Source organism: Kocuria sp. LHG3120, from assembly GCF_049897445.1.
GTDB classification, from domain to species: domain Bacteria; phylum Actinomycetota; class Actinomycetes; order Actinomycetales; family Micrococcaceae; genus Kocuria; species Kocuria rosea.
In genome coordinates this window covers 1-230,686 of the sequence record NZ_JAFCWG010000002.1, presented here as the reverse complement: position 1 = coordinate 230,686, position 230,686 = coordinate 1, and the positions used below count along the sequence as shown (strand labels likewise).

Genomic DNA, 230,686 nt, shown 5'->3' with positions numbered 1-230,686 from the left:
CTGCGCGCACTGCTCCTCGATGACGTCCTGCAGCGGGCACGCGGCCGTGGTCAGGGTCATGTCGAGGACCAGGGCGCCGTCCTCGGCCCACTTGGAGCCGTAGAGCAGGCCCAGGTCCACGATGTTGACGCCGAGCTCGGGGTCGATGACGTTCTTGAGCGCCTCCTCGACCTCCTCGGCGGAGGGCCGGCCCGCGGTCGCGGGGTCGGCGGTGGTCTCAGCGGGGGTGTCGGCCATCGCTGGCCTCCTTTCGAAAGCTGGTGGGGTCGGAGCCGCTTACTTGGCCGGGGCCAGGTAGCGGTCGTAGCCCTCGTTCTCGAGCCGCTCGGCGAGCTCGGGACCGCCCTCGTCGACCACGCGGCCGTCGTGGAACACGTGCACGAACTGCGGCTTGATGTAGCGCAGGATGCGGGTGTAGTGGGTGATGAGCATGACGCCCATGTCGTTGGTCTCCAGGGCGCGGTTGACGCCCTCGGAGACGACCTTGAGCGCGTCCACGTCGAGCCCGGAGTCGGTCTCGTCCAGCAGAGCGATCTTCGGCTTGAGCAGCTCGAGCTGGAGGATCTCGTGGCGCTTCTTCTCGCCACCGGAGAAGCCCTCGTTGACGTTGCGCTGGATCATGTCAGGGCTGATCTTCAGCTGCTCCATGGCGGCCTTGACGTCCTTGGTCCACGTGCGCAGCGAGGGGGCCTCGCCGTCGATCGCGGTCTTGGCCGTGCGCAGGAAGTTGGAGGTCGTCACGCCGGGGATCTCCACCGGGTACTGCATGGCCAGGAAGAGCCCGGCGCGGGCGCGCTCGTCAACGGACATCTCCAGGACGTTCTGCCCGTCGAGGAGGACCTCGCCGGAGTCGACGACGTACTTGGGGTGCCCGGCGATGGTGGAGGCCAGCGTGGACTTGCCGGAGCCGTTGGGGCCCATGATCGCGTGGACCTCACCGGAGGTGATGGTCAGGTTCACGCCCTTCAGGATCGGCTTGGTGGTCTCGTCGTCGAGCACGACGGACGCGTGCAGGTCCTTGATCTCGAGAGTTGCCATGGATGGTTCTCCTGTGGTCGAAAAAGTCTGGGGTCGGAAGGGTGCGTGCGGGCGCGGCGGATCAGTAGTTCGCGGAGGCGAGCTCGTCCTGGACGGACCCGCGCAGGCGCTCCTCGATGTCCGGGACACCGATCTGCTGGATGATCTCGAAGAGGAATCCGCGGACCACGAGCCGGCGCGCCTCGTCCTCGGGGATGCCCCGGGACATGAGGTAGTACAGGTGCTCGTCGTCCAGCTGGCCCGTGGTGGAGGCGTGGCCCGCACCGGTGATGAGGCCGGTCTCGATCTCCAGGTTCGGCACGGAGTCCATCCGCGGGCCGTCGTTGAGGATCAGGTTCCGGTTGAGCTCGTAGGTGTCGGTGGCCTCCGCGGTGGCGCGGATGAGGACGTCGCCGATCCACACGCCGTGCGCGTTCTCGCCCTGCAGCGCGGACTTGTAGGTCACCCGCGAGGTGCAGTGCGGCTGGGAGTGGTCCACGAACAGCCGGGACTCCAGGTGCTGGCCGGCGTCCACGAAGGTCAGCCCGTACATCTCCACGGCGCCGCCCGGGGCGTCGAAGCGGGTGGACGGGGTGACCCGCACGAGGTCGCCGCCGAGGCTGACGAGCACGTGCTTGAAGGTCGCGGATTTGCCGAGGCGCGCCTGCTGGGAGGAGGCGTGCACGGCGTCGTCGTCCCACTCCTGGAGGGTCACCACGGTGAGGTTCGCGGAGTCGGCGACCCGGAACTCGACGTTCTGCGAGAGCACGGCGCTGCCGTGGTGGCGCAGGACCACGAGGGCCTTGGAGAAGGGCTGGGCGTCGATCACGAGGTGCTGGGCCGCCGGGGTGGCGTCCGAGCCGTGGATGTCGACGAGCACGGGCGCGGCGACCTCGGTCTCCTGCGGCACGGTGAGCACCGTGGCCTCGGTGACGCTGCTCCACGCGTTGGCGGAGACGCGGTCCTCGGGGATCCCGGCGCTGCCGATGCGGGCGTCGTCCCGGCCCACGGTCTCGACGCGCACGGCGTCCGAGTCGACGGTCACCGCGGGCGCGGGGCCGGTCAGGGCGTCGGCGTGCAGCCCCTTGAGGCGCTTGAGCGGAGTGAACCGGAAGTCCTCCTCCCGGCCGGTGAGCTTCGGGAAGTCGGCGACGTCGTAGGACGTGCGCCGCCCGGCGCGGGAGGAGTCGGGCACGCCGGAGATGTCGCCGTGGGCGGTGTGCCGCACCAGGGTGTCGTTCTCGACCTTGTCGCGGGCCAGCCGCTCCCCCTCCAGGTCCATGCCCGGGATGGCGACGCGCCCCTCCCCGGTGCGGACCCCGTCGACCTTCTCGCCCAGGTTGCCGTAGGCGTCCTTGGCCGCGCCGACGGCCTTGTCGGCCACCGCGGTGGCCGCGGAGGCGGCGGCCTCCGTGGCGTTGCGAATCGTTTCGTTCAGCTTGGACATGTCAGCCAACGGATCCTTCCATCTGCAGTTCGATGAGGCGGTTGAGTTCGAGCGCGTACTCCATGGGCAGCTCGCGGGCGATCGGCTCCACGAACCCGCGCACGATCATCGCCATGGCCTCGTCCTCGGCCATCCCGCGCTGCATGAGGTAGAACAGCTGCTCCTCGGAGACGCGCGAGACGGTCGCCTCGTGGCCCATGGTGACGTCGTCCTCGCGGATGTCGACGTACGGGTACGTGTCGGAGCGGGAGATCGTGTCCACCAGCAGGGCGTCGCAGACCACGTTGGACCTCGAGCCGTGGGCGCCCTCGCGCACCTGCACGAGACCGCGGTAGGCGGCGCGGCCGCCGTTGCGGGCCACGGACTTCGAGACGATCGACGACGACGTGTTCGGGGCGATGTGCACCATCTTGGACCCGGTGTCCTGGTGCTGTCCCTCGCCGGCGAACGCGATCGAGAGGGTCTCGCCGCGGGCGTGCTCACCGGTCATGTAGACCGCCGGGTACTTCTGGGTGACCTTCGAGCCGATGTTGCCGTCGATCCACTCCATGGTGGCGCCCTCGTGGGCGATCGCGCGCTTGGTCACGAGGTTGTACACGTTGTTCGACCAGTTCTGGATGGTCGTGTAGCGCACGCGGGCGTTCTTCTTGACGATGATCTCCACGACGGCGGAGTGCAGCGAGTCGGTCTTGTAGATCGGCGCGGTGCAGCCCTCGATGTAGTGGACGTAGGAGTCCTCGTCCGCGATGATGAGCGTCCGCTCGAACTGGCCCATGTTCTCCGTGTTGATGCGGAAGTAGGCCTGCAGCGGGATCTCGACGTGCACGCCCTTGGGGACGTAGACGAACGAGCCGCCGGACCACACGGCCGTGTTCAGGGAGGCGAACTTGTTGTCGCCCACGGGGATGACCGTGCCGAAGTACTCCGCGAAGAGCTCCGGGTGCTCCTTGAGCGCGGTGTCGGTGTCGAGGAAGATGACGCCCTGCTCCTCCAGGTCCTCGCGGATCTGGTGGTAGACGACCTCGGACTCGTACTGGGCGGCCACGCCGGAGACGAGGCGTCCGCGCTCGGCCTCGGGGATGCCCAGCTTCTCGTAGGTGTTGCGGATGTCCTCGGGCAGGTCCTCCCAGGTGGCGGCCTGCTTCTCCGTGGAGCGCACGAAGTACTTGATGTTGTCGAAGTCGATCCCGGACAGGTCCGCGCCCCACGTGGGCATGGGCTTGCGGTCGAAGAACTTCAGGCCCTTCAGCCGCAGGTCGGTCATCCACTGCGGTTCACTCTTCTTCGCGGAGATGTCCCGGACGACGTCCTCGTCGACACCGCGGCGCGCGGAGGCGCCGGCCACGTCGGAGTCGGCCCAGCCGTACTCGTAGGTGCCGATGCCCTCGAGCTCGGGGTTCTTCTCCAGGATGTCGGCGATGACAGTGTCGTTGCCGCTGGCGATCTGGTCAGTCATGACGGCCTTCCTCTGTTGTCTGGTCTGTGGCGCGGGCCGCGGTGCGGTCCACGGAAGTCGGTGCCGCGGCGGGTCCCGGCCGCGCGAGGGGCACGTGCGTGGTGCACACGTGCGCGCCGGCGGCCTGGGTCGAGAGCCGGCGGACGTCGGTGCCGAGCAGCCGGGCGATGAGCTCGGTCTCCAGCTCGCAGAACTGCGGGTAGCGGGCGGCCAGCTCACGCACGGGGCAGTGCCCCTGACACAGCTGCGCCGAGACGATGGTGCGGGACTCGCCGCGGCCGACGGCCACCTCGTTGGTGGAGGCGGCGAACCCGTCGCGGCTGAGCAGCCGCACCAGGACGGGCAGGCGGTCGGCGACGTCGTCCCCGGCGGCCTCGACCTCCGGGCGATAGGAGGCCTCCAGGCGGTCCACGCGCTCCTGGATGAAGGAGTGCACGGCGTCCGGGCCGGCGATGCGGCGGATGGACTCCAGCGCGTCGGTCGCGATCTCGAGGTAGTCGTCGCCGAGCTTGGCGTGGCCCTCGGGGGCGACGACGTAGCGCCGCGCAGGGCGGCCGGCGCCCCCGCTGCGGCGGCGGACCATGGTGACCTCGATGAAGTGCTGCTGCTCGAGGGCGTCCAGGTGCCGGCGCACGGCGGCCGGGGTCAGCTCCAGCATCTCGCCGAGGTCCGCGGCGGAGACGGGACCGTGCTCCAGGACGGCGCCGAGCACGCGCGAGCGAGTGTTCTCCTCCTGCTCCGCCCGCGGGCCGGAGCGGGACCTGCTCCGGGCGTCCGTGGTCTGAGTCATGGGTGAACCGTTCGCTTCCTGGTCGGGGGTGGAGGCTCTCGTGCTGCAGCGCGCGACCCGAGAGGGACGCTTCTAATACACAACCGGAGTATGTCGTAATTCATTCCGGTCTGACCAGTAAGTGGAGCCTTACCGGGCTCCGCCCAAGAATTACGACTTACTCATAATAACCCCCGGGCGCGGTGGGGCCAAGGGGGGCCGGGCCGCGGGCGCGCCCGCACTACACTGGTCCGGTGCCCGCCCAGAGTCCCCCCGCGTCCTCGCCCGCACTCTCGATCGAGCGCCTCGTGAAGGAGTTCCCGGTCCGCCGGCGCCGCTCCCGGCGCCCGGCCGGCCCGGGCGCGGTGCGCGCCGACGTGGTGCACGCGGTCGACGGCCTGTCCCTCACCGCGCGGCACGGCGAGATCACGGCGCTGCTGGGCCCCAACGGCGCGGGCAAGACGACCACCCTGGAGTGCGCCCAGGGCCTGCAGCGGCCCACGGGCGGCACCGTCCGGCTGCTGGGGCAGGACCCGTGGCGGGCCAGCCCGGCGCTGCGCGCCCGCGTGGGCGTGATGCTCCAGGACGGCGGGCTCCCCCAGGCGGTGCGCCCGCTGGAGCTGCTCCGGCACGTGGCGTCCCTCTACCGCAGCCCCCGGGACATGGACGAGCTCGTGGAGCGGCTCGGCATCAGCAGCTTCGACCGCACCGTGGTCCGTCGGCTCTCCGGCGGCCAGCGCCAGCGCGTGGCCCTGGCGGCGGCCCTCGCGGGCAACCCGGAGGTGCTCTTCCTCGACGAGCCCTCGGCCGGGATGGACCCGCAGTCCCGCAACATCGTCTTCGACCTCGTCCAGCAGCTGCGCCGGGAGGGGGTGTGCATCATCCTCACCACGCACCTGCTCGACGACGCCCAGCGCCTCGCCGACCAGGTCTACATCGTGGACCACGGCCGGGTCATGGCCCAGGGGTCCGTGGCGGAGCTGGTGGCCCCCGGCGCCGACGCCCCCGCCGTGCTCGTGCTGACGCTGGCCCCGGAGCAGCTGCGCGCGGGGCCGTTCCCGTGGGACGGCCCCGGGTTCGAGGGCGTCCGGGCGGACCGCGCCGACCGCACCGTGACCCTCACCGGCGCCCTCACGCCCCTGATGCTCGAGACCGTGACCCGGTGGTTCACCGCGACCGGCACGCTGCCCGAGTCCCTGTCCCTCCAGCCGCGCACCCTCGAGGACGTCTTCCTCGACATCTCCGGACGGGAGATCCGATGACCGCCCCCGCCCTGCCCACCGCCACCGCCCCCCGCCCGGAGCCCGCCTCCCTGGCCCGCCGGGTGGCCGCCCAGGCCCGCTACGAGACGCGGGCCGTGCTGCGCAACGGCGAGCAGCTGCTGCTGCTGGTCATCCTGCCGCTCATGGCCCTCGTGGCCCTGACCCTCACCGATCTGCTGGACGCCGCCGTCCCGGCCGGCGCCTCCCGCGTGGACGTCGCCGTGCCGGGGGTGCTGGCGCTGTGCGTGCTCTCCAACGCCTTCTCGGGGCAGGGCATCCAGACCGGCTTCGACCGCCGCTACGGGGTGCTGCGCTTCCTCTCCACCACTCCCCTGGGCCGCGGCGGGCTGATCGCCGGCAAGCTGCTCGCGATCGTCGCGGTGCTCGTGGTGCAGTACGTGCTGGTGGCCGCGCTCGGCGCGGCCCTCGGCTGGCGCCCGGACGCGGCCGTCGTCCTCGTCTCCGTGCCGGTGCTGCTGCTCGGCGCCGCGGCGTTCACCGGTCTGGGGCTGCTCCTCGCCGGGACGGTGCGCGCCGAGGCGACCCTGGCCGTCACCAACCTCGTGTGGGTGCTGCTCGCCGCCGTGGGCGGCACCCTGTTCCCCTCGAGCACGCTGCCGGCGGGGCTCACCTGGGTGGTGGAGGTGTTCCCCTCCGGCGCGCTGGGCACCGCCCTGCGCGAGACGTTCCTCACCGGGGCGCCCACGCCGCTGCCGGTGCTGGTGCTCGCCGTCTGGGCCGCCGCCGCCTGGACCGGGGCCGTGCGCTGGTTCCGCTGGAGCTGAGCCGCCGGTGCGGACCGGGGCCGCGGGCCCGTCCCGGCCGGCGGGACGCGGGGGCCGCGGAGGCGGATAAACTGGGCGCGGAGACCCCACCGCACCGACCCCGTCCGGAAGTGAACTCATGAACCGCGCCAGCGACCCCAGCGACGTCGACGTCCGCGAGCACGGCGGCGGACTGCTGCCGAGCCGGATCACCCCGTGGGTGCGGTGGCTCGCCGTCGCGTCGCTGCTGGCGAACTCCGTGCTCATCCTCACCGGCGGGCTCGTCCGGCTGACCGGCTCGGGCCTGGGCTGCCCCACCTGGCCCCGGTGCACGGACGAGTCCTGGACCAACACCCCCGAGATGGGCATGCACGGCCTCATCGAGTTCGGCAACCGGCTGCTGACCTTCCTGCTGGCCGCCGTGGCGGTGCTGACGTTCCTGGCCGTGCTCCGGCTGCGCCACGAGCACCGCGACCTCTTCCGGATCGCCCTGCTGCTGGGTCTCGGCATCCCGCTGCAGGCCGTGGTCGGCGGGATCACCGTGCTCACCGGGCTCAACCCGTGGATCGTGGGCATCCACTACCTCATCTCCGGGGCGATGATCGCGCTGGCCACGGTGCTGGTCAACCGCACCCGGCGGCGCTCCCTGCCTGCCGTGCGGGACGCCGAGCGCCCCGGCCAGGCCTACGGGCAGCGGCGGACCGTCCGCGGGCTCATGGTGAGCCTGGGGGTGCTCACCGCGCTGATCCTCTACCTGGGCACCCTGGTCACGGGCACCGGCCCGCACGCCGGGGACGACACCACCGCCCGGCACGCGTTCGACGCCTACCTCGTCACCCGCGCCCACGCGGTCCCCGTGTACCTGATCGTCGCGGCCGTGGTCCTCGGGCTCGTGCTCGCCCGCCGGCACCGGTGGCCCGTGCCGCTGGCCTCGGGCCTCAACGTGCTCCTGGCCGCGCTGGTCCTGCAGGCGCTCATCGGCTACTACCAGTACTTCAACGGCGTGCCGATCGTCGCCGTGGCCCTGCACCTGGTGGGCTCCGCGGTGTTGATCTGGGCCACGGCCCGCACCGTGGAGAAGGGCTTCGCGGTCACCCGCACCCCGGCCCCGGTGCTGCGCAGCACCGACCGGGCGCAGCCGGCCGAGGCCCCGTCCCGCGGCTGAGGCCCTCAGGCCCGCTCGTCGGGCGCCTCGTCGAGCAGCTCCTCGACGGCCTGGGCCAGGCGCTGCCGGCTGGCCGAGGGGATCGGCAGCAGCGGCCGCCGCGGCGGGGCCGTGCTGACGCCGCACACCTCGGCCAGGGCGTACAGGGAGCTCAGGGGCCGCTCCTGGCGCAGGATCTCCATCAGCGGGGTCAGCGCCGCCTGCCAGGTGCGCACCGCGCGGTCGTCGCCCGAGACCACCGCGGCCCGGAAGGCGGCGTACTGGCGCGGGAGCACCGCGGCGATCCCGGAGTGCCAGGCCGCGGCGTCCGGTGCCGCCTCGTGGAGCAGCCGCTCCCCGCTGACCCCGTGGGCCGTCCCCGGCTCCGCCAGCTCGGCGAACCGGTGCCGCCGTGCGGCGAGGTCCGCCGGGGAGTCCGCGGTGTCCTTGAACGCGCTGACGTTCTCCAGCCAGGACAGCTCGGCGGCGAGCTCCACCGGGTACGTGAAGCCCGTCGTCGTCGGGTTGTTGTAGATGCACAGCGGCAGGGACACGGCCCCCGAGACCGTCTCCACCTGGTCGGCGATCTCCTGGGAGACGAGCGGGATGTAGGACAGCGGGTTGAGCACGAGCCCGTCCGCCCCGCCGTTCTCCGCCGCGTAGGCCATCTCGAGGACCTCGCGGGTGGTCATCGCGGAGATCCCCGCCCCCACCGGCACCCCGGAGCCGCGGGCGGCCTCCACGGCGACGCCCACGACCTCGGCCCGCTCCTCCCCGGAGAGGTACGCGAAGCTGCCCGAGCTGCCCAGGACCACCAGGGCGTCCACGCCCGATCGGGACAGCCGGCCGACGTAGCGCCCGAAGGACTCCAGGTCCAGGCGGCCACCCTGCTGGAAGGGTGTGATCGGGTAGGCGACGAGCCCGGTGAAGGTCATGCTGAGCATGCGACCATCCTAGGTCCGGCCGGTCCCCCGGCCGGACGCGGGCGCCGCGGGGCCCGCCGGCCCCGTCGGGCTCAGAGGACGGGGCCGCCCACGAACGGGTCGACGGCCAGGGCGAGGAACACGAAGGTGATGTAGGCGATCGAGCCGTGGAAGACGTGCATCGCCTGCTTGTCCGTGGGCCGGCCGGCCACCGCGAGGGCGTGCAGCTTGTGGCTGTGGCCCACGAACCAGGCGCCCGAGGCCAGGGCGGTCACGGCGTAGACCCAGCCGGCGCCGCCGACGGGGACGAGCAGCAGCGAGCACACCACCGTGGCCCACGCGTAGAGGACCACCTGGCTGCCCACGGTGCGGGCCCCGGCCACGGCGCCCAGCATGGGGACCCCGGCGCGGGAGTAGTCGTCGGCGTACTTCATGGACAGCGGCCAGTAGTGCGGCGGGGTCCACAGGAAGATGAACAGGAACAGCACGAGCGCGGGCCAGTCGAGGCCGCCCGTCACGGCGGCCCATCCGATCAGCACCGGCATGCACCCGGCGACCCCGCCCCAGACGATGTTCTGGGCGGTGCGGCGCTTGAGCACGATCGAGTAGAAGACCGCGTACAGGAAGATGGCCGCCGCACCCAGGGCGCCGGCGAGCACGTTGACCCCGATCGTGAGCCAGGCGACCGACACGGCCGTGAGGACCCACGCGAAGACGAGGGCCTCGCGGTCGGTGACCTCTCCGGTGACCAGCGGGCGCTTGGCCGTGCGCTTCATCACCCGGTCCTCGTCCCGGTCGATGTAGCAGTTGAAGGCGCCGGCCGCACCCGCCGCGAGCGTGCCGCCCACGAGGGTGTTGAGAATGAGCCAGAGGTTCGGCATGCCCTGCTGGGCGAAGATCATGGTCGGCACGGTCGCCACGAGCAGCAGCTCGATGATCCGCGGCTTCATGAGGGCCACGTAGGCCCGCACCTTCCGGGAGGCCGTCATCCGTCCCTCGCTGCGGGGGGCCGCCGCATCACCCGTGTGCCCGTTGCCGAGGACGGCTCGTCCTGCGGGTCCCGACGTCTCGAGTGAGTTCACAGAATCATTGCTCCCGGTTGCGGTGGTGTTCCCCCGGCTCCGTGCGCGAGGTCGGCCCGGAGACGGTGCGTCGCCGGCACGCAGGAGCGGTCGGCGCGGTGGTCGCGGGCGCGGAAGAAGGTCCTATACAGCATAGCGCGTGGCGGCGTCCGTTCCCGCTCCGGACATGACGGGAAAGACGTCCGGGGCCCCGGGAACCGGTGCCGTCGGTCACACGCCCGAAATGCGCGTGACCTAAGCTGGACCCAAAACCGCCGGTCCACGACCGGCACCCGCTGCGCACGGCAGCGGACCCCAATGGAAAGGGCACCGAATCTTGGCGACCGAACTCGATCAGAAGCTGACCTGGACCGAGCAGGACCGGCGTGCCGTGGACACGGTGCGGGTGCTGGCCGCGGACGCGGTGGAGAAGGTGGGCAACGGCCACCCCGGCACGGCGATGTCCCTGGCGCCGGCGGCGTATCTGCTGTTCCAGAAGGTGATGCGCCACGACCCGCGTGATGACCGGTGGACGGGCCGTGACCGCTTCATCCTCTCCCCCGGGCACACCTCGCTGACGCTGTACCTGCAGCTGTTCCTCTCCGGCTACGGCATGGAGCTCGAGGACATCGAGTCCCTGCGGACCTGGGGCTCGAAGACCCCGGGCCACCCCGAGTACCGGCACACCACCGGGGTGGAGATCACCACCGGCCCGCTGGGCCAGGGCCTGGCCTCGGCCGTGGGCTTCGCCTACGCCCAGCGCTACACCCGCGGCCTGTTCGACCCCGAGGCCCCCGCGGGCGAGTCCGTCTTCGACCACACCGTGTACGTGATCGCCTCCGACGGCGACCTCCAGGAGGGCGTGACCTCCGAGGCGTCCTCGCTGGCCGGGGTGCAGGAGCTGGGCAACCTCGTGGTGATCTACGACCAGAACCACATCTCGATCGAGGACGACACGGACGTGGCGTTCACCGAGGACGTCCTGGCCCGCTACGAGGCCTACGGCTGGGACGTGGCCCGGGTGGACTGGACGAAGACCGGGGACTACGTCGAGGACGTCGAGGAGCTCTACGCCGCGATCCGCGCGGCCAAGGCCGAGACCGCCAAGCCCTCGCTGATCGCCCTGCGCACGATCATCGGGTACCCGGCGCCGGGAAAGCAGAACACCGGCGGCATCCACGGCTCCAAGCTCGGGGCCGAGGAGGTCGCGGCGACCAAGGAGATCCTCGGCTTCGACCCCGAGAAGTCCTTCGTGGTGGAGGACGAGGTCATCGCCCACACCCGCGGCATCCAGGACCGCATGAAGCAGGTCCGCGACGAGTGGGAGCGGCAGTTCCAGGCCTGGCGGGAGGCCAACCCGGAGCGGGCGAAGCTCTACGACCGGATCCGCGCCGAGGAGCTCCCCGAGAACTACGCCCAGGCCTTCCCGACCTTCGAGGCCGGCAAGGACGTGGCCACCCGCTCGGCCTCCGGCAAGGTGATCAACGCGATCGCCGACACGTTCCCCGAGCTGTGGGGCGGCTCGGCCGACCTGGCCGGCTCCAACAACACCACCATCGAGTCCGCGCCCTCCTTCATCCCCGAGGCCCGCTCCACCGCGAAGTGGACCGGCAACCCCTACGGGCGGGTGCTGCACTTCGGCATCCGCGAGCACGCCGCGGCGGCGATCGTCAACGGCATCACCATGTCCTCCCAGACCCGGGCGTTCTCCGGGACGTTCCTGATCTTCTCCGACTACCAGCGCCCCGCCGTGCGCCTGGGCGCGCTGATGAAGGTCCCCTCGATCTACGTGTGGACCCACGACTCCATCGGCCTCGGCGAGGACGGACCCACCCACCAGCCCGTGGAGCAGCTCTCGGCGCTGCGCGCGATCCCGGGCCTGGACGTGGTGCGCCCGGCCGACGCCAACGAGACCGCGATCGCGTGGCGGACGATGCTGGAGAACCGGCACGGCCCGGCCGGCATCGCCCTGACCCGTCAGAACGTGCCCACCTTCGCCCGGGCGGACCTGCACCCCGAGGCCGACGGGGAGAAGTTCGCCTCCGCCGAGGGCGTGGCCCGGGGCGGCTACGTCCTGGCCGACACCGAGGGCACCCCGGACGTGATCCTCATCGGCACCGGCTCCGAGGTCTCCCTGGCCGTGGAGGCCCGCGAGCAGCTCAAGGCGCAGGGGGTGGCCGCCCGCGTGGTGTCCATGCCGTGCCGGGAGTGGTTCGACGCCCAGGACGCCGAGTACCGCGAGTCCGTACTGCCGGCGGCCGTGAAGGCCCGCGTGTCGGTGGAGGCCGGGATCGCCATGTCCTGGCGTGACCTGCTCGGCGAGCACGGGCGGGCCGTGTCCCTGGAGCACTTCGGGGAGTCCGCCGACTACGAGACCCTCTACCGCGAGTTCGGCATCACCGCCGAGGCCGTCACCGCCGCCGCCCAGGAGTCCCTCACCGCGGCGCAGGCCACCGCCTCCGTGGGCCGCTGAGCCCCGGCGCGCACCGACCGACCACCTTCCCCCGAGCACGAGGAGTGACAGACACATGACCACCCCCACCCAGAAGCTCTCCGACGCCGGCGTCTCGATCTGGCTCGACGACCTCTCCCGCGAACGCCTTGCCTCCGGCGGGCTGCAGCGGCTGATCGACGAGAAGGACGTCGTGGGCGTGACCACGAACCCGACGATCTTCGCCGCCGCGCTGGCCAAGCACGACGCCTACGAGGACCAGGTCAAGCAGCTCGCCGCCGCCGGCACGGACGTGGACGAGGCCGTGCTGGCCATCACCACCGACGACGTGCGCGACGCCTGCGACCTCTTCGCCCCCATCGCCGAGGCCACCCAGGGCGAGGACGGGCGGGTGTCCATCGAGGTGGACCCCCGCCTGGCCCAGGACGCCGAGGCGACCGCCGCCATGGCCCAGCGCCTGTCCCAGACCATCGACCGCCCCAACGCGCTGATCAAGATCCCCGCCACCGAGGCGGGCCTGCCCTCGATCACCGCGACCATCGCCGAGGGGATCTCCGTCAACGTGACGCTGATCTTCTCCCTCGAGCGCTACCGCGCGGTCATCAACGCCTACCAGCTGGGCCTGGAACAGGCGCTCGAGAACGGCAAGGACCTCTCCACCATCCACTCCGTGGCGTCCTTCTTCGTCTCCCGGGTGGACTCCGAGATCGACAAGCGCCTGGACGCGATCGGCACCGACGAGGCCGCCGCGCTCAAGAGCAAGGCCGGTCTGGCCAACGCCCGGCTCGCCTACCAGATCTACGAGGACGCCCTGGCCACCGAGCGCTGGGAGCGGCTGGCCTCGGCCGGGGCGAACCCGCAGCGCCCGCTGTGGGCCTCCACCGGGGTCAAGGACCCGTCCCTGCCGGACACCCTGTACGTGACCGGGCTGGTGGCCCCGAACACCGTGAACACCATGCCGGAGAAGACCCTGGAGGCCACGTTCGACCACGCCGAGGTCACCGGGGACACCGTCACCGGCACCTACGCGGAGTCCAACGAGCTCCTGGACCGGATCGCCGGCGTGGGGATCTCCTACGACGAGGTCGTCGCCCAGCTCGAGGCGGAGGGGCTCACCAAGTTCGAGGACTCCTGGGCGGAGCTGCTCGACACCGTGCGCGCCGCCCTCGACAACGCCCGCTGAGCCTGTCCCGTCCTGACCCGAGCACCGTCCGTGCCGCCCCACCCGAAGGAGAACCCATGAGCTCCCTGTCCGTCCAGACCTCCGGCGCCGCCCGCGAGGCCGTCGACCGGCACGTGCCCGCGCTGGTGGGCGACAGGTTCGCCTCCAAGCTCTTCGCCCAGGACCCCACCCTGTGGGGCGCTGCGGCCGAGGACGAGTCCGCCAAGCGGCTGGGCTGGGTGGAGGCCGCCGAGGTCTCCCGCCCGCTCGTCGCCGAGATCACCGCGCTGCGGGAGGAGTTCGCGGCGGAGGGCGTGGACCGGTTCGTGCTGGCGGGCATGGGCGGGTCCTCCCTGGCCCCCGAGGTGATCACCCGGACCGCCGGGGTCGAGCTGTTCGTGCTCGACTCCACGGACCCGGAGATGGTGGGCGCGGCCCTCGCCGACCGCCTCGAGCGCACCGCGATCGTGGTCTCCTCCAAGTCCGGCTCCACCGTGGAGACCGACTCGGCGCGCCGGGTCTTCGCCCGGGCGTTCGAGGACGCGGGCATCCACGCCGCCTCGCGCATCGTGGTGGTCACCGACCCCGGCTCGCCCATGGAGGCGTCCGCACGGGAGGCCGGCTACCGCCGGGTCTTCACCGCCGACCCGACCGTGGGCGGGCGCTTCTCGGCGCTCACCGCCTTCGGCCTGGTCCCTTCCGGTCTGGCCGGCGTGGACGTCGGGGCCCTGCTCGACGACGCCGACGAGGCCGGCGAGGTGCTGCGCGAGGACGTCGAGGACAACCCCGGCCTGCACCTGGGCGCGGCGCTCGGCGGCACGCAGCCGCTGCGCAACAAGCTCGTGTTCCGGGACCTGGGCTCCGGGATCGCCGGGTTCGCCGACTGGGCGGAGCAGCTGATCGCCGAGTCCACGGGCAAGGAGGGCAAGGGCGTGCTGCCCGTCGTCGTCGGCGCCGGCGACGCCCCGGAGGCCTCCTCGGGGGCCTCCGACGTCCTCGTCGTGGAGCTCGTCGGCGTGGACGAGGAGCAGGCCCCCGAGGGCGACGTCGTGCGGGTCTCCGGCTCCCTCGGCGCCCAGCTCATGCTGTGGGAGGTCGCCACCGCGGCGGCCGGGCGGCTGCTCGGCATCAACCCGTACGACCAGCCCGACGTGGAGTCCGCCAAGAACGCCACCCGCGCCCTGCTCGAGGACAAGCCGCAGCCCACGGCCGCGGACGTCGTGGACGGGCCCGTGGAGATCCGCGGGGCGCAGGAGCTGCTCGACGGGGCGCAGACGGTCGAGGACGCGCTCGCCAAGCTGCTCGCGCAGCTGCCGGAGACCGGCTACCTGTCCGTGCAGGCGTACTTCGACCGGCTCTCGTGGGCCGAGCTGGAGAGCGTCCGCCCCGTCCTCGCCCGGGTCACCGGCCGGCCCGTGACGTTCGGCTGGGGCCCCCGGTTCCTGCACTCCACCGGCCAGTACCACAAGGGCGGACCGGCGGAGGGCGTGTACCTGCAGATCACCGCCGCCTCGGAGACGGACCTCGAGATCCCGGACAGCCCGTTCAGCTTCGGCGAGCTGATCTCGGCCCAGGCCGACGGGGACGCCCAGGTCCTCGCCGACCACGGGCGGCCCGTGCTGCGGCTGCGGCTCGCGGACCGCGCCGCCGGCGTGGACCGGCTGCGCCAGGCCGTCGACGCCCTCGGCGGCTGACCCGGCCGGCACGACCGGACCGCTGACCTAGAATGGGAGCACGCCACGGTCGGCGCGGGAGTTCCCGCGCCGACCGTTGCGCGTGCAGGCCCCCGTGGGTGCCACGGCCCCGCAGAGACGTGAAGGAGTACCGTTGCCAGACAACAACGCCCGCAATCCCTTGCGGGACCCGAGGGACAGGCGGCTCGTCCGGGTCGCCGCCCCGTCGGCGCTCGTGCTCTTCGGCGTGACGGGAGACCTCGCGAAGAAGAAGCTGCTGCCGGCGATGTACGACCTCGTCAACCGGGGTCTGCTGCCGCCGTCCTTCGCGCTCGTCGGCTTCGGCCGCCGCGACTGGTCCCACGAGCAGTTCCGCGAGGTGGTGCGCGAGTCCGTCGAGGCGCACGCCCGCACCCCCTTCCAGGAGGACGTGTGGCGCCAGTTCGCCTCCGGCGTCCGGTTCGTGCGCGGGGAGTTCGACGAGGACAAGGCCTACGAGGCGCTCAAGTCGACCCTCAAGGAGCTCGACGTGCACTCGGGGACGCGCGGCAACCACGCGTTCTACCTCTCGATCCCGCCGAAGGCGTTCGAGACGGTCTGCCAGCAGCTCGCCGACCACGGCCTGGCCCAGCACGAGAACGCCTCCGGGTGGCGCCGCGTGGTCATCGAGAAGCCCTTCGGCCACGACCTCGAGTCCGCGCAGGAGCTCAACGCCATCGTGGAGCGGGTGTTCCCGGCGGACTCGGTGTTCCGCATCGACCACTACCTGGGCAAGGAGACGGTGCAGAACATCCTGGCGCTGCGCTTCGCGAACCAGATGTTCGAGCCCCTGTGGAACGCGCAGTTCGTGGACCACGTGCAGATCACCATGGCCGAGGACATCGGCATCGGCTCCCGCGCCGGCTACTACGACGGCGTGGGCGCGGCCCGCGACGTCATCCAGAACCACCTGCTGCAGCTGCTGGCCCTCACGGCCATGGAGGAGCCGCTGTCCTTCCAGGCCCACCACATGCGCGCCGAGAAGGCGAAGGTCCTGGCCTCCGTCGTCGTCCCCGAGGACCGGGCGGCGCACTCGGCGCTCGGCCAGTACGAGGCCGGTCTGCAGGGCGGTGAGCGCGTGCGGGGCTTCCTCGAGGAGCAGGACATCCCCGCCGACTCCCGCACCGAGACCTACGCGGCGCTGCGCGTGGACATCAACAACCGCCGGTGGGCGGGCGTGCCGTTCTACCTGCGCGCCGGCAAGCGCCTGGGCCGGCGGGTGACCGAGATCGCGGTGCAGTTCAAGAACTCCCCCAACCTGCTGTTCGGGGACAACGGCCACGAGGACCTGGGACAGAACGTCATCGTGGTCCGGATCCAGCCCGACGAGGGCGTGACCATCCGGCTGGGCTCCAAGGTGCCCGGGACCCAGTCGGAGATCCGGGACGTCACGATGGACTTCGGCTACGGCCACTCGTTCACCGAGTCCAGCCCGGAGGCCTACGAGCGCCTGATCCTCGACCTGCTGCTCGGGGAACCACCACTGTTCCCCGACCACGAGGAGGTCGAGCTGTCCTGGCGGATCCTCGACCCCTTCGAGCAGTGCTGGTCGGAGCAGGAGATCATGCCGGAGCCCTACGCGCCCGGGTCCTGGGGACCCGCCGCCGCCGACGAGCTGCTGGCCCGCGACGGACGCGTCTGGAGGCGACCGTGATCGTTTCGATGGAGAACACCACCACCTCGGCCATCGACAAGAAGCTGAGCCAGCTGCGGGACCAGCACGGCGTCGTCACGCTCGGCCGGGTCCTCACGCTCGTGATCCTCGCCCAGGCCGGGCACTCCGAGGCCGCCCTGGAGGCCGCGAACTTCGCGAGCCACGAGCACCCGTGCCGGATCCTCGTGCACGTGGCGCACTCCCAGGCGGAGAGCACCCGGCTCGACGCCCAGCTGCGCATGGGCGGTGACGCCGGCGCCTCCGAGGTCATCGTGCTGCACGGCTACGGCGAGCTCGCCGAGCCCACCGAGACCCTGTTCTCGGCGCTGCTGCTGCCGGACGCCCCGATCGTCGCCTGGTGGGCGCACACGGTGCCGCCGCCCTCGCCGCACACCTCGTCCATCGCCGGGATCGCCCACCGGCGGATCACGGACTCCGCGCGCAGCGACGACGCCTACGAGGCGCTCGCCGAGCTGAGCACCCGGTACGTCCCCGGCGACACGGATCTCGCCTGGACCCGGGTGACCAACTGGCGGATCCAGCTGGCCGCGGTCCTGGACCAGGCGGAGCCCGCGCCCGTGCGCGAGGTCGTCGTGGAGGGATGCGGCCGCTCCCCCAGCGTGGTGCTGCTCGGCACGTGGCTGGGCACCCGGCTCGACGCCGACGTGACGCTGGTCAACAGCCCCGGGCCCCGCCGCCTCGACCGGGTGACCCTGGTCCGGGACGACGGCGAGATCGTGCTCGAGCGCCCGGGCCGGTCCGTGGCGATGCTGCGGCAGCCCGGTCAGCCCGACCAGCAGATCGCCATGCCCGTGCGGGACCTCAACGCCTGCATCGCCGAGGAGCTCCGGCGCCTGGACCCCGACGAGGTCTACGGCGAGGTGATCACGACCGGCCTGCGGGACGTGCGGATCGCCCAGATCGTGGACACCGCCGGCGAGCTCACCCCCGGCGCCGCACGGTTCCTCGCCGAGCACGGCGGCCGCCTCCCCGACCGGGACCGGACGACGCCCGGCGACGCCCCGGCCGACGAGCCGGCGGAACCGGACTCCGGTGCGGTCCCGGCCGCCGAGGCATCCGTCCCGGCACCCGAGACGTCCGTCCTGGCCCCCGGGGAGGAGCGCGCATGAGCGCCGAGCTGGAGACCGTCGCCCACCCGGACAAGCAGTCGCTCGCCGCGGACACCGCGGACCGGGTCCTCGACGTGGTCGTGGCGGCGCAGGAGGAGCGCGGGGAGGCGAGCCTCGTGCTCACCGGCGGGAGCATGGGCACCGCGGTGCTCGCGGCCCTCGCCGCCTCCGCCCGCCGGGACGAGGTCGACTGGACCCGCGTCGACGTGTGGTGGTCGGACGAGCGCTTCGTGGCCGGCGACAGCGCCGATCGCAACTGCGTCCAGGCCGTCGAGGCCGTGGGCGGGGCCCTGGACCTGAACCCGGACCGGGTGCACTACATGGGCAGCGCCGACGACTTCGCCACCGCCGAGGACGCCGCCTTCGACTACCGGCGCGAGCTGGCGGCGGCGGCCGACGCGGAGCAGCGGACGGAGGCCTTCCCCCGGTTCGACCTCTCGCTGCTGGGCCTGGGCCCCGACGGCCACGTGGCCTCCCTGTTCCCGGGGCTGCCGCACGTGCACGAGCAGGACGCCACCGTGCTGGGGGTGCGAGACTCCCCCAAGCCCCCGCCGGAGCGGGTGACCATGACGCTGCCGATGATCAACAGCGCGGAGCGGGTCTGGTTCCTCGTGGCCGGGGCGGACAAGGCAGGGGCGGTCGCGGCCGTCCGCGGCGGCGCCCCGATCGAACGCACGCCCGGGGCCGGAGTGCGCGGGACCGAGGAGACGCTGCTGCTGGTCACGCAGGACGCCCTCGACGGCTGACGCGTCGGGCCGCCGGGGCGAAGCACCCCGAGTGACCGGACGGTAGTCACGCCGTAGTGACGCCTGTGCCGTCATGCTCACCGATGAGAGTCGGCACCCGAGCGCCTGGCGAAGAGAACGGGATCCATGACCATGGAGATCCTGCGTACCTGTGGCGACATCCGGACGAGCGCGGACGGCCGGTGAGGTCGTGTTCCCGGCACGTCCCGTCCGCGTCGGCACCGTCCTGGCCGCCGGCGTCCTCGTGGTGCTCACGGCGTGCGGCCGGGGCGGACCCGACGACGGCGCCGAGCCGGCGAACGGATCCCCTGCGGCCGAGCAGACCACCGAGCCGGAATCGGACCTTTCCGCGCGGACCTCGGACGGCTCCACGGACCTTCCGAGTGCCGAGCCCGGCTCCGAGGACGCCGCCGGGCCCGGGCGTGACGGCTCCGACCGCGACCGATCCGACGGTGCCGCTCCCGACGGTGCCGCTCCCGGCGGTGGGAGCAACGGCGGTGGGGGTCCCGACGGTGCGCGTCCCGGCGGCGAGGGCAACGGCGGTGCGCGTCCCGGCGGCGGGAACGGCGGCGAGGGCAGCACCCCGGCCCCTCCTCGCGTCGCTCCCGTGATCGGCGGTCTGCCGATCGGACCCGTCGGTCCCGGAGAACCGGGATGGTACGTGGCCCTGCGCGCCGGCACGTGCGACCACGACAGCCTGGCCGGCGCGAGCGCGCAGGACGCCGCCTCCCTGTTGTGCCGGGCGGCCGTGACCAACGACGAGGCGCTCTGGTCCCAGGGGGCGGCGGCACTGGCTGCCGCGCCGCTGCCGCAGAGCTGTCACGACGTTGCGGCGGTCGCCATGCTGCAGCGTCTGGTGCAGTTCCACCGGGACCACCCCGAGGACGTGCCCGTGCTCGTCGACACGCCGGGCACCGCCTGCCCCCTGTTCATCACGGGGCTCGCGACCGCGCCGGACGAGGCCGGCGAGTCCGCCGTGCCCGTGCCGCCGTGCGGAGGCGTTCCTGTCCACCTGCGCGGAAACGTGCAGGACCGGGCCCTGCCCGTGGGCAGCGTGCAGTTCGTCACCGTGGGCCCGACTCCCGTGCCGATCCAGTGGGCATCGACCGGACCGTTCTTCGTGGCGCCCCCGGCACCGGTCCCGGAGGCGGGTGGTTCGCTGCCGGTGGCCCTCTCGGGCTCCGGCTACGTGCTCGAGGACCCGGCCCTCAGCACGGTCGCCCTGGACTACGCCCCCGGCACGACGGCATGTCCGGCCCCCGGCTCCTGACGGGCCGCTGCGGCTGCGGTACCGGGCGGCAACGATGACGGAGACCGCTGCCCCGACCGGCTCCGTGTGGTCGCACGTCCTGGGCTACGTGTCGGTCATCGGGCCGCCGGCCACCGTGGTCACGGCCCTGGTGTTCTACTTCGGCTGGGCTCGCGCGAAGGCGCAGGCCGAGTGGATGGGACTGCACGTCAACCTGTTCGGCTACACCACGCGGGACTTCGCGCTGCTGAGCATCAGCGCGCTGTACCTGCCGCTGCTGCTGCTGGTCGCGCTGGCGATGCTGTGGGTCTGGCTGGACCGGCTGCTGCGGAGACGCATCGACCGGGGAGCGGCCGGCAGGTGGGCGACCACACTGCCGCGGGCGGCTCTGCTCGGTGCAGGGGCCCTGATCGGCCTCATGGTCGTCCTGCTGTTCGCCGAACGCGTCTACAGCCCCCTGTACGCCCCGTACCTCGTCACCGCCGGCGTGCTCGTGGCCGCGTGGGCCGTCCGCATCCGCCGCTGTGCCGCTGCCGTGGAGGGCCCTCGACGGCCCGCCGAGCAGCAGGCCGTCGAGGCGACGCTGCTCCTGGTCCTCGTAGCGCTGCTGCTCTTCTGGGGAACCTCGAACTTCGCGGAGGCCCGTGGACGGGGGCTCGCGGAGGATCTCGAGGTGAACCTGCCGTGGCTGCCCCGGGCGCAGGTCTACAGCCAGGAACCACTGGGCCTCGACGTCCTGGGGGTCACGACGCACGAGCTGGGCACGGCCGAGGCCCCGCTGTACCGCTACGACGGGCTGCGCCTGCTCACCGTCAGCGGGGAACGGTACTTCTTCCTCCACGAGGGGTGGTCCGTCGAGGAGGGAACGGTGGTGGTGCTGCCCGACGACGCCTCGTTGCGGGTCCAGTACGGGCGCTGATCCGGGGCGCGGGGACCGCACGTCGCCGGGCGCATGCGGCGGCCCCTCAGCGCGGACGACCCCCGGCTTCCCCGGCCGAGCACGGACTTCCGTGGTCGGCCGGGGAGGCCGGGGGTCGTTCGACCAGCCGTCGGCTCAGACGGCCACTTCGGCGAAGCGCATGGTCAGCGCGTAGGCCGCGATGGACAGGGCCCAGACCACGGCCGTGGTGGTGGTGAGGCGGACCAGGTTCTTCTGCGCCACGCCCGAGGTGTTGAGGGACTGGGTCATGCCGCCGCCGAACATGTCGGAGAGGCCCCCGCCCTTGCCCTTGTTGAGCAGGACGAGGAGAACGGCCAGGAGGCTCGTGAGCACGATGATCGCCAGGAGCACGTTCTGCAGAATTTCCACTGGGGCCTTCCCTCGGGGGTGTCCGTCGAGCAGCCGCGCCCGGCGGGCGCGGACGGTCAGGGGGTCGTGATCAATCGGTCACGAGGTGCTGCTCGAACCTGGCAATGCTAGCAAACTCCTCGGCGTCGAGGCTGGCGCCGCCGACGAGGACGCCGTCCACGTCCTTGCCCTTGAGGATCGAGCCGGCGTTGGCGGCCTTCGCGGAACCGCCGTAGAGGATGCGGGTCTTCGCGGCGGTCCCGTCGTCGTAGAGCCCGGCCAGCTCGGCGCGGATGGCGGCGGCCATCTCCTGGGCGTCCTCGGGACCGGCGACCTCGCCGGTGCCGATCGCCCAGACGGGCTCGTAGGCCACCACGAGCTCGGCCACCCGGTCCGCCTCGAGGCCGGCGATGGAGCCGCGCAGCTGCTCGAGCGTGAAGGCGACGTGCTCGCCGGCCTGCCGGACCTCGAGGCCCTCGCCGACGCACAGCACCGGGACCAGGCCGTGGCGGTGGGCGGCGGCGATCTTGGCGTTGCACAGCTCGTCGGACTCGCCGTGGACCGTGCGGCGCTCGGAGTGGCCCACGAGCACGTAGGTGCAGCCGAGCTTGGCCAGGAACTGGCCGGAGATGTCGCCGGTGTAGGCGCCGGAGTCCTGGTCGGAGAGGTCCTGGGCGCCGTAGACGACGCGCAGGTCGTCACCGTCCACGAGGCTCTGGACGGAGCGGAGGTCGGTGAACGGCGGGAAGACGGCCACCTCGGCGCGGGAGTAGTCGTGCTTGGCGTCGTCCAGGGTCCACGCCAGCTTCTGCAGCAGGGTGATCGCCTGGGCGTGGTCCATGTTCATCTTCCAGTTGCCGGCGATCAGCGGCGTGCGGTCGAACTGACCGTTGGTCTGCGAGGTCATGGGGACTCCTGTCCGCGGCGGGTGCGCCGCTCGTCGTGCGGTTCGGCAGTGGTGCGCTGGGCGGCGGGGGCGCCCCGGGCCGTGCAGGCCCGGTGCGCCCCCGGCGCCGTGGCGGGGAGCGTGCGGGTCAGGCGCCCAGGGCCACGACCCCGGGGAGCTCCTTGCCCTCGATGAACTCGAGGGAGGCGCCGCCGCCGGTGGAGATGTGCCCGAACTGGTCGTCGGAGAACCCGAGGTTGCGCACGGCCGAGGCGGAGTCGCCGCCGCCGATGACGCTCATCGCGTCCGAGGCCACCACGGCCTCGGCGACCGCCCGGGTGCCCCCGGCGAAGGCCTCCATCTCGAACACGCCCGCGGGGCCGTTCCAGAACACGGTCTTCGCGCCGCGGATCCGTTCGGCGAACAGCTTCGCGGACTCGGGGCCGATGTCCAGGCCGAGACCGGTGGAGCCGATCTCGCCGTCCTCGATGGCGTCGACCGGGCGCACCTCGTGCGCGGCGTCCGCGGCGAACTCCGCCGCGTAGACGATGTCCACGGGCAGGACGATCTCGGTGCCGGCCGCGGAGGCCTTCTCGAGGTAGTCCTTGACCGTCCCGATCTGGTCCTGCTCCAGGAGGGAGCCGCCCACTGAGTGCCCCTGGGCGGCGAGGAACGTGAAGACCATGCCGCCGCCGATGAGCAGCGAGTCGGCCTTGCCGATGAGGTTCTCGATCACGGCGAGCTTGTCGGAGACCTTGGACCCGCCCATGACCACCACGAAGGGGCGCTCGGGGGCGGAGACCACCTTGGTGAGCACGTCCAGCTCCCGCTTGACGAGATCGCCCAGGTAGGCCGGGAGCCGGTGGGCGATGTCGAACACGGAGGCGTGCTTGCGGTGCACCGCGCCGAAGGCGTCGTCCACGTAGGCCCCGTTCTCGCCCGTCAGGGCGGCGAGCTCGTCCGCGAAGGCGCCGCGCTCGGCGTCGTCCTTCGAGGTCTCGCGGGGGTCGAAGCGGACGTTCTCGATCACGAGCACCTCGCCGTCGGCGAGGGCCTCGGCCTTGGCCCGGGCGTCCTCCCCGACGACGTCGGAGGCGACCGCCACGGGGAAGTCGGCCAGCTCGGCCAGCTTCCGCGCGGCGGGCGCGATCGAGTACTTCGGGTCGACCTGCCCCTTGGGCCGGCCCAGGTGCGCCATCACGATGACGCGGGCCCCGGCGTCGGCCAGCTTCTTCAGGACCGGCAGGGACGCGCGGACGCGCCCGTCGTCGGTCACGGTGGAGCCGTCCAGGGGGACGTTGAGGTCGGAGCGGACCAGGACGCGGCGCCCGGCGACGCCGTCGGCGATCAGTTCGTCAAGTGCATGAGCCATGCCACTCACCCTACCCCGGCGGCGTCGCGCGGCGACGGGCTCAGAGCTGCGCGCCGACGTGGGAGACGACGTTGACGAGGCGGGAGGTGTAGCCCCACTCGTTGTCGTACCAGGCGATGACCTTGACCTGGTTGCCGATGACCTTCGTCAGCGGGGCGTCGAAGATCGTGGAGATGCTGTCGCCCTGGATGTCCGAGGAGACGATGGGGTCCTCGGTGTACTTGACGATGCCCTTCATGGGGCCCTCGGCGGCCTCCTTCATGGCGGCGTTGACCGACTCGACGGTGACCTCCTTCTGGGCGTCGAAGGTGAGGTCCACGACGGAGCCGGTGGGCACGGGCACGCGCACGGCGAAACCGTCCAGCTTGCCCTTGAGCTCGGGCAGCACGAGGCCCACGGCGGCGGCCGCGCCGGTGGTGGTGGGCACCATGTTGAGGGCGGCGGCGCGGGCGCGGCGCAGGTCGCTGTGCGGGCCGTCCTGCAGGTTCTGGTCCGCGGTGTAGGCGTGGATGGTGGTCATCAGACCCCGCTCGATGCCGAACGCGTCGTTGAGGACCTTCGCCATGGGCGCGAGGCAGTTCGTGGTGCAGGAGGCCGCGGAGACGATGTTCATCGACGCGGCGTCGTAGGTGTCGAGGTTGACGCCGGGCACGAACGTGCCGTCGATCTCCTTGCCCGGGGCGGACAGGACGACCTTCTTGGCGCCGCCGTCCAGGTGGGCCTTGGCCTTGGAGCCGTTGGTGAAGCGGCCGGTCGACTCGACGACGACGTCCACGCCGAGCTCGCCCCAGGGCAGCTTGGCGGGGTCGGGCTCGGCGAGGAACTTGACCTCGTGGCCGTCGACGCTCATGGTGTCGCCGTCGAGCGTCACCTCGCCGGGGAACCGGCCCATGATGGAGTCGTACTTGAAGAGGTGGACCAGGGCCTCCGGGTCCGTGAGGTCGTTCACGGCCACGACCTCGATGTTCTCGCCCTGCTCGCGCGCCGCGCGGAGGAAGTTGCGTCCGATGCGTCCGAAACCGTTGATGCCCACTCGAATGGTCACTGGGTACTCCTGTGTTGGTCGGGGTCTGGATCGTTGAACCAGGTCCCATTCTACGTGGTTATCCCTGGGATGTCTTGGGGTCGTGAAAGATTCACCCGGTATTCATCGCCAAACCCATACAATCCCACATCGAGGGATGCGGACCCTCGGAAACCCACGCGGGACCAAAGCCCTCTCCCGGCGCGGCCCCGGAGTGACCGCGCCGGCGCAGCGGCGCCGGCGCGCCCCGCTCAGGAGGGCAGGGCCTCCGCGGCGACACCGGCGTCGGTGCCCGGGAGGTTCAGCTCCTCCGCCCGGCGGTCCGCCATGGCCAGCAGCCGGCGGATCCGGCCCGCCACGGCGTCCTTGGTGAGCGGGGGGTCGGCGAGCCGGCCCAGCTCGTCGAGGCTGGCCTGCTTGTTGGACAGCCGCAGCTCCCCCGCCTGCCGCAGGTGCTCCGGGACCTCGTCGCCGAGGATCTCCAGGGCGCGCTCCACCCGGGCGCCGGCGGCCACGGCGGCCTGCGCGGAGCGGCGGAGGTTGGCGTCGTCGAAGTTGGCGAGGCGGTTGGCGGTGGCGCGCACCTCCTTGCGCATCCGCCGGTCCTCCCACTGGAGGAGCGTCTGGTGGGCACCCATCCGGGTGAGCAGCGCGGCGATCGCGTCCCCGTCCCGCACGACCACCCGGTCCACGCCGCGCACCTCGCGGGCCTTCGCGAGGACGCCGAGCCGGCGGGCCGCGCCCACGAGCGCGAGGGCGGCCTCCGGGCCGGGGCAGGTGAACTCCATCGCGGCGGAGCGGCCGGGCTCCGTGAGGGAGCCGTGGGCCAGGAAGGCCCCGCGCAGCACCGCTTCGGCGTCGGCCACGGCCCCGTTGACCACGGCGGGCGGGAGCCCGCGCACGGGGCGCCCGCGCGAGTCGAGCAGTCCCGTCTGGCGGGCGAGGGCCTCGCCGTCCTCGACGACGCGCACCACGTAGGAGCTCCCGCGCCGCAGTCCCCCGCCGGAGACGACCACGATCTCGCTGTCGTGGCCGAAGACCTCGTGGACGGCGCGGCGCACCCTGCGCGCGGTGGCGCCGAGGTCCACCTCCGCCTCGACGACGATGCGTCCCGAGACGATGTGGAGCCCACCCGCGAAGCGCAGCAGGGCGGAGAGCTCGGCGCGGCGCTCCGAGGACCTCTTGATCTCGAGGCGGGACAGTTCTTCCTTCACCGATGACGTCAGGGCCACGCGGTTCCTTTCCTGGGGATGCTGGGGTGTGTGGGGGTGGGGCGGCAGGCTCAGCGGTGGCGCTCGAAGATCTCCTGGTAGGCGGCCGCGAGCCGGAGCGTGTTGTGCACGGCGGTGCCGGGGTGCGCCCGGACGTCGGCGTAGAAGACCTCGGCGCCCAGGCCGCGGGCGACCTCCTCGAGGTCGGCGCCGTCCTCGGTGGCCGAGGGGTCGGCGAGGACCACGTCCAGGGTCAGCTCGGGGCAGTAGTCGTGCAGGACCCGCAGGTGGTCGGCGGCGGTCTTGCCGCGCGTCTCGGTGTCCGGCGAGAGGTTCAGGGTGACGCAGCGGCGCGCCGGCGAGCCGCAGATCGCCTGCCGCAGCTCGGGCAGCAGCAGGTGCGGCAGCACGGAGGTGTGCCACGAGCCCGGCCCCATGATCACCCAGTCGGCGAGCCCGACCGCCTCGACCGCCTGCGGGCAGGCCGGGGCGTCCGGGGGCACGAGCCGCACGTTGCAGACGTCGGCCTGCTTCGCCAGGACCGCCTGCCCGGTGATCGTGCGGACCGTGCCGGCCTCGCTCGCGCAGCCGCTCGCGCTCCCGCCGGACAGGGCGCCGGGGACGTCGCCGGCGATGACCAGCGGCTGCGTGGACATCGGCAGCACCCGGCCGCGGGCGCCCAGCAGGGCGCCCGCCCACTCGAGCCCCGCCACCGGGTCCCCCAGCAGCTCCCACAGCGTGACGATGAGCAGGTTGCCCAGCGCGTGGTTGTCGAGGGTCGTGGTACGCCCCTCCGAGGAGCTGAACCGGTGCTGCATGACGTCGCGCCACGTCCGGCCCCACTCGGAGTCGTCGCACAGCGCGGCGAGCGCCATCCGCAGGTCCCCCGGGGGCAGGACGCCGAGCTCGTCGCGCAGCCGGCCGGAGGAGCCGCCGTCGTCGGCCACCGTCACGACCGCCGTGAGCACCGGGGTGATCCGGCGCAGCGCGGCGAGGTTCGCCGAGAGCCCGTGCCCGCCGCCGAGGGCGACCACGGAGGGGCTGGCGCCGCCGGGCCGCCGGGCGGAGGGGTCGGGCGAGTGGTGGGGGTCGGCATCGGCGCCGCTGCTGAGGGGCAGCCGGGGGAACGCGCCGGTGGGAGGAAGGGTCATCGGGGGTCCCATCGCGGTGAGGGCGAGCCGGTCACTCCCGGCCCATGTCCCGGTGCTGGATGTTGACCGTCACGAGCGGCAGCTTGGCGAGCCTGCGGGCCACCTCCTCGCTCACGGCCACGGAGCGGTGTTTCCCGCCCGTGCAGCCGATCGCGATGGTGGCGTAGTGCTTGTTCTCCGTACGGTATCCCGCGAAGACGGGTTCGAGCATGGCGACGAACCGGTCCACGAACTGCCGGGGGCCGTCGTCCTGGAAGACGTAGTCCCGGACCTCGTCGTCCTTGCCGGTGCGCGGGCGCAGCGACGGGACCCAGTGCGGGTTGGGGATGAACCGGACGTCGGCCACGTAGTTGGCGTCCGCGGGGACCCCGTACTTGAAGCCGAAGCTGAGCACGGTCAGGCGCAGGACCACCGGCCCGTTCGTGGAGAACAGGTCGGCCACGGCCCGGGACAGGGCGTGCACGTTGAACCCGGAGGTGTCCAGGACCACGTCGGCCGACTCCCGCAGGTCCGTCAGCAGGGCGCGCTCGGCGCGGATCCCGTCGAGGATCCGCCCGCCGGCCTGCAGCGGGTGGGGCCGGCGCTGGTGCTCGTAGCGGGAGACCAGGACCTCGTCGGCGGCGTCCAGGAAGAGCACCGAGAAGTCGACGTCGGACGCCTCGAGGGCGGCCAGCGTCTCCTTCATGTCGCTGAACAGGGCCTTGCCGCGCACGTCGATGACGACCGCCAGCTTGGGCAGGGCCTGCGGGGTCCGGGAGACGAGGTCGGCGAGGGTGTGCAGCATCTGCGGCGGCAGGTTGTCGACCACGTACCAGCCGAGGTCCTCGAGGGCGTTCGCGGCCGTGCTGCGCCCGGCCCCGGACATGCCCGTCACGACGAGCAGCTCCGAGCTGGTCGGTTTCGCGTGGTCGGTCCCGTCCGCCGTCCCGACGTCCGCTCCGGCGGTGTGCTCGCTCATGTCCGCTCCGTCTCCCGTCGTGGTGGCCTGCGCCCGGTGGTCCCGCCCCAGCCTAACGAAGTCGGCGGGGCCCCGCCGTGACCCCGGCGGCGCGCCCGGGCTCAGGACAGCACCTCCCCGGTGGTCATGTTGACCGCCGGGGCGGTGGTGTCGTCGGAGGCCTGCAGCGCGGCGGCCACCTTCTCGGCGAGGGTCCGCCCGAAACCGGGGACCTGCTCCAGCTCCTCGACCCGGGCCGCCCGGAGCTTCTTGACGGAGCCGAAGTGCTTGAGGAGGGCCTTCTGCTTGGCGGGGCCCACCCCGGGCAGTTCGTCGAGCACGGAGACCGTCATGGCGGAGGAGCGCTTCTTGCGGTGGAAGGTGATGGCGAAGCGGTGGGCCTCGTCGCGGATCCGCTGGAGGAGGTAGAGGCCCTGGCTCGCGCGCGGCAGGATCACGGGGAACTCGTCGTCCGGCACCCACACCTCCTCGAGCCGCTTGGCCAGGCCCACCACGTGGACGTCGTCGATCCCGAGCTCGCGCAGCGCCCGGGCGGCGGCGGCGACCTGCGGGGGCCCGCCGTCGACCACCACCAGGCTGGGCGGATACGCGAAGCGCGCCCGCTCAGGGGCCTCGGTTCCGGCGTCCACCTGCCCGGTGCGCGGCCCGGCGGCCTCCCGCTCGGCCTGCTCCTCGAGGTGGCGGCGGAAGCGCCGGGAGATGACGTCGTGCATGGACGCGGTGTCGTCCCGGGCGGCCTCGCCGGTGACCGAGAACTTCCGGTAGTCCGACTTCTTGGGCAGCCCGTCCTCGAAGACGACCATGGAGGCGACGACGTTGGTCCCCTGCACGTGCGAGATGTCGTAGCACTCGATGCGCATCAGCGGCACGGGGATGTCGAGGGCCTCCTGCAGCTCCTGCAGGGACGCGGAGCGGGTGGTGATGTCGCCGGCCCGCCGGGACTTGTGCAGCTTCAGTGCCTGCCGGGCGTTCTCCTGCACCGTCTCCATCAGGTGCGCCTTCTCCCCGCGCTGCGGCACGGCGATCGTCACGCGCGATCCGCGCAGCCCCGAGAGCCACTCCTCGAGCCGGTCGGTGCTGTCGGCGGGCTCGGAGAGCAGCACGGTGCGCGGGATGGCGTCCTCCCGGTAGGCGAGCTCCGCGGAGGGCCGGTGCTTCGATCCGCCCGAGGACGGGGGCGCGGCGGCGTGGGCGCTCTCGGCGGCGTCCGCGGCGGTGTCGCCGTAGACCTGCTCGAGCAGCTGCTCCAGCAGGCGTCCGCCGTCGGCCTCCTCGACCTTCTCGGTGACCCAGCCGCGCTGGCCGCGGATCCGGCCGCCCCGGACGTGGAAGACCTGGACGGCGGCCTCCAGCTCGTCCTCGGCGAGCGCGAAGAAGTCGGCGTCGGTGCTGTCGGAGAGCACCACGGCGTTGCGCTCGAAGGCCTTCTCCAGGGCGGCGATGTCGTCCCGGCGCGCGGCCGCGGTTTCGAAGTCCATGGCCGCGGCGGCCTCCTGCATCTGCCGCTGCAGCTCCTTGATGAACGGGGTCGCGTGCCCGGCCATGAACCGGCACAGGTCCTCCGCGAGGGCGTAGTGGTCCTCCTCGGAGATCCGCCCCACGCACGGGGCGGAGCACTTGTCGATGTAGCCCAGCAGGCACGGGCGCCCGGACTGCTCGGCGCGCCGGTAGACGCCCTTCGAGCAGGTGCGCACGGGGAACACCCGCAGCAGGGCGTCGAGGGTCTCGCGGATCGCCCAGGCCTGGGAGTAGGGGCCGAAGTAGCGGTTGCCCTTCTTCTTCTCCCCCCGGACCACCTGGGCCCGCGGCACGGACTCGGCCATCGTGACGGCGAGGTAGGGGTAGGACTTGTCGTCCCGATAGGCGATGTTGAACCGGGGCTTGAACTCCTTGATCCACGTGTACTCGAGCTGCAGGGACTCCAGCTCGCTGCCCACCACGGTCCACTCGACCCCGGCCGCGGTGGTGACCATGGCGCGGGTCTTGGGGCTCAGGGCGTGCGGGGGCGCGAAGTAGGAGCTCAGCCGGTTGCGCAGGTTCTTGGCCTTGCCCACGTAGACCACGCGCCCGTACTCGTCGCGGAAGCGGTAGACCCCCGGGGCGGTCGGGATGTCCTGGCGGGCGGGGCGGTAGCTCTCCGGATCGGCCACGGTCCGGTCCCCTCAGCTGCCGGTCGGGGCCGGGGCGGTGTACCGGGCCAGGAGCTCCCCGAGCTCGGCGGCGTCCCGGGCCACGGCGGCGAAGCCGGTCCCCAGCTCGTCCTCGTCGGCGAAGCCCCAGGCGACGCCCAGGCAGTCGATCCCGTGGGCGAGCGCGCCCTCGGCATCGTAGCGGCGGTCCCCGATCATCACCGTGCGCGCGGGGTCCGGGGCGGCCACGCCGAGCCGGCGCAGGGCCTCGGCGATGATCGCGGGCTTGTCGTGGGCCAGTCCGTCGCGCGGGGCGGCCGCGGCGTCGTCGGCGGCCCCCGAGACGGTCTCGAACCACCGGGAGAGCCCGAACCGCTCGACGGCGAGCACGGCGGTGGGCTCGGGCTTCTGGGTGGCCACGGCCATCCGCACGCCGGCCCCGTGCAGGCGCTCCAGGAGCTCCTCCACCCCCGGGTAGACCCGGGTCTGCGCGAGCCCCTCTGTGCGGTACCGGGCCCGGTAGGTGGCGACCACCGCCGGGATGTCCTCCTCCGGGACGTCGGTGAAGGTCCGCAGGGAGAAGCCCACGGGCGGGCCCACGAACCGGCGCAGGTCCTCCGGCACGGCGTGTCCGTGCTCGGCCAGGGCCCGGGCGATGCCGCCGGTGATCGCCCCGGCCGGGTCCAGGAGGGTGCCGTCGAGGTCCCAGAGCACCACGGGGGCGGTCATCGGGCGGCCCCCGCCGGAACGGGGCGCTCGGCGAGCACCTCGGCCAGGAACCGGCCGGTGTGGCTGTTCGTGTTCCGGGCCACCTGCTCGGGGGTGCCCTCGGCCACGACCTGCCCGCCGCCGGAGCCGCCGTCCGGGCCGAGGTCCACGATCCAGTCGGCGGACTTGATGACGTCCAGGTTGTGCTCGATGGTCATCACCGTGTTGCCCTTGTCCACGAGCCCCTGCAGCACGAGCAGCAGCTTGCGGATGTCCTCGAAGTGCAGGCCGGTGGTGGGCTCGTCCAGCACGTAGATGGACCGGCCGTTGGAGCGCTTCTGCAGCTCCGCGCCGAGCTTCACGCGCTGGGCCTCACCGCCGGACAGGGTCGTGGCGGGCTGGCCCAGCCGGACGTAGCCGAGGCCGACGTCCACGAGGGTGTTGAGGTGCCGGGCGATCGGGCCGAACGCCTTGAAGAACTCGGCGGCCTCCTCGATGGGCATCTCCAGGACCTCGGCGATGGTCTTGCCCTTGTAGTGCACCTCGAGGGTCTCCCGGTTGTACCGGGCGCCCTTGCACACCTCGCAGGGGACGTAGACGTCCGGCAGGAAGTTCATCTCGATCTTGATCGTGCCGTCGCCGGAGCACGCCTCGCAGCGCCCGCCCTTGACGTTGAAGGAGAACCGGCCGGCCTGGTAGCCGCGCACCTTCGCCTCCGGGGTCTCGGCGAAGAGCTTGCGGATGTGGTCGAACACGCCCGTGTACGTGGCGGGGTTGGAGCGCGGGGTCCGCCCGATCGGGCTCTGGTCCACGTGCACCACCTTGTCGAGCTGGTCCACGCCGTCGATCCGCTTGTGCCGGCCGGGGACCTGCTTGGCCCCGTTGAGCTTGTTGGCCAGCGCCGTGTAGAGGATGTCGTTGACCAGCGTGGACTTCCCGGACCCGGACACCCCGGTCACCGCGGTCAGCACCCCGAGCGGGAAGGAGACGTCGATGCCGCGCAGGTTGTTCTCCCGCGCGCCCACGACCTTGAGCATCCGCTTGCGGTCGATGGTCCGGCGCTGCGCCGGCACGCGGATGGCCCGGCGGCCGGAGAGGTAGTCGGCCGTGATGGACTCCTCGTTGGCGAGGAGCTCCGCGTAGGTCCCGGAGTGCACCACGCGCCCGCCGCGCTCGCCGGCGCCGGGGCCGACGTCCACGATCCAGTCGGCCTCGCGGATGGTGTCCTCGTCGTGCTCGACGACAATCAGGGTGTTGCCCATGTCCCGCAGCTTGGTGAGGGTCCCGATGAGCCGGCGGTTGTCCCGCTGGTGCAGGCCGATCGAGGGCTCGTCCAGGACGTAGAGCACGCCCACGAGCCCGGCCCCGATCTGGGTGGCCAGGCGGATGCGCTGGGCCTCGCCGCCGGACAGCGTCGCGGCGGCGCGCTCCAGGTTAAGGTAGTCCAGGCCCACGTCCACGAGGAACGTCAGGCGCGCCTGGATCTCCTTGAGCACCTGCTCGCCGATCTTCGTCTCGCGGGTGCTGAGCTCCAGGTCCCGGAAGAACGCGTGGGCGTCCCGCATGGGCATGCGGGTGGTCTCGGCGATGTTCTTCCCGCCCACGGTCACGGCGAGCATGGTCGGGTTCAGCCGGGCGCCGTCGCAGGCCGGGCACGCCACCTGGCGCATGTACTGCTCGTAGCGGTCCTTGGCGTTGTCCGACTCCGTCTCCGCGTGCTTGCGCTTGATGTAGCCGATCACGCCCTCGAAGCCCTGGGTGTAGCGGCGCTCCCGGCCGAACCGGTTCCGGTAGGCCACGGTGACCTGGTAGTCCTTGCCCTCGAGGATCGCCTTGCGCGCCTTGGCGGGCAGCTTGCCCCACGGGGTGACCAGGTCGAAGCCGAGCTCCTGGCCCAGCCCGGCGAGCAGCCGGTTCCAGTACTCGCTCGTGGCCTTGCCGAGCGACCACGGGGCGATCGCGCCCTCCACGAGGGAGAGGTCCGGGTTGGGGACCACGAGCTCCTCGTCGACCTCGAGCCGCGAGCCGATGCCGTCGCACTCCGGGCACGCGCCGAACGGGGCGTTGAAGGAGAAGGAGCGGGGCTCGATCTCGTCGGCCTGCAGGGGGTGCTCGTTGGGGCAGGCGAGGTTCTCGGAGAACGGGCGGCGCAGCTCCAGCGGGTGGGCGATCTCCTCGTCCGAGCGGGGCACGAGCTCGACGACGACGCGCCCCTCGGCGAGGCCCAGCGCCGTCTCGACGGAGTCGGTCAGGCGCTGGCGGATGCCCTCCTTGACCACGAGCCGGTCCACGACCACCTCGATCGTGTGCTTGTACTGCTTCTTGAGCTTGGGCGGGTCCGAGAGCTGGACCGTCTCGCCGTCCACGGTGGCGCGGGAGAAGCCCTTCGCGGAGAGCTCCTGGAAGAGGTCCACGAACTCGCCCTTGCGCTCGCGCACCACGGGCGCGAGCACCTGGAAGCGGGTCGTCTCCGGCATCTCGAGGAGCTGGTCCACGATCTGCTGCGGGGTCTGCTTCTTGATCGCCTCGCCGCACTCGGGGCAGTGCGGGTGGCCGACACGCGCCCACAGCAGGCGCATGTAGTCGTAGATCTCGGTGATCGTGCCCACGGTGGAGCGCGGGTTGCGGGAGGTGGACTTCTGGTCGATGGACACCGCCGGGGACAGGCCCTCGATGAAGTCGACGTCCGGCTTGTCCACCCGGCCCAGGAACATCCGGGCGTAGGAGGACAGGGACTCGACGTAGCGGCGCTGGCCCTCGGCGAAGATCGTGTCGAAGGCCAGCGACGACTTCCCGGAGCCGGAGAGCCCCGTGAACACGACCATGGCGTCCCGCGGCACGGTCAGCGAGACGTTGTCGAGGTTGTGCTCGCGCGCGCCCTGCACCACGATCTCGGTGAGGTCGGACCGGCGGGCGCTCCGGGCGCCGGCGGCGATCACCGGCCCGTCGAGGGCTTCGGAGGAATCGGTCGACGGGTTCAGGACCAGGGTGGACGTGGGGATCGGCTCAGACACGCCCTCCACTCTAGTACCGGGCCCGGACATCGGGGCCGGGTCCGTGGGCGGGTTCACACCCGGTCCACGGGGCCGGTGGAGGTGTCCTCGCGGACCCGGTCCCGGGCCGCTCCGCCGGTGGCGCCGTCCGCGCCCGGACCGGTCTCCTCGGCGTGCGCACCGGCCGCGGACTCCTGCAGCCGGCGGCGGACCTCGCGGGCGTCGAGGGTGCGGGTGACGACCTTCAGCCGGCCCGTGGCGGGGTCCACCTCCACGATGTCCACGGTGCGCCGCAGCGGCACCTCCTTGATGAGGAGCACCGCGAGCAGGGTCACGAGGGACGCGACGGCGGCGACCAGGAAGACGAGACCGGTGCCCGTGCCGTAGGCCTCGCGCACCACGCCCTCGACGGAGGCGGGCAGCGACTCCAGATCCATCGTGGAGCTGTCCACCGCGGCGGGGTCCCCGCCGCGGGCCCGGGTGCTCTCGGCGAGCTGCCGGGCCAGGTGGGAGCTCATGAGGGCGCCGAACACGGCGACCGCCACGGCGCCGCCCATGGTGCGGAAGAACGCGACCGAGGAGGACGCCGCGCCCATGTCCTTGAGCCCCACGGTGTTCTGCACCGCCAGGACCAGGTTCTGGTTCAGCGCGCCGATGCCCAGGCCCACGAGGAAGATGAAGACGCTCACGGCCCACAGGGCGGTGTCGTGCGTGAGCGTGGCGGCGAGGAACAGGCCCGTGGACATCAGCACGGCGGCGACCACCAGGATAATCTTCCACCGCCCGTAGCGGGTGATCAGCTGCCCGGCGACCGTGGCGCCCACGAGGGAGCCGAACACCTGCGGGAGCATGAGCATCCCGGCCATGGTGGGGCTGAAGCCCTGGCCCAGCTGGAAGTACTGGCCGAGGTAGGTGGTCGAGGCGAACATGGCCGCGCCGGTGGCGATGGCCGCGAGGATGGCCAGCGCGGTGGTGCGCTCGGTGACCACGCGGATGGGCAGCACCGGCTCGGCGGCGCGCTGCTCCACGAGCACGAACAGCACGGAGCCCACGAGCGCGGTGGCCACGAGGGCCGCGGAGGTCGCCGAGACCCACTCGAACATGCCCGGCTGCCCGGCCAGGGACACCCACAGCAGCAGCGCGGAGGCCGAGACGATCAGCAGCGCGATGCCGAGCCAGTCGATGCTCACCTTCCGGGGCGCCTGCGGCGGGATGTGCAGGGTGCGGTGGACGAGCACGGCCGCCAGGACCGCCAGCGGGGCGGGGATGAGGAACACCCAGCGCCAGCCGAAGAGGTCCACGATGAGCCCGCCGAGCAGCGGGCCGGCGGAGGTGGCCACGGCCATGACGGCGCCCATGTAGCCGGCGTAGCGGCCGCGCTCCCGGGGCGGGATGATCGTGCCCATGATGGTCATGGCCAGGGCCATGATCCCGCCCATGGCCACGCCCTGGACCACGCGGGCCAGGATGAGGAACTCGATGGTCGGGGCCAGCCCGGCCATGGCCGAGCCGAGCACGAAGATCACGATGGACAGCTGCAGCAGCTTCTTCTTGTCGAAGAGGTCGGCGAGCTTGCCCCAGACGGGCGTGGTCGCGGCGTTGGCGAGGAGGGTGCCGGTGACCGTCCAGGACAAGGACGTCTGGTCCCCGCCGAGGTCGGCCATGATCACGGGCAGGGCCGTGCCGATGATCGTGAGCGTGACCATCGCCATGAAGAAGACCGAGAGGATCCCCGTGAGCGCCCGCATGACCTCCTTGTGGGAGGCGCCGGTCCCCCCGCCCGGTGCGGTGGTCGGTTGCTGTGACGTCATGGTGCGGTCTGCTCCTCGTGCTCTCGGTCTGCGTGGTCCCGGTCCGGCTGGTCCCGGCAGGACGTGGTGCGCTCCACGCCGAGGGAGTCCAGGAAGACGGTGGTGATCTCGTTGATGGCCCCGCGGCTGGTGCGGGCCTGCTCCTCGTCCCAGCCCTCGAGCTGCGCGGCGAGACGCTGGGCGTCCTGCTCGAGCACGGCCCGGACGTGCTCCCGGCCCCGATCCGTGATGGCGACCAGCGCGGCGCGCCCGTCGTCGGGGTCGGGGGTGCGCTCCACGTGGCCCTCCTCCTCGAGGACGGCCAGCTGGCGGCTCAGCCCGGAGGGCCCGAGACCTGTCTCGGCGGCCATCACGGTGGCCCGGCGGGGCCCGTTGCCGTCGAGGTAGTAGAGCAGGGCGATCGCCGTGGGGTTGAGCCGGCGCGGGCCGGCGTCGGTCTTGGTCACGCGCTTCATGACGCGCTGCAGCTCGAGCAGGTCGCGCACCAGCTCCACGGCGGTGTCGTGGGAGACGGGCAACGGAGGCTCCTCCGGGATCGGGGATGTTCGGGGCGACAACGACGAAGGGGCACCCGGTCCGCACTCCCCGCTCCTCGCGGGGTCCCGCGTCGACGACGACGCGGGCGTGGTGCCACCGGATGCCTTGATGTTTTGTTGCCTCACGCAACTTTATCCGGACAGTGTGGGGAAGCCAACCCCGGCGCCCGTGCCGTCGGACACACCGCCCGGCGCCCCGGCGCTCCCGCGATTGGCCAGTGCCAGGAGTCGGGAGTACCTTCGTCCTCATGATCGCAACGAAGACGGAGGTCACCGACCTCTCCGAGGTCACGATTCGCCGGATCTCCGTGAGCGAGATGGACAACAACGTCTATCTCCTCACCTCCAAGGACGAGGGCACGCAGGTCCTCATCGACGCGGCCGACGACGCCCGGGCCATCGCCGGTCTCGTGGGCGCCGGCAACGGCGACTGCTCGCAGGCCTACGGCAATCTCCAGCTCATCATCACCACCCACTCGCACTGGGACCACGTCCGCGCCCTGGAGGAGGTCCGCTCCCGCTCCGAGGCCATGACGGCGTGCGGCGCCGACGACGAGTCCGACATCGCCGTGCCCATGGACCTGACCTTCGAGGACGGCGACACGGCGGAGTTCGACGGCTTCGACCTGGAGGTCATCGGCCTGCGCGGGCACACCCCCGGCTCGATCGCCCTGGTCTACCGCGACCCGCAGGGCCCGGCGCACATCTTCTCCGGCGACTCCCTCTTCCCCGGCGGTGTGGGCAGGACGAACAGCCCCGAGGACTTCCGGCAGCTGATGGACGACGTCACCGAGCGCGTCTTCGAGCGCTTCGACGACGACACCGTGGTCCACCCCGGCCACGGGAAGCCGACCACGCTGGGGGCGGAGCGCCCGCACCTCGAGGAGTGGCGGGCCCGCGGGTGGTAGGTCCCGGGCCCGCGGCGGCCGTCACCGCCGCGCCCGACCGCGGCGCCTACACCGCCGTCCTGCTGTTCCCCGTGCTCGTCCTCGCGGGCGGGCTCGTGGGCTTCCTCGCCCCCGGCGCCGTGAGCGGGCTGTCCGGGTGGATCAACCCGTTGCTGGGCGTGGTCATGTTCGGCATGGGCCTGACCCTGCGGCCCGTGGACTTCGCGCTCGTGGCGAAGCGGCCGTTGCCGGTGCTGCTCGGCGTCGCGGCCCAGTACGTGATCATGCCGCTCGTGGCCCTGCTCGTGGTGTTCCTGCTGCGGCTGCCGCCGGAGCTCGCCGCGGGCGTGATCCTGGTGGGCTGCGCGCCCGGCGGGACGGCCTCCAACGTGGTCGCCTACCTCGCCCGCGGCGACGTGGCCCTGTCCGTCGCCATGACCTCGATCTCCACGCTGCTCGCACCGCTGCTGACCCCGCTGCTCACCCTGTGGCTGGCCGGGCAGTACCTGCCGGTGGACGGCGGGGCGATGGCCTGGTCGATCACCAAGATCGTCCTCCTGCCCGTCGTCGCGGGCCTCGCCGTGCGACTGCTCGCGCCCCGCCTGGTCGAGCGCGCCCTGCCCGCCCTGCCGTGGGTGTCGGTGGCGGCCATCGCCGTGATCGTGGCCATCGTCGTCTCGGGCAGCGCCGACCGGATCGTGGAGGCGGGCCTGCTCGTGCTCGCGGCCGTGGCCCTGCACAACGTCCTGGGCCTGGTGCTCGGCCACCTCGTGGGGGCAGTGACGCGGCAGCCGATCGCCGTGCGCCGCACCACCGCCGTGGAGGTGGGCATGCAGAACTCCGGGCTGGCCGCCGGGCTCGCCGCCCAGTACATGAACCCCCTCGCCGCCCTGCCCGCCGCGGTGTTCTCGGTCTGGCACAACCTCTCGGGCGCCCTGTTCGCCCTGCTCTGCCGCCGTGCCGACGCGCGGGCGGCGCGCCGGCTCCCAGGAGCCTGAGAATCCCCCCCCCCGACCCGCTGTGCGCGGGACCGGGCCTCGGCTACGGTGAGGCCCATGACCTTCGCCGCGCCCCGCGCCCCGTCAACGAGCGCAGAGCGCACCGGCGCGGCGACGCACGAGGCCCTCGAGGCCGTCCGCCGCGCCCCCTCGATCCTCGAAGGCATCCGCCGCGCCGACGACCTGCTGCAGGCGGCCCGGGAGGATCCAGCCGGGGCGCTGCCCGTGCTCGCGGAGGAGATCCGCCGCCGCGACGACCACGTCGCGGCGATCGCCGCCGTCCATGCCCTCGCCTCCGTGCCCGGGTCCCGGGCGGACACGCTCCTCACCGCGCTCCTCGACGACGAGCCGTGGCTGCGGGAGCACACCGCATGGGTGCTCGCCGACCGGGCCCCCCTCCCCCGCGCCGTCGCCCCGCTCGCCGACCTCGTGACCGGCGGCGGCTTCCCCGGCATGCTGGCCCAGCGCACCCTCCAGGCCTGGGCCCCGGCGGCACCGGACGCGGTCGGGTCCGCCCTCGAGCACGCGCTCGCGGGAACCGTCAATTCCGGTCCCCGCACACGGCTCGCCGAGACCCTGGGGCTCGTCCCCGGGGCCGGGCCCGCCGCGCGCCTCCGCGCCCTGGCCGGCAGTCCCGGCGAGGACCAGGACGTCCGCGGGGCCGCCCTCGAGGCCCTGGTGGAGCGCCGGCAGACCGGCGCCGAGTCCGTGGCTGACCTGACGGACCTCGCCGGGACGTGCGCCGACGGGGCCGGGCCACTGGCCGCCGTGGCCCGGCTCGCCCTCGCCGACCTCCACGACGCTGCGGAGCCCGACCCGGCGACCGGCCGGGACGGGCTCACAGTCCTGCAGCCGTTCCTGCACGCGGAGATCGACCGGGACCTCACCTTCTCCGGGCGGGGGGACAACGGCGGGATCGCCACGCTGCTCGCCCAGCTGGGCGACGCCCTCAGCGCCCCGGAGGGTCCCGGGGGCGTCGCCCGGGTGCTCACGGTGTCCCGCGGCACCCACGACGAGGCCCGGGCGGCGACGGCCCGTCCGACGGGGGCGGGGCACGTCTTCGGCGTCGTCCCCTTCACCGGACCCCCGGTGCACATGGCGGACGCCTGGCCGCGGCGGGTGGCCGCGGAACGGGGGCTGCGGCGCGTACTGCGCCGGGTCGGCCCCGTGGACGTGCTGCACCTGCGCATGGCCGACGTCGGCTCGATGGCGGCCGCGGCGGTGGCCGCGGAGCTCGGCATCCCGTGGGTGCTCACGATGGCCCCCGATCCGCACGCGCTCGTCGCCGCCCGCGAGCGCGCCGGCACCCTGACCCGGGCCGGCTTCGGCGCGGCCGACGGCGTGGAGCACCTGTGGTTCCGCGTACGCCTGCTCGCCCACCTCGCGGCGCGGGCGGAGCACCTGGTGCTCTTCCCCCGCCCGGACCTGGCCCGGGACGCCCGCGAGCTGCTCGACGTGGACCTGGACGAGCCCGGGCGGTGCACGGTGGTGCCGGAGGGCATCGACCTGGGTCCCGTGGACCGTGCCGCCCAGCAGGTGCGCACCGGTGCCGGAGCGCACCTCGCGGAGCTCGACACCGTGCTCGCGACCCTGCCCGCCGCCCGGCGCGGGCTGCCGCTCGTGGTCACGGTGGGCCGCCTGCACCGTGTGAAGGGCACGGCCACGCTCGTCGAGGCCTGGGCCCGGGACGCCGGGCTGCGGGGCCGCTGCAACCTCCTCGTCGTGGGCGGGGACCTCGTCTCCCCCTCCGCCGACGAGCGGGAGCAGCTCACCCGGATCGACGCCGCCCTCCCCCGGGCCGAGGCCGCTACCGCCGGCCTGCTTCTGGCCGGCCACCGTCCCCACGCCACCGTGGCCGCCTGGCTCGCCGCGGTGCGCCGGGGCCGGCCAGGCCTGTCCTCCCCCGCCGGCGTCTACGTCTGCGCGAGCCTCAAGGAGGAGTTCGGCGTGGCGCTGGTCGAGGCCCTCGCCACCGGGCTGCCGGTCGTGGCGCCCGACGCCGGCGGGCCGGCCACCTTCGTTGCCGACGGCGTCACCGGCGTCCTCGTCGACACCGGCGACCCCGCCGCGCTGGCCCGGGCCGTGGCCCGGGCCCTCGACCTGGCGGCGCGCCCCGACGCGGAGCGCACCGCCGACGCGGCCCGCGCCATGGTCCGCGACCGCTTCAGCATCGAGGGGATGGCGACCGCCCTCACCTCCGTCTACGACGACGCCGTGGCGCACACGGCCGACAGGAGCCCCACCCCGTGACCCTGCTCGTGATCAGCCCGGACTACGCCTCCCACCTGTTCCCCCTCGCGACCCTGGCCACCGCGTGGCGGGACGCCGGGGAGCGGGTGGTCGTGGCCACCGGTCCGGCGACCGCCGCCATCGCCCGGGGCTTCGGCTTCGAGGTCGAGATCCTGCCGCTGGGCCGCGGCTCCAACCCCGGGGTCATCCGGGCCGAGGAGCAGCCCCCCGGGGAGGACGACGCCCTGCGCGGGTTCTTCGCCGCCACCCGCCGCGGCCCCGCGGAGACCCTGGCCTTCCAGGCCAGGGCCCGGCGCGAGGACCTGCTCTGGGACCCGCTCGGCACCGCCCGGCGGGTGCAGGACGTGGTGGACCGCGTCCGGCCGGACCAGGTGGTCGTGGACCACCTCGCCTTCGCGGCGCGCCTGGCCCTGACCGGCTCCGGGATCCGGCACGCCGACGTGGTCCTGGGCCACCCCTCGGCCCTGACGGTGGCCGACGAGGTCTACGGGCACCCGCCCGCCTGGCCCGGCCGGCTGCGCCCGTCCCCGGCCGAGCTGGAGGCGCTGCACCGGCTGTGCTCCTCGGTGCGGGACCAGTTCACGGAGCAGTGGAACGAGGCCCTGCAGCAGATCGCCCCCGGGACCCCGGCGAGCGGCGACGCCTTCGCGGAGACCGGCGACGACCTCCTGCTCAACTATCCGGGCGAGCTCCACGACGAGCACCGGACCCGGGCGCTGCCCGAGCACACGTTCCTGGGCTCGGCCGTCCGGGAGGAGGCCGAGGACCCGGAGGTGGCCGCGTGGCTGGCCGGCTCGGACCGCCCGATCGTCTACATCAGCCTCGGCAGCTTCCTGTCCGTGCGCGGGGACGTGCTCGCCCGCGTCGCGGAGGCCCTCCGCGGCCTGGACGTGCGGGTCGCCCTCGCGGCCGGGGCGACCCGGCCCGCCGAACTGGGCCCGGTCCCGGAGTCCTGGCTCGTGCGCGGCACCCTGCCGCAGGTCACCCTGCTGCGCCGCGCGAGCGTCGCGGTCTCCCACGGAGGGAACAACAGCGTGACCGAGGCGCTCACCGCCGGGGTGCCCCTGCTGCTGCTGCCGATGTCCACGGACCAGTTCGCCGGCGCGGCGGCCCTCGAGGCGGCGGGGCTCGGGACGGTGCTCGACCCCAACGCCCTGTCGACCGCCGAGGTGCGGGACGCCGTGGCCGGGCTGCTCGACGACGGCCACGAGCGGCGGGGGGCGCTCGAGGACCTCCGGCACGACCTGACCCGCCGGCCCGGGCCGGCGCGGGCGTTCGCGGCCCTTGTCGAGTGAGCCCTCGGGCCTGCCGCTGATCGTCCTGCCGCCGTCCCGGGGGCTGGCCGGGGCGACGGCCGGGCAGGCGCCGGCGTTCGGCCGCACCCTCCGCCTCGCCCTCGCCATGCGCGGCGGCGTGAGCCTCGCCGTGTGGATCGGCGGCGCGGTGGCCGAGCTGGACCTGCTGCGCCGGATCCGGATCCACCGGGACCGCCGCGGGGCGCTGCACGCCTACCTCCTGCACCCCGCCGAGACCCCGGACCCGGTGCTCGAGGAGCGGGCGGCGGTGTACGCGCGGCTGCTCGCGGACGCCGGCTACGACAGGGTGGACATCGACCTCCTCGCCGGGGCCAGCGCCGGCGGGCTCAACGGCGTGGTGCACGCCGTGGCCCAGCGCGCGGGCTCCGACCTGGACGCCCTCGGCCGGATCTGGGCGGAGCACGGCGCCCTCGGCCGGCTGCTGCGCCCGCTCGGACGGCACCCCGTGGACTCCCTGCTGCGCGGCGACGACTACCTGTGGCCACGGCTGCTGGAGGCGCTCCTGGCGCTCCGGGGCAGCCCGGAGCACCACCCGGACCTGGTGGCCGAGCACGTCACGGTCGAGCTCTCCGCGACGGTCCTGGACAGCGACCCCTCGCCCTACAGCGCGTCGGCGGAGGGGCGCAGCGACTTCCACTTTTCCTCCCCGGAGCCGGGCTCCCCCGGTCCGTCCCTGGACAACGACATCCCGGGGCGGGACACGGCCCCCGCGCAGGCCGCGGCCGCGCTGTCCCGGCTGGCCTACGCCGCCCGAGCGACGTCCTCCTTCCCCGGCGCCTTCGAGCCGGCCTCGGTGTGGTCCGCCCCGACCCCGGGGCCGCGGGGCGCCCCGGGCCCGGCGGCCGGGCGCCCGGATCTGAGCCACGCGTTCGGCGCCCACCGCGACCCCGCGGAACTGCCCTACCACGTGGTCGACGGCGGGGTGTTCGACAACATCCCCATCGACCGGGCCCTCGAGGCCGCGCGCACCAGGACGTCCCTGCGGCACGCCGACCGGGCCCTGCTGTACCTCGACCCGGACCCGCCCCACCGCGAGCGTGCCGTGCCCTTCGTGCGCGACCTGCCGCGGCTCGTGGGCACGCTCGCCGCCACGGTCTCCCGGCTGCCGCGGCGGGAGTCGGACGACGACGAGGTCCTGGCCCTGTCCGACTACCTGGACGCCCAGCTCGTGGCCGGCGGCCGCCTGCACCCGCTCGCGGCGCTGATCGGGGGCTGGGACGAGGCCTCCCTCGAGGAGCGGCGCCGGGCCTACCTGCGCTACCGGGCCCGAACCGACGCCGACCTGCTGTCCCGCCTCCTGACCCGCCCGGCGCAGTGGCAGCTCACCTCGACCCTGGCCCGGCGCGACGCCCTGCGGGCCCGGCCGCCCCGTGCGCTCGACCCGCTGCGGGCGGAGCTGCTCCGGCGCTACGACGCCCTCTCCCGGGGCCCGCTGGAGGACCCCGCCGCCGCCGCGGTGCTGCGCGGGGCACAGGCCCTGTTCGACGCCGCCGCCTGCGTGCTGTCCTGGGTGCGCGTGCTGGAGGAGCTGGGCCTCGACGGGCCGGCCGGACCGCCCGGGGGATTCGACCGGTCCCTCGCCCGCGAGCGCGCCTACCGGGTGCTGGCGCGCGCCCGCCACGAGCGCGACCGGCGCTTCCACGCCGTGCTGGCCGCCGTCGCGGACCCGGCGGCCGATCTCACCGGGGCCGTGGACCCCTGGCTCGGCGCGGCAGGCGCGGGGCACCGGCCGGCGGACGCCTCCTGGGCCGAGCTCGACGCGGTCGTGGACGGGCTCCGAGGCCTGCGCGCCGCGGTGGACGAGCACCTGGACGCCGACGTCCCCGGCCGGGCGGCCGGCCGCGCGGTCTGGGAGGCGTCCCCCTGGTCCAGGCTCCCCGCCGGGGACAGGGCGCCGGCCGCGGCGGACCTGCCCCCGCTCCTGGCCGCCGCCGGGATCCCCGCCGCGGTGTCCCCCGTGGCCTACGGGGAGATCCGCGGCGACCAGGCCCCCGCGGCGTCGGACGCGTTCCCCGCGCTCCGGGCGGCGCTCGCCCGGAGCCGCCTCCAGCAGGCCCTCGACGCACCGGGGGCCGATCGCCGGGAGCTCGCCCGCCTGCTCACGGACGCCGAGGAGCGGATGCCGGCGGGTGCCAAGCTGGCCGGTGCGGGACTGCTGAACTTCCGGGGGTTCCTGGCCGCGGACTGGCGGGCCCACGACTGGTGGTGGGGACGCCTCGACGCGGCGGCCGGGGTCGCCGGGTTCCTGCGCGGGCTGCCGGTGGCCGCTCCGGCGTCTCCCTCGACGACCCCGACGCTCCCGACGACCCCGCCGGGCGCGCCCGGCGGTTCCCCGGCCGGGAGCAGTACTGCGGTCGACCCGGTCGTGGCCGGCCTGCAGGACGCCCTGCTGCGCGACGCCGGGCACGGCTGCCCCGCCCGCGGCCGGGCTGCGGTCGGCGCGAGCGCCGACGGGCTGGACCGGCTGGCCCCGGGGCACCGCCTCTCGCTGGCCTCGCGCGGGGTGCGCGTGCTGGGGCGGGCCCTGGCGGGCACCCCGGACCTGCCCCGCCCCGTCTGGGAGGTCGTGCTGCTCGTGCTCCAGCCCCTGCTCGTGCTCGTGCCCGCGGTGGTGACCCCGGTGCGCGCCGCCCTGGTCGCCGTGGCGCTGACGGCCGGGCTGTGGCCGGCCGCGGGCCCGGCCGCCGCGGAGGCACGGGCGTGGTCCTGGCCCGGTGCCGCCCTGCTCGCGGCGGTCGCCGCGGCGCTCGTGCTGTCCCTCCTGCGGACCGGTCGGCGCGCGCTGCGACGGTGGGCGGCCGTCCGGGACGCCGCCGGAAAGCGGCCGCCTTCTCGCACCCGGTCCGCCCCCGGAGGGTCCGCGGGATCGGCCGTCCCGGCGGTCACGGCCGCGGAGGTCGCCGCCGCCCGCAGCGGCGCGCTGCGGCGGTCCGCCCTCGCGGGTGCGGCCGCGCTGTCCCTGCTGCTCCCGCTCGGGGCGGCCGTGCCGTCCGGGCGCGCGGCCGCGGTCCTGCTGCTGGTGCTCGGCGTGCTCGCCCTGGAGCGCCTGAGCGCGGTGCTCGCGGTGCGCGTGCCGAGCCGCGAGGGCCTGGACGAGGTCGGCCGAGCGGTCCTCGTGGTGCCGGCCGCGGTGGCGGTCTGGGCCGTGGCGGCCCTGGCCGGGCTCCCGGGGCTCGTGCCGGACGGCGCCGGAGCGCGGGCCGCCGCGCTGGCCCTGGCGCTGCTTGCGGTCGGCGTCCTGCTGCTGGCCGGGTGGGTGCGGCCCGCCTGGACGCTCGCCGTCGTGCCGGCCGCGGCGGCCGTCGGCGGCGCCGCGTTCTGGGTGCTGTGGTCCTGGGCCGGCGGTCCCGGGGCGCTGTGGACCGACCTGGCGGCCGTGGCCGGGGCCGCCTACGCCTGGGCGGCCGTCCTGTGGTGGGCGCCCGCCGAGGGCATGCTGCGGCGGCACGGCCCCGGTGAGGAGCTGCTGCCCCGCCGGTGAGCCGTCCACTCCGGGTCGGGAACGGGGCGGGTCCCGGACAGGGCAGGTCCGCGACGAGGCGGGTCCCGGACAGGGCAGGTCCGCGACGAGGCGGGTCCCGGAGGGGCGGACCTCAGAAGAGGCCGGTGACGCGCCCGTCGTCGTCGATCCCGATCCGCTCGGCCGCCGGGGAGGTGCCCAGTCCCGGCATGGTGCGCATCGTCCCGCAGATCGCGTAGAGGTACCCGGCGCCCACGGCGGCGCGCAGCTCCCGGACGGGCAGGGACCACCCGGTGGGCGCTCCCTTGCGAGCCGGGTCCGCGGTGGTGGACAGGTGGGTCTTGGCGATGACGACCGGCAGCCCCCCGTAGCCGAGCTCCTCGTAGCGGGCCAGCTGGTGCTCAGCGGCCGGGGTGATCTCGAGGCCATCCGCGCCGTAGACGCGGGTGGCGACCGCGGTGAGCTTGTCCTCGAGGGACTCGGTGAGCCCGTAGGTCGGGGTGTACCCGGCCGGGTGCTCGCACGCGGCGGCCACGGCGTCGGCGAGCTCGGCCGCCCCGGCGCCGCCCTCGGACACCGCCGTGCACACGGCTACCTCCGCCCCGGTCGCCCGGGCGATCCGGCGGATCGCCTCGTGCTCCGAGGGGTGGTCCCCGGGGAACGCGTTGATCGCCACGACCGGGGAGATCCCGAAGGACCGGGCGATCGCCAGGTGGTGGAGCAGGTTCGCCGCCCCCGCCTCCACGTCCTCGGGGTTCTCCTGGAGCATCTCCGCCGGCAGCGCCCTGCCCGGGCGCACGGTGTAGCGGCCGGAGTGGGTCTTCAGCGCCCGCACCGTGGTCACGAGCACCGCCGCGTCCGGGGTCAGCCCGGAGGCCCTGGCCTTGACGTTGACCAGCCGCTCGAGGCCCATGTCCGCGCCGAACCCGGCCTCGGTGATGACGTAGTCGGCGTGGGCCATGGCCACGTAGTCGGCGACCACGGAGGAGTTGCCGGTCGCGATGTTGCCGAACGGTCCGGCGTGGACCAGCGCCGGGGTCGCCTCGAGGGTCTGCAGCAGGTTCGGCTGGAAGGCGTCCTGCAGCAGCACCGCCATGGACCCGGCGGCCTTGAGGTCCTCGGCGGAGACCGGCTCGCCGTCGTACGTGGCGCCCACCACGATCCGGCCCAGGCGCCGGCGCAGGTCGGCGAAGGACGTGGCGAGCGAGAGGATCACCATCACCTCGGACGCGGCCGTGATGTCGAAGCCCGTCTGGCGGGGCACGCCGTCCTGGTGGTCGCCGAGGCCCACCACCACGGTGCGCAGCGCCCGGTCGTTGACGTCGAGGACCCGCCGCCACGTGATCGAGCGGGCGTCCAGGCCCAGGGCGTTGCCGTGGTGCAGGTGGTTGTCGATCATCGCCGCCAGCAGGTTGTGGGCGGCCGTCACGGCGTGGAAGTCCCCGGTCAGGTGCAGGTTCAGCTTGTCCATCGGCAGCAGCTGGGCGTACCCCGCCCCCGCCGCCCCGCCCTTGATCCCGAACGTCGGCCCCATGGACGGCTGGCGCAGGGTCAGGGCGGCGGAGCGGCCGGTGGCGGCCATGCCCTGGGCCAGGCCCACCGCCGTGGCCGTCTTCCCCTCGCCGAGCGGCGTTGGGGTCAGCGACGTGACCACCACGTACCGCACGCCGCGGGCGTGCTTGCGCGCGGCGGCCTCCTCGGGGGTGGACACCTCGTCCGGGCGCGGGTCGACCTTCGCCACGAAGCGCCCGTAGGGCTCCAGGCGGTCGGCGGCGATCCCGGCGGCCGCCGCGATCTCGCTCACGGGGCGGGGCCGGGCAGCCTGGGCGATCTCCAGGTCCGAGGGCATCGGGTCGGTGACGTGCGTCATGGGGCCAGTCTGCTGGACCCGGGGCGTCCCGGCCAGTGCCCCGCCGTCCTCGCGCGGGCCCCGGCGGCGCGGAACCGGCACGGGCCGGGGCGTCCCGGCCAGTGCCCCGCCGTCCTCGCGCGGGCCCCGGCGGCGCGGAACCGGCACGGGCCGGGGCGCGCCGTCCCGATACAGTGGAGGACGATGAAACTCCTCGAAGCCCTCTCCCCCGAGCTCGGCACCCCGGGCCACCCGTACTACCGCGGCGACTTCGCCACCAACGCCCTGTCCGGGGACGAGGTCTACGAGGGGTTCCTCGGCTGGATCGCCTCCCGGGACATGGAGCTCTACCCCGCCCAGGACGAGGCCGTGCTCGAGTTCGCGAGCGGATCCAACGTGATCCTCGCGACCCCGACCGGGTCCGGGAAGTCCACGGTGGCCGTCGCGGCGCACTTCGCGGGTCTCGCCGCCGGGCAGCGCTCGTACTACACCGCCCCGATCAAGGCGCTCGTGTCCGAGAAGTTCTTCTCGCTCGTGGAGATCTTCGGCGCGGAGAACGTCGGCATGGTCACCGGGGACTCTGCGGTCAACGCCGCGGCCCCCATCATCTGCTGCACCGCGGAGATCCTCGCCAACGTCGCCCTGCGCGAGGGCACGGACGCGGACGTGGGGCCCGTGGTGATGGACGAGTTCCACTTCTACTCCGACCCGCAGCGCGGCTGGGCGTGGCAGGTGCCGCTGCTGGAGCTGCCCCAGGCACAGTTCCTGGTCATGAGCGCCACGCTCGGGGACGTCTCCCGCTTCGAGGAGGGGATCACGGAGCTCACGGGCCGCCCGACCACGACGGTGTCCTCCGCGGAGCGGCCCATCCCGCTGCACCACTACTGGTCCGAGGACCCCATCCACGAGGCCCTCGAGGAGCTGCTGAGCACCAACCAGGCCCCGGTCTACGTGGTGCACTTCTCCCAGCTGCAGGCCATGGACCAGGCCCAGAACCTGATGTCCGTCAACGTGCTGACGAAGGAGGAGAAGGAGCGCATCGGCGAGCTCATCGCCGGGTTCCGCTTCTCGGCCGGTTTCGGCAAGACCCTCAACCGCCTGGTCCGCCATGGCATCGGGGTCCACCACGCCGGGATGCTGCCCAAGTACCGCCGGCTCGTGGAGCAGCTCGCCCAGACGGGGCTGCTCAAGGTCATCTGCGGCACCGACACCCTGGGGGTGGGCATCAACGTGCCCATCCGTACCGTGGTCATCACGGCGCTGTCCAAGTTCGACGGCGAGCGCACCCGCCGGCTCAACGCCCGCGAGTTCCACCAGATCGCCGGCCGGGCCGGGCGTGCCGGCTACGACACCGCGGGCACCGTGGTGGTCCAGGCGCCCGAGCACGTCATCGAGAACAACAAGGCCATGAAGAAGGCCCACGCCAAGTTCGGCGACGACCAGAAGAAGCTGCGGCAGGTGGTGCGGAAGAAGCCGCCGCAGGGCTTCGTGTCCTGGGGGAAGCCGACGTTCGAGACCCTGGTCGCCTCCGACCCGGAACCGCTGACCTCGTCCTTCACGGTGACCCACTCGATGCTGCTCAACCTCCTGCAGCGTCCCGGGGACCCGGTGCTCGCGGCGTGGCACCTGCTGACCCACAACCACGAGACGCGGCCGCGGCAGCGCGCCCTGCTGAAGCAGGCCATCGGCATCCTCAAGGAGCTGCGCGCCGCCGGCGTCGTCGAGAAGCTCCCGAAGCCCGACGAGGAGGGCCGCACCTGGCGGCTGACCGTGGAGCTGCAGGAGAACTTCGCCCTCAACCAGCCGCTGTCCCCCTTCGCCCTCGCCGCCCTCACCCTGCTGGACCGGGAGGACCCGGGCTACGCCCTGGACGTCGTCTCCGTGATCGAGGCGACCCTGGAGAAGCCCCGCCAGGTCCTGAACATGCAGGAGAAGAAGGCCCGCGGGGAGGCCGTGGCGTCGATGAAGGCCGAGGGCCTCGACTACGACGAGCGGATGAAGGAGCTCGAGGACGTCAGCTACGCCAAGCCGCTCGAGGAGCTGCTGACCCAGGCGTTCGAGACGTACCGCACCGGCGCCCCGTGGGTGGCGCAGTTCGAGCTGACGCCCAAGTCCGTGGTGCGGGACATGTACGAGCGCGCCATGACGTTCGGCGACTACGTGCAGTTCTACGGCCTGGCCCGCTCCGAGGGCATCCTGCTGCGCTACCTCTCCGACGCCTACAAGGCGCTGCGCCAGACCGTGCCCCTGGACCTGCTCCGGGAGGACCTCGAGGACCTCGTGGAGTGGCTGGGCGAGCTCATCCGGCAGACCGACAACTCGCTGCTCGACGAGTGGGAGAAGCTGGCCGCCGGGGAGGAGTCCCCCATGGGCACCTCCGCGGACTCCCTCGAGGAGCTCATCGACGAGCAGCCCCCCGTGATCACGTCCAACCCGCGGGCGTTCCGGGTCATGGTGCGCAACGCGCTGTTCCAGCGCGTCGAGCTGTTCGCGGACGAGAAGGACAAGGTCCTGGGCGCCCTCGACGGCGAGCACGGCTGGGACCGGGACCGGTGGGCGGACGCCATGGACGCGTACTTCGGCGAGCACGAGGACATCTACACGGACCCCCAGTCGAGGGGGCCGGGGCTGATCCGGATCGACGAGCAGCCCGAGGGCCTGCCGGGGTTCTGGACCGTGGTGCAGGTCTTCGACGACCCGGACGGCCACCACGACTGGGGCATCAACGCCCGCATCGACCTGCGGGCCTCGGACGAGGACGGCTTCCCCGCGGTGGTCGTGGACAACGTGGGGCCCATCACCGAGACGGGCCGCTGAGCCGGGGCCGCCCGGCGGTCCCTCCCACGACGACGGAGCCCCCGGTGCGCACCTGCTCGGTGCGCGCCGGGGGCTCCTGCTCCCGGTGCGCGGGGCACCGGGATGGGGTGGCTCAGACGGCGGAGCTGCCGCCGCCGCGGGGGGCGTCCGGGGTCGTGGTGCCGGCCGACTCCTGGGTCTCGGCCCGGGCACCGGAGAGGGCCTCGGCCTCCGGGGCCGGCACGGCGTCCGGCTCCGGGCCCACCCCGGTGCGCTCGAACTCGCGGTGCTTGCCGCGGGCGCGGTCCAGGAGCTCGTGGAACTGCTTCTCGGACTCGAGCAGCTCCTGGCGGTGCTTGTCGGAGATCTTCGGCATCTGCCGCTGGTACTTCGCGGCCTTCTCCGCCAGCTTCTGGCGCTCCCCGGCGGGGGCGTCCTGCGGCAGGGTCACGTACTTCTCGGCGACGGTCTGCAGGCCGTTGAGCACGCGCAGGGCCCGGCCCTTGGGGCTGTAGAGGGAGGCCAGGACGGTGATGATCAGCACCCCCACGATGACGGTCAGCGAGAGGCTGATGCCGACCTCGACGACCTCCACGTGCTCACCGTTGTTGATGAAGCCCAGGTTGTTCTCGTGCAGGGCGTGCAGGATGAGCTTGACGCCGATGAAGCCGAGGATGATCGCCAGGCCCCAGGAGAGGTAGATGAGGCGGTCCAGGAGACCGTCGATGAGGAAGTAGAGCTGGCGCAGGCCCATGAGGGAGAACGCCACGGCGGTGAACACCAGGTAGGTCTGCTGGGTCAGGCCGAAGATCGCGGGGATGGAGTCCAGCGCGAAGAGCACGTCGGTGCCGCCGATGGCCACCATCACGAGCAGCATCGGCGTCATGACCTTCTTGCCGTTCTCCATGGTGAACAGCTTGTCGCCGTCGTACTCGTCGGAGGTGTGCATGAAGCGCTTGGCGGTGCGGATGATGAAGTTGTCCGCCTCGTCGTGGGCGGACTCGGACAGCTCGCCCTTGATCAGGGAGCCGGCCGTCAGCAGCAGGATGAGGCCGAACAGGTAGAAGATCCAGGCGAACTGGTTGATCAGCCCGGCGCCCACGAAGATCAGGGCGGTGCGGGCGATCAGGGCGAACGTGATGCCGAACAGCAGGACCTTCTGCTGGTCCTCGCGCGGGACCTTGAAGGACGCGATGATGATGAGGAAGACGAAGAGGTTGTCGACCGACAGCGCCTTCTCGGTGATGTACCCGGCGTAGTACTCGCCGGCGTACCGGCCGCCCCACTGGACGAGGACGAACAGGCCGAAGAGGAGGGCGATGCCCACGTAGATCGCGGACCAGATCGCGGCTTCCTTGAGCTGCGGTTCGTGGGCCTTGCGCACGTGGAACACGTAGTCGAAGAGCAGCAGGCCGATGATGGCCGCGATGGTGACGATCCAGACGGTGAGTGAGACTTCCATGGTTCTGCTTTCGGGGTCGAGTACGGGACAGCCGTAAGTCTCTCCGCCGTTCCCGCCGGACCGTTCCGGTCCAGTGCTGGGCTCGACCGCTGCGTCCGGCCGGGTTGTGGCACCCGACGTGCTGACGTCCACAGCGCTGAGGGATACTCCCCTAGGCTCGGCCCAGTCTATACGGACGTCCCGGCCGGCACGGCCAGGGGCCCGGTCCGCCGTGCGGCGGACCGGGCCCCTCCCCGCACGGGCCGTCGAGGACGGTCCCGGGCGTTCAGCCTGCGGTGGTGCTCAGTGCCGGGCCTCCCGGTGCTCCGCGTGCTCCAGGTGCCGGCTCTCGCTGTGGTGCTCCTCCGCGGTCTTGCCCGTGTGCTCGTGGAGGTCGGGCAGCTCCACGGCGGAGCGTTCCGAGGCGCCGCGGGCCGCACGGTGCTTCTGCACGAGCTCGGCCTGCACGATGCGGATCTCCTGGGTGGGGGTGCCCTCCGGGATGCCCCGGTAGACCTCGATGGCCCGGTGCAGCTCGGCGACGGCGTGGGCGGACCGGCCCTTCGGGCTGACCATCGAGGCGACCGTGGCGACCACGATGATGGCCACGATCACGCCGAGGGACACGAAGGTGGGGATCTCGGGGGCCCACCCGATGTGCTCGCCGCCGTTGATGAAGGGCACCTCGTTCTCGTGCATGGCGTGCAGGATGAGCTTGACGCCGATGAACGCCAGGATCAGCGACAGTCCGTGCTTGAGGTAGATGAGCCGCTCCATGAGCCCGCCGAGCAGGAAGTAGAGCTGGCGCAGGCCCATGAGGGCGAAGATGTTGGCCGTGAAGACGATGAACGGGCTCTGGGTCAGCCCGAAGATCGCCGGGATGGAGTCGAAGGCGAACATCAGGTCGGTCACGCCGATGGTCACGAAGACGACGAGCATCGGGGTGAAGAGCTTCTTGCCGTCCACGGTGGTGCGCAGCTTGTTGCCGTCGTACCGGTCCGTCATGGGGACCACGGTGCGCAGCCTGCGGATGAGGCCGTTCTCCTCCGACTCGTCCTCGCCGTCGTCCTTGGCCTGGTGGTACGCCGTCCAGAGAAGGAAGACGCCGAAGAGGTAGAAGACCCAGGAGAAGTTTGCGATGATCGTGGCGCCCAGCAGGATGAAGATCCCGCGCAGGACCAGCGCGATGATGATGCCCACCATCAGCACCTCCTGCTGGTACTTCCGCGGCACCGCGAACCGGGTCATGATCACGATGAACACGAACAGGTTGTCGATGCTGAGGCTGTACTCCGTGATCCAGCCCGCCACGAACTGTGTGCCCTGCTCGGCGCCCGCGAAGGCGAACATCAGGGCGCCGAAGACGAGGGCGAGGGCCACGTAGACGCCCACCCAGATGCCGGCCTCCTTCATGGAGGGCTCGTGGGGGCGCTTGGCGACCATGATCAGGTCGAAGAGAAGGATGCAGCCGAGAACGACGAAGGAGCCGATCTCGAACCACGCGGGTAGCTGTGTGTGCACGCGAGTTCTTTCGCTTGGAGATGGGTGAGCCCGCGGGCCGGCGTCGTCCGGGGAACGGGGCGGACCGGGGCATCACGATGAGCCGCAAGTCTCTCCACCGCCCCCGGCGGGCTGGAGGCCCGGGTGCCGAGGTGCGGTCGCTGCGACCGGCCCGGCTCCGTTGCCCGGCGTGCTGACGACCGCAGCGCTGAGGGATACTCCCCTACGCGGAGAGCACTCTACCCGAACCTGGGAGAACGCCGGGAACGGGCGTGCCCCCGGGTCCTTGTCCCGGCCGGAGCGGGCTCAGGCGTGCCCCGCCTGCTGCATCTGCCGCAGCTCCTTCTTGAGGTCCGCGAGCTCGTCGCGGATCCGCCCGGCGAGCTCGAACTGCAGCTCGGCGGCCGCGGCCTGCATCTGCTCCGTCATCTGCGCGATGAGGTCCGTGAGGTCCTCGGCCGGCGCGGCCGCGAACCCGTCCCGGCGCAGCTTGTCCTCCGCGGCCGCCACGGCGTCCCGCCCGCCCTTCGCCCCGGTCGGCGCGGTCTTCTTCCCGGCGGCGGCACGGCGGGCGAGCAGCTCCCGGGTGTCCTCCTCCTCGCGCTGGAGCTGGTCGGTGATGTCCGCGATCTTCTTCCGCAGCGGCTGGGGGTCGATCCCGTGCTCCGTGTTGTAGGCGACCTGGATCTCCCGGCGCCGGTTCGTCTCCTCGATGGCCGTGGCCATCGAGTCAGTGATCCGGTCCGCGTACATGTGCACCTGCCCGGAGACGTTGCGGGCGGCACGGCCGATCGTTTGGATGAGGGACGTCGTGGAGCGCAGGAAGCCCTCCTTGTCGGCGTCGAGGATCGCCACCAGGGAGACCTCGGGCAGGTCCAGGCCCTCGCGCAGCAGGTTGATGCCCACGAGGACGTCGAACGTGCCCATCCGCAGCTCGCGCAGCAGCTCCACGCGGCGGAGGGTGTCCACGTCCGAGTGCAGGTACTGGACCTTGACCCCGTGCTCCATGAGGTACTCGGTGAGGTCCTCGGCCATGCGCTTGGTGAGGGTCGTGACGAGCACGCGCTCGTCCCGCTCGACCCGGGCGTTGATCTCGTCGAGGAGGTCATCGATCTGCCCCTTGGTCGGCTTGACGACCACCTCGGGGTCGATCAGCCCGGTGGGCCGGATGATCTGCTCCACGTAGCCGTCCGCCTGGGACAGCTCGTACTTGCCCGGCGTGGCCGAGAGGTAGACGGTCTGGCCGATGCGCCCCAGGAACTCGTCCCACTTCAGCGGGCGGTTGTCCATCGCCGAGGGCAGCCGGAAGCCGTGCTCCACGAGGGTGCGCTTGCGGGACATGTCGCCCTCGTACATGCCGCCGATCTGCGGGATCGTCACGTGGGACTCGTCGACCACCAGCAGGAAGTCGTCCGGGAAGTAGTCGATGAGGCAGTGCGGGGCGGACCCGCGGGGGCGGCCGTCGATGTGCAGCGAGTAGTTCTCGATGCCGTTGCAGTAGCCCATCTGCTCCATCATCTCGAGGTCGTACGTGGTGCGCATGCGCAGCCGCTGGGCCTCGACGAGCTTGTTCTGGGACTCCAGCTCCTTGAGCCGCGCGGCGAGCTCGTCCTCGATGGACTTCACGGCCGTGGCCATCCGGTCCGCGCCGGCCACGTAGTGGGAGGCGGGGAAGACGTACATCTCCGTCTCCTCCCGGATGATCTCCCCGGTGAGCGGGTGCAGGGTGTAGATCGACTCGATCTCGTCGCCGAAGAACTCGACCCGGACCGCGTGCTCCTCGTACATCGGGATGATCTCCACGGTGTCCCCGCGCACGCGGAACGTGCCGCGGTGGAAGTCGACGTCGTTGCGCGCGTACTGCATGTTCACGAACCGGCGCAGCAGCTCGTCGCGGTCCATCTCCTCCCCCCGGCGCAGCGTGACCATCTGCGCCACGTACTCCTCCGGGGTGCCCAGGCCGTAGATGCAGGACACGGTGGCGACCACGACGACGTCCCGGCGGGTCAGCAGCGCGTTGGTCGCGGAGTGCCGCAGCCGCTCGACCTCCTCGTTGATGGAGGAGTCCTTCTCGATGAAGGTGTCCGTCTGCGGCACGTAGGCCTCGGGCTGGTAGTAGTCGTAGTAGGACACGAAGTACTCGACGGCGTTGTTGGGCAGCAGCTCCCGCAGCTCGTTGGCGAGCTGCGCGGCGAGCGTCTTGTTCTGCACCATGACGAGGGTGGGCCGCTGGACGCGCTCGATGAGCCACGCGGCGGTCGCGGACTTGCCGGTGCCGGTCGCGCCGAGCAGCACGACGTCCTTCTCCCCCGCCTCGATCCTCGCGGCGAGCTCCTCGATGGCCCTGGGCTGGTCGCCGGCGGGAACGTAGTCGGAGATGACCTCGAAGGGGGCGACGACACGGTTGATCTTCTGGGCGAGGCTCATGGCACCAGGCTACGCGCCGCCCCGGACACGGAGGCCGGGTTCCTCCGGAGGCGATCGGCCCCGCGGCCGCCGGAACCGCACGCCGGAAATACGACGCGGGCGCCGCCCGTTGCACAGGACACACCGCCGCCCCGGGCGGGTGCCGGCGGGCCCGTCGGCACCCGCCCGGGGGCGGCCGGGCCACCATCGGGAGGAACACCGTGTCCATCGTCATCACCGGCGCGACCGGCCGGCTGGGCCGCCACGTCATCAGCTCCCTCCTGCGCCTGGACGTGCAGCTGCCGGACCTCGTGGCCGCCGGCCGCGACGAGGAGAAGCTCGGCGCCCTCCGGGAGCTGGGCCTGGCCACGGTCCGGGCGGACTACACCGAACCCGCGACCCTCGACCAGGCGTTCGCGGGGGCGGACACGGTCCTGCTGATCTCCAGCAGCGAGGTGGGGATCCGGGTGCCCCAGCACCGGAACGCGGTCGACGCCGCCGTCCGGGCCGGGGTGTCCCGCCTGGTCTACACCAGCGCCCTCGGCGCCGACCGCGGGAAGCTGCTGCTCGCCGACGAGCACCTGGCCACGGAGGAGGCGATCGCCGCGTCCGGGCTCCCGTTCACGATCCTGCGCAACGGCTGGTACACCGAGAACTTCGAGCCGGCCCTGCGGCACGCGGAGACCACCGGCGTGGTCCTGGCCAGTGCCGGGGACGGCCGGGTGGCCAGCGCCACCCGCGAGGACTACGCGGAGGCGATCGCCGCGGTCCTCGCCCAGGACGGCCACGCGGGCCGGACCTACGAGCTCTCGGGGGACGCGGCGTGGAGCTTCGACGACCTGGCCGCCGCGCTGACCGAGGTCCTGGACCGGGAGGTGACCTACCGGCGGCTCACGCCCGAGCAGCACCTGGCGGAGCTGGAGCGGACGGGCGTGGACGAGAACACCGCGCGGTTCCTGGTGGCCCTGGACGCCAACATCGAGGACGGCGCGCTGGACCTCGTCACCGGGGACCTGTCGCGGCTGCTCGGCCGGCGCACCACGGCGCTGGTGGACGCGCTGCGCGCGATGCGCTGACGCGCGGTGCCGCGGGCGGGGCCGTCAGTTGCGGGACGTCCCGGCCCGGGGGCCGCCGCGGGAGTCGTCGCGGTGGTAGAGGTACTCGTTGCCGTGCTCGTCCCGCTCGATCACGAAGTGCTTCTGGCACTCCTCGTACCAGGCGTGGGCCCGTTCGCTCTCCTCGGCGCCGTGGGTCTCCGGCGCGATGCGATCGGCCGCGCCGTAGATCTTGAGCGCGATCTGGTTCAACCGGTCCAGGAGGCGGTAGCCCGACGACGGCGCGTCCTCGTTGACGGTGTGCTGCTCTTCAGACATGACGTCCCCCAGGTGACCGCGGTGCGGATGGGACCATTCTAGTCCTCGTGCCGCGCCCCGCGAAGGCCGGTCGGCCGGCAGCCCCGGGCACCCCGGGCGACGCGCCGGGCGGGCGCGGTCACATCCGCTGGTACCTGGCCCGGACCACCATGAAGACGCCGTAGCAGATGAGGCCCAGGGCCACGGCCCCGAGGATCCACGCCCCGAAGGGCTGTTCCTGGAGGGCCTTGAGCGCACCGTCCAGCCCCGAGGACTGCTCCGGGTCGCTGCGCACCGTGGCGACGACGACGAGCACCCCGAGCACCGCCAGGGCCACGCCCTTGGCCGCGTAGCCGGCCGTGCCCAGCCACATGACCGCCCTGCCGGCCGTGCCCGGCGGCAGGCTCTTGAGGTTCTCCCGGAAGGACCTCGTCACGCCCCGGTGGACGAAGAAGGCGCCGGCGACGACGAGGCCCAGCCCCACGGCGATCAGCAGGACCGTGCCGGCCGGGTGCGCCATGAGCCGGGCGCTGAGCGACTGGGTGGACCCGCTGCTGTCGCTCGTGCCGCCGAGGGCGTAGGTCCCGAACACGGCGCCGATGGCGCCGTAGACGACCGCCTGGCCGCCCATCTTGACGCGGTGCTTGAGCCGGTCCCGGTCCGAGCGCTGCGTCGCCCCGAAGAAGATCTCGCTGAACAGGAAGACGGCGAGCGCCGCGCAGCCGAGGAAGCACGCCCACAGCAGGACGGTGCCGCCCGGGCTGCCGGCGAGCGCGGCGACCGCCCCCGACTGGTCCGCCGAGCCCGAGCCGCCGGTGGCCACGCGCAGCGCGATGACCCCGATCATGACGTGCAGCAGGCCCGCCGCCACGTACCCGGCGCGGGCCGCGAGGACGAACCCGCGGGAGTCCGTCGCGTCGTCCGCGGCGTCGGCCGCCTTCGTGGCCTGCCGGCCGACCTCGCCCATGGTTCCTCCTGCGGTGTGGGTCTCCATCGTGCGCCTGCGGACCGCCGGTGTCCACGACGCCGTTCGGCTGACACCGGGGCCCGCCCGGGGCCGGGGGCCGCCCGGGTGCCGCCCCGGACCGGCTACTGCCGGAAGGCGGCGTCGAACGAGGCGCCGGAGGGGGCGAAGTCGAAGCGCTTCAGGAAGGCCAGGGCCTCGGGGGCGCCCCGGAGGCGGTCCATGCCGGCGTCCTCCCACTCCACGGAGATCGGCCCGTCGTAGCCGATGGCGGTGAGGGCGCGGAAGCTGTCCTCCCACGGCACGTCGCCCCGCCCGGTCGAGACGAAGTCCCAGCCGCGGCGGGGGTCGCCCCAGGGCAGGTGCGAGGACAGGACGCCGTTGCGCCCCCCGCCGGTCCGCATCTTCGTGTCCTTGCAGTCCACGTGGTAGATCCGGTCCGCGAAGTCGGAGATGAACGCCACCGGGTCGATCTGCTGCCACAGGAAGTGGCTGGGGTCCCAGTTCAGCCCGAAGGCCGGGCGGTGGCCGATGGCCTCCAGCGCCCGGTGCGTGGACCAGTAGTCGTAGGCGATCTCGGAGGGGTGGACCTCGTGGGCGAAGCGCACCCCGCACTCGTCGAAGACGTCCAGGATGGGGTTCCACCGGTCCGCGAAGTCCTGGTACCCGAAGTCGATCACGTCCTGGGAGACGGGCGGGAACATCGCCACGTACTGCCAGACGGAGGACCCGGTGAAGCCGACCACGGTGTCCACGCCCAGTTTCCGCGCGAGCCGTGCGGTGTGCTGCAGCTCCTCGGCGGCGCGGGTGCGCACTCCCTCGGGCGTGCCGTCGCCCCAGACCCGGGGGCCCACGATGGACTCGTGCCGGAAGTCGATCGGGTCGTCGCAGACGGCCTGGCCCTTGAGGTGGTTGGAGATGGCCCACACCCCGAGGCCGTGGCGCTCGAGGATGTCGAGCCGGTCCCGGACGTAGGCGTCGTCGTCCCACCGCCAGGCGTCGAGGTGCTCACCGGAGACGGCGATCTCCAGGCCGTCGTAGCCCCAGCCGGCCGCCAGCTCGGCGACCTCCTCGAGCGGGAGGTCGGCCCATTGGCCGGTGAACAGCGTGTAGCGGTGGTGTCCCATCGTCGGTCCTTCGGGTCGGGGAGAGCGGTGCTCCGCTCGTGCGGGGTCAGAGGTGGACGGTGGCGCCGGAGCGCGCCGCGCTGTCCGTCACGGCGGCGAGCACCCGCTGGACCTCCAGGCCGTCCTCGAACCCGGGGGCGGCCGGGGCCCCCGTGTCGATGGCCCGCAGGAGCTCGGCGGCCTGGCTGGTGAACGTGTGGTCCCAGCCCAGGACGTGCCCGGCCGGCCACCACGCCCCCACGTAGGGGTGGGTGGCCTCGGTGACGAGGATCCGGCTGCTGCCCTGGGTGTCCGGCGGCGCGGTGGCGTCGAACAGGTGCAGCTCGTTGAGCCGCTCGAGGTCGAAGCGCAGCCCGCCCAGCGATCCGTAGACCTCGATCCCGAGGGCGTTCTTGCGGCCGGTGGCGCAGCGGGAGACCTCCAGGCCGACCACCGCCCCGGAGGCGGTGCGCAGGGTGGCCCAGGCGGCGTCGTCGACCGTCACCGGCTCGGGGCCGTCCTCCCCCGTCCGGGTGGGGACGAACGTGGTGAGCGTCCCGGAGACGGACGTGACCGGCGAGTCCAGGAGGAAGCGCACCTGGTCGACGGCGTGGGAGGCGAGGTCGCCGAGCGCCCCGGACCCGGCGGTCTCCCGGCGCAGGCGCCAGGTCATGGGCGCGTGCTCGTCGGCGAGCCAGTCCTGCAGGTAGCTGACCCGGACCTGGCGGACCCGGCCCACGCGGCCGTCCGCGATCAGCTGCCGGGCCAGCGCCAGGGCCGGCACCCGGCGGTAGTTGAAGCCCACCATGGACTGGACGCCGCGGGTCCGGGCGGCCGCCGCGGCGGCCGCCATCCGCTCGGCCTCGGCCACCGTGTTGGCCAGCGGCTTCTCCACGAGCACGTGCTTGCCGGCCTCGAGGGCGGCCACGGCCATGTCGGCGTGCAGGTGGCCGGGCGTGCAGATGTCGACGACGTGGACGTCGTCCCGTTCCAGCACCGACCGCCAGTCGGTGCCGCTCTCTTCCCAGCCGTACCGCCGGGCGGCCTCGGCCACGTGCCCGGCGTCCCGGCCCACCAGCAGCTTCTGCGCCACGCGGGGAGTGGGGTAGAAGGCGTTGACGTTGCGCCAGGCGTTGGAGTGGGCCTTGCCCATGAAGGAGTGGCCGAGCACGGCGACGCCCAGGGCGGCGCTCCCGTGGGCGGGGGGAACGGCGGGGTCGGGCACGGTGGTCATGGGTGTCCTCCTGGGGACCGGGCGGCGCACGAGCGCAGGAACGCCAGTCCGTCCTCGGCGAGCTGGTCCTGGCTCTCGGCCAGGGGCCGCCAGATCGAGGCGGCGGTGGCGATGCTGGCGTTGCGGGCGGTGAAACTCTCGATGCTGAGGGCGCCGGTGTAGCCGACGGCGTCCAGGGCGTCGAAGATGCCCGTCCAGTCCGTCTGGTCCCCGCCGGGGGCTCCCCGGTCGTTGCCGCAGACCTGGACGTGGACGAGGTGCGGGCCGGCCGCCCGGACGGCGTCGGCGGAGGAGCGCTCCTCGATGTTCAGGTGGTAGGTGTCCAGGGCCAGTCCCACGCCGTGGCCGAGCAGCGGCCCGAGGGCCTCGAGCGCCTGGGCGGTGGTGTTGAGCAGGGACGTCTCGTAGCGGTTGAGCGGTTCGATGCCGAGGACCACCCCGGCGGCCTCGGCCTCGGCGGCCAGCGGGGCGAGACGGCGCCGCAGCTGCGCGTAGGCGTCAGCGCGCTCCGCCGCGTCCATCCGCCACACCCGGCCCGTGTGCGCGTAGAAGGGCCCGCACACGGCCGGCGCGCCGATGTCGTGGGCCAGCCGGATGCAGGCGCTGAGATAGTGCTGGGTGCGGGTGATCACGGCGTCGTCCGCCAGGACGAGCTCGCGTCCGGGCGCCATGGCGCCGACGAGCAGCGGGCTGAGCCCGCCGAGGGCGTCCCGCACGACCCCGGCCGAGAGGTCGCCGACGTTCTCCAGCGGGAGCTCGACGGCGTCGAAGCCCATGTCCGCGATCCTCGCCAGGAGCGGGGGCAGGTTCGCGTCGGTGAGGGGGGACTCCCACACCCAGGTGTTGACGGCGATCGGGCGCTGCACGGGTCTGTCTCCTCTCGGTGCGGTGGGCTGGATGGCGCCCCGCCCGCCGCCGGGGTCTCCCGGGGCCGGGCCGGTGGCGGGCAGGACGCGGTCGGGCGGGTCAGGGGATGACGCGGTCCCGCCAGACGTCGGGGTAGCCCGGCAGGTCCTCGCCGCCGAACTTGGCGTAGTGGCCGTCCGGCATCCCCTCGTTGTCGGCGAGGAAGTCCGCCCGCTGCTCCTCGGTGATCGGCTCCTGCGGCAGGACCCACTCGGCGGGGACCTCCTCGCCGGCGAAGATCTGCTCGAGCGCCAGCAGCGGGGTGCGCCACTGGAAGTTCGAGTACACCGGGGCGAGGCCGGTCAGGCCTGTGTCCTCCCACTTGCGCAGGTAGCTCATCTCGTCCTCGCCGGTCATCACCGGGTAGTCCGCGCCGGCGTCCTCGAACGCCTCGATGGCGGCGACGGCGCCGTCGCCGGCGTCCATCCACACGCCCTGCACGTCCCCGGTGGCGAGCTCGTCGGAGATGATCTTCTTGATCTCGGTGGGGTCGGCGCCGGTGAAGTAGTCCGTCGCCTCGATCCCGTTCTCCTCGAAGATCCGCTCGGCCGCGGCCCAGCGCTGCTCCAGGACGTCGACGCCCGGGAGGATGCGCAGGGCCACCACCTTGTCGCCCTCCTGCAGGTTGTCCACCAGGAAGTTCGCCGAGTCGATGCCCCAGGCGAAGCCGCCGATGGGGTGGATGAACGTCGTCGCGCAGTCGGTCTCCACCCCGCGGTCGAAGACCACCACCGGTTTGCCGGTCTCGCACGCGCGCTCCACGGCGGGCGTCAGGGCGGCGGTCGAGTTCGGTGAGATGATGAACCCGTCGCACTCGCCCTCGGCGATGAAGTAGTCGATGTCGGCGATCTGCGTGTTGTCGTCGTCCTGGGCGTCGCGGGTCTCCATCTCGGAGATCACCCCGGAGTCCTGGAGCACCTTGAGCTGCTCGTTCATGGTGATCCACCCGGTCTGCCGCCAGGGGTTGGAGATGGAGGCATTGGAGAAGCACACCTTCTGCGGGTCGTCGGCGGCGAACTCCGCGGTGGCGGTCGTCTCCCCGTCGATGTACTGCGTCCAGGGCTGCTCCGGGTCCCCCTCGAAGGAGGCGGAGCGCTGGTCGAGCTGCCGGTCGTACTCCGCCTGGTCGAACCACTCGTCACCGCCCTCCGGGGCCGGCGTGGCGGCGGCCTCCGCGCCCCCCGTCTCGGCGGGCGGCGGTTCCTCCATCGACTGGTCGGTGGTGCAGGCGGTCAGTCCCAGCAGCGCTGCCGCTGCCACCACGGTGATCCTTGACTGGATGCTTCGGCGCATCATGTTCCTTCCTCGTCGGTGCCCGGGGTGGGCGGTGCTGCGATGGCACGTCTCGGCTCCTGCGCCGCCGTGGTCCGGCCGCGCCGGCGGCGCTTCCAGGTCTGGGTGCCGGCTGCGACGGCGAGGATGATGATCGCGCCCTGGACGGTGTCCCGCCAGGTCGACTGGACCCCCAGGAAGTTCAGGAGCGCGAAGAGGGTCTCGAGGGCGAAGGCGCCGGCGGCCGCGGAGAGCACCCAGCCGCGCCCGCCGCCCAGCACGACCCCGCCGAGGACCACGGCGGTGATGGCCGTGAACTCGTAGCCGCGCCCCACGGACGGGTGCACGCCGGCGTAGCCCACGAGGATGATCCCCGCCACGGTGGCGGCCAGGGAGGAGAGCATGAACGCCCGGGTGCGCACCCACCAGACCCGGGCCCCGGTCAGCGCGGCGGCCCGGGGGTTGTCGCCCACGGCGACGAGCGTGCGGCCGTAGGGCCGGCGCATGAGCCAGAGGGCGGCGAGCGCGACGACCGCCACCAGGACCACCGGGTAGGGCAGGATCCCCAGGACCGGGACGTCCTGGATGCCGCCGCGGCCGATCTGCCGGAAGCTGTCCGCGGGGTTCCCCGTCGCGGCGCCGCCCGTCCAGTAGAGCACCAGCCCGAGCAGGGCGAGCATGGTGCCGAGGGTGACGATGAAGCTCGGCACCTTCAGGAGCGTGGTGACCAGTCCGTTGACCAGGCCCACGAGCGCGCCGAGGACGAGCATCAGGACCAGGACGGGCACCGTCCGGCTGTCGTCCTGGCCGATGAGGTTGCCGGCCACGAACACCTGGGCGGTGACCACCGAACCCATGGACAGGTCGAACTCCCCGGAGACGATCACGAAGTACTGCCCGATGGCCGCGATGGCGATCGGCGCCGTGCGGCCGACGAACCGGATCAGCGAGCCCGGTTCGCCGAAGGACGGGTTGACGGCGACGGCCGCGACCAGCAGCACCAGGAGGAGCACGAAGACCGCCCCGCCGGGGGTCCGCAGCCCGCGCAGCACGCGCTCGTGCCACGGTGACCGGTTCTGCTGCAGGACCGCGGTCCGGTCCGTGACGGTGGCGCTCATGCCGTGACCTCCTGCTCGGTCCGCCCGCTCCGGTCGTCGAAGCGCGCGGGCCGGCTGACCACCCGGCGCCGGGCGTAGACGGCCACGGCGACGACGATGACGATGCCGCGGACCACGTCCTTCAGGAACGGGTTGATCTGCATCACGCTCATGATGTTGTCGATCATCGCGAAGATGAGGACCCCGCCCAGCGTCCCCACCAGCGACCCCTTGCCGCCCGCCAGGAGCGTCCCGCCCAGGACCACGGCGGCGATGGAGAGCAGGTCGTACCCGCCCTGGGACCCGATCGTGGGGCTGCCCACCCCGAGCCGCGCCGCGAGCAGCAGCCCGGCGAAACCGGCCATGACGGAGCAGATGACGTGGGCGGCCACGATCGGGGTGCCGGTCCGGATCCCGGACATCCGGGCCACCCGGATGTCTCCGCCGACCGCGTACATGTGGTGGCCCAGGCGGCTGCGGGTCAGCATGAGCAGCACCGCGCCGGCGCAGGCCAGCATGATCAGCGTGGAGACGGGGACCGGGCCGATGCCCGTGGCCCCGATGAGGCGGAAGGCCACGGGGGTCTGCCCCGAGCTGCCCTTGTAGTTGGTGGCGAGGTAGCCGCTGACCACGAGGCCGGTGCCCAGCGTGGCGATGAACCCGTGGACCTTCAGCCCGGACACCACCAGGCCGTTGACCAGGCCGATGCCCGCGGAGACGACCAGGGCCAGCGCCACGCCGGGCAGGATGTTCCCTGGCTGGTTCGCCATGAGGCCGGCCGAGAGCAGGCTCGCGAGGCTGATGACGTACGGCACGGACAGGTCGAGGCTCCCCACCAGGATCACGAGCGTCTGGCCGATGGCGATGAAGCCGAGGACGCTGGTCCCGGTGAGGATCGCGGAGATGTTGCCGGCGCTGACGAAGCTGCGCTCGGTGGCGCCCACGAGCACCGTGCCGACCACGACGGTGAGCAGCACCACGAGGTAGACGATGTGGGTGGACGTGAGCCTCGAGAACGCGTTCACGGTCTCGCCCCTTCCGTGCGGGCGCCGGTGGCCAGCCGCAGCACCTGCTCCTCGGTGCTGTCCGGCGGGAGCTCACCGGCGATCCGGCCGTCGCGCAGGACCAGGATCCGGCTGGACATGCCGAGGACCTCCGGCAGTTCGCTGGAGACCATGAGGATGGCCCTGCCCTCCGCGGCGAGCATGCGCATGAGGTTGTAGACGGCGATCTTGGCGCCCACGTCGATCCCCCGGGTGGGCTCGTCGAGCAGCACGACCCGCGGGTCCACGGCCAGCCACTTGGCGAGGACGACCTTCTGCTGGTTCCCGCCCGAGAGGTACTGGACCTCCTGGTCCAGGTCCCGGGCCACGACCTCCAGCGAGGAGAGGACCCCGGGGACGTCCTTCCGGGCCGCGGCGGTCCGTCGCGGGAAGACGGAGCGGATCACGCCCAGGGCGTTGTCCAGGATGGACTGGTCGAGGCTCAGCCCCTGGGACTTGCGGTCCTCCGTGATCAGGGCCACGCCCTGCCGGACGGCCTGCCGGGGCGAGGTGGCCGTGTACGGCCTGCCGTCCAGCGCCATGAACCCGCGGGTGAAGGGGTGGACGCCAAAGACGGCCTCCACCAGTTCCGTCCGCCCGGAGCCCTGCAGCCCGGCGACCCCCACGATCTCCCCGGCGCGCAGCGTCAGGTCGATGCCGTCGAGCTGGTCGTTGCCGCCGCCGTCGATCCTCAGGAGCTCCCGCCCCACCCCGGTGCCGGGCACCGCCTCCGGGAAGTAGGCGGAGATCGGGCGGCCCACCATCATCCGCACCAGGGCGGCGTCGTCCATGGCGGAGGCGGGCTCGGTGCCCACCACGCGTCCGTCCTTGAGGACGGTGATGGTGTCGCACAGGTCGAAGATCTCCTTCAGCCGGTGGGACACGTACAGGATGGCGGTGCCGCGCGCCCGGAGCCGGCGGACGATCGCGTAGAGCAGGTCCACCTCGGGGCCCGCGAGGGCCGCGGTCGGCTCGTCCATGGAGATGATGCGGGCGTCGTAGCTGATGGCCTTGGCGATCTCCACGATCTGCTGCTGGGCCACGGACAGCGAGCTCACGGTCGTGGTCGGCCGGAGGCTGGTGATGCCCAGGTCCTCGAGCAGCTCGCTCGTCCTCGCGTTCATGGCCCGCCGGTCCACGAGCAGGCCCCGGCGCGGCTCGCGGCCGAGGAACACGTTCTCGGCCACGGTGCGGTCGGGCAGCAGGTTGAACTCCTGGAACACCGTCGACAGCCCGGCCACGTGCGCCTGGGTGGGGTGGTGGAACTCGACGGGGGTGCCGCCGATCTCCACGGTGCCGGCGTCCCGCTCGTGCACCCCGGCGAGCACCTTCATCAGGGTGGACTTGCCGGCGCCGTTCTCGCCGACGAGCCCGTGCACCTCGCCGGCGTGCAGCCGCAGGTCCACGTCCTCGAGCACCGGCACCCCGAAGAAGGACTTCGACAGGCCGGTGACGTCCAGCACCGGGGAGCTCGTGCGCTCGTTCATGCGGTCACTGTGACACGCACCACAGACTTCTGTCGACAGTCCGGCAAAAGTTGTTCCCTCACTATGCGTTTGTGACGTGCTTGACCCCCCTAAGGGGGCGTGCTCTACTGAAAAAGTGCTGCAGAGTCCACCGTCGGCGCCGTCGCCGCGCTCCTCGGACTCGCCCGCCCCGGGGGCGAGCGAAGTCTTCCAGCTGCTGCGCGACGGCCGCCCGAGGACGCGGGCGGAGCTCGCCCAGCTGACCGGGCTGGCCCGCTCCACCGTGGCGTCCCGCGTGGACACCCTCATGACCCTGGGGCTCGTCGCACCCTACGGCGGGGCCGCCTCCACCGGGGGGCGCCCGCCCTCGCTCTTCGCCCTGAACCCGGGTGCCCGGGTAGTGGTCGGCGCGGACGTCGGGGCGACGCACGCCCGGGCGATCCTCGCGGACCTCTCCGGCCGGGAGCTCGCCGAGGAGCGCCAGGCGCTCGCGATCGGCGAGGGCCCCGAGGCGGTCCTGGGCTGGCTCGTGCGCACGGTGGCCGCGCTGCTCGAGCGCGCGGACCGCCCCGCCGCGGACCTCGCCGCGATCGGCATCGGGCTGCCCGGTCCCGTGGAGCACGAGACGGGCCGGCCGATCAACCCGCCCATCATGCCGGGGTGGGACCGCGTCGACGTCCCCGCCCGCGTGCAGGCCCACTACGACGTGCCCGTGCTGGTGGACAACGACGTCAACATCATGGCCCTGGGCGAGCGCAGCTTCTTCTGGCCCGGGACCACCGAGCTGATGTTCGTCAAGGTGGCCACGGGCATCGGCGCGGGGATCATCTCCGGCGGCGCGCTCCAGCGCGGCGCCCAGGGCACCGCGGGGGACCTCGGCCACGTCCGGGTGCCGCGCGGCGACGAGCTGCTCTGCCGCTGCGGCAACACCGGCTGCCTCGAGGCGCTCGCCGGCGCTCCAGCCCTCGTGCGGACGCTCAACGAGCAGACCGCCGGCACGCTGTCCACCAGCCAGGACGTGATCGACCTCGTCCGCTCTGGGGACCCGCTGGCCGTGCAGGTGATCCGCCAGGCGGGGCGGGACATCGGCGACGTCCTGGCCACCTGCGTGAACCTCATCAACCCCTCCGTGATCGTGATCGGTGGCAGCCTCGCCCAGGCCGGGGAGCACCTGCTGGCCGGCATCCGGGAGGTCGTCTACCGGCGGTCCCTGCCCCTGGCCACGGAGCACCTGAGGGTGGCGCCCTCGGTCGCCGGCGAGCGCGCCGGCGTCATGGGGGCGGCGGTGCTGGCCATCGACCACGTCCTGTCCCCGGAGTCCATCGAGGCCGCGTGCGCGGCCCTCGGCGCAAGCTGAGCCCGTCGCCGCTCCGGGCCGCCTCCGGCGCTCTCGCCCCACGCCGTCGCGGCCGGCTCGGGGCGCACGCGTCCGCGCAGCGGGTCAGTCCTTCTGCAGGCGCTCGTAGTACTCGCTCCACTTGGCCTCACCGCGGTCGTAGACGGCCCGCCAGTCCTGCTGGTGCCGGTCGTCGGCGGCGCCCCAGTTGGCCTGGTGGGTCCGGTCGCCCCAGTCCCAGACCGTCGCGCCCCGCTCGTCGAAGAAGTCCCAGACCTCGCGGCGCACCTGTTCGTCCACGTCGGCGCCGAGCAGGTTGGCAACGCGCTTGCCCTGGTTGGCCTCCTCGTTGGCGGTCCGCTTGATGCGGTTGCCGACCTCATTGGCGAGCCGCTTGTTGGCGTTGCCCGCCTCGTTGATCTCCCGCAGCTCGGTGTTGCGCCACTCGTTCCAGGCCCGGGCCATCGCCGTGTTCTGCTCCCGCCAGTAGGCCTCGAGCTCCGCCCGGGAGCCGGCGCGGGTGTACTCGCCGCCCCCGGCGGCGGCGATGTCGGCCAGTGCCCGCTGGTCGGTGTCACCGGCCTGGAAGCCGATGACGTTGATCACCGGCTCGACACCGGACCCGCTCAGCCGCTCGGCAGCCGCCACGGGGTCGCCGCCGCAGGTCTCCACGCCGTCGGTCACCACGTAGACGATGCCGTCGGTCGCGTCGTCGGGAAAGTCGGCGGCGGCCTCCTCGATGGCCCGGGCCAGTGGGGTGTAGCCGGTGGGCCGCACTCCGGCGAGGACGTCCGCGAGCTCCGCGGCGTCGGCGTCACCGGAGTAGGCGACCTCGGTGGTCGTGCACGACTCCTTCTTCCCCGGCGCAGAAGTGTCCCCCGCGTTCCCGTAGAGCCGCAGGCTCACCGTGCTGCCCTCCGGCAGCTCCTCGACGAACCCGGTCAGCGCCGTGCGCGCCGCGTCCATCCGCGGGCCGTCGCCGGAGTCCCCGGCCATCGAGTCGCTGGCGTCCAGGACGAGCGCGAAGTGGTTCGTGCCCACGCTCTGGTCGCCCACCGGTCCGGTCGCGGCGTCGGTGGGCTCCGCACCGCGCTCCCCGGTGCCCGGGTCGAAGCGCACCACCGTCTTGACGTCCTCGGCGTAGTCGCCGTGGATCTGCGCGAGGATCGCCGCGCTCCACTCCCCGGCGGTGCGCGGATCACGCTCGCGGGCGGCGGCCAGCACCTCATCGTCGGTCCCGTCCACGGCGTGCGGTCCGGATTCGACGAGCAGGGACCGCTCCAGGGCGGTGAGTTCCCGCGGGGCGTCCTCGAAGGACACTGCGGCCAGCCCGTGCTCCACAGACCCCGACCCGGTCTCCGCCCTGCCGGCCGAGGACGCGGTGGTGGACGGCGTGGCGGTCTCCCCCGGTTTCCCCGCGTCCCCGACGGCGCACCCTGCCAGAAGCACGACGACGCAGACGGCAGCCAGGGGTGAGCACACACTGTTCCGCACGGGGACCCTTCCACGATCATCCAAAGTTTTCCATTGCACACTCTAGGCCCCACCGGTCGGGATGCCGCGGACGAGGGACACCGTGGAACGGACGCACTCGCAGAACCGTCGAGGACGGTGGTGTCCCGCTGCGGGAGCGGGTGACCGACGGGCCGCTGCCGTCGCGTGCGGCCCCGGCATGGCCGATGGACGACGAACGCGCCGCGGGCCGGGACGGGATTCGGGGCGCTGTCCGTGCACCTGCTGCGGCGGCGGACCGGCTGCGCCCTGGCCGCATCGGAGCGGCTCGGGGTCGGTGGGCCGGTCAGCCGGTGAACTCGCCACAGGCCTGCAGCAGTGCCAGGGCTGAGGCGGTGGTGGTGTCCGTGATCCGCCCGGAGCACAGGTGCTGGAGCAGCTGCTGTTCATCGGCCCACTCCACCCCGGGGATGCCGGCCGGCTCCAATGCCTCGCCGTACTCGGCATCGGCCCGGCGTGCCACTGCGAGCAGCACGTCGATCCGCTCCTCCTTGCGCGGATCGGCGTAGAGGATCCCCAGCGGAGCGATCACCGCCGCGGACATGCCCTGCCCGAACTCCTCCTCGAGCAGCAGCGCGGCCCCGGCGCGCAGTTCGTCGGGGTCGACCACCGGGCCCTGCGGGAAGATCAGCGTCTGCCCGCCCGGGTCCAGTTCGGGCTGGACCAGACCGTAGCGGGTCCGGGCCCCGGAGCCGTCGTGCACCCTCGGAATCACGACGATCGAACGCTGGGCTGGTACGGGGTGCAGCATCGCCGGTCGGTCCGGAGCGACGTCAGTCATCAAGCTGTCCTCATGTCGGGGAACACATCGGCACCTGCGGCCTGGAACACGCAGGCGATGCGCACGAACAGCCTACGATCGACTGCTCAACGCAGCCCGGGAGGAGCACGTGCGGGACCTCCACAGGCCCCTCTCCCAGGTCCCAGGGTGGTTCCGCTCCGTGAGTCAGGTCACCAAGGTCGGAGGCACGGCTCAGCACAGGAGGTGCTCCATGACCACCCCGCACAACGACGACGCCCCGGACCTCGACGACGTCATCGAGCCCGAGGGCGACGCCCTGCCCGACCCCATCCACCAGGGCCACGCCGGGATGCCCGAGCATCTCGACGACGAGGCACTGGCCACAGCCACCGAACAGGAGCGGGTGGCCGCCGGGCTGTCCGACTACGCGCCCGGGCAGGTCCCACCGGCCACCGACCCGCTGCCGGAAGACGCCTCCGAAGCGGCCGACCGCGCCCAGCGGGGTCTGCTCGAGGAGGACGGGAACGCCTGACGGGCCGTCCCACCGAAGTACGCCGTCCCATCCCTGCAAGGAGATCGACATGGCCGAGCGAGGCAACACCAAGCACAGCGCGGAACTGGACGACCAGATGAAGCACGAGGTCGCCGGCGAGGTGGCCGGCATCCAACCCGACCACGTGGAGGAGCACCGCCAGACCGAGCCCTGGGTCGACGACACCGACGACCCGGAGGTGCGCTCCGCGGTGGAGGAGCGCGAGCGCGCCCCTCGTCCGGACAACGAGCAGTAGCGACCCCGGGCGGGTCGGGTCGGTTCGGTGCTGGCGAAGAGTTCTCCCGCCGGGCACGACATCCGGCCCACCCCTCGGGGCGGCTCCCCGACACGACGTCCGTCGACTTCGGAGCCGGAGCCCGTTCGGATGCCCCGCGTTGCGGATTCCGGTTCCCGGCCGGCGGGCCCACCCCCGTGTGCCGTTCGGTCGTGGGCGAGGTCCCGGTGGATCCCGTCGGCACGGCTGTCCGCTCCGCGGTGGCCCCGGACTCAGAGGATCGGCTTGCCGCCGGTGATGGCGACCCGCGAGCCGGAGATGTAGCTGCCGTCGTCCGAGGCCAGCAGGACGTAGACGGGCGCGAGCTCGGCGGGCTGGCCGGCACGGCCCAGAGGGACGTCGTCGCCGAAGGCTCCCACCTTCTCCGCGGGCATGGTCGCCGGGATCAGCGGCGTCCAGATCGGGCCCGGGGCCACGCTGTTGACCCGGATGCCCTTCTCGCCCAGCATCTGCGCGAGCCCGGCGGAGAAGTTCGCGACCGCCGCCTTGGTGGCCGCGTAGGGCGCCAGCTGCGGGGACGGCTGGTCGGACTGCACCGAGGAGCTGCCGATGATCGCCGAGCCCGGAGGCATGTGGGGCACGGCGGCCTTGGTGAGGTGGAACATGGCGCCGATGTTGAGCCGGAACGTGTAGTCCCACTCCTCGTCGCTGATCTCGTCGAGGCTGTCGCGGCTCATCTGGTAGGCGGCATTGGAGACCAGCACGTCGATCCGGCCGAACTCCTGCACGGCCCTCTCGACGACAGCCCGGCAGTGGGCCGGGTCCGAGAGGTCTCCGCGGACCAGGACGGCGCGACGTCCGGCCTCCTCGATCCAGCGGGCGGTGTCCTGGGCGTCGTCGTCCTCCTCGAGGTAGGCGATCAGGACGTCGGCGCCCTCGCGGGCGTAGGCGATCGCGGCGGCACGGCCGATGCCGCTGTCCCCGCCGGTGATGATGGCCGCCTTGCCCGCGAGCTTGCCGGAGCCGCGGTAGCCATGCTCGCCGCAGTCCGGGACGGGGGTCATCGCGGCCTGGACGCCGGGGACCTCCTGCTGCTGCTCTGGCTGGCTCATGGCGTGGTCCTTCCGTGGTCGAGTGGTCCGGACGGTGCACGCGCTGCTCACCGGGCTGCCCCGATGATCAGCACACTGTCCACTTTAGATGCTCGTGACGGAGTTGTCGTGCTCCGTCCCGCGCCGCAGGCCGGGCACGACGACGAGCAGGGACGGCCCAGGTCCCCGAGACCTCTCAGCCCGGTCGAACTGCTGACCCCCAACGGACTGCCCGCCCACGGGCCCACCTCACTCCCGCCCCGCACCGCCCGCGAACCCCGGGTCGGGACGACACAGGGTGCCCGGCCTCAGCTCATCTGATGTCCCCCTCCATTCAATAAGCAGCCTTCCTTTTTGGGGGCCGGATCACTAGCGTGGAGATCAGAGCCGGGAATCACGGGCGCGGAGTGCCGCGCCACCGCCGGCCACAGCAGCCGATGACGGAGGTCAGCATGTTCTTGCACCAGCAGAAGCTCCAGTACAAGTCCACCCCCGAGGCCCCGGACGCGGTCTACGCGCGCAAGCTCCAGGAGGTGATCGGCGGCCAGTACGGGGAGATCACCGTGGCCATGCAGTACAGCTTCCAGGCCTGGAACGCCCACATCCCGGGCAAGTACCGGGACCTGCTCTTCGGCACCGCCGCCGAGGAGTTCGGTCACATCGAGATGCTCGCCACGATGGTCGCCCAGCTGCTGGAGAAGGCCCCGCTGGGCATCACCGAGGACGCCGTGCAGGGTGATCCGGCGGTCGCGGCGGTGATCGGCGGCACCGACCTGCAGCACGCGATCGTGGCCGGGGCCGGGGCACGGCCGGTGGATTCGATGGGCAACCCGTGGTCCGGGTCCTACGTCACCGCCTCGGGGAACCTGCTGGCGGACATGACCGCCAACGTCAACGCCGAGATGCAGGGCCGCACCCAGGTCGCCCGGCTCTACCACATGACCGACGACAAGGGGATCCGGGACATGCTCTCGTTCCTGCTGGCCCGGGACACCATGCACCAGAACCAGTGGATGGCCGCGGTGAAGGAGCTCCAGGCCGACGGGCTGGAGCAGATGCCCGTGCCCTCGAACTTCCCGCAGGCCAAGGAGGCCACCGAGTTCTCCTACGACTACTACAACTTCTCCGACGGCGCGGCCGCCGCGGAGGGCTCGTGGGCCTCCGGGCCGACGCCGGACGGCAACGGGCAGTTCGGCTACCAGGACCAGCCCATGGCGGGGGTGCCGATGCCGCCTCCCACCCACCCCGACGCCCGGTTCTACGGCACCACCGAGGTCCCCAACCGGGTCGAGAAGGCCGCCGGCACCATCCAGGACAAGCTCAAGAAGGAATAGCCGCCCGCAGGGCCCGCACCTGAGGCCCACCGACGGACACCGTTGGCTCCCACGGAACAACGAGAAGCGGCTCCCCACCACGGGCGGGGAGCCGCTTCTCACCGGTCCGGCGACGGGACCCCACCCCGGGGTCCGGTCGAGAAGTCCACCCTCAGCCGGCCGAGGCAGAGCCCGGGAGCGGCTCCGGCTCGTCGCCCATCGCCGGTGAGGCCGGCTCTGCCCGGGCGCCCTGCTCCGGGCGCGGCCCGTAGTAGCGGGTCAGCCAGCGGGACAGTCCGTCGAGGCCGGGGAAGAGGACGCGCTCGGTCATGTTCGCCTGGTCGAGGTGGTCGCGGATCCGCCACTTCAGACCCGCCGGGATGACGACCTTCCGGTAGAGCTCGGGGTGCGCGCCCAGCCACTCGTGCAGGGAGCCCGTGGCCGCGGACATGGCGGAGAACACCGCGGCCTGGTTCACGATCCGCTCGTCCAGCGACGGAGGTTCGAAGAACAGCGGCACCGCCCGTCCGTGCTGGTCCCGGAACCGGTCGAAGTCGGCCATGCTGTACGCGACCCGCTCCAGCATGTCCGTGGTGAACAGGCCCGCCGCGTGCGCGGTGATCTCCTCCCGCAGCGGCCCCGGCAGCAGATCATGCGCCGCCGCGTAGTCCACGCACCACACCGCTCCGGGCACCTCGTAGCAGCGCGGGTCCGCGGTGGCGAAGTGCAGCGCCACATAGGGAGAGTTCGACCGGTCCAGCAGTCTTGTGGGCAGCCCGTGGTGCTGGGCCACGGACAGCCAGTTCCAGTCCGAGTCCCCCGGGGAGGTGTCCCGGGCGGCGTACTTGCGGAAGTTCCGCAGGATGTGGGGCTCGATCTGCCCACTCGAGGCGCCCTGGAGCCGGAAGAGACTGGTGTCCAGGTCCCGGTCGGCCACCGCGTGGCCGCGGTAGACCACGTTGATCCGCAGGCTCCCGCCCGTGGGCTGCCAGTCGTTGTGGGTGAGGGTCGCGATCAGCCCGTACAGGTCGTCCTCGGCGATCTCGATGACCGGGCACGCACCCGCCGCCCCCGTCCCCACGCTCACCGTCGCCCCCGCAGCCGTCCGGGGCCGGCGTCGACCAGCAGCGAGTCCTCATACTGGCCGCACAGGCGCCGGTGCAGGGCGGTCCGGGAGTGCCCGGCGGTGCGCAGCCGGGACCCCGCGTAGGACACCCCGCCGCGCGCCCGGACGACCACGGCCGCCCACACGCACACCGACCGCTCCAGCACCCACAGCGGAACCCACAGCACCGTGCTCCGCGGGTAGACCGCAGCACCCCCGCCTCGGCGCCGGCCGAACTCGGCCACCGCACACACGGCCAGGGCTCCGGCTGCCCACCGCCCCGGTCGCCGCACCGCCCAGCTCAGCAGGGCCAGCAGCGACAGCTCGACGAGCAGACGGGCGGGCTGGGCGAAGTCGTCGTAGGCCTGACGGACGCGCTGGCCGAGGAAGTGGGACACGGTGGGCGGCATCCTCCCCACCAGCACGTCCAGGGCCACGATCTCTCTCCCCCCGGCCGCCCGGACGGTGCGCACGAGCTCGAGGTTCTCGAACAGGACGTCGCCGTCGTAGCCACCGGCCGCGAGCAGGTTCGATCGCCGCACGCCCAGGGTTCCGGGCCATTCCCCGCCCAGGGCCCGGTTGAGCAGGGTCCGCCCGGTGTCCCAGCGGGCCTGCCAGGGCAGTTCAAGGTAGTAGTTCTGCGGGCGGACCACCTCGGCCTCCCCCAGCAGCCCCACGATCCTCTCCAGGGTGCACCGGGTGTGGCGCACGTCGTCGTCGGCCACCACGATCCGTTCCTCGGCCGCCCGGCGGACACCGGTCATCACCCCCGCCACCTTGCCGTTGGCCCCCTGCCACCGATCGGGGCGCACGTGCTCGACCGTCTCCGGCAGCGCCTCGCGGTGGGCTGCGAAGAGCTTCTCGGCGGAGCCGTCGACGACGGTGACGGGCATCCACGTCACGACCTCGGCCAGGTATCGGGCGAGATCGGCCAGACCGGTGTCGTCGGACCACTTCAGCGGCAGGACGTACCGCGCATCGGCCAAGATGCCGGGAACAGGGGTGTTCCTGCGGAGGCGGCCCGGAGTCGCCTCAGCAGAGGCATCATCGCGGCGGGCGGCCTGGGCCGGCACGAGCAGGGTGTGGTCCACAGGAGCTTCCTCCATCGACAGCAGCGCACTGCGGGCCGGCTGCTCGACCACACCTCACCCTAACCACAAGCATCTCCGGCAGACCAGGCGTCATGCGGAAAATGGTTCCCGATCCCTGTGGCACCTCGCGAAGATGCCGCACGGCAGCGCCCCGTCCACGAGGTCGCGGGCCCGGTCGAGCACCGACGGCGGAACGGCTGCCCCCAGCGCGGGACCGCTGGACCGATCATCGACGGTGCGGACCCCGCCTGGAGATCGCCGGCATGCACCGCACCGGCACCAGGACCCCGCTGGTGTTCCTGCACGGGGAGCAGAACGGCGACCTGTCCTGTCTCGGACACCTGTCCCCGGCGTGCGAGGGGTCACGCTGTGGGGCTCAGGACTGGTGGGCGTCGGCGGGCTTGGCGACCTGGTAGATGGCCCCGGTGGAGACGTCTTCCTCGAGGTCTTCGAGGGAGCGGTTGCGGGTCTCGGGGACCTGGGTGGCCACGAAGATCAGGGCCAGCACGCCGATGCCGGCGAAGAGGAAGAACGTGCCCGAGATCCCGACCGCGGCAACGAGGGACGGGAAGAACAGGGCCAGGAAACCGTTCATGGTCCAGCCGAAGAACACCGAGATGCCGATGCCCAGTCCGCGCATGTGCAGCGGGAAGATCTCCGCCAGCCACACCCAGATGGCGACGTTGAGGAACGTCTGCATCGAGAGCACGAAGGCGACCACGAGGACGAGGATCACGATCGGGCGGGCCGGGTGGCCTTCGGGCAGCAGGTTGCCGGCGATCCCGATCAGCAGGTGGCAGGTCGTGGTCAACGACAACCCGATGATGAAGGTCTTGCGCCGGTCGAGGCGGTCCATGTTGTACAGGGCGATGAGTCCGCCGATCACGGCCACGGCACCGAAGGCGATGTTGGCCAGCACGGCCTGCTGCGCTGTCATCCCGGACTCCTCCAGGATGCGGGTGCCGTAGTACATGACGGAGTTGATGCCGGTGAGCTGCTGGGTCATGGAAACCCCGATGCCGATCAGGATGATCCGCAGCAGCCACTTGTTCGTCAGGACCGCTTTCAGCCCGACCTGGTGCGTCTTGACCTCGATGGCCGCGATGCGCTCGATCTCCTGCAGCTCGGCCTTGGCCCGGTCGGCCGGGCGGACCGTCTCCAGCACCGCCAGGGCCTCGTCGTACCGGCCCTTCTCGGTGAGCCAGCGCGGGGACTCGGGCATGCGCAGCATCCCGATGAACAGTCCGATCGCCGGCAGCGCGGAGACGGCGAACATGATGCGCCACACCCCGTCCACGACGTCGCCGAGCGTGACGGCGATGATCGCGTTCATGACGAAGGCGGCCAGCTGTCCGGTGACGATCGCCAGCTCGTTGCGGCCGGTGATCGATCCGCGGATCTCGTAGGGGGCGAGCTCGGCCAGGTACACCGGCACCACCGTGGAGGCGCCGCCGACGGCCAGACCGATCATGATCCGGCCGCAGACCAGAATCGTGTACCCGGTCAGGGAGAACGTTCCCTCCTCAGCAGGTGTGGGGGTGAGGACCACCAGCGCGGTGCCGAGGAAGAACAGCACGGCCAGCAGGATGATCGTCCGGCGCCTCCCCCAGGCATCCGAGACCCGGCCCCAGACCAGGGCGCCGACGGCGGCGGCGAAGATGAGCGCGCTGATCACCACGCCCAGCTGGATCAGGCTCAGCCCCAGGTCCTGAGCCATCGGCCCCTCGGCGCCGTTCGTGACACCGGTGTCGTAACCGAACAGCAGCCCGCCCAGGCAGGCCACGACCGAGATCAGCCCGAGCCGCTTCCGGTGCGGCCCCTGGGTCAACGGCGGGAGGGCGACCCGGCTGTCGCTCGGAGACTGGTGAGACATGGGAACTCCTTGGGTGATGACCTCGTGAAGCACGGTCGAACCGTGTGCGGCACCGGTCGGATGGTGGGTTGTTCGTGCGGGTGGATCGGGGATCGGCCGAGAAGGCAGGACGCCGCTCGGGGCCGGCGGGCGTGCAGGCGGAATGCCCTTCGCCGTCCGGGCGGGGTCGTGGCTCCTCCGGTCGGTTGCCGCACCCGGCATCCGGTGCGACGGTGGCGAAGCGTCTACAGCGACTGCTGCGACGTGGAGTGCGCCGGAGGGCGCGCCCACCGGTGGGGCGGGGTGACGTGCGTGCCGGATCCGGGGGTGCGTACCACCAGGCCGGCCTCGACCAGATGCTGCAGAGCGCTGCGCACGGTGACGCGGGCAATGCGCAATCGGGACGCGAGCTCGTGCTCGTTGTCCAGCTTGCTGCCCGGCGCCAGAGCCCCGCTGTGGACAGCCCCCTCCAGGAGGAGAGCGAGTTGGTGGTAGAGGGGCACCGGGGAGTTCCTGTCGATCGGCAGGGACAGCGTTGCGGTCATGAGAGGTCTCCTCTTCGGGCCGGGCCTCGGCCCTTCGACGCGCTGCCGCACACTCGTTCGGCAGAGGTGTTGGCGATCACACTAATACGTACTAGTGTTTCTGCCAAGGGTTTGTCAGGACATGTTCACGACACCGTTCCCGGGCATCCCCTTCCGCGCTCCATCCCTGACCTGAAGGAGAATTCCGTGTCCGAGCCCCGTACCTTGAACATCGGCCTGATCGGCGCCGGCCGGATCGGTTCCAGCCATGCCGAGCTGATCACCCGCACCGTGCCCAACGCCCGGCTGGTCGCGATCGCCGATCCCGTCGAGGGCGCCGCGGCGCGCCTGGCGGAGGCGTTGCACGTGCCTGCGGCCTACACCGACATCGCCGAGCTGCTGGCCGACCCGGAGGTGGAGGCCGTGGTGATCACCGCACCGGCCCGGTTCCACACCGAGCTCGTGGAGCAGGTCGCCGCGGCCGGCAAGGCGATCTTCTGCGAGAAGCCGGCCGGGATGACGCTGGAGGAGATCGACCGGGTCCACCAGGCCGTCGAGAGCCACGGAGTGCTGTTCCGGATCGGATTCAACCGCCGCTTCGCCGACGGATTCCCGCAGACCCGCGCGGCCATCGAGGCCGGGCGGATCGGCACCCCGCAGCTGCTGCGCTCGACCACCCGCGACCCGGGACTGGCGAACCCCGGCGCGGTGGCCCCGTGGACGATCTTCCTCGAGACGCTGATCCACGACTTCGACACCCTGAACTTCCTCAACCCCGCCGCCCGGGCGGTACAGGTGTATGTGGTGGCCGACGCCCTCGTGGCCCCGGACTTCAAGGACGCCGGACTGCTGGACACCGCGGTGGTCACCATCCGCTACGACAACGGGGCGATCGCCACCGCCGAGGCCAGCTTCTCGGCCGCCTACGGCTACGACACCCGCGCGGAGGCCTTCGGCTCCGCCGGCATGGTCACCGCCGGGGACCTGGCGGCCTCGAGCATGCGCTACTACGGCCCGGAGGGCCTCGCCGCCGACACGGTGCGCGCAGACACCCAGTCGATGCGCGGCGCCTACACCGCGGAGCTGCAGGCCTTCACCGACACCGCCCTCGGGCACCTCTCGCCGGGTCCGGGGGTGGAGGCGGCCCGGGACGCGCTGCGGATCGCCCTGGGGTGCGTCGAGTCCTGCCGCACCGGCGCCCCGGTGAGCCTGGACCCGGTGGGAGCCACTCGATGAGCGGCTTCGTCCTGGCAGCGAGTGCGGAGATGCTCTTCGTCGACCTGCCGTTCGAGCAGCGGGTGCGCCGGCTGCACGAGGCCGGGTTCGAGGTGGAGATCTGGGACTGGACCACCAAGGACCTGCCCGCTCTGGCCGCCACCGGGGCCCGGTTCGGGTCGATGACCGGCTACGTGCGCGGGGCCCTCGTGGACCCGGACGGGGCGGCGGAACTCCTGCGCACCGCCGAGGACTCGCTGGCCGCCGCCGAGGTCGTCGACTGCCCCCGGCTCAACGTCCACGGCACCGGCCTGGACCCCCAGGGGCTCCCCGTGGTGCCGCACGAGGTGGTCACCGGGGCGGACTGGCTGGCAGCGGCCCGCACGCTGGAGCGGCTGGCCGTCCTGGGCGAGCGCCACGGGCGGGTCTTCACCCTGGAGAACCTCAACCGCGCCGTCGACCACCCGGGGGTGCCCTTCGGGGCGGCCGAGGACACCCTGGCGCTGGTCGCGGCGGTGGACAGCCCGCACCTGCGGCTGAACCTGGACCTCTACCATGCGCAGATCGGGGAAGGGAACCTGATAGAACTGTGCCGGAGAGCCCTCCCGTACGTGGGAGAGATCCAGGTGGCCGACGTCCCCGGGCGGTGCGAGCCGGGCACCGGGGAGATCCACTACCCCCGCATCGCCGCCGCCCTGGTGGAGACCGGATACGAAGGAGTGATCGCGATGGAGGCCTTTGCCGCCGCCGACCCCGAGCTGGCGCTGAGACGATTCCGGGACGCCTTCACCGTTCCCTGCCCGTGAGCCCGGACGCCCCGGGGCGGGAAGCCCCCGGCCGCCCGTCCGGGCGCCGCGTCACCATGCGCGACGTCGCCCGGGCGGCCGGGGTCTCCCAGCCCCTGGTCTCGATCGTCTTCCGCGACGCCCCCGGCGCCAGCGAGGAGACCCGGGCCCACGTCCTGGCAGTGGCCGCCGAACTGGGCTACCGCCGCGACGAACGAGCCCGGCTGCTGCGCCAGGGCCGCTCCCGGCTGCTGGGGGTGGCCTTCGAGCCGGTGCAGCCCTTCCACGGCGAGATCCTCGACGGTATCCACGCCGCCGCCCAGCAGCGGGGCTACGACGTCGTGCTATCGGCCGTCACACCGCACCGGGCGGAGGACACCGCGGTGGAGGCCCTGCTGCGCGACCGGTGCGAGGCCCTGGTCCTGCTGGGCAGCGCCCTGCCACAGACCCGCCTGGAGCGGATCAGCGCAACCCTGCCGGTCGTCTCCGTCACCCGAGCCTTCGACGCGGCGGCCTTCGACAGCGTGGCCACCGACGACCACCGCGGCGCGGTGCTGGCCGTGGAGCACCTTCTCGGCCTGGGGCACCGGCGGATCGCCTACATCGACGCCGACCGCGAGGCCGGCGGGGCGCGGCGCCGGGCCGGCTACCAGGACACCATGGCCGCCGCGGGCCTGGGCGACGACATGCTGATCGTGCGCGGCGGCGCCTCGGAGGCCGAGGGCGCTGCCGCGCTCAGCGGACTCCTGGCCCAAGACCCCGCGCCGACCGCCGTCATCGCCTTCAACGATCGCTGCGCCGTCGGGGTGATCAGCCAGGCCCGCGTCCTGGGCCGGTGCGTGCCCGAGGACCTGTCGGTGGTCGGCTTCGACGACTCCGAGCAGGCGTCCCTGCCCTACCTCGACCTCACCACCCTGGCCCAGGACCCCTGCCTGCTCGCGCACACCGCCGTGGACCTGGCGCTGCGCCGCTTGGATGCGACGGCTGAGGACACCGCCGTGACCGGCGAGCACGTGGTGCTCCCCGCCCGGCTGGTCACCCGCACCAGCACCGCACCCGTCTCCGCTGCCCCCTGAGGCGTCTCCCTCGCCACGCCGGCCCAGGACCGGGCAAGCGGCACCTCGCGGGACGGGATCCTCTCGCACCGATGAGGAACCCTGCCCCTCCCTCGATGACACGCCTCACCGTGGTGGCGACCACGGTGCCGCCCGACTCGCGCACGAACAGCACCTGGTCGAGCCGCGCCTCGCCGCCGCGAGAATTCGCGCAGCGGAATGCCTGGTCCCGGGGACCTCCGATCCCTGGAGCCGCGGAAGAGCCGGGGACTTCGTCTCCGACGACCCTGCCTTTGCCGGCACCATGACCATGACCCGGGAGTTCACCCGGGTCGAGGGCGGCACCCGCGTGGAGATCCGCGCCGAGAACGTCCCCGAGGGGACCTCCGCCACCGATCACGCCGCAGGGTTCGCCTCGTCGCTGGCGAATCCGGCCGTCTACCTGCAGCCCGGAGCCGACCACAGGATCGGCCCCACAACCACCCCCTGATCGGTGACTGCCGACAGCTCCCTCTGCGCCGGGAGAGCCATGACGATGATCATCATCGAGCCCATCGGGGTGCGGGTGTCCACGTCTCCCCCACCCGGGTTCAGCACGCGCAACCGGGCATCCTCAGCCTCGTCGTGCTTCGGCCAGGGCGAGCATGATCCGGGTCGAGCGCCCCAGCCGGTCCAGCCTGGTGGTGACCATGGTGTCTCCTCCTGGAGAGCGGCCACGGCCCCGGCCTGCCGGTTCGGCGCACCGTGCGGACTACACGGGGCCCCCGACGAGGTCGTGCCGGGGCACGCTGCGCTTCACGAGCAGGTACGGGACCCACAGCAGGGCCGCGGAGAGGACGGTCAGCCCGAAGCCGATCATCGCGGTCCGCTCGGCAGCCGGCCCCATCTCCGCGCTGCCCACCAGGACGGAGAAGGAGATGACCACCAGCAGAAGCCAGCACACCAGCCCGTGGAACCAGCGCAGGCCACGGCGCAGCGGCAGGAAGAAGAGCGCGGCCGCCGGCAGGACCACGAGGAGCTCCAGCGGCCAGGCGGCGGCGGGCAACCACCCGTGCTGCACGAGGTGGGGCAGCAGGAAGCCGGCACCCAGTGCGTACATGACGGCGAACCATGCACCGAGGATCCAGTGCCGGCCGGTGGGCCTCTGACGCGCCTCCCGCAGCGCGGGGTCCCGGCGCTCCGCCTGCTCCTGGGCCTGCGCGGCGTTCTGATGCCAGCGGTTCTCCAACCGGATCGTGTTGTCCAGCCACCCGCCGGTGGCGGGGAAGGGGATGACCTCTTCGGTGGTCGCGAGGTGCTCGAGCTGGGCCTCGAGGCCGAGGTAGGCCTCGCCCTTCCACGAGAGCGGCCGGGCGGTGCAGCCCAGTTCCACGCCGTGCTTCCGCAGCGCTGCGATCCAGACGTCGACCGCGGGGTCCTTGTGCGAGGAGAAGGGGACGCTCGTGATCCGGCGGCTCCCGTCCTGGTCGAACAGGATGTGCAGGACGGGGGCCGTCTCGGTCAGTGTTCCGCCGCCGTTCTCGACGAGGATCGTGCGGCGCAGGATCCGGTAGGAGGCCACGACGGAGGCCACGGCCTCCCACGGGATGGCCCGGCGGACCGGTGCGTCGGCGCCGAAGGTGTTCCACTCGGTCGTCTCGATGCCGGTCTCGCGCAGGGTATAGGTCGAGCGGTGGCGGGCGTGCCAGGCTCCCCTGCGCACCAGGTCCACCGTCCTGACAAGGAGCAGGACCCCGGCCGCCACGAAGACCAGAGTGAACAGCAGCCACGGGTTCCAGAACGCGATCATCAGCCAGACGGGGACGCCGATGAAGAGCGCGACGATGGCCGCGACGAAGAACAGGCCGACCACCGCGGCGCCGCGCCAGAACAGGTCCTCCCGCTGCTCGCTCTGGACGTGGACGACCGGACTGTCGGTCACGGCGGTCCGGGAGACGGGGTGGGGATCCGGTGTCACGACAGGTGCTCGCTCTCGGTGCAGGGGCGGGTGCGTCCCGGGCAGGGGTGTTCCGGCGCTCTCGGAGCCTATCGGGGACCAGGGCTCGGGGCGCTGACCCGACACGGCGCCGTCCCGTCGCCTCCGCCCGTCCGGAGAGCGCACGCAGAAGGGCGGGGAGCCTCCGGAGGCTCCCCGCCCTTCGCGAGAGTTCTAGTTGCGCGAGCTGCCGGTGTTCGTGCCCTCGCCGGAGTCGTCCCGGTGGTAGAGGTACTCGTTGCCGTGCTCGTCCTTCTCCACGTAGAAGTGTTCCTGGACCTCCTGGTACCAGGTCTGGGCGGCCTCGCTCATCCTCTCGCCCTCCTGCGCCTGGGCCAGCCGGTCCCCCGGCCCGTAGACGCGCATCGCGATGGCGTTGAGCCGGTCGAGGATGCGGTGCTGCTGCTCGCCGTCCCGGTTGGTGTTCTGCCTGTTCCGCGCCATGACGTCCCCCGTTGCCGACTGTGATGGTGATCACCAGTCTAGCGCCTGGGTGCCGGCACGGACCGGGCCCACCGGCGGGTGTGACGCCGGTGGGCCCGTACGGTCCCTGGTGTGCGGGCGGCTACTCGACGTCGCGGATCTGCTTGAGGGAGCCGGTGCTCGTGCGGTACTCCCGCACGTAGTCGGGCTGCTCCGGGTGCTCGATGGCCGGGGCGTTGGCCGGCTCCGAGCCGTGCACGTAGTCCGGGGCCACGACGATCTCCTCGTCCACCTCGGCGCCGGTGGAGGTGCGGCGGCGGAACTCCTCGGGCGGCAGCACCCGGCGCCACTGGCGGGTGGGCAGGACGCCCACCTCCCCGGCGTCCTCGCGCAGGGCCCGGAGCAGCGAGTAGATCATCACGTACCCGAGCACGAAGAACGGCAGGCCGATGAGGATCGCCACGTTCTGCAGCGCGGCGAGCCCGGTGGCGCCGGTGGCGGTCAGCAGGATCGCGGCGATGAGGCCGATGGCGACGACCCAGAACACGCGCTGGTGCACCGGGGACTCCTCCTCGTGGCCGCTGCCCATGGTGTCCATGACCAGGGCGGCCGAGTCGATCGAGGTGATGAAGAACAGCACCACGATGAGCACGCCCACGGCGGAGGTGACGGTGGAGAACGGGAAGTTCTCGAGGAAGACGAACATCGCGCCGGGGATGTCGCCCTCGTCGACGACGGCCTCCACGAGCCCGCCCCCGCCGTTGAGCTCGATGTCGAACACGCCCATGCCGAAGATCCCGAACCAGATGACGGAGAACAGCGTGGGGAAGGCGAGCACCCCGGAGACGAACTGGCGGATGGTGCGGCCGCGGGAGATGCGGGCGATGAAGATGCCCACGAACGGGGACCACGTGATGGTCCACGCCCAGTAGAAGACGGTCCAGCCGCTCTGCCACCCGGTGTCCGCGAGCGAGTCGTTCCAGAAGGCGAGCGCCGGGAGCATCGACAGGTACGTGCCGGCGGACTCGACCATGCCCTTGAGCATCAGCACGGTGGGCCCGGAGACGAGGATGAAGACCAGCAGGGCGATCGCGATGAGGATGTTGGTGTTGGACAGCCGCTTGATGCCCCGGTCGAGGCCGAGGGCCACGGAGACCGAGGCGACGAGGCTGACGGCGGCGATGATGAGGATCTGCGACAGCGCCGACTCGGAGATGCCGAAGAGCCGTGCCAGGCCGCTGTTGATCTGCATGGTGCCGAGCCCGATCGAGACGGCCACGCCGAAGAGGGTGCCGACGATGGCCAGGATGTCGATGAGCCGCCCGACCGGCCCGTGGATGCGCTCCCCCAGCAGCGGCTGGAACATGGAGCTCACCCGCGGCGGGAGGTTGCGCTTGTACATGAAGTAGCCGAAGGCCAGTGCCGGGAGGGTGAAGATCGTCCAGGTGTGCAGCCCGAAGTGGTAGAGCGTGAAGCCCATCGCCTCGGTGGCGGCCTCCATGGAGGCCGGCTCGACGCCCTGCCGGGGCGGGTTCGCGAAGTGGTTCACCGGTTCGGCGACGGCCCAGAACATCAGGATCGTGCCGATGCCCGCGGCGAAGAGCATCGAGAACCAGGACAGGTTGGTGTGCTGGGGCCGTTCGTCGTCGGCCCCGAGCCGGACCTGACCGAAGCGGCTGACCATGAGGTAGATCAGGAACAGCAGGAAGACGGTCACACCCAGGATGTAGAACCAGCCGAGCTGTTCGATCACCCAGGTCGAGCCGTCCGCGAAGACAGCGTCCATGAACTCCGTGAACACCAGCGTCAGGACCACGAACGCGGCGATCACCAGCGCGGAGCCGAAGAAGATGGTGGGACTGGTCCGCAGTCGCAGGGAGTCGTGCAGTCTGTTCAGCATCGCCGTGCTTCCCCGGCTGCCCTCGGCCTCGGACGAGCGGACGGCCGCCGTGTCTCGGTTGTGTGCGTCGGTCGTGTGGATCGGTGGTGCGTTCTGGTTGCTACGACCCTACCGCGTGGTCGTCCTGAGGCGGAGGCTCACTCCGGGGGCGGCGTGGACGCCAGGCGCGGCTCCACGTGCCACTCCCACCACGCGTCCACGCGGTCGAGCAGGTGCTGCACGGTGCCGTCGTTGACCAGCACGGTGCTGGAGACGGCGGCCCGCTCCTCGTCGGTGGCCTGGGCGGCGATCCGGGCGCGGGCGTCGGCCTCCGTCATGCCGCGGTCCTCGACCATCCGCCGCACGCGCTCCTCCGCCGGGGCCTGGACCGTGAGGACGAGGTCGAAGCGCCCGTGCTGGCCGGTCTCCACGAGCAGCGGGATGTCCTCGACCAGGACGGCGTCCTCCCCGGCCGCGGCCGCGAGCCGCTCGGCCTCCGCCCGGACGAGGGGGTGGATGATCGCGTTGAGCCGGGCGCGCGCCTCCGGGTCCGCGAACACGCGGGCGCCGAGCGCGGCCCGGTCCAGGCGGCCGTCCGGGGTCAGCACGGAGGGTCCGAACTCCTCCACGATCCCCTCGAGGCCGGGCCGGCCCGGCTCCTGCAGGGCGCGGGCGATCGCGTCGGCGTCGACCACGGTGGCCCCGAGCTCCATGAGCCGCCGGGAGACCGTGGACTTGCCCGAGGCGATCCCGCCGGTGAGTCCGATGGTCAGCATGGGACCATGCTATCGGCCGGTCCCGGCCGCGCCCCGCCGGGCGCTCAGGCCTCCCCGGCCCCGGCCACGGTGGTCATGACGTCCGGCAGCGTGCCGGGCCCGTGCGCCCGCTGCACCCGCAGCCAGCGGTACCCATAGCCCTCCAGGGCCAGCTCGGCCGAGGAGTCGGCGTCGAGGGTGCACGTCCCGCTGCCCAGCAGGTCCAGCAGCTCGGTGCCCTCCTCCTCGTCCGGCAGCCGCAGCGGCACCGTGGTGGGCTCGGCGGAGAAGTTGTGCAGCGCCACGATGCCGGAGCCCTCCCACGAGCACCGGTGGGCAAGGACCTCCCGCCGCGGCTGGTCCAGGACCTCGGCGGGCCCCCAGGCCAGCTCGGTGCACTCGCGGTAGCGGCGGGCCAGGGCGGTGACGAAGTTCAGCAGGGAGTCCGGGTCCCGCTTGGCGTCGGCCACGTTCACGGCCGCGGGGCCGAACTCTCCTTCGACGACGGGGCCGGAGAGGTCCTCGGCGCCGGCGGAGGAGAACCCCCCGTTGCGCCCGGAGGTCCACTGCATGGGCGTGCGGACGGCCATGCGGCCCTCGGCGGCGAGGTTCTCGCCCATGCCGATCTCCTCGCCGTAGTACAGCACCGGGGTGCCCGGCAGGGAGAAGAGCAGCGAGTAGACCATCCGGATGCGCTGCCGGTCCCCGTCCAGCATGGGCGGCAGCCGCCGGGTGAGGCCCCGGCCGTAGATCTGCATGCGCTCCTCTGGCCCGAAGGCGGCGAAGACCTCCTCCCGCTCGGACGCGGAGAGCTGGTCGAGGGTGAGTTCGTCGTGGTTGCGCACGAAGTTGGCCCACTGGGCGTCCTGCGGGATGCGGGGCCGGTTCTTCAGGGCGGTCGCCAGCGGCCCGGCGTCCCGGCGGGCCAACGAGAGGTAGAGGTTCTGCATGGCCACGAAGTCGAAGATCATGGTCAGCTCCCCCGCGTCCTCCGTGCCGAACAGCTCGAGCTGCTGCTGGTAGGGCAGGTTGACCTCGCCCAGCAGGGCGGCCCGGCCGTTGCGGCGGTTGGCGAACCTGCGCAGCGAGCGCAGGAACCCGTGCGGGTCCGTGAACCCGCCCTGGTTCTCGAAGTCGTCGCCCTGCGCCAGCGTGAGCAGCTGGGGGATCCCGTCCACGCGGAAGCCGTCGAGGCCCAGGTGCAGCCAGAACCCGACGATCTTCGCGATCTCGTCCCGCACCTTGGGGTGGGAGAGGTTGAGGTCGGGCTGGTGGCGGTAGAAGCGGTGCAGGTACCAGTGCCCGGTGATCTCGTCCCGGGTCCAGATGCCGCCCTCCTGGTCGGGGAACACGGCCTTCCCGGAGGTGTCCGGCGGCTCGTCGGCCCGCCACACGTAGTAGTCGCGGTACGGGTTGTCCGTGCTCGAACGTGCGGCCTGGAACCACGGGTGCTGGTCGGAGGTGTGGTTGACCACGAGGTCGGCGATGACCCGCAGACCGCGGTCCTGGGCGGTGCGGACGAGCTCCACGAGGTCGCCGAAGCTGCCCAGCCGCTGGTCGACGCCGTAGAAGTCGGTGATGTCGTAGCCGTCGTCCCGGTTGGGCGAAGGGTAGAACGGCATGAGCCACAGGCAGGTGACGCCGAGCTCCGCCAGGTAGTCCACCCTCTCGGCCAGCCCGGCGATGTCGCCGACGCCGTTGCCGTCCGTGTCCAGGAACCGCTCGACGTCCACGCAGTACACGACCGCCTGCTTCCACCAGAGGTCGGAGGTGTCGGCGATGCGCATGTCTGCTCCCTCGGTCGCGGCTGCTCCCCTGTCTAGCACCCCGTCCCGGTCCCGTCGAGGGCGCGCGGGGCCCGGCCTAGAGTGGGGAGCATGGACCCGGACCCCCTGCTCAGCCGCGCGACCCGGTACACGACGCTCGCCGCGGGCACGGAGGCGGTGGCCGAGCTGGAGATCAAGCGCTCCCGCTTCCTGGCAGTGCTGCGCCGGGCGCCCACGGAGGCCGAGGCCCGGGCCCTGGCCGAGGAGCTGCGGCGCGGATTCCACGACGCCCGCCACCACTGCTCGGCGTTCGTCCTGGGCCCGGACCGGGACGTGCAGCGCTCCTCCGACGACGGCGAGCCCGCCGGCACCGCGGGCCTGCCGATGCTCGAGGCCCTCGTGCTGCGGCGCACCGCCACAGACGCCGCCGGCCGGGACGTCACCGACCTCTCGGACGTGAGCGCCGTGGTGGTCCGCTGGTTCGGCGGCACCCTGCTCGGCGCCGGCGGGCTGGTCCGGGCCTACTCCGAGGCCGTGTCCCAGGCCCTCGACGGCGCGTCCCTGGTGGTCCGCCGGCGGCAGCGGCTCTACCGGCTCCCCGCCTCCCACGCGGACGCGGGCCGGATCGAGAACGAGCTGCGCGCGGCCGGGACCACGGTCCTGGACACCGCCTACGGGGCGGCCGGCGCGGAGCTGGGCCTCGCCCTGCCCGACGACGACGCGGCCGTCGCCGCGCTGCACTCCCGCGTGGCCTCGCTGACCGCCGGCGCCGGTGTCCTGCGGCCCGTCGGCACGGACTGGGTGGACACCCCCGCCGGCAGCCGGCCCTGAGCGGCGCCCGGCCGGTCCGGCGGCCCCGGGGACAGCACGACGGCCCCCGCCCTGCGAAGGGTGGGGGCCGTCGTGGTCAGCGCCGTGCGGAACGGCCTGGCGGTGCCTGTCGGATCAGGCTCCGGTCAGCTTCTCGCGCAGAGCGGCCAGGGCCTCGTCGGAGGCCAGGGTGCCGGAGTCGGCGGCCGGGGCCTCGGAGGAGTAGCTGGTCGGGGCCGGCGCGGACGAGGAGGAGGACGAGGAGGACGAGGACGAGGAGCTCGTCGTGCCGCCGGCAGCGGCCTCGGCGTCCTCGGCGATCGACTTCCGGACCTGCTCCTTGTGCGCCTCCCAGCGCGACTGGGCGTCGGCGTACTGCTGCTCCCAGGCGGCGCGCTGGGTCTCGTAGCCCTCGATCCACTCGTTGGTCTCGGGATCGAAGCCCTCGGGGTACTTGTAGTTGCCCTGGTCGTCGTACTCGGCGGCCATGCCGTACTGGGCCGGGTCGAACTCGGTGGAGTCCGGGTCCACGCCCTCGTTGGCCTGCTTGAGCGACAGCGAGATGCGGCGGCGGTCCAGGTCGATGTCGATGACCTTGACGAACAGCTCGTCGCCCACGGAGACGACCTGCTCGGCCATGTCCACGTGACGCTGGGCCAGCTCGGAGATGTGCACCAGGCCCTCGATGCCGTCCTCGACGCGCACGAACGCGCCGAAGGGGACGAGCTTGGTGACCTTGCCCGGCACGACCTGCCCGAGGGCGTGGGTGCGGGCGAACAGCTGCCACGGGTCCTCCTGGGTCGCCTTCAGCGACAGGGAGACGCGCTCGCGGTCCATGTCGACGTCCAGGACCTCGACGGTGACCTCCTGGCCGACCTCGACGACCTCGGAGGGGTGGTCGATGTGCTTCCAGGACAGCTCGGAGACGTGCACGAGGCCGTCGACGCCGCCCAGGTCCACGAAGGCACCGAAGTTGACGATCGAGGAGACCGTGCCCGTGCGGACCTGGCCCTTCTCGAGCTTGTGCAGGAAGTTGGAGCGGACCTCGGACTGGGTCTGCTCGAGCCAGGCACGGCGGGACAGAACCACGTTGTTGCGGTTCTTGTCCAGCTCGATGATCTTCGCCTCGATCTGCTGGCCGATGTACGGCGCGAGGTCGCGCACGCGGCGCATCTCGACGAGGGAGGCGGGGAGGAAGCCGCGCAGGCCGATGTCGAGGATGAGGCCGCCCTTGACGACCTCGATGACGGTGCCGGTGACGACGCCGTCGTCCTCCTTGATCTTCTCGATGTCGCCCCAGGCGCGCTCGTACTGAGCCCGCTTCTTGGACAGGATCAAGCGGCCTTCCTTGTCCTCCTTGGTGAGGACCAGAGCCTCGACCTCATCACCCACGGTCACGACCTCGTCCGGGTCGACATCGTGCTTGATGGACAGCTCGCGGGACGGGATGACGCCCTCGGTCTTGTAGCCGATGTCGAGAAGGACCTCGTCGCGGTCGACCTTGACGACGGTGCCCTCGACGAGGTCGCCGTCGTTGAAGTACTTGATGGTCGCGTCGACAGCGGCGAGGAAGTCCTCGGCGGACCCGATGTCGTTGACGGCAACCTGCGGGGTGGTGGTGGTCATGTAGTAGGGGCTCCGATGGGGATAGTTTGTGATCAGTCGGAACGGAGATTGTCCGGCCGGACCGCGGCCGTTCCGAAGGATTGCTGGACAGGGCACGTGCAGAGCACGCACCGGGTCAGTCTACGGACGGAGGAAAAGGGGCGCAACACGCGACCCGCCGTGCCGCGCGGGCTCAGAACTGTGTGACGCCGTAGGGGGCGGTCGGGGTCTCCATGAAGTCCTGCAGGTCCCGTAGCGAGTCCTCGTCCCGGGCCACGATCAGTCCCGCCTGCGCGAGGGTGCTCGCCTTCACCGCCCCGAGGTACAGGGACCCGAGCACGTCCACCCGCATCGCCACGTCGGCCCCGTCGGGCAGCTCCACCGCGGGGACCGACCGCCCGGCGTCGTCGTCGGCGGTGCGGGGCCGGTCGCCCAGCCGCTCGACCACGGGCGTGCCGCTGCTGGTGTCCAGTGCCCAGACGCCGTCGGCGTAGCCCATCGAGTCCACGAGGGAGATCACGATCCGCCCGCGGAAGGTGTACGGGCGGGCCTCCAGCGCGGCGGCGGGGTCCAGGACCCGCACCCACACCTTGTCGGACTCCGCGGTGACGCGGTACTTGGCCCGGTCCGCCATCGCCCACACCAGCGGGTCCTCCACGGGGGCGCGGCCGAAGCGGACCTGGTCCACGAGGTCCAGGGAGGTCACGAACTCCCACAGGGCGATCGACACGTCCGGGGAGGCGCCCACGAGGTCGAGCACCGTCAGGGTCAGCGGGTAGGAGGTGTTGGGCTCGAACCGGTAGGTCACGTAGCCGTCCGGGCGCATCGCGTCGTCGTAGTGCACGGCGCAGCGCACCTCGGGGTCCGCCTTCTGCGGGGTGATGGCGTACTCCCCCGTGTACTCGGGCCAGTGGTAGGCCACCCGGCTCACCGACCCGTGGGAGCTCTCGTGGAAGCGCTGGAAGAGCACGGGGGCGAGCTGGCGCACCGCCTCGCCGTCGGCCATCTCCACGCTGCCCACGGTCGGGGCCTTGAGCTGCAGGCGGGTCGTGGCGTCCACGGTGACCTCGCGGTTGAACGTGGCCGCGCCGAAGCCGAACCGGCCGTAGATGGTGGCCTCGGTCGCGGTCAGCAGCGCCACGGGGTAGCCGTCCCGCCGGGCGCGGTCGAGCTCTCCCGTCATGAGCCGGCGCAGCAGCCCGCGGCGGCTGTGCGTGGGCCGCACGGTGACCTCGGAGATGAGCCGGGCCCGCAGCAGCCGGCCGCGGCCCGCGTTGAGCGAGCCCTCCCAGGAGGTGAAGGTCGCCACGGGCCGCCGGGTGGGGAGCGCCGCCTCCGGCACGGCGTGCGGGTACGCCGCTCGCAGCCGCACCCGCTCGGCGTGCATCCAGGACAGGGTGCGCTCGAGGGTCTCGTCGGTCGGCTCCGCCTGGTGGAAGCCCTGCCGGATGGCCCGCACCCACTCCACGGCGGCCGGGTTGGCCGCGACGCCGCCGGGGCCCACGCCGAACTCCGCGAAGGTGTAGTCGTGCCCGCCGGCCGAGTAGGACTCGGTCACGGTGCCGGGGGTGGACGGTGTCGTCGGAGCGTCGTGCTGGGGGTCCATGGTGGGTTCCTCGTTCGCGGTGGGTTCGGGGAGCGGGCCGGCCGGGGCGCCGGTCCGGCCGGTCAGTGGGCCGCCTCGTGCCAGGAGCGGCCCGCGCCGACGTTGACCTCCAGCGGCACGGACAGCTCGGCGGCGCCGCCCATCTCCTCGCGCAGCACCCGCTCCACGGTCTCGCGCTCCCCGCGCACGACCTCCACCACGAGCTCGTCGTGGACCTGCAGGAGCATCCGGGAGCCGAGGCCCTCGTCGGTGAAGCGCCGGTCCACCCCGAGCATCGCCTTCTTGATGATGTCGGCGGCCGAGCCCTGGATGGGGGCGTTGAGGGCGGCGCGCTCGGCCATGGAGCGCAGCTGCCGGTTGTCGCTGGAGAGGTCCGGGAGGTACCGGCGGCGGCCGTCGATCGTGGCCGTGTAGCCGTCCTCGCGGGCCTGCTCCACGACGCCGCGCAGGTAGTCGCGCACCGCCCCGAACCGGGTGAAGTAGTCGCTCATCAGGGTGCGGGCCTCGTCGACGGGGATCCGCAGCTGCTTGGAGAGCCCGAAGGAGCTCAGCCCGTAGACCAGCCCGTAGCTCATGGCCTTGACCTTGGAGCGCATGGGCGCGGTGACCTCCTCCGGGGCCACGCCGAAGATCTTCGAGCCGACGAAGCGGTGCAGGTCCTCGCCGCTGCGGAACGCCTCGATCAGCGCCTCGTCCCCGGACAGGTGCGCCATGATGCGCATCTCGATCTGGGAGTAGTCGGCGGTGAGCAGCTGCTCGTAGGCCCGCCCGTCCTCCGGGCGCCCGACCACGAACAGCCCGCGGATGCGGCGGCCCTCCTCGGTGCGCACGGGGATGTTCTGCAGGTTGGGGTTGGTGGAGGACAGCCGGCCGGTGGCGGCGACGTTCTGCATGTAGGTGGTGTGCACGCGGCCGTCCTCGGCGATGGCCTTCTGCAGGCCCTCGACGGTCTGGCGGAGCTTGTTGGCGTCCCGGTAGGCCAGCAGGCCGGCGAGGAAGCGGTGCCCCTTGGAGTCCGGGTCGGTGCGGGTGAGCAGCTCCGCCACGGCGTCGGCATCGGTGGTGAAGCCGGACTTGATCTTCTTGGTCTTCGGCAGCCCCAGCTCCTCGAACATCACCTGCTGCAGCTGCTTGGTGGAGCCGAGGTTCACGGGCTCCGCGATCTGGGCGTGCGCCTCCTGCTGCGCCTGCTCGATCACCCGGGCGAAGTCGTCGAGCAGGACCTGCACCCCCTCGGGGTCCACGGCGATCCCGGCGAGCTCCATCCGGCCCAGCACCACGGCCAGGGGCAGCTCGAGGTCCGTGAGGAGGGCGGTCTGGTGGGTCTCGGCCAGCTTCTCCAACAGGTGCTCGGAGAGCTGGACGGTGGCGACCGCCAGCTCCGCCTCCCGCCGGAGCACCGCCGGGGCGGGCCAGGGCTCGGCGTCCAGGGCGAGCTGCTGCTGCCCCTCGGCGGCGGGGCCGTCCGCGGCGGGGGCCACCGCCAGGCCCAGCCGGTCCTCGAGCAGCGCGGGGAGCTCGTAGCTGCGCCGCGCCGGCTGCAGCAGGTAGGCCGAGAGCTGGGGGTCGTCCACGACCCCGGCCAGCGGCAGGCCGCGCACCGCGAGGGACTTCCAGACGTCCTTGAGCCCGTCCACGATCTTGGGCCGGTCCGCGTCGGCCAGCCAGCGGGCCAGTGCGGACTCGAGGCCGGAGTCGGCGGCCGCGAGGTCCAGGAACAGCGCGGACGGCTGGTGGCCGCCGCGGGCGAGGACCACTCCGGAGAGCTCGCGGGCGCCCGGCAGCACGGGGTCGTCGTCGCGGTGCAGGGCGTGCAGCACCACGGGGCCCTCCCCGCCGGCCAGCCACTGCTCGAGGTCCTCGGCGGTGCCGGGGCGCTCCACCTCGCCCAGGCCGAGGTCGGCCGGCGGGGCCGCCTCCTCGGCGGGGCGCCCGAAGGCGTCGAAGAGCCGGTTGCGCAGGCCGTCGCCGAACTCGAGGTCGTCGAAGACCTCCCCCACCGCCTGGGCGTCGGGCTCGGGCAGGCCGGCGTCGGCGAGGTCGACGTCCAGCGCGAGATCGGTGATCAGGCGGTTGAGCCGGCGGTTGCGCTCGACGTCGGCGCGGTGCTCGCGCAGCGCCTCGCCCTTCTTGCCCTTGACGCGGTCCGCGTGCGCGAGGATCGCGTCGACGCCGCCGTAGGCGAGGATCCACTTGGCCGCGAACCCCGCGCCCACGCCGGGGATCCCGGGGAGGTTGTCGGCCTGCTCCCCGGTCAGGGCCGCGAGGTCCGGGTAGTGCTGGGGCGGCACCTTGTACTTCTCCACCACGGCGGCGGCGTCCATGTGCTTGAGGTCGGACGGGGTGCGCCCGGGGTAGACCACCGTGACGTGCTCGTCGATCATCTGGAAGGCGTCCCGGTCCCCGGAGAAGACCAGCACCTCGTAGTCCTGCTCGGCGCCGCGGCGGGCGAGGGTGGCGAGGACGTCGTCGGCCTCGTGGCCCTCGGCGGTGACCACGGGCACGCCCAGGGCGTCGAGGATCCGGCGGATCTGCGGGACCTGCCCGTGGAACTCCTCGGGCGTCTCGTCCCGTCCGCCCTTGTACTCCTCGTACTCCTGGGAGCGCAGGGTGGGGCCGTCGAGGTCGAAGGAGACCACCAGGTGGGTGGGCTTCTGCTCGCGGATCAGCTTCACGAGCGTGTTCACGAAGCCGTAGACGGCCTCGGTGTGCCGGCCGTCGGAGGTCACGAAGGCGGGCCCGCCGCCGTACTCCGCGGCGCGGGACAGCGCGAAGAACGCGCGGAAGGCCAGGGAGTGGCCGTCGACCAGCAGCAGCTTCCGCTCGGGCCGGGAGACCGGGTGGGGGATCTCGACGTCGACGGGGTGGTCGGTGTCGGTCCCGACGGTCACCGTGCGGACAGCGGTCTCGGGGCTCGGGTCGGTCTGCGTGTGCTGCGTCGTTTTCTCCACGGACCCATCCTAGGGCCGGGCGGGAGCCGGGGCAGGCGGTCCGCCGGGGCCCGGCGGGTCAGCCCGCGCGGCCGGACGGCGCGCTCAGGCGACCTGGTTGATGATGGCCTCGGCGACCTCCCGCATGGACAGCCGGCGGTCCATGGAGGTCTTCTGGATCCAGCGGAACGCCTCGGGCTCGGTGAGGCCCATCTTGGTGGTCAGCAGCGACTTCGCGCGCTCCACGAGCTTGCGGGTGGCGAACTGCTCCTTCATGTCCGAGACCTCGCGCTCGAGCGCGGCGATCTCCTCGGCGCGGGAGATCGCGATCTCGATGGCCGGCACGAGGTCGTCCACCGTGAACGGCTTGACCACGTAGGCCATGGCCCCCGCCTCGCGGGCCCGCTCCACGAGCTCCCGCTGGCTGAAGGCCGTCAGGAGGACCACCGGGGCGATCCGGTCCGAGGCGATCTGCTCCGCCGCGGTGATCCCGTCCAGGACGGGCATCTTCACGTCCATGAGCACGAGGTCGGGGCGGTGCTCGCGGGCGAGCTCCACGGCGCGCTGGCCGTTGTCGGCCTCCGCGACCACCTCGTAGCCCGCGTCCTGGAGCATCTCCACGATGTCCAAGCGGATCAGGGTCTCGTCCTCGGCGACCACCACCCGGCGGGCCGGGCGCAGGTCGCTCTCCGCCGCCTCGCCGGACAGGTCGTCGCGGGTCTCGGGCTCCTCCGCCGGGGAGGGGTTCGGCTGCTCCGTCACGCTGACTCCTTGGCTGCTGGTGCGTCGTTGCCCGCGCCGCGCGGGCAGCGGGGCCGGCGGCGCCCGACTGCCCGGCGCCGCGCGTTCCGTCCGATCAGCCCCAGCCTATAACTGTTGTAGAGTGGTCGAGCGCAGGAGCCGCCCTCCCGAGGCGGCGCGGACTGCGACCGCAGGCCCAAGTGGCGGAATTGGCAGACGCGCCGCACTCAAAATGCGGTTCCCCTGGAGTGTGGGTTCGAGTCCCACCTTGGGCACCAGCACCCCGGACCTCTCGGTCCGGGGTCTTCTCGTCCCACCCCCGTGCGGTCAGCCCGCGGCGCCCCGCTCCCGCACCAGGTTGGTGACCCGGGCGGTGGACAGCCGCCGCCCCCGCTCGTCGGTCATCACGACCTCGTGGACGGTGAGCGTGGCGCCCAGGTGCAGCGCCGTGCACGTGCCGGTGACCGTCCCGGAGGCCACGCCGCGCTGGTGCGTCGCGTTGACGTCGACACCCACCGCGTACCGCCCCGGACCGGCGTGCACGCTGGCCGCGGTCGAGGCGAGCGTCTCGGCGAGGACGCAGTGCGCTCCCCCGTGCAGGATCCCGCCCGGCTGCGTGTTCGGCTCGACCGGCATCGTGGCGACCGCCCGCCCGGGCGTGAGCTCCGTGAACCGGATGCCCATCGCCCGGGCGAGACCGCCCATCCCGTGCCCGGGGAAGGCTGCGTGCAGCTCCTCGGGGACCCCGTGCTCGCGCAGGTCCCGGGAGTGCTCCTCGGGGGTCATGGCCGGGGGGCTGCTCACCCCTCCCGCCACGGTCCCACGCGCTCGCGCCGCTGACCGCCGCCCAGCAGCTCCCCGGCGTCGGCGACGTCGCCCACGCGGTGCACCTTGACGAGGTTCGTGGTGCCGGCGACCCCGGGGGGCGAGCCGGCGCAGATCACCACGAGGTCGTCCTTTCCCGCGAGGCCCTGCTCCTGCAGGTGCAGGTCGACCTGCCGGGTCATCTCGTCGGTGTGGTCGACCTTCGCGACCTGGATCGGCTGCACGCCCCACAGCAGGGACATGAGCGCCGTGACGAGGGGCTCCGGGGTGAACGCCAGGATCGGGTGGGCCGGGCGCAGCCGGGAGAGCCGGCGGGCGGAGTCCCCGGACTGGGTGAACGTGCAGAGGTAGCTGACGTCGAGCTGCCGGGCGATGGTCACCGCCGCCCGCGTCACCGCGCCACCGCGGGTTCGGGGCTCCGTGCCCAGCGCCGGGACGCGCTCTAGGGCCTGGGACTCGATGGCCTCGATGATGCGGGCCATCGTCTCGATCGTCTCGATCGGGTACTTGCCCACCGAGGTCTCCCCGGAGAGCATGACCGCGTCGGCGCCGTCGAGCACGGCGTTGGCGCAGTCGGAGGCCTCGGCCCGGGTGGGGCGGGGGCTGTCGATCATCGACTCGAGCACCTGGGTCGCGACGATCACGGGCTTGGCCCAGCGCCGGGCGAGCTCGATGGCGCGCTTCTGCACGATCGGGACCTGCTCCAGCGGCAGCTCCACGCCGAGGTCCCCGCGGGCCACCATGATGCCGTCGAACGCGTCGATGATCTCGTGCAGGGAGTCCACCGCCTGCGGCTTCTCGATCTTGGCGATCACCGGCAGCCGCCGGCCCTCCTCGTCCATGATCTCGTGCACCCGCACGATGTCCTTGGCGTCGCGCACGAAGGACAGGGCGATCAGGTCCACGCCGCGGCGCAGGGCCCAGCGCAGGTCGTCCTCGTCCTTGTCGGACAGGGCGGGGACGTTCACGGCCACGCCGGGGAGGTTGATGCCCTTGTTGTTGGACACCGCCCCGCCCACGACCACCTCGGTGGTGACGGTGGTGTCCGAGACGGCGGTGGCGCGCAGGGCGACCCGGCCGTCGTCGATGAGCAGCGGGTCGCCCACGTTGACGTCGCCCGGCAGGGCCTTGTGCGTGGTGGAGCACAGGCTCGCGGTGCCCTCGACGTCGTCGACGGTGATGGAGAACACGTCGCCGGGGAGCAGCTCGTGCGGACCGTCCGCGAAGCGGCCGAGCCGGATCTTCGGCCCCTGGAGGTCCGCGAGGATCGCGACCGTCTGCCCGACGTCCGCCGAGGCGCGCCGCAGGTTCTCGTAGGAGGAGTCGTGCACGGAGTGGTCGCCGTGGCTCATGTTGAGCCGGGCCACGTTCATGCCGGACCGGATCGCCTGGGAGAGGTTCTCGTACGAGGAGATGGCCGGGCCGATCGTGGCCACGATCTTTGCTCGTCGCATGTGTGCCGCCTTGGGTCGAGGGATGCCACCGGGGAGGACGTGCACAGCACTGCGGCCGGGGGCTCCGTCGCGCAGGACACGACGCAGCTCCCGGCCGCACTGCCTGGATGTCCGCCCTGGGGCGGGAGGTCGTTCCCAGCCTACCAACGCCGCCGCCGGTGTCGAGGCGCCCGGCCCGTCCGCCCGCCCCGGACGTGCGACGGCGCGGACCGCCCCCCTCTCGGAAGGGGGCGGCCCGCGCCGCGGGACCGTGGGGCCCGGTGCCGTCCTACAGGGTGAGGTCGATGGCCCGGTCGGTCGGGGCCACGGGCTCGGGCAGACGGGTCGAGCCCATGAGGAACCGTTCGACGGCGGCCGCGCAGGCGCGGCCCTCGGCGATCGCCCAGACGACGAGGGACTGGCCGCGGCCGGCGTCGCCGCACGCGAACACGCCGTCCACGCTGGTCATGTACCGGTCGTCCCGGGCCAGGTTGGTCCGGCCGTCCAGCTCGGCGCCGATCTGCTCCGTGATGTCCTCGGACTCGTTGCCGGTGAAGCCCAGGGCCAGGAAGACGAGGTCCGCCGGGATCACCCGCTCGGTGCCGCCCTTGGGCGCGCGCCGACCGTCGGGCAGGTACTCGGTCTCGGCGACCTTCAGGCCGGTGAGCCTGCCGTCCTCCCCCACGAACTCCACGGTGGAGGCCATGTAGGTGCGGTCGCCGCCCTCCTCGTGGGAGGTCGAGACCTCGAAGACCCTGGGCATCATGGGCCACGGGTCGGCGTCGGAGCGGTCCGCGGCGGGCTTGCGCCCGATCGCCAGGGACGTGATCGACGCCGCGCCCTGGCGGTTGGCGGTGCCGATGCAGTCGGAGCCGGTGTCACCGCCGCCCAGGACGATCACGTGCTTGCCCGCCGCGGAGATCTGGTCCTCGACCTCGTCCCCGGCCACCACGCGGTTGCCCTGCACCAGGTAGTCCATCGCGAAGTGGACGCCGTCCAGGTCCCGGCCCGGGATCTCGAGGTCCCGCGGCCGGGTGGCGCCGGTGGCGACCACCACGGCGTCGTAGCGGCGCTTGAGCTGGTCCCAGGTGATGTCCTTGCCGATCTCCACCCCGGGGCGGAAACGGGTGCCCTCGGCGCGCATCACGTCGAGGCGCCGGTCGAGGACCTCCTTCTCCATCTTGAAGTCGGGGATGCCGTAGCGCAGCAGCCCGCCGATGCGGTCGTCGCGCTCGTAGACCGCCACCGTGAACCCGGCCTGGGTCAGCTGCTGGGCGACCGCGAGGCCGCCGGGACCGGAGCCCACGACCGCCACGGTCTTGCCGACCAGGCGCTGGGGCACGTACGGCTTGACGATGCCCTCGTCGAAGCCCATCTCCCCGATCGAGTACTCGATCTGCTTGATGGTCACCGCCGGCTGGTTGATGCCGAGCACGCACGAGGACTCGCACGGGGCCGGGCAGACCCGCCCGGTGAACTCCGGGAAGTTGTTGGTGGCGTGCATGCGCTCGACCGCCTCGGCGTCGAGGCCCCGCCACACGAGGTCGTTCCACTCGGGGATCAGGTTGCCGAGGGGGCAGCCCTCGTGGCAGAAGGGGATCCCGCAGTCCATGCACCGGCCGGCCTGCTTCTGCAGGACCCCCCGGTCCTGGGCCTCCTGGACCTCCTTCCAGTCCATGATCCGGACGGGCACCGGCCGCTTGGGGCGGTCGACGCGCTCGGTCACCTTCATGAAACCGCGCGGATCAGCCACGGGTCGTCACCTCCAGGATCTTGTGCCAGGCCTCGTCGCCGTCGGGGTCCTGCCCCTGGGTCCGGGCCTCTTCGCGGATGCCCTGCACGGCGGCGTACTCCCGCGGCAGGACCTTGGTGAAACGCCCGAGCGTGGCCACGGGGTCGGCCAGGAGCCGGTCCGCGAGCTCGGAGCCCGTCTCCTCGGCGTGCTTCGTGATGAGCGCCAGCACGACCTCGGCGTCCGCCTCGTCCAGGGGCAGCAGCTGCAGCTCGCCGCCGTCGCGCGCCTGCTTGTTGACCGAGGTCTCGGCGAGGTCGATGACGTAGGCCACGCCGCCGGACATGCCGGCGCCGAAGTTGCGCCCGGTGCGGCCGAGCACCAGGGCGGTGCCGCCGGTCATGTACTCGCAGCCGTGGTCGCCGATGCCCTCGACCACCGCGGTGGCGCCCGAGTTGCGCACCAGGAACCGCTCGCCCACGGTGCCGCGCAGGAAGATCTCCCCGCTCGTGGCGCCGTAGCCGATCACGTTGCCCGCGATGACGTTCTCGGAGGCCTCGAACACCGCGTCCCGCTCGGGGCGCACGATGATCCGCCCCCCGGACAGGCCCTTGCCGCTGTAGTCGTTGGCGTCGCCCTCGAGCCGCAGGGTGATGCCCTGCGGGAGGAACGCGCCGAGGGACTGGCCGGCCTGGCCCGTGAGCGTCACGTCGATGGTGTCGTGGGCGAGGACGTCCGTGCCGAACGTCCGCGTCACCACGTGGCCGAGCATCGTGCCGACCGCGCGGTCGGTGTTGATGATGTGCTGCTGGATCCGCACGGGCTCACGCTTCTCCAGGGCGGACCGGGAGAGCCGGATCAGCTCGTTGTCGAAGTGCTTCTCCAGCTCGTGGTCCTGGCCGCGCATGTTGCGCACCGCCGCGCCCCGGTGCTCCAGCACCGTGGAGTGCAGGATCGGCGAGAGGTCCAGCCCGTGCGCCTTCCAGTGGTCGATGGCGTCCTTGGTCTCGAGGACCTCGGCGTGCCCGACGGCCTCCTCGATCGAGCGGAACCCGAGCTGGGCCAGGTACTCCCGGACCTCCTCGGCGATGAACTCGAAGAAGTTCACCACGTGCTCGGCCCGCCCCGTGAACCGCTTGCGCAGCTCCGGGTTCTGGGTGGCCACGCCCACCGGGCAGGTGTCCAGGTGGCACTTGCGCATCATGATGCAGCCCTCGACGATCAGCGGCGCCGTGGCGAAGCCGAACTCCTCCGCGCCGAGCAGCGCGGCGACGATCACGTCCCGGCCGGTCTTCATCTGACCGTCCGCCTGGACGACCACGCGGTCCCGCAGCCCGTTGAGCATCAGCGTCTGCTGGGTCTCGGCGAGGCCGAGCTCCCACGGGGCGCCGGCGTGCTTGAGGGAGTTCAGCGGGGCCGCGCCCGTGCCGCCGTCGTGCCCGGAGACGAGCACCACGTCCGCCTTGGCCTTGGTGACGCCGGAGGCCACGGTGCCGATGCCGATCTCGGAGACCAGCTTGACGTGCACCCGGGCCCGCGGGTTGGAGCGCTTGAGGTCGTAGATCAGCTGCGCCAGGTCCTCGATCGAGTAGATGTCGTGGTGCGGCGGCGGCGAGATCAGGGACACGCCCGGGGTGGAGTGGCGGGTGCGGGCGATCCACGGGTACAGCTTCTGCGCCATGAGCTGGCCGCCCTCGCCGGGCTTGGCGCCCTGGGCCATCTTGATCTGGATGTCGTCGGCGTTGGTCAGGTACAGGCTCGTGACGCCGAACCGGCCGGAGGCCACCTGCTTGATCGCCGAGCGCCGCTGCGGGTCGAGCAGCCGGTCGACGTCCTCGCCGCCCTCACCGGTGTTGGACTTCGCCCCGAGCCGGTTCATCGCGATCGCCAGGGTCTCGTGCGCCTCCTGGGAGATGGATCCGTAGCTCATCGCCCCGGTCTGGAAGCGCTTGACGATCGAGCTGACGGGCTCGACCTCCTCGAGCGGCACCGGCTTGCGGTCCGCGGTGAAGCCGAGCAGCCCGCGCAGGGTCAGCAGCTTCTTCGTCTGGTCGTCCACGAGCTTCGTGTAGGACTTGAAGATGTCGTAGCGGCCCGTGCGGGTGGCGTGCTGCAGCCGGAACACGGTCTGCGGGTTGAACAGGTGCGGCGGGCCGTCCCGGCGCCAGTCGTACTCGCCGCCGGTCTCGAGGTCCCGGTGGGGCTCGGTCACCCCGTCCGCCGGGTAGGCCCGGCGGTGGCGGGAGGCGGTCTCCTCCGCGATCACGTCGAGGCCGATGCCGCCGATCTGGGTGTGGGTGCCCGTGAAGTAGTCGTCCACGAGCTCCCGCGACAGGCCGAGGGCCTCGAAGACCTGGGCGCCGCAGTAGGAGGAGACGGTGGAGATGCCCATCTTGGACATGATCTTCTGCACGCCCTTGCCCAGGGCCTTGATCAGGTTGTGCACCGCGTGCTCGGTGGTGATCCCGGTGAGGTCGCCCGAGCGGACCAGCTCCTCCGCGGACTCCATCGCCAGGTAGGGGTTCACCGCGGACGCGCCGTAGCCGATGAGCAGCGCCACGTGGTGGACCTCGCGCACGTCGCCCGCCTCCACGACCAGCGCCACCTTGGTGCGGGTCGCGGAGCGCAGGAGGTGGTGGTGCACGGCCGAGGTGAGCAGCAGCGACGGGATCGGGGCCCACGCGCCGTTGGAGTCGCGGTCGGAGACGATCACGTACTCGACGCCGCGGGCCACGGCCGCGGAGACCTTCTCGCAGATCTCCGCGATCCGGGCGCGCAGGGACTCCGCGCCGCCGTCGGGGCGGTACAGGCCCCGGACCTTGAGGGCCGCGGGCATCCCGTCCTCGCCCTCCAGGTGCAGGAACTGGTCGAGCTGGTCGTTGTCGATGACCGGGAAGTCCACCGCGACCTGGCGGGTGCGGACCCGCTCGGTGGTCAGCAGGTTGCCGGAGGGGCCCACGGAGCCGCGCAGGCTCGTGACGAGCTCCTCGCGGATGGCGTCCAGCGGGGGGTTGGTGACCTGGGCGAAGGACTGCACGAAGTAGTCGAACAGGGTGCGGGACTTCTCGGAGAGCACGGCGATCGGGGTGTCGGTGCCCATCGCGTAGATGGGCTCGGCGCCCTTGGCCGCCATGGGCCCGACGATCATCTTCAGCTCCTCCTGCGTGTACCCGAAGGTCTTCTGGCGCAGGGTGATGGAGGAGCGCGGGTGGATCATGTGCTCGCGCTCGGGGAGGTCCGTGATGTCGACGATGTTGCTGTCGGCCCACTCCTCCCACGGGGCGGCGGAGGCGATCTGGGCCTTGATCTCGGCGTCCTCGACGATCCGGCCCTGCGCGGTGTCCACGAGGAACATCGTGCCCGGGGACACGCGGCCCTTGCGCACGATCTTGCGGTCCCCGACGTCGACGACGCCGACCTCCGAGGCGAAGACGACCAGGCCGTCGTCCGTGACCCAGAACCGGCCGGGGCGCAGCCCGTTGCGGTCCAGCAGGGACCCGACCTGAACGCCGTCGGTGAAGGCCACCGCGGCGGGCCCGTCCCACGGCTCCATGAAGGAGGCGTGGTAGCGGTAGAACGCCTTGCGGGCGGGGTCCATGGTCTCGTGGTTCTCCCAGGCCTCCGGGATCATCATCATCATGGCCTGGGTGACGGGCCGGCCGGAGAGCACGAGCAGCTCGGCGACCTCGTCCAGGGACTGCGAGTCGGAGGCGCCCTCCGAGCAGATCGGGAACAGCTCCTCGGGGTTGCGGCCCAGCAGCGGGGACTTCAGCTGCGACTGGCGGGCGCGCATCCAGTTCCGGTTGCCCTTGACGGTGTTGATCTCGCCGTTGTGCGCGAGCGTGCGCATGGGCTGGGCCAGCGGCCACGAGGGGAAGGTGTTGGTGGAGAACCGGGAGTGCACGATAGCGAGCTCGGTGGTGAACCGCTCGTCGGACAGGTCCGGGTAGAAGGGCTCGAGCTGCTGGGTGGTCAGCATGCCCTTGTAGACGATCGTGCGCGAGGACAGCGAGGGGAAGTAGACGCCGGACCGGTTCTGGGCGCGCTTGCGCAGCCGGAACGCCTTCTGGTCCAGGCGCCGCCGGGCGGCCTCGTCCTCGGGGGCCGGCGTGGTCTCGGCCACGAAGAGCTGCACGAAGTAGGGCATGACCTCCCGCGCGGACCGGCCCACCACGGACTCGGCGATCGGGACGGGCCGCCAGCCGAGGACCTGCAGCTCCTCGGAGCGCGCGAGCTCCTCGAGGGCGCCCTGGATCCGGTCCGCGTTCTCCCCGCCGTGCGGGAGGAACGCGGTGCCCACGGCGTAGCCGCCCAGGGGCGGCAGCTCGAAGTCCAGCACGGCGCGGAAGAACGCGTCCGGCAGCTGGGTCAGCAGCCCGGCGCCGTCACCGGTGCCCTCGTCGCCGCCCACGGCGCCGCGGTGCTCCAGGTTGCGCAGCGCCGTCAGCGCCGCGTCGACGATCTCGTGGCTCGGGGCGCCGTTGAGGGTCGCGACCACGGCGAGGCCGCACGCGTCCTTCTCCTCGTCCGGGTGGTAGAGGCCCTGCTCCTCGGGCGCGTTGGAGAACTGCTCGAACGGGGACTCCGGCTGCTCCTGCGCGGTCTCGGCGGGATCGGCCGGACGCGGGTCCGTGCCGCCCTGGGCGGAAGTGTCACCGGGGGTGCCGGCCGGGGTAGAGGTCATGACTGACGTCTCCTCACCATGGGATGCGGTCAACAGGAGCGGCCCCCGCGGCAGAGCTCCGGTCGGGAGGTGCCGCCGGATCGTGAGCTGCCGCCGACGTCCTCGAGCAGTGATCGAGGAGGTGCCGGGCGGCGGAAGGGCCCCGTTCCAGGAATGTCCGACGATGGACGATCGTGGCGTGCACCGGAGCGGTGGACGTGGTTCACCCGTCCGCCGGTCAGGCGCTGGAAAAATCTAGCACTCAGATGTTACAGCTCTGAAAACTCTCCGGCCAGGAGCCCCGGTGCGGCCCCCGGAGCGGTATCAGGCGCGCGAGGACTCCACCGCGACGCCGCGGGCTCTGCGGCGGCGGAGCACCACCGCCGCGAAGAGGGCCAGCCCGAGCAGCACGAGCCCCAGGGCGGTCCACACGTGCACGCGCAGGTCTAGCACCATGAGGGACGGGTCGATCCGCAGGAACAGCTCGATGAGCATCCGGCCCAGGCCGTAGTGGACCAGGTAGAGCGCGAAGAGGCGGCCGCCGTCCAGGCGGAACCGCCGGTCCAGGGCCAGCAGGAGCACCACGCCGGCCAGGTTCCACAGGGACTCGTAGAGGAACGTGGGGTGGAAGAGGGTGTCGGCCGGCAGCCCGGCCGGGAAGTTCGGGCTGCCGGGGTCGATCTCGAGGCCCCACGGCAGGGTGGTGGGCCGGCCGAAGAGCTCCTGGTTGAACCAGTTGCCCCAGCGCCCGATCGCCTGTGCGAGGAGCAGGCCGGGTGCCGCGGCGTCGGCGAAGACGGCCAGGGAGACGTTGTTGCGGCGGCACACCCACCACGCGGCCGCCGCGCCGAAGGCCACGGCCCCCATGATCCCGAGGCCGCCCTCCCAGATCCGCAGCGCGTCGACGGGGTCGGCGCCCGGGCCGAAGTAGCCGGCCGGGTCGGTGATGAGCACGTGGTAGGCGCGGGCGCCCACGATCCCGGCGGGAACGGCCCACATCACGATGTCCCACACGATCTCCGGGTCCAGCCCCCGGGCCGCCCAGCGGCGCGTGGTCAGCCACAGTGCGGCCGCGATGCCCGCGAGGATGCACAGCGCGTAGGCGTGCACGGTCAGCGGGCCGAGCGAGAAGCCGGACCAGTCCGGGGAGGGGATGCCCTGCCGGAGCGTGGCGCTCATCAGGGCGGGCACGGAGGGAACGGCGCTCAGCAGCATGCGGTGGGGCCTCGGCTCGTGGGGTCGTCGGGACGGGCGGCCCCGCCCGGAGGAGGGCGGGGCGCCACGTCACGCTATCAGGCGCGCCCGGCCAGTTCCCGCGCCAGCGCGCCCACGGCCTCGGGGCCGCCGTCGGCCAGCGCCTGCACGAGGGCGGTGCCCACGATGACGCCGTCCGCGTAGGCCCCGATCTCCTCGACGTGCTCCCGGCGGGAGACGCCCAGGCCCACGCACACGTGCTGGGCCCCGGCGGCGCGGGTGTCCGCCACGAGCTTCTCGGCGACGTCGGAGACGGCGTCCCGGGCGCCGGTGACGCCCATCACGGAGACCGCGTAGACGAAGCCGCTCGCGGCCTTGACCACCAGGTCGAGCCGCTCCCGCGAGGAGGAGGGCGCCACCAGGAAGATCCGGTCCAGGCCGTGGGCCTGGGACGCGGCGAACCACTCCCGGGCCTCGTCGGGGATCAGGTCGGGGGTGATCATCCCCGCTCCCCCGGCCTCGGCGAGCCGGCGGGCGAACGTGTCGACGCCCATCTGCAGGACGGGGTTCCAGTAGGTCATCACCACGGGCACCGCGTCGGTGCGCTCGGCCACGGCACGGACCACGCGGAACACGTCGGCCACCCGGAAGCCGTTGGCGAGGGCCGTGGTGGTCGCGTGCTGGATCACCGGCCCGTCCATGACGGGGTCCGAGTACGGGATGCCGATCTCGATGACGTCGGCGCCGTTGGTGCCCAGGGCCACGGCCGCCTCGATGGACTCGTCGACGGTCGGGAAGCCGGCGGGGAGGTAGCCGACGAGGGCCGGCCGGCCCTGGTCCCGGCACTCGGCGATGCGCGCGGCGAGCCGCGAGCCGGGGTCGGCGCTCAGGCCCGGCGGCAGGAGGCGGGAGGCGAGGTCCGCCCCGGGGGTCTCGTGTCGGGTGGTGCTCACAGTCGCTCGCCCTTCTCGCCGAGCTCGGCCTCGGCGCTGTCGTCCGGGAGCATCCCGAACCATTCCGCGGCGGTCGCCACGTCCTTGTCGCCGCGCCCGGAGAGGGAGACCACGATGATCTTCTCCGCGGCCGCCTCCGGCCCGAGCTCCTCCACCCAGCGCCGGCCGATCTTCAGCGCGCCGGCCAGGGCGTGGGAGGTCTCGATGGCGGGGATGATGCCCTCGGTGCGGCACAGGAGCCGGAAGGACTCCATCGCCTCCACGTCGGTGATCGCCTCGTAGCGCGCCCGCCCGATGTCGTGCAGGTAGGAGTGCTCGGGGCCCACGGCCGGGTAGTCCAGGCCCGCGGAGATCGAGTGGGACTCGAGCGTCTGCCCGTCCTCGTCCTGCATGAGGTAGGTCCGGGCGCCGTGCAGCACCCCGGGGCGGCCCAGCGAGATCGTGGCGGCGTGGCGTCCGGACTCCACGCCGTCCCCGCCGGCCTCGAGGCCGTAGAGCTCCACCGAGGGGTCGTCCAGGAAGCCGTGGAAGATCCCGATCGCGTTGGACCCGCCGCCCACGCAGGCCGCGACGGCGTCCGGGAGGCGCCCGGCCTGGGCCAGGATCTGCTCGCGGGTCTCCTCGCCGATCTGCTCGTGGAAGTAGCGGACCATCGCGGGGAACGGGTACGGCCCCGCCGCGGTGCCCAGCAGGTAGTGGGTGTGCTCGACCGAGGCGACCCAGTCCCGCAGGGCCTCGTTGATCGCGTCCTTGAGCGTGCGGGAGCCGTTGGTCACGGGCACCACGGTGGCGCCCAGCAGCTCCATGCGCGCGACGTTGAGGGCCTGGCGCCGGGTGTCCTCCTCGCCCATGTAGACCACGCACTCCATGCCGAACAGGGCGGCGGCGGTGGCCGAGGCCACGCCGTGCTGGCCGGCGCCGGTCTCGGCGATCAGCCGGGTCTTGCCCATCCGGCGCGCCAGCAGGGCCTGGCCGAGCACGTTGTTGATCTTGTGCGAGCCGGTGTGGTTGAGGTCCTCCCGCTTGAGGAAGATCCGGCACCCGGCCTCGGCGGCGAAGCGCTGGGCCTCGGAGAGCAGGGAGGGCCGGTTCGAGTAGTCGCGGGAGAGCCGCTGGAACTCCGCGGTGAACTCCGGGTCGGCCTTCGCCTTCTCGAACACGTCCGTGAGCTCGTCGAGGGCGGCGATGAGGGACTCGGGCATCCACCGGCCCCCGAAGTCCCCGAAGTACGGCCCGGGGGCCTCGCGCAGGGAGGCGGCCTCCGCGGCGACGGCCTCCGCCTCGGCCTCGGGGACGTGCCGCCGGGCGCGCGCGGCGGCACCGGCCGCGCGGAAGGCCGCGATGGTGGACGCGGGCTCGGCGCTGCGCACGAGGGCCTCGCCGACCAGGACGGCCTTGGCACCGTGCGAGGCGTAGAGGGCGATCTGTTCCTCGCCCTCGACACCGGACTCGGCCACGATCACCGCGTCCTGGGGCAGGAGGCCGGCGAGCCGGCCGAAGGTCTCGACGTCGGTGTCGAGGGTCTTGAGATTGCGGACGTTGACGCCCACGATGCGGGCGCCCACGGCGACCGCCCGCTCGATCTCCTCGGGCGTGTGCGTCTCCACCAGGGCGTGCATGCCCAGCTCGTGGGTCAGCGCGAGGAAGCGGCGCAGGTCGTCGTCGGAGAGGGCGGCGACGATCAGCAGGACGAGGTCGGCCCCGTGGGCGCGCGCCTCCCAGATCTGGTACTCGTCGACCGTGAAGTCCTTGCGCAGCACGGGCACCCCCACCGCCGCGCGCACGGCGTCGAGGTCCGCCAGGGAGCCGTTGAAGCGCCGCTGCTCCGTCAGCACGGAGATCACCGAGGCCCCGCCGTGCTCGTAGGCCGCGGCCAGGCGCGCCGGGTCCTCGATCGGGGCCAGCGCGCCCTTGGAGGGGCTCGATCGCTTGACCTCGGCGATGACCTGCACGGCGTCCGTGCTGGGTCCCCGGAGCGCCGACTCGGCGTCCAGGGCCGGCGGCCGCTGCGCGGCGACCCGGCGGAGCTCGTCGAGGCCGACGCGCTCACGGCGCTCCGCGAGATCCGCCCGGACGCCCTCGATGATGGCGTCCAGGACCGTCCCGGTGCTCTGTTGCGACATGGTTTCCTGTCCTCTCGGCGGCGCTGGCCGCGCTGGTGCGTTCGTGGGCCGCGCCCGGACCGGGCGGGGACAGCGACCGGTCCCTTCCGGGGACCGGTCGGCCCGTGCGCGTGCCGCGCTCCCGGGGCCGGCCCGTGCCGGCCCGGTCTCAGCCCTGGTGCTGGCGCGCCTCGTGCTTGCGCTGCTCGGAGCCGCTGCCGTGGCCCATCCTGCTCAGCACGGCGCCGGCGACGAGCCCGACGACGACCAGCACGATGCCCGCGATCAGCAGGGCGGTGCTGCCCACCGTGAAGCCCACCACACCCACGATGACGCCCACCGACATGATGCCGACGGTCACCCACGCGGCCAGCGTGTTGCCGTGCCCCACGAAGCCGGTGTGGTCGAGGACGATCTCGTTTCCGTTTGCCATGTTGTTGCACTCCCGATTTCCCTGCCGGAGCCGGCCGGCTCCGCGCGCACGGCCCCGGCGGGGCGCGGCGGTTGCTGACAGTCTGTCCCGTCCCATTGTGCCACCCCTCGGGCCGGGCCCGCGCACGCCCCACGGGGCCCCGGGGCGCCCGCTGCCCCGCCGCGGCGGGCCCGGGGCCCCGGGGCGGGCAGGGTGCTCAGGCGGTGGGGTCGCGGCCCTCGGTGAGTGCATCCCACGAGTCGATCTCGTCGCCGGAGCGGGCCGTCCCGGCCGGGGGCCCGTCCGCCCCGGAGCGCTCGTAGCGCCGGCCCGCGGTCCAGGTGCGGCCGGCCACGAGGGCCCAGGCGCCGCACAGCGCCACGAGCGCCGAGGCGGCCGCCGCGAGCGGGGGCCAGGCGGTGACGGCGAAGTCGCCGCCGGCGTTGATCATGCCGGTGGCCTCGCCCACGACGGTCTGCGCGGCCCCGGCCGGATCGGCCAGCACGGCCACGGACGCGGCCAGGGCGCCGAGGCCGGCGAGCACGACCACCACGGACACCACGGTGCGCAGCACCCGGCCGGAGATCGCCGTGGTGAGGGCGCCGGCGGCCGCGACGAGCCCGAGGGCGGTGACGGCCGGCGCGGCGTCGGACCCGGCGACGTCCACGGTCACGGGCTCGAGCGTGGTCTGCACCGTGGCGGACACCCAGGTGGCGGCCGAGCAGGCGAACACGGCCAGGGCGGCGACCAGGTTGGCGAGCACCACCGTGGACCGCCGGGACAGCGCCGCCCGCCGGGAGCCGCGGGCCTCAGGCACGCCCGGCACCCGTCTCCGGCACGGCCACCCGGTCGAGGTCCAGGGCGTGCAGCCGCTCGGCGAGCAGCACCGCCCGCAGCGGTGCGGTGGCCTTGGTGAGGGACTCGAGGGCCTCGGTCTCGGGGTCGGAGTCCGCGACGATCCCGCCGCCGGCCTGCACGTAGGCCTTGCCGTCGACGAGGAGGGCCGTGCGGATGGCGATGGCCATGTCCATGTCCCCCGCGAAGTCGAGGTAGCCGACCACGCCGCCGTAGACGGCGCGGCGCAGGGGCTCGTACTCGTCGAGCAGGCGCAGGGCCCGGGGCTTGGGCGCCCCGGAGAGGGTGCCGGCGGGGAACGTCGCGGCGAGCACGTCGTAGGCGGTGGCGTCCGGGCGCATCCGGCCGACGACGTTGGAGCACAGGTGCATGATGTGGCTGAAGCGCTCCACCTCCATGAACTCCGTGACCTCCACCGAGCCCGGGACGGCGATCTTGGAGATGTCGTTGCGCGCGAGGTCCACGAGCATGAGGTGCTCGGAGCGCTCCTTCTCGTCCTGGAGCAGGTCCCGCTCCAGCGCCAGGTCCTCCTCGACCGTGCGCCCGCGCGGGCGTGACCCGGCGATGGGGTGGGTCACCGCCTGGTCCCCCGTGACGGTCACGAGCGCCTCCGGGGAGGAGCCGACGATCGAGAAGGGACGGCCGCCGGCGTCCTCGAAGCTGTACAGGTACATGTACGGGCTGGGGTTGATGGCGCGCAGCATGCGGTAGACGTCGAGGGAGTCGGCCGTGCACCCGGTCTCGAAGCGCCGGGAGACGACCACCTGGAAGATGTCCCCGTCCACGATGGCCTTCTTGCCCTCCACGATGGAGTTCATGAACAGGGTGCGGTCCCAGCTCTGGTCGACCTTGGACTCCAGGTCCCCCCGGATCTCGTCGCTGCCGGTGAGCGTCGAGGCCGTGCCGTGGCCGAGGGGCCGGGCGAGCCGCTCCAGCATCGCGTGCACCCGGTCCACGGCGTCGGCCCAGGCCTCGTCGACGCGCTCGTCGGTGTCGTCGAAGTTGATCGCGTTGGCCACGAGCATCACGGTGCCGTCCGTGTTGTCGTGGACGGCGATGTCCGAGACCAGGTTCATGGCCAGTTCGGGGATGCGCAGGTCGTCCTCCGGCGGGTGCGGGAGCTTCTCCCAGCGGCGCACGGCCTCCCAGCCGACGAAGCCCACGAGCCCGGAGGTCAGCGGGGGGACGTCCTCGAAGCGCTCCGTGTGCAGCAGCGCCATGGTGTCCCGCAGCGCCTCGACGGGGTTGCCGCCGGTGGGGGCGCCGGCCGGGGCCTGCCCGATCCAGTGCGCCTCGCCGTCCCGGGCGGTGAGCGTGGCCCGCGAGTCGGCGCCGATGAAGGAGTAGCGGGACCAGACGCCGCCCTCGGCGGCGGACTCGAGGAGGAACGTGCCCGCCCGGGCCGCCCCGTCCTCGAGGGCGAGGGCCCGGTAGAGACCGATCGGGGTCATGGCGTCCGCGAGGATCTTGACGCGGACGGGGATGACGCGGCGCTCCGCGGCGAGCGCGCGGAACTCCTCGAGCGTGGGGCTGATGCTGCCCAGGTCCTGCATGGGTGTCGACCTGACTTCCTGGTGGCGGACGGGAGGGAGGAGGGTGGCGGGGCTCAGACGGCGGCGACGGCGCCGAGGTCGCGGCCGTCGAAGCAGCTGCGGGTGCCGGTGTGGCAGGCCGCCCCGGTCTGGTCGACCCGGACGAGGAGGGCGTCTCCGTCGCAGTCGAGGCTCACGCTGTGCACGGCCTGGACGTGCCCGGACGTGTCGCCCTTGCGCCAGTACTCCTGGCGGGAGCGGGACCAGAACGTCACGCGGCCCTCCGTGAGGGTGCGGCGCAGGGCCTCGTCGTCCATCCAGCCCAGCATGAGCACCTCGAGGGTGTCGTGCTGCTGCACCACGGCGGCCACGAGGCCCGAGGGGTCGCGCTTGAGCCGCCGGGCCACGGCGGGGTCGAGGACGTCGGTTCCGGTGTCGGGGGTCTGCTCGCTCATCGCCACCCATCCTATCGACCTGACCGGGCGGCCCGGCCCCCGGTCGGCACCCGGCGTCCGCCGGGGACCTCCGGTACCGTCAGGGGGACTCCGGCCGGGCGCACCACCGGAGCCCGTCCGTGTCCTCGCCCGTGTCCTCGTCCGTGTCCTCGTACTCGACGGGGGACTCCCCTGTGTCCGCGTGGCCGAGCAGCCGGCGGGTCAGCGCCTCCCGGCCGGAGAGGAGCTCGTCGAGGGCGGCGGACAGGTCCGCGTCCGCCGCGTCCTCGCCCCGGACGGCCGCCGCGAGGACGGCCCGGCGGACCAGCTCCTTCGGGAAGGAGCCGGTGGTTCCCTCCGCGCGCGCCGCCGCGGCGTCGAGGGCGGCGGCGGAGAACCGCCGCTCCCCCGCGTACCGCCGGAACAGCCGGGACCGGGCGTCCGCGTCGGGCAGCGGCACCTCGACCGCGAGGTCCACGCGCCCGGGGCGCTCGGCGAGCGCCCGCTCCAGCACGGCCACGCGGTTCGTCGTGAGGACGAACGCGACGTCGGCGTCGCCGTCGAGCCCGTCCAGGGCGTCGAGCACCTCGAAGAGCACCGGCTGGGGTCCGGGCCCGAGGTCCCGGTCCATCGCCACGAGGTCGACGTCCTCGAGCACCACGATCGACGGCTGGAAGGTGCGGGCCACCTCGGCGGCGGCCCCGATGAGGTGCAGACCCGACCCGGTCAGCAGGATCGCCGTGGTCCCCGGGGTGACGGAGAGCAGGTGCCGGACCGTGAGGGTCTTGCCGGTCCCCGGCGGGCCGTGGAGCAGGATCCCGCGCTTGAGGTGCTGGCCCGCGGCCCGGAGCGCGTCGCGGTGCTCCCCGATGCCCACGACGTGCCCCACGACCTGCTCCAGCAGGCCCGGGGGCAGCACGATCCCGTCGGCGGGCACGTGCGGGCGCGGCAGGAACGTGGCCCCGGCCTCGCTGCCGTACTCGGTGGCGGCGAACGAGAGCACCTGGCCGCGCAGCACGCTGCGCTCGAGCATCAGCGCCCGCAGCCGGGCGAGGAACGTGCCGCAGACGGCGGGGTCCGCGGCGAGCACCTCCAGGACCACCTGCGACCGGCCGTACTCGGGCCGGGGCATGCGCTGGAGCACGGCCACCGGCACCCCGTCCACGGTGAGGCACCGGATGCCGAACGCGACGACCTGCCGCTCGGTGGCCGGGCCCGTGGCCCGGGTGGCGTAGTCGACGGGGCCGATGTCGGCCCCGGAGTACGGGGCCGTGAGCAGCTCGGCGAGGCCGAGGTCGTCGCGGCTCCGGCCGCCGCTGACGCCGAGGAGGGAGCCCGGCCCGTCCCCCGCCAGCTCGGCGAGGGCGATGTCGACGTCCGCCAGGCGGTGCGGGGCGAAGTCCTCCGAGACCACCGGCAGGGTGCGCACGTCCGCGCCGAGCACCGCGGACAGGTGCCGCCCGAGCGGCGTGGGCTCGTCCCCGCGCTCGGGCGGCAGGGCGGCGAGGCGGTGCACCAGGCGCCGGACCGAGCGCAGGAGCTGGGCGTCGTCCGGATCAGGGACCGGGCCGGCGGGAGAGGAGTCGTCCATGGGCCGACCCTACCGGGACGGTGGGCAGACGGGTGGCGGCGACGGTCAGGAAGGACACCGCGAGGATCAGCCCGGACAGCCCGAGGGCGTAGGTGCCCACCGCGCGATAGCCGCCCACCAGGGCGGGGTCGAGGAAGAAGTACGGGTACCAGCCCACCAGCTGCCCGCGGACCAGGGTGTACACGGCCCACAGCGCCGGGAACACGGTGGCCGCCCAGGTGGCGGCCCAGCGCAGCCGCCGGCGGCCCGGGCACAGCAGGAAGTCGGCCACGGCGTAGACCGGCAGCACGAAGTGCAGCACCTGCGAGGACAGCGGGACGAGGAAGAGGTGGCCGAACAGCTCCGCGTTGGCCAGCAGCACCCCGAACACCGCCCCGGAGACCACGGTGTAGGTGGTGGCCATCGCCCGGAGCCCGGTCAGCCAGCCCGGCTCCTGCGCCCCGGCGGCGGTGTGCAGGAGGGCCAGCAGCACGGCCAGGATCAGCAGCACGGCGCTGTGGACCGTGAAGTAGCTGAACAGGTTCGACCCCAGGCAGGTGCGCGTCACGAAGGCGCAGTCCGCCCGCGAGACCAGGGCCCAGACCGCGACGGCCAGGGCGCAGGCCCGGGCGGCGACGACGACGACTCGCACGTGCGTCCTCCTCCCGGCCCTCCGGGCTCCAGGATAGGAGTTCCTGCACCCCCAGGCCGTGCCCGCCCGCCCGTGGCCCTGCCGGGTCGGGTCGGCGGCGCCTATGGTGGGAGCAGGACCAGAGCGGCGACGGCGGGCGGGACCGAGACGATGCATCCCAGGACGGCGACGGGGCGGCGCGCCGCCCCCGGCACGGCGGTGGCCGCGCTCGTCGTCGCGGTGCTGTGCGGATGCGGGAGCCCCGGCGCCCCGGGCCCGCCGGCCGGCTCCCCCACGGCCGCGGCGCCCCCGGCCTCCCCCGCTGCGTCGACCGCTCCCGCCACGGACGTCACGTGGGGTGCCTATCCGGACCGCCGGGAGGCGTGCGCGGCGGTCGCCGACGACCTCCTGGTGCTCGCGCTGCTGCCGGCCGGCCTGTCGGCGGGCCCGACCGTGTCGGAGGTGCAGGACGTCGAGGACGAGGTCGAGTCCGTGCGCGGGGCCGCTCCTCCGGCGCTGGCCGCGGACTACGCGCGGGTGCAGCTGCTGGTCGACTCCTACGGGGAGGACCTGGCGGAGGACCCTTCGGCGCGGTTCGACGGGCAGGCGCTCGACGAGGCGCTCGTCCCGGTGCGGGACTGGTTGGAGGGGACCTGCCGGGACGGGGACCGAGCCTGAGGTCTCAGCGGTGCAGCGTGGTGCCGGGCGGCTCCCCGAACCGGGCCCGGTAGGCGGTTGCGAAGCGCCCGGGATGGCCGAAGCCCCAGCGGGCGGCGACGGCCGCGACCGTCACGCCGCCGGCCGGGTCGGCCCGGAGCAGCTCCTGCCGGGCGGCGTCCAGGCGGGCCTCCCGCAGGTAGCCGACGGGGGTGCGCCCGAGCTCCCGGCGGAACGCGGCCTGCAGCCCGCGGGGGCTCATCCGTGCCGCCGCGGCGATCTCGGCGAGACCGACGTCCTCGTGCAGGTGCTCGTCGACGAAGGCGACCGCCCGGCGCACCTGCGCCGGCAGCGCCGGGGCGCTCTCCGACGGCGCCGGCTGCGCCTGGAAGGTGTTCGGGAAACAGTGCAGCAGGGCACCGGCCAGCGACCGGAACGCCTCGGCCCGCACCAGGGGCGTGCGCATCGCCTCCGCGTTGGGCAGCAGGTCCCGGTGGAAGTGCCGGACCTGGGCCAGCCAGTGCCGCGTCATCTGCGCGGACACGGGCGTGCTGCCCGTGAAGCGCAGCGCGAAGTCCGGCGCGCCGAGCAGGTCGCGCGCGATCTCCTCGACCGAGCGGGCGTCCAGGACCACGGTGCTCAGCTCCAGCAGCCCGTCCCACCGGCCGCCGTACAGTCCCTGGGGCAGCAGGAACGGCAGGGTCGTGCCGATGCGCTCCTTCCCGGAGCTGACCGTCAGCCGCCCGGTCAGCACGTGCACGACCGAGTACGTGCCCGAGACGTCGCCCGTGCCGGAGGACTCCGAGGTGGACAGCCGGAACCGGTGCGCCAGGAGCGGGCCCATCGAGGCCGCCGCCATGCGCAGCTCGAACGAGCCGTCGGTGGGCGGGCGCATGCCGAGACCCGTGTAGAGCTCGGACATGGCGGCGATGCCCCGGTCGGCGTCGTTCGTGGCGAACGACGTCCGGCGGACCGGGTCCGCCGCGGGGCCGGAGTCCTCGTCCGGGGCGGACGGCTCGGTCGTGGTCATGGATGTCCTCGGCACGTGCAGGAGCGGCCCCGTTCCGGGGCCGCTCCTGGTTCGGTGCGCTATCGGCGGTTGAGGAGGCCGCGCAGCATGCCGCCCAGACCGCGGCCGCTCCTGCCCGCGCCCGCCTGTCCGGCGGCGTTCATTCCGCGGGTGCCCCGGCGTCCGCCGGCGGGACGGCCGGCGGTCCCCCCGGCACGTCCGGTGAAGCTCCTGATGATGCTGTTCAGTCCCACGGTGGACTCTCCTTCGGGTCGGCCTGTCGAGCGACTGTCGTCAGCTCACTGTCGACTCTACGCCCGGTGGCCGTCCCGGACCACGGGGCCGTTCAGCGGACCTCGTGGCCGGCCGCGCGCAGTGCGTCCTTGACCTCGGCGATCGCGTGCACGGGACCGAAGTGGAAGATGGAGGCGGCGAGCACGGCGTCCGCGCCCGCGTCCACCGCCGGCGGGAAGTGCTCGGGGGCGCCCGCGCCGCCGGAGGCGATGAGGGGCACGTGCACCCGGGCGCGCACGGCGCGGATCATCTCCAGGTCGAAGCCCGCCTGGGTGCCGTCCGCGTCCATGGAGTTGAGCAGGATCTCCCCCACGCCGCGGTCCTCGGCCTCCTGCGCCCAGTCCAGGGCGTCGAGACCGGTCAGCGTGCGCCCCCCGTGGGTCGTGACCTCGAAGCCGGAGGGCGTGTTGCCCGTGCGGCGGGCGTCGAGGGAGAGGACGAGCACCTGGCTGCCGAAGTGCCCGGTGATCTCGTCGATCACGCCGGGCCGGGCGACCGCGGCGGTGTTGATGGACGCCTTGTCCGCGCCGCAGCGCAGCAGCCGGTCGACGTCGGCGACCGCGCGGACGCCGCCGCCCACCGTGAGCGGGATGAAGACCTGCTCAGCCGTGCGGGAGACCACGTCGAAGGTCGTGGCCCGGGCGGCCGAGGACGCCGTGACGTCGAGGAACGTCAGCTCGTCCGCACCGGCCTCGTTGTAGCGCTTGGCGAGCTCCACCGGGTCACCGGCGTCGCGCAGGTTCTCGAAGTTCACGCCCTTGACGACTCGACCGGCGTCGACGTCCAGGCAGGGGATGACACGTACGGCAACGCCCACGGGCGGCACCTCCTCGGCTGCGGGGATGGGGCGGGAAGGGGTTCAGATCCGGGCGGCCTGGATCGGGGAGACCAGGATGGCGCGGGCCCCGACGTCGTAGAGGGCGTCCATGACCTTGTTGGTCTCGGACTTGGGGACCATGGCGCGCACGGCCCAGGCGTTGCCGCGGCCGAGCCGGGAGATGGTGGGCCCCTCCATGCCGGGGGTGATCCGGGTGGCGGCCTCGACGTACTCCTCGGCGACGTCGTAGTCCATCAGCACGTACTGCCGGGCCACGAGCACGCCCTGCAGGCGCCGCCGGAGCACGGCCAGGCCCTCGGGCTCCCCGGCCGCGCGGCGGCGGATGAGCAGCGCCTCGGAGGTCATGATGGGGTCGCCGAAGACCTGCAGGCCCGCGGCCCGCAGGGTGTTGCCGGTCTCCACGACGTCGGCGATCGCGTCCGCCACGCCCAGCCGGATGGAGGACTCCACGGCGCCGTCGAGGCGGACCACGGAGGCCTCCACGCCCTGCTCGGCGAGGTAGTCGCGCAGCAGGCCGTCGTAGCTCGTGGCGATCCGCCGGCCCGCCAGCTCGGTGATCGAGGAGAACTCGCCCGCCGGGCCCGCGAACCGGAACGTGGAGCGGGCGAAGTCCAGCCCGAGGTCCTCGTCGGCGTGGGCCCCGGAGTCCAGGAGCAGGTCCCGGCCGGTGATCCCGACGTCGAGGATGCCCCCGCCCACGTACACCGCGATGTCCCGGGGGCGCAGGTAGAAGAACTCGACGTTGTTCTCGGGGTCCACGAGCACCAGCTCGCGGGAGTCCCGCCGCTGCCGGTAGCCGGCCTCCTTGAGCATGGTGACGGAGGACTCGGACAGGGCGCCCTTGTTGGGCACTGCGACACGCAGCATGGGGTTCCTTCTCGGCTCAGGGAGTTCGGTGGGGCGGGGACGGACGGTGCGGCGGGGCGCTCAGAGGTGGCGGTAGACGTCCTCGAGCCGCAGGCCCTTCGCGACCATCATCACCTGCACGTGGTAGAGCAGCTGCGAGATCTCCTCCGCGGCCTGCTCCGAGGTCTCGTACTCGCAGGCCATCCAGACCTCGGCGGCCTCCTCGACGACCTTCTTGCCGATGCCGTGCACGCCGGTGTCGAGCTCCCGGACCGTGCCGGAGCCCTCCGGTCGGGTCACGGCTTTGTCGCTGATCTCGGCGAAGAGGGTCTCGAAGGTTTTCACGACTACCAGGGTAATGGGTCCGCGACGGCCTCCGGACCGGCGCGGGCCCGCACGCCCCGCGGGGCGGGGCTCAGACCCCGAGGGAGCGCAGCAGCAGCGCGGTGCGCACCGCGGCGGCCGTGGCCTCGTAGCCCTTGTCCTCCTGGGAGCCCTCGAGCCCGGCGCGGTCCAGGCCCTGCTGCTCGGTGTCGCACGTGAGCACGCCGAAGCCCACGGGCACGCCGGTGCGCACCGACACGTCCGTGAGGCCCTGGGTGGCCGCCGAGCACACGTAGTCGAAGTGCGGGGTGCCGCCGCGCACGACCACGCCGAGGGCCACCATGGCGTCGAGGCCCGGGGCGAGGCGGGCCGCGGCGACGGGCAGCTCGAAGCTGCCGGGCACGCGCACGACCGGCGCGTCCCGCACGCCGGCGTCGGCGAGCGCGCGGCGGGCGCCGTCGACCAGCCCGTCCATGATTTCTGTGTGCCAGCTGGAGGCGACGACGGCGACGCGCAGGCCGCTCGCGTCGTCGGTGCTGAGGTCGATGTCGGGGGCGCCGTGTCCGCTCATGGGGTGTGGTCTCCTGTGCCGTTGGTGGTGCTGTCGGTGGTGCTGTCGTACGTGCGGTCGATGGTGCTGTCGGTGGTGCGGTCGGTCCGGCTGGCGGGCTCCGCCGCGGGGCCGCGGTGGGCGGTGGGGTCGTCGACGTGGCGCAGGCGGTGCCGCATGCGGTCCCGCTTGGTCACGAGGTAGTCGTGGTTCTCCGGGCGGGCCGGCACCTCGTTGGGCACCATGGCGACCACCTCGATCCCCAGGTCGGCCAGGCGCTCGGCCTTGGCGGGGTTGTTGCTCAGCAGCCGGATCCGGGTCAGCCCGAGCCGGTGCAGGATGGCCGCCGCGGCGGTGTAGTCCCGGGCGTCGGCGGGCAGGCCGAGCAGCTCGTTCGCCTCGACCGTGTCCGCCCCGCCGTCCTGGAGCTTGTAGGCGCGCAGCTTGTTCACCAGCCCGATCCCCCGGCCCTCGTGGTTGCGCAGGTAGATGAGGGTGCCGCCGTCGTCGGAGATCCGGCGCAGCGCCAGGTGCAGCTGGGGCCCGCAGTCGCACCGGTAGGAGCCGAAGACGTCCCCCGTGAGGCACTCGGAGTGCAGCCGCACGAGCGGGGGCCGGCCCACGGGCACGCGGTCCGAGGAGGGCGCGGTGAGGCTGAGGTGCTCGGCGACCGCGTCCCCGGGCCCGCCCGGCAGCTGCCAGCCGATGACCTCGAACCGGCCCTCGGGCGTGGGCACCACCACGGGCTCGGAGCTGACCAGGGGGGCGTCCGGCCTCATCGGCGGTCCTCCTGCAGCTGCGCCGCCAGGTCCTCGATGCTCACGAGCGGGATGCCGTGCCGGTCGGCGAAGGCGCGCAGGGCGGGCAGCCGCATCATCTCGCCCTCGTCGTGGACGAGCTCGGCGATCACGCCGACCGGCTCGAGCCCGGCGAGGGAGCACAGCTCGACGGCGGCCTCGGTGTGCCCGCGGCGCACGGCGACCCCGCCCTCGGCGGCCCGGAGGGGCAGCACGTGCCCGGGCCGGGTGATGTCCCCGGGTCCGGCCGCGGGGTCGGCCAGCACCCGGGCGGTGAGCGCGCGGTCGGCGGCGCTGATGCCGGTGCTCACCCCGAGGCGGGCGTCGCACGTGACGGTGTAGGCGGTGCCCTTCGAGTCCTCGTTGACGTCGACCATCGGGGGCAGCCGCATCGCGTCGGCCCGCGCGCCGGTCATGGGCACGCACACGACCCCGGAGCTGTGCCGGATGGTGAAGCCCATCAGCGCGGGCGTGGCGTGCTCGGCCGCGAAGACGATGTCGCCCTCGTTCTCCCGGTCGGCGTCGTCCACGACGACGACGGGCCGGCCCTGGGCCATGGCTTCGACGGCCGCCCCCACGGGGTCGAGCCGGATCTCCCCGGTCGCCCCGTCGCCCCCGCGGCCGGTCCCCTCGTGGGTGCTGCTGGTCCGCATCATGCTCCTTCTCCTGCCGTGGTCCGGGCCGTCTCCGGCGCCGGGGTGCTGTCGGTCCGGGCGAAGGCCAGCAGGCGCTGGGCGTACTTCGCGAGGACGTCGACCTCGAGGTTGACGGACGCGCCGACGGGGCGGCGTCCGAGGGTGGTCTCGGCGAGGGTGGCCGGGATGAGCCCGACCTCGAACCAGTGCTCCCCGGCACCGGGGGCGCTGACCGCCGTCACGGTGAGGGACACGCCGTCCACGGCGACCGACCCCTTCTCGGCGAGGAACGGGGCGAGCTCGGCGGGCACGGCGACCCGGACCCGCTCCCACTCTCCCAGGTCCTCGCGGACCGTGACGGTGCCCGTGCCGTCGACGTGGCCCTGGACCACGTGCCCGTCCAGCCGCCCGCCGGCGGGCACGCAGCGCTCCAGGTTCACGGTGTCCCCGGCGGCCAGTGCTCCGAGGTTGGTGCGCACGAGCGTCTCGCCGATGACGTCGGCCAGGAACTGCCCGGGGCCGATCTCCTCGGTGCGCGTGGCCGTGAGGCAGACCCCGTTGACGGCGAGGGAGCCGCCGTGCGGCAGGTCGGCCACGAGCGAGCCGGCGTCCACGAGGAGGCGGGCGCTCGTGCCGTCGGGGCGGGGGTCGACCGAGCGCACGGTGCCCTGGCCGGCGACGATTCCTGTGAACATGCGGTGCTACCTCTGTCTCTGTCCTGGTCTCTGACTCTGACTCTGTCGGTCTTCGGGGCCGGCGGTCCGCTCAGTCCGGCGGGACGGGCCGCAGGTGGATCCACAGGTCGGGACCGAGCTGCTGCACGGGCCCGCCGCCGGCGGGGTCGAGCCGCCACCGGGAGGCGTCCGCGAGGGTGCCGATGCCCAGCTCCTCGAAGGCGGGCCGTCCCGCCCCGAGCACGAGGGGCGCCTGGTAGAGGCTGAGCTCGTCGACGAGCCCCGCGCGCAGGAAGCCGGCGGCGACGGTGGCCCCGCCCTCGATCAGCACGTGGCGCACGCCGGCGTCGTAGAGCTCGGCCAGGGCGGAGTGGGGGTCGTGGGTGGCGACGTGCCGGAACCGCCCGTCGGTCCCGCGGATCGCGGCGTCCTGGGGCACGGGGCGCAGGCCCATGGCCACGCGCAGGGGCTGCCGCGGGACCACGCCGCCGTCGCCGGTGCGGGCGGTGAGCCGGGGGTCGTCGGCCAGGACCGTGCCGCTGCCCACGAGGACCGCGTCGGCGCGGGCGCGCAGGTCGTGCCCGTGCTCGCGGGCCGACGACGACGTGATCCACCGGCTGGTCCCGTCCGCGGCGGCGATCCGGGCGTCGACGCTCTGGGCGACCTTCAGGGTCACGAACGGGCGCTGGGCGCGCACGGTCTCACCCCAGCGGTCGTTGAGCCGCTCGGCCTCTTCGGCCAGCAGCCCCGAGCGGACCTCGAGGCCCGCGGCGCGCAGGGTGGCGGCTCCGCCGGCGGCGGCGGCGGTGCGGTCGGGGGCGCCGTAGACCACGCGGGGCACACCGGCCTCCACGATCGCCTCGGCGCACGGGCCGGTGCGGCCCCAGTGGTTGCACGGCTCGAGGGTGACGTACATGGTGGTGCCCCGGAGGTCGGTGCCGGCGGACCCGGCGCGCTCCAGGACGTCGACCTCGGCGTGGACGGTGCCCGCCCCGCGGTGGTGGCCGACGTGCAGGATCCGCCCCTCGGCGTCGACGAGGACGGCTCCGACGAGAGGGTTGGCCCCGCGCGGGCCGCGCGCCGCCGCGTGCAGGGCGGTCCGCATGACCGAGCGCTCGGCGTCGTCGCCGGTCCGGTGCTGCGGGTCCATCACGTCGTCCTTTCCCGGGGCGGAACCGGGGCGCAGGACAACGGTGCCGCCGTCGGGACCCACGGGTCCGGACGGCGCCGTGGCGGGTGCCGTCGACGGCGCGCCACGAGGGCCGTTGAACGTGTTGCCTTCCATCCAGACTGTGACTGTCGGTACCGGAGTTCCACCGGTTCGGCCGGGCGACCCGTCGGTGCGGGCGCTGGGCGCCCGCAGGGACGTGGTCGTCCGGTTCGCGGACTGTGACCGCCGGTTCGGACTTCCACCGACCCCGGAACACGTTGTTCGTGCCCCGATTATGTCACAGGGCGTGCCCGCGGCGGCCCGCGGCCGGCCGGCTCAGGACTGGGCGGAGCGGGCCGCCCCGCGCAGGGCCGTGATCGCGGCCCCGGGGTCCTCCGCGCCGTAGACGGCGGAGCCCGCCACGAACGTGTCCGCCCCGGCCTCCGCGGCCCGCACGATGGTCTCCTCCGTGATCCCGCCGTCCACCTGCAGCGCCACCCGTCCCCCGCCGGCCCGGATCGCCTCGGCGGCCCGGCGGATCTTCGGCAGCGTGACGTCGAGGAAGGCCTGGCCGCCGAAGCCGGGCTCCACCGTCATGACCAGGAGCATGTCCAGCTCGGGCAGCAGGTCGAGGTACGGCTCCACGGGGGTCGCGGGGCGCAGGGCCATCCCGGCGCGGGCGCCGTGGGCGCGCAGCTCGCGGGCCAGCTTCAGCGGGGCGCGCGCGGCCTCGGCGTGGAAGGTGACCGACTCGCAGCCGAGCTCGGCGTAGCCCGCGGCCCAGCGGTCCGCGTCCTCGATCATCAGGTGCACGTCCAGCGGGAGGGGGCTGACGGCGAGGATCCGTTCCACGAGGGGCATGCCCAGCGTCAGGTTCGGGACGAAGTGGTTGTCCATGACGTCCACGTGCACGGCGTCGGCGGCGGCGATCCGGCCCAGCTCGGTCTCGAGGTTGACGAAATCGGCGGAGAGGATCGAGGGGTGGATGCAGGTGCGGGGCACGGGGACTCCTGGTGGTCGGGCGGTCGGGGGCTCAGCGCTTGCGCAGCAGGGCCAGGAACATGGCGTCCGTGCCGTGGACGTGCGGCCACAGCTGCACGGTCGCGGGGCCGGACTCCCCCGCCCACGGGCGGGACGGGTCGCGGTCCCCGTCGAGGCTGCCGGGCAGGGCCGCGGCCCGGACCGGCGCCAGGGCGTCGACCAGCTCGGCGTCCTCGCGGCGGGCCAGCACGTCCTGGACCACGGCGAGGGTCTCGGCCGCGTGCGGGGAGCAGGTCGCGTAGGCGACCAGGCCGCCGGGGCGGGCGACGTCCAGGGCGGCGTGCAGCAGCTCCCGCTGCAGCGGCCCGAGCTCCGCCAGGTCGCGAGGGGTGCGCCGCCAGCGCGACTCCGGGCGGCGGCGCAGCGCCCCGAGGCCGGTGCACGGGGCGTCGACGAGGACCCGGTCGAAGCCGGCCTCCTCGACGGGGCGGCCGCCGAGCAGCTCGTCGGCGGCGCGCCCGTCCCCCGTGCGCACCGTCCAGGCGCGCTCCGGGACCGGCCGCAGGGCCCGGCGCACGAGCTCGGCCCGGTGCGGGGCCACCTCGTTGGCCGTCAGGTGCGCCCCCTGCCGGTCGACGAGCGCCGCCAGCAGGGCCGCCTTCCCGCCCGGGCCGGCGCACAGGTCCAGCCAGCGCCCGCCCCCGGCGCCGCCGTCGGCGTCCTGGCCGGCGGCGAGCAGGGCGCGGGCGACGAGCTGGGACCCGGCGTCCTGGACGCGGACCCCGCCCTCCCGGACGGAGGCGAGCCGGTGCAGGTCGCCGCCGCTGCTCAGCGCCGAGCCCGGGACGAGCGACCCCTGCTCCGCGCCCGCGGCGAGCGCCTCGTCGAGGTCGCCGAGACCGGGCAGGGCCACGAGGTTGACCACGGGGGCGGCGTTGTCCGCCTCGAGCAGCGCCTCGAGCTCGGCGGCGTCCCGCCCGTGGGCGGTGAGCGCCTGGCGCAGGGCCCGGACCACCCACGCCGGGTGGGCGTGGGCCAGGCCCAGGCGGGCGGTCTCGTCGGCGGCGTCGGCGGTCAGCTCCGCGATCCACGCGGGCAGGTCCCGGGCCGCGACCTTGCGCAGCACCGCGTTGACGAGCCCGCCGGGGCCCGCCCCGACGACGGCCCGGACGAGGCCCACCGTCTGGTCGAGGGCCGCGTGGTCGGGCACCCGCATCGCGAGCAGCTGGTGGGTGCCCAGGCGCAGGGCGTCCAGCACCGCGCCGTCGAGCTCGCCCAGGGGGCGGTCGACGCACCGGGCCAGCACGGCGTCCCAGGTGCCCTGCCAGCGCAGCGCCCCGTAGGCCAGCTCCGTGGCGAAGCCCGCGTCCCGCCGGTCCAGGCGGTGGGCCCGGACCAGCTTGGGGAGCACGAGGTTGCCGTAGGCGCCTTCCTCGGACACCGCGCGCAGGGTCTCGAACGCCGCCAGCCGGGCCGGATCGGCCCGCCGCGTGCGCCCCGCGGGCGCCGACGAGGAGAAGGCTCGGTCGGACTGCGCCCGCCGGTTGCGCTCGTGGCCCCTCGAGTTGCGCCGCGGGCCTCCCGGTCGCCGGTCGCGGTCGCCCCGCCGGTCGCCGCCCTGTCTGTCCTCGTGCCCGCTCACTGGAACACCACCTCGTCCTCCGTGCTGCGGCCCCGCGCCCAGGCGGTGGCCTCCATGGTCTTCTTCCCCGCCGGCTGCACCCGGGTGAGCTGGACGGCGTACGAGCCCGTGCCCACGAGCACGGCGTCCCCGCGCAGGACGCACCGGCCCGGGGCGAGGTCCCGGACGTCGGGCCGGGGCAGCACGAGGTCGAGCTTGAGCCGGCGCTCGTCGAGCCGGGTCCACGCCCCGGGCTCGGGGGTCGCCCCGCGCACCCGGTGGGCCACGGCCACGGCGGGGTCCGACCATCGGATCCGCCCGTCCTCGGCGGTGAGCTTCGGGGCGTGGGTCACGTCGCCCTGCTGCGGGGCCGGGCGCGCGGAGCCGTCGACCACGGCGCGCAGGGAGTCCGCCAGCAGCGGCGCCGCGGTGCGGGACAGTCGCTCCAGGACCGTTCCGGCCGTGTCGTCGGGACGGACCTCGTCGGTCATCGTGCCGAGGACGGGCCCGGTGTCCAGTCCGGCCTCCAGCAGGAAGGTGCTGGCCCCGACCACCGTGTCCCCGGCCATGAGGGCCCGCTGGACGGGGGCGGCGCCGCGCCACTGCGGCAGCAGGGAGAAGTGCAGGTTGATCCAGCCGTGCGGCACGGCGTCCAGGGCCGCCTGCGGGACCAGGGCCCCGTAGGCGACGACGGCGGCGACGTCCGCGCCCAGCCCCCGGATCCGCTCGGTCAGCTCGGCGTCCACCCGGTTGGCCTTGAGCACGGGCAGGCCCCGCCGCCCGGCCTCCTCGGCCACGGGCGAGGGGGTGAGCACCTTCTTGCGCCCCACGGGGGCGTCGGTGCGGGTGAGGACGGCCACGATCTCGACGTCGGGCCGCTCGGCCAGGTGGACCAGGGGCGGCACGGCGACGGACGGCGTGCCGGCGTAGAGGATCTTCACGGCTCTCCTGACGGGTGGGGACGAGGGGCGGGATTCAGGCCGGGTCGGCGCCGAAGGAGCCGGCCCCGAAGGAGGTGCCCACGTGCGCGGCGCGCTGCCCGGCCACGCCGCGCACCACGCCGTCGTAGCCGGCGGCGCGGATGGCCCGCATCGCGTCCCGCTTCTCGGCGCCGGTCAGCCGGTCGACGTAGAGCCGCCCGTCCAGGTGGTCGGTCTCGTGCTGCAGGCAGCGCGCCAGCAGGCCGGTGCCCTCGACGGTCACGGGGGCGCCGTGCTGGTCGAGGCCGGTGACCCGGGCCCAGTTCCGGCGCGGGGTGTCGTAGGCCAGGCCCGGGACGGAGAGGCAGCCCTCGCCGCCCTCCTGGGGCTCCTCGCCCACCTCCAGGACCGGGTTGACCACGTGTCCCGCGCCGCCCTCGACCGCCCAGGTGAACAGCCGCACGCTGACGCCCACCTGGGGCGCGGCGAGGCCGACGCCGCCGACGTCCAGCATCGTCTCGTGCATGTCGGCGACGAGCCGGCGCAGGGCGTCGTCGAAGGCCGTGATCTCCTCCGCGCGGGTGCGCAGGACGGGATCACCGATGGTGCGGATGGGCAGGACGGACATGGCGGGACCTCGCTCTCGACCCGGCAAGTCTACGGGCCGCCCGTCCCCCCGCGGGTACGCGGGGCGCTCCCGACCTACGCCTGCTCGCGCAGCGGCGGGGGCGGCACGGGGCGCAGGGCGGGGCCGGCCGCGGCGAGGGCCGTCTCCTGGGTCCACAGCCGGTGCAGGGCGCAGAACTTGTACCAGTGCTGCTCGAGCACCGCCGGAACGGCCTGCACGGGCACGACCTCCGTCTCGCCGACCGCCACGCCCAGCAGCAGGTCCGCGCCGCCGTACGCCCACGGCTCCCAGGTGCCGGCGTCCGCGTCCACGAGGGACTCCTCCGCCTTGAGCCCGGCCACGAGCTGGGTCACGACCTTGGGGTCCAGGGACTTCACGCGCCCGTCCCGGTCCGTGCCCTTCGTCTTGTAGTCGATCAGGCACACCTTGCCCGCGATCCGGGCCACGAGGTCGAGGGTCCCCGCGTAGCCCACGGTGGAGTTCCACACCGTGACCTCCACCGCCAGCGGCTCGGGGGCGTAGAGGTCCCACCACTCGTCGAAGCGCGAGGCGAAGCGCTCCTCGCCGTGCTCGGCCAGCGCGGCCCGCGCCTCCGCGGCCCGGTGGGGCCGGCCGAGGGCCCGCAGGGCGATCTGCTCGGCGTAGGTGTGCACGCGGTCCCCGCGCGCCGCGGCCTCGTCGCGGTGCCGCTCGGCGGCCTTGGCCGCGTCCCGCACCACGGCGCGCAGCTGGGCCGGCGAGCCCAGGGCCGCGCGCAGCCGGTCGTCCCGCACGGCGGCCTGCGCGGCGGAGTAGCCGTACCACCCGTCCAGGTCCGTGGCGGCCCGGGAGAGGACCGTGGTGATGGAGGGGACGGTCGCCTGGTCCGCCACGGACCTCGCGTACATCCGCCCGTACTCAGTCTGTTCCGCCAGCCTGGGCTGTGTCACGCTGCTCGTCGCCTCTCCCTCGCCTCGCCCCGGGGGCCCGGGGCGGTCCCGGTGCTCCGGGTCCTGCCCCGCAGGGTACCGACCGCCTCGGACACGGCGCCCGCCGAGCGGTGCCGTGTCCGGGCACGACGAAGGCCCCGGCTCGTGGAGCCGGGGCCTTCCAGGTGGTGCGCGATACTGGGATCGAACCAGTGACCTCTTCCGTGTCAGGGAAGCGCGCTACCGCTGCGCCAATCGCGCTCGACCGGCGGTTCCCGAGGGATACCGTCAAGCGTGGTGGGTGTGCACCGAGGTGGAGACGGGATTCGAACCCGCGTAGACGGCTTTGCAGGCCGCTGCCTAACCACTCGGCCACCCCACCGGGACCTGGTCCTTGCGGACAGGGCCGTCGGTCACGACATCGTTCATGCCGATCACTGCGAGCGGACGACGGGAGTCGAACCCGCGACATCCACCATGGCAAGGTGGTGCTCTACCAGCTGAGCTACGTCCGCATGTCTTGCTTCGGTCGATCTCTCGATCTTCCGATCAGGAACTCTAGCACAACCGTTCCGGCGGTGTTCGCGCCGGTCCGGGGCGTGCAGGGGTCGACGGGATCGGTGTCCGGGGCGGCCTTGCAGCCGCTCCGCTCGCCGGAACCCGTCGGTGTTCCTGACAGGTGGAGACTTTACGGGACCCTTTTCCGAAACGCCAAATCCCCCGGGGAGCCGCGGCGCGGTGGGTGCCGGCGGACCGTGCCCGCCCCCGAATTGGCCCGCGGCCGGGATGTGGGTTATGGTTTTCGAGCAGTGAGCGCGATTGGCGCAGTGGTAGCGCGCTTCGTTCACACCGAAGAGGTCACTGGTTCGAACCCAGTATCGCGCACGAGCAGTGCACAGAGGGCCCCGGCTGGAATTCCAGCCGGGGCCCTCTGTCGTCGTCGGCGCGTCCTGACGACGCGTGGGCCCGTCCCTCCGGGCGCCGCGGCGCCCGGAGGGGGTGCGGGCGCTCAGACCGCGGAGACGTCCCCGAGAATGCCCTCGCGGGCCAGCGCCGTGAGGCGGGAGACGGCGCGGAAGTACTTCTTCTGGTAGCCGCCGGCCATCATCTCGGCCGTGAAGACCTCGTCGAAGGGCCGGCCGGAGGCGATGATCGGCAGGTTCTTGTCGTAGAGCCGGTCCGCCAGCACCACGAAGCGCAGGGCGACGGCCTGCTGCTCGATGGTGTGCACGTCGCGCCAGACCACGGCGTCGATCCCCTCGAGGAGCTTGCGGTACCGGGAGGGGTGCACGCTCGCGAGGTGCTCCACGAGGTCGGCGAACCGGTCGGCGGCCACGACCCGGCCCGGGAAGTGCTCCTCCACGGCCCGGTCGAGCTCGCCGTCGGACAGCGGCGCCGGGGCCTGCGGCAGGCCCCGGTGGCGGAAGTCCTCGCCGTCGATGCGCAGCACCTCGAACTGGTCGGCCAGCACCTGGATCTCCCGCTGGAAGTCCTGCGCGGCGAAGCGGCCCTCGCCGAGCGATCCGGGCAGGGTGTTGGACGTCGCCGCGATCCGCACGCCGGAGTCGGCGAGCTCGCGCATCAGCCGGGACATGAGGACCGTGTCCCCGGGGTCGTCGAGCTCGAACTCGTCGATGCACACGAGGCTGTAGGCGCTCAGGGCGTCGACGGCCTTGCGGAAGGTCAGGGCCCCCACGAGGTTGGTGTACTCCACGAAGGTGCCGAACGCCTTGGGACCGGGGACCGCGTGCCACAGGGACGCGAGCAGGTGGGTCTTGCCCACCCCGAAGCCGCCGTCGAGGTAGATCCCCGTCCGGACCTCGTCCTTGCGGGGGCCTCCGCCGAAGAGCCTCGTGAAGAACCCGCCGCCGGAGCCGGTCGAGCGGTTGACGGACTCCGCGAACTTCCGCAGCTCCCGCACCGCCTCCGCTTGGGACGGCTGCTGCGGGTCGGGGCGGTAGGTGTCGAACGAGACCTCCCCGAAGCGCTCCGAGGGCCGGAACGCCGACAGCAGTTCGTCGGCCGACACCTGGGGGCGCCGCTCGGTGAGGTGTTCGATCTGGATGCTCACTTGGGAGACCTCTCTGTCCGCCGCGCCCGGCGGTTCGCTGGTTCGGCGCGCCGAGCGGCGCACGCGCGTGCTCCGGCGATTTTACCGGCTCCCCGTCGCCCGGGACGCGCCCGCCGCGTCATCAGGGCGGCGGCACCGCCGCGACGGGGTCGCGGCAGGGCCGGGCCGGGGCCCCGGCGGCTCCCCGGCGGGGGCGGTCCGCCGCCGGGACCACTACCCTGGAGGGGAAGCCGGTCCGCGAGGACCCGTTCCCCTGATCCCCACCCCGGAAGGAGTCCCCATGGGCGTTGCCGTGGAGAACAACGAAGAATTCGCGCAGTACGCGCACCCCGAACGACTCGTGTCCACCCAGTGGGTCGCCGAGCACCGGGACGACCCCGGGGTCGTCGTGGTCGAGTCGGACGAGGACGTCCTGCTCTACGAGACCGGCCACGTGCCCGGCGCCGTGAAGATCGACTGGCACACCGACCTGAACCGTCCCGACACCCGGGACTACGTCGACGCCGCGGAGTTCGCCGAGCTCATGGCGCGCAAGGGCATCTCCCGCGACACCACGATCGTGGTCTACGGGGACAAGTCCAACTGGTGGGCCGCCTACGCGCTGTGGGTGTTCGAGCTGTTCGGCCACCCGGACGTGCGGCTCATGAACGGCGGGCGGGACAAGTGGGTCGCCGAGGGCCGTGAGCTGTCCACGGAGAAGGTCGTGCCCGAGCGCGCCGACTACCCCGTGGTCGAGCGCGACGACGCCCCGATCCGCGCCTTCCAGGAGGACGTGCTGGCCCACCTGGGCGAGCAGCCGCTGATCGACGTCCGGTCCCTGCCGGAGTACACGGGCGAGCGCACGCACATGCCCGAGTACCCCCAGGAGGGCACGCTGCGCGGCGGGCACATCCCGACCGCGGCGTCCGTGCCGTGGGCGCGGGCCGCCGCCGAGGACGCCACGTTCCGCTCGCGCGAGGAGCTCGAGGCGATCTACCGCGACGAGGTCGGGCTCTCCCCCGACGACGACATCATCGCGTACTGCCGCATCGGCGAGCGCTCCAGCCACACGTGGTTCGTGCTCAAGCACCTGCTGGGCTACGACAGGGTCCGCAACTACGACGGCTCCTGGACCGAGTGGGGCAACTCCGTGCGCGTGCCGATCGTCCGCGGCGAGGAGCCCGGCGAGGTCCCGGGGGCGGCCCGATGAGCGGGGCCCTGCCCGCCCAGCTCGAGGAGCTCGTCGCGGACTTCACGGCCGTGCCGCAGGAGGACAAGCTCGAGCTGCTGCTCGACTTCTCCCGCTCCCTGCCGGCGCTGCCGGACCGCCTGGGCGAGCACCCGGAGGAGCTCGAGCAGGTGGTCGAGTGCCAGTCGCCGCTGTTCCTGACCGTCGAGTGGGAGGAGGGCGCCGTCCCCGGCCCCGGCGCCCCGGTGCGGCTGTTCTTCTCCGCCCCGGCGGAGGCCCCGACCACCCGCGGCTTCGCCTCGATCCTGCACGAGGGCCTCGACGGGCTCCCGGCCCAGCAGGTCCTGGACGTCCCCGACGACCTGCCGGAGCGCTTCGGGCTCACCCAGCTGGTCTCGCCCCTGCGGATGCGCGGGATGTCCGCGATGCTGGCCCGGATCAAGCGGCGCGTCCGCGAGCTCCAGGACGCCTGAGGCCCCGGGGCACCGGCATGGCGAAGGCGTCCCGCGGTGCGGGCCCCACCGCAGCCGTCGCGCTCCTGGCGCGGGAGCGCGTGGCCTTCACCGTGCACGAGTACGCCCACGACCCTGCGGCCGCGTCCTACGGGCTGGAGGCCGCCGCCGCGCTGGGGCGCGACCCGGACCAGGTGTTCAAGACGCTGCTGGTCGTGCACGAGCGGGACTGGGCGGTCGCGGTGCTGCCCGTCTCCGCGCGGCTGTCCCTGCGCGCGGCCGCGGCCGCCCTGGGCTGGAAGCGGGCCGCCCTGGCCGAGCCCCGGCTCGCGGAGCGGCGCACCGGCTACGTGGTGGGCGGGATCTCGCCCCTCGGGCAGAAGACACCCTCCCCCACCCTGCTCGACGACTCCGCGGAGACATGGCCCACGGTCCTCGTCTCCGGCGGGCGGCGCGGGCTCGACGTCGAGCTGCCCCCGGCCGAGCTGCTGCGGCTCACGGGCGGGCGCACCGCCGCGCTGCGCTCCTGACCCGCGCCGCGGTCCGGACCGGACCTCAGCTCCGCTGCGCGCGCACGGGCCCGAGGGTCCTGGCGTCCTGGGCCAGCCGGGCGGGCAGCCAGCGCCGCACGGCGTCCTCCCAGCGCTGCGGGTCCACGTTCCACTCCTTGGTGTGCCGGGCGCGGGCGAAGGGCACGAACTCCACGAGCCGGTTGAGCTCCGCGAGCCGGCGGGAGCTGGCGGCCGGGACGAACTCGTCGTCCACGGAGTGCAGCACCAGGGTGGGCGTGCGCAGGTGCTCGGACCGGGAGAGCCAGTCGAGGGCCTGGAGGTCCACCGGAGCGGCGAGACCGGTCAGCATCCGCCCCGCCGGGTGGGAGATCAGGTTCGTGGCCAGCCGGCCGATCCCCGAGGGGATCCGGCGGGAGCGGGAGTGGTGGGCGATCAGCTCGAACCAGTCGACCACCGGGCCGGTGAGCACGAGGGCCGCGATGTCGTCCCGGTAGAAGGACAGGTCAGCCGTCTGCAGCGAGATCGCCCCGCCCATGGACCAGCCGAAGAGCACGATCTGGGTGGCGCCGCGGGATTTCGCGTAGCTGATCGCCGTCTGCACGTCCTTCCACTCCGTGAAGCCCAGCCCGTACCGGAAGTCGTGCGTGGGCGGCGCCTCCCGGTCGTTGCGGTAGGAGATCAGCAGGGAGGTCAGCCCGAGCTCCCGCGCCACCGGCACGGCACGGACCGTCTCCATCCGGTTGGCGCCGCGCCCGTGCACCATGATCGCCCACGGACCCGGGAGCACCCGGGGCCGCTCACCCTCCGGGGTCGGCCCGCCCTCCGCGGGGACCACCCAGCAGGGCGCCGGCCCGACCTCGATCGGGATCTCCACCTCCTCGAACGGCAGGCCCGCCGCCCCGGGGTCCGGGTAGACCGTCCCGGACCAGAAGCCGCGGGTCGCCCGGGAGAGGTCCCCCGAGTAGACCTCCTCGACCACCCGGGTCACGGTGCCCTCCCGGGGGGAGTAGGAGCGGATGGCGCCGATCCGGGCGTGACCGCGGCCCGCGTCGAAGCGCAGGCTGTAGGTCCCCGCCACGGTCGTGTCCACCGTGGCGGGGAGCCGCACGAGCGTCGTCGCGGACGGGTCGCCGTCCTCGCCGGTACGGGTGACGCCGAGGATCTGCAGGTCCTCGGAGCGGTACTTCGGCGGGACCACCACCTGCCGCGCGAAGTAGGCGGCCGCCGCGCTCGAGAGCCCGAAGGACAGGGACGCCGCCCCCACCGTGACGGCCGCGCCCACCACGGCGCCGCGCGCCCACTGCGTCGCGGACTGGGGCTCGGGGGCGGCGGGGACCGGCAGGGGGCGACGGGGCATGCCCCCCAGTCTTCCACGCAGCCCGGGCATAACCGGGAGGGACGCGTCGTTGTGCTGGCCGGGCGGTCCGCGCCCCGCAGGCCCCGCGCCGCCCCGTGCGGACCGCCGGGCGGGCCCCGTGCGGGGACCGCCGCCCGGAGCACCGACCACATCCCGGAGGATCACACCATGAGCGAGACCACCAGGCACGGCGACCGCCCCGACGCCACCGGACGGACCGAGGAGGACTGGCGCTCCATCCTGTCCCCGGAGGAGTACCACGTGCTGCGCGAGGCGGGCACGGAGCGGCCCTTCACCGGCGAGTACTGGGAGACGAAGGCCGAGGGCGTCTACGAGTGCCGCGCGTGCGGGGCGGAGCTCTTCCGCTCCGACACCAAGTTCGACGCGCACTGCGGCTGGCCCTCCTTCTACGCGCCGCTGGCCGAGGACCGGGTCCGCTACATCAAGGACACCGCCCTGGGCATGGAGCGGGTGGAGGTCCGGTGCGCCGCCTGCGACTCGCACATGGGCCACGTCTTCGGCGGCGAGGGCTTCCCGACCCCCACGGATCTCCGGTACTGCATCAACTCCGTCTCCGTCCGCCTCGTGCCCGCCGGCTCCTGAGCGGTCCCGCCCGGACGGGACCGGGGTGACCGGGACCACGCCGATCGCGCGCTCGCGGCGTGGCACGAGGGGCCGGGACGCCCCGACGGCCTACCCTTCCAGTGTGAGCGCGGTGAACGGCCTGACCGAGGTGTACCAGGACTTCCAGGACGCCCTCGAGCAGCTGCGCCGCACCGGCCACCGGGAGGGCGTCGAGCTCACGGCGATCCCGGCCCCGACGCACCTCGCGCCGTTCGCGGCCGCGGTGCGCGCCGAGGTGCGGCGACCGCCCGCACCGTCCCGCGCCCCGGCCCTCACGGCCGGTCCGGCAGCGGCGCGGGACGCCGGCGCGGCCGCCGTCCCGGGCCGGGCGCCCGGCGCCCCGGAGGACGAGCTCGCCACGGGACGCTTCGTGCTCCTGCACGACCCGTCCGAGCCGACGGCGTGGGGCGGACCGTTCCGCATCGTCACCTGGGCCCGCGCGGCCGCGAGCCGCGAGATCGGCTGCGACGACACGGCGGGAGCGAATGCGTGGACCTGGCTCCTCGAGGCCCTGGAACGCCACCGGGCCGGATATTCTCGGGAGGGCGGCACCGCGTCCCGGGTCCTCGCCGAGGGCTTCGGTCTGCTCGGCGACCAGGAGGAGGGGGCCGACGTCGAGCTGCGGGCCTCCTGGACGCCCGACGGCTCCGACGTGGCACCGCACCTGGCGGCCTGGGCCGACACGGTCTGCACCTTCGCGGGCCTGCCGCCGTACCCCCGGGGCGTGACCGTGCTGCACCCGCGCCGCTGACCACCGAACCGACCGCGCCCCGCCGGGGCCGACACAGAATCGAAGACGCTCCTTGACCAGCCCAGCCGACCGCCGATCCGCGCCCGACGAGCCCTCGACCCCCGTGGTCGCCGGCTTCGAGGACTTCGAGATCCCCGACAGCGTCCACCTCGCGGCGCCGTTCGACGGGATCCCTCCCGTCATCGACACCGTGGCAGGACTGGAGCGGGCCGCCGCCGCCGTCGCCGCGGGCTCCGGCCCGGCGGCGATCGACACCGAGCGGGCGTCGGGCTTCCGCTACGGGCAGCGCGCCTTCCTCGTGCAGCTGCGGCGCGAGGGCGTGGGCACCGTGCTGATCGACCCGGAGGCCACCGGTTCGCTGGCCGTGCTGGGCGAGGCGCTCTCCGGCGTCGAGTGGGTGCTGCACGCCGCCACCCAGGACCTGCCCTCCCTGCGCGCCCTCGGCATGGAGCCGGACCGGCTCTTCGACACCGAGCTGGGCGGGCGCATCGCCGGGCTCCGGCGCGTGGGCCTGGCCGCGGAGACGGAGGAGCTGCTGGGCTACACGCTGGCCAAGGAGCACTCCGCCGTGGACTGGTCGAAGCGGCCCCTGCCGAGGGACTGGCTGAACTACGCCGCGCTCGACGTGGAGATGCTCATCCAGCTGCGCTGGGCCATGGAGGAGCTGCTGCGGGAGAAGGGCAAGCTGGACTGGGCGCTCCAGGAGTTCGAGGCCGTGCGCACCGCCGAGCCCGCTCCCCCGCGCCAGGACCCGTGGCGCCGGACGTCGGGGATCAACAAGGTGAAGGGCCGGCGCCAGCTCACCGCGCTGCGCGGGCTGTGGGAGGAGCGGGAGCGGCTCGCCCAGCACAAGGACGTCGCCCCCGGCCGGCTGCTGCCCGACGCCGCCCTGGTCGCCGCCGCGGCCGCCATGCCGCGCACCGTGCCGCAGCTCCTCGACACCCCCGGCTTCCACGGCCGGCTCGCGGCGCGGGAGGCGCCCCGGTGGCTGCGGGCGATCGCCGAGGCCCGCACGGCCACGGAGCTCGTCCCCTTCACCGTGAAGTCCGACGCCCTGCCGCCCGTGAAGGCGTGGGAGGTCAAGCGCCCCGAGGCCGCAGCACGGCTGCGGGTCCTGAAGCCGCTCGTGGCCGAGCTCGCCGAGGCGCACGAGCTGCCCACCGAGAACCTGCTCACCCCCGAGCACCTGCGGCGCTTCTGCTGGCAGCCGCCGAAGAGCACCACCGACCAGGCGGTGGCGGACCGCCTGCGGGACCTCGGGGCGCGCCGGTGGCAGGTCGAGCTGACGGCCCCGGTCCTCGGCCCGGCCTGGCGGGAGCTGCGGGCCCGCAAGCGCGCGGCGCGCCAGGTGGAGCGCGACCAGCCGCCGGCCGGGGACGAGGACGAGCCCGCAGCGTGAGCCGCTCCCTCCGGGGACGGAGGAAGGGCCCCGGCCGACGGCCGGGGCCCTTCCTCCTGTGCGGGCCGGGCTCCGCTCGCCCCGCGGCCCGCGCCCTGCGGCAGCGGTGCTGCGGGCGGGCGCCGGCGGGTCAGTGCTGCGTGTCGCCGGGGGCCGGGTGCGGCTCGGCCGGGTCCAGGGGGCTCTCCGGGGTCACCGGCTTCGCGTCCTGCAGATCGGCGTAACCGGTGGTCGAGGTCCCGGCGGTCGAAGCCCCGGTGGCGGCGGCACCGCTGGAGGATTCCGTGCCGGCCGAGGACCCGGAGACCTTCTCCTTGACGGACGAGGAGGCGTCGGCGGCCTTGGTGCCCACCGTGTCGGCGGCCTTCTTGGCGCTGTCGGCCAGCTTCCCGCCGACCACGGGCACCTCGGACTTCACCCAGTCGGTGCCCTCGGAGACCTTCTCCTGGACCTTGGGGTCGTGCCACGTCTTCACGGCGTTCTGCTTGAGGGCCTCGTAGCTCTTGCGGCCCGAGGCCGAGCCGACCACGAAGCCGACCCCGAATCCGGTGACGAAGATGAGTCGCTTGATCATGGTGCTGTCCTTCCGTCCGTCCCGGCGCGGCGGCCGGGCCCGAGGACGAGCCGGTCGTGCACGGCCCGTCCCGCTGACTGATGTCTTCATCATCCTACTGATGAACCGGCGCGGCGGACACCGGCCCCGTGCGGCTCCGCTCACAGCGATCACCGCACGGGGCGCCCTCGGGCAGGCAGCACCCGGGGGTGGGGCCCGGCGCCTAGACTGACGGCGGACCCGCACCCCGCCGTCGAGAGGACCCCGATGCCCGAGCGCCCGACCACCCCGTCCGCCCCGTCCCGGCGCACGGTCCTCGGCCTGGCCGGGGCCGGCTCGACCGCGGCGCTCACCGCGTGCGCCGCCGACGCCCCGCCGTCGACGGGCGGCGGCCCCGCCCCCGCAGCGTCCGGCCCCGTGGACGCGGGCGCCCTCGAGGACCTGCCGGTGGGCTCAGCGGTGAAGTTCGACCGGGACGGCGTACAGGCCGTCGTGAGCCGCCCGGACCCGGACACGGTCGTCGCGTTCTCCCCCGTGTGCCCGCACCAGGGGTGCATGGTGGCCCCGCAGGAGGAGCTCTACGTCTGCCCGTGCCACTCCTCGCAGTTCGACCTGACGACCGGCGAGGTCCTGGCCGGACCCGCCGAGTCCGGGCTGGAGCCGTACCCCGCGAGCGTGGCGGACGGGCGGATCCTGCTCGGCTGAGCGGGGCTCAGCCCCGGTGCGACCGCGGCAGCGACGCCCCGCGGGCGTCCTCGGCCGTGTCGGGCACGGCACCCTGGCCGGCGGCCGCGCCCTGCACCGGGCGCGCGTAGGGCACCCGGGTGCCGAGCACGGAGGCCAGCGTGTCCTGGGCGACGCGCTGGGCGGTCAGGCCGACCCGCGCGAGGACCTGGGAGCGGGAGCCGTGCAGGAGGAACTCCGTGGGCAGCCCCACCTCGTTGAGGGCGGTGTCGACGCCCGCCGCCCGCATCTCCTGGCGGATCCGGGAGCCGATCCCGCCGGCGCGCACGCCGTCCTCGACGACCACCACGATCCGGTGCTGGGCGGCGAGCTCGATGACCGAGGCCGGCACGGGCAGCACCCAGCGGGGGTCGACCACGGTGGAGGTGACGCCGTGGGCCTCGAGCCGGTCGGCCACGTCCAGCGCCAGAGCGCTCATGGCGCCGACGGACACGAGCAGGACGTCCCGGCGGGCGCCCTCGGTCCCGCTCTCGCCGCCGCGGCGCGCGAGCACGTCCACCCCGTCCGCCAGCCGCTCGACGGCCGGGACGGGGGCGCCCACGGCGCCCTTGGGGTACCGGATGACGGTGGGGGCGTCGTCGACGGCCACCGCCTCGCGCAGCTCCTCGGTCAGGGTGGGCTCGTCGCGCGGTGCGGCCAGGTGGAGCCCGGGCACGATCTGGAGCAGCGCGAGGTCCCACATGCCGTGGTGGCTGGGGCCGTCCGGGCCGGTGACCCCGGCCCGGTCGAGGACGACCGTGACGCCGGCCCGGTGCAGCGCCACGTCCATGAGGAGCTGGTCGAAGCCGCGGTTGAGGAACGTCGCGTAGAGGGCCACCACGGGGTGGAGGCCGCCGTAGGCCATGCCGGCGGCCATGGCGATGGCGTGCTGCTCGGCGATGCCCACGTCCACGACCCGGTCGGGGTGGGCGGCCTGCATCTTCTGCAGCCCCACGGGGATGAGCATGGCGCCGGTGATGCCGACGACGTCCTCGCGCTCGTCGGCGATCCGGGCGATCTCGTCGCGGAACACGGCCGTCCAGCTGCGCTCGGAGCTCGTGGCCGTGGAGCGGCCGGTGACGGGGTCGATGACGCCCACGGCGTGGAACTGGTCGTCCACGTTCGCGGTGGCGGGCCCGTAGCCGTGGCCCTTCTCGGTGATCGCGTGCACGATGACCGGCCCGCCGTAGTTCTTGGCGTTGCCCAGGGCCTGCTCGACGGCCTCGAGGTCGTGCCCGTCGACGGGGCCGACGTACTTCATGCCGAGGTCCTCGAAGATGCCCTGGGGCACCACGACGTCCTTGATGCCCTGCTTCATCCCGTGCAGACCGCGGTAGAACATCTCCCCGACGGGGCCGGAGTGCTTCAGCAGGTCCTTCACGGTCTCGAGGGTCTGCTCGTAGCGGCGGTCGGTGCGCACGGCGTCCACGCCCTGCTGCACGCTGGCCTGGAGCTCCGCGAGGTGGTTGGCGAAGCCGCCGACGGTCGGGGCGTAGGAGCGGCCGTTGTCGTTGACCACGATGACGACCTTGCGGTCGCGGTCGGAGGCGATGTTGTTGACGGCCTCCCAGGCCATCCCGCCGGTGAGCGCCCCGTCCCCCACCAGCACCACCGTGTGCCGGTCGTGCTGACCGGTCATCGCGTAGCCGCGCGAGATGCCGTCGGCCCAGGACAGGGAGGAGGACGCGTGGGAGGACTCGACGATGTCGTGCTCCGACTCGCGCCGGTCCGGGTAGCCGGCGAGACCGCCCTCCTGGCGCAGGGTCTCGAAGTTCTTGCGGCCGGTGAGCAGCTTGTGCACGTAGGACTGGTGCCCGGTGTCGAAGACGACGGAGTCCTTGGGCGAGTCGAAGACCCGGTGCACCGCGAGGGTCAGCTCGACGACGCCCAGGTTGGGTCCCAGGTGGCCGCCCGTCGCGGAGACGTGGGTGACGAGGAACTCGCGGATCTCCTCGGCCAGCCGGCCCAGCTCCGCGCGGCTCAGTCCCGCGAGGTCCTCGGGCCCGGACACCCGCTCCAGCACGCTCATGGTTTCTCCCGCAGTCCTCGGCGTCGTGGTCGCTCGCGCCGTCGGTCCCGGGGGGCCGGGGCGGCGCGCTCCCCCGATCCTACTCGTTCGCCCCGACAGGGCCGACGACGCGCAGGGGCCCGGTCCGTTCCCGGACCGGGCCCCTGCGTGCTGCGAACGCCCTGGGATCAGGACTTCGCGATGTTCCTGAGCACGTACTGCAGGATGCCGCCGTTGCGGTAGTAGTCCGCCTCGCCCGGCGTGTCGATGCGCAGGACCGCGTCGAACTCGACGGTGGAGCCGTCCTCCTTCGTGGCGGTGACCTTGAGCGTCTTCGGGGTGGTGCCCTCGTTGAGCCCGGTCACGCCATGGATGTCGAAGGTCTCCGTGCCCTCCAGGCCGAGGGAGTCCGCGGACTCCCCGGCCGGGTACTGCAGCGGGAGCACGCCCATGCCGATGAGGTTCGAGCGGTGGATGCGCTCGTAGCTCTCGGCGATGACGGCCTTGACGCCCAGCAGGGAGGTGCCCTTCGCGGCCCAGTCGCGGGAGGACCCGGAGCCGTACTCCTTGCCGCCCAGCACGACCAGCGGGACGCCGGCCTCCTGGTAGTTGATCGAGGCGTCGTAGACGGCGGCCTGCGGGCCGCCCTCCTGCGTGAAGTCCCGGGTGAAGCCGCCCTCCACGCCGTCCAGGAGCTGGTTCTTGATCCGGATGTTGGCGAAGGTGCCGCGGATCATGACCTCGTGGTTGCCGCGGCGGGAGCCGTACGAGTTGAAGTCCTTGCGCTGGACCCCGTTCTCGATGAGGTACTTGCCGGCCGGGGTGTCGGACTTGAACGAGCCCGCCGGGGAGATGTGGTCGGTCGTGACCGAGTCCCCCAGCTTCAGCAGCACGCGGGCGCCCGTGATGTCCTCGACCGGGGTCGTCTCCATCGTCATGCCCTCGAAGTACGGGGGCTTGCGGACGTAGGTGGACTCCGGGTTCCACTCGAACGTCTTGCCGGTGGGGGTGTCCAGGTTCTGCCAGCGCTCGTCGCCGTCGAAGATGGCGCCGTACTCGCGGGTGAACATCTCCGTGTCGATGGACGCGTCGATGATCTTCTGCACCTCGGCCGGGTCCGGCCAGATGTCCTTGAGGTACACCTCGTTGCCGTCGGCGTCCTGGCCCAGGGACTCGTTCTCGAAGTCGAAGTCCATGTTGCCGGCCAGGGCGTAGGCGATGACCAGCGGCGGGGACGCCAGGTAGTTCATCTTCACGTCCGGGTTGATGCGGCCCTCGAAGTTGCGGTTGCCCGAGAGCACCGAGGTCACGGCCAGGTCGTTGTCCTGGATGGCCTGGGAGATCTCGTCCTCGAGGGGACCGGAGTTGCCGATGCAGGTGGTGCAGCCGTAGCCCACGATGAAGAAGCCGAGCTCCTCGAGCGCCGGCACCAGACCGGACTTCTCGTAGTAGTCCGTGACGACCTTCGAGCCCGGGGCGATCGAGGTCTTGACCCAGGGCTTGGCCTTGAGCCCCTTCTCGACGGCGTTGCGCGCCAGCACCGCCGCGGCCATCATGACCGACGGGTTCGAGGTGTTGGTGCACGAGGTGATCGACGCGATGGACACCGCGCCGTGGTCGAGCTCGAACTCGCGGCCGTCGGGCATGGTCACGGGGACCTGCTTGGTCGGGCGGCCGTTCTCGGCGTAGGCGTGGTGCTCGCGGGGGCGGTCCGCCTCCGACTGGTGGTCGTCCGCGGTGTAGCCGGGGGCGTCCGAGGCCGGGAAGGACTGCGCCGCGACGTCGTCCACGGTGTCGCCGGAGGCGTTGTCGTCGACGTGCGTGGCGTAGTTCTTGATGTCCTCGTGGAACTGCGCCTTCGCGTCGGTGAGCGAGATGCGGTCCTGCGGCCGCTTCGGCCCGGAGATCGAGGGGACCACGGTGGAGAGGTCCAGCTCGAGGTACTCCGAGAAGGTGATCTCCTCGGACGGGTCGTGCCACATGCCCTGTTCCTTGACGTACGCCTCGACGAGGTCGATCTGCTCGTCGGAGCGGCCGGTCAGGCGCAGGTACTCGAGGGTGACGTCGTCGATCGGGAAGATCGCGGCGGTGGAGCCGAACTCGGGGCTCATGTTGCCGATGGTGGCGCGGTTGGCCAGAGGCACGGCGCCGACGCCCTCGCCGTAGAACTCGACGAACTTGCCGACCACGCCGTGCTCGCGGAGCATCTCGGTGATGGTCAGCACCACGTCGGTGGCGGTGGCCCCGGACGGGATCTGGCCGGTCAGCTTGAAGCCGACCACGCGCGGGATGAGCATGGAGATGGGCTGGCCGAGCATCGCGGCCTCGGCCTCGATGCCGCCCACGCCCCAGCCGAGCACGCCCAGGCCGTTCTCCATGGTGGTGTGCGAGTCGGTGCCCACGCAGGTGTCCGGGTAGGCGCGCAGCACGCCGTCGACCTCGCGGGTCATCACGACGCGCGCCAGGTTCTCGATGTTGACCTGGTGGACGATGCCCATGCCCGGGGGGACGACCTTGAAGTCGTCGAACGCCGTCTGGCCCCAGCGCAGGAACTGGTAGCGCTCCCCGTTGCGCTGGTACTCGATGTCCATGTTGATCCCGATCGAGTCCGAGGTCCCGAAGGAGTCGATCTGCACGGAGTGGTCGATCACGAGCTCGGCCGGGGCGAGCGGGTTCACGCGGGCGGGGTCGCCGCCGAGGTCCGCGATGGCCTCGCGCATCGTCGCGAGGTCCACGATGCAGGGCACGCCCGTGAAGTCCTGCATGATCACGCGACCCGGGGTGAACTGGATCTCGATGCTGGGCTCGGCCGTGGGGTCCCAGTTGGCCAGGGCCTCGATGTGCTCGGAGGTGATGTTGGCGCCGTCCTCGGTGCGCAACAGGTTCTCGAGCAGAACCTTCAGGCTGTACGGGAGCTTCTGCGCACCCTCCAGCGTGTTCAGTCGGAAAATCTCGTATTCGGTGCCTTTGACGTCGAGTACGCCCTTGGCCCCGAAGCTGTCCACTGTGCTCATATGCGTGGAACTCCTCTCGCCACCGTCTTGGAAACGCCCGCGGGAGGACACCGGCGAAGGGCCGGAGGTTCTCCCGTGAACAGTCATCCGCCAGTGTAGCCCGTGTGAGCCCGGTGACTCCGAACGACTCCCGGCGGTCGCCGTCACGCAGCGGGCGGCGGCGTCCGTCAGGGCTCCAGGACCGCCAGCGTCTCGACGTGGTGGGTGTTCGGGTACATGTCGAAGGCGCGCACCGACCGCACGTGCCACCCGGCGCGGCGGAACCGGCCCAGGTCCCGCGCCAGCGTGGCCGGGTCGCACGCGAGGTAGACGATCCGGCGCGGGGCCAGCGCCACGAGCTGGTCCACGACGGTCCGCCCGGCGCCCGCCCGGGGCGGGTCCAGGACCACGACGTCGGGGCGGGCCGCGCCGCGCCGGGCCGGGCGGCCGCCCCGCGCCGGCCGGCGGCCACGGGCCGGCGCCGCCTGCGGCCAGGTCCGGGCGAGCACCTTGTCGACGCTCCCGCGCTCGACGCGGACCCCTGGCCGGCCGGCGAAGGCGCGGCGGGCGTCGGCGCTGGTGACCGGCGAGCCCTCGACGGCCAGGACCGTGCCCGTCTCCCCCACGGCGTCCGCGAGCGCGGCCGTGAACAGTCCGGCGCCGGCGTAGAGGTCGAGGGCGTGCTCCCCTCGGCGCGCCGCGGCGGCCGCGGGCACCTCCCGGTGCAGCAGGGCGGGGGCGGCGCGGTGGATCTGCCAGAACCCCTCGGCGGAGACCTCCCACCGGTGCGGGCCCACGTGCTCGGCGACCGACGGCCGGCCCGCCCACGTCTCGGGCTCGCGCTGCCCCTCGGCGCGGGCGGTGACGGAGACGTCCTGGTCCGCGGTGAGCCGTGCCAGCTCGCGGCGCAGCCGGTGCGGGTCGGCCCCGGCGGCCAGGCTCAGGTGCACCAGCGGCGTCCCGCCGTCGGCGGGGGCCGCGACGTCGACCCGTTCCGCCCCGCGCAGGTCGAGCCGCCCGAGCCGCAGGGCGTCGATGGCGGGGACCACGAGCGGGAAGCCGTCCACCGGGACGACGGCCGCGCTGCGGTGGGGGTGCATCCCGATCCGCCCCGCGGGATCGACCGCGAAGTGCGCCCGGGTGCGCCAGCCGCGGCCCTGCGGGTCCTCCCCCGGCACGGCCTCGACGACGAGCTCGGTCTCGAGCCCGGCCAGTCGGGTGAGCTGCTCGGTCACCACCGCGGCCTTGAGGGCGCGCTGGGCCTCCAGCTCGGCGTGGCCGAACTCCGCGCCGCCGACGGGCGGCTCGCCGCGCCGCCAGGTCAGCAGGGGGTCGGCCGGGGCCCACACGTGCTCGGTCCGCCGGTGGGGGTCCGCCTCGAGGACGGCCACGACGTCGCCGCGCCAGAACCGGGCCTCGGGGCCGCTGTCGGTGAGGCGGACGCGGACGCGCTCGCCGGGCAGGCCGTGGCGGACGAACACCACGCGGCCCTCGCCGGTGCGGGCCACGGTGTGGCCGCCGTGGGCGACGGGGCCCAGGCGCAGCTCGAGCTCGACGGGGGCGGCGGGCTCGGCGGGGGCCGGGGGGTGGGACGGGGTCACGGGCGGGACGCTCTCTGCTCGGGGGCGGACTCGGGACCCGTGTCCTGGCCGGAGGCGGAGGACAGGTGCCAGGGCACGGAGGCCGTCATGACCCCGCGCTCCTGGTGCAGGCGGGCCCGCAGCGGCCGGATGGCCTGGTTGTGCAGCAGCCGCTCCCACCGGTGCCGCACGACGTACTCGGGCAGGTACACCACGACCAGGTCCCGGGGCGACTTGCGGCGCACCCCGCGCACGTGGTCGAGGACCGGGCCGATGGTGTCCCGGTAGGGCGCGTGGAGCACGGTGACGGGCACCGGGATCTCGAGGCGGCGCCACTCGTCGAGGATCCGGCGGGTGGCGGCGGCGTTCGTGTCCACGACGACGGCCTCGAGGGTCGAGGGCCGGGACGCCCGGGCGTAGGCCAGGGCGCGCATGAGGGGCTTGCGGACGGAGGAGACGTAGATGATGGCGTGCACCCGCGAGGGCAGGGCCCGGACCGGGGAGTCGGGCTGCAGCGCGAGCTCGGCGTCCACGGCGTCGTAGTGCCGCCGGACCCCCGCCATGACCGCGCTGAGGACCACGATGGCCACGATGGTGATCCACGCGCCCTGGGTGAGCTTGGTGACGAGGACGACGACGAGCACCGCCGCGCACAGCACGAAGGCGACCAGGGCCACGGCACGGCGCACGAACAGCTCGCGGCGGACCCCGGGGTGCGGGCGCATCCGCCGGACGCGCGCCCAGTGCCGGACCATGCCGGCCTGGGTGAGCGTGAAGGAGACGAACACGCCCACGATGTAGAGCTGGATGAGGCTGTTGACGTTGGCCCCGAACGCCACGGTGAGCACCACGGCGACGAGCAGCAGCAGCAGGATGCCGTTGGTGAACGCGAAGCGGTCCCCGCGCGCCTGCAGCTGCCGGGGCAGGAAGGCGTCCCGCGCCAGCCGGGACGCCAGCGTGGGGAAGCCGGAGAAGGCGGTGTTCGCGGCGAGGATCAGCACGCCCACCGTCGCGGCCACGAGCACGAAGAACCACAGGGAGTCGGTGCCGAAGACGGTCTTCGCGAGCTGGCCCAGCACGGGGTCCTGGAAGAAGTCGGGGCCGGGGAGCCGGCCGTCGACGAGCAGCTGCTCCTCCGGGTCGCCGACGACCACGACGTCCGTGCGGTCCGCGAGGTACAGCACCCCGGCCAGCAGGGCCGCCGAGATCGCCCCGAGCACGCCCAGGGTGGCCGCGGCGTTGGCGGCGCGGGGCTTGCGGAAGTAGGGCACCGAGTTGGTGATGGTCTCCACGCCGGTCAGCGCCACGGCCCCGGACGAGAAGGCCCGCAGCACCAGCAGGGCCCCCGCGAGACCGGCCAGCCCCGCGTCGAATCCGGCGGCCGGCAGGACCTCCCGGCCGGCGCTGGGGGCGTCCTCCAGGGAGCCGGTGAGGTCCTGGCCCAGGCCCACGAGCAGCAGCGCGGTCAGGACCGCGAGGAAGAAGTAGGTGGGCACGGCCGCGGCCCGGCCCATGAACTTCAGCCCGCGCAGGTTGAGCAGTCCCACGAAGAGGATCCCGGCCACGGCCAGCTCCACCCGCCGCCCGGCGAGCGCGGGCAGCGCCGCGGTGACGTACTGGGCGGCGGTGGCCATGGACACCGCCACGACGAGGGCGTAGTCGGCCATCAGGGCCGCGCCCACGCCCACCCCCGCGGTGCGGCCGAGGTTCTTGGAGACGATCTCGTAGTCGCCGCCGCCGGAGGGGTAGGCGCGCACGTTCTGCCGGTAGGCGGTGATCACCACGGTGAGCACCACGAGCACGGCCAGGCCCACCCACGGGGAGACCGCCACGGCGGTGGTCCCCGCGAGCGCGAGGGTGAGGATGATCTCGTCGGGGGCGTAGGCCACCGAGGAGAGGGCGTCCGCCGAGAACACCGGCAGCGCCGTGCGCTTGGGCAGCACGGCGTCGCTGAACCGCTCGTTGTGGATGGGCTTGCCGACGAGGGCTCGCCTCAGCGCCCGGGGAATGCTCTGCACGGCTCCCCACGGTAGTCCGTCCCGCACCGATTGTCCGCCGCGCCCCGTGCGGGCCGCGCCCCCCGGGGTGACCTAGGCTGAGAGGCATGGCGCATTTCGTGATCATGGGAGTGGGGCGCGTCGGCGTGATGGTCGCCCACACCCTCGAGGACTCCGGGCACACCGTGGCGGTGATCGACCAGGACGACCGCGCCTTCCGGCGGCTGCGCAAGTCCTTCGAGGGCAAGAAGGTCACCGGCCTCGGCTTCGACCAGGAGGTGCTGCGCCGGGCCGGGATCGAGGAGGCCTACGCCTTCGCGGCCGTCTCGAGCGGGGACAACTCCAACATCATCGCGGCGCGCGTGGCGCGCGAGACGTTCAAGGTCCGCCACGTGGTGGCCCGCATCTACGACCCCTCCCGGGCGGAGTTCTACCAGCGGCTGGGGATCCCCACCGTCGCCGCCGTGCGCTGGAGCGCCGACCAGGCGCTGCGCCGGATCCTGCCCGAGCAGACGATCACGGCCGACTTCCGTGAGGCCTCGGGACGGCTGCAGCTGGGCGAGCTGTCCCTGGACGACTCGTGGTCCGGGCTGCACCTGGACGCGATCCAGGAGGCCACGGGGGTGCGGATCGCGTTCGTGACGCGCTTCGGGGAGGGCGTGCTGCCGGGTCCCGACATGAGCTACCAGCAGGGGGACGTGGTGCACGCCATGATGCGCACCGACGACGTCGAGGCCGTGTCCCGCGTCCTGTCCCGCCCGCCCGGCCCGGACGTGCTCGACTTCGCCAACTCCCTGCGCCGGGAGTCCGACGACGCGCCCGGCTCCGACGACACCTCCCGGGGAGGATCCTGATGCGCGTGGTCATCGTGGGCGCGGGCGCCGTGGGCGCCTCGATCGCCCGGGAGCTGCTGTCCCACCAGCACGAGGTGGTGATCTTCGACGAGAAGCCCGAGGTCATCGGCCGCTCGGACCTGCGCGGGGCCCAGTGGATCATCGGTGACGCCTGCGAGCTCTCCACGCTGCGGGAGGGCGGGCTGGAGGAGACCGACGTCGTCGTCGCCGCCACGGGCGACGACAAGGCGAACCTGGTGGTCTCCCTCCTGGCCCGCAGCGAGTTCGGCGTGCCCCGCACGGTGGGCCGGGTCAACAACCCCAAGAACGAGTGGCTCTTCGACGACGCGTGGGGGGTGGACGTGGCCGTGTCCACGCCGCGGCTGATGACCGCGCTCGTGGAGGAGGCGGTCGAGGTCGGCGACGTGGTGCGCCTGCTGACCCTGCAGACGGGCGGGGCGACCCTCTCCGCCTACACGGTGCCGCACGAGCACCCCATCATCGCCACGATGGTCTCCCAGGTGCCGTGGCCGCCGGACGTGACCCTCGTGGCCATCCTGCGCGACGGGGTGCCCATCACCCCCTCGGGGGACGACGTGGTGGAGGGCGCCGACCAGCTGTTCTTCGTCTCCACCACGGAGGGCGAGGCGCAGCTGCGCGCGATGTTCACGACCGCCGGCCGGCACGAGCCGCACCGGAGCTGAGCGCGGCGCCGGCCCTCAGGGGGTGTCCTGCTCCTGGGCGTCGATCTGCTCCGGGGGCCGGGAGACGAGCCAGGCGAGCCACAGGGTCAGCGCGTACAGCGGCACGCCCATGACCAGCCGTGCCACGCCCAGGCCGGTGAGGTTCTCCGCGAGGTACAGGGGCACCTGCACGAGCAGGCGGGCCGCGAACATCGCCATGAGCATGACCGTGGCCACCTGGTAGGCGCGGCGGCGCACGGGGACGTCGCGCCACTGCGCGCCCTCCCCGCGGATGTAGCCGTAGAAGACGCCGAGCAGCGGCCAGCGGAGGAGCAGGGACACGCCCAGGCCCCCGAACCAGGCCGCGTTGATCCAGAAGCCGGGGACGTAGTAGTCCAGCGCCTCGCCGGTGGCCCGGGCGAACAGCGCGCAGACGCCCACGCCCACGAACCCGGACACGGCCTGGACCAGGCTCTGGCGCTGGACCAGGCGCAGCACGGTGAACAGGGCGGCCGTGCCCAGGGACGCGACGAGCGCGACCCCGAGGGTGTTGCCGACGAGCAGCACGGCGAGGAACACGAAGCCCGGCAGGATCGTCTCGGCCAGGCCGCGCCAGCCGCCGACGGCGTGCAGCACGTCGAGCTGCCCGTTGTCCTTGCGGCGCATGCCGGAGCGCGCGGCGTAGGCGGCCATCGAGCGCTCCACGTCGTGGCCGCGCCCCGGACCGTCCGCGGCGCTCCCGGGCTCCTGGGGATCCGTCATCTGCTGACCTGCTTCGCGATGATCTCGTAGCGCGGGTTGAACATCGAGGGGCGCCCGTCCCGGAAGCTCACCACGCCCACGCAGCGCAGCCGCGACCCCGCGGTGACGCCCGGAACGGTGCGCTGGCCGTGCCACACGAGGCGCAGCGGCCGGGGGGCGGCCACGCCCTCGTCCCCCGGCGCCTGCGGGCAGTCCGGGGCGAGCAGGGCGGTGTAGTTCTGCGCGCCGGTCACCGGGGGCACGGTCACCTCCACCACGAGACCGGTCGCCATCACCCGGCGCCGGCTCCCGGCGGCGGTCGAGGGGTCGAGGTCGCCCGCGCACACGGGCGCCTCGGCGACCACGTCGATGGACCCCGTTCCCGGTGTCGGCCGGAACTCGCCGGTGCCTGTTCTCGTCACGGCTCAGCCGATCTCGGTGATCTCGGGTCCGCGCCGCGGCGGCCGCACGGGCTCCGGCGCCGGCTCCGGCTCAGGCTCCGTGTCCGGGGCGGGGGAACGGACCGCGTCCTCGGGCACGACCAGCGTCAGCAGCTCCCGGGGGGGCATGGGCCGGTCGCCGCGCACCACCACGAGCTCGCGCACGACCTCGTCGAGGGCCGCGGCCGACTCCGCGGTCACCGCGGCGGTGCCCGTGAACACGGCCCGCACGAACCAGCGCGGCCCGTCGACGCCCACGAAGCGGGCGAGGCGGAAGCCGCGGGTCCCGTCGGAGGCGGTGGCGGGGAAGCGGGTGACGACCTGGAGCCCGAACGGGCCCTCCTCGACCGTCGGCTCGCCGTTGCTCGAGCGCAGCGACTGCACCAGCTCGCGGCGGACCTCGTCCCACAGCCCCTCGGAGCGGGGCGCGGCGAACGCCTGGACCTGGACCGAGCCGCCGTCGAGGTCGAGGGCGACGGCACGGGGGCGCTGCGTGCGCTCGTCCACCTCGAGCCGCACCCCCAGCCCCGGGCGGGGACGCACGAGCACGGCGCCGAGATCGAGGTAGCCGTCCCGGTCCTCCACCTGGGAGACGTCGAGCGGGCCCTGCGGCTCGCGCCGCCGCGCCGCCGCGGCGTCCTCCGCGCTCGGCGCGGCCTCCGGCTGCTGCGGGGCGGCGTCCTGCGCCGCGGCCTTCTTCTTCTTGCGACCGAACATGGTGTCGTTCTCCTCCGCCGGCACGCGGTGCCGGCTCGTGGCGTGAGCTCGTGGGGGGTCTGCTCGTGGATTCAGGCGGTGCCGCTGGAGCCGAACCCCGTCCCGCCGCGCGCCGAGCCGGGCAGCACGTCGACGAGCTCGAAGACGGCCTGCTCGACGCGCTGGACGACGAGCTGGGCGATGCGGTCGCCGCGGCGGACGGTGAAGGGCTCGGCGCCGTCCGTGTTGAGCAGGGTGACCATGATCTCGCCCCGGTAGCCGGAGTCCACCGTGCCCGGGGCGTTGACCACCGTGATCCCGTGCCGGGCCGCCAGCCCCGAGCGGGGGTGCACGAACCCGGCGTACCCCTCGGGCAGCGCGATCGCCACCCCCGTGGGCACCAGGGCCCGCTGACCGGGGCCGAGGACCACGTCCTCGCGCGAGCGCAGGTCGGCGCCCGCGTCTCCGGGCTTCGCGTACACGGGCAGGGGAAGGTCCGGGTCGAGGGCCTGCAGCGCGATGCTGAGCGGGCGCCCGTTGCCCGACGGCGGCCGGTGGCCTGTCGACTGGTCGTTCACAGTGCCCCACTCTAACGCGCCGGACCCCGGGCGCAGTCGTGAGACGCTAGAGGCATGTCCCGTCCTGCGTCCTCCAGTGCGTCCCCGGCCGACGGCCCCCGCGAACCCCGCCGGTCCTCCTCCGAGCGGCCCGGCGCCGAGATCCTCTACCAGGAGAAGCTCACCCCCGCGTGGTGGATGTGGCTGCTCGTGCTCTTCGCCGGCGTCGTCGCCCTCGTCGCGCTCGCCCCCATCGACCCGTGGGTGGCCGGAGCGGCGGCCGTCGTGGTCGGCGGCGGCACGGCCGTGGCCCTCGTCGCCTCCAGCACCACCATCGTCGTCACCGACGAGTCCCTGCAGGTCGGCCGGGCCCGCATCGAGCGACGGTTCGTGGGCGAGGCCGAGGCCTTCCGCGGCGACGACGTCCGCCGGGTCCGCGGCCCCGAGCTGGACGGGCGGGCCTTCATGAACTTCCGGGCGTCCGTGGGCCCGGTGGTGCGGATCCGGATCACCGACCCCGTGGACCCCACGCCGTACTGGCTCACCTCCACCCGGCACCCGGAGCGGATCGTCGAGGTGCTGTCCGCGCGTCCGTGAGCGCGCCCGCCGCCACCGCACGGAAGAACCCCGCCGCGACGACCGTCGCGACGGGGTTCTTCCGGTCCTCCGGACGAGCTCGGCCCTGCGGGGCTCAGCCCACGCACTCGACGCAGTACTTGACCCCGCCCCGCTCCTCGGCGATCTGGGAGCGGTGGCGCACCAGGAAGCACGAGCCGCAGGTGAACTCGTCCTCCTGGGCCGGCAGCACGACGACGGACAGCTCCTCGTTGGAGAGATCCGCACCCGGCAGCTCGAAGCTCTCGGCAGCCGCCGCCTCGTCCTCGTCGACGGTGCCCGACTGCGCATCGGTGCGGCGCGTCTGCAGCTCCTCGATCGAGTCCTCCTTGAGCTCGTCCTCCTGCTTGCGCGGCGCGTCGTAATCAGTGGCCATGTCCGGTCTTCGCTCCAATACGGGGTCCGAGGGCGGGCTCCGGCGCGGCCGTGCGCCGCCCTCCGGGCTCTGTGTCGCGTAGATTGTTCACCATCCGAGGGCAAAAATCCAACCCCGTCCCGGGCCCGCGAACACGCGGCCGGGCCCGTCCGCGGGCGGCCTCCGGCCGGGGCGCGCGACGGCCAGTAGGATTGGGGGCGGGTCCGGGCCGGCACGTCGGCCGCGACCGACGGACCCGCCCCGCAGCGCCCGCTCGACGACCCCGAGCGCACCCGAGAACCACCCGGAGGAATGACAGCATGGAGCAGTTGCGCCTGGCAGGTGTGCACGACGACGGTGAGCACCTGGTCGTCGAGGACGAGGCAGGCACCCGCCACCTGTTGCGGATCGACCAGGAGCTGCGCCTGGCCGTCCAGCGCGCCCGGCGGCTGCCGGGCGCCCGCCAGCGGGGAACGGGCCAGTTCGGGCCGCGTGAGATCCAGGCCCGGTTCCGCTCCGGGGCCACGGTCGAGGAGATCGTGGCCGAGAGCGGGTGGGAGGCCTCCCGGGTCCGCCGCTACGAGTGGCCGATCCTCGCCGAGCGGGCCCACATCGCCACCGAGGCCCAGAAGGTCGAGATCGAGGACCGCTCCGCGCACCGCGGCTACCACTCCGTCTTCGAGGGCGAACCCCTCACCCTGGGCCGCGCCGTCGCCCACCGGGCCGCCGACCTCGGGGTGGACCCCTCCTCCCTGGAGTGGGACTCCTGGCAGCGGGAGGACCACCTGTGGGCGGTGGTCGCCCGGTTCTCCGTGGTCGACCGCGCCGCCGCGCCCGCCCACGACGAGCCGCTGGCCGAGTGGCTCTACAACCCGGCGAACCAGAGCGTCCGTCCCACGAACGCGTGGGCGGAGGCCCTCACGGAGGCCGGCACCCCGGACACGCCGCTCGGCACGGGCCTCGGCGTCCTGGACGGTGGCCTCGACCCCGAGCTCACGCAGCTGCGCCGGTCCGCCGTGGAGGCCGACGACCTGCTCGACGTCCTGCAGGCCCGCCGCGGGCAGCGCATCGGGGAGGACGCCGAGGGGGACGACGCCCTCGCCGAGATCCTGGGCCGCGGCATGGGGCACGTCGAGCGGCGGCCCCGCCCCCTGGCCGCACCCGAGGACAGCTCCGTCTTCGACCGCCCCTTCCAGCCGGCCACCCGGTTCCCCGAGCCGGGTCCCGCGCCGGAGCCGGCACCGGCCGGTGAGCCCGCGCCCCGGACGGACGGGCCCGCCACCGTGCAGCCCGCCGACGATCCCGTCGTCGAGCCCACCGCGCCCGCTGCGCCCGCCGCTCGCGCCGGCGCCCGGGACACCGTTCAGGAGAGGGCTTCGGAGGCCGGACGGGAGCGGGGCGTCGACGACGGCACCGAGCGGTCCGCGGCGCGACCGGACACCGCCGCCTCCCGGGACGAGGCGCCCGCGGCCGGGGACCCCGCCGCCCAGGACTCCGCGCCCCAGGGCTCCGCGACCCAGGACTCCGCGACCGGGAGCTCCCGGGACGACGACGTCCGGGGCGACCGCTCCGCCGGCCCGGCCCCCGCGGTCCCCGGCGAGGAGCCCGAGGACTCCGGCCCCGCCGAGGAGACCGCGCCCGAACGGCCCCGCCCGCGCAACAAGACCGCCAAGGCACGGCGCCCCGCGCGGTCCTCGGTGCCCAGCTGGGACGAGATCGTCTTCGGCAGCTCGTCCGACTGAGCCCCCGGCGCCGGTGCGCGCCGTCCGGCGCCGCCGGCCCGGCACGCGCTAGAGTGCACGCAGCAGGGGACGGCTCCGCGCCGTCCCTCCGGGCTCGTGCGCTCCCCCATCCCGCGCGCGGCCCGGACGGACGACACCACGTCAGGGGCAGCACGACATGGGCAATTCCATCCAGGACGACCTCTTCGGGGACGACGAGCGCGACGCCGCCGCCGCGGACCCCGGCGACCCCGGTGTCCGCGGCGCCTCCGCCGCTCCGGAGGCGCCGGCCGAGCTGGTCCGCGGCTCCGGGCCGGGACGGTTCGTCGCCGGGCTGGTCCTCGGCGCGGTCGTGCTCGTGGTCCTGGTCGGCGCGGGTGCGCTCTACCTGGGCGGCGTCGGTCGCGACCTCTTCGGCGCCGGCCGGGAGGCCGAGTTCACCCCGGCCCCTGCGGTGACCAGCTCGCCGTCCGCCACGCCCACCGCGTCGCCCACGCCGTCGCGCTCGCGCACGTCCTCCCCCACGCCGAGCCCCTCGGCGGAGGAGCCGGCACCGCCGCCCCCGGCCCCGGAGCCCGTGGCGCCCCCGGCGCCGTACGTCCCCCCGGCACCCGTGGTCCCCGAGCCCGTCGTGCCCGAACCCGTCGTGCCCGCCCCGGTCCCGCCGCAGCCCGTGATCCCCGCGCCCTCGCCGCCGGCGCCGGCCCCGTCCGCACCGGCCCCGGCGGATCCCGGCCCCTCCACCCCGGGAGCGCCCGCGGAGGATGACGAGGCCGGCACGGAGGACGTCGGCACGGACGAGGAGGACGCGGCCGAGGAGGACGCCGGCCCGGCCGCCGCGGAGGCGGGGACCGAGGAGGCGGGGGCTGAGGGGGCCACCACGGAGGACACGGCCGAGGACGCCTCGCCGGCACCCTGAGCGCAGGCCCCCGGCCGCGGCCCACCCGGCGCGGCAGCCGGATCGCCGCGCTGCGCGGCGGCCCCGTGGCGGCTCACCCGGCGCGGCAACCCGGGGCGGCCCCGGCGCGGCAACCCGGTCGCGGCGTCCCTGGGCCGGCTCCCGGTGCGCGGGCGCTCAGGCCAGGCGCAGGAGCGGGACCTCCCGCTCGGCGCGCGTCAGCGAGCCGTGCTGGCCGACCATGGACAGGACGCTCGGGCGGACCCGGCCGAGGTCGAACAGTGCCAGGGGCTCCCGCCCCAGCACGAGGAGGTCGCCGATGCGCCCGCGCACCGCGTCGCGCACGAGCGCCGGCGGGCCGAAGTAGCCGGCGTCGAGGGCGGCCTCCCGGGAGAGGATCCACACGCGGGACCCGAAATGCTCCCGCCAGGTGGCCACGAGCGCCCGGACGTCCTGCGCCGTCGCGTCCGGCTCCAGGTGCAGCTGCACCGTGCGTGGCTCGCCGGCCGTGTGCCGGACACCGTCCAGCAGCCCTGGGAGCTCGGAGAAGTCGACACGCGCGTCCCGCGGGACGTCCACCATGCCGTGGTCACCGGTCACCAGCACCGTGGTGCCGGCCGGCACGCGCGCGACCAGCCGTCGCAGCGACGCGTCGAGCTCCTCGAGCTGGGCCGTCCACTCCCAGGACTCCCAGCCCCGGGCGTGGCCGGTGCGGTCGAGCTCGTCCCAGTAGAAGTACATGAGGGCGTCGCGTCCCGCGGCGAGCTGGTCGAGCGCGGTGCTGACCCGCGCGGCCGGCCCCTCCGCGGCCACGAACCGGCCCCCGCGCAGGGCCGCGTCGGTGAGCCCGGAGCCGGCGAAGCGCTGCCGGCTGACCGTGACCACGTCCACGTGCTCGGCGGCGCGCTCGAGCACCGTGGGCAGCGGCTGCCACGCCCGGGGGTCCACGGCGGCGTCCCAGCCGCCGAGCTGGTTCACGACCCGGTCCCGGTCGGGGTCCAGCACGTCGTAGCCCACGAGTCCGTGCGCCCCGGGGGCCGCGCCCGTGCCGAGGGACGCCAGCGAGGCCGCCGTGGTCGTGGGGAACGCCGCGTCCAGGGTGGCCAGGCCCTGCGCGCCGGCCAGGCCCGGGGCGTGCCCGGCGCGGGCCCGCAGCTGGGCCCGTCCCAGGCCGTCCACCATGACGACGACGACCCTCCGGGCGGCGGGCAGCCCCAGCGCGTCCCGGAAGCCGGGCACGCCCAGGGACGCCGCGGCCGAGGACATGACCTCCGCGACCGAGCGGCTGCCGTAGCGCGGCGGCCCCGGCAGGTCGGCGGGCAGCGCGGGCAGGACCTCCTGCACCGCCCTCACCGGGCGGCGCCGCTGTCCCGGCCGGTGAACCGGTCGGTGAACCGGGTGCGCGGTGTGGCGGCGGCCGCCCGCCGCGGAGCCGGCGTGCGCCCGTGGGCCGGCTGGGCGATCTGCGCGCCGTCGGTCAGCGGGGAGAGGTTGGCCCGGCGCAGTGTGCGCGCGAACTCCCGCGCGCCCTCCACGGCGGTCGGGCCGTCGGCCTCCGCGCTGATCCGCAGCACGATGTCCTCCCGGGCGGCCGTGCCGGTGTAGCCGTGGTCGGCCTGGCACTGGGGGTCCTCGCACAGTGCGGGCGCCAGGTCCACGTGCAGGGTGCCCGTCCACGCGATGGCGAGCGTCACCTCGGAGATCGGGCTGTCCGGCCGGTAGTTGGCCGGCTGGTAGTACGAGTAGCTCAGCGTGACCGAGCGGATCTGCGAGATGCCGACCGTCTCCGTGGAGACCCGTGCCACCACGTCCCGGCCGCCCTCGTCGAACTCCTCGTCGTCCACGTGCGTCACGTGCAGCACGTCCTCGGCGAGCACCAGCACGGTGGTGTGGCGGTGCACCTCCGTCCGGTCGATGTGGGTCTCCAGCTGCACGAGGTGGGAGACCGGGGACCGGCCGTCCAGGGAGTCCTGGACCACGTCGATCACCAGCTGCGGGTAGAAGCCGGCCTTGTTGATGTCCTCGACCAGCCGCTGGCCGCGCTCACCTGAATACGTCATGGGGGCCATTTTCCCCCACGGCCGCGCCAGTGCCCAACACGGGCCCTCAGGGCACCCGGAAGTAGCACCGCTCCTCCCCGCCGCCCACGTCCTCGCAGACCCGTTCCAGCACCACGGGGCTCTCCTCCGGCGCCGGGCTCGGGGTCGTGTCGGCGCTGCGCGTGACCGTGGGCGAGCTCCCGGGACCGGGCACCCGCTCCGCGGAGCCCAGGGGATCGAGCAGCAGATATCCGCTCAGCAGCGCAGTCATCCCCACGAGGACCACGAACACGCCGGTCACGGCTCGGCCGCCGCGGCGCCGCCCGGTCCGCGCCGGCCGCGGGAGCGCCTCCGTGGCCCTCCCCCCGGCGGGCCGGCGGCCCGCCCGGTCCCGGCCGGGGTCGTTCCCGGTGCCCCCGCCGTCGCCGTCGCCGGACCCGCCGTGCCCGGAGCCGTCGCGCCCGGACCCGGCAGGGTCCGGCACCTCGTCGTCGCCCGACCCGGTGTGGACTCCCCCGGTGTCGACTCCCCCGGCACCGGTTCTCCCGCTGCCGGTCGTCCCGCTGCCGGCGCCGCCGGCGTCGGCCAGCCCGCCGCCGCCCACCGTGGTCCCGGCCGTCCGCTGCCCGGTGCTGCCGGGAGCGGTGCCGGCGGAGTCGGTGCTCCCGGAGCCGGCGTCCAGGGTGTCGGGGCCGTCCGGGAACCGGCCGCCGGCCTCCGCGCCCGCGGCGGCTCCGCCGCCGAGCCCGGCGCCGGTCGTCCCGTCCGTCCCCTCCGTGCCGTCCCACCCGGTCAGCACCCGGCTCGCCCACGGCTCCGGCAGCGGCTCGAGGACGTCGAAGACCTCGAACGGCTCGCCGTCCCGGGTGCGGGCAGGGTCGAAGCGCCGTCTCGCCGCTCCCGCGGTGAGCTCGTGGAGCACGGTGACGGCCGCGTCGCGGCGCTGGGCGGGGTCCGGGGTGAGGAGGGCGGCGAGGTGCTCCGCGAGGTCGCCCTGCTCCCCCACCACGGCGCGCGCATCGTTGGGCCCCAAGCTCTCCTGCGGCTCCAGCGAGGGGTCGAGCATCCGCAGCGCGGTGATGCCCGCCGCGTAGAGGTCCTGCGCGGGGTTCGGGTCGGTGAGCTCGTAGGCCTCCGGGGGCAGGTAGCCGGGCGTGCCCACCACGGTGCCCGTCCGGGTCAGCCGGGCGTCCTGGACGCGCACGGCGATGCCGAAGTCGGAGAGGAGGACGTGGGGGCGGCCCGTCCCGGTGCTGTCCAGCATGAGGTTGCCCGGCTTCACGTCCCGGTGCACCCAGCCCTGGGCGTGCACGAACTGCAGGGCCTGGAGCAGCTGGGCGAGAACCTCCTCGGTCAGCTCCACCGAGGCGGCCCCGTTGTCGAGCAGCGCGGACTCCAGGGTGCCGCCGTGCACGAGGGGCATCGCGATGACCACGTGCGCGTCCTCCGCGGCCCACCCGTAGGGGGCGAGCACGTGCGGGTGGTCCAGCTTCACCGACTGCTCCCGCGCGAAGCGCAGCAGGTCCGCGGAGTCGCGCTGGCGCAGCACCTTGGCCGCGCACAGCTGCTGGAGCCGGCCGTCCCAGGCCCGCCACACGGAGCCGCTGCCGCCGCGCGCGATGGGGTCGATGAGGGTGTACCGACCGGCTATGGTGTCCGCCACGAAGTCCGGGCCCGCCTAGCTGCGCATGGCCCGGCGCGCGCTGTCCGTCCGCTGCCGGGCGTTGCCGATGCCGACCGAGGCCCCCAGCACGGTCACGGAGCCGCTGGAGACGAGCACGGGGTTCAGCTCCACGCGGGCGATCTCGGGGTGCCGGTCCTTGAGCAGCGCCACCCGGGCGACGAGGTCCTCGAGCCGGTCGACGTCCGCGGCCGGGACCCCCTGGTGGCCGAAGAGCTTGCGCGAGGCCTTGGGCTCGCGGACCATCCGCCGCACGTCCTGGTCGGTGAGCGGCGGGACCCGGTGGGCCCAGTCCTCGAGGAGGTTCACCGCGTCCCCCGCCATCCCGAACGAGACCACGGGGCCGATCAGGGGGTCCTCGATGGCCCGGAGCACCACCGACTGGCCGGTGGGGGCCATGGCCTGCACCTCGAGGTCGAAGGTGCCGAAGGGGGCGAGCGCCCGGTGCATGGTCTCGATGGCCGCCCGCAGCTGCGCGTCGTCCTGGATGTTGAGCTGCACGCCGCCCAGGTCCAGGCGGTGCCGGAGGTTGGGGTCGGTGGTCTTGAGGGCCACGGGGTAGCCGAGCCGGTCGGCGGCGGCCAGGGCGTCCTCGGGATCGGTGAACCGCTCGCTGGGCAGCAGGCCCACCCCGTAGGTCTCCAGCAGCTCCCGCGCCTGGTCCCCGTCCAGCTCGAGCAGCTCGTCGCTGGTGACGCTGGGCAGGATCTTCTCCACGAAGGTCTCCGCCGCCTCCGCGTCGATGCCCTTCGGCTCGGCGAGGCTGCCCTGGTCCTGGGCGCGCCACCGGGTGTAGTCCACGACCTTGGCGAGCGCGCGCAGGGCCGCCCCCGGGGAGTCGAAGCAGGGCACGTCCAGTCCGTCCTCGGCGTGGTGCAGGGCGGAGACCGCTCCGGGCTCGGTGCTGCCCGTGAAGACAACCACCACGGTCTTGCCGTGCTCCCGCCCCACCCGGCCCACGAGCTCGGCCACGCGCTCCGGCGTGGCGCCCGGGATCGGCATCAGCGTGACCACGGCGGAGTCGACGGCCTCGGCGCCGAGGCAGCTGTCGACGGCCGCCCGCAGCGCCTCGAGGGCGTCCTCCCCGCCGTCCGCGGTCCGGACCCCCGCCTGGGTCACCGCGACGTCCAGCCCCAGCTGCATGCACCGGTCCTCCATGAGCTGGCCCAGGGCCAGCGCGTTGGAGACGAGGGCCGTGCGGGCGCCCGCGGGCAGGGGCTGGCCGGCGAGGATCCCAGCCACGTCCATGAGGTGCTCGCTCGTGTCCGCGCGGATCACGCCGGCCTGCCGGAACATCGCGTCCAGGGCCCCCGGCGGGGCCTGGGTGGTGCGCCCGGTGTGGCCGGGCGGCAGCCGGAGACCGGTGACCTCGCTCTTGGCCACGATCACGGGCTTGGTCAGGGACAGCCGGCGGGCGATCCGAGAGAACTTGCGCGGGTTGCCCACGGACTGCAGGTAGAGCCCGCACGCGCGGGTCGCGGCGTCGTCCTCCCAGTACTGCATCATGTCGTTGCCGGAGACGTCGGCCCGGTTGCCGGCGGAGAGGTACGTGGACACGCCCACGTCGTGGCGCAGCGCGGCCGCGTTGAGCATCATGCCGATGGCCCCGGACTGGCTGAACAGCCCCAGCGGGCCCTCCCGCGGCACGGTGGGCAGGATGGAGGCGTTGAAGCGGGACTCCGGGGCCGTGCTGTAGAGGCCCAGGCTCGCCGGGCCGACCACGCGCATCCCGTAGGAGCGAGCGCGGCGCACCAGCTCGGTCTGCCGGGCCCGGCCCGCCGCGCCGGCCTCGGCGTACCCGCCCGTGACCACCACGACGGCGCGCACGCCCGCCGCGCCGCACTGGTCCACGACGTCGGCCACCTGGTCGACGGGCACGGCGACCACGGCGAGGTCCACGGGCTCGGGGACCTCCCCGATCGAGGTGGCGTGGGTCATGCCCTCCCGCTCGAAGGGCGTGGGGCTCACCCCGCTGAGCCGGCCGGCGAACCCGGAGGCGACGAGGTGCTCGACCAGCGCGTGCCCGGCGTGGCCGGGGTCCCGCGACGCCCCGATCACGGCGATCGAGGACGGGGAGAGGAGGTCGGCCATGGAGAGGGCCTCGGCGCGGTGCTCCCGCGCGGCCATTACGGCCAGCGACTTCTCGGTCGGGTCGATGTCGAAGCCGACCACCACCACGCCGTCGTCGAACTTGCGGGTGAGCTCGTAGCCCGCCTCCGCGAACACGCGGAGCATCTTGCGGTTCTCGGGCAGGACCTCCGCGGAGAAGTGGTCGATCCCGTTCTCGCGCGCGGCCGCGGCGAGGTGCTCCAGCAGGATCGAGCCGATGCCCCGCCCCTGGTGGGCGTCCGAGATCATGAACGCGACCTCGGCGTCGTCGTGCCGGTCCGTGCGGTCGTAGCGGCCCACGCCGATGATCCGGTCCGCCAGCACCAGCACGAAGCAGACGCGGTCCCGGTGGTCCACGCGGGTGAACCGCTCCAGCTCCCGGGCGGAGAGGGTGGGCTTGTAGGAGAAGAAGCGCAGGTAGATGGAGTTCTCGGACTGCGACTGGTGGAAGGCCAGGAGCGCGTCCTTGTCCTCCGGGGAGATCGGGCGCAGCTGCGCCGTCGCGCCGTCGCGGAGGATGACGTCGGCCTCCCAGTACTCGGGGTACTGCCCGGCGTCGTCCGTGTCCGCGGTCTCTGGAACCATAGACTTCAGGCTAGTAGACAAACCTGCACCGTCAACGGTGCGTCCCGGTGCGTCCCCGCACGATCTCGAACGCCGAGCCGCCGGGCCCGCCCCGGACCGACCCACGACCGAAGGACCCCCCGCTGTGATGGCACGCCGCCGTGCGCCCTCCCGCCCGTCCGCCGAGGACGAGCTGCCCCCCGACTTCCGGGAGAACATCGTCGACATCGACGTGACCTCCGAGATGGAGACGAGCTTCCTCGAGTACTCGTACTCCGTCATCTACTCCCGCGCCCTGCCCGACGCCCGGGACGGGCTCAAGCCCGTGCAGCGGCGCATCCTGTTCATGATGAACCAGATGGGGCTGCGCCCGGACCGCGGCCACGTCAAGAGCGCCCGCGTCGTGGGCGAGGTGATGGGCAAGCTGCACCCGCACGGCGACTCCGCCATCTACGACGCGATGGTCCGGCTCGCCCAGTCCTTCGCGATGCGCCTGCCGCTCGTGGACGGGCACGGCAACTTCGGCTCCCTCGACGACGGCCCCGCCGCCTCCCGCTACACCGAGGCCCGGATGGCCCCGGCCGCCCTGGCGCTGACGGCCGACCTCGACGAGGACGTCGTCGACTTCGTGCCCAACTACGACAACCAGTTCACCCAGCCGGGCGTGCTGCCCGCGGCGTTCCCCAACCTGCTGGTCAACGGCTCCTCCGGCATCGCGGTGGGCATGGCCACGAACATGGCCCCGCACAACCTGCGCGAGGTCGTCGCGGGCGCCCGGCACCTCGTGGAGCACCCCGAGGCGACGCTCGAAGAGCTCATGCGCTTCGTCCCGGGCCCGGACCTGCCCTCGGGCGGGCGGATCGTGGGCCTCGACGGGATCCGGGACGCCTACCGGACCGGGCGCGGCTCCTTCAAGACCCGCGCGAAGGTCTCGGTCGAGCAGATCTCCCCCCGCAAGCAGGGCATCGTCGTCACCCAGCTGCCCTACATGGTGGGGCCCGAGAAGGTCACCGAGAAGATCAAGGAGGCGGCGCAGGCCAAGAAGCTCCAGGGCGTCTCCGACGTCGTGGACCTGACCGACCGCAAGAACGGCCTGCGGCTGGTCATCGAGGTCAAGAACGGCTTCAACCCGCAGGCCGTCCTCCAGCAGCTCTACAAGTACACGCCCATGGAGGACTCCTTCGGGATCAACAACGTTGCCCTCGTGGACGGACGGCCCCGCACCATGGGCCTCCTGGAGCTGCTGCGGGTCTACGTGGAGCACCGGCTGTCGGTGGTCCGGCGGCGCACCGGCTTCCGGCTGGCCAAGCGGCGCGACCGCCTGCACCTGGTCGAGGGCCTGCTCGTGGCGATCGTCGACATCGACGAGGTCATCCAGATCATCCGCTCCTCCGACGAGACCGCCGTGGCCCGGGAACGGCTCATGGCCGTGTACGACCTCAGCCGCGTGCAGGCCGACCACATCCTCGAGCTGCGGCTGCGGCAGCTGACCAAGTACTCGCGGATCGAGCTCGAGAAGGAGCAGGAGGAGCTGCGCCGGGAGATCGCCGAGCTCGAGGAGACCCTCGCCTCGGACTCGCGGCTGCGGGCCCTGGTCTCCGCGGAGCTCGCGGAGGTCGCGGAGGTCCACGGCGACGACCGGCGCACCGAGCTGCTGGAGTCGGAGGCCCTGCCGGCGCCCGTCGCCGCGGCGGCGGCCCCCGCACCGGGGCGGACGGCGGCGGGCGGGCTCGCGCTCGAGATCGCCGACGACCCCTGCTGGGTCTTCCTGTCCACCTCGGGCCAGCTCGCCCGCACGCCCTCCCAGGTCCCGCTGGTGGACCCGCCCCGGCGGATCAAGCACGACGCCCTGGTCTCCGCGGTGCGCGCCACCGCCCGCGGGGAGATCGGGGCGGTCACGTCCACCGGGCGCATGCTGCGCGTCCAGGTGATGGACGTGCCCGTGCTGACCGCCTTCGAGGGCACCCCGAAGCTGGGCGACGGCGTCCCGGTCAAGGACTTCCTCACCCTCGGCCGCGGGGAGCGGCTCGTGGGGCTCGCGCCGCTCAACGCGGTGCTGGCCCTGGGCACCCGCAACGGCGTGGTCAAGCGGGTCAGCCCCGAGTATCCGCTCAACCGCGAGGACTGGGAGGTCATCACGCTCAAGGACGACGACGAGGTGGTCGGCCTCGCCGAGTCCGCCGCCGCGGAGGACGAGCTGGTGTTCGTGACCCGGGACGGGAAGCTGCTGCACTTCGAGGCCGGTGCGGTGCGCCCCCAGGGCCGGACCGCGGGCGGCGTCGCCGGGGTCAAGCTGGTCGCGGGGGACGCCGTGGTCTTCTTCGGGGCGGTCCGCGCCGCGGACGAGACGCCCGTGGTCGTGACCCTCGCCCGCGCCGACGAGGTGCTGCCCGGCATGTCGCAGTACTCGGTGAAGGTCACCCCGTTCTCGGAGTACCCGCCCAAGGGCCGGGCCACCGGAGGGGTGCGCGCGCACCGGTTCCTCAAGGGCGAGACGGGACTGGCCCTGGCCTGGGTGGGGCACGGACCGGCCAAGGCGGTCGCGGCCTCGGGCGTGGCCCGGGCCCTGCCCACCGAGCACGGGCGCCGGGACGGCTCGGGCGTGCCCACCGACCAGGTGATCGACGCGGTGGGCCCGGCCTACGGCTGAGGCTCAGCGGCGGGGCCCGAGCAGCCCCATCTGCTCCACCGCCGCCCGCTCCTCCTCGAGCTCCCGGACGGAGCGGTCGATGCGGGCGCGGGAAAACTCGTCCAGCTCGAGGTCCGGGACGACCGCGGCCCGGCCGTCCCGGCAGACGACCGGGAACGAGCTGACGAGTCCCTCCGGCACGCCGTAGGAGCCGTCGGAGGCGACCGCCATGGACGTCCACGTGCCCTCGGGGGTGCCCAGGACCCAGTCGCGGACGTGGCACAGGGCCGCGTGGGCCGCCGAGGCCACCGAGGAGCCGCCGCGCACGTCGATGATCTCCGCGCCGCGGCGCGCCACCCGGGGGATGAAGGTGTCGTCCACCCAGGCGAGGTCGTGGCCTCCCCCGGCCAGCACCTCGAGCGCCGGCCGGCCCCCGACCGTGGCGTGGGTCAGGTCGGGGTACTGGCTCGCCGAGTGGTTGCCCCACACGGCCACGCCGTCGATCTCGTCGACGCGGGCCCCGGTGGTCGCGGCGAGCTGGGCCAGCGCGCGGTGGTGGTCGAGCCGGGTGAGGGCGGTGAAGCGCTCGCGCGGGACGTCCGGGGCGTGCGAGGCGGCGATGTAGGCGTTGGTGTTGGCGGGGTTGCCGACCACCACGGCCCGGAAGTCCTCGGCGGCGCCGCGGTTGACGGCCCGCCCCTGGACCGAGAAGATCCCGGCGTTGGCCTCGAGCAGGTCGGCCCGCTCCATGCCCTGGGACCGGGGGCGGGCCCCGATGAGCAGCCCCACCGAGGCGCCGTCGAACGCGGCGTCCGCGTCCTCGAAGACCTCCACGCCGTCGAGCAGCGGGAACGCCCCGTCCTGCAGCTCCAGGGCGGTGCCCTCCGCGGCCCGCCGCGCCTGCGGGAGCTCGAGCAGGTGCAGGCGGACGGGGGTGCCGGGGCCGAGGAGGTCGCCCGCCGCGGCCCGGAAGACGGTGGCGTAGCCGATCTGGCCCGCGGCACCGGTCACGGTGACGGTGACCGGCCGGGGCCGGCCGGGTGCGGGGGACGGGGTGTGCGGGCCGGTGGCGGTCATGCGGGGTCCTTCCTCGGGGACGGTCGCTCGTCCCTGCCCAGCGTAGCGGCCGCACCAGGGCACCGGCCCTCGGTGCGCCCGCCGTCCCGCGCGCTCAGGCGTCGATGCGCTCCTGGTCCAGGTGCGTGGCGCCCTCGATGATGAAGTCCTTGCGCGGGGCCACCTCGGAGCCCATGAGCAGGGAGAAGGCGTGCTCGGCGGCCTCGGCGTCCTCCACCCGGATCCGGCGCAGCATCCGGTGCCGGACGTCCATGGTCGTCTCCGCGAGCTGGTCCGCGTCCATCTCGCCCAGGCCCTTGTAGCGCTGGATGGGCTCCTTGTACCGCCGCCCCTCCGCCTCGAGCCGGGCGAGCAGGTCCGTGAGCTCGCGCTCGGAGTACGTGTAGACCATCTCGTTGGCCTTGCCGCCGGCGTTGACGATCTCCACCCGGTGCAGCGGGGGCACCGCCGCGTAGACCCGCCCGGCCTCCACGAGCGGGCGCATGTAGCGGTAGAACAGCGTGAGCAGCAGGGTGCGGATGTGCGCGCCGTCGACGTCGGCGTCCGTCATCATGATGACCTTGCCGTAGCGGGCGGCGGTGAGGTCGAAGGTGCGCCCCGAGCCGGCGCCGATGACCTGGATGAGCGCGGCGCACTCCGTGTTGGCGAGCATGTCCGTGATGGACGCCTTCTGCACGTTGAGGATCTTGCCGCGGATCGGCAGCAGCGCCTGGTAGTTGGAGGACCGGGCCAGCCGCGCCGTGCCGAGCGCGGAGTCGCCCTCCACGATGAACAGCTCGGAGCGCTCCACGTCGTTCGAGCGGCACTCGACGAGCTTGGCCGGCATCGAGGAGGTCTCCAGGGCGTTCTTGCGCCGCTGGGTCTCCTTGTGCACCCGCGCGGAGATGCGGGACTTCATCTCCGCCACGACCTTCTCGAGCAGCTGCCCGGCCTGCTGCTTGTCGTGACGGCCGGTGGCCGTGAGCTTGGCGGTCAGCTCCTTCTCGATCACCCGGCTCACGATCTGGCGCACGGCCGGGGTGCCCAGGACCTCCTTGGTCTGGCCCTCGAACTGCGGCTCGGCCAGCCGCACCGTGAGGACGGCCGTGAGCCCGGCCAGGACGTCGTCCTTCTCGATCCTGTCGCTGCCGGCCTTGAGCTTGCGGGCGTTGGCCTCGATCTGCTTCCGGAACGTCTTCAGCAGGGCCGCCTCGAAGCCGGCCTGGTGGGTGCCGCCCTTGGGGGTCGCGATGATGTTCACGAACGAGCGCAGGGACGTGTCGTAGCCGATGCCCCAGCGCAGGGCGACGTCGACCTCGCACGTGCGGTCCAGCTCCGTGAGCTTGGAGCGGCCGTTCTCGTCCAGGACCGGGACGTTCTCCTTGAACCGGCCCTCGCCCTGGAACCGCCACACGTCGGTGACCGAGCTGTCGGCGGCGAGGTACTCCACGAACTCGGAGATCCCGCCGTCGTGCTGGAACACCTCCTCGTGGGTCCCGAACTCCCCCGGTGTGCCGGGCAGGCCCCGCTGGTCGCGCACGGTGATGCGCAGCCCGGGGATCAGGAACGAGGTCTGGCGGGCCCGCTTGGCGAGCTCCTCGTAGCTGAACCGGGCGTCCGCCGTGAAGATCTGCTCGTCCGCCCAGTACCGGATCCGGGTGCCGGTGACGCCCCGCTTGGCCTTGCCGACGACGTCGAGCACCGACCCCTCCACGAACGGCTCGAACCGGGCGTGCGGGGAGGGCCGGCCCTGGTCCACGAAGCGGCCGGGCTCACCGTGCCGGAAGGACATCTGGTAGGTCTTCCCGCCGCGGTCCACCTGGACGTCCAGGCGGGCGGAGAGCGCGTTGACCACCGAGGCGCCCACGCCGTGCAGGCCGCCGGAGGCGCTGTAGGAGCCGCCGCCGAACTTCCCGCCCGCGTGCAGCTTGGTGAAGACGACCTCCACGCCGGTCAGCCCGGTGCGCGGCTCGAGGTCGATGGGGATGCCGCGGCCGTCGTCGTGGACCTCCACGGCGCCGTCGGCGTGCAGGACCACCGTGATCTGGTGGCCGAAGCCGGCGAGGGCCTCGTCCACGGAGTTGTCGATGATCTCCCACATGCAGTGCATCAGCCCGCGGGAGTCGGTGGAGCCGATGTACATGCCCGGCCGCTTCCGGACGGCCTCGAGGCCCTCGAGGACGGAGAGGTGGCGGGCGTTGTACTCGGAACGGGACGGTGTCACGGGGATACGACTCCTGGGGGACGGCGGGATTCCCCACCACTGTAGTCCCGGCGGCGGACACCGCAGGCCCGGGCGCGGGTCACGCGGACGCGACCCCGGCCGGCACCGTGACCTACGCCCGGGGCGAAAAACGGCCTCCGCCGGAATCGATTGTCCGAGGGTCGTGGTTGTATAGAGCAGTACCCCGACGCGTCCACGAGACCCCGGGTACCCGCACCGGCGGCCCCGTGCCCCGTGCAACGAGTACGACCCAGGAGGAGGATCCCGTGAACGCAACATTGGAGAGCCGAGAGCTCAATGCGACCGACCGCTGCGACGCGTGCGGCGCCCAGGCCTACGTCCGAGTGATCCTCGAGTCGACGGGCGGTGAGCTGCTGTTCTGCGCTCACCACGCGCGCAAGAACGAGCAGAAGCTGCGGCCGCTGGCCGCCACCTGGCAGGACGAGACCGAGCGCATCGGTTCCTGACCGGGCGACCGCCCAGGGCGGTCGACGCAGGAGGGCCCCGACACCTGGTGTCGGGGCCCTCCTGCGTGTCCGGTCCTCGCCCCGGTCACCGGAGCGGTGCGCGGGTCCCGGACGTGGTCGCCCCGCGCCCGGAGGATCTCCGGGCGCGGGGACGGCCTGTCAGTCGAGGTAGTCGCGCAGCACCTGCGAGCGGGACGGGTGGCGCAGCTTGGACATCGTCTTGGACTCTATCTGCCGGATGCGCTCACGCGTCACGCCGTAGACCTTGCCGATCTCGTCGAGCGTCTTGGGCTGGCCGTCGGTCAGGCCGAAGCGCATCGCCACGACCCCCGCCTCCCGCTCGGAGAGGGTGTCCAGGACCGAGTGCAGCTGCTCCTGCAGGAGCGTGAAGCTCACGGCGTCCGCGGGGACCACGGCCTCCGAGTCCTCGATGAGGTCGCCGAACTCCGAGTCGCCGTCCTCCCCCAGCGGGGTGTGCAGCGAGATCGGCTCACGGCCGTACTTCTGCACCTCGACGACCTTCTCGGGCGTCATGTCGAGCTCGTTCGCCAGCTCCTCCGGGGTGGGCTCCCGGCCGAGGTCCTGCAGCATCTGGCGCTGGACGCGGGCGAGCTTGTTGATGACCTCGACCATGTGCACCGGGATGCGGATGGTGCGGGCCTGGTCGGCCATGGCGCGGGTGATGGCCTGGCGGATCCACCACGTGGCGTAGGTGGAAAACTTGAAGCCCTTGGTGTAGTCGAACTTCTCGACCGCACGGATCAGGCCGAGGTTGCCCTCCTGGATGAGGTCCAGGAACAGCATGCCGCGACCGGTGTAGCGCTTCGCGAGCGAGACGACCAGGCGCAGGTTGGCCTCGAGCAGGTGGTTCTTGGCGCGCTTGCCGTCGTGGATGACCCAGCGCAGCTCCTTGCGGGTCTGCGGGTCGAGGCTGTCCTTCCCGTCCGCGAGCTTGTGCTCCGCGTACAGGCCGGCCTCGATCCGCAGCGCCAGGTCCACCTCCTGCTCGGCGTTCAGCAGCGCGACCTTGCCGATCTGCTTGAGGTAGTCCTTGACCGGGTCGGCGGTGGCGCCGGCGGAGACGACCTGCTGGGCCGGGGCGTCGTCGTCGTCGTTGTTGGTGATGACGAAGCCGGAGGTCTTCTCGTCCTTGGGCGCGGGGACGGCGGGCGCGTCCTCGGGCGCGGCCTCCTCCTCCGCGTCGGCGTCCTCGTCCACGTCGGGCTCGATCACCCCGGCCTCGTCGGTCAGGGCGGTCTCGATGTCGGCGTCGTCGGTGACGACGACGTCCTCCTCGGACTCCCCGGCGACGGCCAGGGCGTCCTTGTCCGCCGGGGCCGCAGCCTTCTTGCGGCCCGCGGCCTTCGGTGCGGCCGGGGGCTTGCTCGCGGCGGTCCTGGTCGCGGTCGACCGGCCGGCCGTGGACTTCGTCGAGGCGGCCGCGGTGGCGCTCTTGGGAGCGGTGGACTTCGCGGCGGTGGACTTCGCCGCCGTGGTCTTCTTCGCGGCCACGGTCTTCTTGGTCGCGGTCGACTTCGCAGCGGCGGTCTTCGCCCGCGGCGACGTGCCCGTGGTGCCGGACGGCGACCGAGCGTCCCCGGTGCCCGGGGTCTCGGCTGCGGTGTCCGTCGTCTTGTTGCTGGCGGCAGGTGACACTGAGAGCCTTTCGTTGAGCGGTCACGGCGTCCGCCCTCGGGGCAACACGCCTATGACCCTGTCAAGTCCGTGCGCCGGGCAGTGTCCGGCGCGGCGGGCTTGAAGGGTCCTGACAGCCGGAACCACCCGTGGGCGGGATTTGTTCCCGCTCGACCGGACGGACCCGAAAAAGCTCGGCGCGCGGGGTTCAGGAGTGCCAGGCGGTGGCACGGTCCCGGGCCCAGAGCGGCACGGGCCGGGCGTCGGCGAGGCGCAGCACGCGCAGCGCGGGCGGGTGCCCGGGGAGCAGCGCCGTGGCCCGGCGCACGAAGTGCGCCGTGTGGGATCCGCGCGCCCGGAACCGGTTGAGCTGGGCGAGCTCGACCAGCACGCCCGCGAGCACGGCCCGGCCCCGCGCCTCGTCGTCCGTCCGCGCCGCGTCGCCCGTCCCCGCGGAGTCCTCGGCCGCGCCGCCCGCCGCCCCCGGACCGGGCTCCGGTCCGGGCCCCGGCCCCAGCCCCGTGGGCTCCAGGAGCCAGCCGAGCACCTGGAGCACCCGGTAGAGGGTGTCGAGCAGCAACCAGTGCGGGGTCTCCGCCCACTCGCCGGAGAGCACGCGGGAGAGCCGGACCAGCTCCCCCGCGTCCGGCACGAGCACCCGGGCGGCGGCCGGACCGGACGTGGTCCCGCCGCGACCGGCCGCCGGTCGGCGGGGCACCGGCGGGACGCCCGGAGGGAGGGGCGCCCGGGTCGGTCCGATCGGAACGCCCGGGGCGTCGGGTCCGTCCAGCCGGTCGTCCACGTCGTCGCACAGCTCGGCCCACATCGCGGCGGCCGCGAGGACGCCGTCGAGGTCGTCCGTGGCGCAGGCGGCCAGGAGCAGGTCGGCGAGCACGGGGTCGGCCAGGCTCGCGGCCAGGAAGCCGAGCAGGTCGTCGTCGTGGTCCAGCACCGCGGGCACCGCATCCCCCGGCGCGCCCCGGACCGTGGCGAGCACGTCGGTCCAGACGGACAGTGCGGGCCCGAGACGGTCGAGGTGGTGCCACGCGTCCGCACCGGCCCGTGCCCAGCGGACCGCGGCCTGCCCGGCGGCACGGGCGGTGCCGGCAGGCAGCGCCCCGTACTCCTGGTCCATGGCGAGCCGCGGGGCGGCCGCGTAGGAGCTGCCCGAGGCCACGAGCGCGGCGTTGACGGCGCTGTCCTCGATGGCCGCGACGTCCTGGACGTAGGCCGGGTCCTCGGCCGGCCACCAGCGGTCGCCGGCCACGATCCAGCGCGCCGCCACCGCCCGCCCCGCGCGCCGGGCGGCCTCGTCCACGACGGCGAGCACACCGTCCACCGCGGCGGGTGGCGCCGCGGCCCCGGACGGGTCCCCGGGCGGCGGCGACGTGTACACGATGACGAAGACCCGGTCGCTCAGGGTGTCGTGGGCGACGAGGTCGGCGAGCTCGGCGACGAAGGCCTCCCCGAGGCGTTCGTCGGACGGGCCGGCCGGGAGGTCGACGCGCACGCACGCCCCTGCCGTCCCGCCGCCGGCGGCGAACAGGACGAGGGAGTCGGCGGGCCAGTAGCCGAGCGTGTGCGGCACGACGGCGAGCAGATCGGCCGCGCACCGGACGACGGGGACGAAGGGGTCTCGGATGGGGTGCTGTCTCATGTGCCCAGCCTGGGCACCGGCCGGTACAGGGGCACGCGCCGGGGCGCGGTCTGTGGACGGCCGGCGGGTCGGGGGCCCGGCGCCCGGCGCGGTGCAGTGCCGACGGGACCGGCCGGCCGGTCAGGCGGCGTCGTGCCCGTGCTGCCGGCGCACCCGCCGGACGGTGGCCAGCACGCCCGCGGCGCCCGCCGCAGCGACCAGGAACTGCGCCGCGATCGCGACCCGGAACGCGTCGGGAGCGTACAGCTCGTCGCGGAAGCCCGCGGCGTGGAGCACGTCGAGCACGAAGCCGGTGACGAAGATGGCCAGCACCGAGGCCGTGAAGCCACCGACGTTGACGATGCCCGTGGCGGTGCCCGAGCGGCGGGCCGGGTTGAAGCTGCGGGTGATGTCGAAGGCGATCATGGAGGCCGGCATGCTGATCGCGATGACGCACACGGCGGCCAGCACCACCGGGACGGGGGCCGTCCCGGGCCAGACCAGCAGGACCGTCCACGCCGCGAAGATCACGGCGGTCACCCCCAGCGACAGCCGCACCCGGCGGTGCGGGTGGCGGGCGGAGAGCCCGCCGAGGCCGAGGGCCACGGCCAGGTTGGTCACCACGAAGGAGGTCATCACCAGGGAGATCGTGGTGTCCGACAGGTCCTGGGCGTACTCGAGATAGGGGTAGCCCCACATCAGCACGAACGTGTTGCCCGCGAACTGGGTGGTGAAGTGCACCCAGAAGCCGAGCCGGGTGCCGGGCTCGGCCACGCTCTCCCGGAGCACCCGGCCGGTCCGCCGCAGGCCCAGCGCCGGGTTCAGGACCTCCACCCCGGGGGGCGCGTTGCGCAGCAGGGTCGCGGCGAGCACGGCGGCGAGCAGCGCGAGGGAGGCCAGCGCCGCGAAGGACGGGAACCACCCGGTGAGCTCGAGCAGCCACGCGAACGGGATGACGGACACCAGCTGGCCGAGGTTGCCGACCACGCCCAGGAACTGGGTCAGCGGCGGCACGCGCAGCGCGGAGAACCAGGCGGGGATCAGGCGCATCACGCACACGAAGGTGGTCGCGTCGCCCGCGCCCACGAGCACGCGGGCGGCCACGCCCTCGCCGACCGTGTCGGCCAGGGCCAGCTGGACCTGCCCGGCCGTCATGAGCAGCGCCCCGGCGGCGACCATGACGCGGGAGCCGAAGCGGTCCACGAGCACGCCGACGGGGATCTGCAGCGCCGCGTAGACGAGGACCTGCATGAGCGAGAACATCGACAGCGCGGAGGCCGCGGTGCCGAAGCGCTCGGCCGCGTCGACCGACGCCACGCCGAAGCTGGTGCGCTGCGCCACGGCGCTGAAGTAGGCGAAGGTGCCGATCGCGAAGACCAGGTAGGCGCGGCGGGAGTCCTTGCCGGGCTCGTGGGCCCGGTACCGGTCGGACGGCATGCACTTCGCTCTCGGGGGGACGGGACCGGGCCGGGACCCGGGACGGCGGGGCCGCCCCGGACGGCGCCGGACCGCCCCGCGCGCCGGCCGGGCTCAGTCCTGGTCGTCCTCCTGGGCGGCGAGGAAGGCCTCGGCCGCGGCGCCGATCTCGTCGGCGTCGGGGAGCTCGGACTCGTCCCCCACCAGCAGGGAGCGCGGGACCGAGGCGTCGACGACGTCATCGTAGCGCTGTTCCAGTCCTGCCACGACCGCCTGCACCTCGGGCGAGGCGCCGACCTGCTGGTCGATCTGGCGCTCGATCTCGCGGGCCGCCTCGCGCAGCTCGTCCGAGGGCAGGGTCAGCGAGGTCACGGCGCTGATGTGCTCGAGGGCGGCCACGGCGGCGTGCGGCAGGTGCGCCTCGGCCAGGTACTGCGGGACGTGCACGGTGAAGCCGATGTTGTCGATCCCCGCCTCGCCCAGCCGGATCTCGAGGAGCTGCGCGGCCGACGAGCTCATCTCCACGACCGGCTTCCACGCGTGCTCGGCGGGGAGCAGGTCGGCCCGGTTGCCGTGCACCGAGACGATGAACGGACGGGTGTGCGGGACGGGCATGGGGATTCCCGAGACGATGGCCACGAGGGACACGTCCATCCGCCGGGCCAGGCCCACGACGGCCTCGGTGAACCGGTTCCACTGCAGATCCGGCTCGGGGCCCGTCAGCAGCGCGAAGCTGCGCCCCAGACCGTCCGTGACGAGCCGGAGGGACAGCTCGGGGGTCTGGAAGCCCTCGAAGTGGTCCTCCACGAAGCTCACGTGCGGGCGGCGGGCCCGGTAGTCGTAGAGCTGGTCCAGGTCGAAACGGGCCACGACCTCGTGCGGGAGGGCCTCGGTGATGGTGTGCTCGATCTGCACGGCCACGTGCCCCGCCTCCGCGTAGCCGGACAGGGCGACGATCAGCGGCAGTCCGCGAACCCGGGCGTCCTCGAGCAGAGCGGGGTTGCTCAGGTACAGCGAGGTGGGGTCCAGCACAGCTCTTCCTCCTGGGGTGGGTCGGTTCCGGGCGTCCGTGGGGAGACCGGTGGGAGCACGCCTGCGACGGCGGGCCCGGATCATGTCAACCGTCCGCGGGCACCGCGTTATTCCCCGCCGATCCCGCGGGGCCCGCCCCGTGCGTCCGGGCCCCGGCGGCGCGCCGGCCGAGGATAGGATCGACAGCACGCCTGCTGGGCCGGTCCAGACCTCAGCGAAAGGACGATCCATGCCCGACGTACAGGACCTGCTCGAACCCCGTGGCATCGAGCTCACCGCCACGCACAAGGCCCTGGGCCGGACGCCGGCCCACGCGCTCGTGCTCGGGGTGGCGAAGGGACAGGACGGCGACGGCTCGGGCCGTGTCCTGCTCCCCGCCGGTGAGCAGCGACGGCTCGCCCCCGTGGTGGAGGCAGCGGCGGCGCTGCGCGTGAAGGGTGCCGCCGACGAGGTGACCGTGGTGCCGGCCCCGTCCGGGCTGCCGTTCACCGTGGTGGTCCTCACCGGGGTCGGCGCCCTGCCCGCCGGGACCGCGGAGCGCGCCGAGGTGCTGCGCCGGGCCGTGGGCGCCGCCGTGCGGCGGCTCGCCGGCACCGACTCCGCGGTGCTCGCCCTGCCCGTGGACTCCGAGCAGGACGCCGCGGCGGTCGCCGAGGGCGCCGCCCTCGGCGCCTTCGCCTTCGCCCACCAGCGCGCGGCGACCGCCGGTTCCGTGCAGGACCCGCTGGCCTCCGCCGTCGTGCACGCCCCGGGCGTGGCGCGCGCCGCGCTGGGCCGGTGCCTCGACCGCGCCGCTGCCCTGGGCCGCGGCGTCCGCGCGGCCCGCACCCTCGTGGACCTCTCCCCCAACGTCATGTACCCGGAGGCCGTGGCGGACTACGCCCGCCGGGCCGCCAGGGGCACCAAGGTCTCCGTGACCGTGCTCGCCGAGAAGGAGCTCGCCAAGGGCGGCTACGGGGGGCTCCTGGGAGTGGGACAGGGCTCCGTGCACGGCCCGCGCCTCGTCAAGCTGGAGTACGCCCCGGCGCGGGCCGCGAAGCACTACGCCTACGTGGGCAAGGGCATCACCTTCGACTCGGGCGGCCTCTCCCTCAAGCCCCCGGCCTCGATGATGACCATGAAGTCGGACATGGCCGGCGCCGCCGCCGTGCTCGCGACCGTCCTCACCGCCGCCGAGCTGGGCCTGCCCGTGAAGGTCACGGGGTGGCTGTGCCTGGCCGAGAACCTGCCCTCGTCGACCGCCACCCGCCCCGGCGACGTCATCACCATCCGCGGCGGCCGCACCGTCGAGGTGCTCAACACCGACGCCGAGGGGCGCCTGGTGCTGGCCGACGGTCTCGTGGCCGCGTGCGAGGAGGCCCCGGACGCCGTCGTCGACATCGCCACGCTGACCGGCGCGCAGATGGTGGCCCTCGGCGCACGGACGTTCGGGATCATGGGCGACGAGACAGTGCGCGCCGCCGTGGCCGAGGCCGCCCGCGCCGCCGGCGAGGACGGCTGGCCCATGCCGCTGCCCGAGCACCTGCGCCCGTCCCTGGACTCCAAGGTCGCCGACCTCAAGAACATCGGGGACAAGAACGGCGGGATGCTCGTCGCCGGGATCTTCCTGCGCGAGTTCGTCGGCGGCGGTGACGGGGCACGGGTGCCCTGGGCGCACGTGGACATCGCCGGCCCCTCCTTCAACGAGGGATCGCCCTACGGCTACACCCCGGCGGAGGGTACCGGCGCGGGCGTGCGCACGCTCGTGCGGCTGCTCGAGGACGCGGCCGCCGACCGCGGCTGAGGTCCCGCGACACCCCTGCGCCGGAGGGAGCGCCCGCCTGGTCGCTCCCTCCGGCGTAGGGCTAAGGTATGTACGAAACGAACCCGTCACGGGACGGGTGCGACCCACCCGGAACGACGTCAACGCGCAAGGGAGCCAAACACGTGGCCGACAACGAATTCGACATCCTCGTCCTCGGCGGAGGGAGTGCCGGCTACGCCGCCGCGCTGCGGGCCGTCCAGCTCGGCTTCACCGTGGCGCTGGTGGAGAAGAACAAGCTCGGGGGCACGTGCCTCCACTGGGGGTGCATCCCGACCAAGGCGTACCTGCACTCCGCCGAGCTGGCCGAGGACGCCCGCGAGAGCTCCAAGTACGGCATCCACACCACGCTGGACTCCATCGACATGGCGGCCGTGCGGGAGTACAAGGACAAGATCGTCGCCGGCAAGTTCAAGGGCCTCACGGGTCTGATGAAGATGCGCAAGATCAAGGTCATCGAGGGAGTCGGCAAGCTCACGGGCGAGAACACCGTCGAGGTCGACGGCACCACCTACACCGGCAAGCACATCGTGCTGGCCTCCGGCTCGATCTCCAAGACCCTGGGCGTGGAGATCGGCGGACGGATCATGACCTCCACCGAGGCGCTGGAGATCGACTTCGTGCCCAAGAGCGCCATCGTCCTCGGCGGCGGCGTGATCGGCTGCGAGTTCGCCTCCATGTGGAAGTCCTTCGGCGTGGACGTCACCGTGATCGAGGGCCTCCCCCACCTGGTCGCCAACGAGGACCCCGCGCTCATCAAGATCCTCGAGCGGGAGTTCAAGAAGCGCGGCATCAAGTCCAGCCTCGGCACCTTCTTCGAGAAGGTCGAGCAGGACGACAACCGGGCGAAGGTCACCCTGGCCGACGGCAAGGTCTTCGAGGCCGACATCGTGCTGGTCGCCGTGGGCCGCGGCCCGAACACCGCCGACATGGGCTACGAGGAGCAGGGCATCCCCATGGACCGCGGCTTCGTCACCCCGAACGAGCGCCTGCACACCGGCGTCGGCAACATCTACGCGATCGGCGACATCGTCCCCGGGGTCCAGCTCGCCCACCGCGGCTACCAGCAGGGGCGGTTCGTGGCCGAGGAGATCGCCGGTCTGAACCCCGCCGTCGTCGACGACGTGAACATCCCCAAGGTGACCTTCACCGAGCCGGAGATCGCCTCGGTCGGCTACACCGAGCCGAAGGCGAAGGAGAAGTTCGGCGAGGACAACGTCGAGGTCGCCGAGTACAACCTCGCCGGCAACGGCAAGAGCTCGATCCTGGGCACCGGCGGCATCATCAAGCTGGTGCGCGAGAAGGACGGGCCGATCATCGGCTTCCACGCCATCGGCAAGCGCATCAGCGAGCAGATCGGCGAGGGCCAGCTCATCGTCAACTGGGAGGCCTACCCCGAGGACGTCGCCGCGTTCGTGCACGCGCACCCCACCCAGAACGAGGCCATCGGCGAGGCCGCCATGGCACTCGCGGGCACGCCGCTGCACGGCTGACCGCGTCGAGGCCCCGCCCCTCCCGGGCGGGGCCTCCCCCACTACCCCGGACCCGGGCCCGGCGCCCGGACCGCACCATCGAAGGCACCGAAAGAGAGACGGTCGGACCATGTCAGAAACCGTAAACCTGCCCGCACTGGGCGAATCCGTGACCGAGGGCACCGTGACCCGGTGGCTCAAGCAGGTCGGTGACGAGGTCGCCGTCGACGAGCCCCTGGTCGAGGTCTCCACCGACAAGGTCGACACCGAGATCCCCTCCCCCGTGGCGGGCGTGATCGAGGAGATCCTCGTCGAGGAGGACGAGGACGTCGAGGTCGGCGCGCCGCTGGTCGTCATCGGTGACGGCTCGGGCTCCGGCTCCGGCGGCGGGTCCGGCCAGGACGAGGCCGCCGCGGACACCTCCGCCCAGGAGGCCGAGGACGCCGCGACCGAGGCCGAGACCCCCGAGGCGACCGACGAGGCCGCCGAGCAGAAGTCCTCCGGCCAGGAGTCCTCCGGTCAGGAGCAGGCCCCGCAGGCCGAGGCCCAGCAGACGGGCGAGGGCAGCGAGATCACCCTGCCCGCCCTGGGCGAGTCCGTGACCGAGGGCACCGTGACCCGGTGGCTCAAGCAGGTCGGTGACGAGGTCGCCGTCGACGAGCCGCTGCTGGAGGTCTCCACCGACAAGGTCGACACCGAGGTCCCCTCCCCCGTGGCCGGGACCCTGCTGGAGATCCGGGTGCAGGAGGACGAGGACGCCGAGGTCGGCCAGGTCCTGGCGGTCATCGGCTCCGGCTCCGCCCCGTCCGGGGACAAGCCCGCCGAGAAGCCCGCCGCGGACACCTCCGCCCAGGAGGCCGAGGACGCCGCGACCGAGGCCGAGACCCCCGAGGCGACCGACGAGGCCGCCGAGCAGAAGTCCTCCGGCCAGGAGTCCTCCGGTCAGGAGCAGGCCCCGCAGGCCGAGGCCCAGCAGACGGGCGAGGGCAGCGAGATCACCCTGCCCGCCCTGGGCGAGTCCGTGACCGAGGGCACCGTGACCCGGTGGCTCAAGCAGGTCGGTGACGAGGTCGCCGTCGACGAGCCGCTGCTGGAGGTCTCCACCGACAAGGTCGACACCGAGGTCCCCTCCCCCGTGGCCGGGACCCTGCTGGAGATCCGGGTGCAGGAGGACGAGGACGCCGAGGTCGGCCAGGTCCTGGCGGTCATCGGCTCCGGCTCCGCCCCGTCCGGGGACAAGCCCGCCGAGAAGCCCGCCGCGGACACCTCCGCCGAGGAGAAGCCGGCGAAGCAGTCCTCCGCCGGCGGCGAGGGCTACGAGGGTTCCTCCTCCGGGAAGCAGGAGAAGGCGCCGTCCCGCGACGAGGCCCTGGTCGAGACCGACGAGCCCGTGCTGGCCGACACCTCCGGGGACGAGCAGCAGGACGCCGCCCAGCGCGACGGCGCCCGCACCGAGAACGCGGAGGCGCCGACGGGCGACAACTCGTCCTACGTGACCCCGCTGGTGCGCAAGCTCGCCAAGAAGGAGGGCGTGGACCTCTCCGCGCTCACCGGCACCGGTGTGGGCGGCCGCATCCGCAAGCAGGACGTGCTCGCCGCCGCCGAGCAGCAGAAGAGCGCGGCCGCACCGGCCGCCGAGGCCCCGGCCGAGACGGCCGCGGCCGCCCCGGCGAAGGAGGCCGCCCCGGCCGCGCCGAAGGCGGACGCCAAGCGCGGGACCACCGAGAAGGCCCCGCGGATCCGGATGACGATCGCCCAGCGCATGCGCGAGTCGCTGCAGGAGGCCGCTCAGCTGACCCAGGTGACCGAGGTCGACATGACCCGGGTGGCCGTGCTGCGCGGCCGGGCGAAGGCGAAGTTCCAGGAGCGGGAGGGCGCCAAGCTCACCTACCTGCCGTTCTTCGCCAAGGCCGTGGCGGAGGCCCTGCAGGCCCACCCGAAGCTCAACGCCACCTTCAAGGAGGCCGAGAAGGAGATCGTCTACAACGGCTCGGAGAACATCGCCATCGCGGTGGACACCCCGAAGGGCCTGCTGGTGCCGGTCATCAAGAACGCCGGCGACCTCAACCTCGGCGGCCTGGCCAAGCAGATCGCGGACCTCGGCTCCCGGGCCAAGGACGGCAACATCACGCCGGACGACCTCACCGGCGGCACCTTCACGATCACGAACCTCGGGTCGTTCGGGGCCCTGTTCGACACCCCGATCATCAACCAGCCGCAGGTCGCGATCCTCGGCACGGGATCGATCGTGAAGCGCCCCATGGTGGTCTCCGACGCCGACGGCAACGACACCATCGCCATCCGCCAGATGTGCTACCTGTCGCTGACCTACGACCACCGCCTGGTCGACGGCGCGGACGCCGGCCGCTTCCTCCAGGCGCTCAAGGCGCGCCTGGAGGAGGGCCGCTTCGAGTCCGAGGTCGGCCTCTGACCGGCCCCGTGCCGGTCCACGGCCCCCGCTGAGCACCTGCGGAGGGTCGGCGTCCGCCGGCGGCGCTCCGATAGGCTCGACGGCATGACCTTCCTGACCGGACTCCTCGTCTTCCTGCACCTCGTCGGCGCCGCGATCATCGTGGGCACCTGGATCTACACCATGAAGCGACCGACGGTGTCCCCCGGGCAGTTCCACGCCTCGCTGCTGAGCCTGGTGACCGGTCTTCTGCTCGTGGCGGTCTACGAGATGGGCGAGGCTGACGTCAACCACGCCAAGGTCGCCGTGAAGCTGCTGGTCGCCCTCGCCGTGGCGGTCGCCGCCTTCGTGGGCCAGCGGAGGACCAGGCGCGGGGAGACGGTCTCGACCGGTCTCGCCCACGCCGTGGGCGGGCTGGCGCTGATCAACATGGCGGTCGCCACCCTCTGGTGAGCCCCGCCCGCCACCGCACCATCGAGGACCGGACCCCCGGCGCTGCCCGTCAGCCCCGGGGGTCCTGCCGTGCCGGTTCCTGTCCGTCCGGCCCCTGCCCGTCCGGCCCCTGCCCGTCCGGCCCCCGTCCGTTCCGCAGCTGCCCGTCCGAGCCGGTTCCCGGCGGGGCCGTCGCCCCCGCCGCAGGTTCCACCTCGGCCAGCCGCCAGCCCTGCTCTCCGTGGACCAGCTCGACGAGGACCGTCTGCACCCATCCGTCCCCGGCCGGCACCACGGACGGGACCGTGCCCGGCCCGCCGCGGTGGCCGTCCACCCGCACCTCGGCCACCAGCACGACCCCGCCCGGCGGCGCGGACCCCGCCGGCCCGTCGCGGACGCTCTCGGCCTCGAGGACGAGGCCGGGAAAACCGCCGTCCGCCCGGGCGATGGTGTCCCGGTCCGCCGCCGCGGCCCGGGCGCCGGGGGCGTACACCTCGTCCAGCAGCCAGGCGTCACCGGTGCGCAGGGCCTCTCCCCGCCGCGCCACCAGCTCTCCCAGCGCCCGCCGGGGGTCCGCGTGCTCGACGGCGTCCTGCGGCGGGTCGACGACGGACCCCGGCGCCACCGGGCCCGACCGCGCCGCAGAGGGGAACCGCGCCGGGGGCGTCGTGGCCGCCGGCGCGTTCGCCGGATCGGCCGCCGGGTCCGGCGACGGGCCGGCCCCGCCCAGGGGGAGCAGGACCGCGCCCCCGGCGGCCAGCAGCAGCGCCGCCGCCCCGACGAGCACGGCCCGGCGGCCGCCGCCCGTCCGGACCGGCTCCGGACGGGCGGCGGCGACCCGCCGCCCGCCGGGGTCCGGCTCCTGGGCCCGCGCGAACCGGTCGGCCAGTTCCGCCGCCGTGGGCCGGGCCGAGGCGTCGGGGTCGAGGGCCGCCTCGACCGCCCGCACGAGGCCGGGCGGGGCGCCGGGGCACAGCAGGGACAGGGGCGCCCGCCGCGCCTCCCGGGCCGGGGCCCGCCCGGTGAGCGCAGCCCACCCGAGGGCCCCGAGAGCGCGGACGTCCTCCTCCGGGCTCCCCGCCGCGGTGCCCGCGCGCACCGCGGCGACGTGCCCCGCGCCGTCCGCGGCCGCCGTGCGCTCCCCTGTGCTCTCCGCCGGGCCCGCGGCCGGGCTCTCCGGAGGGGCCACGGTGCCGCGGAACAGGACCTGCCGGGCGGAGAGCTCCCCGTGGCACCGGCCGAGGGCGTGCAGGGCGGCCAGGCCGGTCGCGGCGTCCCGCAGCACCGCGGCGGCCTCGGCGGGCGCCAGCCGGCCGCGCTCGGCCAGCCGGTCGGCGAGGGAGCCGCCCCGCAGGAAGTCCTCGACCAGCCCGGCCGGTGCCGCCGCCGGGCCCAGCAGGCCGCGCACGGCCACGAGACAGGCCTCGTCCCGGCCCGCCAGGGCGACCGCGAGCGACCGGAGCGCGGCCCTCGACCGGTCGCGCTCCGGTCCTGGCTCCTCCGGGCAGGGCCGCAGGACGAAGTGCTCCCCCGACCGGGCCTCCCGCACCAGCCACGATCGGCCGCCCAGGCGGCGCACCGGCTCCAGGCCGTCCTCCGGCGGGAGCCGCGGAGGCGTGTCCTCGATCCGCGTGCCGGGGAGGGGGCCCGCCCCGTCGTCCCGGACGGCCGCGGCGAGCCGCGTCCGGGCGGAGACTGACGGGGCCCGGGAGGGCTCGTGGTGGCCGCCGTGCGCGGCGGGGCGCTGCTCCATGCCCCCAGCATGCCCGCCCGTCGCCCCGGGCCGTGGGCGCCGTCCACAGCCCCCGCCCGGCGCGCGTTGTCCCCGCCGCGCGATAGGCTGGGGACATGTCCATCTGCTTCGAACGGCTCGGCTTCGACCCGCACCTCGTCGACTACCGCTCGGCGCTCGAGCTGCAGAAGAACGTGCACCGGGAGGTCGTCGCGGGCGAGCGGGACAACACCGTGCTGCTGCTGGAGCACCCCCCGGTCTACACGGCCGGACGGCGCGCCGAGCCCCACGAGTACCCCACCGACGGGACCGAGGTCGTGGAGATCGGACGCGGGGGCAAGCTCACCTACCACGGCCCGGGGATGCTCGTGGGCTATCCCGTCGTCCGGCTGACCACGCCCATCGACGTCGTGCGCTTCGTGCGCCTGCTCGAGGAGATCATCATCGCCGTCGTCGCGGACCTCGGGGTGGAGGCCACCACCGTGGCGGGACGCTCCGGGGCCTGGGTGCTCGCGGACGAGCACGGGCCGGACCGCAAGATCGCCGCCATCGGCGTGCAGGTCTCCAAGCGGGCCACCATGCACGGCTTCGCCCTGAACTGCTCCAACGACCTGCGGCCGTTCGGCAGGATCATCCCCTGCGGCATCACCGACGCCTCCGTCACGAGCCTCTCGCAGGAGACGGGCCGGCTCGTGACCCCGGAGACGGTGGTCGCGCGCGTGGAGCAGGAAATATCCGCCCGCCGGGACGAGTTGTGCGAACAGTTCGTCCCGTCAGGGACCCCGGGTCCGCTGCCCTGGCCCACCGCCGTCAGCTGACCCGCGCCGCCCCCGGGACCGCCGGGACCGTGAGCGCACCACCGTCGACATCTCGACAAGGAGACCGACCATGACCGTTGCCCCCGAGGGCCGCCGCCTGCTGCGCGTCGAGGCGCGCAACGCCGAGACGCCGATCGAGAAGAAGCCGTCCTGGCTGAAGAACACCGCACGGATGGGCCCCGAGTTCCAGGAGCTGAAGTCGCTGGCCCGCGGCAAGGGCCTGCACACCGTGTGCGAGGAGGCGGGCTGTCCCAACATCTACGAGTGCTGGGAGGACCGGGAGGCCACGTTCCTGATCGGCGGATCCAAGTGCACCCGCCGCTGCGACTTCTGCGACATCGCCACCGGCAAGCCGGACCTGCTGGACGTCACCGAGCCCCGCAAGGTGGCCGAGTCCGTCAAGGAGCTGGGCCTGCGCTACGCGACCGTGACGGGTGTGGCCCGTGACGACCTCGACGACGGCGGCGCCTGGCTCTACGCGGAGACCATCCGCGCGATCCACACGCTGAACCCGAACACCGGTGTGGAGATCCTGATCCCCGACTTCCAGGGCAAGCCGGACCGGCTGCAGCAGGTCATCGACGCCGCGCCGGAGGTCTTCGCGCACAACGTCGAGACGGTCCCGCGCATCTTCCGCCAGATCCGGCCCGCGTTCACCTACGAGCGCTCCCTGGACGTCATCACCCAGGGCAAGGACGCCGGGATGATCACCAAGTCCAACCTCATCCTCGGCATGGGCGAGACGAACCAGGAGATCTACGAGGCGCTGTGCGACCTCAACGACGCCGGGTGCGACATCATCACGCTCACCCAGTACCTGCGCCCCTCCCCGCTGTTCCACCCGATCGACCGGTGGGTCAAGCCCGAGGAGTTCGTGGAGCTCTCCGAGATGGCCGAGGAGATCGGCTTCCTGGGCGTCATGGCCGGCCCCATGGTCCGCTCCTCCTACCGCGCCGGCCGGCTGTGGGCCCGCGCCATGGAGAAGTCGGGCCGGGCGATCCCGGAGCACCTGGCGCACATCGAGGACACCGGCAGCGCCTCCCAGGAGGCCTCCTCGCTCGTCCAGCGACTCCGCTGAGGTCCGGCGGGGCGCGGCCCCGCCCACCCGCTAAACTGGAGGACGGACCACGGCCGGGCGCCCTGACGCCCTGACGCCGCGGGTCCCCCGGAACACCGCCACCGCACCACAGGACGAGGTCTCACCGTGTCACCTTCCCACGCCAAGTCGCGCCCCGCGTCGCGATCCACCTCCCCCGGGAAGCCGGCGGGCAAGCCGGCCGGGAAGCCCACCCGGGCGCAGAAGCGCGAGGCGAAGAAGCAGCGGAAGGCGACCAAGGGGCCCGGCTTCCTCGGCCAGATCAAGCAGGTCTTCAAGATGACCCGCGAGGTCGAGCCCAACATCGGCTGGTGGATGCTGCTGATCGGCCTCGGGGTGCTGCTGGTCTTCCTGCTCATCGGCGCGCTCCTCGGCAACTGGATCACCGGGCTGCTCATCGGCCTGCCGTTCGCCCTGCTGGCCGCCTCCTTCTACCTGTCCCGGCGGGCCGAGCGCGCCGCGTTCGCCCGGATCGAGGACCAGCCCGGGGCCGCCGGCGCCGCGCTGTCCGCGCTGCGTCGCGGCTGGATCGTGGAGGACCAGCCGGCCGCCATGGACCCGCGCACCCGCGACCTCATCTTCCGGGCCATCGGCCGGCCCGGGGTGGTCCTCGTGACCGAGGGCCCCGCGGGGCGGGTCGACAAGCTCGTCGCCAAGGAGCGCCGCCGGATCGGCCCCGTGATCCAGAACGTGCCGATCCACGTCATCAAGACCGGCAAGGGCGAGGGGCAGGTCCCGCTGCGGGAGCTGTCCAAGCGGATGAAGAAGCTCGACAAGAAGCTCACCCAGCAGGAGGTGCAGACCGTGCACAAGCGGATCAGCACCCTGGGCAACCGCCTGCCGATCCCCAAGGGCGTGGACCCGATGCGCGCCCGCCCGGACCGCCGGGCCATGCGCGGCCGCTGAGCCGCAGGCCCCGCGACACGTATCACGACACGCACGGAGCCCCCCGCCTTCCTCGGAAGGTGGGGGGCTCCGTCGTCGTGGTGCCGGGTGCCGCGCCCGGCGCTGCGCTCAGCGCGTGCGGACGAGGATCGTCTCCGCCGCCCGGTCGTGCAGGCCGCGCTGGTCCGGGTCGAACACGACCGCCGGGATCACGAGGCACAGCAGGAGGGCGCGGACAGCGGCGCGGGCGAACCCTGCCGGCCGCCCCGCCAGCGCCTGCACCTGGAGGCCCAGGAGCAGGTGCCCGGGGGTGTGGCCGGTCGCGCCGACCAGCAGCACGTTGAGCACGAACAGGAACGCCAGGGTCATCAGGCCCTGCTCGTTCCACTGGGGCACGAGCCACTCCGCGAGGCCCCAGCACAGGAACCAGTCCACCACCAGGGCCACGATCCGCCGCCCCACGCGTCCCACGGAGCCCGGCCCGTGCTCCGGTCGCCCGAGGCGCTGCCCCGGGTACTGCTGCCGGCCGGTCCCCGGTCCCTCGAGCCACGAGCCCACGTCACGTCTGTCGATCATCCCCTCAGGGTATCGGGGCGGGACTCCCCTAGACTGACGGGAGACCGTGGCTCCCCGGCGGTCCTCCGCGTAACACCGAGGAAACACCCGGGACACGGGGCCTTAATGCCCGGTCCGTAGCGTTGGCCCCGGAAACGGACGCCGCACGAGCATTCCCGGCACGGCGGTCCAGCCCACCTAACAAGGAGAACAGCACATGTTCCAGACACCCGAGGAAGTCCTCACGTTCATCAAGGACGAGGAGATCGTCTTCGTCGACGTCCGGTTCACGGACATGCCCGGCGTGCAGCAGCACTTCAACCTCCCCGCCAAGTCCGTGGACGACGACTTCTTCGAGCACGGGCAGCTGTTCGACGGCTCCTCCATCCGGGGCTTCCAGGGCATCGCCGAGTCCGACATGCAGCTCATCCCGGACCCGACGTCGGCCTTCGTGGACCCGTTCCGCGTCGAGAAGACCCTCGTGGTCACCTGCTCGATCGTGAACCCCCGCACCGGGGAGCCCTACCACCGCGACCCCCGCGGCGTCGCCGAGCGCGCCGAGGCGTACATGGCGTCGACCGGCATCGCGGACGTCGCCAACTTCGCCTCCGAGGCCGAGTTCTTCATCTTCGAGGACGTCCGCTACGACATCCAGCCCCAGGGATCCTTCTACGCCATCGACTCCGACGAGGCCGCCTGGAACACCGGGCGCAAGGAGGAGGGCGGCAACCTGGGCAACAAGACCGCCACCAAGGGCGGCTACTTCCCGGTCTCCCCGGTCGACAAGCAGGCCGACCTGCGCGACGCGATGTGCGTGGCCCTGGACGAGGTGGGCCTCGAGGTCGAGCGCTCCCACCACGAGGTGGGCGCTCCCGGCCAGGCCGAGATCAACTACAAGTTCAGCACGCTCACCCGGGCGGCCGACGACCTGCAGAAGTTCAAGTACGTCATCAAGAACACCGCGGACGCCTTCGGCAAGTCGGCCACGTTCATGCCCAAGCCCGTCTACAACGACAACGGCTCCGGGATGCACTGCCACCAGTCCCTGTGGAAGGGCAGCGAGCCGCTGTTCTACGACGAGAAGGGCTACGCGGGCCTGTCCGACATCGCGCGTTGGTACATCGGCGGCCTCCTGGAGCACTCCTCGGCCGTGCTGGCCTTCACCAACCCGACGGTGAACTCCTACCGTCGCCTGGTCAAGGGCTTCGAGGCGCCGGTCAACATGGTGTACTCGCAGGGCAACCGCTCCGCCGGCATCCGCATCCCGATCACGGGCACCAACCCGAAGGCCAAGCGCCTCGAGTTCCGCGCCCCGGACCCCTCGTGCAACCCGTACCTGGCGTTCGCCGCCCAGCTGATGGCGGGCCTCGACGGCATCCGCAACCGCATCGAGCCGGCCGACCCGATCGACAAGGACCTCTACGAGCTGCCCGCCGAGGAGGCCAAGGACATCAAGAAGGCCCCGGCCTCGCTCGAGGAGGCGCTGCTGGCCCTCGAGTCGGACCACGAGTTCCTGCTCGCCGGTGACGTCTTCACCGAGGACACCATCCAGTCCTGGATCGAGTACAAGCGCGAGTTCGAGCTCAAGCCGCTGTCCGTGGTCCCGCACCCGCTGGAGTTCTCGATGTACTACGGCGTCTGATCCGCACGGATCGACCGCTTTTCACGGGGAAGGCCCCGGACCCCACGAAGGTGTCCGGGGCCTTCCCCGTGCCGCGGGCGGCACGACGACACCGTCGGTGGCACCGTCAGTGCCCGTAGAAGAGCCGCTCGAACACGGCCCGGGCCTTGCGGGTGGTGCGCAGGTAGTCCTCCTCGAGCCGGCCGGCGCAACCATGGGAGTACCCGCACCAGCGGGCCACCGCCTCGAGGTCGGCCCGCTTGGCGGGCAGGGCGTCGGAGCGGCGCCCGGTCCGCAGGACGTTGCCGTTGCGCACCGCCGTGGCCAGCCGCCACGCGGCGGACAGGGCCAGGGCGTCCTCGGCGCTCACGAGACCGGCCTCCTCGGCGGCGTGCAGGGCCCGCAGGGTGCTCGTGGTCCGCAGCCCCTGGATCCGGTGCCCGTGCTGGAGCTGCAGCGTCTGGACGAGCCACTCGACGTCCGAGAGCCCGCCGCGGCCCAGCTTCAGGTGCCGGGCCGGGTCCGCGCCGCGCGGCATCCGCTCGTTCTCCACGCGGGCCTTCATCCGCCGGATCTCCAGCAGCTGGCGCTCCGTGAACTCCGCCGGGTAGCGCAGCGGGTCCACGACCCGCCGGAACGCGTCGGCCAGCTCGTCGCTGCCGGCCAGGGGCAGCGCCCGGGTGAGCGCCTGGAACTCCCAGGTCTGCGCCCACCGGGCGTAGTACTCGGCGTAGGACTCGACGGAGCGCACCATGGGCCCCTGCCTGCCCTCGGGGCGCAGGTCGTTGTCGATCTCCAGCACGCGCTCCGCCACGATGGGCGGCGTGCAGGGCGCCTTGAGCAGCTGCACCATCCGCTGCAGCAGGGTCTCGGCCTGCTCCCGGGCCGCGGCGGGGTCCGCGTCCCCCACCGGGGCGTAGACGTACATGACGTCGGCGTCGGAGCCGTAGCCGATCTCCCGCCCGCCCTGCCGGCCCATCGCGACGACGAGGACGTCGGCGAGCCGGCCGGCGCGGTCGTAGACCTCCCGCTCGGCCACGTGCAGGGCGCCCAGGACGCAGACCCGGTCGATGTCGGACAGCGCCGCCACGACCTGCTCGACGTCCAGCAGCCCGGAGGTGTCCGCGAGTGCCACGCGCAGCTCCTCGCGGCGCCGGATGAGGCGGATCATCCGCACGGCCTCCCCGGGGTCGGGGTGACGGGCCATCTGGGCGCGGATCTCGCTCCACAGCGTCTCGAAGGACACCGGGCACAGCTCGTCGTCCTGGCCGAGCCAGGCGGTCGCCTCCGGGGAGTTCTCCAGCAGGTCGGTGACGTACCGGGAGCTGGAGAGGATCTGGCACAGGCGTTCGGCGGCGGCGTTCGAGTCGCGGAGCAGGCGCAGGAACCAGGGGGTGGTCCCGAGGGACTCGGAGAGCCGCCGGAAGCCCAGCAGCCCGGCGTCGGCGTCGACGCCGTCGGCCAGCCAGGCCAGGAGCACGGGCAGCAGGGTGCGCAGGATCTCGGCCCGCCGGCTGACGCCGCGGGTGAGCGCCTCGATGTGGCGCACGGCGGCCTTCGGGTCCCGGTAGCCGAGCGCGGCGAGCCGGTCCCGCACCGACTCCGCCGAGAGCTGCGTGTCGGTCTCGGGCAGGTGGGCGAGCGCGGCCAGCAGCGGCCGGTAGAAGATCCGCTCGTGCATCCCCCGGACGCTGCGCTTGACCTTGCGCCACTCCTCGAGCAGCGAGTCGCCGGAGGGGCGGGCGGTGTCCGCGGCGCCGCGCAGGGAGCGGGCGATGACCGTGAGCTCCTGCTCGCCCCGCGGCATGAGGTGGGTGCGGCGCAGCCGGAACAGCTGGATGCGGTGCTCCAGGAGGCGCAGCCAGCGGTAGTGGGCGGAGAACTGCTCGCTGTCCCGGCGGCCGATGTAGCCGCCCTCGGAGAGCGCGGCCAGGGACTCGGTCGTGGCCTGGGTCCGGACCCGCTCGTCCGTGCGCCCGTGCACCAGCTGGAGGAGCTGGACGGTGAACTCGACGTCGCGCAGCCCGCCGGGGCCCAGCTTGATCTGGCGCTCGCCCTCGGCGGCCGGGATGTTGTCGGTGACCCGCCGGCGCATGGCCTGCACGGACTCGACGAAGCCCTCGCGCCCGGAGCTGCGCCACACGAACGGCTCGATGGCCTTCCGGTAGGCCTCCCCGAGCTCCGGGTCCCCGGCCACGGGCCGGGCCTTGAGCAGGGCCTGGAACTCCCAGGACTCGGCCCACCGCTCGTAGTAGCGCACGTGCGAGTCCAGGGTGCGCACGAGCGGCCCGTCCTTGCCCTCGGGCCGGAGGTTGGCGTCCACCTCCCACAGCGGGGGCTCCGCGCCGCGGGCCATGAGCGCCCGGGCGGTGCCCGTGGCGAGGGCCGTGGCGATGACGGTGGCCTCCGCCCCGTCCAGGGGCTCCGCGCCTTCCGGGTCCTCGACGGCCATGACGTGGACGACGTCGACGTCGGAGATGTAGTTGAGCTCCCGGGCGCCGCACTTGCCCATCCCGATCACGGCGAGCCGCACCCGGTCGACGGTCTCGGGGGCCCAGGTCCCCGCCGCCTCCGCCCGGGAGACGGCGAGCGCCCCCTCGAGGGCCGCGGCGGCCAGGTCGGCGAGCTGGCGGCCCACCGCGGGCATGTGGTCGGCGGGGTAGAGGGCCCCGACGTCCCGGATCGCGATGCGCGTCAGCTCCCGCCGGTAGGCCGCGCGCAGGGCGCTGCAGGCGGCGTCACCGGTCCCGGAGGCCACCGGGGTCCGGGCGGCGGGGTCCGCGCCGACCGCCGTCAGCAGCGCGTCGCGGAACTGCTCGCCGGGGATCTCCGCCGGCTCGGCGGCGGCGGGCTCCGCGAGCAGGTCCAGGTGCTCGGGGCGCCGGAGCAGGAACTCCCCGAGCGCCTCGGAGGAGCCCAGTAGCCGGAACATGGCCTCGGAGGCCTCAGGGCCGGCGTTGATCCGCTCGGCGAGCTCCGGGGAGCCCTCGAGGAGCCGGACGGTGAGCCGCAGGGCGACATCGGGCGAGGCCGCCAGGGCCAGACCCTCCAGCAGCCGGTCGAGGTCGACCTCGGCGAGCTCCGGGAAGCCGAGCCAGCGCTGGGCGTTGCCCGTGTCCGCGAAGCCGACCTTGATGAGACGGCCGGACGGGACGGTGCCCGCCGGGGCCGCGGACTGGGGAGGGTGTGTCATGGGACGGTCCGTCCGGGGTCAGAGGATGCCGAGGTTGTTCTTGAGCTCGAAGTGCGTGACGACCCGGCGGTAGTCGTTCCAGTCGCGGCGCTTGTTGCGCAGGAAGTAGTCGTAGACCTGCTCCCCGAGCAGCTCGGCCATGAACTCCGACTCCTCGGTCTCCCGGATGGCGTCGTACAGGCTCGAGGGCAGCGGGTTGTGGCCGAGGGCGCGGCGCTCCGCGGAGCTCATCGCCGCGACGTCGTCCAGCTCCACGGGCGGGAGCTCGTACTCGTTCTCGATGCCCCGCAGACCCGCGGCCAGCAGCGCGGCGTAGGAGAGGTAGGGGTTCGTGGCGGAGTCGATGCCGCGGTACTCGATGCGCGCGGCCTGCACCTTGTCCGGCTTGGACAGGGGCACCCGCACGAGCGCGGAGCGGTTGTTGTGGCCCCAGGACTGGTAGGAGGGGGCCTCTCCCCCGCCCCACAGCCGCTTGTAGGAGTTGACGAACTGGTTGGTCACCGACGTGAACTCGGGGGCGTGCCGCAGGATGCCGGCGATGAAGTGCCCGGCCGTGCGGGAGAGGCGGAACTCGGACCCGGCCTCGAAGAAGGCGTTGGTGTCCCCCTCGAAGAGCGAGAAGTGGGTGTGCATGCCGGAGCCGGGGTGCTCGGTGAACGGCTTGGGCATGAAGGTCGCGTACAGCCCCTGCGAGAGCGCGACCTCCTTGATGACCGTGCGGAACGTCATGATGTTGTCGGCCGTCTGCAGGGCGTCGGCGTAGCGCAGGTCGATCTCGTTCTGCCCGGGGCCGGCCTCGTGGTGGGAGAACTCGACCGAGATCCCGACGGCCTCCAGCATGTTCACGGCCTTGCGCCGGAAGTCCTGCACCACGCCGCCCGGCACGTGGTCGAAGTACCCCTCGTGGTCCACGGGCGTGGGCCGGCCCTCGGCGTCGAGGTCCGCGGACTTCAGCAGGTAGAACTCGATCTCCGGCGCCGTGTAGCAGGTGAAGCCCATGTCCGAGGCCTTCTCCAGGACGCGCTTGAGCACCCCGCGCGGGTCCGAGGAGGAGGGCTCGCCGTCCGGGGTGAGGATGTTGCAGAACATCCGGGCGGTGGGCTCCGTCTCGCTGCGCCAGGGCAGGATCTGGAACGTGGACGGGTCCGGCTGCAGGAGCATGTCCGCCTCGGAGACCCGCGACAGGCCCTCGATGGAGGAGCCGTCGAAGCCGAGCCCCTCCTCGAAGGCCGCCTCGACCTCGGCGGGGGCCAGGGCCACCGACTTGAGGCTCCCGACGACGTCCGTGAACCACATGCGCACGAAGCGCACGTCGCGCTCCTCGATGGTCCTGAGGACGAACTCCTGCTGACGGTCCATGGTTGTCTTCCTCGTCTTCCTGCCCGGGAGTGCTGTGCCGCCCGGGCACGCCTGCTGTCCCGCCCACTCTAACGCGCTGCCCCGCCGCGCCCGCCGGACCGGACGGCCGCGGACGGGCGCGCCCGATAGGGTGGGGCCATGACCCAGGAGACCCCCCGCCCGGCACCGGGCGCGCTGGACGTGCGCCGGGTGCGCACGCACCACCTGCGCGAGGCCAAGCGCCGTGACGAGAAGTTCACGATGCTCACGTGCTACGACGCCCTGACGGCGGCGATCTTCGATGCGGCCGGCGTCGACTCGCTGCTGGTCGGGGACTCCGCGGGCAACAACGTCCTGGGCCACTCCAGCACCCTGCCCGTCACCGTGGACGAGCTGCTGCCGATGTGCCGTGCCGTGTCCGGCGCCGTCGAGCGCGCGTTCGTGGTGGTGGACCTGCCCTTCGGCTCCTACGAGGCCTCCCCCGAGCAGGCGGTGGCCACCGCGGTGCGCTTCCTCAAGGAGGGCGGCGCGCACGCGGTGAAGCTCGAGGGCGGGGCGTGGTTCGCCCCCCACGTCCGGGCCATGGTCCAGGCCGGGGTGCCCGTCGTGGCCCACATCGGCTTCACCCCGCAGAGCGAGCACGCCCTGGGCGGGTACCGGGTGCAGGGCCGGGGCGACGCCGCGCGCACGCTCGTGGAGGACGCCCGTGCCCTCGAGGCCGCCGGGGCCTTCTGCCTGGTGATGGAGATGGTCCCGGCGGAGGCCGCCGCGGCCGTGGACGCTGCCCTGGAGATCCCGACCGTGGGCATCGGGGCCGGGCCCGCGACCACGGGGCAGGTGCTCGTGTGGCAGGACATGCTGGGGCTGCGCCGGGGCCGGATGCCGCGCTTCGTCCGGCAGTACGCGGACCTGCACGAGGTGGTCTCCGACGCCGTGGGCCGCTACGTCGAGGACGTGCGCTCGGGGGCCTTCCCGGCCCCGGAGCACGGCTTCTGAGCCACCGCGCCCGGCGCACCGTTCCGGGGCGCCCCGGCCGTCGGGGTGCTGGGCCCGCGGCGGATCAGCCCTCCTCGAAGGCGCGGTCCTCCTCGTCCCACTGCCGGGTGCGCTCCGCGGCGAGCTTGAGGGCGTTCTGCGCCTCCTCGCGCGTGGCGTAGGGCCCGAGCAGCTTGCGGTAGTCCGACTGCGGGCCCTCCTCGACCTGGTGGGTGTAGGTGTTGAACCAGTACTCGGCCATGACCTCTCCTCTCGGTGGCCGCCGGGCCCCGGTGACCGGACCGGCCCCGTGCCCGGCGCGCTAGGGTAGATCCTAGGCCCGGACCGGCCCGGACGGGGCCGGCCCACCCGATCCAGGAGGTCCAGACCCCCGTGCCCACGCACAACCTCACCGCTCCCGCCCCCGGCGGCACCGCCCCCGTCGGCGCCCTCGCCCCCGGCTCCGTGACCCCCGGCCGGCCCGTGCCGGCGTCCATCCCCCGCCCCGAGTACGTGGGCCGGGCGGAGCCGGACGAGGGCCGCGGCGGCAACGTCTACACCCCGGACGAGATCGAGCTCATCCGCGCGGCGGGCCGGATCGCGGCGCGCGCCCTGCAGGAGGCCGGCCGGGCCGCCGTGCCGGGCACGACCACGGACGAGCTCGACCGGATCGCCCACGAGTACCTGTGCGACCACGGGGCCTACCCCTCCTGCCTGGGGTACCGGGGCTTCCCCAAGTCCATCTGCACGTCCCTCAACGAGGTGATCTGCCACGGCATCCCCGACTCCACGGTGCTGGAGGAGGGCGACATCATCAACCTGGACGTCACGGCCTACAAGGACGGCTTCCACGGCGACACCAACCGGATGTTCCTGGTGGGCGAGGTCGACGAGCAGTCCCGCCTGCTGGTCGAGCGCACCGAGGAGGCCCTGAACCGGGCCGTCAAGGCCGTTCGCCCGGGCCGGGAAATCAACGTCATCGGCCGCGTCATCGAGAAGTACGCCCGGCGCTTCGACTACGGCGTGGTGCGGGACTTCACCGGCCACGGGGTGGGCCGGGAGTTCCACTCCGGGCTGATCGTCCCCCACTACGACGCCGCGCCGTCCTACTCCACCCCGATGGTCCCGGGCATGGTCTTCACGATCGAGCCCATGCTGACCCTGGGCACGATCCAGTGGGAGCAGTGGGACGACGACTGGACGGTGACCACGCGCGACCGGCGGCGCAGCGCGCAGTTCGAGCACACCATGGCCGTCACCGAGGACGGGGCGGACGTCCTCACCCTTCCGTAGGCCCTGCCGTAGACTGCCCACTGATCATCCGACCACGGCCCCACGAGAGGACCGCTCCATGACCACACCAGACCGCGACGTCGCCGCCGTCCCGAACCGCCGCGTCATCGGCATCGACTTCGGCGGCACCGGGACCAAGGGCGGGATCGTGGACCTCGACACGGGCGAGCTCGTCGGCGAGCGCTTCCGGATCGCCACGCCCCGCCCGGCCACCCCCGAGAAGGTCGCGGAGGTGATGCAGCAGATCGTCGCGGAGCTGCAGTCCCGTCCCGAGGCTCCCGCCCCCGACTCGCCCGTGGGCATCGTCTTCCCGGCGATCATCAAGGAGGGCGTGGCCCTGTCCGCGGCGAACATCGACAAGTCCTGGATCGGCACGGACGTCGACGGCCTCATGACCGAACGGCTCGGCCGTCCGGTCGAGGCACTCAACGACGCCGACGCCGCCGGGCTGGCCGAGGCCGTCTACGGCGCCGGACGGGGCGTCAAGGGCCTGGTCATCGTGATCACCCTGGGCACCGGGATCGGCTCCGCCCTGATCCTCAACGGCAAGCTCGTCCCCAACGCCGAGCTGGGGCACCTGGAGATCGACGGCCACGACGCCGAGACGAAGGCGTCCGCCGCCGCGCGTGAGCGCGAGGACATGCCGTGGAAGAAGTGGGCGACCACCCGCCTGCAGCGCTACTTCAGCCACGTGGAGTTCCTGTTCTCGCCCAACCTGTTCGTGGTCGGCGGCGGGGTGTCGAAGAAGGCGGAGAAGTTCCTCCCCTTCATCGAGCTGCGCACGCCCGTGAAGGTCGCCGAGCTCCGCAACAACGCCGGCATCGTGGGCGCCGCCCTGTGGGCCGGCATTCCGCACGCGCCCGAGAGCTGAGCCCTCGCACACGAATCGCACCGGGAGAGATCTGTGAACAGCACCGTGGGAGATGACCGACTGCCAGCCGTGACAATCGGGGTGCCGACCTACCGGCGGCCGGAAGTACTGCCTCGACTCGTCGGCGAGCTGGGTGAGCAGGCCGATGACCTTCTAGGGCGGGCTGGGGGGGCCGCCCTCGCCCGCTCGGTGCGGATCGTCCTGGCCGACAACGACCCGGAGCGCTCGGCGGAGCACATCGTTGCGCATCTGGCGAGTTCCTGCGCCGACCGCGGACTGGAGGTGCAGTACGCGAGCGAGCCCGTCCCCGGCATCGCCGCGGTGCGCAACAGGCTGCTGGAGGAGTCGCGCGGTGAGGACGTCCTCCTCAGCATCGACGACGACGAACGTCCCCGCCCGGGCTGGGCGCGCCATCTGGTGGATACCTGGGGCCGGACCGGCGCTGCCTTCGTGGCAGGCAGGGTCGTCCCGGAGTACACCGGTGAGGTCGACCCGTGGTTGCTGGCCGGCCGGTTCTTCGTACGTCGGCAGCTGCCGACGGGGACAGTCGTCCCGTTCGCGGCCGGTGGCAACATGCTCCTCGATCTGGCCCAGATTCGGGCCGCCGGCGTGCGTTATCGCGATGACTTCGGTCTTTCCGGAGGAGAGGACACGGTTTTCACCAAGGAGCTGCACGCAACAGGCCGCTCCATCGTCTGGTGCAACGAATCGGAGGCCGTGGACGTCGTGCCGACCGAGCGCCAGACACGCCGCTGGGTGCTGACCCGGGCCATGAGCCATGGGAACACGACGGTCCTCTCCGAGACCGTGTTGGCACCCTCACATCGACGTCGGGCGATACGCGCCCGAGCCGCGGTCGGGGGAATGGTGCGCCTTGGGGGCGGCACCGGGCGTGCTCTCGGAGGTTTCGCGAGCCGAGCGCCCGTGCACCAGGCACGCGGTCTGCGCACCGCGTGCCGCGGTATGGGCATGCTGCTCGGGGCGGCCGGTTGGTCCTACGAGGAATACGGCCGCGACGGCCGGCTCGTGCGCTTCCAGCTCGGAGCGTGAGCATCGTGCTCAACGCTGGCTCCCGGTGCGCCCGAACGGTGCGTGGCGTCCTCCGTCCCGCCACGAGCGTGGTCGGGACGCCCGTGCGAGTGCGGACGGAGGCGTCGCGGATCGCCCTTACGTTCGACGACGGGCCGGTGCGCACCGTCACCCCTGCGATATTGGACGTCCTGAGCGACTTCGATGCCCATGCCACCTTCTTCGTGCTCATGACCAGAGCGCGCACCGATCCCGGCCTTGTGCGGGACCTGAGTTCCGCCGGCCATGAGGTCGGTCTGCATGGGCCCGACCACCGCTCCTTGCGCACCTTCACTCCCCGCCAAGTCCGCAACCGGACGCGTCGCGCTCGTGACGAGCTGGAGCAGATCACCGGAGCGCCCGTCAGCTGGTTCCGGCCGCCCTACGGCGCACAGTCTCCGACGAGGTGGGCGGCCGTGCGCAGCCTCGGCCTGGAACCGGTGCTGTGGTCCGCCACGACCTGGGACTGGAAGGACGTCCCGCAGGCCAGACGCGTCGAGAAAGCCCTCGGCGACTGTTCGGCCGGGGATATTCTGCTCGCGCACGACAATTTCGCAGATGCAGTTGATGGTGTCAGCGACGGGCCCCGGCCGGAGGTCGACAAGACGGAACTCATCCGACTGGTGCTCTCCGGCCTGTCCGAGCGGGGCTTGACGGCCACGACGGTGTCCGAACTGCTCAGCACGGGGCACTTCGACCGGCGCATCAGCTTCGCACGCTGATTCGCAGAAAAAACCCGCCGGGGGCCGCGGCTTCCCCTCCGCAGCCCCCGGCGGGAGCTTGTTGTGGACCCCACTCTACGGTCCTCATCCGGCCTGCGGCAAGGGACACGCCGGGACGTGGCGGCCGGAGCCGGTGCACCGCACGGGCGGGTCGTCAGAGCAGCCTCGGCTGGGACACGCCCTCGAGGCCCTTGCCCCGCGGCCGCCGGCCGCTGCGCTTCCGGGCGGCGCCGATGGGCTCCACGGTGGCGGGGATGGTCTGCTGCCCGGTCTGCTCGGCCTGCTGCCGGCGCAGGAGGTCGATCGCCTCCTCGAAGTCCCCCAGGCCGTCGAAGGCCTGGTAGACGCTGGCGAAGCGCAGGTACGCCACGACGTCCAGCCGGCGGAGCGGGGCCAGGATCGCGAGCCCCACCTCGTGCGCCTCGATCTCCGCGGCGCCCAGCGCCCGGATCGTCTCCTCGACCTCCTGGGCGAGCATCGCGAGGTCGTCCTCGCTCACCGGCCGCCCCTGGCAGGCCTTGCGCACCCCGTTGACGATCTTCTGCCGGTCGAAGGGCTCGGTGACGCCCGAGCGCTTGATGACCGAGATGGTCGTGGTCTCGAGCGTGGTGAAGCGCCGGCCGCACTCGGAGCACTGGCGGCGGCGGCGGATCGCCGTCCCGTCGTCCGTGGTGCGGCTGTCGACGACGCGGGAGTCGGTGTGACGGCAGAACGGGCAGTGCACGGTCGGATCAGCTCCCGGTGCGGATCGTGATGGCCCGGCCGTGCGCGGGCAGGTCCTCGGAGCGCGCGACGGCCACGATGTCCTCCCCGATCACGGCGAGCGCGTCCTGGGTGTACTCGACGATCTGCACCGCCTTCATGAAGGCGGTGGTGGACAGGCCCTGGGCGTGCACCGCCGTCCCGCCCGTGGGCAGCACGTGGTTCGAGCCCGCCGCGTAGTCGCCGAGCGGGACGGGGCTGTAGGGCCCCAGGAAGATCGCCCCCGCGTTGCGCACCCGGGCGGCCACCTCCTGCGGGTCGGCGGTGTGGATCTCGAGGTGCTCGGCGGCGTAGGCGTCGGCCACGGCGATCGAGGAGTCGAGGTCGTCGGTGAGCACGATCCCGGACTGCGGCCCGGACAGGGCGGTGGTGATCCGCTCCCGGTGCTTCGCCTCGGGGACCTGGACGGCGAGCTCCGCGGCGACCCGCTCGGCGAGCTCGGGCGAGTGGGTGATCAGCACCGCGCCGGCGGCGGGGTCGTGCTCGGCCTGGGAGATGAGGTCGGCGGCCACGTAGGCCGGCACGGCGGTGTCGTCGGCCAGCACGGCGATCTCGGTGGTCCCCGCCTCGGCGTCCACGCCGACCACGGAGCGGAGCAGGCGCTTGGCGGTGGCGACGTAGACGTTGCCCGGACCGGTCACGGTGTCGACCGGCTCGAGGACGTCGTCGCCGTCCGTGACCCCGTGGGCCATGGCGGCCAGCGACTGGGCGCCGCCGATGGCCCAGACCTCGTCCACCCCGAGCAGCCCCGCGGCCGCGAGGATCGTGGGGTGCGGCAGGCCCCCGAACTCCTTCTGCGGCGGGCTGCACAGCACCACGGAGCCGACCCCGGCCGCCTGGGCCGGGACGACGTTCATGACCACGGACGAGGGGTAGACGGCCAGCCCGCCGGGCACGTAGAGCCCCGCCCGGCGCAGGGGCGTCCATCGGTGCACGAGCACGGCGCCGGGCGCGACCTCGACGCGGGCGTCGGCCGGGCGCTGCGCCTGCGCGAAGGCCCGGGTGCGCTCGATGGCGGTCTCCAGGCCCCGGCGCACGGCCGGGTCCAGCTCGTCGACCGCCCGCCGGATCTCCGCCGGGTCGACGCGCAGCCGGTCCTGGGCCACGCCGTCGAAGCGCTGCGCGTAGCGGCGCAGGGCGACGGCGCCCTCGGTGCGGACCGCGGCGATGATCTCCTCCACGGCCTGCTGCGCCGAGGCGAGCGACGTGGAGCTCTGCCGGGGCACTGCCGCCCGCAGCTCGGACCAGGACAGGTGCCGGCCGCGCAGGTCGATCGTTCGCAGGACGGGAGTCGTGGTCGTCTCAGCAGTAGTCACGCTCTCCATGGTATTCCACCGCGGCGCCCGGCCGGGTGCCGGGCCTTGCGCTCAGCCGCCCGGTGGGCTACACCTCCAGGCAGGTCGGGCCGAGCAGCACCTTGAGGTCCCCGAACAGCGCCGGTGAGGGGTTCACCCGCAGATCGGGGCCCAGACGCAGGACCTGCACCTTCTGGCGGGTCTCGAGGTGGATGCGCACCTCGGAGTCCCCGCGGTGGTTGCGCAGCACCGCGCCGATCTCCCTGACCGTCTCCTCCGTGGCGCGGAACTCGGGCAGGGCGATCAGCACGGGGCCGCTGTGCCCGTCCGCCGAGAGCTCCGGCACGGTGAGCTCCTGCGCGGAGATCGTCACCGACCCGTCGTCCCGGCGCTGCAGCCGGCCCTTGATCACGCAGATGAGGTCCTCCGCGAGCACGCCCGCGATGGGGGCGTAGGCCTTGCCGAAGAACATGATCTCGATCGAACCCGTCCGGTCCTCGAGCTCCACCCGCGCGTAGGCGTTGCCCGAGGTCTTGGCGATCCGCCGGGACAGGGAGGTGATCATGCCCGCCACGGTCACCACGGCGCCGTCGGGCCGGCCGTCCTCGCCGAGCAGCGGCTGGATCGAGGTGTCGGCGTACTGCCCGAGCGCCTCGTCGAGGCCGCGCAGCGGGTGGTCGGAGACGTACAGGCCGAGCATCTCGCGCTCGAAGGCCAGCAGGTCCTTGCGCTCCCACTCGGGCACGTCCGGCACCGCGACGGTCAGCGACGTCGAGGGGTCCTCGTCGTCCAGCCCCATGCCCCCGAAGAGGTCGAACTGCCCGGCCGCCTCCTGGCGCTTGACGGCGACCGTGGCGTCCACGGCCTCCTCGTGGCAGAGCACGAGTCCGCGCCGGGTGTGGCCCAGCCGGTCGAAGGCGCCCGCCTTGACCAGGGACTCGATGGTGCGCTTGTTGCACACCACGGCGGGGACCTTCGCGAGGAAGTCGTTGAAGGAGGTGAAGGCGCCGTGCTCCTCCCGGGCCTCGACCATCGCGCTGACCACGTTGGCGCCCACGTTGCGCACCGCGCCCATCCCGAAGCGGATGTCGGTGCCCACCGGGGTGAAGTTCAGCGCGGACTCGTTGACGTCCGGGGGCAGCACGGTGATGCCCATCCGGCGGCACTCGGTGAGGTACAGGGCGAGCTTGTCCTTGTCGTCGCCCACCGAGGTGAGCAGCGCGGCCATGTACTCGGCCGGGTAGTGCGCCTTGAGGTAGGCCGTCCAGTAGGAGACGAGGCCGTAGGCGGCGGAGTGGGCCTTGTTGAACGCGTAGTCCGAGAAGGGCAGGAGGATGTCCCACAGGGCCTTGATCGCGGCCTCGGAGTAGCCGCGCTCCACCATGCCGCCGTGGAAGCCCTCGTACTGCTTGTCCAGCTCCGACTTCTTCTTCTTGCCCATGGCGCGGCGGAGGATGTCCGCCTGGCCGAGCGTGAACCCCGCGACCTTCTGGGCGATCGCCATGACCTGCTCCTGGTAGACGATCAGGCCGTAGGTCGTGTTGAGGATCTCCGCGAGCGGCTCCTCGAGCTCGGGGTGGATCGGGGTGATCTCCTGCTGGCCGGTCTTGCGCAGCGCGTAGTTCGTGTGCGAGTTCGCGCCCATGGGACCCGGGCGGTACAGCGCGATGACCGCGGAGATGTCCTCGAAGTTGTCGGGGCGCATGAGTTTGAGCAGCTGGCGCATGGGCCCGCCGTCGAGCTGGAACACCCCGAGGGTGTCGCCGCGGGCCAGCAGCTCGTAGGACTCGGCGTCGTCGAGCAGGAGGTTCTCCAGGTCGAGGACGAACCCGTCCTGGTTCAGCGTGATGTTCTCGATCGCGTCGGAGATGATCGTGAGGTTGCGCAGCCCCAGGAAGTCCATCTTGATCAGCCCGAGCCCCTCGGAGGTGGGGTAGTCGAACTGGGTGATGACCTGCCCGTCCTGCTCGCGGCGCATGATCGGGATGATGTCGATCAGCGGGTCCGAGGACATGATGACGCCCGCCGCGTGCACCCCCCACTGCCGCTTGAGCCCCTCGAGGCCCTCGGCGGTGTCGAAGATCTTCTTCGCCTCCGGGTCCTGGGCGAGGATCTCGCGCAGCTCGTCGGCCTCCCCGTAGCGCTTGGCGCTCTCGTCGTAGACGTCCTTGAGGGAGATGCCCTTGCCCATGACGTCCGGCGGCATGGCCTTGGTCAGCTTCTCCCCCATCGAGAAGGGGTAGCCGAGCACGCGCGAGGAGTCCTTGAGCGCCTGCTTGGCCTTGATGGTGCCGTAGGTGACGATCATGGCCACGCGCTCGTCGCCGTACTTCTCGGTGACGTAGTGGATCACCTCGGAGCGGCGGCGGTCGTCGAAGTCCACGTCGAAGTCGGGCATGGAGACGCGGTCCGGGTTGAGGAAGCGCTCGAAGATCAGGCCGTGCTCCAGCGGGTTCAGCTCGGTGATGCGCATGGCGTACGCGACCATCGAGCCGGCCCCGGAGCCGCGGCCCGGGCCCACCCGGATCCCGTTGTTCTTGGCCCAGTTGATGAAGTCGGCCACCACGAGGAAGTACCCGGGGAAGCCCATCTGCAGGATGATGCCCTTCTCGTAGTCCGCCTGCCGCTGGACGTCCTCGGGGATCCCGCCGGGGAAGCGGTGGTGCAGGCCCCGCTGCACCTCCTCGACGAACCAGGACTCCTCGTCGTGGCCCTCGGGGGTCGGGAAGCGGGGCATGTAGTTCGCGGAGGTGTCGAACTCGACGTTGCACCGGTCCGCGATCTCCAGGGTGTTGTCGCAGGCCTCGGGGAAGTCCCGGAACAGCTCCCGCATCTCCGCCGGGGACTTCAGGTAGAACTCGTCGGCGTCGAACTTGAACCGCTTCGGGTCCGCCAGCGTCGAGCCGGACTGCACGCACAGCAGGGCGGCGTGGGACTTCGCGTCCTCGGCGTGGGTGTAGTGCAGGTCGTTGGTGGCCACGAGCGGCAGCTGCAGGTCCTTGGCGAGCTTGAGCAGGTCGCCGGTGACCCGCTTCTCGATCCCGAGGCCGTGGTCCATGAGCTCGCAGTAGTAGTTCTCGGCGCCGAAGATGTCGCGGAACTCCGCCGCGGCCTGCCGCGCCTCCTGGTACTGGCCCAGGCGCAGACGGGTCTGCACCTCGCCGGAGGGGCAGCCGGTGGTCGCGATGAGGCCCTTGCCGTAGGTGTTCAGCAGCTCGCGGTCCATGCGCGGCTTGTACAGCTGGCCCTCCAGGGACGCCAGGGACGAGGCGCGGAACAGGTTCTGCATGCCCTGGGTGGTCTCCGCGAGCAGCGTCATGTGCGTGTAGGCGCCGCCGCCCGAGACGTCGTCCCGGCCGCCGTCGGCGAACTTCACGCGGGTGCGGTCGGAGCGGGCGGTGCCCGGCGTCAGGTAGGCCTCCACGCCGATGATGGGCTTGATCCCCGCGTTGCGGGCCTTGTTCCAGAAGTCGAAGGCCCCGAAGACGAAGCCGTGGTCGGTCGTCGCCAGGGAGGACATCCCCAGTTCGTGGCAGGCCTCGAAGAGGTCGTCGAGGCGTGCCGCACCGTCGAGCATCGAGTACTCGGTGTGCACGTGGAGGTGGGTGAAGCTGTTCTTGCCGGTCGCCGTCGTCACCCGACCAGTGTAGTGGTCCGCACCGACCGCTCCGCCCCGCCGGGGCCGTCCCGCGGCGGCCGGCTCCCCCGGCCGGGGCCGCTCCGCCGGGTCAGGCGGGACCGCCGTCGCGCAGCATCTCGAGGGCGAAGGAGAGGTCCGGCGGGTACGGGCTCTCGTACTCGACGGGCTCACCCGTGCCGGGGTGCTCGAAGCCCAGGCGCTTGGCGTGCAGCCACTGCCGGGTGAGCCCGAGGCCGGCCGACAGCGCGGGGTCCGCGCCGTAGGTGAGGTCCCCGCAGCACGGGTGGCGCAGCGCGGAGAAGTGCACGCGGATCTGGTGGGTGCGGCCGGTCTCCAGGTGCACCTCGACGAGCGCCGCCCGGCCGAAGGCCTCCAGGACCTCGTAGTGGGTGATCGACGCGCGGCCGCCGTCGACCACGGCGAAGCGCCAGTCGTAGCCGGGGTGGCGCCCGATCGGCGCGTCGATCGTCCCGCGCAGCGGGTCCGGGAGGCCCTGCACCACCGTGTGGTAGACCTTCGTCACCGTCCGGTCCTTGAAGGCGCGCTTGAGCGCGGTGTACGCGCGCTCGGTGCGGGCCACGACCATCAGCCCGGACGTGCCGACGTCGAGCCGGTGCACCACACCGGCCCGTTCGGGGGCGCCGGAGGTGCTCACGGTGACGCCCGCGCCCGCCAGGGCCCCGACCACGGTCGGTCCCTTCCAGCCCGGCGAGGGGTGCGCGGCGACGCCGGGGGGCTTGTCGATCACCACGATGTCGTCGTCCAGGTGCACCACGCGGAAGTCCTCGACCAGCTGGGGCACGATCCGGGCCGGGTCCTCGGGGACGGGCACGTGCACGGTGAGGGTCTGCGAGGCCTCGACCCGGAAGGACTTGGCGACGGGCCGGTCGCGGTGCAGCACGCGGCCCTCGGCGCAGAGCACGGCGGCCGCGGAGCGGGAGAGCCCGGTGAGGGCGGCCACGGCCGCGTCCGCGCGCTGGCCCTCGAGCTCGGGCGGCACGGTGAAGCGCTCCTGCACGTGCTCCTCGGGCTCAGCCACGGGTGCCCTCCTCCTCCGGCGCGGCCTCGACCGGCTGCGCGTCCGGGGCGCCCGCGCCCGTGCGGGTGCCGTCGAGCTCCCGGCCGAGCAGCGTCAGGAGCACCACGAGGGAGACCCCCACGACCACCCCGCAGTCGGCGATGTTGAAGATCGCGAAGCGCGGCACGGCGATGAAGTCCACCACGTGGCCCATCCCGGAGCCGGGCTCCCGCAGGAGCCGGTCGGTCAGGTTGCCGAGGGCGCCGCCGAGGACGAGCCCCAGGGCCAGGGCCCACGCGGCCGAGCGGACGCGGCGGAGGGTGAGCACGATGAGGACGGAGACGACCACCATGACCAGGGTGAAGACCCAGGTGATGTTCTCCCCCAGGGAGAACGCGGCGCCGGGGTTGCGGATGAACTGCCACCACAGCAGTCCCTCGACCACCGGCGTCCGCTGGCCGAGCTCCATGGTCGCGACGACCCACCACTTGGTGAGCTGGTCCGCGGCGTACACCAGCAGCGCGGCGGCCGCGGCGAGGAGGAGGACGCCCCGCGGGGTCCGGCGGTCGGGTGCTCCGGCGGGGACTTCGGGGGACTCGCTCATGCTCTCCTCGGGTGGCGGGGCGGGGATCGGGCCCGCCCCGGGTGGCGGGGCGGCGGGGACGTCGGCCCCGTTCCATGGTGCCACGTCCGCCGGGGAGCCATCCGCCCCGGGGGCGCCCCGCCAGGGCGGCCCGGGGCGGACGACGACGGAGGGACCGGCACGTGGCCGGTCCCTCCGCGGGGTGCGCGTCGCGGCGCGGCGGCTAGGCCTGCTCGGACCGGACCGGGCCGACGGCGCCGTCCGCGGCCTGTGCGGGCTCGAGGGACGGGGTGGTGTCCAGGTCCTGCAGCTGGTCCTGGATGTACGCCTTGAGGTTGGTGCGGTAGTCCTGCTCGAAGGCGCGCAGCCCCGAGACGCGGGCCTGCAGCTCGGCCTGCTCCTCCTGGAGGGCCGTGAGGGTCTCCTCGCGCGTGCGCTGGGCGTCCGTGACGAGCTCCTCGGCCCGCTCGCGGGCCTCGCCGACGATCCGGTCCCGCTCGGCGGTGCCCTCGGCGACGTACTCGTCGTGCAGCTTCTGGGCCATCGCCAGGACTCCGGCCGCGGACTGCGCCGCGCCGGAGGTGGGCGCGGTCTCCGCGGGGACGGTCTCGGCGGCTCCGGTGCCGGCCGCGGCGGGCGAGGTCAGCTCCACCGCCTCCTGCGGCGCGCCGCCGGCGACCGGGGCGGGGGCCTCGACGGTCTCCCCAGCGGTCTCTCCGGCGGTGTCCTCGGCGACCGGGAGGCCGGGCTCGGAGACGGGCGACGGCGCGGAGTCCTTGGGCGCGACGGGCTGCCCGGCGGCCTCGAGCTGCTGCTTGAGGTCGGTGTTCTCCTGGTTCAGGCGGCGCAGCTCCACGACGATCTCGTCGAGGAAGTCGTCGACCTCGTCCTGGTCGTAGCCCTCCCGGAACTTGGTGGGCTGGAACCGCTTGTTGATGACGTCTTCGGGCGTCAGAGCCATGGGTGCATTCCTTCGTGGGCGGAGCGCGGGCGCGGCCCGCGGCGGGGGATCCGTCCGACCGGGGCCGGGGCGGCGCGGTGGCCGGCGCCCGGTGGTCGTGCGGTTACAGCGTACAGGCCGGTCCCCGGCGGGCCGGGTCCGACAGGCGCCGGGCCGGACCGGCACTGCGTCAGACCGGCACTGCGTCAGACCAGCATCGAGCCGATGATGCCCTGGACGATGCTGACGGCGAAGATGAGGATGAGGAACCCGAGGTCCAGCGACACCCCGCCGAAGCGCAGGGGCGGCACGATCCGCCGGAGCCACCGCATCGGCGGGTCGGTGACGGTGTACACGGCGGAGGCCCCGACGAGGGCGGCTCCCCGGGGCCGCCAGTTGCGGGCGAACATCTGCACCCAGTCGAGCACGAGGCGCGCGAGCAGCGCGACGTACACGAGGTGCAGTGCCAGGTACAGCACGGAGAGCAACAGGTCCATCGGTCCGCCTCAGTCCTCCTGGTGGTCGTCGGTCTCGTCCTCGCCGCCGGCGGGGTGCCCGACGACCTCCACGTAGGACGGGGTGAGCAGGAAGACCTTGCCGGTCACCCGTTCGATGGAGCCGTGCAGGGCGAAGACCAGGCCGGCGGAGAAGTCCACCAGGCGCTTGGCCTCGGCGTCGCCCATGTCGCTGACGTTCATGATGACGGGCGTGCCCTCGCGGAAGGCCTCGCCGATGGACTTCGCGTCGTTGTAGGAGCGGGGGTGGACCGTGGTGATCGTGCGCAAGGTCGAGCTGTCCTCTCGAGAGCTGGAGGGGGCGCGTTTGATGGGGGTGACCGGCGCCCGGTACTCGGCCGACCGGCGCGGCACGGCCACTGCGGTGGACTCGTGGGCGCGGGCCTCGCGCGGCTCCTCGCGGACCGCGGCGGTGGGCTGGTGCTCCTGGCGGGACGGCGTCGGCTCGTCGTAGTCCTCGTCCGTCTCGGCGAGGCCGAGATAGATCATGGTGCGGCGCAACGCTCCGGCCATGGTGCTCTCCTTGACTGTCTGTGCGGATATCGGCGGTGGGGGGGGTTCCGGGATCCTCGGACCGCCCTGCGCCCGTGGTGCTGCCCGGAACGCGGTACGGCCCTGGCCCCGCGGGGCCGTCCTCCAAGCTATCCTACGGGCGCCCGGGGCCCGAGGATATCGGAGCCGACGCGCACGTGCGTGGCTCCCCGGGCGACCGCCTCCTCGAGGTCCTGGCTCATCCCCGCGGACACGGCCGTGGCCTCCGGGAGGGACCGCCGCAGCCGCTGCGAGAGCTCCAGGAGGCGGTCGAAGGCGGGCCCCGGGGGTGCCCCCAGCGGGGCGACGGCCATGAGGCCCCCGGCCCGCAGCCCCTCGGTGCCGGCGATCTGCTCGGCGAGCCCGACGACGTCCTCGGGGCGGGCGCCGCCGCGGCGCTCCTCCGCGTCCAGGGACACCTGGACGAGGCACGTCAGGTCCTGCTCGGCGCACGGCCCGGGGGCCGCGTCCCCGGCCGCCACGGCCTCCCGGTGCCGCTGCACCGCCTTGCCGAGGGCCGTGACCAGGGAGGCCCGGTCCACGGAGTGCACCCACCCCGCGTAGCGCACCACCGACTTCGCCTTGTTGGACTGGAGCTGGCCCACGAAGTGCCAGGTGAGGGGTCCGTCCACGAGCCCGGCCACCTCCCGCGCCTTGGCGGCGGCCTCCTGGTCCCGGTTCTCCCCCACGTCCCGGACGCCGAGCCGGTGCAGCCGGGCCACGTCCGCGGCCGGGAAGAACTTCGTCACGGCGACCAGCACGGGCTCCTCGGCCGCCCCGCTCCCCCGCGCCGCGGCCGCGATCCGGGCACGCACCCGGTCGAGGGACCGGGCGAGCTCCAGGGTCCGCGGATCGTCGCCGCCGGGGGCGGCGGCCGGGTCGGCGCTCACGCGGCGTCCTCCCCGAGGGGACCCGAGCGCCAGACGAGGCCGACGATGCGGCCGGAGCCGGGGTCCCTGCGGTGCGAGGACAGCCGCTCGTTCTCGAGGGTGCAGGAGGGGCCGGCCCCCGACGGCTCGACGACGCCGACCCCGAGGGCGGTCAGCCGCTCCCGGGCCCCGGCGCGCAGGTCGAGGGCAGGGGTGCCCCAGGACGTCGTGGCGGCCACCGCGGGGATCCGCTCCGCGGACTCCTCGCGCATGGCGGCCGGCACTTCGTAGCAGCTGCCGCAGATCGAGGGGCCGAGCCAGGCCGACAGCCCGCTCGCGCCCCGGGCCCGCAGCTGCTCGACGGCGCGCTCGAGCACGCCCTCGAGCAGGCCGCGGCGCCCGGCGTGCGCCACGCCCGTGAGCGGGCCGCGGGGCCCCTCCCCGACCAGCACGACGGGCACGCAGTCGGCGACCATCACGGCCAGCGGCACGCCCGTCGCCGTGACCGCGGCGTCCGCGGTCGGCACGGCCGGCCGGTCGTGCCGGTCCGCGTCGGCCACGTCGGTGCCGTGCACCTGGTCGAGGAACACCAGGGAGCCCCCGGGCACGCCGATCGACCGCTCGAGCGCGGCCCGGCGGGCCCGCACCGCGTCCGGGTCGTCACCCGTGTGCAGGGCGAGGTTGCCCGCGCCGCGGTCCGTGAACGCCACCCGGACGCCCTGCCCGACGTCGTCCTGCCACCAGAGCACCGGGTCCTCCTGTCGTTGCTCGTCGTGTCTCGTCGCGCCGCCGGAGGAACCGGCGGCGGGGCTTAACGCGCCCTGGGGGCGGACGCGGGTCCACCGCGTCCGCCCCCAGGAGGCCGGACTCACTTCAGGAAGTCAGGGAAGTCCAGGGAGTCCTTGCGCCCGGAGCCCGCCCCGGCGCCGGCCTCCGCCTCGGCGGGCAGGTCGACGTCGAAGCCGGCGTCGTCGGGCACGTCGTCGTTCTGCACCGGCTGCGCCCACCGCTGCGAGGTGGAGGGCTGGGCGAAGGACGGGGTCCCGCCGCGCTGCGGGGCACGGCCCACGCCGGCGGGCTGACCGGCGCCGGACCCGAAGGCCGCGCGCGTGGTCGCCGCCTGCTGGGCGGCCGCGTTGGTGTTGTTCGCGTTGGTCTCCGGGCTCACCGAGTCGAAGCCCGCGGCGATGACCGTGACGCGGGCCTGGTCGCCCAGGGCGTCGTCGATGACCGCGCCGAAGATGATGTTCGCCTCGGGGTGGGCGACCTCCTGGACCAGGCGGGCGGCCTCGTTGATCTCGAACAGCCCGAGGTCGGAGCCGCCCTGGATGGACAGGAGCACGCCGTGGGCGCCGTCGATCGAGGCCTCGAGCAGCGGCGACGCGATCGCGAGCTCGGCCGCCTTCACGGCACGGTCCTCGCCCTGCGCGGCGCCGATGCCCATGAGCGCCGAGCCGGCGCCCTGCATCACGGACTTCACGTCGGCGAAGTCGAGGTTGATCAGGCCCGGGGTGGTGATCAGGTCCGTGATGCCCTGCACGCCGGAGAGCAGCACCTGGTCCGCGGACTTGAAGGCGTCCAGCATGGACACGTTGCGGTCGGAGATGGACAGCAGCCGGTCGTTGGGGATCACGATGAGGGTGTCGACCTCGTCGCGCAGCGTCTCGATCCCGTTCTCCGCCTGGTTGGACCGGCGGCGGCCCTCGAAGGTGAACGGGCGGGTGACGACACCGATGGTCAGGGCGCCCAGGGAACGGGCGATGCGGGCGACCACGGGGGCGCCGCCGGTGCCGGTGCCGCCGCCCTCGCCGGCGGTCACGAAGACCATGTCGGCCCCCTTGAGGACCTCCTCGATCTCCTCGTGGTGGTCCTCCGCCGCCTGGCGGCCGACATCGGGGTTGGCGCCGGCGCCCAGGCCGCGCGTGAGCTCGCGCCCGACGTCGAGCTTGACGTCGGCGTCGCTCATCAGCAGGGCCTGCGCGTCCGTGTTGATCGCGATGAACTCGACACCGCGCAGCCCCTCCTCGATCATCCGGTTGACGGCGTTGACGCCGCCGCCGCCGATTCCGACGACCTTGATGACGGCCAAGTAGTTCTGGGGGGTGGAGGAGTCCATGGGTACCTAACTGGAGATGGTTCGGGTCGGGGATGGCGAGCCGTTTCTCAACCTTCTATCGAAGGTCGAATCTCATGCCGTCAGCTGCTCCCCCGGCGGGTTCGATGTCGGGGTCAAGCCTAACAACGACGGGGACCACCTGCACGACAAGCCATACCGCTTTCGACACTTTTCGCCAAAACCGCAGGTCGTGCTGCGTTTCGGCCGCACTCTCGACCTCTGGTGGAACGTGAGGTCCGATGTCGTCCCTCAGCGCACCACGGGGCGCGTCGGGCTCGACACGTCGTAGGTCTCGACGCCGCTGCCGGCGCCGCGCGCCTCGACGAGCTCCCGGAGGACCTGCGACTTGAGCTCGCTGTCCTCGGCGGTGCCCCAGACGACCGTGCGGCCGTCGGTGAAGGCCAGCTCCACCGAGGACAGCGACTCGGCCGAGGCGGTGCGCAGCTGGGCGAGGACGGACTCCGGGAGGGCGGCCAGCACGTCCGCGATGGCCTCGAACCGTTCGCCCTCGAGCACGTCGCGCCCGCCCGTGACGACGGGGACGCCCGCCTCCTCCGCGGAGCCGGCGGTCATCAGCTCCACCCCCTCCGAGTCGACGACCACGAACTTTCCGTCGTCCTCGATCGCGGCCACGGGCACGCGCTCGCGCAGCGCGACCACGAGGTGGTGCGGGGGCTCGAGCAGGACCTCGATGGAGCGGACCTGCGGGATCCGCCCCACCCGCTCCCGCACCTCGTCCTTGGAGATCCGCGTCAGTGGGACGCCCCGGTAGGCGTCGAGCGCGGACTCGACGCGGGCCGGGTCCGTCAGCTCCGCGCCGCGCACCGTGATGTCCCGCACGGCCAGCGCCGGGGAGAGGAACAGGACGCCGGCGAGCACGGCGAGGGCGGCGAGCACGCCGAGGACCGCGCCGATCCGCCGGCGCCGGCGCCGCGCCCCCGGTGAGGCGGGAAAGGCCACCACCGTGGCTCCCACGGCTGTGGCCCCCACGGCCGTGGAACCGGCCCGCGGGGGCTCCTCCACCGGGGGGAGCCGGGAGGCGGTGAGCGTGCGGGTGGCGGCGCGCTCCTGCCGGTGCCGCCGCCAGGCGCTGAAGCGCCCGCCGGCGGCCGGGACCTCCTCGAGGTCGTCCTCGTCGGCCAGGGGCGTGACCTTGGTCCCGTCGTTCACGCGCACGCGCACGCGCCCGCCCTCCGGCGCGGCCGCGCCGGAGGCGGTGCTCCCGGACCGCGGCGGGCCCCCGGGGCCGGCCGGCGGTCCGGGGTCGCGCTCGGGGGCGGCGCCCCGCTCGGGCGCGGGGCCCGCGGTGGTCTCCGGCACGGGCCCGCCGGCGGGCCCGGGAACGCCGGAGTCCCCGGCGGAGTCCCCGGCCGGGTCCCCGAAGCGGGGCTGGTGCGGGCGGCCGTGCCGGCTCATCAGCGGGCCCCGAGGCGGTCCACGAGCCGGGGCCCGAGGGCGGTGACGTCCCCGGCGCCCACCGTGAGCACCAGGTCCCCGGGGCGTGCGGCCGCCGCGGCCTCTGCGACCGCGTCGGCGCCGTCCGGCACGTAGCGGACGTGGGCGGGGGCGCGGTCGGTGACGATCCGGCTCGTGAGGCCGTCGACGGGCTGCTCCCGCGCGGCGAAGATGTCGATGACGAGGGCCTCGTCGGCCAGCGCCAGGGCGTCGGCGAACTCGGCCGCGAACTCGCGCGTGCGGGAGAACAGGTGCGGCTGGAAGATCGCGATCACCCGGTGCCCGGACGCGACCTCCCGCGCGGCCGTGAGCGCCGCGACCACCTCGGTCGGGTGGTGGGCGTAGTCGTCGAAGACCCGGACCCCGTCCACCTCGCCCCGCAGGTCGAAGCGCCGGGCGGAGCCGTGGAAGCCGGCCAGCCCGCGCACCGCGTCCGCGGGCGGGACGCCGGCCTCGACGGCCACGCAGAAGGCGGCGGTCGCGTTGAGGACGTTGTGCCGGCCCGGCACCACGAGCTCGAGCCGCTCCTCGCGGCGGTCGGCGCCCTCGCCCAGGAGCAGGGTGCTGCTGGTGCGCAGCCCGTCGGCCTCCCCGGGGAGCACCCGGACGTCGGAGCCCGGTTCCGTGCCGTAGCTGACCACCCGTCCGCCGGCGGACCGGTGGCGCTCCGCGAGCGCCCGGGAGCCGGGGTCGTCCTGGCAGGCCACGAGCAGCCCGTCCGCGGGCAGGGTCGCGGCGAACTCGTCGAAGGCCCGGTAGAAGGCCTCGCGGGAGGCGTAGTAGTCGAGGTGGTCGGGCTCGATGTTCGTGACCACGGCGATCCGCGGACCGTACGCGAGGAAGGAGCCGTCCGACTCGTCGGCCTCGGCCACGAACCACGGACCCGTGCCGAGGGCCGCGTTGGAGCCGAGGTCGGCCACGTGCGCGCCGATGGCCCAGGAGGGCTCCAGCCCGGCGGTGTGCAGCGCGAGCGCGGCCATGGCGCTCGTGGTCGTCTTGCCGTGCGTGCCGGCCACCGCCACGACCGCGCGGCCGTGCATCGCGGCCGCGAGGGCCTCGGAGCGGTGCAGCACGCGCAGCCCCGCGGCCCGGGCGGCGGAGTACTCGGGGTCCTCGGGCGGGATCGCGGTGGACACGACCACGGTCTGCGCCCCGTCCACGTGCTCGGCGCGCTGGCCCACGTGCACGGTGGCGCCCAGGTCCTGGAGCTGGCGCAGCGCCGGGGAGTCCTGGCGGTCGGAGCCGCTGACCGGGACCCCGCGGGCGAGCATCAGCTTGGCGACGGCGGACATCCCCGCGCCGCCCATCCCGATGAAGTGGACCCGGCCCAGCAGGGCGGGGTCGGTCTCGTGCTCAGCGCTCAACGGGGACCTCCTCGAGGATCATCCGTGCCAGCACGGTGTCGGCGTCGCGCACGCCGTGGGCGCGGCTCGCGGCGGCCATCGCGGCGAGGCGGCCGGGGTCGGCCAGCAGGGGGTGCACGTTCCGGCGGTACCAGTCGGGGGTGAACGCGTCGTCGGCGACGAGCTGCGCCGCGCCGGCCGCCACCAGGGAGGCGGCGTTGAGCGCCTGCTCGCCGTTGCCGACGGGCAGCGGGACGAACACGGCCGGCAGGCCGACGGCGGCGACCTCCGAGACGGTCGCGGCGCCGGCGCGGGCCACGAGCAGGTCCGCGGCGGCGTAGACGCGCTCCATGCCGTCCACGTACTCGACCTGCACGTAGCCGGGGGCGCTCAGCGGCGCGCCGTCGTCCCGGGTGAGCTGCTTGCCCCGGCCGGTGACGTGGAGGAGCTGGTAGCCGCGCGCGGCGACCTCCCCGACGACGCCGGCCACGGTGCGGTTCATGGCGAGGGCGCCCGAGGATCCGCCGGTGACCACGACGGTGGGCAGGTCGGGGTCGAGCCCGAAGGACCGGCGGGCCTCGGCGCGCAGCGCCTCCCGGTCCAGGTGGGAGATCTCCCGGCGCATGGGCATGCCGACGGTGACGGCTCCGCGCAGCGGGGTGCCGGGGAACGCGGCGGCCACGGTCCTGGCCCAGCGCGCGCCGACCCGGTTGGCTAGACCGGGGCGGGCGTTGGCCTCGTGCACCACGATGGGCAGCCCGCGCCGGGCGGCGGCGAGGTAGACGGGGGTGCAGACGTAGCCCCCGACGCCCAGCACCACGTCCGGCCGGACGCGGTCGAGGATCTCCCCGGCCTGCCGCACGGCGCCGAGGAGCCGTCCGGGCAGCCGGACGAGGTCCACGGAGGGCCGGCGGGGCAGCGGGACCCGGTCGACGAGCTCGAGCTCGAGCCCGGCCTGCGGGACGAGCCGGGTCTCCATCCCGGACGCGGTGCCCACCGCCGTGAGGCGGGCCGCCGGGGCCTGCTCCCGCAGCGCGGCCGCCACGGCCAGGAGGGGGCTGACGTGCCCGGCGGTGCCCCCGCCGGCCAGCAGGACCGACGGCGCGGGGCCTCCGGTGGTGGGTTCGGACGGTGTCATGCGCGATCCTCGTTCGGGGTGCGGGGGCGGGGGGTGCGGGTGGGGACCTGGATCCGGCGCGGCAGCCGGGTGAAGGACATCACGACGCCGACGGCCGCGAGGCTCATCAGCAGCGACGACCCACCGTAGCTGATGAACGGGAGGGGGACGCCGATCACGGGCAGCACCCCCGTGACCATGCCGATGTTGATGAACGCCTGGCCGACCAGCCAGGTCACGATGCAGGCGGTGGCGATCCGGACGAAGCCGCTGCGGGCGCGCAGGATGACCCGGGCCATCGCCAGGGCCATGACCGCGAAGAGGGCGAGGATCAGCACCGTGCCCAGCAGGCCCAGCTCCTCGCCGATGATCGAGAAGATGTAGTCGTTGTGCGCCTCGGGGACGTAGTTGTACTTGAGCCGGGACTGGCCCAGCCCCACGCCCCACCAGCCGCCCGAGGCGAGGGCGTTGAGCCCCTGCTGGGACTGGTAGCAGGCGTCGGTGGCGCCGCACTCGCCGAACAGCCAGCCGGTGATCCGATCCACGCGGTGGGGCGCGGTGACCACGGCCAGCGTGCCGACCAGCGCGGCCCCGGCGGCCGCGATCGCGAACAGCCGCAGCGGCGCCCCGGCGAAGAACAGGGCGGCCCCGTAGATCAGCACGAAGACGAGGGCCGTGCCGACGTCGTCGCCCAGCACGATCATCGCGGCGGGGATCCCGATGCCCAGCCCGGACGGCCACAGGGCCTGGCGCCAGTCGCGCACGGCGTCGCCCTGCCGGGCCAGGACCATGGCCAGCCAGATCGCCACGGCGAGCTTGGCGGCCTCGGAGGGCTGGAAGGTCTGCCCGCCCACCACGATCCAGTTCCGGTTGCCGTTGATCTCCTGTCCGAGCGGGGTGAAGACGAGCATGAGCAGCAGCACGGCGAGGACCAGCAGTCCGGTGGCGCCCCGGCGGTACCAGGCGGTGGGCACGAAGGACAGCGCGAACATCAGGACCACGCCGATCCCCCCGAAGGTGGCCTGCTTGACGAAGTACGAGTACGCGGACTCCTGCGCCGAGATCGACTCGACCGCCGAGGCGGAGAGGACCATCATGATGCCGATGGCCGTGAGCAGCAGCACGGAGCCGGCCAGCGCGTAGTAGGAGTGGATGAGGGGGCCGTCCACGAGGGCACGCCAGAAGCGGCGCGCCCCGCCCAGGGAGCCGCGGGCCGTCTCCGCGAGCCCCGCCCGGTCCTGCAGCTGCGTCACGAGAGCCGTCCCACGAGGTCCGCGACCTCCCGGACGAACGCGTCACCGCGGTGGGCGTAGGAGCTGAACTGGTCCATCGAGGCGGACGCCGGGGCCATCAGCACCGTGTCGCCCTTCCGGGCGACCTCGTGGGCGAGCCGCACCGCCTCGCCCATCACGGCGTCGCCCGCCGCGGGGCCGGGACGCTCGGCGGTCCGCAGGACGGGGACCTCGGGGGCGTGCGCGGCGAGCGCGGCCAGCAGCGAGTCGTTGTCCGTGCCGATGAGCACCACGGTGCGCAGCCGGCCGGCGTGCCGGGCGACGAGCCGGTCGTAGGAGACGCCCTTGGACAGGCCGCCGGCGATCCACACCACGGAGTCGAACGCGGCCAGGGCGGCGTCGGCCGCGTGCGGGTTGGTGGCCTTGGAGTCGTTGATCCACAGCACCCCGTGGGTCGTGGCGACGGCCTGGATCCGGTGGTCGCCGGGCTCCCAGGCGCGCAGCCCCTCCCGCACGGCCTCCGGCGGGGCGCCGGCCGCCCGGGCCAGCGCCGCGGCGGCCAGCGCGTTGGCCACGCCGTGGGGCGTGGGGAGGGGGCCGGTGTCGGTGATGGAGGCGAGCTCGAGGGCGGAGCCCCGGCGGTCGTCGAGGAAGGCGCGGTCCACGAGCAGGTCCTCCACGACGCCGAGCATGCTGACGTCCGGGGTCTCGAGGGTGAAGCCCACGGCGCGGCAGCCCTCCTCGACGTCGGCCTCCTCGACCATGCGCACGGTCTCGGCCTGCTGGGCGTTGTAGACGCACGCCACCCGGGTGTGCTCGTAGATGCGGGACTTGTCCGCCACGTAGTTCTCGTAGCCGCCGTGCCAGTCCACGTGGTCCTCGGCCACGTTGAGCACCACGGACGCCAGCGGCGACATCGAGGACGTCCAGTGCAGCTGGAAGCTGGAGAGCTCCACGGCGAGGACGTCGTGCTCGACCGGCTCGCGCAGCGCGTCCAGGATGGGGGTGCCCACGTTGCCGACGGCGGCCGCGGTGAGCCCGGCGGCCTGCAGCATCGACGCGGTCATCCCGACCGTGGTGGTCTTGCCGTTGGTCCCGGTGATGCACACCCACTCGGCGGTCCTGCGCCCGGCGCGCTCGCGCACCCGCCAGGCGAGCTCCACGTCGCCCCAGATCTGGACGCCCTCGGCGGCCGCGGCGACGAGCAGGGGGTGGTCGGGCCGCAGCCCCGGGGACGTGACGACCAGGTCGGGGCGCTCGCCCTCGACGTCGGGCACGGCCCCCTGGGCCGCCTCCCCCAGCAGGACGTCGGCGGCGCCCACGATCCGCAGGGTGTCGGCCTTCGCCCGGTTCTCCGGGGTGTCCGCCCCGTCGACGACGACGACGCGGGCGCCGAGCTCGATCAGGGTGTCCGCGGCGGCGAAGCCCGACAGACCGATGCCGGCGACGACCACGCGCAGCCCGGCCCAGTCGGCGTCCCACGTGGTGAGCCCGGCCAGGCGCGGCCGGTCCAGGACGGGGTTGTCGTTGCTCGCGTGGATCATTGGATCATTCCTCCGTGGGAGAGCAGCCAGTCGCCGTAGAAGACGCCGAGCGCGGCCGCGACGAACAGCCCGGCGATGATCCAGAAGCGGACCACGATGGTCACCTCGTTCCAGCCCTTGAGCTCGAAGTGGTGCTGCAGCGGCGCCATCTTGAAGATGCGCTTGCCGCCGGAGAGCTTGAAGTAGCCGACCTGCAGGATGACGGAGACCGTGATGATCACGAACAGCCCGGCGATGAGCACCAGCAGCAGCTCGGTGCGGGTGAGCACCGCGAACGCGGCGAGCGCGCCGCCGAGGCCCAGCGATCCCGTGTCGCCCATGAAGATCTTCGCCGGGGAGGTGTTCCACCACAGGAAGCCCACCAGGGCCCCGACCAGCGCGGCGGCGGTGAGGGCGAGGTCGGCGGCGTCGCGGACCTCGTAGCAGACCCCCTCGGCCACGGCTCCGCACAGGTGGGTGTTCTGCCACATGGCGATCAGCAGGTAGCCGCTGAACACGAGGATGGACGCCCCGGTGGCGAGGCCGTCGAGGCCGTCGGTGAGGTTCACGGCGTTGGTCGTGGCGGTGGCGATCAGGTTCACCCAGATCACGAAGAGGACGGCCCCGACCGCGGTGCCGGCGAAGGCGAGGTCGAGAGCGGTGTCCCGGGTGATGGAGATCGCCGAGGACGCGGGGGTCGTGCCCTGCGGACCGGGCACGAGCAGCACGAGCAGGGCGAAGGCGGTGCCGATGAGGCCCTGCAGGACGATCTTGCCCACGGGGCTGAGCCCGAGGTTCTGCTTCTTGGCGATCTTCTTGTAGTCGTCGATGAACCCGACGAAGCCCATGCCGAGCATCAGCAGCAGCGCGGAGAGCCCGGAGAGGGTGACGCCCCCGTAGGAGGGCCACAGCACCCCGGAGATCAGGTGCGTGAGCGCGTAGGCGACCACCACGGAGCCGAGGATCGCCACGCCGCCCATGGTGGGCGTCCCGCGCTTGGTGTGGTGGCTGGTGGGCCCGTCGTCCCGGATGAACTGGCCGTAGCCGCGCCGGGCGAGGAACTTGATGAAGGCCGGGGTGCCGAAGAGGGACAGGACCAGGGCGAAGCAGGCCGCCATGAGGATCTGGATCATGCCGGCTCGTTCCCGTCCGCGGAGGGGCCCGGGGTGGTGGGCCTCCCGCTCGGGTCGAGGGAGGCGTTGACGAAGGGACCGGCCGAGCGCCAGTGGTCGCCGCGCGCCGGGGCGTCGTTGCCCGGGGCGGGCCCGCCGGCGCCGTCCCCGGCGTCGGCCGCGACCCGGTCCCCCAGCACCCGGAGACCGGCGGCGTTGGAGGACTTGAAGAGCACGATGTCACCCGGTGCCAGCTCCTGGCGCAGGATCTCCTCGGCGTCCTCCGCGGTCGCCGCCCAGGTGGCCTCGTTGCCCCACGAGCCCTCGAGCTGGGCGGCGTCGTAGACCGGGCGGGCGAGGTCGCCCACGGCGATCAGCTTGGAGATGTTGAGCCGGACCACCATGCGGCCCAGGGCGTCGTGCTCCTCGATCGTGCTGTCGCCGAGCTCGAGCATGCCCCCGAGCACCGCCCAGGTGCGGCGGGGCGCGGACCCGGCGGAGCCGCGGCCCAGCTGGGCCAGGGTCTGCAGCGCGGCGCGCATCGACTGCGGGTTGGCGTTGTAGGCGTCGTTGACCACCGTGACGCCGTCGGCCCGCTCGGTGCGCTCCATCCGCCACCGGCTCGCGGCGCCCTGGGCGTTGAGCGAGGCCGCGATCCGCTCCGGGGCGACCCCGGCCACGAAGGCCGCGGAGGCGGCCGCGAGCAGGTTGGAGACGTGGTGCTCCCCGATGAGCCGGGAGACGATCCGGTGCGCGGAGCCGTCCGGGAGGTGCAGGAGGAACTCCGGGCTGCCGCCGGGCCCGAGGCGGATCTCGGAGGCGTGCACCCGGGCGGCCGGGACGTCGGGCAGCGCGTTCGCCGGGGACTCCCCGAAGAACAGCACGGGCGCGGCGGTGCGACGGTGCATCTGGCGGACCAGGGGGTCGTCGTCGTTGAGGACCGCCACGCCGTCGGCCCGCAGGGACTCGACGAGCTCGCCCTTGGCGCGGGCGATGTTGGCGACCCCGCCGAACTCGCCGGCGTGGGCGGAGCCCACGCACAGCACCACCCCGATGTCGGGGCGGACCATCCGGCACAGGTAGTCGATGTTGCCGATCCGGGTGGCGCCCATCTCGATGATGAGGAACCGGGTGTCCGGCTCGGCCTCGAAGACGGTCAGCGGCACGCCGACCTCCCCGTTGTACGAACCGCGGGGCGCGACCGTGGGACCCTCCGCGGCGAAGATGCCCCGCAGGAGGTCCTTGGTGGTCGTCTTGCCGACGGATCCGGTGACGGCGATGACCTTCACCTCGTGGTCGGCGCGCAGCTGGGCCACGACCCAGGCGGCCAGCCGGCCCATCGCCTCCACCACGTCGGGGACCAGCACGCCCGGGTAGGTGACCCCCGCGGCGTCGGAGACCTCGTGCTCGACGAGGGCGAGGACGGCGCCGGCGGCGAAGGCCGCGCCCACGTACTCGTGGCCGTCGGTGACCTCCCCCGGTTTGGCGACGAACAGCGTGCCGGGACGCGCCTCGCGGGAGTCGGTCGCGACGTGGCGGACGACGGGCGCCGCGGCGGCGGCGCCGACGGCGCGCCCGCCGGTGATCTGCGCGAGCTGTGCGGCGGTGAGGTCGATCATCGGTTCTCCCAACGGTCCTGCTGCCCGTCGGCCAGCGCGGCCCGCAGCTCTTCCCTGTCGTCCAGCGGGTGGTCCACGCCCCGGATCTCCTGGACCGTCTCGTGCCCGCGGCCGGCCACGAGCACGGAGTCGGTGCGCCCCGCCATGGCCACCGCGGCGCGGATGGCCACGGTGCGGGGCTCGAGCACGAGCACCTCCTGGGCCCGGGCGCCGGCGTCGCGGGCCGCGAACGCCCCGGCCGCGACCTCGGCGCGGATCGCGCCGGCGTCCTCGTCGTGCGGGTCGTCGTCCGTGATGATCACCACGTCCGCGTGGCGGGCGGCGATCTCCCCCATGACCGGGCGCTTGGAGCGGTCCCGCTCCCCCGTGGCGCCGAAGACCACGATCACGCGGCCCTCCTCGTCCGGCGGTTCGACGGCGGCGAGCGCGCGGCGCAGGGCGTCCGGGTTGTGCGCGAAATCGACGACGGCGGTGGGCTGCGTGCCGATGAGCTGCATCCGCCCGGGCACATCCGTGGTGAGGGGGTCCGCCTCGTCGAGGACGCGCTGCACGTCGGCGACGTCGACCCCGGAGGCCACGACCATGACCACGGCGAGCGCGGCGTTGGCCACGTTGAAGTCGCCCGGCAGGCCCGTGGACACGCGCAGCGTGCGGCCGTCCCGGTGCCGCAGCGCGAAGGAGTGCCCGATCCCGCGGCGGGTCAGGCTGGTCAGCGTCCAGTCCGCGCCGTGCCGGCCCGGTCCGGCGTCCCGGTCCCCCGGCACGCCGCCGCGCAGGGCGATCGTGTCGACGAGGTCCGGGCCGAGCCGCTCCCGCGCGTGCTCGGCCATCTTCAGGCCCCAGACGTCGTCCTCGTCCTGGACCACGACGACGGCCCGGCGGGTCCGCTCCGGGGTGAGCAGCTGGGCCTTGACCGCGAAGTACTCGTCCATCGACCCGTGCAGGTCGAGGTGGTCCTGGGTCAGGTTGGTGAACCCGGCGACGTCGAAGCGGACGCCGTCCACCCGGTGGAACTGCAGGGCGTGGGAGGAGACCTCCATGGACGCCGCCGTGATGCCGCGCTCGCGCATGAGCGCCAGCAGCGCGTGCACGTGCGGGGCCTCCGGGGTGGTGAGCCGGGAGGGGATCGACTCGTCGCCGGCGAGGATCTCGATGGTCCCGATCAGGCCCGTGCGCCGGCCCAGGGCGCGCAGCACCGAGTTGGTGAAGTAGGTCGTGGTCGTCTTGCCGTTGGTGCCGGTCACCGCGAACAGGGCCGGGGCGGTCCCGTCCTCCGGCCGGGAGCCGTAGACGCGTGCGGCGATCGCCCCCACGGACCGGCGGGGGTCCGGGGCCTCGACCACGGGCAGCCCGATGCCGGCGTCCCGGAGGATCGCGGCGCCCTCGGCGTCGGTGAGCACCGCGGCGGCGCCGGAGCGCTGGGCGGCCGCGCCGAAGCGGGCGCCGTGGGTGCGGGCGCCGGGCAGCGCCGCGTAGAGGTCCCCGGGGCGCAGCTCCCGGGAGTCCAGGGCGATGCCGGTGACCTCCACCGCGCGGGACGGCGCCGTCCCGCCCGCGAGCCGGGCGGTCTCCGCGAGGCTCAGCGGCCGGGGGCGGGCGGGGCGCATCGTCTGCGCGTCGTGTCCCTGCTGGGCTGTCGCGTCCATCAACGTCCTTCGTGGTCTGGGCGGCGGGTGGGTGGTCCGCCGGGAGCGGGGGGCGGGCCCGGGGGTGGCCGGGCACGGCGATATGGAAGTCTAGTCGCCCTCGTCGGCCCGCCGGGACGCCTCCGGGGCGGTCCCGCCGGTCCTGGCGGCCCCGGTCCCGGCCGCGGCGTCGGCTCCGGTGCCGGCCTCGGTGCCGGCCTCCGTGTCGGCGACGGGCCCTTCCTCGGCGTCGGCCGGGGCGTCCGCCCCGGTGCCGCCGTCCTCGGGCGCCTCGACGCCCGGCGGGGTGTCCACCGGCGCCGTCTGCTCGCTCTCGTCCTCCTCCGGATCGTCCGTGCGCAGCGGGATCTCCACGGGCTCGGTGGTGGAGGGCGGGACGTCGTAGTGGCGCAGCACCTGACCCATGATCTTGCTGAAGGTGGGGGTGGTGCCGATCGCGCGGACGTCGCCCTGGGGGCGCTGGAGCGTGACCGCCACGAGGTACTGGGGGTCCTCGACGGGGGCGACGCCCACGAAGGAGGTGGTGTACCCGTCGTAGCCGCCCTCCGGGCTGGGGGCCTCGGCGGTGCCGGTCTTGCCGCCCACCCGGTAGCCCTCCACGGCGGCCTCCTTGGCGCCGCCCTGGGTGACGGTGACCTCCATCATGTCGAGCACCTGCTCGGCCGTCTCCTCGGAGACGACCCGCTCGCCCTCGGGCCGCTCGACCGGGGTGCTGGTGCCGTCGGGGGCGACGACGGACTCGACGACCCGGGGCTCCACCTGGACCCCGCCGTTGCCGATGGCCTGGAAGATCGTCGCCGTGCGCAGCGGGGTCTGGGCGACGCCCTGGCCGAAGAGCACGGTGTACTGCTGGCGCACGTCCCACTGGTCCGCGCTCGTGAGGATGCCGGGCGACTCACCGGGCAGCTCGATGCCCGTGGTCTCGCCGACGCCGAAGCGCTGCATCCACTCGTGGCGCTGCTCCGGGGCGAGCTTGCCGCCGACCAGGACGGTGCCGGTGTTCATCGAGTCGGCGATGATCCCGGTGAACGTGCGCCGCTGCTCGCCGTGGTCGAAGGCGTCGGTGATCTTCTGCCCGTCGATCTCCAGGAACGGGGGCACGGTGACCTCCGTGCGGGGCGTGGCCACGCCCTCCTCCACGGCGGCCGCCGCGGTGAGGATCTTCTGGGTGGAGCCGGGCTCCACGGCCTGGGTGACGGCCCGCGCCCCCAGGTCCTCCGCCTCGGCGGAGCCGATGTCGTTGGGGTCCACGGTCGAGGAGTCGGCCAGCGCGAGCACCGCACCGTCCTCGATCCGCATGACCACGGCCGTGCCCCACTCGGCGTCCAGCTCCTCGGCGCGCTCGGTGACGGCCTGCTGGGCGAAGAACTGGACGTCGCTGTCGATCGACAGCTGCACCGAGGAGCCGTCCTCCACCGGGCTCTCCTCCTGGGGCGCCACCGGGATCCGCACGCCGTCGGCGCTGATCTCGAAGGTCCGGCTCCCGTCGGTGCCGCGCAGCAGCTCGTCCTGGGTCTGCTCGATCCCGCCGAGCGCCTCGTCGTCCCCGCCCATGAAGCCGACCACGCTGCCGCCCACCGGGCCGTTGGGGTAGATGCGGTCGGAGGACGGCTGCCCGTACACGTAGGGCAGGCCGAGCTCGCGCACGGTGTTCCACTGCTCGGGCGTGACCCCGCGGGCCACGTACTCGAACTGCTTGTCGCCGTCGAGGGCGTCCTTGACCTCGGTGTCCTCGAGCTCGAGGGCGTCGGCGAGCTGGTACACCGCCTGCGTGGGGGTCACGGTCTCGGTGGTGCCGTCGGCCAGGGGCCGCTCGAACTCGCGCACCAGGGACTGGTCCACCGTGACGTCGTAGCGCTGGAGCGTGCGGGCCAGGACGTTGCCGTGGGTGTCGCGGATCTCGCCGCGCAGCGCGGGCACCACCTCCGTTCGGGACCGCTCGCCGGCGGCGGCCTCGGCCCGGCCGGCGGCGTCGAAGCCCTGCACCCACACGAGCCGGATCCCGAGGACCACGAGCAGGCCGAGCACCAGGACGACGCCGATGTGGCTGCGTCCGATGCCGCGGGCGCGGGGGGCGTCGGACGTCGAGCGTGCGCGTGCCACGTGTCTGCCTCGTTCCTGGTTGCGACTGGGAGATGTCCGGGGGGCTGCTGCCGGCGGGTGCGGGGGCCGGTGGCCCGGTCACTCCCCGGGCGTGCGCTGCGGCGGGGCCGCGAGGGAGCCGCCCTCCGCGTCCGCCTCGCCGGCCGGCGCGGCGTCCTCGCGGGCGCTGCGCTCGGCGTCCTCCCGCTCCTGCGCCGCCTGCTCCCGTTCGCGGTCCTCGGCGCGCTGGGCGGCACGGTCCGCGGCCTCGGAGCCGGTCTGGTGGGCGTGGTCGACCAGGATCTCGTGGTTCTCCTGGGGCTGCGCGGGCATGGGGTCGCCTTCGACGGTCCCGTTCGTGACGTCGACCGTGCCCGAGTCCTGCGCGGGGACCATGCCGAGGTCCGTCGCCATCACCGCGAGGTTCTGCGGGGCGTTGTAGAACTCGAGGTCCTGGGTGAGCGCCTCGTTCTGCTGGCTGAGGGCCTGCTCCTGGGCGCGCAGCTCCACGAGCCGGTACTGGCCCCCGGAGATCTGGATGTTCAGGACCAGGATCGAGGCCAGCGCCACCACGAGCGCCACCAGGCTGAGCACCACGGTGGAGAACCGCTGCCGGCGCGCCCGGCCCGGGACCACGGACAGCGGGGCCCGGGTCGACCCGGCCCGCTCCTCGGCGGGCGGTGCCGGGTCGCTCAGCTGGCGGGCGGAGGTGCCCTCCACCGGCGGACGCTGCCCGCGCCGCCCGGCCCAGGCGCCGATGCCCGTGCGCTGGGAGGTCGGGCGGACGGGGCGTCGCTGGAGTCCGGTTCCGCTCATGCCGTGTACCTCTGCGCGTTCTGTGCTGTGGGGGGGACGTGCTCTCGGATGCGCTCCACCGCGCGCAGGCGCGCGGAGGCGGCACGGGGGTTCTCGTCGATCTCCCGGGGGGTGGGGGTCTCCGTCCCGCGGGTCAGGACCCGCAGGGTGGGCTTGTGCTGGTCGAGCTCCACGGGGAAGCCCTTCGGCGCCGTCGAGGCGGCTCCGCGGGCGAAGGCCTGCTTGACGATCCGGTCCTCGAGGGAGTGGTAGCTCATGGCCACCACTCGCCCGCCCACGGGCACGGCGTCCAGTGCGGCGGGGATCGCCCGGCGCAGCACGTCGAGCTCCTCGTTGACCTCGATCCGCAGCGCCTGGAAGGTCTGCTTCGCGGGGTGCCCCTTGCGGTGCTGGGCACCCTGCGGCACGGCCCCGCGGACGACCTCGACGAGCTCACCCGTGGTCCGCAGCGGGGTCCTGGCCCGCTGCGCCACGATCGCGCGGGCGATCCGACCGGCGAAGCGCTCCTCGCCCCAGTCCCGCAGGATCCGGCGCAGGTCCTCCTCGCTGTAGTCGTTGACCACGTCCTGGGCCGTGACGGGCGCGGTGGAGTCCATGCGCATGTCCAGGGGCGCGTCGTAGGAGTAGGCGAAGCCGCGCTCGCGCTCGTCGAGCTGCAGGGACGAGACCCCGAGGTCGAAGAGCACCGCGTCCGCGTGGTCGAACCCGTGCCGGCCGAGGGCCTCCGGGATCCGGTCGTAGGTCGTGTGCACGGGGTGGAACCGGTCGCCGAACGGGGCGAGCCGCGCGCCGGCCAGCGCGTGGGCCTGCGGGTCCCTGTCGATCGCCACCAGCTGCAGGCCGGGGAAGCGCCGCAGCAGCGCCTCGGAGTGACCGCCCATGCCCATCGTCGCGTCCACCGCCACGGCGCCGTCCTCGCCGAGCGCGGGAGCCATCAGGTCCAGGCACCGTTCGAGCAGCACGGGAACGTGGAGCTGCTCGGCTGGGCGTTGCGCCATGGGCCCTCTCTTCGGCGGTCGACGGTGGATCGGTCTTCGGTGGCCGGCGCCGGGTCGACGCCGTGGTGCGGCGGCGGGCGTTCCAGGATCAGAACCCCATCCGCTGGCCGTCCCTCGAATCCGGCCTGGCTCAGGGGAAGGTGAGTCAGGACGGTGACGGCTGTGCGGCTGGAGATCTCATCCGGGAAGCGGCTCCGCGTGCTCCGCGGTGGTCTCGGCGGCCCTGCGCTCAGAAGAGCCCGGGCACCACTTCCTCCTCGGTCTCGGAGAAGACGGCCTCCTTCTCGTTCAGGTAGTCGTTCCACGCCTGGGCGTCCCAGATCTCCGCCCGGGTGCCCGCGCCGATGACGGCGAGCTCCCGGCCCAGCCCGGCGTAGTCCCGCAACGGCGGCGGTATGGTGACTCGGCCCTGCTTGTCCGGGACCTCGTCCGAGGCGCCCGAGAGAAAGACCCGGATGTAGTCCCTGGCCTGCTTCGAGGACAGCGGTGCCGCCCTCAGCTGCTCGTGGACCCGCTCGAACTCGCGGACGCTGAACACGTAGAGGCACCGTTCCTGACCGCGGGTCAGCACGAGTCCCTCCGCCAGTTCCTCCCGGTACTTCGCCGGCAGGATCAGGCGGCCCTTCTCGTCGAGACGGGGTGAGTACGTTCCGAGAAACATGCTCACCGCCTCTCCAGCCCGAGAGTTCTCCCAGATCCATCTCTTCGCCCCACTTTACTCCACTTCACTCCCCGGTCAACGAACGCGGGGGCCGGGCGCCGCGGCGTGGCGCGGCGCCCGGGCGCCGCGACCGGCGTCGCCCCAGGTGGGCACGGCGGCGCTGCGGCGGCCGGCGGCGGGGAGGAGCGTGGAGGACACCGCGGCCCGCGGTGCGGGGCACCGGCAGCGGGCGGCGGGGAGGGCGGTGGAAGACGCCGCGGCCCGCCGGCGCCGGGCGCCGGCGGAGGGTTGCGGGGAGGAGAGTGGAGGACGCCGCGGTGCGGGCTGCGGGGAGGACGGTGGAGGAACGCTCCCCGGACGTTCCCGTGGTGCGGCCGGGGAGCGGCCGCGGCACCTCCGGGGCATGGAAAAGCTCCCCGGCGGTGCACCGGGGAGCTGGTCGGACCCTGCACACCGCTGTGCGGCGGCAGGGTGGGGGGAGGTGGAGGGGCCGGGCGGGTCGGTCCGAGCGGGCGGCGCCCTGCGGCGGGTGCCTTGCGGTCTGCTCCGTGTCCGGGCGGGGCCGGTCAGGTGGACGGGCCCCCGGAGTTGCGCTGGTCCCAGCGCTCCTCGAGGTTCTGCAGGAAGGGCGACGAGCGGCGGGGCGGGCCCCCCTTGCCGGGCTCCCCGCCGGCGCGCGGCTTGCCGGAGCGCAGCGTGGCGACGTAGACACCCGCGCCCATCACGACGAAGCCCAGGACCCCGACCAGGATGGAGTCGATGACGACCCCGCCCAGGAGGACGAGCAGGCCGACGACGGCGATCACGATCCCGAGGACGATGTTGCGGGTGGAAGCACCCCTGACGGCGCGGGACCCCATGTTCGTCACGAACCTCGGGTCGTCCGCGTGGAGCTGCTTCTCGAGCTGCGCCAGGAGCTGTTGCTCGTGCTCGGACAGTGGCACGGTATGCCTCCTCATCCTTCTGGTGCGGATTCCCCGGCTGTTCCGGCGCCGCCTGCTACCAGGATAGACCGTCGGGTGCTGATTTGGCACCGCGCACACGGCTGTCAACAGCCTCCGAGTTGCCCTCCGGACTCCGGGGTGCGGGAGGCAGGAGACGGGCGGGGCCGAGGCGCTCGGCGCCGAAGCGGGCGTGCACCCGGTCCATGGCCTGCTCCGCGGCCCCCCACTCCTCCTCGCGGCCGTCCAGGCTCAGCTGCAGGGCGTCCGTGGCGGGCTCCAGCCGCTCGGCGCGGATGCCGATGAGCCGGACCGGCTGGGGCCGGGCCCCGAGCTCCTCGAGCAGGCCCACGCCGTGCTCGAGGAGGTCGTGGGCGGACGTGAAGGGATGCTGGAGGGTCCGCGACCGGGTGATGGTCGTGAAGTCCGCCCAGCGCACCTTGAGCCCCACCCGGCGGGCGCGCAGTCCCTGCCGGCGCAGCCGCGAGGCGGTCCGGTGGCTGAGCCGCAGGAGGGTCTCGTGCAGCACGCGGTCGTCCGCGACGTCCCGGGGGAAGGTCTCCTCCGCGCCCACGCTCTTCTCCTCCCGGACCGGTTCGACGGTACGGGGGTCCCGCCCGTTGGCGAGCTCGTGCAGGTGGTGGCCGGCAGCCCGTCCGACCAGGCGGGTCAGCATGGGCACGGGGGCGGCCGCGAGGTCCCCCACGCTCCTGAGACCCGCGCCGGTGAGCGTCTCGGCCGTGCGCCCGCCGACGCCCCACAGCGCCGAGACCGGCAGCTCCGCCAGGAACGCGACGGTGTCCTCGGGCTGGACGAGCAGCAGGCCGTCCGGCTTGGAGCGGGTGGAGGCGATCTTCGCGACGGTCTTGTTGGCGCCGATCCCCACGGAGGCGGTCAGTCCCAGCTCGTCCCGCACGCGGGTCCGCAGGCCGCGGGCGATGCCCACGGGCGGACCGAGCCGCCGGACCGCTCCGGCGACGTCGAGGAAGGCCTCGTCCACGCTGATCTGCTCGACGCGGTCGGTGATGTCCCAGAACATGGCCATGACCCGGCGGGAGTAGGCGTCGTAGGCGTCCCGGTGGGGCTCGAGCAGGACGGCCCGGGGGCACATCGCCCGGGCCCGCGCCAGGGGCATGCCGGAGCGGACGCCGAACGCCCGGGCCTCGTAGGACGCGGAGAGGACGACGGAGCGGCCGCCCGACCCGGCCACGATGACGGGCCGGCCGCGCAGCCCGGGGGCCGCGAGCAGCTCCACGCCGACGTAGAACATGTCCATGTCGACGTGCAGCACGGCGCACTGCCGCCAGCGCTCCAGCCGGTCCCTCGGCGTCTCGGTCACCGTGTCCTCCTCCCGGGTCCGGCACAGCTTAGCCCTCGGCGCGGACATCCCGGCCGCGGTGCGGGCCCCGGCCCGGGCGGAGCGCCCCGGTCCGCCCACCGGGCCTTCGATAGGCTGGGGCGGACATCGCGGACGGCCGGCAGAGGGCGTCCGCCGCCGCCCCGAGACCGAGGTCGATCCGCCCATGACGTGCCCGCCCCTCCCGCACCACCCCGACGCCCCCGCCGGTACCGCGCCGCAGGCCCGGCCCGAGGACGCGTTCCGCGCCGAGGACGAGCGGTTCGTGGCGCGGCTGCACGCGGAGCTGGAGGAGTTCTTCGGCCGGCAGCGAGCGGTCCTGGGCGGCATCTCGGCGGACGCCCTCCCGCTGCTGGACGCCGTCGTCGCGCTCTCCGCCGGCGGCAAGCGGCTGCGGGCGCGGCTGTGCTACTGGGGCTGGCGGGCGGCGGGCGGCGACCCGGAGGACCCGGCCGTGGTCCGGGCCGGGGCGGCGCTCGAGCTCTTCCAGTCCGCCGCGCTCATCCACGACGACGTCATCGACCGCTCCGACACCCGCCGCGGCGCCCCCAGCGTGCACCGCCGCTTCGAGTCCGTGCACGCGGACCGGGGCTGGGCCCTGGACGGTCCGGCCTTCGGCGTAGCCGCCGCGATCCTCTCGGGCGACCTGTGCCTGTCCTGGAGCGAGCAGTCGTTCGCCGCGGCCACGACCACGGCGCCCGGCGGCCACCGCGCACGGGCGGTCTTCGACCTCATGCGCTCCGAGGTGATGGCCGGGCAGTACCTCGACGTGCAGGGCGAGGTCGCAGGCGGGGGCCAGGACCGCGACGGCGCGGTGCAGCGGGCCCTGGACGTCATCCGGTACAAGTCGGCGAAGTACTCGGTGGAGCACCCCGTGGTGCTCGGGGCCGCCCTGGCCGGGGCGCCGGAGCCGATCCTGGAGCGCTGCTCCGCGTTCGCGCTGCCCCTGGGCGAGGCGTTCCAGCTGCGCGACGACGTCCTGGGCGTGTTCGGCGACCCGGCGGCCACGGGCAAGCCCGCCGGCGACGACCTGCGCGAGGGCAAGCGGACGGTGCTCGTCGGCTACGTCCGCACGCTCGGCAGCGAGGCGCAGATCGCGCGGCTCGAGGACGCCCTGGGCCGGCCGGAGCTGACGGAGGAGGACGTCGAGGAGCTCCGCTCGCTCATCACGGCGTGCGGCGCCCTGGGCTCCACGGAGGAGCTCATCGAACGGCTCAGCGGGGAGGCGTTCACGGCGCTGGACCGGCTCGAGGCCGACGCCGTGCCCATGGCCGCGCTGCGCGGCCTCGCGACGGCGGCGGTCCGCCGCTCGTCCTGAGTCCGGCGCGGGTCACCAGGCCAGGGCCTGCGCCCGGCGGCGGATCTCCGTCTTGCGCCCGTCCCGCAGCGCGTCGACGGGACGGCCCGGCAGGGACTCGTCCTCGGTGAACAGCCACGTGATCGCCTCGACGTCGGTGAAGCCGGAGTCCCGCAGGACCGCCACCGTGCCCTTCAGCGAGTCGACCACGGCGCCGTCCAGCAGGAAGGCGGCCGGCACCCGGCGGATGCTGTCGTGCGGGTTGCGGACGGCGAGGAGCGTCCCGTCGTCGACGAGGCCGTGGACGCGGGTGACCACGAGGCCGAGCTGCTCGGCGACGTCGGGCAGGGGCAACCACTCCTGGACGAGACCGTCCAGGCGGTCGAACTCCTCGGTGCTGATTCCGGATGTGTTCTTCACGCCCCCAGAGTGCCACGTCCGCCGGTGCCCGTGCCACGCGGGCCCGCCACGGTATGCTCGACCCGCGGAGCCGGCTGAGACCTCCGCACCTTCCCCGATCAGCGTCAGAGAGTTACTTCATGCCGTATCCCCCCGACAGCGACACGACCGACCCGAACGACGCACCGCGCTCCACCACCGCCGAGACCACTGCCGAGACCTCCGCCGAGGCCTCCGGGCAGCAGGACGACCGCTCCCCCGGCTGGGCGCGCCGCGCCCGGACGGGGTCGGCGGTCACCGCCGTCGCCGCCCTCGCCGCCCTGGGCGGGGGCACCGTGGCCCACGCCGCCCCCGCCCAGACGGCCCAGGTGGCCTCGGCGCCCCTGCTCGCCGGCCAGAAGACGACGAAGATCCCCGTGCACACCGTGTCCCCCGGGGACTCCCTGTGGGCGGTCGCCCAGCGCCACGGCGTGGCCGTGGACGAGCTCATGCGGTGGAACGACCTCTCCGGCGCGGCGCTGCTGCTGCCCGGGCAGGAGCTGCGCCTCTCCGGCGGGGCGGCCCCGGCGGCCGAGCCTTCGAAGAAGCCGGCCCCGCCCGCGGCGGAGCCGCCCCGGACGGAGCACGTGGTGCGCTCGGGCGACTCGCTGTGGAGCATCTCGCAGGCGCGCGGGGTGTCGGTCCAGTCGCTCCTCGACGGCAACGACCTCACGGTGAACTCGCTGCTGCGCCCGGGCCAGCGGCTGTCGGTCTCGGAGCCGGCCCCCGAGACCGTGCGGACCGCCCAGGCCCCCGCCCCCGAGCGGGCCGAGCAGCCCCGGCCGGCGCCCGAGCGCGCCGTCGGCGACACCTTCCTGGGCCGCACGTACGAGGACGGGGTGGTGGACTCCGCCAACCGCCACCACGAGCAGCTCGCCGCCCGCCCCGCGCCCTCGCGCGAGGAGATGCGCCGGCTCGTCCACGACACCGCCGTGCGGATGGGCGTGGACCCGGCGCTCGCCCTGGCGCACGCCCACCAGGAGTCGGGCTTCGACCACCGGGCCGTCTCCCCCGCGGACGCCGTGGGCACCATGCAGGTCATCCCGGACGCCGGGGACTGGGCCTCGGGACTCGTGGGCCGGGAGCTCGACCTGCTCGACCCGCAGGACAACGTCACCGCCGGCGTGGCCATCATCCGGCAGCTGGGCCGCGCCGCGCCCAGCACCGACGTGGCCATCGCCGCGTACTATCAGGGCCTGCACGGGGTGAAGAAGTACGGGATGTACGACGACACCAAGCAGTACGTCAAGAGCGTCAAGACGCACCGCAAGCGGTTCGGACCGTGACCTGCGACCCAGCCTGCGCACAGCGCCCCGCCCTAGGCTGATCCCGTGCAGCACGCGCTCCCCGACCACCTGAACGGGACCGTCCTCGAGGGCCGCTACGAGCTGGGTCCGCGGATCGCCCGCGGTGGCACCGCCACCGTGTACCGGGCGGTGGACACCCGCCTGCAGCGCGTCGTGGCGGTCAAGCTCATGCACGCCCACCTGGCCGAGGACCCGGCCGCGGCGGACCGGTTCGTGCGGGAGGCCCGGTCGGCGGCGCGGCTGTCCCATCCCCACGTGGTCTCCGTGCTCGACCAGGGCCACGCCCCGGACGGGGTGCCGTACCTGGTCATGGAGCACGTGGCGGGCTCGACGCTGCGGGACCTCCTGCGCCGGCGCGGCGCCCTGCCCCCGGGCGAGGCGCTCGGGCTGCTGGAACCGGTCCTCGACGGGCTGGCGGCGGCCCACCGCGAGGGCCTGGTGCACCGCGACGTGAAGCCGGAGAACGTGCTGATCTCCGCCGCCGGCCGGGTGACCGTCGCGGACTTCGGTCTCACCCGCGCCGTCGACCAGCACACGGCGACCGGAACGGTGCTGGGCACGGTCGGCTACGCCTCGCCGGAGCTCGTCACGGGGCAGCGGGTCGACACCCGCGCGGACGTGTACTCGGCCGGGATCGTGCTCTTCGAGCTCCTGGCCGGCCGCCGTCCCTTCGAGGGCGGTCCGCTGGCCGTGGCCCGGGCCCACGCGGACGGCGCCGTCCCGGACCTCCGCACCCTCGACCCCGGTCTCCCGGCCGGTGTGGCGCGGCTGGTCGCCCGGGCCACGGCACGGGAGCCGGAGCGGCGTCCGCCCGACGCCGGCAGCTTCCTCGACGAGCTCCGGTCGGTCCGGGCGGGTCTGCGGCCCGCGGAGCTCGACCGCCCCCCGGGACCCGGCGCCGCCCGCGGCACCCCGGCCGTGCCGGCTCCGGACGCCGCGGCCACGGCGGCCCTGGACCCCGCGGTCGGACCCACCGCGGCCCTCGGGGCGGGCGCCCCCACGGAAGCGCTCGGCCGGACCGCTCCCACGGAGGCCCTCGGTTCGAGCGGCACCACAGAGGCCCTCGGCCGGGACGCCTTCACCGAGACCCTCGGCCGGAACGCCCCCACGGAGGCCCTCGGCCGGACCGCGCCCACGGAGGCGTTCGGCCCGGCGGCCGGCCGGACTGGGGTGCCGGGTCCGCACGCGGCGACCCTGGGAGCGGCCGGGGCCGGGGCCCCGGGGGTCTCCGGCCGGCCGCTGCCGGCGCGGACCTCGAGCGGCTCCTCCGACCCCTGGCGGCCCGAGGTCGAGCTGCGGCCCACCCGGCCCCTGCACGCGGCGGGGACGCTGGCCCTGGTCGCGCTCGCGGTGGCCGGGGCGGCGTTCCTGGGCTGGCTCCTGGGCTCCGGTCCGGGCGGGACCGTGAGCGTGCCGGACGTGCGGGGGGCGGGTCCGGAGCTCGCCGAACAGTACCTCGCCGGGGCCGGTCTGGGCAACGTCGCCGTGCACGAGACCCCGGACCCGGTGGCCCCCGCCGGCACCGTGCTCGGCACCGACCCGGAGGCCGGGGCCACGGTGCGGTCCGCGGAGCAGGTCGTCCTGCTGGTCTCGACCGGTCCCGTGCGGACGACCGCGCCCAACGTCACCGGGATGTCCGAGGAGGACGCCCGGGCGCGCCTTGAGGACGCCGGGCTGGCGGTCGGCACCCGGAGCCCGGTCGCCGACGACGCCGCCGCCGGCACGGTTGTGGGCCAGCACCCCGAGGCGGGCGAGGCGGTGGCCGAGGGGTCGGCGGTGGACCTCGCCGTCTCCCTCGGGGCCCGCGCGGACTCCGCGCCCGGGGTGCTGGGCAGGCCCGTGGACGAGGCGGTCCGGCTCCTCGCCGAGGCGGGGTTCGCGGCGCGGGTCGAGGAGAGCCTCGGCGCCCCCTTCGGCTACGTGGTGGCCCAGACGACGGACGGGGCCGAGGTCGTCCTCACCGTCGTCTGAGCGGACGGCAGGAACGGCCCCGGCCCCGTCGGCCGGTCCCGCGCTCAGCGGCGGGAGAGGTAGCCCGCCACGAGGAACGCGATCTCCAGGGACTGCATGTGGTTCAGGCGCGGGTCGCACAGCGACTCGTAGCGGTCCTGGAAGGAGGACTCGTCGACGGGGTCGGCGCCGCCGAGGCACTCAGCGACGTCGTCGCCCGTCATCTCCACGTGGATGCCGCCGGGGAAGGAGCCGATCGCCTCGTGCACCTCGAAGAAGCCCCGGACCTCGTCCACGACGTCGTCGAAGTTGCGGGTCTTGTACCCGGACGGCAGGGACACGGTGTTGCCGTGCATGGGGTCGGTGACCCACACGACCTTGGCGCCGGAGCGCTCCACGGCCTCGACGAGCGGGGGCAGCTTCTCCCGGATGTTCTTCGCGCCCATGCGGGTGATGAAGGTGAGCCGTCCGGGCTCGCGCTCCGGGTCGAGCTTGTCGATGAGCGCCAGCGCGTCGTCCCCGGTGGTCTTGGGGCCGAGCTTCACGCCGATCGGGTTGCGCAGCCGGGAGAGCAGGTCCACGTGGGCGCCGTCGAGCTCCCGGGTGCGCTCGCCGATCCACAGGAAGTGCCCGGACGTGCCGTACGGGAGGTGGGTGCGGGAGTCGATGCGGCTCAGCGCGCGCTCGTAGTCCAGCAGCAGGGCCTCGTGGCCGGCGTAGAACTCCGTGGTGCGCAGGGCGTCGAAGTCCGCGCCGCACGCGTCCATGAACTTCACGGCCCGGTCGATCTCGCGGGCCAGCGACTCGTACCGGGCGTGGGCCGGGTTCGTGGTGAAGCCCATGTTCCAGGCGTGCACGAGGCGCAGGTCCGCGAACCCGCCCGTGGTGAAGGCCCGGATGAGGTTCAGGGTCGAGGCCGAGGTGTGGTAGCCGCGCACCATCCGCCGCGGGTCGTGGACCCGGGACTCCTCGGTGAAGTCGAAGCCGTTGACCATCTCGCCGCGGAACGTCGGCAGGGTCGTGCCGTCACGGGTCTCGTCGTTGGACGAGCGGGGCTTCGAGAACTGCCCGGCCATCCGGCCCATCTTCACCACGGGCATGGACGCCCCGTACGTGAGCACCACGGCCATCTGCAGCAGCGTCTTGACCCGGGCGCTGATCCGGTCGGCGGTGGCGCCCTCGAAGGTCTCGGCGCAGTCGCCGCCCTGCAGGAAGAACGCCCGGCCGTTGGCGACCTCGGCCAGCCGGTCGCGCAGCTTGTCGACCTCCCCGGCGAAGACGAGGGGCGGGACCGCGTTGAGCTCGGCGATCGAGGCGGCGAAGTCGGGGTGGTCGCGCCAGGTCGGCTGCTGGTCGGCGGCCAGCTCGCGCCAGTCGTCCAGCCCCGGGTAGTCGGCCGCGGAGGGCACCGGGGAGGCGAGGTTGCGGAGGCTGTCGGGAACGGTGAAGTCGAGCATCATGTCTTCCTATGTCTCGTCCGGGGCGTGACCGGGCGCGGGATCAGGGTGCGGTGGGCCGCGGGGTGTCGTCGTCCGCGGCCCCGTGACGGTCGCGGTGGGCGATGGAGTCGGCGGTCCGGCGGGCGGTGTGGGCGGCGCTGCGCGCCTTGTCCTTGGCGTTGCCCACGAGCTCCGCCGCGGCCTGCTTGGTCTCCTGGCGCTTCTGCTCGGCGAGCCGCTTCTTGTGCTCCGAGGCGTAGACGTCCACGTAGACCTGGCCGGAGAGGGCCTGGATCGCGTGCATGATCTCGTCGGTGACCTCGCGGAGCAGGGCGTGCTCGCCCTGCCGGCCCCGGTAGCGGGAGAAGTCGAGGGGCTCGCCGAAGATCGTGGCGACCCGGGCGCCGCGGCGGGGCAGCGGGAGGCTGGTCCCGATCGGCTGGACCTTGTCGGTGCCGACCATGGCGATCGGGACGACCGGGGCCCCCGTCTCGAGCGCGAGCCGGGCCACCCCGATCTTGCCCTTGTACATCCGGCCGTCCGGCGAGCGGGTGCCCTCCGGATAGATCCCGAGCAGCTCGCCCTCCAGCAGCTTGCGGCCGCCGTTGCTCAGGGACTTCGCGCTGGCCCGGCCCCCGGAGCGGTCCATGGGGATCTGGTTGATGGCGCGGAAGAACGCGGCCATCACCCGGCCCTTGACGCCGGGGCTGTTGAAGTAGTCGGACTTCGCCAGGAAGTACACCTGCCGCGGCACGGCCACGGGCATGAACACCGAGTCGGAGACGGAGAGGTGGTTGCTCGCGAGGATGGCCGGGCCCTCCTCGGGCACGTGCTCCAGGCCGCGCACCTCGGGACGGAAGGCGACGTTGATCAGGGGGCCGACGACGTAGCGCTTCAGAAACATGTAGACCATGTGGGAGGGGACTCCTTCGTGCTGATCGGGATGTCGCGAGGGTCCGTGCCGCTCGGACCGGGTCCGGCCTCCGGTATTCTCTCACGTCCGCACGGGCACCCGCGCCGGTCCGCCCGCCGACGGCGCCCGCCCTGACATCATGGACGCATGACGCCACCCGTCGAGGACCAGCACCTGCCCGCCCCCTCCGCGACCGTCGGGCCCGCCGCCGCGGACGATCCCGGCGCGCCCTTCCACCATCCGGCCGACGGGCCCGCGGGCGTGCTCGTGCTGCACGGCTTCACCGGCGTCCCGTTCAGCGTCCGCCCGTGGGGCCGGGCGCTGCACGCGGCGGGCGCCGACGTCGTCGGGCCCGTGCTGCCCGGCCACGGCACCCGCTGGGAGGACCTCGCCGGCGTCCGCTGGGAGCAGTGGCGCGACCACGCGGCCGAGCACGTGCAGCGGCTGCGGGCCCGGCACGACGTGGTGGTGGTGTGCGGGCTGTCCATGGGCGGGGCGCTCGCCCTGCACCTCGCCGCGACCCTCCCCGTCGACGGGGTCGTGGCCCTGAACCCGGCGCTGTCCCTCGTCAGCCGCACGGCCCGCCTCGCCCCGGCCCTGCACCGCGCGGTGCCCTCCGTGCCGGGCGTGGGGGACGACATCAGCCTCCCGGGCGTCACCGAGCACGCCTACCCGCGCACGCCCGTGGCGGGCGTCGCCGAGCTGGGCCGGTTCATGACCCGGACCCGGAGGATGCTGCCCGCGGTCACCGCCCCGGTCCTGGTGCTGCGCTCGAAGCACGACCACGTGGTCTCGGACGCCTCGCACCTGCACGTGCTGCGCCGGGCGGGCGGGGACGTGGAGCTGGTGCGGCTGGCGGAGAGCTTCCACGTGGCCACCCTGGACCGGGAGGCGGACGTGGTCGCGGCGCGGTCCGTGCGCTTCCTGGAGGACCTGCTGGCGGGCCGCAACCCGGTCACCGCGAGACCGTTGCGCCCCGCCTCCCGGGGGGACCGGCGATGAGCGCGGGCCCGGGGACGCCGGGCGGCGCCGGGCACGGCCCCGAGGACGAGTGGAGCCGGATCGTGTCGGACCTCGAGGACGTGCGCCGGGCCGGGGACCGGCACCTCGCCGGGCCCCGGGACTGGTCCCCCGAGGAGGCCGGGCCGGTCGCGGGCGCCGGGGGGGGGGGCGCCGCCCCCCCCGCCCCCCGGGGCGGGGCGGGCGGGGGGGGGGGGGGGGGGGGGCCGGGGGGCGCGGGGGGCGGCGCAGCGCCCCACACCCCCCCTCC

188 protein-coding genes, 5 tRNA genes, 1 pseudogene and 1 riboswitch (1 of these 195 cut by a window edge) are annotated in these 230,686 nt (G+C 73.5%); of the genes and pseudogenes, 61 read left to right on the top strand and 133 right to left on the bottom strand.

The window, feature by feature from the left end; genetic code table 11:
* The 5 genes from ACP7CD_RS05005 to ACP7CD_RS04985 form a co-directional block, all read right to left on the bottom strand.
* Positions 1–237, bottom strand: the 5' portion of a protein-coding gene (locus ACP7CD_RS05005) for a metal-sulfur cluster assembly factor (RefSeq protein WP_035923963.1). It extends 120 nt beyond the left edge of the window; the window shows 237 of its 357 coding nt (coding positions 1–237); it begins with the start codon at positions 235–237; its stop codon lies beyond the left edge, outside the window.
* Between the two features lie 39 nt (positions 238–276).
* A complete protein-coding gene (gene sufC / locus ACP7CD_RS05000; RefSeq protein ID WP_017834303.1) occupies positions 277–1,038 on the bottom strand; it encodes a Fe-S cluster assembly ATPase SufC in 762 nt (253 codons plus the stop codon).
* A 61-nt stretch (positions 1,039–1,099) separates the two neighbouring features.
* A complete protein-coding gene (sufD, locus tag ACP7CD_RS04995) occupies positions 1,100–2,299 on the bottom strand; it encodes a Fe-S cluster assembly protein SufD (RefSeq protein WP_426119632.1) in 1,200 nt (399 codons plus the stop codon).
* A gap of 166 nt (positions 2,300–2,465) precedes the next feature.
* Positions 2,466–3,920 carry a Fe-S cluster assembly protein SufB gene (sufB, locus tag ACP7CD_RS04990; RefSeq protein WP_035923965.1) on the bottom strand — a complete coding sequence of 485 codons (1,455 nt, stop codon included), beginning with the start codon at positions 3,918–3,920 and terminating at the stop codon, positions 2,466–2,468.
* Positions 3,913–4,710, bottom strand: coding sequence for a helix-turn-helix transcriptional regulator (locus ACP7CD_RS04985; RefSeq protein WP_426119247.1), 798 nt, complete (start codon positions 4,708–4,710; stop codon positions 3,913–3,915). The genes sufB and ACP7CD_RS04985 overlap by 8 nt, the downstream gene beginning before the upstream one ends.
* A gap of 287 nt (positions 4,711–4,997) precedes the next feature.
* Between ACP7CD_RS04985 and ACP7CD_RS04980 the strand changes: the two genes are divergently transcribed.
* The 3 genes from ACP7CD_RS04980 (at position 4,998) to ACP7CD_RS04970 (ending at position 7,880) form a co-directional block, all read left to right on the top strand.
* Positions 4,998–5,951, top strand: coding sequence for an ABC transporter ATP-binding protein (locus tag ACP7CD_RS04980; RefSeq protein ID WP_426119245.1), 954 nt, complete (start codon positions 4,998–5,000; stop codon positions 5,949–5,951).
* A complete protein-coding gene (locus tag ACP7CD_RS04975; RefSeq protein WP_426119243.1) occupies positions 5,948–6,736 on the top strand; it encodes an ABC transporter permease in 789 nt (262 codons plus the stop codon). The genes ACP7CD_RS04980 and ACP7CD_RS04975 overlap by 4 nt, the downstream gene beginning before the upstream one ends.
* A 118-nt stretch (positions 6,737–6,854) precedes the next feature.
* Positions 6,855–7,880 carry a COX15/CtaA family protein gene (locus tag ACP7CD_RS04970; protein ID WP_426119242.1) on the top strand — a complete coding sequence of 342 codons (1,026 nt, stop codon included), beginning with the start codon at positions 6,855–6,857 and terminating at the stop codon, positions 7,878–7,880.
* Between the two features lie 5 nt (positions 7,881–7,885).
* Here the strand turns inward: ACP7CD_RS04970 and ACP7CD_RS04965 are convergent, their stop codons facing one another.
* Positions 7,886–8,803 carry a dihydrodipicolinate synthase family protein gene (locus ACP7CD_RS04965; RefSeq protein WP_176337710.1) on the bottom strand — a complete coding sequence of 306 codons (918 nt, stop codon included), beginning with the start codon at positions 8,801–8,803 and terminating at the stop codon, positions 7,886–7,888.
* Between the two features lie 71 nt (positions 8,804–8,874).
* Complete coding sequence (locus ACP7CD_RS04960; protein WP_017832795.1) at positions 8,875–9,771, bottom strand: heme o synthase; 897 nt, start codon at positions 9,769–9,771, stop codon at positions 8,875–8,877.
* A 409-nt stretch (positions 9,772–10,180) separates the two neighbouring features.
* Between ACP7CD_RS04960 and tkt the strand changes: the two genes are divergently transcribed.
* From tkt to ACP7CD_RS04920, 8 genes are all read left to right on the top strand, one after another.
* Positions 10,181–12,316, top strand: coding sequence for a transketolase (gene tkt, locus ACP7CD_RS04955; RefSeq protein ID WP_426119239.1), 2,136 nt, complete (start codon positions 10,181–10,183; stop codon positions 12,314–12,316).
* A gap of 55 nt (positions 12,317–12,371) precedes the next feature.
* Complete coding sequence (tal, locus tag ACP7CD_RS04950) at positions 12,372–13,478, top strand: transaldolase (RefSeq protein ID WP_095651531.1); 1,107 nt, start codon at positions 12,372–12,374, stop codon at positions 13,476–13,478.
* Positions 13,479–13,534: 56 nt separating this feature from the next.
* The gene (locus ACP7CD_RS04945) at positions 13,535–15,151 is read left to right on the top strand and encodes a glucose-6-phosphate isomerase (protein ID WP_426119237.1); all 1,617 of its coding nucleotides are present in this window, start codon (positions 13,535–13,537) and stop codon (positions 15,149–15,151) included.
* 160 nt (positions 15,152–15,311) lie between these two features.
* Positions 15,312–16,823 carry a glucose-6-phosphate dehydrogenase gene (zwf, locus tag ACP7CD_RS04940; protein WP_017832799.1) on the top strand — a complete coding sequence of 504 codons (1,512 nt, stop codon included), beginning with the start codon at positions 15,312–15,314 and terminating at the stop codon, positions 16,821–16,823.
* The gene (locus tag ACP7CD_RS04935; protein ID WP_126346343.1) at positions 16,820–17,953 is read left to right on the top strand and encodes a glucose-6-phosphate dehydrogenase assembly protein OpcA; all 1,134 of its coding nucleotides are present in this window, start codon (positions 16,820–16,822) and stop codon (positions 17,951–17,953) included. Before zwf ends, ACP7CD_RS04935 begins: the two co-directional genes overlap by 4 nt.
* A complete protein-coding gene (pgl, locus tag ACP7CD_RS04930) occupies positions 17,950–18,699 on the top strand; it encodes a 6-phosphogluconolactonase (RefSeq protein WP_017832801.1) in 750 nt (249 codons plus the stop codon). Before ACP7CD_RS04935 ends, pgl begins: the two co-directional genes overlap by 4 nt.
* Positions 18,700–19,360: 661 nt before the next feature.
* Complete coding sequence (locus ACP7CD_RS04925; RefSeq protein WP_426119234.1) at positions 19,361–19,969, top strand: hypothetical protein; 609 nt, start codon at positions 19,361–19,363, stop codon at positions 19,967–19,969.
* Positions 19,970–20,003: 34 nt separating this feature from the next.
* A complete protein-coding gene (locus ACP7CD_RS04920; protein WP_109268936.1) occupies positions 20,004–20,867 on the top strand; it encodes a hypothetical protein in 864 nt (287 codons plus the stop codon).
* A gap of 135 nt (positions 20,868–21,002) precedes the next feature.
* On the opposite strand, the gene secG is transcribed toward ACP7CD_RS04920, so the two are convergent.
* The 12 genes from secG to ACP7CD_RS04860 form a co-directional block, all read right to left on the bottom strand.
* Positions 21,003–21,257, bottom strand: a complete 255-nt coding sequence (secG, locus tag ACP7CD_RS04915; protein WP_035923973.1) for a preprotein translocase subunit SecG — start codon at positions 21,255–21,257, stop codon at positions 21,003–21,005.
* A 70-nt stretch (positions 21,258–21,327) separates the two neighbouring features.
* The gene (gene tpiA / locus ACP7CD_RS04910) at positions 21,328–22,143 is read right to left on the bottom strand and encodes a triose-phosphate isomerase (protein WP_095651535.1); all 816 of its coding nucleotides are present in this window, start codon (positions 22,141–22,143) and stop codon (positions 21,328–21,330) included.
* 127 nt (positions 22,144–22,270) lie between these two features.
* Positions 22,271–23,494 (bottom strand): phosphoglycerate kinase, encoded by a 1,224-nt coding sequence (locus tag ACP7CD_RS04905; protein WP_017832805.1) that lies wholly within the window; start codon positions 23,492–23,494, stop codon positions 22,271–22,273.
* 40 nt (positions 23,495–23,534) lie between these two features.
* Positions 23,535–24,539: a type I glyceraldehyde-3-phosphate dehydrogenase gene (gene gap, locus ACP7CD_RS04900; protein ID WP_095651781.1), complete on the bottom strand. Its 1,005-nt coding sequence runs from the start codon at positions 24,537–24,539 to the stop codon at positions 23,535–23,537.
* Between the two features lie 230 nt (positions 24,540–24,769).
* The gene (gene whiA / locus ACP7CD_RS04895) at positions 24,770–25,750 is read right to left on the bottom strand and encodes a DNA-binding protein WhiA (RefSeq protein ID WP_031282663.1); all 981 of its coding nucleotides are present in this window, start codon (positions 25,748–25,750) and stop codon (positions 24,770–24,772) included.
* 50 nt (positions 25,751–25,800) lie between these two features.
* Positions 25,801–26,880 (bottom strand): gluconeogenesis factor YvcK family protein, encoded by a 1,080-nt coding sequence (locus ACP7CD_RS04890; protein ID WP_109222858.1) that lies wholly within the window; start codon positions 26,878–26,880, stop codon positions 25,801–25,803.
* A 31-nt stretch (positions 26,881–26,911) separates the two neighbouring features.
* Positions 26,912–27,838 carry an RNase adapter RapZ gene (rapZ, locus tag ACP7CD_RS04885; protein ID WP_017832809.1) on the bottom strand — a complete coding sequence of 309 codons (927 nt, stop codon included), beginning with the start codon at positions 27,836–27,838 and terminating at the stop codon, positions 26,912–26,914.
* 101 nt (positions 27,839–27,939) lie between these two features.
* Entirely contained in the window at positions 27,940–29,988 is a 2,049-nt protein-coding gene (gene uvrC, locus ACP7CD_RS04880; RefSeq protein ID WP_109243953.1) for an excinuclease ABC subunit UvrC, read from the bottom strand.
* Between the two features lie 12 nt (positions 29,989–30,000).
* Positions 30,001–30,696 carry an HAD hydrolase-like protein gene (locus ACP7CD_RS04875; protein ID WP_035923978.1) on the bottom strand — a complete coding sequence of 232 codons (696 nt, stop codon included), beginning with the start codon at positions 30,694–30,696 and terminating at the stop codon, positions 30,001–30,003.
* The gene (gene uvrA / locus ACP7CD_RS04870) at positions 30,693–33,698 is read right to left on the bottom strand and encodes an excinuclease ABC subunit UvrA (protein ID WP_426119630.1); all 3,006 of its coding nucleotides are present in this window, start codon (positions 33,696–33,698) and stop codon (positions 30,693–30,695) included. The genes ACP7CD_RS04875 and uvrA overlap by 4 nt, the downstream gene beginning before the upstream one ends.
* Before the next feature lie 44 nt (positions 33,699–33,742).
* Positions 33,743–35,479 carry an MDR family MFS transporter gene (locus ACP7CD_RS04865; RefSeq protein WP_426119228.1) on the bottom strand — a complete coding sequence of 579 codons (1,737 nt, stop codon included), beginning with the start codon at positions 35,477–35,479 and terminating at the stop codon, positions 33,743–33,745.
* Entirely contained in the window at positions 35,476–35,997 is a 522-nt protein-coding gene (locus ACP7CD_RS04860) for a MarR family winged helix-turn-helix transcriptional regulator (protein ID WP_426119226.1), read from the bottom strand. Before ACP7CD_RS04860 ends, ACP7CD_RS04865 begins: the two co-directional genes overlap by 4 nt.
* A gap of 266 nt (positions 35,998–36,263) precedes the next feature.
* Between ACP7CD_RS04860 and ACP7CD_RS04855 the strand changes: the two genes are divergently transcribed.
* The 5 genes from ACP7CD_RS04855 to ACP7CD_RS04835 are packed head-to-tail and all read left to right on the top strand — an operon-like array spanning position 36,264 to position 44,947.
* The gene (locus ACP7CD_RS04855) at positions 36,264–36,923 is read left to right on the top strand and encodes an MBL fold metallo-hydrolase (RefSeq protein ID WP_109268929.1); all 660 of its coding nucleotides are present in this window, start codon (positions 36,264–36,266) and stop codon (positions 36,921–36,923) included.
* On the top strand, positions 36,917–37,900 hold the full coding sequence (locus ACP7CD_RS04850) for a bile acid:sodium symporter family protein (protein WP_043738780.1): 984 nt from the start codon (positions 36,917–36,919) through the stop codon (positions 37,898–37,900). The genes ACP7CD_RS04855 and ACP7CD_RS04850 overlap by 7 nt, the downstream gene beginning before the upstream one ends.
* A 57-nt stretch (positions 37,901–37,957) precedes the next feature.
* A complete protein-coding gene (locus ACP7CD_RS04845) occupies positions 37,958–40,150 on the top strand; it encodes a glycosyltransferase (RefSeq protein ID WP_426119223.1) in 2,193 nt (730 codons plus the stop codon).
* The gene (locus ACP7CD_RS04840) at positions 40,147–41,445 is read left to right on the top strand and encodes a glycosyltransferase (protein WP_426119221.1); all 1,299 of its coding nucleotides are present in this window, start codon (positions 40,147–40,149) and stop codon (positions 41,443–41,445) included. The genes ACP7CD_RS04845 and ACP7CD_RS04840 overlap by 4 nt, the downstream gene beginning before the upstream one ends.
* The gene (locus tag ACP7CD_RS04835) at positions 41,435–44,947 is read left to right on the top strand and encodes a DUF3376 domain-containing protein (protein ID WP_426119219.1); all 3,513 of its coding nucleotides are present in this window, start codon (positions 41,435–41,437) and stop codon (positions 44,945–44,947) included. The genes ACP7CD_RS04840 and ACP7CD_RS04835 overlap by 11 nt, the downstream gene beginning before the upstream one ends.
* Before the next feature lie 112 nt (positions 44,948–45,059).
* Here the strand turns inward: ACP7CD_RS04835 and ACP7CD_RS04830 are convergent, their stop codons facing one another.
* Positions 45,060–46,796, bottom strand: coding sequence for a formate--tetrahydrofolate ligase (locus ACP7CD_RS04830; RefSeq protein WP_144836072.1), 1,737 nt, complete (start codon positions 46,794–46,796; stop codon positions 45,060–45,062).
* Between the two features lie 183 nt (positions 46,797–46,979).
* On the opposite strand from ACP7CD_RS04830, the gene ACP7CD_RS04825 reads away from it, so the two are divergent.
* Complete coding sequence (locus tag ACP7CD_RS04825) at positions 46,980–49,592, top strand: DEAD/DEAH box helicase (protein ID WP_426119216.1); 2,613 nt, start codon at positions 46,980–46,982, stop codon at positions 49,590–49,592.
* Between the two features lie 112 nt (positions 49,593–49,704).
* On the opposite strand, the gene ACP7CD_RS04820 is transcribed toward ACP7CD_RS04825, so the two are convergent.
* The 3 genes and pseudogenes from ACP7CD_RS04820 to uvrB form a co-directional block, all read right to left on the bottom strand.
* Positions 49,705–51,033, bottom strand: a complete 1,329-nt coding sequence (locus tag ACP7CD_RS04820) for a TerC family protein (RefSeq protein ID WP_017832823.1) — start codon at positions 51,031–51,033, stop codon at positions 49,705–49,707.
* A 510-nt stretch (positions 51,034–51,543) separates the two neighbouring features.
* Positions 51,544–52,533: pseudogene (locus ACP7CD_RS04815) on the bottom strand (TerC family protein); the annotation flags it as partial.
* A 285-nt stretch (positions 52,534–52,818) separates the two neighbouring features.
* Positions 52,819–54,939, bottom strand: a complete 2,121-nt coding sequence (uvrB, locus tag ACP7CD_RS04810; protein ID WP_035923984.1) for an excinuclease ABC subunit UvrB — start codon at positions 54,937–54,939, stop codon at positions 52,819–52,821.
* 200 nt (positions 54,940–55,139) lie between these two features.
* Between uvrB and ACP7CD_RS04805 the strand changes: the two genes are divergently transcribed.
* Complete coding sequence (locus ACP7CD_RS04805) at positions 55,140–55,994, top strand: SDR family oxidoreductase (RefSeq protein WP_426119214.1); 855 nt, start codon at positions 55,140–55,142, stop codon at positions 55,992–55,994.
* 24 nt (positions 55,995–56,018) lie between these two features.
* Here the strand turns inward: ACP7CD_RS04805 and ACP7CD_RS04800 are convergent, their stop codons facing one another.
* The 9 genes from ACP7CD_RS04800 to ACP7CD_RS04760 all read right to left on the bottom strand — a co-directional run bounded on the left by ACP7CD_RS04800 (position 56,019) and on the right by ACP7CD_RS04760 (position 65,379).
* Positions 56,019–56,291: a hypothetical protein gene (locus ACP7CD_RS04800; protein ID WP_426119212.1), complete on the bottom strand. Its 273-nt coding sequence runs from the start codon at positions 56,289–56,291 to the stop codon at positions 56,019–56,021.
* Between the two features lie 118 nt (positions 56,292–56,409).
* Positions 56,410–57,264, bottom strand: a complete 855-nt coding sequence (locus ACP7CD_RS04795) for a DUF1206 domain-containing protein (protein WP_426119210.1) — start codon at positions 57,262–57,264, stop codon at positions 56,410–56,412.
* Between the two features lie 95 nt (positions 57,265–57,359).
* A complete protein-coding gene (locus tag ACP7CD_RS04790) occupies positions 57,360–58,361 on the bottom strand; it encodes a sugar phosphate isomerase/epimerase family protein (RefSeq protein WP_426119208.1) in 1,002 nt (333 codons plus the stop codon).
* A gap of 46 nt (positions 58,362–58,407) precedes the next feature.
* Positions 58,408–59,574 (bottom strand): Gfo/Idh/MocA family protein, encoded by a 1,167-nt coding sequence (locus tag ACP7CD_RS04785; RefSeq protein ID WP_426119206.1) that lies wholly within the window; start codon positions 59,572–59,574, stop codon positions 58,408–58,410.
* Positions 59,571–60,440, bottom strand: coding sequence for a sugar phosphate isomerase/epimerase family protein (locus tag ACP7CD_RS04780; protein WP_426119204.1), 870 nt, complete (start codon positions 60,438–60,440; stop codon positions 59,571–59,573). Before ACP7CD_RS04780 ends, ACP7CD_RS04785 begins: the two co-directional genes overlap by 4 nt.
* A gap of 100 nt (positions 60,441–60,540) precedes the next feature.
* A complete protein-coding gene (locus ACP7CD_RS04775) occupies positions 60,541–61,773 on the bottom strand; it encodes a substrate-binding domain-containing protein (RefSeq protein WP_426119628.1) in 1,233 nt (410 codons plus the stop codon).
* On the bottom strand, positions 61,773–62,870 hold the full coding sequence (locus tag ACP7CD_RS04770; protein ID WP_426119202.1) for an ABC transporter permease: 1,098 nt from the start codon (positions 62,868–62,870) through the stop codon (positions 61,773–61,775). The genes ACP7CD_RS04775 and ACP7CD_RS04770 overlap by 1 nt, the downstream gene beginning before the upstream one ends.
* Positions 62,867–63,874, bottom strand: coding sequence for an ABC transporter permease (locus ACP7CD_RS04765; RefSeq protein ID WP_426119200.1), 1,008 nt, complete (start codon positions 63,872–63,874; stop codon positions 62,867–62,869). The genes ACP7CD_RS04770 and ACP7CD_RS04765 overlap by 4 nt, the downstream gene beginning before the upstream one ends.
* Positions 63,871–65,379, bottom strand: coding sequence for a sugar ABC transporter ATP-binding protein (locus tag ACP7CD_RS04760; RefSeq protein ID WP_426119198.1), 1,509 nt, complete (start codon positions 65,377–65,379; stop codon positions 63,871–63,873). Before ACP7CD_RS04760 ends, ACP7CD_RS04765 begins: the two co-directional genes overlap by 4 nt.
* Before the next feature lie 115 nt (positions 65,380–65,494).
* Between ACP7CD_RS04760 and ACP7CD_RS04755 the strand changes: the two genes are divergently transcribed.
* Positions 65,495–66,715, top strand: coding sequence for an ROK family protein (locus ACP7CD_RS04755; RefSeq protein WP_426119196.1), 1,221 nt, complete (start codon positions 65,495–65,497; stop codon positions 66,713–66,715).
* Positions 66,716–66,799: 84 nt separating this feature from the next.
* On the opposite strand, the gene ACP7CD_RS04750 is transcribed toward ACP7CD_RS04755, so the two are convergent.
* Complete coding sequence (locus ACP7CD_RS04750; protein WP_426119194.1) at positions 66,800–68,035, bottom strand: vWA domain-containing protein; 1,236 nt, start codon at positions 68,033–68,035, stop codon at positions 66,800–66,802.
* Positions 68,036–68,492: 457 nt separating this feature from the next.
* Positions 68,493–68,987, bottom strand: coding sequence for a hypothetical protein (locus ACP7CD_RS04745; RefSeq protein ID WP_426119192.1), 495 nt, complete (start codon positions 68,985–68,987; stop codon positions 68,493–68,495).
* Between the two features lie 211 nt (positions 68,988–69,198).
* Between ACP7CD_RS04745 and ACP7CD_RS04740 the strand changes: the two genes are divergently transcribed.
* Both ACP7CD_RS04740 and ACP7CD_RS04735 read left to right on the top strand, forming a co-directional pair.
* Positions 69,199–69,480 (top strand): hypothetical protein, encoded by a 282-nt coding sequence (locus ACP7CD_RS04740; RefSeq protein WP_426119190.1) that lies wholly within the window; start codon positions 69,199–69,201, stop codon positions 69,478–69,480.
* A gap of 49 nt (positions 69,481–69,529) precedes the next feature.
* The gene (locus tag ACP7CD_RS04735; RefSeq protein WP_284562354.1) at positions 69,530–69,736 is read left to right on the top strand and encodes a hypothetical protein; all 207 of its coding nucleotides are present in this window, start codon (positions 69,530–69,532) and stop codon (positions 69,734–69,736) included.
* A gap of 251 nt (positions 69,737–69,987) precedes the next feature.
* On the opposite strand, the gene ACP7CD_RS04730 is transcribed toward ACP7CD_RS04735, so the two are convergent.
* A complete protein-coding gene (locus tag ACP7CD_RS04730; RefSeq protein WP_426119188.1) occupies positions 69,988–70,827 on the bottom strand; it encodes an SDR family oxidoreductase in 840 nt (279 codons plus the stop codon).
* A 431-nt stretch (positions 70,828–71,258) separates the two neighbouring features.
* Between ACP7CD_RS04730 and ACP7CD_RS04725 the strand changes: the two genes are divergently transcribed.
* A complete protein-coding gene (locus tag ACP7CD_RS04725; protein ID WP_336649374.1) occupies positions 71,259–72,140 on the top strand; it encodes a manganese catalase family protein in 882 nt (293 codons plus the stop codon).
* A gap of 151 nt (positions 72,141–72,291) precedes the next feature.
* Here ACP7CD_RS04725 and ACP7CD_RS04720 read toward each other — a convergent pair whose 3' ends face one another.
* From ACP7CD_RS04720 to ACP7CD_RS04705, 4 genes are all read right to left on the bottom strand, one after another.
* On the bottom strand, positions 72,292–73,206 hold the full coding sequence (locus ACP7CD_RS04720; protein WP_426119186.1) for an FRG domain-containing protein: 915 nt from the start codon (positions 73,204–73,206) through the stop codon (positions 72,292–72,294).
* Positions 73,203–74,315, bottom strand: coding sequence for a glycosyltransferase (locus ACP7CD_RS04715; protein WP_426119184.1), 1,113 nt, complete (start codon positions 74,313–74,315; stop codon positions 73,203–73,205). Before ACP7CD_RS04715 ends, ACP7CD_RS04720 begins: the two co-directional genes overlap by 4 nt.
* Before the next feature lie 376 nt (positions 74,316–74,691).
* Positions 74,692–76,188 (bottom strand): sugar porter family MFS transporter, encoded by a 1,497-nt coding sequence (locus tag ACP7CD_RS04710; protein WP_426119182.1) that lies wholly within the window; start codon positions 76,186–76,188, stop codon positions 74,692–74,694.
* A 224-nt stretch (positions 76,189–76,412) separates the two neighbouring features.
* On the bottom strand, positions 76,413–76,712 hold the full coding sequence (locus tag ACP7CD_RS04705) for a GntR family transcriptional regulator (protein WP_126350102.1): 300 nt from the start codon (positions 76,710–76,712) through the stop codon (positions 76,413–76,415).
* Between the two features lie 186 nt (positions 76,713–76,898).
* Between ACP7CD_RS04705 and ACP7CD_RS04700 the strand changes: the two genes are divergently transcribed.
* The 4 genes from ACP7CD_RS04700 to ACP7CD_RS04685 all read left to right on the top strand — a co-directional run bounded on the left by ACP7CD_RS04700 (position 76,899) and on the right by ACP7CD_RS04685 (position 80,236).
* Positions 76,899–77,927 (top strand): Gfo/Idh/MocA family oxidoreductase, encoded by a 1,029-nt coding sequence (locus ACP7CD_RS04700; RefSeq protein WP_426119180.1) that lies wholly within the window; start codon positions 76,899–76,901, stop codon positions 77,925–77,927.
* Entirely contained in the window at positions 77,924–78,712 is a 789-nt protein-coding gene (locus ACP7CD_RS04695) for a TIM barrel protein (protein ID WP_426119178.1), read from the top strand. The genes ACP7CD_RS04700 and ACP7CD_RS04695 overlap by 4 nt, the downstream gene beginning before the upstream one ends.
* A 56-nt stretch (positions 78,713–78,768) precedes the next feature.
* The gene (locus ACP7CD_RS04690) at positions 78,769–79,767 is read left to right on the top strand and encodes a LacI family DNA-binding transcriptional regulator (RefSeq protein WP_426119176.1); all 999 of its coding nucleotides are present in this window, start codon (positions 78,769–78,771) and stop codon (positions 79,765–79,767) included.
* A 283-nt stretch (positions 79,768–80,050) separates the two neighbouring features.
* Positions 80,051–80,236 (top strand): hypothetical protein, encoded by a 186-nt coding sequence (locus tag ACP7CD_RS04685; protein ID WP_336649369.1) that lies wholly within the window; start codon positions 80,051–80,053, stop codon positions 80,234–80,236.
* A 261-nt stretch (positions 80,237–80,497) separates the two neighbouring features.
* On the opposite strand, the gene ACP7CD_RS04680 is transcribed toward ACP7CD_RS04685, so the two are convergent.
* The 5 genes from ACP7CD_RS04680 to ACP7CD_RS04660 all read right to left on the bottom strand — a co-directional run bounded on the left by ACP7CD_RS04680 (position 80,498) and on the right by ACP7CD_RS04660 (position 86,565).
* Positions 80,498–81,667 (bottom strand): hypothetical protein, encoded by a 1,170-nt coding sequence (locus ACP7CD_RS04680; RefSeq protein ID WP_426119174.1) that lies wholly within the window; start codon positions 81,665–81,667, stop codon positions 80,498–80,500.
* A gap of 228 nt (positions 81,668–81,895) precedes the next feature.
* Positions 81,896–82,165, bottom strand: coding sequence for a hypothetical protein (locus ACP7CD_RS04675; protein WP_017832857.1), 270 nt, complete (start codon positions 82,163–82,165; stop codon positions 81,896–81,898).
* Positions 82,166–82,286: 121 nt separating this feature from the next.
* On the bottom strand, positions 82,287–84,044 hold the full coding sequence (locus ACP7CD_RS04670) for a BCCT family transporter (protein WP_017832858.1): 1,758 nt from the start codon (positions 84,042–84,044) through the stop codon (positions 82,287–82,289).
* Between the two features lie 137 nt (positions 84,045–84,181).
* On the bottom strand, positions 84,182–84,799 hold the full coding sequence (coaE, locus tag ACP7CD_RS04665) for a dephospho-CoA kinase (RefSeq protein WP_095650998.1): 618 nt from the start codon (positions 84,797–84,799) through the stop codon (positions 84,182–84,184).
* Between the two features lie 44 nt (positions 84,800–84,843).
* On the bottom strand, positions 84,844–86,565 hold the full coding sequence (locus tag ACP7CD_RS04660; protein WP_229586650.1) for an alpha-amylase family protein: 1,722 nt from the start codon (positions 86,563–86,565) through the stop codon (positions 84,844–84,846).
* A 90-nt stretch (positions 86,566–86,655) separates the two neighbouring features.
* Here ACP7CD_RS04660 and ACP7CD_RS04655 point away from each other — a divergent pair, with 90 nt between their 5' ends.
* On the top strand, positions 86,656–87,375 hold the full coding sequence (locus ACP7CD_RS04655) for an IMPACT family protein (protein WP_017832861.1): 720 nt from the start codon (positions 86,656–86,658) through the stop codon (positions 87,373–87,375).
* A 114-nt stretch (positions 87,376–87,489) separates the two neighbouring features.
* Here ACP7CD_RS04655 and rpsA read toward each other — a convergent pair whose 3' ends face one another.
* From rpsA to ACP7CD_RS04635, 4 genes are all read right to left on the bottom strand, one after another.
* On the bottom strand, positions 87,490–88,980 hold the full coding sequence (rpsA, locus tag ACP7CD_RS04650; RefSeq protein WP_035924005.1) for a 30S ribosomal protein S1: 1,491 nt from the start codon (positions 88,978–88,980) through the stop codon (positions 87,490–87,492).
* Between the two features lie 172 nt (positions 88,981–89,152).
* Positions 89,153–90,565, bottom strand: coding sequence for a GNAT family N-acetyltransferase (locus ACP7CD_RS04645; RefSeq protein WP_095650999.1), 1,413 nt, complete (start codon positions 90,563–90,565; stop codon positions 89,153–89,155).
* A gap of 62 nt (positions 90,566–90,627) precedes the next feature.
* Positions 90,628–93,516 (bottom strand): DNA polymerase I, encoded by a 2,889-nt coding sequence (gene polA, locus ACP7CD_RS04640; protein ID WP_426119170.1) that lies wholly within the window; start codon positions 93,514–93,516, stop codon positions 90,628–90,630.
* 84 nt (positions 93,517–93,600) lie between these two features.
* Positions 93,601–94,203 (bottom strand): ANTAR domain-containing response regulator, encoded by a 603-nt coding sequence (locus ACP7CD_RS04635; protein ID WP_426119626.1) that lies wholly within the window; start codon positions 94,201–94,203, stop codon positions 93,601–93,603.
* Between the two features lie 227 nt (positions 94,204–94,430).
* On the opposite strand from ACP7CD_RS04635, the gene ACP7CD_RS04630 reads away from it, so the two are divergent.
* Positions 94,431–94,514 (top strand) — tRNA-Leu (locus ACP7CD_RS04630).
* Positions 94,515–94,563: 49 nt separating this feature from the next.
* Here the strand turns inward: ACP7CD_RS04630 and ACP7CD_RS04625 are convergent.
* The 13 genes from ACP7CD_RS04625 to ACP7CD_RS04565 all read right to left on the bottom strand — a co-directional run bounded on the left by ACP7CD_RS04625 (position 94,564) and on the right by ACP7CD_RS04565 (position 112,593).
* The gene (locus ACP7CD_RS04625; protein ID WP_017832866.1) at positions 94,564–95,040 is read right to left on the bottom strand and encodes a PaaI family thioesterase; all 477 of its coding nucleotides are present in this window, start codon (positions 95,038–95,040) and stop codon (positions 94,564–94,566) included.
* Positions 95,037–96,515, bottom strand: coding sequence for a pyruvate kinase (pyk, locus tag ACP7CD_RS04620; RefSeq protein WP_426119168.1), 1,479 nt, complete (start codon positions 96,513–96,515; stop codon positions 95,037–95,039). The genes ACP7CD_RS04625 and pyk overlap by 4 nt, the downstream gene beginning before the upstream one ends.
* 268 nt (positions 96,516–96,783) lie before the next feature.
* Entirely contained in the window at positions 96,784–98,247 is a 1,464-nt protein-coding gene (locus tag ACP7CD_RS04615) for a glutamate synthase subunit beta (protein WP_336649365.1), read from the bottom strand.
* Positions 98,240–102,910, bottom strand: coding sequence for a glutamate synthase large subunit (gene gltB, locus ACP7CD_RS04610; protein WP_426119166.1), 4,671 nt, complete (start codon positions 102,908–102,910; stop codon positions 98,240–98,242). Before gltB ends, ACP7CD_RS04615 begins: the two co-directional genes overlap by 8 nt.
* A 303-nt stretch (positions 102,911–103,213) precedes the next feature.
* Positions 103,214–104,104, bottom strand: a complete 891-nt coding sequence (gene lgt, locus ACP7CD_RS04605; RefSeq protein ID WP_426119164.1) for a prolipoprotein diacylglyceryl transferase — start codon at positions 104,102–104,104, stop codon at positions 103,214–103,216.
* Between the two features lie 77 nt (positions 104,105–104,181).
* A complete protein-coding gene (gene trpA, locus ACP7CD_RS04600; protein ID WP_052132747.1) occupies positions 104,182–104,985 on the bottom strand; it encodes a tryptophan synthase subunit alpha in 804 nt (267 codons plus the stop codon).
* Positions 104,986–105,032: 47 nt separating this feature from the next.
* The gene (gene trpB, locus ACP7CD_RS04595) at positions 105,033–107,159 is read right to left on the bottom strand and encodes a tryptophan synthase subunit beta (RefSeq protein WP_426119162.1); all 2,127 of its coding nucleotides are present in this window, start codon (positions 107,157–107,159) and stop codon (positions 105,033–105,035) included.
* 148 nt (positions 107,160–107,307) lie between these two features.
* Positions 107,308–107,571 (bottom strand): HGxxPAAW family protein, encoded by a 264-nt coding sequence (locus ACP7CD_RS04590; RefSeq protein ID WP_017833959.1) that lies wholly within the window; start codon positions 107,569–107,571, stop codon positions 107,308–107,310.
* A 196-nt stretch (positions 107,572–107,767) separates the two neighbouring features.
* Positions 107,768–108,367 carry a Trp biosynthesis-associated membrane protein gene (locus ACP7CD_RS04585; RefSeq protein ID WP_426119159.1) on the bottom strand — a complete coding sequence of 200 codons (600 nt, stop codon included), beginning with the start codon at positions 108,365–108,367 and terminating at the stop codon, positions 107,768–107,770.
* On the bottom strand, positions 108,360–109,958 hold the full coding sequence (locus ACP7CD_RS04580; protein WP_368796311.1) for an anthranilate synthase component I: 1,599 nt from the start codon (positions 109,956–109,958) through the stop codon (positions 108,360–108,362). The genes ACP7CD_RS04585 and ACP7CD_RS04580 overlap by 8 nt, the downstream gene beginning before the upstream one ends.
* Before the next feature lie 53 nt (positions 109,959–110,011).
* Positions 110,012–110,392: a phosphoribosyl-AMP cyclohydrolase gene (hisI, locus tag ACP7CD_RS04575; protein WP_017833956.1), complete on the bottom strand. Its 381-nt coding sequence runs from the start codon at positions 110,390–110,392 to the stop codon at positions 110,012–110,014.
* Between the two features lie 79 nt (positions 110,393–110,471).
* Positions 110,472–111,962, bottom strand: coding sequence for an AAA family ATPase (locus ACP7CD_RS04570; RefSeq protein ID WP_426119157.1), 1,491 nt, complete (start codon positions 111,960–111,962; stop codon positions 110,472–110,474).
* Positions 111,928–112,593: a Pr6Pr family membrane protein gene (locus ACP7CD_RS04565; RefSeq protein WP_426119155.1), complete on the bottom strand. Its 666-nt coding sequence runs from the start codon at positions 112,591–112,593 to the stop codon at positions 111,928–111,930. Before ACP7CD_RS04565 ends, ACP7CD_RS04570 begins: the two co-directional genes overlap by 35 nt.
* A gap of 150 nt (positions 112,594–112,743) precedes the next feature.
* On the opposite strand from ACP7CD_RS04565, the gene ACP7CD_RS04560 reads away from it, so the two are divergent.
* Entirely contained in the window at positions 112,744–113,250 is a 507-nt protein-coding gene (locus ACP7CD_RS04560; protein ID WP_426119153.1) for a hypothetical protein, read from the top strand.
* Between the two features lie 4 nt (positions 113,251–113,254).
* On the opposite strand, the gene ACP7CD_RS04555 is transcribed toward ACP7CD_RS04560, so the two are convergent.
* The 17 genes from ACP7CD_RS04555 to ACP7CD_RS04475 form a co-directional block, all read right to left on the bottom strand.
* Complete coding sequence (locus ACP7CD_RS04555) at positions 113,255–114,259, bottom strand: AraC family transcriptional regulator (RefSeq protein ID WP_426119151.1); 1,005 nt, start codon at positions 114,257–114,259, stop codon at positions 113,255–113,257.
* A 325-nt stretch (positions 114,260–114,584) separates the two neighbouring features.
* Complete coding sequence (gene hisF / locus ACP7CD_RS04550) at positions 114,585–115,349, bottom strand: imidazole glycerol phosphate synthase subunit HisF (protein WP_035924012.1); 765 nt, start codon at positions 115,347–115,349, stop codon at positions 114,585–114,587.
* A 42-nt stretch (positions 115,350–115,391) separates the two neighbouring features.
* Complete coding sequence (hisG, locus tag ACP7CD_RS04545; RefSeq protein WP_426119148.1) at positions 115,392–116,237, bottom strand: ATP phosphoribosyltransferase; 846 nt, start codon at positions 116,235–116,237, stop codon at positions 115,392–115,394.
* Between the two features lie 60 nt (positions 116,238–116,297).
* Positions 116,298–116,561 carry a phosphoribosyl-ATP diphosphatase gene (locus ACP7CD_RS04540; RefSeq protein WP_017833948.1) on the bottom strand — a complete coding sequence of 88 codons (264 nt, stop codon included), beginning with the start codon at positions 116,559–116,561 and terminating at the stop codon, positions 116,298–116,300.
* 70 nt (positions 116,562–116,631) lie between these two features.
* A complete protein-coding gene (ribH, locus tag ACP7CD_RS04535) occupies positions 116,632–117,111 on the bottom strand; it encodes a 6,7-dimethyl-8-ribityllumazine synthase (protein ID WP_426119146.1) in 480 nt (159 codons plus the stop codon).
* Positions 117,108–117,869, bottom strand: coding sequence for a GTP cyclohydrolase II (locus ACP7CD_RS04530; RefSeq protein ID WP_426119144.1), 762 nt, complete (start codon positions 117,867–117,869; stop codon positions 117,108–117,110). The genes ribH and ACP7CD_RS04530 overlap by 4 nt, the downstream gene beginning before the upstream one ends.
* The gene (ribB, locus tag ACP7CD_RS04525) at positions 117,866–118,540 is read right to left on the bottom strand and encodes a 3,4-dihydroxy-2-butanone-4-phosphate synthase (protein ID WP_126347014.1); all 675 of its coding nucleotides are present in this window, start codon (positions 118,538–118,540) and stop codon (positions 117,866–117,868) included. Before ribB ends, ACP7CD_RS04530 begins: the two co-directional genes overlap by 4 nt.
* On the bottom strand, positions 118,540–119,217 hold the full coding sequence (locus tag ACP7CD_RS04520; protein ID WP_426119142.1) for a riboflavin synthase: 678 nt from the start codon (positions 119,215–119,217) through the stop codon (positions 118,540–118,542). The genes ribB and ACP7CD_RS04520 overlap by 1 nt, the downstream gene beginning before the upstream one ends.
* 70 nt (positions 119,218–119,287) lie before the next feature.
* Positions 119,288–120,346 carry a bifunctional diaminohydroxyphosphoribosylaminopyrimidine deaminase/5-amino-6-(5-phosphoribosylamino)uracil reductase RibD gene (gene ribD / locus ACP7CD_RS04515; protein WP_426119140.1) on the bottom strand — a complete coding sequence of 353 codons (1,059 nt, stop codon included), beginning with the start codon at positions 120,344–120,346 and terminating at the stop codon, positions 119,288–119,290.
* 117 nt (positions 120,347–120,463) lie between these two features.
* Positions 120,464–120,627: riboswitch (FMN riboswitch) on the bottom strand.
* A gap of 55 nt (positions 120,628–120,682) precedes the next feature.
* The gene (rpe, locus tag ACP7CD_RS04510) at positions 120,683–121,348 is read right to left on the bottom strand and encodes a ribulose-phosphate 3-epimerase (protein WP_017833942.1); all 666 of its coding nucleotides are present in this window, start codon (positions 121,346–121,348) and stop codon (positions 120,683–120,685) included.
* A 31-nt stretch (positions 121,349–121,379) separates the two neighbouring features.
* Positions 121,380–122,969, bottom strand: coding sequence for an RsmB/NOP family class I SAM-dependent RNA methyltransferase (locus tag ACP7CD_RS04505; protein WP_426119138.1), 1,590 nt, complete (start codon positions 122,967–122,969; stop codon positions 121,380–121,382).
* Positions 122,966–123,889 carry a methionyl-tRNA formyltransferase gene (gene fmt / locus ACP7CD_RS04500; protein WP_426119136.1) on the bottom strand — a complete coding sequence of 308 codons (924 nt, stop codon included), beginning with the start codon at positions 123,887–123,889 and terminating at the stop codon, positions 122,966–122,968. Before fmt ends, ACP7CD_RS04505 begins: the two co-directional genes overlap by 4 nt.
* 34 nt (positions 123,890–123,923) lie before the next feature.
* Positions 123,924–124,496: a peptide deformylase gene (gene def, locus ACP7CD_RS04495; RefSeq protein ID WP_426119134.1), complete on the bottom strand. Its 573-nt coding sequence runs from the start codon at positions 124,494–124,496 to the stop codon at positions 123,924–123,926.
* 74 nt (positions 124,497–124,570) lie between these two features.
* A complete protein-coding gene (locus ACP7CD_RS04490; RefSeq protein WP_035924018.1) occupies positions 124,571–125,425 on the bottom strand; it encodes a hypothetical protein in 855 nt (284 codons plus the stop codon).
* A gap of 165 nt (positions 125,426–125,590) precedes the next feature.
* Positions 125,591–125,665 (bottom strand) — tRNA-Val (locus tag ACP7CD_RS04485).
* A 50-nt stretch (positions 125,666–125,715) separates the two neighbouring features.
* Positions 125,716–125,786: transfer RNA gene (locus ACP7CD_RS04480), tRNA-Cys, on the bottom strand.
* Between the two features lie 60 nt (positions 125,787–125,846).
* Positions 125,847–125,919, bottom strand: a tRNA-Gly gene (locus tag ACP7CD_RS04475).
* Positions 125,920–126,217: 298 nt separating this feature from the next.
* Here ACP7CD_RS04475 and ACP7CD_RS04470 point away from each other — a divergent pair.
* Positions 126,218–126,289: transfer RNA gene (locus ACP7CD_RS04470), tRNA-Val, on the top strand.
* Between the two features lie 124 nt (positions 126,290–126,413).
* Here the strand turns inward: ACP7CD_RS04470 and zapE are convergent.
* A complete protein-coding gene (gene zapE, locus ACP7CD_RS04465) occupies positions 126,414–127,475 on the bottom strand; it encodes a cell division protein ZapE (protein WP_115162584.1) in 1,062 nt (353 codons plus the stop codon).
* Positions 127,476–127,755: 280 nt separating this feature from the next.
* Here zapE and ACP7CD_RS04460 point away from each other — a divergent pair, with 280 nt between their 5' ends.
* From ACP7CD_RS04460 to ybaK, 3 genes are read left to right on the top strand one after another with little or no spacing between them, the layout of a single operon-like run.
* Entirely contained in the window at positions 127,756–128,664 is a 909-nt protein-coding gene (locus tag ACP7CD_RS04460) for a sulfurtransferase (protein WP_115162583.1), read from the top strand.
* Positions 128,661–129,116 carry a SufE family protein gene (locus ACP7CD_RS04455; RefSeq protein ID WP_035924019.1) on the top strand — a complete coding sequence of 152 codons (456 nt, stop codon included), beginning with the start codon at positions 128,661–128,663 and terminating at the stop codon, positions 129,114–129,116. The genes ACP7CD_RS04460 and ACP7CD_RS04455 overlap by 4 nt, the downstream gene beginning before the upstream one ends.
* 17 nt (positions 129,117–129,133) lie before the next feature.
* Positions 129,134–129,625, top strand: a complete 492-nt coding sequence (gene ybaK, locus ACP7CD_RS04450; RefSeq protein ID WP_115162582.1) for a Cys-tRNA(Pro) deacylase — start codon at positions 129,134–129,136, stop codon at positions 129,623–129,625.
* A gap of 25 nt (positions 129,626–129,650) precedes the next feature.
* Here the strand turns inward: ybaK and ACP7CD_RS04445 are convergent, their stop codons facing one another.
* Positions 129,651–130,964, bottom strand: coding sequence for an alpha/beta hydrolase family protein (locus ACP7CD_RS04445; protein ID WP_035924021.1), 1,314 nt, complete (start codon positions 130,962–130,964; stop codon positions 129,651–129,653).
* Between the two features lie 168 nt (positions 130,965–131,132).
* Between ACP7CD_RS04445 and msrB the strand changes: the two genes are divergently transcribed.
* The 3 genes from msrB to ACP7CD_RS04430 all read left to right on the top strand — a co-directional run bounded on the left by msrB (position 131,133) and on the right by ACP7CD_RS04430 (position 133,738).
* The gene (msrB, locus tag ACP7CD_RS04440; protein ID WP_017834188.1) at positions 131,133–131,567 is read left to right on the top strand and encodes a peptide-methionine (R)-S-oxide reductase MsrB; all 435 of its coding nucleotides are present in this window, start codon (positions 131,133–131,135) and stop codon (positions 131,565–131,567) included.
* Between the two features lie 103 nt (positions 131,568–131,670).
* Positions 131,671–132,339: a DUF3000 family protein gene (locus tag ACP7CD_RS04435; protein ID WP_426119130.1), complete on the top strand. Its 669-nt coding sequence runs from the start codon at positions 131,671–131,673 to the stop codon at positions 132,337–132,339.
* 52 nt (positions 132,340–132,391) lie between these two features.
* A complete protein-coding gene (locus tag ACP7CD_RS04430; protein ID WP_416374579.1) occupies positions 132,392–133,738 on the top strand; it encodes an HRDC domain-containing protein in 1,347 nt (448 codons plus the stop codon).
* Between the two features lie 130 nt (positions 133,739–133,868).
* Here the strand turns inward: ACP7CD_RS04430 and ACP7CD_RS04425 are convergent, their stop codons facing one another.
* Complete coding sequence (locus tag ACP7CD_RS04425; protein ID WP_109222595.1) at positions 133,869–134,312, bottom strand: hypothetical protein; 444 nt, start codon at positions 134,310–134,312, stop codon at positions 133,869–133,871.
* A gap of 246 nt (positions 134,313–134,558) precedes the next feature.
* On the opposite strand from ACP7CD_RS04425, the gene ACP7CD_RS04420 reads away from it, so the two are divergent.
* Positions 134,559–134,996 (top strand): Rieske (2Fe-2S) protein, encoded by a 438-nt coding sequence (locus tag ACP7CD_RS04420; RefSeq protein WP_095651020.1) that lies wholly within the window; start codon positions 134,559–134,561, stop codon positions 134,994–134,996.
* 7 nt (positions 134,997–135,003) lie between these two features.
* On the opposite strand, the gene dxs is transcribed toward ACP7CD_RS04420, so the two are convergent.
* From dxs to ACP7CD_RS04400, 4 genes are all read right to left on the bottom strand, one after another.
* On the bottom strand, positions 135,004–137,043 hold the full coding sequence (dxs, locus tag ACP7CD_RS04415) for a 1-deoxy-D-xylulose-5-phosphate synthase (protein WP_017834183.1): 2,040 nt from the start codon (positions 137,041–137,043) through the stop codon (positions 135,004–135,006).
* Positions 137,044–137,210: 167 nt separating this feature from the next.
* Positions 137,211–140,036 (bottom strand): aconitate hydratase, encoded by a 2,826-nt coding sequence (locus tag ACP7CD_RS04410; protein ID WP_426119126.1) that lies wholly within the window; start codon positions 140,034–140,036, stop codon positions 137,211–137,213.
* Positions 140,037–140,203: 167 nt separating this feature from the next.
* Entirely contained in the window at positions 140,204–141,616 is a 1,413-nt protein-coding gene (locus ACP7CD_RS04405) for a class I SAM-dependent RNA methyltransferase (protein WP_426119124.1), read from the bottom strand.
* Complete coding sequence (locus tag ACP7CD_RS04400; protein WP_109243809.1) at positions 141,613–143,613, bottom strand: APC family permease; 2,001 nt, start codon at positions 143,611–143,613, stop codon at positions 141,613–141,615. Before ACP7CD_RS04400 ends, ACP7CD_RS04405 begins: the two co-directional genes overlap by 4 nt.
* An 86-nt stretch (positions 143,614–143,699) precedes the next feature.
* Here ACP7CD_RS04400 and ACP7CD_RS04395 point away from each other — a divergent pair, with 86 nt between their 5' ends.
* Together ACP7CD_RS04395 and ACP7CD_RS04390 are read left to right on the top strand one after the other, a co-directional pair.
* The gene (locus ACP7CD_RS04395; RefSeq protein ID WP_017834179.1) at positions 143,700–144,446 is read left to right on the top strand and encodes a potassium channel family protein; all 747 of its coding nucleotides are present in this window, start codon (positions 143,700–143,702) and stop codon (positions 144,444–144,446) included.
* Positions 144,446–145,129: a potassium channel family protein gene (locus ACP7CD_RS04390; RefSeq protein ID WP_017834178.1), complete on the top strand. Its 684-nt coding sequence runs from the start codon at positions 144,446–144,448 to the stop codon at positions 145,127–145,129. The genes ACP7CD_RS04395 and ACP7CD_RS04390 overlap by 1 nt, the downstream gene beginning before the upstream one ends.
* Before the next feature lie 15 nt (positions 145,130–145,144).
* On the opposite strand, the gene ACP7CD_RS04385 is transcribed toward ACP7CD_RS04390, so the two are convergent.
* From ACP7CD_RS04385 to dut, 4 genes are all read right to left on the bottom strand, one after another.
* Entirely contained in the window at positions 145,145–145,870 is a 726-nt protein-coding gene (locus ACP7CD_RS04385) for a DUF3159 domain-containing protein (RefSeq protein WP_426119121.1), read from the bottom strand.
* Positions 145,867–146,271 (bottom strand): hypothetical protein, encoded by a 405-nt coding sequence (locus tag ACP7CD_RS04380; protein ID WP_426119119.1) that lies wholly within the window; start codon positions 146,269–146,271, stop codon positions 145,867–145,869. The genes ACP7CD_RS04385 and ACP7CD_RS04380 overlap by 4 nt, the downstream gene beginning before the upstream one ends.
* Positions 146,272–146,274: 3 nt before the next feature.
* Positions 146,275–147,006 (bottom strand): DUF3710 domain-containing protein, encoded by a 732-nt coding sequence (locus ACP7CD_RS04375; RefSeq protein ID WP_031283353.1) that lies wholly within the window; start codon positions 147,004–147,006, stop codon positions 146,275–146,277.
* Positions 147,007–147,077: 71 nt separating this feature from the next.
* Complete coding sequence (dut, locus tag ACP7CD_RS04370) at positions 147,078–147,506, bottom strand: dUTP diphosphatase (protein WP_031283352.1); 429 nt, start codon at positions 147,504–147,506, stop codon at positions 147,078–147,080.
* A 111-nt stretch (positions 147,507–147,617) separates the two neighbouring features.
* Here dut and ACP7CD_RS04365 point away from each other — a divergent pair, with 111 nt between their 5' ends.
* A complete protein-coding gene (locus ACP7CD_RS04365; protein WP_017834173.1) occupies positions 147,618–148,139 on the top strand; it encodes a DUF3093 domain-containing protein in 522 nt (173 codons plus the stop codon).
* A gap of 94 nt (positions 148,140–148,233) precedes the next feature.
* On the opposite strand, the gene ACP7CD_RS04360 is transcribed toward ACP7CD_RS04365, so the two are convergent.
* Complete coding sequence (locus ACP7CD_RS04360) at positions 148,234–148,533, bottom strand: DUF4193 domain-containing protein (protein ID WP_017834172.1); 300 nt, start codon at positions 148,531–148,533, stop codon at positions 148,234–148,236.
* Between the two features lie 299 nt (positions 148,534–148,832).
* Here ACP7CD_RS04360 and sepH point away from each other — a divergent pair, with 299 nt between their 5' ends.
* Both sepH and ACP7CD_RS04350 read left to right on the top strand, forming a co-directional pair.
* A complete protein-coding gene (gene sepH / locus ACP7CD_RS04355) occupies positions 148,833–150,254 on the top strand; it encodes a septation protein SepH (RefSeq protein ID WP_426119116.1) in 1,422 nt (473 codons plus the stop codon).
* A gap of 157 nt (positions 150,255–150,411) precedes the next feature.
* Positions 150,412–151,152, top strand: coding sequence for a hypothetical protein (locus ACP7CD_RS04350; protein ID WP_426119114.1), 741 nt, complete (start codon positions 150,412–150,414; stop codon positions 151,150–151,152).
* Between the two features lie 156 nt (positions 151,153–151,308).
* Here the strand turns inward: ACP7CD_RS04350 and ACP7CD_RS04345 are convergent, their stop codons facing one another.
* The 4 genes from ACP7CD_RS04345 to ACP7CD_RS04330 are packed head-to-tail and all read right to left on the bottom strand — an operon-like array spanning position 151,309 to position 157,545.
* On the bottom strand, positions 151,309–152,475 hold the full coding sequence (locus tag ACP7CD_RS04345; protein ID WP_176337746.1) for an alkaline phosphatase family protein: 1,167 nt from the start codon (positions 152,473–152,475) through the stop codon (positions 151,309–151,311).
* Positions 152,476–152,480: 5 nt separating this feature from the next.
* A complete protein-coding gene (locus tag ACP7CD_RS04340) occupies positions 152,481–153,191 on the bottom strand; it encodes a DUF5998 family protein (protein ID WP_035924032.1) in 711 nt (236 codons plus the stop codon).
* A 46-nt stretch (positions 153,192–153,237) separates the two neighbouring features.
* Positions 153,238–154,833 carry a serine/threonine-protein kinase gene (locus tag ACP7CD_RS04335; protein WP_051063801.1) on the bottom strand — a complete coding sequence of 532 codons (1,596 nt, stop codon included), beginning with the start codon at positions 154,831–154,833 and terminating at the stop codon, positions 153,238–153,240.
* Between the two features lie 15 nt (positions 154,834–154,848).
* Positions 154,849–157,545: a GNAT family N-acetyltransferase gene (locus tag ACP7CD_RS04330; RefSeq protein ID WP_426119111.1), complete on the bottom strand. Its 2,697-nt coding sequence runs from the start codon at positions 157,543–157,545 to the stop codon at positions 154,849–154,851.
* Between the two features lie 127 nt (positions 157,546–157,672).
* Between ACP7CD_RS04330 and ACP7CD_RS04325 the strand changes: the two genes are divergently transcribed.
* On the top strand, positions 157,673–160,174 hold the full coding sequence (locus ACP7CD_RS04325; protein WP_017834167.1) for a DNA gyrase/topoisomerase IV subunit A: 2,502 nt from the start codon (positions 157,673–157,675) through the stop codon (positions 160,172–160,174).
* A 3-nt stretch (positions 160,175–160,177) separates the two neighbouring features.
* On the opposite strand, the gene ACP7CD_RS04320 is transcribed toward ACP7CD_RS04325, so the two are convergent.
* Positions 160,178–161,230 carry a malate dehydrogenase gene (locus ACP7CD_RS04320; RefSeq protein ID WP_426119108.1) on the bottom strand — a complete coding sequence of 351 codons (1,053 nt, stop codon included), beginning with the start codon at positions 161,228–161,230 and terminating at the stop codon, positions 160,178–160,180.
* A 94-nt stretch (positions 161,231–161,324) separates the two neighbouring features.
* A complete protein-coding gene (locus ACP7CD_RS04315; protein WP_426119106.1) occupies positions 161,325–163,433 on the bottom strand; it encodes a DNA gyrase/topoisomerase IV subunit B in 2,109 nt (702 codons plus the stop codon).
* A gap of 266 nt (positions 163,434–163,699) precedes the next feature.
* On the opposite strand from ACP7CD_RS04315, the gene ACP7CD_RS04310 reads away from it, so the two are divergent.
* Positions 163,700–163,900: a DUF7455 domain-containing protein gene (locus tag ACP7CD_RS04310; RefSeq protein WP_017834164.1), complete on the top strand. Its 201-nt coding sequence runs from the start codon at positions 163,700–163,702 to the stop codon at positions 163,898–163,900.
* A gap of 159 nt (positions 163,901–164,059) precedes the next feature.
* Here the strand turns inward: ACP7CD_RS04310 and ACP7CD_RS04305 are convergent, their stop codons facing one another.
* The 4 genes from ACP7CD_RS04305 to ACP7CD_RS04290 all read right to left on the bottom strand — a co-directional run bounded on the left by ACP7CD_RS04305 (position 164,060) and on the right by ACP7CD_RS04290 (position 169,619).
* Positions 164,060–165,556, bottom strand: coding sequence for an RNA polymerase sigma factor (locus tag ACP7CD_RS04305; protein ID WP_426119104.1), 1,497 nt, complete (start codon positions 165,554–165,556; stop codon positions 164,060–164,062).
* Between the two features lie 187 nt (positions 165,557–165,743).
* Complete coding sequence (locus ACP7CD_RS04300) at positions 165,744–167,192, bottom strand: DUF4192 family protein (RefSeq protein WP_426119102.1); 1,449 nt, start codon at positions 167,190–167,192, stop codon at positions 165,744–165,746.
* A 120-nt stretch (positions 167,193–167,312) separates the two neighbouring features.
* Positions 167,313–168,608: an MFS transporter gene (locus ACP7CD_RS04295; protein ID WP_017834160.1), complete on the bottom strand. Its 1,296-nt coding sequence runs from the start codon at positions 168,606–168,608 to the stop codon at positions 167,313–167,315.
* A gap of 93 nt (positions 168,609–168,701) precedes the next feature.
* The gene (locus ACP7CD_RS04290; protein WP_017834159.1) at positions 168,702–169,619 is read right to left on the bottom strand and encodes a proteasome assembly chaperone family protein; all 918 of its coding nucleotides are present in this window, start codon (positions 169,617–169,619) and stop codon (positions 168,702–168,704) included.
* Positions 169,620–169,848: 229 nt separating this feature from the next.
* Here ACP7CD_RS04290 and ACP7CD_RS04285 point away from each other — a divergent pair, with 229 nt between their 5' ends.
* The 4 genes from ACP7CD_RS04285 (at position 169,849) to ACP7CD_RS04270 (ending at position 175,755) form a co-directional block, all read left to right on the top strand.
* Entirely contained in the window at positions 169,849–171,402 is a 1,554-nt protein-coding gene (locus ACP7CD_RS04285; protein WP_081994153.1) for a leucyl aminopeptidase, read from the top strand.
* Positions 171,403–171,545: 143 nt separating this feature from the next.
* Complete coding sequence (gene lpdA, locus ACP7CD_RS04280) at positions 171,546–172,913, top strand: dihydrolipoyl dehydrogenase (protein ID WP_426119099.1); 1,368 nt, start codon at positions 171,546–171,548, stop codon at positions 172,911–172,913.
* A 109-nt stretch (positions 172,914–173,022) separates the two neighbouring features.
* On the top strand, positions 173,023–175,323 hold the full coding sequence (gene sucB, locus ACP7CD_RS04275) for a 2-oxoglutarate dehydrogenase, E2 component, dihydrolipoamide succinyltransferase (RefSeq protein ID WP_368827948.1): 2,301 nt from the start codon (positions 173,023–173,025) through the stop codon (positions 175,321–175,323).
* A gap of 84 nt (positions 175,324–175,407) precedes the next feature.
* Positions 175,408–175,755: a hypothetical protein gene (locus ACP7CD_RS04270; RefSeq protein ID WP_017834155.1), complete on the top strand. Its 348-nt coding sequence runs from the start codon at positions 175,408–175,410 to the stop codon at positions 175,753–175,755.
* A gap of 49 nt (positions 175,756–175,804) precedes the next feature.
* Here the strand turns inward: ACP7CD_RS04270 and ACP7CD_RS04265 are convergent, their stop codons facing one another.
* A complete protein-coding gene (locus ACP7CD_RS04265) occupies positions 175,805–177,487 on the bottom strand; it encodes a hypothetical protein (RefSeq protein WP_426119096.1) in 1,683 nt (560 codons plus the stop codon).
* Between the two features lie 95 nt (positions 177,488–177,582).
* On the opposite strand from ACP7CD_RS04265, the gene lipB reads away from it, so the two are divergent.
* The 3 genes from lipB (at position 177,583) to ACP7CD_RS04250 (ending at position 180,286) form a co-directional block, all read left to right on the top strand.
* A complete protein-coding gene (lipB, locus tag ACP7CD_RS04260) occupies positions 177,583–178,284 on the top strand; it encodes a lipoyl(octanoyl) transferase LipB (protein WP_035924040.1) in 702 nt (233 codons plus the stop codon).
* 70 nt (positions 178,285–178,354) lie between these two features.
* Positions 178,355–179,362, top strand: coding sequence for a lipoyl synthase (lipA, locus tag ACP7CD_RS04255; protein WP_017834152.1), 1,008 nt, complete (start codon positions 178,355–178,357; stop codon positions 179,360–179,362).
* Positions 179,363–179,488: 126 nt separating this feature from the next.
* Entirely contained in the window at positions 179,489–180,286 is a 798-nt protein-coding gene (locus ACP7CD_RS04250; RefSeq protein ID WP_095651557.1) for a DUF4191 domain-containing protein, read from the top strand.
* A gap of 108 nt (positions 180,287–180,394) precedes the next feature.
* Here the strand turns inward: ACP7CD_RS04250 and ACP7CD_RS04245 are convergent, their stop codons facing one another.
* Positions 180,395–180,841, bottom strand: a complete 447-nt coding sequence (locus ACP7CD_RS04245) for an RDD family protein (RefSeq protein ID WP_426119093.1) — start codon at positions 180,839–180,841, stop codon at positions 180,395–180,397.
* A 196-nt stretch (positions 180,842–181,037) separates the two neighbouring features.
* Between ACP7CD_RS04245 and glnA (ACP7CD_RS04240) the strand changes: the two genes are divergently transcribed.
* Positions 181,038–182,462, top strand: coding sequence for a type I glutamate--ammonia ligase (gene glnA / locus ACP7CD_RS04240; protein ID WP_426119091.1), 1,425 nt, complete (start codon positions 181,038–181,040; stop codon positions 182,460–182,462).
* Positions 182,463–182,568: 106 nt separating this feature from the next.
* Here glnA (ACP7CD_RS04240) and ACP7CD_RS04235 read toward each other — a convergent pair whose 3' ends face one another.
* Together ACP7CD_RS04235 and glnA (ACP7CD_RS04230) are read right to left on the bottom strand one after the other, a co-directional pair.
* On the bottom strand, positions 182,569–185,634 hold the full coding sequence (locus ACP7CD_RS04235) for a bifunctional [glutamine synthetase] adenylyltransferase/[glutamine synthetase]-adenylyl-L-tyrosine phosphorylase (RefSeq protein WP_426119089.1): 3,066 nt from the start codon (positions 185,632–185,634) through the stop codon (positions 182,569–182,571).
* 18 nt (positions 185,635–185,652) lie between these two features.
* Complete coding sequence (gene glnA / locus ACP7CD_RS04230; RefSeq protein WP_017834147.1) at positions 185,653–186,993, bottom strand: type I glutamate--ammonia ligase; 1,341 nt, start codon at positions 186,991–186,993, stop codon at positions 185,653–185,655.
* Between the two features lie 138 nt (positions 186,994–187,131).
* On the opposite strand from glnA (ACP7CD_RS04230), the gene panB reads away from it, so the two are divergent.
* The gene (panB, locus tag ACP7CD_RS04225) at positions 187,132–187,968 is read left to right on the top strand and encodes a 3-methyl-2-oxobutanoate hydroxymethyltransferase (RefSeq protein ID WP_426119086.1); all 837 of its coding nucleotides are present in this window, start codon (positions 187,132–187,134) and stop codon (positions 187,966–187,968) included.
* Positions 187,969–188,032: 64 nt separating this feature from the next.
* Here panB and ACP7CD_RS04220 read toward each other — a convergent pair whose 3' ends face one another.
* A complete protein-coding gene (locus tag ACP7CD_RS04220) occupies positions 188,033–188,209 on the bottom strand; it encodes an SPOR domain-containing protein (protein WP_017834145.1) in 177 nt (58 codons plus the stop codon).
* Positions 188,210–188,340: 131 nt separating this feature from the next.
* Here ACP7CD_RS04220 and map point away from each other — a divergent pair, with 131 nt between their 5' ends.
* Genes map through ACP7CD_RS04200 form a run of 4 tightly spaced genes read left to right on the top strand, consistent with a single transcriptional unit; the run spans position 188,341 to position 191,901 of the window.
* Positions 188,341–189,240, top strand: a complete 900-nt coding sequence (map, locus tag ACP7CD_RS04215; RefSeq protein ID WP_336649341.1) for a type I methionyl aminopeptidase — start codon at positions 188,341–188,343, stop codon at positions 189,238–189,240.
* A gap of 58 nt (positions 189,241–189,298) precedes the next feature.
* Entirely contained in the window at positions 189,299–190,111 is an 813-nt protein-coding gene (gene ppgK, locus ACP7CD_RS04210; protein ID WP_017834143.1) for a polyphosphate--glucose phosphotransferase, read from the top strand.
* Between the two features lie 33 nt (positions 190,112–190,144).
* On the top strand, positions 190,145–191,161 hold the full coding sequence (locus ACP7CD_RS04205; RefSeq protein WP_336649339.1) for a glycosyltransferase family 2 protein: 1,017 nt from the start codon (positions 190,145–190,147) through the stop codon (positions 191,159–191,161).
* Positions 191,065–191,901, top strand: coding sequence for a polysaccharide deacetylase family protein (locus tag ACP7CD_RS04200; protein ID WP_426119083.1), 837 nt, complete (start codon positions 191,065–191,067; stop codon positions 191,899–191,901). Before ACP7CD_RS04205 ends, ACP7CD_RS04200 begins: the two co-directional genes overlap by 97 nt.
* 154 nt (positions 191,902–192,055) lie before the next feature.
* On the opposite strand, the gene nrdR is transcribed toward ACP7CD_RS04200, so the two are convergent.
* From nrdR to dinB, 25 genes are all read right to left on the bottom strand, one after another.
* The gene (gene nrdR, locus ACP7CD_RS04195) at positions 192,056–192,625 is read right to left on the bottom strand and encodes a transcriptional regulator NrdR (protein ID WP_081994156.1); all 570 of its coding nucleotides are present in this window, start codon (positions 192,623–192,625) and stop codon (positions 192,056–192,058) included.
* A 7-nt stretch (positions 192,626–192,632) separates the two neighbouring features.
* A complete protein-coding gene (gene hisD, locus ACP7CD_RS04190) occupies positions 192,633–193,988 on the bottom strand; it encodes a histidinol dehydrogenase (protein WP_017833674.1) in 1,356 nt (451 codons plus the stop codon).
* Positions 193,989–194,046: 58 nt separating this feature from the next.
* Positions 194,047–197,595 (bottom strand): DNA polymerase III subunit alpha, encoded by a 3,549-nt coding sequence (dnaE, locus tag ACP7CD_RS04185; protein WP_426119080.1) that lies wholly within the window; start codon positions 197,593–197,595, stop codon positions 194,047–194,049.
* Positions 197,596–197,686: 91 nt separating this feature from the next.
* Positions 197,687–198,637, bottom strand: coding sequence for an RluA family pseudouridine synthase (locus ACP7CD_RS04180; protein WP_426119078.1), 951 nt, complete (start codon positions 198,635–198,637; stop codon positions 197,687–197,689).
* Positions 198,630–199,220 carry a signal peptidase II gene (lspA, locus tag ACP7CD_RS04175; RefSeq protein ID WP_109243795.1) on the bottom strand — a complete coding sequence of 197 codons (591 nt, stop codon included), beginning with the start codon at positions 199,218–199,220 and terminating at the stop codon, positions 198,630–198,632. The genes ACP7CD_RS04180 and lspA overlap by 8 nt, the downstream gene beginning before the upstream one ends.
* A 202-nt stretch (positions 199,221–199,422) precedes the next feature.
* Entirely contained in the window at positions 199,423–200,160 is a 738-nt protein-coding gene (locus ACP7CD_RS04170; protein ID WP_144836557.1) for a DivIVA domain-containing protein, read from the bottom strand.
* A 185-nt stretch (positions 200,161–200,345) separates the two neighbouring features.
* Positions 200,346–200,636, bottom strand: a complete 291-nt coding sequence (locus ACP7CD_RS04165; protein ID WP_017833679.1) for a YggT family protein — start codon at positions 200,634–200,636, stop codon at positions 200,346–200,348.
* Positions 200,637–200,645: 9 nt separating this feature from the next.
* Complete coding sequence (locus ACP7CD_RS04160; RefSeq protein ID WP_017833680.1) at positions 200,646–201,167, bottom strand: cell division protein SepF; 522 nt, start codon at positions 201,165–201,167, stop codon at positions 200,646–200,648.
* A 128-nt stretch (positions 201,168–201,295) separates the two neighbouring features.
* On the bottom strand, positions 201,296–202,075 hold the full coding sequence (locus ACP7CD_RS04155; protein WP_035924049.1) for a YggS family pyridoxal phosphate-dependent enzyme: 780 nt from the start codon (positions 202,073–202,075) through the stop codon (positions 201,296–201,298).
* Entirely contained in the window at positions 202,072–202,803 is a 732-nt protein-coding gene (locus ACP7CD_RS04150) for a polyphenol oxidase family protein (RefSeq protein ID WP_426119074.1), read from the bottom strand. Before ACP7CD_RS04150 ends, ACP7CD_RS04155 begins: the two co-directional genes overlap by 4 nt.
* Positions 202,804–202,922: 119 nt before the next feature.
* Positions 202,923–204,170, bottom strand: a complete 1,248-nt coding sequence (gene ftsZ / locus ACP7CD_RS04145) for a cell division protein FtsZ (protein ID WP_035924051.1) — start codon at positions 204,168–204,170, stop codon at positions 202,923–202,925.
* Between the two features lie 249 nt (positions 204,171–204,419).
* Positions 204,420–205,586: a cell division protein FtsQ/DivIB gene (locus ACP7CD_RS04140; RefSeq protein ID WP_426119071.1), complete on the bottom strand. Its 1,167-nt coding sequence runs from the start codon at positions 205,584–205,586 to the stop codon at positions 204,420–204,422.
* Positions 205,586–206,989 (bottom strand): UDP-N-acetylmuramate--L-alanine ligase, encoded by a 1,404-nt coding sequence (gene murC / locus ACP7CD_RS04135; protein ID WP_035924054.1) that lies wholly within the window; start codon positions 206,987–206,989, stop codon positions 205,586–205,588. Before murC ends, ACP7CD_RS04140 begins: the two co-directional genes overlap by 1 nt.
* A complete protein-coding gene (gene murG / locus ACP7CD_RS04130; protein WP_017833686.1) occupies positions 206,979–208,106 on the bottom strand; it encodes an undecaprenyldiphospho-muramoylpentapeptide beta-N-acetylglucosaminyltransferase in 1,128 nt (375 codons plus the stop codon). Before murG ends, murC begins: the two co-directional genes overlap by 11 nt.
* On the bottom strand, positions 208,103–209,338 hold the full coding sequence (gene ftsW, locus ACP7CD_RS04125; protein WP_017833687.1) for a putative lipid II flippase FtsW: 1,236 nt from the start codon (positions 209,336–209,338) through the stop codon (positions 208,103–208,105). Before ftsW ends, murG begins: the two co-directional genes overlap by 4 nt.
* Positions 209,335–210,861, bottom strand: a complete 1,527-nt coding sequence (gene murD, locus ACP7CD_RS04120) for a UDP-N-acetylmuramoyl-L-alanine--D-glutamate ligase (RefSeq protein WP_052132735.1) — start codon at positions 210,859–210,861, stop codon at positions 209,335–209,337. The genes ftsW and murD overlap by 4 nt, the downstream gene beginning before the upstream one ends.
* Complete coding sequence (gene mraY, locus ACP7CD_RS04115) at positions 210,858–211,973, bottom strand: phospho-N-acetylmuramoyl-pentapeptide-transferase (protein ID WP_017833689.1); 1,116 nt, start codon at positions 211,971–211,973, stop codon at positions 210,858–210,860. Before mraY ends, murD begins: the two co-directional genes overlap by 4 nt.
* Positions 211,970–213,571 carry a UDP-N-acetylmuramoyl-tripeptide--D-alanyl-D-alanine ligase gene (locus ACP7CD_RS04110; RefSeq protein ID WP_035924055.1) on the bottom strand — a complete coding sequence of 534 codons (1,602 nt, stop codon included), beginning with the start codon at positions 213,569–213,571 and terminating at the stop codon, positions 211,970–211,972. The genes mraY and ACP7CD_RS04110 overlap by 4 nt, the downstream gene beginning before the upstream one ends.
* A complete protein-coding gene (locus ACP7CD_RS04105; RefSeq protein ID WP_426119067.1) occupies positions 213,568–215,217 on the bottom strand; it encodes a UDP-N-acetylmuramoyl-L-alanyl-D-glutamate--2,6-diaminopimelate ligase in 1,650 nt (549 codons plus the stop codon). The genes ACP7CD_RS04110 and ACP7CD_RS04105 overlap by 4 nt, the downstream gene beginning before the upstream one ends.
* 90 nt (positions 215,218–215,307) lie before the next feature.
* Positions 215,308–217,320, bottom strand: coding sequence for a peptidoglycan D,D-transpeptidase FtsI family protein (locus ACP7CD_RS04100; protein ID WP_426119065.1), 2,013 nt, complete (start codon positions 217,318–217,320; stop codon positions 215,308–215,310).
* Positions 217,321–217,398: 78 nt separating this feature from the next.
* The gene (locus ACP7CD_RS04095; protein ID WP_426119063.1) at positions 217,399–218,115 is read right to left on the bottom strand and encodes a hypothetical protein; all 717 of its coding nucleotides are present in this window, start codon (positions 218,113–218,115) and stop codon (positions 217,399–217,401) included.
* Positions 218,112–219,113, bottom strand: coding sequence for a 16S rRNA (cytosine(1402)-N(4))-methyltransferase RsmH (gene rsmH / locus ACP7CD_RS04090; RefSeq protein ID WP_035924058.1), 1,002 nt, complete (start codon positions 219,111–219,113; stop codon positions 218,112–218,114). The genes ACP7CD_RS04095 and rsmH overlap by 4 nt, the downstream gene beginning before the upstream one ends.
* 229 nt (positions 219,114–219,342) lie before the next feature.
* Positions 219,343–219,774: a division/cell wall cluster transcriptional repressor MraZ gene (gene mraZ / locus ACP7CD_RS04085; RefSeq protein WP_031283112.1), complete on the bottom strand. Its 432-nt coding sequence runs from the start codon at positions 219,772–219,774 to the stop codon at positions 219,343–219,345.
* A gap of 566 nt (positions 219,775–220,340) precedes the next feature.
* Positions 220,341–220,718: a DUF3040 domain-containing protein gene (locus ACP7CD_RS04080; RefSeq protein WP_426119060.1), complete on the bottom strand. Its 378-nt coding sequence runs from the start codon at positions 220,716–220,718 to the stop codon at positions 220,341–220,343.
* 55 nt (positions 220,719–220,773) lie between these two features.
* Complete coding sequence (gene dinB, locus ACP7CD_RS04075) at positions 220,774–222,054, bottom strand: DNA polymerase IV (RefSeq protein WP_426119058.1); 1,281 nt, start codon at positions 222,052–222,054, stop codon at positions 220,774–220,776.
* Between the two features lie 184 nt (positions 222,055–222,238).
* Between dinB and ACP7CD_RS04070 the strand changes: the two genes are divergently transcribed.
* Complete coding sequence (locus ACP7CD_RS04070; protein ID WP_426119056.1) at positions 222,239–223,390, top strand: polyprenyl synthetase family protein; 1,152 nt, start codon at positions 222,239–222,241, stop codon at positions 223,388–223,390.
* Between the two features lie 12 nt (positions 223,391–223,402).
* Here the strand turns inward: ACP7CD_RS04070 and ACP7CD_RS04065 are convergent, their stop codons facing one another.
* Positions 223,403–223,789, bottom strand: coding sequence for an Rv2175c family DNA-binding protein (locus tag ACP7CD_RS04065; protein WP_017833699.1), 387 nt, complete (start codon positions 223,787–223,789; stop codon positions 223,403–223,405).
* A 119-nt stretch (positions 223,790–223,908) separates the two neighbouring features.
* Between ACP7CD_RS04065 and ACP7CD_RS04060 the strand changes: the two genes are divergently transcribed.
* Positions 223,909–225,093: a LysM peptidoglycan-binding domain-containing protein gene (locus ACP7CD_RS04060; RefSeq protein WP_426119054.1), complete on the top strand. Its 1,185-nt coding sequence runs from the start codon at positions 223,909–223,911 to the stop codon at positions 225,091–225,093.
* A 45-nt stretch (positions 225,094–225,138) separates the two neighbouring features.
* Positions 225,139–227,085, top strand: coding sequence for a protein kinase domain-containing protein (locus ACP7CD_RS04055; RefSeq protein ID WP_426119052.1), 1,947 nt, complete (start codon positions 225,139–225,141; stop codon positions 227,083–227,085).
* 44 nt (positions 227,086–227,129) lie between these two features.
* On the opposite strand, the gene ACP7CD_RS04050 is transcribed toward ACP7CD_RS04055, so the two are convergent.
* Together ACP7CD_RS04050 and ACP7CD_RS04045 are read right to left on the bottom strand one after the other, a co-directional pair.
* Positions 227,130–228,524, bottom strand: a complete 1,395-nt coding sequence (locus tag ACP7CD_RS04050; protein WP_017833702.1) for a class II 3-deoxy-7-phosphoheptulonate synthase — start codon at positions 228,522–228,524, stop codon at positions 227,130–227,132.
* Positions 228,525–228,564: 40 nt separating this feature from the next.
* Positions 228,565–229,416, bottom strand: a complete 852-nt coding sequence (locus ACP7CD_RS04045) for a lysophospholipid acyltransferase family protein (RefSeq protein WP_426119050.1) — start codon at positions 229,414–229,416, stop codon at positions 228,565–228,567.
* Positions 229,417–229,563: 147 nt separating this feature from the next.
* On the opposite strand from ACP7CD_RS04045, the gene ACP7CD_RS04040 reads away from it, so the two are divergent.
* Positions 229,564–230,418: an alpha/beta hydrolase gene (locus tag ACP7CD_RS04040; RefSeq protein WP_426119048.1), complete on the top strand. Its 855-nt coding sequence runs from the start codon at positions 229,564–229,566 to the stop codon at positions 230,416–230,418.
* Positions 230,419–230,686: the final 268 nt, after the last annotated feature.

Excerpts from the sequence above, each read along its gene's own strand:
- ACP7CD_RS04265 (WP_426119096.1), bottom strand. The coding sequence starts at position 177,487 with ATGGAGCAGCGCCCCGCCGCGCACGGCGGCCACCACGAGCCCTCCCGG.
- ACP7CD_RS04425 (WP_109222595.1), bottom strand. The coding sequence starts at position 134,312 with ATGATCAAGCGACTCATCTTCGTCACCGGATTCGGGGTCGGCTTCGTG.
- ACP7CD_RS04795 (WP_426119210.1), bottom strand. The coding sequence starts at position 57,264 with ATGGAGACCCACACCGCAGGAGGAACCATGGGCGAGGTCGGCCGGCAG.
- msrB (WP_017834188.1), top strand. The coding sequence starts at position 131,133 with ATGAGCGAGACCACCAGGCACGGCGACCGCCCCGACGCCACCGGACGG.
- ACP7CD_RS04365 (WP_017834173.1), top strand. The coding sequence starts at position 147,618 with ATGTCCCGTCCTGCGTCCTCCAGTGCGTCCCCGGCCGACGGCCCCCGC.
- pyk (WP_426119168.1), bottom strand. The coding sequence starts at position 96,515 with ATGCGACGAGCAAAGATCGTGGCCACGATCGGCCCGGCCATCTCCTCG.
- ACP7CD_RS04800 (WP_426119212.1), bottom strand. The coding sequence starts at position 56,291 with ATGTCTGAAGAGCAGCACACCGTCAACGAGGACGCGCCGTCGTCGGGC.
- ACP7CD_RS04235 (WP_426119089.1), bottom strand. The coding sequence starts at position 185,634 with ATGACACACCCTCCCCAGTCCGCGGCCCCGGCGGGCACCGTCCCGTCC.
- mraY (WP_017833689.1), bottom strand. The coding sequence starts at position 211,973 with ATGATCCAGATCCTCATGGCGGCCTGCTTCGCCCTGGTCCTGTCCCTC.
- ftsZ (WP_035924051.1), bottom strand. The coding sequence starts at position 204,170 with ATGGACTCCTCCACCCCCCAGAACTACTTGGCCGTCATCAAGGTCGTC.
- ACP7CD_RS04580 (WP_368796311.1), bottom strand. The coding sequence starts at position 109,958 with ATGCAGGACCTGGGCAGCATCAGCCCCACGCTCGAGGAGTTCCGCGCG.
- ACP7CD_RS04520 (WP_426119142.1), bottom strand. The coding sequence starts at position 119,217 with ATGTTCACAGGAATCGTCGCCGGCCAGGGCACCGTGCGCTCGGTCGAC.
- ACP7CD_RS04455 (WP_035924019.1), top strand. The coding sequence starts at position 128,661 with ATGAGCGGGGCCCTGCCCGCCCAGCTCGAGGAGCTCGTCGCGGACTTC.
- ACP7CD_RS04555 (WP_426119151.1), bottom strand. The coding sequence starts at position 114,259 with ATGACCACGACCGAGCCGTCCGCCCCGGACGAGGACTCCGGCCCCGCG.
- ACP7CD_RS04710 (WP_426119182.1), bottom strand. The coding sequence starts at position 76,188 with ATGTCTCACCAGTCTCCGAGCGACAGCCGGGTCGCCCTCCCGCCGTTG.
- ACP7CD_RS04060 (WP_426119054.1), top strand. The coding sequence starts at position 223,909 with ATGCCGTATCCCCCCGACAGCGACACGACCGACCCGAACGACGCACCG.
- ppgK (WP_017834143.1), top strand. The coding sequence starts at position 189,299 with ATGACCACACCAGACCGCGACGTCGCCGCCGTCCCGAACCGCCGCGTC.
- ACP7CD_RS04905 (WP_017832805.1), bottom strand. The coding sequence starts at position 23,494 with ATGGCTCATGCACTTGACGAACTGATCGCCGACGGCGTCGCCGGGCGC.
- ACP7CD_RS04390 (WP_017834178.1), top strand. The coding sequence starts at position 144,446 with ATGCGCGTGGTCATCGTGGGCGCGGGCGCCGTGGGCGCCTCGATCGCC.
- ACP7CD_RS04760 (WP_426119198.1), bottom strand. The coding sequence starts at position 65,379 with ATGAACGAGCGCACGAGCTCCCCGGTGCTGGACGTCACCGGCCTGTCG.
- ACP7CD_RS04705 (WP_126350102.1), bottom strand. The coding sequence starts at position 76,712 with ATGACCGCAACGCTGTCCCTGCCGATCGACAGGAACTCCCCGGTGCCC.
- ybaK (WP_115162582.1), top strand. The coding sequence starts at position 129,134 with ATGGCGAAGGCGTCCCGCGGTGCGGGCCCCACCGCAGCCGTCGCGCTC.
- ACP7CD_RS04945 (WP_426119237.1), top strand. The coding sequence starts at position 13,535 with ATGAGCTCCCTGTCCGTCCAGACCTCCGGCGCCGCCCGCGAGGCCGTC.
- sufD (WP_426119632.1), bottom strand. The coding sequence starts at position 2,299 with ATGGACCTGGAGGGGGAGCGGCTGGCCCGCGACAAGGTCGAGAACGAC.
- ACP7CD_RS04530 (WP_426119144.1), bottom strand. The coding sequence starts at position 117,869 with ATGAGGCCGGACGCCCCCCTGGTCAGCTCCGAGCCCGTGGTGGTGCCC.
- ACP7CD_RS04350 (WP_426119114.1), top strand. The coding sequence starts at position 150,412 with ATGGGCAATTCCATCCAGGACGACCTCTTCGGGGACGACGAGCGCGAC.
- ACP7CD_RS04220 (WP_017834145.1), bottom strand. The coding sequence starts at position 188,209 with ATGGCCGAGTACTGGTTCAACACCTACACCCACCAGGTCGAGGAGGGC.
- rpsA (WP_035924005.1), bottom strand. The coding sequence starts at position 88,980 with ATGACCACCACCACCCCGCAGGTTGCCGTCAACGACATCGGGTCCGCC.
- ACP7CD_RS04340 (WP_035924032.1), bottom strand. The coding sequence starts at position 153,191 with ATGACGTATTCAGGTGAGCGCGGCCAGCGGCTGGTCGAGGACATCAAC.
- ACP7CD_RS04655 (WP_017832861.1), top strand. The coding sequence starts at position 86,656 with ATGGACCCGGACCCCCTGCTCAGCCGCGCGACCCGGTACACGACGCTC.
- ACP7CD_RS04040 (WP_426119048.1), top strand. The coding sequence starts at position 229,564 with ATGACGCCACCCGTCGAGGACCAGCACCTGCCCGCCCCCTCCGCGACC.
- ACP7CD_RS04445 (WP_035924021.1), bottom strand. The coding sequence starts at position 130,964 with ATGCCCCGTCGCCCCCTGCCGGTCCCCGCCGCCCCCGAGCCCCAGTCC.
- ACP7CD_RS04050 (WP_017833702.1), bottom strand. The coding sequence starts at position 228,524 with ATGATGCTCGACTTCACCGTTCCCGACAGCCTCCGCAACCTCGCCTCC.
- ACP7CD_RS04375 (WP_031283353.1), bottom strand. The coding sequence starts at position 147,006 with ATGTTCGGTCGCAAGAAGAAGAAGGCCGCGGCGCAGGACGCCGCCCCG.
- ACP7CD_RS04790 (WP_426119208.1), bottom strand. The coding sequence starts at position 58,361 with ATGGGACACCACCGCTACACGCTGTTCACCGGCCAATGGGCCGACCTC.
- sepH (WP_426119116.1), top strand. The coding sequence starts at position 148,833 with ATGGAGCAGTTGCGCCTGGCAGGTGTGCACGACGACGGTGAGCACCTG.
- uvrB (WP_035923984.1), bottom strand. The coding sequence starts at position 54,939 with ATGAGCCTCGCCCAGAAGATCAACCGTGTCGTCGCCCCCTTCGAGGTC.
- rapZ (WP_017832809.1), bottom strand. The coding sequence starts at position 27,838 with ATGAGCGAGCACACCGCCGGAGCGGACGTCGGGACGGCGGACGGGACC.
- ACP7CD_RS04140 (WP_426119071.1), bottom strand. The coding sequence starts at position 205,586 with ATGAGCCGGCACGGCCGCCCGCACCAGCCCCGCTTCGGGGACCCGGCC.
- ACP7CD_RS04420 (WP_095651020.1), top strand. The coding sequence starts at position 134,559 with ATGCCCGAGCGCCCGACCACCCCGTCCGCCCCGTCCCGGCGCACGGTC.
- ACP7CD_RS04740 (WP_426119190.1), top strand. The coding sequence starts at position 69,199 with ATGACCACCCCGCACAACGACGACGCCCCGGACCTCGACGACGTCATC.
- lipA (WP_017834152.1), top strand. The coding sequence starts at position 178,355 with ATGACCGTTGCCCCCGAGGGCCGCCGCCTGCTGCGCGTCGAGGCGCGC.
- ACP7CD_RS04670 (WP_017832858.1), bottom strand. The coding sequence starts at position 84,044 with ATGCTGAACAGACTGCACGACTCCCTGCGACTGCGGACCAGTCCCACC.
- ACP7CD_RS04110 (WP_035924055.1), bottom strand. The coding sequence starts at position 213,571 with ATGATCGACCTCACCGCCGCACAGCTCGCGCAGATCACCGGCGGGCGC.
- ACP7CD_RS04330 (WP_426119111.1), bottom strand. The coding sequence starts at position 157,545 with ATGGTTCCAGAGACCGCGGACACGGACGACGCCGGGCAGTACCCCGAG.
- ACP7CD_RS04845 (WP_426119223.1), top strand. The coding sequence starts at position 37,958 with ATGACCTTCGCCGCGCCCCGCGCCCCGTCAACGAGCGCAGAGCGCACC.
- ACP7CD_RS04590 (WP_017833959.1), bottom strand. The coding sequence starts at position 107,571 with ATGGCAAACGGAAACGAGATCGTCCTCGACCACACCGGCTTCGTGGGG.
- ACP7CD_RS04160 (WP_017833680.1), bottom strand. The coding sequence starts at position 201,167 with ATGGCCGGAGCGTTGCGCCGCACCATGATCTATCTCGGCCTCGCCGAG.
- ACP7CD_RS04830 (WP_144836072.1), bottom strand. The coding sequence starts at position 46,796 with ATGACGCACGTCACCGACCCGATGCCCTCGGACCTGGAGATCGCCCAG.
- sucB (WP_368827948.1), top strand. The coding sequence starts at position 173,023 with ATGTCAGAAACCGTAAACCTGCCCGCACTGGGCGAATCCGTGACCGAG.
- ACP7CD_RS04645 (WP_095650999.1), bottom strand. The coding sequence starts at position 90,565 with ATGGACCCCCAGCACGACGCTCCGACGACACCGTCCACCCCCGGCACC.
- murD (WP_052132735.1), bottom strand. The coding sequence starts at position 210,861 with ATGATCCACGCGAGCAACGACAACCCCGTCCTGGACCGGCCGCGCCTG.
- ACP7CD_RS04890 (WP_109222858.1), bottom strand. The coding sequence starts at position 26,880 with ATGACCCTTCCTCCCACCGGCGCGTTCCCCCGGCTGCCCCTCAGCAGC.
- ACP7CD_RS04385 (WP_426119121.1), bottom strand. The coding sequence starts at position 145,870 with ATGACGGATCCCCAGGAGCCCGGGAGCGCCGCGGACGGTCCGGGGCGC.
- panB (WP_426119086.1), top strand. The coding sequence starts at position 187,132 with ATGACCCAGGAGACCCCCCGCCCGGCACCGGGCGCGCTGGACGTGCGC.
- ACP7CD_RS04460 (WP_115162583.1), top strand. The coding sequence starts at position 127,756 with ATGGGCGTTGCCGTGGAGAACAACGAAGAATTCGCGCAGTACGCGCAC.
- ACP7CD_RS04825 (WP_426119216.1), top strand. The coding sequence starts at position 46,980 with ATGAAACTCCTCGAAGCCCTCTCCCCCGAGCTCGGCACCCCGGGCCAC.
- ACP7CD_RS04660 (WP_229586650.1), bottom strand. The coding sequence starts at position 86,565 with ATGCGCATCGCCGACACCTCCGACCTCTGGTGGAAGCAGGCGGTCGTG.
- ACP7CD_RS04775 (WP_426119628.1), bottom strand. The coding sequence starts at position 61,773 with ATGCGCCGAAGCATCCAGTCAAGGATCACCGTGGTGGCAGCGGCAGCG.
- ACP7CD_RS04745 (WP_426119192.1), bottom strand. The coding sequence starts at position 68,987 with ATGACTGACGTCGCTCCGGACCGACCGGCGATGCTGCACCCCGTACCA.
- lgt (WP_426119164.1), bottom strand. The coding sequence starts at position 104,104 with ATGCTGCTGAGCGCCGTTCCCTCCGTGCCCGCCCTGATGAGCGCCACG.
- tpiA (WP_095651535.1), bottom strand. The coding sequence starts at position 22,143 with ATGACCTCGCAGACCAACGGTCAGTTCGACCGCACGCCGCTGATCGCC.
- ACP7CD_RS04295 (WP_017834160.1), bottom strand. The coding sequence starts at position 168,608 with ATGCCGTCCGACCGGTACCGGGCCCACGAGCCCGGCAAGGACTCCCGC.
- ACP7CD_RS04300 (WP_426119102.1), bottom strand. The coding sequence starts at position 167,192 with ATGAGACAGCACCCCATCCGAGACCCCTTCGTCCCCGTCGTCCGGTGC.
- ACP7CD_RS04320 (WP_426119108.1), bottom strand. The coding sequence starts at position 161,230 with ATGACCGCCACCGGCCCGCACACCCCGTCCCCCGCACCCGGCCGGCCC.
- ACP7CD_RS04270 (WP_017834155.1), top strand. The coding sequence starts at position 175,408 with ATGACCTTCCTGACCGGACTCCTCGTCTTCCTGCACCTCGTCGGCGCC.
- ACP7CD_RS04970 (WP_426119242.1), top strand. The coding sequence starts at position 6,855 with ATGAACCGCGCCAGCGACCCCAGCGACGTCGACGTCCGCGAGCACGGC.
- lipB (WP_035924040.1), top strand. The coding sequence starts at position 177,583 with ATGTCCATCTGCTTCGAACGGCTCGGCTTCGACCCGCACCTCGTCGAC.
- dxs (WP_017834183.1), bottom strand. The coding sequence starts at position 137,043 with ATGAGCGTGCTGGAGCGGGTGTCCGGGCCCGAGGACCTCGCGGGACTG.
- hisG (WP_426119148.1), bottom strand. The coding sequence starts at position 116,237 with ATGCTGCGTGTCGCAGTGCCCAACAAGGGCGCCCTGTCCGAGTCCTCC.
- ACP7CD_RS04570 (WP_426119157.1), bottom strand. The coding sequence starts at position 111,962 with ATGGACGACTCCTCTCCCGCCGGCCCGGTCCCTGATCCGGACGACGCC.
- ACP7CD_RS04360 (WP_017834172.1), bottom strand. The coding sequence starts at position 148,533 with ATGGCCACTGATTACGACGCGCCGCGCAAGCAGGAGGACGAGCTCAAG.
- ACP7CD_RS04410 (WP_426119126.1), bottom strand. The coding sequence starts at position 140,036 with ATGAGCACAGTGGACAGCTTCGGGGCCAAGGGCGTACTCGACGTCAAA.
- ACP7CD_RS04325 (WP_017834167.1), top strand. The coding sequence starts at position 157,673 with ATGGCACGCCGCCGTGCGCCCTCCCGCCCGTCCGCCGAGGACGAGCTG.
- ACP7CD_RS04690 (WP_426119176.1), top strand. The coding sequence starts at position 78,769 with ATGCGCGACGTCGCCCGGGCGGCCGGGGTCTCCCAGCCCCTGGTCTCG.
- ACP7CD_RS04285 (WP_081994153.1), top strand. The coding sequence starts at position 169,849 with ATGCCCGACGTACAGGACCTGCTCGAACCCCGTGGCATCGAGCTCACC.
- ACP7CD_RS04560 (WP_426119153.1), top strand. The coding sequence starts at position 112,744 with ATGCATCCCAGGACGGCGACGGGGCGGCGCGCCGCCCCCGGCACGGCG.
- ACP7CD_RS04095 (WP_426119063.1), bottom strand. The coding sequence starts at position 218,115 with ATGAGCGGAACCGGACTCCAGCGACGCCCCGTCCGCCCGACCTCCCAG.
- ACP7CD_RS04770 (WP_426119202.1), bottom strand. The coding sequence starts at position 62,870 with ATGAGCGCCACCGTCACGGACCGGACCGCGGTCCTGCAGCAGAACCGG.
- ACP7CD_RS04725 (WP_336649374.1), top strand. The coding sequence starts at position 71,259 with ATGTTCTTGCACCAGCAGAAGCTCCAGTACAAGTCCACCCCCGAGGCC.
- ribD (WP_426119140.1), bottom strand. The coding sequence starts at position 120,346 with ATGGACCCGCAGCACCGGACCGGCGACGACGCCGAGCGCTCGGTCATG.
- pgl (WP_017832801.1), top strand. The coding sequence starts at position 17,950 with ATGAGCGCCGAGCTGGAGACCGTCGCCCACCCGGACAAGCAGTCGCTC.
- tal (WP_095651531.1), top strand. The coding sequence starts at position 12,372 with ATGACCACCCCCACCCAGAAGCTCTCCGACGCCGGCGTCTCGATCTGG.
- hisD (WP_017833674.1), bottom strand. The coding sequence starts at position 193,988 with ATGGAGAGCGTGACTACTGCTGAGACGACCACGACTCCCGTCCTGCGA.
- ACP7CD_RS04785 (WP_426119206.1), bottom strand. The coding sequence starts at position 59,574 with ATGACCACCGTGCCCGACCCCGCCGTTCCCCCCGCCCACGGGAGCGCC.
- ACP7CD_RS04730 (WP_426119188.1), bottom strand. The coding sequence starts at position 70,827 with ATGAGCCAGCCAGAGCAGCAGCAGGAGGTCCCCGGCGTCCAGGCCGCG.
- ACP7CD_RS04735 (WP_284562354.1), top strand. The coding sequence starts at position 69,530 with ATGGCCGAGCGAGGCAACACCAAGCACAGCGCGGAACTGGACGACCAG.
- murG (WP_017833686.1), bottom strand. The coding sequence starts at position 208,106 with ATGACACCGTCCGAACCCACCACCGGAGGCCCCGCGCCGTCGGTCCTG.
- rsmH (WP_035924058.1), bottom strand. The coding sequence starts at position 219,113 with ATGGCGCAACGCCCAGCCGAGCAGCTCCACGTTCCCGTGCTGCTCGAA.
- ACP7CD_RS04875 (WP_035923978.1), bottom strand. The coding sequence starts at position 30,696 with ATGACCGCCCCCGTGGTGCTCTGGGACCTCGACGGCACCCTCCTGGAC.
- ACP7CD_RS04045 (WP_426119050.1), bottom strand. The coding sequence starts at position 229,416 with ATGGTCTACATGTTTCTGAAGCGCTACGTCGTCGGCCCCCTGATCAAC.
- ACP7CD_RS04695 (WP_426119178.1), top strand. The coding sequence starts at position 77,924 with ATGAGCGGCTTCGTCCTGGCAGCGAGTGCGGAGATGCTCTTCGTCGAC.
- trpB (WP_426119162.1), bottom strand. The coding sequence starts at position 107,159 with ATGTCGCAACAGAGCACCGGGACGGTCCTGGACGCCATCATCGAGGGC.
- lspA (WP_109243795.1), bottom strand. The coding sequence starts at position 199,220 with ATGAGCGAGTCCCCCGAAGTCCCCGCCGGAGCACCCGACCGCCGGACC.
- sufC (WP_017834303.1), bottom strand. The coding sequence starts at position 1,038 with ATGGCAACTCTCGAGATCAAGGACCTGCACGCGTCCGTCGTGCTCGAC.
- ribH (WP_426119146.1), bottom strand. The coding sequence starts at position 117,111 with ATGAGCGGACACGGCGCCCCCGACATCGACCTCAGCACCGACGACGCG.
- ACP7CD_RS04920 (WP_109268936.1), top strand. The coding sequence starts at position 20,004 with ATGACGGAGACCGCTGCCCCGACCGGCTCCGTGTGGTCGCACGTCCTG.
- hisI (WP_017833956.1), bottom strand. The coding sequence starts at position 110,392 with ATGAGCGAGCAGACCCCCGACACCGGAACCGACGTCCTCGACCCCGCC.
- ACP7CD_RS04960 (WP_017832795.1), bottom strand. The coding sequence starts at position 9,771 with ATGACGGCCTCCCGGAAGGTGCGGGCCTACGTGGCCCTCATGAAGCCG.
- ribB (WP_126347014.1), bottom strand. The coding sequence starts at position 118,540 with ATGCGGACCAGCAGCACCCACGAGGGGACCGGCCGCGGGGGCGACGGG.
- ACP7CD_RS04865 (WP_426119228.1), bottom strand. The coding sequence starts at position 35,479 with ATGACGTCACAGCAACCGACCACCGCACCGGGCGGGGGGACCGGCGCC.
- ACP7CD_RS04820 (WP_017832823.1), bottom strand. The coding sequence starts at position 51,033 with ATGGAAGTCTCACTCACCGTCTGGATCGTCACCATCGCGGCCATCATC.
- def (WP_426119134.1), bottom strand. The coding sequence starts at position 124,496 with ATGTCCGTCCTGCCCATCCGCACCATCGGTGATCCCGTCCTGCGCACC.
- sufB (WP_035923965.1), bottom strand. The coding sequence starts at position 3,920 with ATGACTGACCAGATCGCCAGCGGCAACGACACTGTCATCGCCGACATC.
- glnA (WP_426119091.1), top strand. The coding sequence starts at position 181,038 with ATGTTCCAGACACCCGAGGAAGTCCTCACGTTCATCAAGGACGAGGAG.
- ACP7CD_RS04165 (WP_017833679.1), bottom strand. The coding sequence starts at position 200,636 with ATGGACCTGTTGCTCTCCGTGCTGTACCTGGCACTGCACCTCGTGTAC.
- ACP7CD_RS04965 (WP_176337710.1), bottom strand. The coding sequence starts at position 8,803 with ATGCTCAGCATGACCTTCACCGGGCTCGTCGCCTACCCGATCACACCC.
- ACP7CD_RS04685 (WP_336649369.1), top strand. The coding sequence starts at position 80,051 with ATGACCATGACCCGGGAGTTCACCCGGGTCGAGGGCGGCACCCGCGTG.
- ACP7CD_RS04855 (WP_109268929.1), top strand. The coding sequence starts at position 36,264 with ATGATCGCAACGAAGACGGAGGTCACCGACCTCTCCGAGGTCACGATT.
- ACP7CD_RS04070 (WP_426119056.1), top strand. The coding sequence starts at position 222,239 with ATGACGTGCCCGCCCCTCCCGCACCACCCCGACGCCCCCGCCGGTACC.
- ACP7CD_RS04105 (WP_426119067.1), bottom strand. The coding sequence starts at position 215,217 with ATGGACGCGACAGCCCAGCAGGGACACGACGCGCAGACGATGCGCCCC.
- ACP7CD_RS04395 (WP_017834179.1), top strand. The coding sequence starts at position 143,700 with ATGGCGCATTTCGTGATCATGGGAGTGGGGCGCGTCGGCGTGATGGTC.
- mraZ (WP_031283112.1), bottom strand. The coding sequence starts at position 219,774 with ATGTTTCTCGGAACGTACTCACCCCGTCTCGACGAGAAGGGCCGCCTG.
- gltB (WP_426119166.1), bottom strand. The coding sequence starts at position 102,910 with ATGACCTCTACCCCGGCCGGCACCCCCGGTGACACTTCCGCCCAGGGC.
- ACP7CD_RS04985 (WP_426119247.1), bottom strand. The coding sequence starts at position 4,710 with ATGACTCAGACCACGGACGCCCGGAGCAGGTCCCGCTCCGGCCCGCGG.
- coaE (WP_095650998.1), bottom strand. The coding sequence starts at position 84,799 with ATGCTGACCATCGGACTCACCGGCGGGATCGCCTCGGGCAAGTCCACG.
- ACP7CD_RS04975 (WP_426119243.1), top strand. The coding sequence starts at position 5,948 with ATGACCGCCCCCGCCCTGCCCACCGCCACCGCCCCCCGCCCGGAGCCC.
- glnA (WP_017834147.1), bottom strand. The coding sequence starts at position 186,993 with ATGGACCGTCAGCAGGAGTTCGTCCTCAGGACCATCGAGGAGCGCGAC.
- ACP7CD_RS04245 (WP_426119093.1), bottom strand. The coding sequence starts at position 180,841 with ATGATCGACAGACGTGACGTGGGCTCGTGGCTCGAGGGACCGGGGACC.
- ACP7CD_RS04675 (WP_017832857.1), bottom strand. The coding sequence starts at position 82,165 with ATGGCGCGGAACAGGCAGAACACCAACCGGGACGGCGAGCAGCAGCAC.
- ACP7CD_RS04170 (WP_144836557.1), bottom strand. The coding sequence starts at position 200,160 with ATGGCTCTGACGCCCGAAGACGTCATCAACAAGCGGTTCCAGCCCACC.